The following is a 230,686-nucleotide window of genomic DNA, read 5'->3' as shown; positions in this document are numbered from 1 at the left end:
CAAATAGACGACACAAAACAAACCAGTCCCCCGGCCGTCCAGGCATAAAGCCGTACAATCGATATGCCCAGTTTTCGATATCATCAAACCAGTTACTTGGTACAAACGGAACGCCATACTGCCCCACATACCAACGACTCAACAGACTGATAATGAGCAAGCTCAGAAGAGTGACATTAGGTACCCGACGCATAAAATACGCCATTACAGGAAAGACCACGTATAAGGTCACAATCAGCGCTATAAACCAACTTGGCGGGTTGTAAGCTCCACCCCACAGTCCCATCAATGCATAAAAACCTGTCAGGCTGCCAGAAATATCTTGAACAAAACCATTAGGAAATAGCGTTATCCAAGTTCCATCCATCATCAACCCATTAAGCACATAACCCAACATAGAAAGGAAGACCAATACAATGGCGGCAATACGAAGTAGATCCAATAAAACGGAGCGCTCCATAGTGTTACCTTTCAAATTTATTCGTTAAGCTAATTTTTATCAGGTTGAGGTTGCAGGAATGTGAGCAAAACTGCGTTTTACTGAATAAGCCTTGCTATCAGCGTTTCGTCTAATACAAATCCCCCAAGAAGAACTGTTATTATGGAATTTAAATGCCCCGATTTAAGCATCTAGGCGGCATTCGTCTTATCTGCACATGCATTCATTTTAAGGAGTAATAAAATGAGCATCATTTGCGAACTCAGTGACTTACAGCGCCTTTATCACAAACGCGTTCCAAAAATGTTTCAGGGATACTGTGAGTCGGGGTCATGGACGCAACAAACGCTGGAACTGAATTCGTCTGACTTTCATCGCATTCTATTTCGTCAACGTGTAGCACGAGACTTAGAACCGCGCTCACTCAAAACCACCATGGTCGGTCATGACGTAAAAATGCCATTGGCTTTAGCACCTGTCGGTTTACTGGGAATGCAGCACCCAGATGGAGAGATCCTTGCCGCGCAAGCCGCTGAAGAATTTGGTGTGCCGTTTACGTTATCAACGATGAGTATCTGCTCAATTGAAGCCGTAGCCGCAAAAACCACGCAACCATTTTGGTTTCAGCTCTACGTACAGAAAGATCGCGCATTCACTAAAAAGCTGATTGATCGAGCGCAAGCCGTTGGCTGTTCAGCCCTCGTCGTGACGCTTGACCTGCAAATGATTGGCCGCCGCCACGCTGATCATCGTAATGGTATGACGGCACCGCCCAAGCTGACCTTGCCTAATATTGTTGACATTGCTCGTCGCCCCCGCTGGGCATTGGGCATGCTAAAAACTGACAACCGAGCATTCGGCAATATTCAAGGCTGTGCCACGGGCGTCGATGATATGCACGACTTAATGAAGTGGACTGCCAGCTCGTTTGACCCAAAGCTTAGCTGGGAAGATATTCGTTATTTCCGTGACGTATGGGAAGGTCCATTAATCATCAAAGGCATTATGGAAGTGGAAGACGCTAAAGAATGCGTCAAACTTGGCGCAGATGCCCTCGTCGTTTCCAATCACGGTGGCCGTCAACTCGACGGCGCTCGCTCATCAATCAGCACCCTACCAGAAATCGTTGCCGCCGTTGGTGACCAGATTGATGTATGGCTCGACAGCGGCATTCGCAGCGGCCAAGACATCATTCGCGCCAAAGCATTAGGCGCAAAAGGTGTCATGGTGGGCCGCCCCATGGTTTATGGCCTAGGCGCAATGGGTAAAGCAGGTGTCGCTAAAATGCTCGACATTTTCCATCAAGAGGCAGAATTAACCATGGCTTTCATTGGCCATCGGGACATTAACAACATCACCCGCGAAGACATCGTGTTTCAACACGAGACGTTTAGTAATGTCTAAAGATATAAAAATGGCTCTCATGCGTGCATTAGAGCCATTTAAAGCGATATACAATGATTTAACCAAACATTGTATTTGGTAACAATAAAACGATCTGTGGAAATACTATCAATAAGGCAATCGCTAAGATCATCATCAACCAGAAGGGCAGCACGCCTCGAAAGATGTCCCCTAAGTCAACATTCGGTGCTACAGACTTAACAATAAAGACATTAATTCCTACTGGTGGTGAAATTAGCCCCATCTCCAGCGTTAATACAGTCAGTACCCCAAACCAAATAGGATCGATACCAAGCTGCATAATAATCGGAAAGAAAATGGGCAGCGTGAGCACTAACATCGCAAACCCTTCAAGGAAACACCCTAGAATCAGGTAGATGAACAGGATCAATATTAGCGTTCCAGTAACACCTAAGCCCAACCTTGATAACAACTCACCAACCGCTGTTGGAATATGACTCAAGGCCATAAATGGATTAATCATATGTGCAGCAATCAAAATCAGCATCACCGTCGCTGTGGTCACCACCGCATCTCGAGCGGCTTTCCAGAGTGCGCCCACTGATAAAGACCGCGTCGAAAAACCAACCAATATAACGACCCCCGCTCCAACTGCCGCGGCTTCTACTGGTGAAAACAGACCACCGTAAATACCACCAATGGTTAGCAATATCACAGCAATGATTGGGCCAGCTCCCAAAATGGCTTTACCTTTACTACGCCAATCCGTTGCCGGACCCGCCGGACCAAAATCAGGACGGAACCAACACATCACCATAATTACGACAATAAACAGCATCAACAACATGATGCCTGGTAGAACCCCTGCTAAGAACAATCGACCGATGCTTTGCTCAGTTAAAATTGCGTAGATCACAAACCCTGTTGACGGAGGAATAAGAATGCCCAATGTACCGCCTGCCGCAACAACCCCTGTTGATAGGCGTTTATTGTAATGAAAGCGATCCATTTGCCCCAATGCCACTTTACCCATTGTTAACGCAGACGCAACGGACGACCCCGACAATGCAGCAAAGCCCCCACACCCGATCACCGTTGCCGAAGCCAAGCCACCTCGAAACTGCCCGATAATGGCATAAGCAGCATCGTATAATTTTCGGCTCATTCCGGTTACAGAAGCAACGTTCCCCATCAAAATAAACAATGGAATCACTACCAATTCAGGTGATGACGCGAGTGTGAAACTTTCAGAGGCTAACAGGCTCAACGCTGAACGACTGCTATCTAGCACGGTGATTCCAACAAACCCCACCGAGAACATGGCAAATGCAACTGGCACACGAAGCACTAGCAATACGAACATTATTAGAATGCCTAACATACCAACAACCGAAGCACTCATGCGGCGTCTCCTTTACGTACATCTCGACCCGAAAGAGACAATTCCACTGCGCGTAAAAGCATTCCAAGCGCAGTCAATAGGGCAAACACAGACACACCGTTCTGAAACCATACTTTAGGCAGACGGAGAAGATTGGTCGATAAGTTCAACATGGTCGATAATTTCGCACTTTCATTCACTGCATAGGCGATCATTACAAAGATAATTGCCCCTAATAAAGCTGATACGATATCGATGACGCGATTCATCCAATCAGGGTAGCTGCGCTCAAATAAATCCACCGAGATATGCCCGCCTTGGCGATCACACAGCACCATCGCCCCAAACACCACTACGGTCATAGACATCGTAATAACATCTTGTGACCCATACATGGGCGAACCAAATGCCCTACCAACCACATCAACAAGAATGACCAACATGACAAATATGAGGCCCAGCGCACCAATAGTGGCGGACAGAGCAATCAGCCGATCCGCCAGCTTTCTAATAAAGGCAAGCATCGGCTACTTGTCCTGCATCGCTGCCATGGTGTCATCACCGTCTACACGATCAACATAACCCTCGACCACTCCAGCGACTGCTTTGATAAAGGCCATCTTTTCAGCTTCTGTTAAATCCACAATCTGGTTAGCACTGTCACCACGAGCAGCTTCTAGTGCCGCATCAGCAGTCGCTAGCCATGCCTCTTCCGCATTTTTTGAAAGTTCAATACCACTTGCTGCCTCTATAGCGGCTTGCTGCGAGTCATTCAAGCCTTCATATACTTGACCATTTAATACCGTGAAGAACGCTAATCGTCCAAGTGGCGCACCTATGGTTAACGCATCTGCGACCTCGTCTAATTTGAAATCACGTAATGTCGATGCACCTGTAATAACACCATCAATCAAGCCAGTTTGCATAGCGTTGTACACTTGGCTAATGGGCATTTGTACCGGTGTTGCACCCAACGCTTTGGCAACATCAGCGGCAGTTGCTCCAGCAACACGCACTTTAAGCCCTGCTAAATCCTCAGGCGTGCGGATGACTTTATTGCGCATAATCATAATGTTTGGCTCAGACGTCCAAAGAGCGATAGGTTTAGTACCTGGAAACTCACCTTTTAAATGTTCCTCATAGGCGCGCCAAAGTGCTTTATAACCCGGCATATCTTCAGGAATAGCACCGGGTAACTCAGCAATCATGGTTTTGCCAAACTGTGATGACGTATAACCTGGAAGCCCCCAAGCTAAATCAGCAGCACCTTGAAGTACGCGAATATACTGTTCAGCAGGTCCTGACCCCAACTCACCACCATGGTAACCTCGAACAGTTAAATCCCCACCCGTAGCTTCAGATAGATCCGTGTTAAGCTTTTGAATGACCGATGCGTTAATGGTATGAAAAGGCGGAGTAAAGTTGGCAAATTTCAACTCTTCTGCAATCACTTGACTGGTTAGTGCAACCGCTGCTGACGCAGCAATAAGCAGTTTACTGACTTTCATATGTGTTCTCCCATATTGATCTTAGTGCCTTGAAAGACATTTTTTATTTTGGATCTGGTACGAGCCGACAAGACGGAACGCCCTGTAGCTCTAAACTCATTGCGTTAGTGCATTAATGGGATGCTCTATCAAACACCTTTGTAGTTTAGTTCAATAGAGCCCTGTCTCTTGGAGATTAACCATTTACCTTCTACTTTTTTTAACTCATCAGTAAAACGACCGATATATACATCAGACTTAGCTAACACAACCGACTCAATAGAATGTGCTTTTTCTTCTCCTGAAAACAACACAACTCTTGACGTTACTATCGCAGTTTCGTTGTTAAGAACTGACACTTCCATATTACTAAGCGCATGACAGGTTTCCTTCAGTGGTCTAGCAATAAATGATTTCAAAATAGCCTCACGACCTTGAATCGGAACAGAGGGCGCACTCGGTCGAAACAATACGGCTTCATCGGTGTAACACTGAGAAAGCGCCTGCCAGCAACCTTTATCGAGCAGGTTCATCGAACGCGTGACAAGTGCTTGGCATTGCCACTCCACTAGCATTGTATCTAGGTCTAATGTGTTCATCGCAAACCTTTAATGGGCGTTTTTAACCAAACCATCATTGCTTCAGCAACGGCTTGAGGAGATTCAATAGGGGCCATATGACCAGCTTCTTCAATGACCACCAATTTACTGCTTGCCAAGTGCTCTTGAATAGTTTGATGCTGTGACACTGGACTCCAATGATCTTCCGTTCCTGACAAAAGCAACGTAGGTACCACAATACTTGGTAAAATAGACTCCGCGTCAGGGCGGTCAATTAATGCCCGCAGCTGCTTTTCAAACGCCTCAACACTGTAGCGACAAACCATATTGCCTAGATCATGCATTAAGGCCGTATTAGCTAACCCTTTGGGTGACATCATCGGTGCTAACCATTCCTTCGATAGAACAGATGTCCCCTCTTGCTTTGCCAGCTCCAGTAAGCGCAAACGACCAGGAAGTTCCTTTTCTGACTTCGGGTGCACTCCTGTATTCATCAACGCTAAATGTGTAATGCGCTCAGGTGCTAAGCGATACACTTCCAGAGCAACACGACCTCCCATAGAGTGCCCTGCTAACGCAAATGTCCCTTCTACGCTTGCTAGAACATGACGTGCCATTTGAGTAATATTGTCGAATCCCGAAAAACTGATAATCTGTACGCTCACTTCGGACTCTAATAAAGACGCAACCGGTTGCCATACCCTTTGATCGCACAGTAGTCCTGTTAAGCATACTAAAGTTGGTTTAGCAGTGAATGCGTTCATAACACTTGATCCTCACCATTCTCATTAGTCACATTTTCATAAATAATATGACCTAATGCCGTGTTAGAAACGGGTACATGGTAGTGTCGATGCACCTCATTGACGGATTGATTCAAGGCGCCGCGCATGATCAGCCACATCACCATTTCACAACCTTCTGTGCCTGACTCACGAATGTATTCCACTTGGGAGATAGCCGATAACCTTTCGTAGTCTAGCCTTAGACTGTCCATAAACGCTTTATCCCATGTTTGATTAATCAATCCAGCACGCTCTCCCAGCAACTGATGACTCATACCTCCAGTGCCCCATACTTGAACATTCAAATGCTCAGGGAACTTCTCGACTGCTTTACGAATCGCGCGCCCTAGTGCAAGACAACGCTCCCCTGTTGGAGAGGGGTACACCACGGTATTCACCGCCAGTGGTATCACTTGGCAAGGCCACTCTTCTACCTCACCGAACACCATCGACAAAGGAACGGTGAGTCCATGATCTACATCCATTTCGTTGACTATCGTCATGTCAAAGCCTTGTAAGATCAAAGATTCGGCTAAATGCCAAGCAAGCTTTGGAGAACCTTGAACCGTTGGTACTGGACGAGCCCCATAGCCTTCATCGGCGGGTTGAAACTCTTCGCCACACCCGATAGCGAATGTTGGAATGAAACACATATCAAAGCTTGTAGCGTGATCGTTATAAATCAAAATCACCACATCAGGTTGCTGCGTTTCAACCCACTCTTTTGTGAATTCGAAACCTTTGAAAACAGGAGCCCATTCAGGTTTATCACTGTCACCGGTATCGATGATGCGACCTAACAATGGAATATGCGAAGTGCCAAGACCTGCTGTAATTTTAGCCATTAGCTTTGCTCCTTTACAAAGCGATTACCTTCTGGGGAACGGCCGCCGCTGCGCATCATATCGATATACTCATCAGTAGAAAGCGTGGTCATTGTCGATACAGCCTCAGCAACACTGATGCCATCGGTTGAACTGATTTTGACCAGATAGTAGATATTACCACCCAGAGAAATCAGCTTAGTGAAGTCTCGCTCAATCACCGCAAGCTTTTGCGCTTCGGTTAATTGAAATTGATCAAGATATGCGCTTTCATTCTGTTTAAAGGCTTCACGATTCGCAGCCTTCATAAGGGTCATGCAAAATTGATTTAAGTGAAAGCCTATGCGCGCCATGTCCCCATCAAATACAGTCGTACCGGGAATGTTGCTGTAGTTTTTATTATTCATCGTCATGTATTTTCCGCTTGAGCTAAAAGGCCGCTTGATGCGGCCTATTTATAGGGCCAAGCATCGTCGATATCTAAAAACTACACACGAACCGCACATCTGTCTTATGCACAATTAAGAATACATCTTTAAATTTAGTTATATCTTGTCTTATAGTGAGCAATAGAACATTTTCACCTCAGCATACCCAAGGAACTTGAGATGCCTCATAGCAACACGCCAGCTCTATCGTTGAAACAATGTCGTGTCATTAGCGCTATCATGCGTAAAGGGACAGAAAAAGACGCCAGCGTAGCACTTAATTTAAGTCAGTCTAGTATCTCACGCGCTTTGTCTCAGGCTGAAAAAGCATTAGACACCTGTATTTTTACACGTGGATGGAGCGGTGCTGAACCAACAGCAGAAGGTGAAATGGTGGTTTCGTTTTGCGATTCCATACTAAAGTTAATACGCAAAACTGAAGCCCAGCTGCAGCATGCTGTGGAAGCAGGATTGATGTTGCATCATTACATTGAGTGGCGACACCTTATGGTGGTAGAAGCCGTTACTAGATTAGGTAGTGCCTCATTAGCGGCTGAAACATTGTCTATATCTCAGCCTGCCGTCAGCAAGATGTTAAAAGAAGTGGAAAATATGGTCCGCCAACCCTTGTTTACACGAATGCGTCATGGACTCATAGCACAAACAAGTGCCGAGACTCTTGCATCACTGTATCTACAAATGTTGCCTGCCGCTCAGTCATTCGCCCAAACGTTACAATCTCAACCTCATGAACTCACTGGCAGGTTGTCGGTAGGTATGCTGTCGTTCTCATGCCAAGACATTGTCCCAATTGCTTTTGCCTCAATCTTCGAACAACATCCGCGAGTTCGCTTACAGGCAATGCAAGGGCCCTATCACATGTTATCGAATGCCTTGATAAAAGGGGAAATTGACTGTTTTTTAGGGCTACTACGAACCGGTCCAATCCATCCAGACTTAATTGAAATCCCCTTACTGCACGCGCAGTATGCTCTGATCGCCCGTGCTGAACACCCAATACATACTAATGCTCATAGCCTCGATGACTTAACAAATGAGCGTTGGATCGTTGCGCGCCACGGAACACCGATACGTGATTACTTTGAACAATTGTTCTACAGCATTGATGATAAACCGCCAATCCAAGCATTGGAAATGCTGACTTTTGCTTCCTCGGAAGAGCTCGTAATTCACAGTGATGCCATTGCCCTGTTGTTCTACGACGACTGGAACATTCAACAACTCAATCCGCATCTAAAACAGATTCCAATCCCTTTACCTAGGCCAGATTGCACACTTGGCATAACACTTCATAAAGAGCGACAAACACCGCTTATTAAGACCTTTATCAGCGAATTGAAGAACACCATAGACGCAAAGCGTACGAAGTACAAAGTATGAACTAAGCACCCTTAGATGCTCTTGGATTAAGACTTAGGCAAACATTTGTCTGACTTATGTCCTGATTTACTTGGTAACTCTGCGTGCGTTTGTTCAACGGCATCTTGCAAATGTTTGGCCACGGCCACTGGTGTCATCCCCCAGAGTCTGACAAACACTTTGTAAATCGCCACTAAAAACACAATTGGGATAATCACGGTCTTCAATACAAACAATGCGATCAGGTTTAAAAAATGATCCATGGATTGGTTTAACGTACTTACAAATCCAGTGATTTTGTTTTTCGCGGCCATTGTGACTTGGTTAAAACCATCGCGGATGCTTTGAAAGGTGCTTTTTTCTCCTTCTAAGCGCTCCCGAAGATCAGAGGCCATCTCTTTCGATTCAGCGATTTCATCTTCAGTTGCTTCAATATCGTACTGAATACGCTTTAACTGATGCGCCAAGACCGTTCGTTGAGCGCTTAATGACTGCTGTTCATCACTGGCTTTTTCAAATAATGCAGAAAACCCTGTTTTGCCACCTGATAGCTCAGCTAACGTCACGTCAATCTCGTCAATCTGCTGTCGCTTTGCCGCTTCCTCTGTAGCCAACGTATCTAATTGTACTTGCATGAGTTGCTGCTCAAGCTGAGCTGTTTCAAGTTCAGAGGCAATCTGTTTATTGATTTCACTGGATAAGTCTAAGGTGTCATCAAGCTGACTTGGCGATACGGGAAACGCCTCTAATATGGCGTTTTCTTTTTGAACGACATCATCAATAAATGCGCTGTCCACCCAGCTACTGCCGAGTGCCACCGCCGCAATCGAAAATTTACACATGACTGCGAACAGGAACACTTTATATGTGACCGTTCGATACTCTTTGAGGATGTATTTAGTCAGTACAAAGGCCATGCCAGAGAGCAGTAAGAATACTTTGAAATGGATTGTCTGGAGTATTTCGACTAAAAACTTTTGGATCAGAAGCGATGAGATCGCGTATTTCATGACCGAGGAAAAATCCTCGACAAGATCGTTTAGAGGGTCTAACAACTGACCAATTTGGATCGAGCCAACCACTGGCACGTTTAGCGTAATCGTGGATAAAACAGACACCGTCGCATTGAACAATTTCGCTACACCAAACGACGCGCCGGCGGATACAAGCGAAGCATTAATATACGCCTCGGCGTATTGGTCAATAAAACCGATCCAACCAAAAACAATAAGAAGCGTTACTAGCACTAGATCCCTATTATTCTTAATGAACTCAATCATTCAAGCTCCTTAGTGCTCAATTAGTATTCGCTAAAATTTATTGTGATGTATATTTGATCACAACGGTGGACGCGTTCGGTTATCGATGCAACACTTTGTGGCGTGAATACGCATCAGACACAGGCACAACTTTGACCAACATTGGTGTCAAAGTGTTGGATCCAGGCGTTATCATCGCGCTATTTCCTTGCATGTACGTGAGTTTTTACATTACGGTAACATTTTACGTAAAGCGCTAACATTCGTACACAAAGCAAGCATAGGTAAATGGTTGTATTCGACCTCAATATATGTGTTTAATTGTATACGCGATAGAGCTTTAAAGACCTGTAAACACGCTCTAAATATCGATCATGATAAAACCTAAGATAGTAATATAACTTATGGCCGCCTTAATCCCAGCTTCATCAGACCTGCACGACTTCTCTAATTTATCTGATCTTATTTTAGAAGGCAGTAATCTCGGCACTTGGGCTTGGAATATTCAAACTGGTGAAGCGATATTTAATGACGAGTGGGCGCGTATAATTGGCTATACCATTGATGAACTTGAGCCCCTGTCTATCAATACTTGGTTAGACGTAATTCATCCAGATGATTTAAAAAGTTCCAATTCAGCACTTCAGGCACATTTTTGTGGTGAAACACCCCTTTATACCTTTGAAGCACGGATGAAGCACAAGCAAGGCCATTGGGTAAAAGTACTGGACCAAGGCACAGTATTAATCCGTGATTCAAAAGGAGAGCCACTGTGGATGTTTGGCGTACATCTTGACGTAAGCGAACTGTGGCATAAGCAAATAGAAATCAAGCAGCTTAAAGACCGCCTTGAGCTTCTCGCTAGCAACCTACCAGGGTTTGCTTATCAATTTCTAATGGATGCATCAGGGATTATAACCGCGCCTTTTGCAACTGAAAAAGTCCAAGAGCTTTTTGGCTGCAGTGCCGAAGAACTCCACGCCGACGCATCAGCAATGATGAATCAAATAGATTCAGATTACATTGATCATATTTATCAAACGATCGAACAGTCTCGGATCAATCTATCAGAGTGGCATGAGACATTTAAAGTTAATCACCCTGAAAAAGGCAGCATTTGGGTGGAAGCACGCTCGTTACCAAAACGAACCAAATCGGGCGGCACGATTTGGTATGGTTACGCTCAAGATGTAACGGAGCAAACGAATAAATTAGAACGTATTCGTTTATTATCAGCGGTCGTCGATACCACTCATCAAGGCGTTATGGTGACGGATACAAATACTGTCATTCAAGAAGTGAACCATGCCTTTACCAATATTACCGGTTACAGTGCCAAAGAAGCATGCGGCCAAACTCCCTCTTTTTTATCCTCCGGTCGTTGTGAAGAAGCATTCTACGAAAACATGTGGAGAGACTTAAAAGACAAAGGCCACTGGAAGGGTACGGTTTGGAATCGCCACAAATCAGGCGAGGTTTACCCGCAACTATTAACCATCGACGCACTCAAAAACAACTCAGGAGTGGTAACAAATTATATTGGTGCGTTTACCGATATATCAGAACTGATTCAAGAGCAAGAGCTGCTGCTTGAACTAGCCAATCGTGATCCGTTAACCAACCTTCCAAACCGAAAAATATTTGATCAAGAGTTGGGCCATCGATTGGCTCACGCTAAAAAGGCGAATGAACACTTAATGGTGCTGTTTATGGACCTCAACAAATTCAAAAGCCTTAACGATACATATGGCCACTATGAAGGGGATCAATACCTAGCGAAAGTCGCCAATGTGCTGTCTGAACGTTTAAGCGACCAAGGCTTACTATGTCGAATTGGCGGTGACGAGTTCATTGGCGTACGGAATGTCGAGTGTTGCGAAGCCTGTGATAAACACACCCTTATCACTAAGATAAAACAAGACATTCAAGATATTAGTGCGATTTATCCTGACCTTAAACTCGGCATTAGCATTGGCGTAGCGTGCTTTCCCCCTGACGGACAAAGCACACAACGTCTTCTCGAAGTGGCGGATAAACGTATGTATATTGATAAATACAAAAGCCGCCACTGAATTAAAGGCATATACAAAGAACGTCCAAACATGCGCACTCTTTACCACCAATAAACGGGATAGTGGCGTTTTGGGTTACCCGACATATTATTCACGAACAACGCCACCATGAGCATGATCAAAGCGCCCACCAATACTGGAGTAAGCGCATACCAGTAGCCGAGGCTTTGCACGTGCGCGCCACCAATCACCGCAATAAGCGCCGTGGCACCACCGGGTGGGTGTAGAGTGCGGGTAAAATGCATCGTAGCGATGGATAAAGAGACCGCTAGAGAACTGGCTAGAATAAGATCGTCTGGAATAAAAATATGGACGGTAACGCCAACTAAGGCGGAAAACACATGCCCACCAACCAAATTACGAGGCTGGGAAAATTCAGCCAGTGGTGCCCCGTAAATCAATACGGCAGATGCGCCAAATGAGCCGATCAAAAACAACATACTGTGTTGGTTGAAACTCCATAACTCGCCCAAACTAGCAATCAAAAAAATACCTAAAAAGGAGCCAACCCAAGACCAGACAATCTTGCTAAAAGGCTTACGCGGCGGGCATGCTTCTTTTGCTCGCATGCGGGACAAATAGTGTTTCATATAGCACTCAACATTAGCGTGTACAGTTAAACGATGCATCATACGAAACCACGTTACCTTTGGCAAAGCATAGCACTTAGGAAAACTCATTTGTAACGATAGCGGCGCATGTCGAGAATGCCACCCGATTTACGACCGCACACGAAGCTTATGATGCAAACCCTGCGCAAGAAAGGGCAATGGACTTACACAACAATAGCGTTGGTGTCGCTATCGGCAAAGCACACCCAAATGCAAATGACAGTGTATTAGCTCTATTTTGCATAGACGCGTTAAACGAAGAAAAACTGATGACATCATTGCCTGAAACGGTTGAAGCTTACTAAAGCGCTCGCCTATCATTAGGCATTTTACCGTTGCAAATGATGTTCAATAGAGCCAGATACTCGTAACTTACTATCTGGCTCTATGATTCAATCACCGCTTACTCGTTTAACAACCAAACTTGAAACGCTTTTTGATCTTCTTTAGAGGCTTTCTTGAACCAAAACACCATCATATCGTAGGCATTGTTGCTCTGTGCTGCTTCATGCGAGGGATCAATCATCCAAATACGAATGTCTTTGCGGGTTGCAACATCCGCTTTGTTGTACCAGAACTTAAGCATCTCAAGCTCTTCAGTCACCGCGACTTGCTTTGCCGCCGCTTTAGGCTTATCTACAACTGGCTGTTTATAAGTCGCTGTAAACTCACGAATCTCACTTTTGTAATCACGTGATGGTTGAAAGCCTGATTTTTTTGGTAGCATACGGATTTGATAATCCAATTTATCCATTCGACCTTCATCAACTAACGAAAACTCAGGCGCTTTCGCGAAACGTTCGGCATCGCTCTTATTGAAGAAGTATGGCGCTTGAAGAACAATATCGGAGTCTTGTTTCACTTTCACATCTATGATGTAGGGTTCCGACTCAAAAAATTCCGCATTGCTGCCACCACCGATACGTTGGTTAAATCGCACCACAAACTGACGTTCGCCCGGCTCTACGTCCGTTTCAAAATCATTCCCGAAGCTGGTACTTTCTAAGTCTACATACATGATTTCGAAATTTTGAGGCACTTCAAATGTCGCCGCCAACGTAGGCACACTCCCCGCCCCTAGCAACATACCCAAGACCATCACACCTGACTTCAAACGCATTTTGCGACTCCTTAGCAAGAACACTGAACTATTATTTTAGACTCCGTAACCTACCATAAAGCTTTTCGAGATTATCCTGCTAAGGCTCGTCACAATACGAATATACTAATTTTTGCCTTTTTCTGATAAGACCTAATATAAAACCGTATCACTCAGAGTGCGCAGTGGCATTACTGAATAAACGCTTAATTTACTCATGCTCAGCCAGGCCTCGCGCTTCTATTATTTCTGAAATGATCGACACGGGGCCGGTCATATGCACGAACATCATGTCGCGCGCTTTAACGTGATCTCGAGACAGTAATACCTCAACAAGCTGTCGATGCTCTTCGCGTTTTGCCTCTAGAGCCTCTGCAGAAAAAACGGTATGACGCAGCCAAAGTTGTCGATATCGCTCAACCTGATCAAGCATCGTCAGTCGAAGCTCTAATAATTTAGCAGAACCACAGCCTTGGGCGATTGCAAGATGAAATGCTTTGTGGCGCGCATCCCACAGTCCTAACATGTCTTCAGCACTGTTTAACTGAGTCACTTTCGATAACGTATGCGTACTCGCAATCACACCCGCTTCCCAGCTCTCATCCCCTAACTTCACTGCAAGCTCGGTGATCATGGCTTCTAAATGGGCACGGGCAAAGTAGATATCCGTCAGTTCCTCAATCGACATCGATGCAACGCGAAAACCGCGCTGGCTGATGGCGGTGACGAGGTGTTCAGAAACAAGTCGTGAAAGCGCTTCCCGCATAGGGCCAGAGCCAATCTCATAACGCTCCTTTAACCCCCGCATGAGCAACTTATCACCGGGTCGGTACACGCCCTCAGTAATGTCTCGTTTCAGTGCAACATAAGCAAGGTTCACCAGATTGTTTTTTTCGTCATTGGTCGCCATGAAGCATCCGTATCAAAGGTGTATGAATGACCAGATTATAGCCATTCCCATAATGCCTCACAAAGCAATTTTATCGTCAAAAACCAGGAATGTAGATATTTTATTGACGAAAACCAAAAATGTAGATATTTTTTAATAACGTAAACATTATTGATTGCTTACCCATTTTTAAAACAACAATGTCATTCCCAAAAATAACAAAGATGAACGAGGCCACCCATGTCCATAGCTGCCGTATCCAATTCGCCTAATAACCTCAGCCATTCCAGCTTCTCCCTAAGACCGTCTGAGCAAAGCCCACGTTTACTTCAGCTTCACTTCGAGCAATCACTGGTTATCGCTTTTCTGAAAGAGGTCGAAAAGTTTCCGGTACAGGCGTTGGAATATAAATCGATGCTACGATTTCGTGTCGCTAGCATTCTAAATAGGCTTTGTGATGATCAACTTCAGTCTCTCTTAGTAGAAACACTTGTGGATCGAAACAGCGGCGCTTTGTTGGTCACGCCTGAAGGCTTGGACGAAGTCACTCAAGCCGAAGATATGATCAAATTCACAACGGCCATCGCTCACCTTTTAGGACGCTCTAACTTTGACGCCATGAGCGGCCAGTATTACGCGCGATTTGTCGTTAAAAATGAAGACAACTCAGACAGCTACCTACGTAAAGCAAATCGTGTAATGGAGCTGCATAACGATGGCACATACGTAGAACAGGACACTGACTATGTGATGATGCTGAAAGTAGACGAGCAAAACATAGAAGGCGGCAATTCGTTGTTACTGCACTTGGATGACTGGGAAGATCTCGAGCGTTTCAGTACGGATTCTTTAGCACATCAAAGCATGCGCTGGAGTGCACCTCCTAGCAAGAACACCAGCAAGGATATCTTTCACGCTGTGTTTGATATTGACCGCAGCGGGCAGCCTATCATGTCTTACATCGATCAATTTGTTCAGCCGAAAAATGATGTCGAGGGGAACTGGTTAACAGATTTATCTGAATCCCTTGAAACCAGTAAGGCTACTTTGTCCGTGCCTGTTCCAACCGGCTCTTTCCTCATCATCAATAATCATTTTTGGCTACACGGGCGCGACAAATTTACCGCGCACCAAGGCTTACGGCGTGAGCTAATGCGTCAGCGTGGTTACTTTACCCACGCAAAAACCTTACGCAACCCGACCCAGTGATGGTCAAAATACACTAGAATAGACGTCTACCGAACATCACCGGAGACACGGCCGGTGATGTCGATTTATGGACTCTTCAAGAGACAACACAGATGTACGATTTTATGATTATTGGCGGCGGCATAATCGGCATGTCAACGGCGATGCAGTTGCTTGAGCGCTACCCAGATAAAAAACTATTGGTACTTGAAAAAGAATCCGGTCCCGCAGAACATCAGACGGGCCATAACTCAGGTGTTATTCATGCAGGGGTTTATTACACGCCTGGTAGCCTTAAAGCACAGTTTTGTTTAGAAGGTAACCGTGACACCAAAGCATTCTGCCAAGAAAACAACATACCCTATGATGAGTGCGGCAAGCTTTTAGTAGCAACCAATGCGCTAGAAATGCAACGCATGAAAGCCTTATGGGAGCGCACCGAAGCCAATGGTCTAGAGCGCTACTGGCTCAACGCGGACGAATTGCGTGAGCGTGAACCGAACATCACCGGCATCGGCGCAATTTTTGTCCCGTCCAGCGGCATCGTCAATTACAAGCAAGTCACCCAAGCCATGGCTCGTAAGGTGATTGAACGTGGTGGCGAAATTCGTTACAACACCAATGTCACTGGATTGAATGAAACATCTGAAGAAGTCTGTGCGCACACAACAACCGGCGCTTATAACGCCAAATATTTGATCTCTTGTTCTGGCTTAATGGCGGATCGAGTCGTGAGAATGCTAGGACTGGAGCCGGAGTTTCAAATCTGTCCTTTCCGCGGTGAATACTTTTTGTTACCCGAAAAACACAACCAGATCGTCAATCATTTAATCTACCCCATTCCCAACCCAGCCATGCCGTTTCTTGGCGTGCATCTAACACGCATGATTGATGGAACAGTCACGGTAGGGCCGAACGCTGTTCTAGCGTGGAAACGTGAAGGTTACCGTAAAACCGATATTTCGTTATCGGACAGCTTAGAAAGCCTTCGCTACCCAGGTATCCGCAAAGTGTTGATGGATAACCTAAAGCCAGGGCTATTGGAGTTAAAAAATTCGCTCTTTAAAGGCGGCTATCTAAAAGAAGTGCAAAAATACTGCCCTTCCGTAGAGAAATCAGACCTGACCCCTTACCCAGCAGGCGTTAGAGCGCAAGCGGTGTCTAAAGACGGCAAGTTAGTGGATGACTTTCTATTCGTAAGAACGTCCCGCACCATAAATGTGTGCAATGCCCCCTCTCCCGCTGCTACGTCAGCACTACCAATAGGCCGACACATCATTAAAGAAGCACAAACTCAATTTGGCTTAAACTGATTTGGTATTTAGTAGAGGCTGGTAAGCAAGGACGCGGCTGAGAAAAATACACTCAGCCGCACAATGTGGATTTGAAACTTAGTTCAGGTAGGCAGAAGGCGCTTTGCACACCGTTCTTATGCCCGATAAAAGGCTCAGATTAGCCTTTTACACGATTCGCGTCGAAAATTTCAATCCAATAGCCATCGGGGTCTTTGATGAACGCAATGTAGTTCATATTGCCGTCAGCCAACTTTTTCTGGAAAGTCACACCCAAATCTTCAAAGCGCTGACAAGCCTTTTCCAATTCAGGCACATGAAAGCCAATGTGACCAAAACCACGTGGATCACTGTTGCCACTGTGGTATTCCACCGTGTCAGCCGTGTCGCCCCAATTATGGGTTAGCTCTAACACCGCTGGACGACCGAAGGTTTGCGCCGTGCGCTTTTTATCATCGGTACTCACATCTGAGAAATCTTCACCGTACGTCAGAAAATACAAACTGAACTCCATTTCTGGAAAATCGAGCTTCTTCAGCAGCGTCATCCCCATCACACGCGTATAAAAATCTAACGAGCGAACAGGATCAGCGATACGCAACATGGTTTGGTTAAACACAAACCCATTCGTCGCGGGATCTTTCTCTTCACACAAGCCTTCGGCTTGCTCAAAATGACGACTCATATTCTTACCCTCTTATCGTATGTACAAAATAGGTGGGGACCATTCGCAAAAAATCAATGCCTGACCATTAGCCAACTCGTACGACCAGACGCCTGATACTTCGTACGGCCTGACTCCTGTCAGGGACAAAAGCGCCATCGCTATCAAGAGATAATTCGCATACTCAACCTTATAGGTACAAGTCCCTGTCTAAGTTATTCAATAACAGCATTGTCCGTTGCAATCAGTGTTTGAAGCCTATGATATAATTACACAAAACAGAGAGTTTATTGACATATTAATCATATTAAAACGAGTACACTTTTCTTTTGCATTCTTCAGCACAATTGATACTTTGCACTTAGGGAAAAGTTATGAGGCTCATTTTTAGTATACAAAAGCAAAAGTTAATAATCACTACACCGGCTTGGGCTGCTGTATTAAATGCGACGAGTGGTCGAGATAAATGTATGAATAATTCTTCTGAAGAATGTTTGTCTCAAAGCTGGCATGGCCCAATACCTATTGGCGAGTACTTTATAAACCCAAGAGAATTGAGTGACCCAAATATTTTTGGGGATATACTTCGTAACTTTCGTCCTGATTCGCCAGGAGATTGGGGGAGTTTTAGAATTCGAATTCATGCTAAAGAAGATACAGAAACTCATGGTCGTGATAATTTTTTCTGCATGGCGGCAGTGTTGAAGGGAGTGCTGGCTGTATTGATATAGGAGGCGGGTTATTTGGAAGTCAACATTTAAATAATCTTCTTACAGCAATACGGATGTCCAAGCATGCGATAGATTTGGAAGTTATTTCAGAATGAACAATCTAAAGAAGCCACTTGCGATTAACGTACTCTTTATAGTCCTTTCTGTACTAGGTCATATTCTAGATATCAGTAATATTACCCTTATTATTGTCATGGCTCTCTTCCTGCTTTCAAGCATTTTAGTGCGCTGGTCAATATTGGAATTAGCTGCATCGTTACTAATCTATATTGCAATTAGATGGGCGATTTGCCTTATTGGCATAGAGCACGCATTCTATATGGCTAAGATGTGTGAAGCTCCAAGCTTTACCTTAATATCGAGCGTTATTTTTCTTATTCCTTTAGTATTTGGAACCATATTTCGAAAACTCTTCTATAAAGCTCATTAATTGAGCTTCGCTTAGTACCCTTAGGGAATAATCCGTACGACCTGACTTCTGTCGGCGATAATAAGACGCTAAGCCCAGAAACCAAAAAGCCCAACCCCTAATGTTACAAGGATTGAGCTTTTGTCCTAGCAAAACACACTAAGCCATTATGGAGCGTCGATATTCTCGCGTGCCAATTGGCGTAGTGCATAATGTAGCACGCCACCATGACGCACGTACTCGCACTCTTTTGGCGTTTGTAGCATGACATTGACCTCAAACACTTCAGACGAGCCATCGGCACGCGTGGCGGTCACCGTCGCGGCCTTACTCTCACCATTCTCCAGCCCTGTGATGCTCAGCACTTCCGAACCATCCAGTTTGTACGTGTCGGCGTTCTCACCGTCTTTAAAGGTCAACGGCAACACACCCATTCCTACTAGATTCGAGCGGTGAATACGCTCAAATGAGCTGGTCAACACGGCTTTGACGCCGAGCAAACTGGTACCTTTCGCCGCCCAGTCACGGCTCGAGCCTGAGCCATACGACGCGCCACCGAGAATCACAAGAGGACGCTGATCGGCCTTGTACTTCATGGCAGCATCGTAAATAGGCATCTCTTCACCATCTTTGAGCGTGGCGTTTTCGCCGTTGAAATAGTAGGTGTAGCCACCCTCTTTGCCTCCCAACATGGTATTTTTGATACGGATGTTGGCGAACGTGCCTCGAGTCATGACCGCATCGTTACCGCGTCGTGAGCCGTAGCTATTGAAATCTGCCTTCAGCACGCCACGCGATTGTAAGTATTGACCGGCAGGCGAATCCGCTGCGATGTTGCCCGCAGGCGAGATGTGGTCGGTGGTGATCGAATCGCCGAACAAACCTAAAATACGCGCCCCTTCGATATCAGGAATCCCTTCTGGCTCAAGGGTCATCCCCTCAAAGAACGGTGGGTTTTTGATATAGGTCGATTCGTCATTCCAAGGGTATAGCTGGCTGTCCTCTGAGCTAATGGCATTCCACGCATCACTGCCGGCGAAGACTTCGCCGTAGTTTTTACGGAACATGTCAGCATCGATGTTGTTCGCGATCAGCTCATTAATTTCATCCGAGGTGGGCCAGATGTCTTTTAAGTACACATCGTTGCCGTCTTGATCTTGACCAATCGCATGGGTCGTCAGATCGATATCCACCGTGCCCGCTAGTGCGTACGCGACCACCAGCGGTGGTGACGCCAAGTAACTGGCTTTGACGTGTGAGTGAATACGCCCTTCAAAGTTACGGTTGCCCGATAGCACCGCCGCCGCGACTAGGTCGTTTTCTTCAATGCCTTTTTCAATCGCCTCAGGCAGTGGCCCTGAGTTACCAATACAGGTGGTACAGCCGTAACCCACCAAATAAAAGCCGGTTTTTTCCAGCTCATCCATAAGATGGGTTTTCTCTAGGTAATCGGTCACCACCTTAGAACCCGGCGCAAGGGAGGTTTTCACCCAAGGTTTGGCTTTGAGCCCTTTTGCTGCGGCTTTTTTAGCCACCAGTCCGGCGCCAATCATCACGGCGGGGTTGGAGGTATTGGTACACGAGGTAATCGCGGCAATGACCACGGAACCATCACGCAATTTGTGCTTTTTGTCATCAATGCTAACGCTTGAGAACACATTGTTTGCATGAGCGTAGGCTTGGCTCTCTTCGGTTTGCGTATCAACGTCAATGGTTGGCTGAGCGGCTAAATCCTCGGCCTGTTCTTTTTCGCCGCCTTCATGGTCAAAACGCTCTTTCGCATCAGTGTCAACGCCACGACCTTTGGCCATCTGCGCGATCGTTTCACCAAATTTCTGATGCATATCGGAAAGATTAATGCGCTGCTGCGGTAGATTAGGACCCGCCATCGCCGGCTGGACGGACGATAAATCTAGCTCGAGTTTGCTTGAGTAAGTAGCGGCAGGCGTGTCGGCATCATGCCACAGACCTTGCTGCTTAGCGTATTGTTCCACTAACTTAATTTGAGATTCATCGCGACCGGACAGGCGCAAGTAATCAATCGCCATTTGGTCGATGGGGAAAATACCACAGGTCGCGCCATACTCCGGCGCCATATTGGCAATGGTGGCTCGATCGGCCAGCGGCATGTTGTGTAAGCCGTCACCGAAGAACTCAACGAACTTACCGACTACCCCATGGGCACGCAGCATCTCAACCACACGCAGCACCAAATCGGTGGCGGTCACGCCTTCCGTCAGTTTACCGGTCAGCTCAAAACCAACCACTTGGGGAATCAGCATGGAAGACGGTTGACCCAGCATGGCGGCCTCGGCTTCAATACCGCCCACACCCCAGCCAAGCACACCGATACCATTGATCATGGTCGTGTGACTGTCCGTACCAAACACCGTATCTGGGTAAGCGGTCAACTCACCGTCGACCTCCGAGGCCATGACCACACGAGCAAGGTATTCAAGGTTGACCTGATGCACAATACCCGTCGCCGGCGGCACCACGACGAAGTTTTCAAAGGCATTACTGCCCCAATTCAAAAACTCATAGCGCTCTTGGTTACGCTTAAATTCGATTTTTTCATTTAAATCCAGCGAGTCTTCACGGCCATAGGCATCCACTTGCACAGAGTGATCGACTACCAGTTCACTGGGAATAAACGGATTGATTTGCTCCGCTTTGCCGCCAAGCTTCACCACCGCATCCCGCATCGCGGCCAGATCCACCACCGATGGCACACCGGTGAAATCCTGTAGCACCACGCGCGCCGGCATGAACGCGATCTCTTTTGAGGCTTCTGCTTTGGCGTCCCAATTGGCCACCGCCTCAATGTGGTCTTTACCCACCGACTGACCACCGTCTTCATTACGCAACAGGTTTTCTAAGACAACCTTCATGCAGTATGGCAAGCGGCTGATGTTCTCATAGGTGTCGGTCAATTTGGGCAAACTGTAGTAGGCATGCTCTTTACCATCGACCGAGATCGTATCTTTCACGTTAAACGTATCACTCATGGTAGCGTCCTTATCAGGGTTACTGGGCTCAAACATAGGCCAAAGAGCGCCTATGTCGATAACATGTGGCTTAAAGGCTCATCCTGTAAATTGTGAGGCAGGCAAGCTATCACCCTTTAAAAAGTAGCCGGATGGATTCTTGCTGACCCATTACTTACATCACCATAACAAACCCTAGGTTGGTTATTAAAGCCTCTTACTATGACCATAACACCACAAAGGAGGTCGTAGCGTGTAGGCCGAAATGGGGAAATCACTCGTATCTTGCAAAAAGAGCGTCGTTATCAAGGCGAGCGGGAAGCGTTCTCAGGGGTTATAAAAAAGTGAAACCGCTATCGGCGTGAGGCGAACCGAATCGATGTAGATCGGCGTTTGTGTTGAGCCTGCACAAAACGGCTCAGATTGGCAGTGTTTTAAACTCTGGTACACCTGCCAACTCGTTCTCCCATTCAGGTTTACTGGATGTGAAAATATGCGCCGTGGGCACCAGCGATAATTTAGTATCCAAACACCCTGCAGGCACCATCAGCAACGATGGCAACTGAGTACAAGGCAATGCTGAGCCACACACCTTGCAAAAGCTCTCGCTGTGCTGGGTGCCGGGTAGCGTGAAGGTCGTCACCTTATCGACGCCCGACTGCCAGACCAACTGAGCAGACGGCGAAAATAGATTCGCCGCATAAGCCGCCCCGGTGTCTTTTTGGCAATGCTGACAATGACACAGATAAAAACTGTCAAAATCACCTCGGACCACAAAACGCACTCCCCCACACAAGCAAGAGCCGAAATATTCAGCCATCAGCCTCTCCTAATCCGTAAACTCAAACGATAGGCATAGCATCGAGAACCTAAGATGATCTTATCAGGACACGCACACCAATGCTGGTATTGTTCGTCAAGATAAACGTGACATCATAGATCTCTCGTTTGCACCGATCGTGCAGCGCCTTAATATCCCATCTGAAAACTGGATGACCATCGCCATCGAGTTTGAACACCATACCCACGCTGCAGTGGGTACAGAGTTGATCCTATCTAACTACTACTAAAAAGTAGGCTATAAGCGACGACCGAAAATTCGTAAAAAGAAACAGCTACTCGCTTAGGAAATCAAACTCACCTCTTAGCACATATGATCTAGACAGATCAGGGCCTCGCACATCTCGCAATTGGTAAATCAAGTTAAATGTAGCAATTTAGAGCCTAAATGAATGTAAAAAGCCAGTTCTAGCCAGAACTGGCTTACTATTTCGGTTCAGACAAAAGTGAATGGTGAGTCACTTTTTTAGGTGGGTGGCTTGTTAAACCCAAATTGGTGAGGAACGAACCCGAGCAAGCCTTGACGAATCTTATCATAAACCGCTTGTTATATGCCTATGGCCCCCAATAATCAAACTTGAAAATCACTCCCTCAGGAATAAAGAAACTAATAGGTGCTCCACAATTGATTATATGCTCACCAGGTTGTATTTCAGCTACCTCACCGAGTGGTAAATCCCAAGCTTTGCGATCTAAAAGTAAAGCCCCACAATTACCACCGTTATTATCAATAACACCAAAATATGTTTTGCCGTCATGCGATGGTTCAACTTGACCCCGGAGGTATCCATCATCGCTGCAAGCAATTAGGATAAGGCTTAAAAAAGTTAAGATTTTATACTTCATGCTTACCTTGGTATATAACGCCTAAATCAGGTGCGCCGTAGGCGTCACCTGGATTTATTTGTTAAGTTCGTGGACTTAGTTGCATGCTTCAACAAACCGCTCAGTCCATAACTGACCTTCGATCAACTCATCATAGATAGCCTCTAAGTCTATGTTTATCAGCATGTCGTTCGACTTCGGAAAGAAATCTATCTGAGAACTGTCATTTAGTAGAGCTGCAGGCGTATTAAGCTCATTAAAGTTTAGAAGTGAGCTATTCCACTTTATCTTTTTATAATTTTCATATCCAGCATCTGATAGTTCTCTTAGATATCTAATCTCTGAGGATCTTATCTCATTTAGATAACCTATAATTTCATCTTCAGAGTCTTTTATCAGTTCATCGTAAGAAATTCCTGCTCGGGCATAAGCGCTAATAATTCCAGGTTCAAGATTTTCTAGCGAGTCCAAAGAGTTATCAGGAAGTAAGTAACACAGAATATAAAACAGAACGCCTGGCTCGTAATATTGAAGTCCTTTTTGTATTTTTTGATTCCAATCACTAGCGCCAGCTCCAAATATTCTTTGGAGAACATCTAAGGATGAAAATTTATCATATGCTGATTTAGGTGTATTTAGTACATAGCGACATATCGCAGAACATGCCTTATACGTTACTAAAATATCTTTTTGTTTAAACTTATTTGATAACAAGTGCGCACAGACTGAATATTCAGTTAGGTCTTGGCTGTAAATATAATCTAACAGTTCCTTTGTATACTGGGAAATTTCGACTATCTGCTCGCCAGAATCAAGACTTTTTATTAATCCAATAGTGTAATTTATTTCTTGAGCCATTGCAGAACACTCAAGAATGGAAATAGTGGATATTGGCGATCTAACAATAATTTTACCGGATTGATTAATAAATCGCGTAAATATAATAGGGTAATCACTTACCTTTCCGTCGGGTGTAAATCGATTTCCGATTGATTCTTGGTAAAGCCATGGCCGTCTGATATCGGATGCACCTGTTTTATAAGTATAATAGTTTGGCAGCTTGGAAAATCTAATTAGATCATAAAAACTTTTTGTATGATGGAAGTCAGATTCAACCCCTCCAAACCTTCTGTCATCTGCAGTGTAACCTTTATTCATCATGTATAAATATTTCATGCCCCATAATGTTGAGGTGCAGTCAACAAAATGAGTGTATTCATGATACGCTATGGGCATATATTTTCTAATTGATTCGTAAGATGAATAGTTTATTGCTGCCCCAGAATCAATGTGATTAAGCAGATCGTCTCTTAATAAATCAGCTCCATCAAAGTCACTACTACTTAATGAGTCTAGGGATATTATGGTTGTATAAAAGTCATAACTTCCTGCAACGTCGCATTGTGAGAGGATATTGTGTCTAGCGCTAGAGTTTTTCAGTTTTTGATACAGCATAAATTGATGAACTTGATGATTGATCGTTGGAGAGAACTTAACATTTTAATAGTGCGCATGCGCGTTTACACATTGCCAAAGCCCTGAAACAAAACCTTCTAACGATTTGTTCTATAAGCATTTTTCTGGCTTACCCCATAGCAACTCAAAACACAAATTCGAGCATGCGCGTTATATTAATTGTCCACAGCACGTTATTCTGGATGTGTTATTGGTTAGTTATTGATCTTAATACATTTTCGTTGACGCTTCTATGACAAATCGAGAAACTGAACCACACTCAGATCATGAAAACAGGCAAACAACTTGTGAAGGCAAAAATAAACTGTATTTTTATACAGTTTGTATAAAAATATCCACAAGGAGAGTGTGATGTCTTCCAGCCCTTTTATTAATCATCTTCGTAGCGATATGCGTATACGTAGCTACAGCATGAAAACGGATAAAGCCTACTTATACCGGATTCGTTATTTCATTCGCTTTCATCATTCGACAGGCGCACCGTATCAGTGCAAAACCAAAAGTTAACACTTCAATTCCATTTTTGGCGGGATTTTGAGAAAAAAACACTGAAAGCCCCAGTGCATCAAGCACTGAGGCGATTTGAGGAGAATTGGAGCTGAAAAGTTAACGGTCTAATTTAATGGAAACTGGAGAAAGTTAATGGTGCAATTAAATAGTTAACAGTTTAATTTATTGAACCCACAATTACACAAACTGCCCCGCTGCAAAGCCCGATGACCATGCAAATTGGAAGTTGTATCCCCCTAGCCAGCCGGTCACGTCGAGCACCTCTCCTATTAGATATAACCCTTTTACATTGTTGCATTCAAAGGTTTTGGAGCTGACTTCGTTGGTGTCGACGCCACCCAGTGTCACTTCGGCGGTACGGTAGCCTTCGGTGCCGTTGGGTTGCACATCAAAGTGCGTTAAGTATTCGATCACTTGCGCCAATTGCTCATTGGATAACTCGGCCATGGGTTTGGTCATCCAAGGGACGTCTTGTTTCATAACTTCAACAAAGCGTTTTGGTAATAAGCTGTTGAGCTCGGTTTCTAGCGCACGTTTCGGTTTGTCTTGGCGCAGTGCTTTAAAGTGGGCATCGGGATCCATGTCTGGCAAGAGGTTTAATTGTAATTCATCACCCGGCTGCCAGAAATTACTGATCTGCAATATGGCGGGGCCACTGATGCCACGATGGGTAAATAACATCGGCTCTTTGAAGGTCACGCCATTCGCTGTGGCTTCAATGTCGAGACTTATACCAGAGAGTGTGGATAACTTTTCTTTCATGGTCGGCTGGATCGTGATCGGTACGAGACTGGCACGGCGCGGTAAAACCTTGAGGTCAAATTGTTCAGCGATTTGATAACCGAAACCACTTGCACCAAGTGTTGGAATGGATAAACCACCGGTAGCCACAACCAGTGATTCACACTGAATTTGCCCCCCACTCGTGGCCAATTCAAAGCCGTTTTCTAGCTGATCAATTGTGTTGATTTTAGTGTCTAGGCGGATTTCTGAGCCAGACCATTCGCACTCGGTTAGCAATATGTTGAGCAAATCTTTCGCAGAATGCTCACAAAAGTATTGTCCGGGTGCTTTTTCGACGTATTCGAGCCCATGTCTGTCTACTAATTCAACAAAGTCATAGGAGGTGTATCGCTTTAATGCAGAGATACAAAAGTGCGGATTCTCAGATAAAAAGTGTTTTGGGGCGGCGTCTAAGTTGGTGAAATTGCAACGACCACCCCCTGACATGAGGATTTTTTTACCGGCTTTATTGGCATGATCTAACACCAAAACTTTACGGCCACGGTAACCTGCTTGCGCTGCGCAGAACAAACCTGATGCTCCGGCTCCGATGATGACAACGTCGAAATGTTCCATTATTACCCCTATTTGTGTGGACGGGCATTATACATAAGCGACAAAAATTATGCCTGCACTGTGCAACGTAGCTAAGCAAAAGGCGTTCCAGTTTATTTCCACAGAAACCGTGAAAAACACTGTGGGAATTCCATTTTTTTCTTTAAAAATCAACGGTATTTTTTAAAGCAAGCGTTTTTTAGTATTTTCTTTGGGTGCTTCGCTCTGCATCAACAACCACGCAGGATCAAGAATTCGTCAAGAAAAACCTTGCGCCCTTTAACTGATTTTATATACAGTACTGTATATCGATACAGTATAGGTGAATCTATGAACGCTTTAGTCCACTATTTACGCGGTAAAACCTTTTGTTTTGCAATCGCAGCCATCATTGTTGGCCTTTATGCGCCGACCAAAGATCTGCTAGCGTTTGCAAGCAACTCTGTTGCAAAAGCCAACATTGAACTTACGACCATCTCTTTTGGTGCTGGCAGCCCTTGGAAAAACCAAGATGCTAACGCGGGGTTTATGAAAGCCAGCCAATCTTTGACCATGCCTCAGCAAATTTTCACAAAATTCACGTTGAAAAACCCCAGCAGAGAATCGGTAACCTACCGAAAAATTTGGTTGTATTTTGAACATGAAAGTGGCAATCGAGAGTACACTACTGATTACACATTATATGACCCGGCAACGCGCCAGCGTTTAATTGGCCATTCTGTTGAATTGGGGCCTCACAGTGAGATCGAAGTACTGGCTTCTTATCGCTTCATTCCAAGTTATCAACAAAGCTCACCGCAAAGTGTGTCGATCTCTTGGGAAACAGGTAATCACTTTCGCGATGCCAGTTGTCAATACCCGTTATCCACAGAATCACTGAGTCAATTCGGTGTAACCTGTGAGTAACACGCTGTAATGCTTCATCTGTATAGCGCTGCTGAAATTTGACTCTTTTTTGCATTTAATGCGTTAGATCATAATTATTTCCAGAAAGAGACGAAAGCACCGTTGATAATCATTTTCATTTCTAATAAGCTGATGCAACATTATTTTGCATATGGAGCAGTAATTAATGAAAAAAGTATTGACCCCGATTGCCGCACTTGTTGCCGCAGGTCTGCTAACTGCATGCGGTACTCAGTCTGTTAAATCTGATGACACGGTGCTGACAGCAAGCTCTGTTGTCGATCACTATGCTGACATTGCGGAAGCGGCTTACGGTGATTCTTTCACAACAGCACAAACACTTCAGTCTTCTATTGATACGTTTCTAGAAGAGCCAACGGAAGCAAACTTGCAAGCTGCAAAAGACGCATGGATTGCTGCGCGCGTTCCTTACCAGCAAACCGAAGTGTACCGTTTTGGTAATGCGGTCGTGGACGACTGGGAAGGCAAAGTAAATGCTTGGCCATTGGACGAAGGTTTAATTGATTACGTCTCTGAGTCTTCATATGGTTCAGAATCAGATCTTAACCCGCTTTATACTGCTAACGTCGTCGCTAATTCTTCATTAGTCATCGGTGGCAAAACCGTCGATGCGAGAACCATCACACCTGAATTGATTTCAGACTATTTACAGGAAGCGGATGGCATTGAAGCAAACGTCGCAAGTGGCTACCACGCGATTGAGTTTCTTCTATGGGGCCAAGATCTCTATGGCACGAAACCAGGTGCGGGTGAACGCCCGGCTTCAGATTACGACCTAGACAACTGTAGTAATGGTAACTGTGATCGTCGCCGTCAATACTTGGCCGCCGTGACAGCGTTATTGGTTTCCGACCTAGAATACATGGCCGATGCTTGGAAAGATGGTGGCGAAGCACGTACTGCACTAGAAGAGCAATCTCCTGAAGAAGGTCTAAGCACCATTCTAACCGGTATGGGCAGTTTGGCGTACGGCGAACTTGGTGGAGAGCGCACTAAGCTTGGCTTGATGCTGCATGACCCTGAAGAAGAGCACGATTGTTTCTCTGATAATACCCATTGGTCGCACTACTACGATGCCAAAGGCATTAAGAACGTTTATTTAGGTGAATACCAACGTGTCGATGGTAGCTGGGTTAAAGGCCCATCACTGTCCGCTCTGGTTGCTGAACAAGATCCAGCACTGGATGTTGAAATGAAGGCAGACCTTAATGTTACTGAAACGGCTGGCCAAGCCATGGTAGACGCGGCTAAGCAAGGTCAAACGTTTGACGTGTTAATTGCGATGAACAATAGAGCAGGTAATGCGCTTGTTCAGAACTTTGTTGACTCGCTTGTGGATCAAACACGCACCACTGAAGAAGTGATTCGTGCGTTGAACCTTGAAGGCATCGCACTTGAAGGTTCTGACAGCTTAGATAACCCAAGCTCTGTATTCTAAAGAATACTTGTTGAGGTTTTTATAGGGGTGACTCAGTCACCCCTTTTGCCGTTTGAGCGTTACGATTATGACTCGATGCTATAGTTTGTTAATTCCATTGTTCGCGTGCTTTTACAGTGCTTCAGCACTGGCTGATAGCAAAGCGTATCAACAGCCGTTCCCCAATCTTAGCGCCACTGACAAGCAAGCCTTTTACTTAGGGCAAAGCATGTTTGAGCGCCTTTGGGTCCCCGCGCCCTCTTCTACTACCGCCAGCGATGGCTTAGGGCCACTCTTTAACGCACGCTCTTGCCACAGTTGCCATGTTAACAGTGGCCGTGGTCATGCACCGACAACCGACCAATTAGGCAGTGACGTTCCTTCTTTTTTTATTCGCTTAGGAAAGTCTGATCAAGCTACGACGGATCGCGTGATTGGCGATTATATGTATGGCCGTCAGTTCCACCCTCTCAGCGCAACGAATGTTAAAACCGAAGGCGATTATCGAATCGATTGGCAAGAATCCATTGAGACATTTGACGACGGCTATCAAGTGACGTTGCGCAAGCCCTCGCTTGAATGGCTTTCGTTGAATTACGGTGATTTTCAAGAATCAACTGGCTTCTCTATGCGTGTTTCGCCGCCTCTGGTTGGTATGGGGCTACTGAATTTAGTGCCAGACTCGCTCATTCTTGAGCATGCTGACCCTGACGATCACGATCAGAATGGCATCAGCGGCAAACCTAATTGGATCGAACGCAATGGCGAAAAGCTACTTGGACGCTTTGGTCATAAAGCAAGTGTTCCCTCTTTGAAAGAGCAAAACCAGTCCGCGTTTAATGGTGATCTTGGCTTGTCGACAGAACTGTTTCCCTTTCCTAGCGGTGACTGTACGGTTGCACAAACTGACTGCATGCAAGCGCCAAACGGAAACAGTCAACATCTTGATGACTTAGAAGTCAGTAAAGAGCAAATGGCGGTTTTGGATACTTATGTCGCACTCAGTATGCCACCAGCCATGCGTAATTTAGATCAAGCGTGGTTTAAAGATGCCAAGCAACTATTTGATCGATTAGAATGCGGTAGCTGCCATACCCCAAAACTCACAACAGGTTCCTCAGAATTTACCGCCTTGAGTCATAGAGACTTTTATCCGTTTACTGATATGCTTTTGCACGATTTAGGCCCTGAGCTCACCAATGGCTTTCCTGTATTGAACGCTTCGACACAAGAATGGCGTACTGCTCCGCTTTGGGGGATAGGCTTATCTGAGTCTGTTTCGGGTCGCAATGGCTTTCTTCACGATGGTCGTGCACGCACTATCGAAGAAGCTATTCTTTGGCACGGTGGCGAAGCCGAAGCCAGTAAGAATGCTTATAAATCCCTTAACGCTAAACAACGTGCTTTATTTGTTAGATTTTTGGAGTCACTCTGATGCTATTTATAAAAAAAGCCTTTGCCGCTTCCCTTACGATGCTGGCAGGCACCTCAGTATTTGCTGATCAATGGGACACCACCCTAGAGCAAATTCAATCTCAGTATATTGTGCCGAAATACCAACAGTTCAGCACCAGCGCCAATCAATTAGCCGATGCGACTCATGCATTGTGCGCCGCGCCGTCCAAAGCGTCATTATCAGCAGCTCAAATGGCTTTCAGCCAAAACATTAATGATTGGCAACAAGTTCAGTGGCTAAACTTTGGTCCTGTCACGTATTTCATGCGTTATTACGCGTATGAGTACTGGCCTGATAAAAAAGGCGTCACTCAGCGCCAATTACGCAATCTAAGCTCTGATCCGAGTATGATGACGGCGCCCAAATTTTGGACATCAGCCAGTATTGCTGTTCGCGGTATGACGGCGATTGAGTCACTACTTTTTCATGGGGACTTCAACACCATTCAGCGCAAAAGTGATTGTGAAGTATTAGAAGCTATTAGTCGTCATCATGCTAAAACAACGGAAGATGTACTAAGCCAATGGCAGCAAAGTAAGGCAACAGATTGGATCTTTCCAGAAGAAGGCGCCAGCGTGACGCCTGAGCATTTAGTACTAGAACAGTTGGTTCAACAATGGCTTGAACACATGTCTGTGGTAAAAGACGCGAAGCTTGAAACCCCGATTGGCTACAAAGACCGTCCAAATTTAAAGCTCGCTGAATTTTACCGCAGCGAAGCGTCGTTAGCCGCAATCATCACCAATTTGAAAGCCTATCGTACGTTGTATCACGTTGGTCAACCCTCTCTTTACGACACAGCCATTGCGGAGCAACCTGAGCTTGCCAAAGCACTAGAAGCCGCCTTAGCCGACAGTTTGAAATTAGCGTTGCAACTACCACAAGATTACTTCACGGGCGACTATTCGCAAGATGAGCGTGTGGCGTTGGCGAAACCTTTGGTTCGTGCTATCTCAAACAGCCAAACCCAGCTGACCAATTTGGTCACCGCATTAGGATTCCAAATTGGCTTCAATAGCCGTGATGGAGATTAACCAATCATGCTCTCTCGTCGTGCGTTTTTAACATCATCATTAGCGGCATTGTCGATCCCAACATGGGCATCGGCTTTGCCAATAGAGGCGAACGGAGAGCTGTTTATTTCAGCTTTCTCAAAAAGTAAAACCGCTCATTATATTGGTGCGTTTGGCAGTAATGGCCAATTACGTTGGTCTATGCCTTTAGCGGAGCGAGCCCATGCGCCAGTCGTTCATCCGACTCACTCGGTAGTCGGAGCGGTTGCACGCCGCCCAGGCTTTTATATCGATTTCTTTAATCCATTATCGGGCGAAGCAATCAAACGCATAACCCCCCTTAGCGACCATCATTTTTATGGCCATGCGGTCTTCAGCAATGATGGTTTGCAATTAATCACGCAAGAAAATCATTACCCCACGGGACAAGGAAAAATTGTCATTCGTCGTTGGCCCGATGGTGAGGTTCTAAATGAATACAGCAGTGGCGGAATTGGGCCTCACGAGTCGGTATTGATGGACGATGACATACTGGTCATCGCCAATGGAGGTTTACGAACGCACCCTGACAATGATCGCGAAATCATGAACTTAGACACAATGGCTCCGAATGTCACCTATTTGTCATTAAAGGACGGTACGCTTAAAAACCAAGCGAGGCATACGAATACTTTACACAAATTGAGCATACGTCACTTAGATGTCAACGCATCAGGTGTGGTAGCATTAGGTTTTCAATATCAAGGTGAACTGTGGGAAGATGTGCCATTAGTGGCGCTGTCCAGCTTGCACTCTAACCAATTAGACTACCTTGATATGCCAGAGCATGTTAGAGCTCGCTTTAAACAGTATTGCGGCAGCGTTTGCTTTGATAAAAGTGGTGAAACGTTAGCCATCAGCACTCCCCGCGGTGGTTTAGTTGCCTACTGGGATGTCCCTAGCAAAACTTTCTTAGGTGTTGATAATTGCCGCGATGTCTGTGGTTTAGTCGCAACAACCCGGAAACATGAGTTTGTTTTGACCAGTGGCACAGGAAAACAGTTGATTTCCCAACCACGTCAGTATCAAACTACCCAAATAAATCAACTCGCCGAGGTCCATTGGGATAACCATTTGAGGCGTATTGATCTAGATATATAATTTTTTGTGAATTGCATCGCACTCAGGATGGTCAGAGGCAGTTTTTTTCTGTAATGTTGTTTGGTTGGTTTGCACATTTTGTGCATCAAAGCAGCCTTGAACCTGATTGTAGTGACTTGATGTTTTTAGACGTATTAAAACAATTTTTTGTCATGGGTGATGCGGAGCACGAATCTGGAAGCTCTGAGAATTTTCGCATTAGCACTTTACGTATATTACTGGTAGCCTGCTTACTCGTTGTATCGTCTTTTACTATCCACAGTCTCCTGCGCCTCGATGGCTCAGATGACGAGTTTTCGCTCGCATCACTGGGCGTGATCTATATTGCATTGACCTCTTTGTTGCTTTTTACCTCTCGGCGTTATCACCACTTTTCAGCGATGGCGCTAATAGGTTTATTGGGCATTACTGGTATTAGTTTTATTGCTCTATCGGCCTCGCCAATTGGTATCGAGTTTGGCGTCATTACGCTGTACTTCGTGCCGCTTGTTGTTCGATTGTTCTATAGTTTTAAAGCCTCGTTGCTATTCAGCTTTGCGAACTGCCTTACGTTTGCTGTAGATATGTATATCAATAATGGTCAAGTACGCACCTTTGTCGAAAGTGATGGCGTCAGCATGCTGTACTTGCAGACGATGATCTTCACCTTGCTTAACTTTGCATTGCCTCTAGCTGTCTCTCGCGTCATTTTGACCTTGCAAACTACTATTTTTCGCTTAAAAGAGTTGGCCAACAGCCTGAATCACCACTCAGATTTGTATGAAGAGATCTTTGAGCATACAGGTACACCGACTCTGTTATGTGATAAACGTGGTATCGTTTTAAAACTCAATCAGAAAGCATTAGACCTTTTCCCTGGTGTGTTGGCTGCTTCCATCGAAGGCACTAAAATCAATGACTGGATCGCATCAACATCGGACTCATCGAACCGCTTCTTTTGGCAAAAAAACGTATCGGAATGTGTTCTTAAAGCCAATACAAAAAGCTTTCTAGAAGTACAGCGCTCAAGCTTAACGACCCATGGGCACTATGTTTTACATCTACAAGATGTGACCCACCTACGTGCGCTAACAGAAGAACTGGAAACCACCCAACAGACCAACTCTCGATTGGCGCATTTTGACTCTTTGACACGATTACCAAACCACCAGAATTTCTGTAATCAAGTCAACCACCGCATCCGTAATGTGTCTGACTATTACACTGGAGCGATGTTTATTATACGTATCAGCCAATTTAAATTGCTGAATAAACAGTACGGCCGCGAACAAGCCAACAAAGTGATTTTGAACTTTTCTCGTACCTTGCAAGCCCGTCTATCAGATAAAACAATTTCTGGACGCTTACGTGGGGTTAAGTTCGCTTGTTTTATGCCCGTTGGTCAGACGTATTTAATTCAGCGCAATTTACGTACGTTAATCAAATCGGTGCTACCGGATCAAATTCGCATTGGCGATGACATTCTCAACATCGATTATCAGATAGGTGTCTCTTACTATCAAAATGAAGGGGAAACCTCAGAAGAATTACTAGAACGCTGTGAAATGGCGCTAGAGTATTCTACGTCCGCTGAGCGCATTGCTTTCTTTGATCAGCAACTTGAAGCGAAACTCATTCAAGAACACAAGCTGGGCCTGGCTTTAGCCGACGCGGTTAAAAACAAGAAAATTGAAATGTGGCTACAGCCTCAAGTTATCTCTTCTGGTGAAATTCGCTCTTTTGAAGCGCTGGCACGCTGGCGTTTAGATGATGGTTCTTTCATATCCCCGATTATATTTATTAAATTAGCCGAAGAGTTAGGCCTGCTACCAAAATTAGCTGAAAACTTGTTGCGTCAGTTAATCTCCGTACTTGAGGCTTGGCACGAAGAAAGCATCAAGACACCCATTGCATTTAACCTAGCGGGTCAAGAGCTCATGAACGACGTGTTCTTTGCACTGTTGATGTCGCTAACGTCTGAGCGCCCTTGGTTAAGCGATATGCTCGAGTTGGAGATCACAGAAACCAGCCCTGTTATGACGCACCCATTGATCCACAAGCGATTGCGCGCCCTGTCTCAATACGGCTTCTCAATTGCAATTGATGATTTCGGTACGGGGCAAGCTTCGTTAGGTCAGCTAATAGACATACCTGCCAACATCCTCAAAATTGATCGTCGCTTTGTCTCTCCACTCCCCGACGATAGACGTCATTTGGACATCGTCAAATCCACGATTCAATTGGCTAAATCGCTTAATATGAGCGTGATTGCGGAAGGCATTGAGACGCGAGAACAAGCAAATCTTTTAATGGGTCTGGGTTGCGATACGTTACAGGGCTACTACTTTGGCAAGCCTTCCCCTATTTCTGATTGGACGAAGAACAACCATGAAAAAGCGAAGCAGCTACGTATGGTGTATTAGCTCTTGAATAGGGTGCCCTCTACTTTCACATATAAAAAAGCTGGCCTTGGGTAAACCTAGTCCAGCTTTTTTATATGATAGGAAGTGTAAACTAGAACAGTAATTTATCAAACACAGCGCAATCCGTATACGTGTACTCTGTGTTAGCCCTTAAGCGAGCCGCCTTATCGATTAACTTCTGAGACGCTTCTTTTTGACGTGGCGAAATGTGTTCCGATGCCACATTCTTACGTAAGGTATCTAAATACTTTTCAAGTCGAGGCGTGCAGTCATCTACCACCTGAGCCGAAGCAATGCTGGCGGTCGAAACTAGAAATCCAGCAAAAGCCATTTTAACAAATTGTGAAACAAGTGGTTTCGCCATAACTACCTCAGCCAAAATTATAAACCTCTCTATTAAATCATAATGACCGCCCTTAGAGAATGGAACAAAATGACAGAGGGAGCTGAGTCGCGTGCTAAAATATAACCCCTAATAGAAACGATCACAGAGTCGAGACAGTATGTATTCCATAGAAACCCACTCATCCCTTCCCAACGTCGCGTTCTACCAAGCACTGAATGAACAACTTAATGCTTTATTAAGCGGTGAACGCGACTTGATTTGCAATGCGGCACAGTTCTCTGCCTTTATTATGCAGACCTTACCTGACTTAAATTGGGCGGGATTTTACTTTGTTCGTAATAACGAGCTGCTATTAGGACCTTATGTAGGCAAAGTCGCTTGCACTCGAATCCCTTTTAGTCGAGGTGTGTGCGGCGCGGCCGCTCGAACACAATCCACACAACGAGTGGATGATGTGCACGCCATTGCGGACCATATTGCCTGTGATGCGGCATCAAACGCGGAATTGGTTGTTCCTATTCTAGTGGAAGGCAATATTAAAGCCGTATTTGATATCGACAGCCCAAAGACTCATCGCTTTAGCGAAGAAGACCAACAAGGCATTGAGCAGCTGGTCGATACGTTTATACAATCCTGCGACTGGTCATGGCAGCTTTAGAAAGATAAATACAGCAAAAAGCCACCCTGAAGGTGGCTTTTATAATGTTAAAGCACTTAGTTTAACGCTTCTTCAGCGCTCTAATTACAAACGGCCCAACCAAAGCAAACAGCGTTGCGATCGCGAGTGTAATGGTGATAGGCCCATTGAATAGAATACCCCAGTCTCCACCACTTATAGAAAGCGCTCGACGTAGGTTTTCTTCCAATACTTCCCCTAATACTAAGCCGAGGATAACCGGTGCCAATGAGTACATTGACGTATAAGCCAACCCACTAGGTAAATGAGCAGTTCAAAATGAATAATCTGCGACAATAAACTGTATAAATCGACAAATTAACCGGTGAATGTTAAAGCGGTCCAGACAGACACGATTAACCATAGTGCGTGCTTTAAGAGTCTTCTGTAAACATATGCTTGTTTGGCTCGTCGATTGGCTTTTTCGGTCTCTTATCGACATGCAGCTACCTATAGGTTTTTCTCTAGCACACGGCAATTTAGGACGGCGACTAACTTCATATCCAAGCTATACTCTGTTTCATACCCTTCAGTTTGGAAATCGATGAGATACGCTAAAAGCTTGTTAATGTCGGTTTTTTACAATACTCGCTTACTTATTTCTTCTAATGTATTTTTGTACAAATATTGAACGTACAATAAGAAACCTAACACCAAAAAAACCAAATTTATCAAATTATGATAATTTATTGTATTTTTCCTATTTTTTTACTATTTTATTAACTCCACTTCCAATTTTATAAGAAAACCCTAAAGCACAAAAGGTAACAACTAATGAAAAAAACTTTTAAGAAAAGTAAATTGAACACCTGTATTTGCGTGGCTTTACTTGGCACGCCATTACTTGGCCATGCTTACACTTTAGTTGATAACGAAGACAGTACTGTCACGTTTGGTGGTGAAGCCATTATTGGCGCGTTCCACAGCCAAGAGCGATACGATGGTACAGATGGATCGCCGTCATGGCAGGAAGGCTTTATCAAATATGGCCTATCAATGGATAAGAAAATGGGGAACGGCGAGCTATTCGGCGCAGTCAATGCTGTCTCAAGCGGAACATGGGGCGATGGTGATGCTGGCGGCGCGACTACAGGTGATGAAAGAGAAACAGAAATTGAAGATCTTTTCATTGGCTACCGTGCTGACCGCTTTCAATTCTCCGTCGGTCGTCAACAGTTCGTGGTCGGCGATGGTTTTATCATTAATGGTGATGCCCTGAACTTGGGCAGTGGTTTGGATGCTTTCGCTACTGATATTACCCCTAACCGTGGTGGTGCTCTTTGGTTAGCACCTCGTAAAGCGTTCGGTAATACCGCTATTCTAAGCCTTGGTGGCGAGCAAGGTTGGCGCTCAGATATTTACTGGTTGGAATCAGACAATGCTGGACAAGCTAGCACTGAAATGGCGGGTATTAACTTCGAAAATAACAGTGCAAACGGCACTTTCGGTTTCCTTTACAACCAAGGCTTGAGTGTCGACGAGAAGGAAGCCAACTTCTTCGGCCTTAATAAGCGTGATGGTCAAAAAACCATGAGCGTTCGTTACCAAGGTAACGCTGGTGTTGAGCAGCTATTCCTATCTTCTGAGTTTGTAAAACAGACTCAAGGCGATAACTCTGAAGACGCAAATGCTTGGTACGCTGAAGCAGGTTGGACGTTTAGCGATATGGCTTGGTCTCCAAGTGTGAATTATCGCTTTACACGCTACGACGAAGGTTATGATCCTTTATTCTACGGATTCAGTCGTGGCTACGGTACTTGGTTCCAAGGTGAAGTCGCTGCAAACTATGCCGGTACCTCTGGTGGTACGATTGATTCAGATATTCAATCTCTGAATTTAATTGCTCACCCAACTGACATGCTAACGGTTGGCGCGGTGTATTTTGATATCTCGAATACAAGCAACGGTACGGATCGAAACGACGCAAAAGAGCTGGATATTTGGGCAGAATGGGTCGTCAACGAGCACCTAATCGTGTCACCTTTAATCGGCTACTACACGCCTGATTCCAGTAACAGCAATCAAGGCAATACCGATACCAATATGTACTCTCAAGTCATCGCCATTATGCCTTTCTAAGACTTGTAAGGCTCCTATTTAAACATCCTTTGTTAGAACCACGGCGGCCTTACCCCCTTTAGGCCGCCGTTTTTTTGTCTCATTTAGGGCCACCCGCTTCTTTGATTAATTCCCTTTTTTACCCCCCGGTCCCCTTGCAAAAAGAGCCGCTTAAAACGAATCCCGTTTGTTAGTGAAATATCAACCCTCTCTCATAGCCTGGTTACCATCTAAGTGAAGCCGCTTAGAACACGGCACGGTGACTGTTCGCATTCGTAACTCACACTCCCCTTGTCTCGAGTACACGCTCCTTGTTTGGCAAGAATCGCTTTCAATATAGATGAACGTAGCATGAATCATTACTTTAAAAGTGTCATCCCACCTCCATAGAAGCCCTCAACCCATACAAAAAAAGCCCCACCTATTGACTAGATGGGGCTTTAAAAGAGATCGCCGCTAACTAAGTGGGGTCATCTGAATCGCTTCTTGGGCTTCTAAACAGTGAGCCATTACGACATTATTTCACCTTAAGAAGCGATAAAATTTGTGTTAACTCCTCTACCGCTTTTGAGCTATTGACGTTGCTTTCTTCAAGGTCACTAACAATATCTTTAAGCTTCGCAGAAGAATCGTTAATACTGATCAACTCTCGGTTTATTTCCTCTGCAACGTTAGACTGCTGCTCAGACGCCGAAGCCACTTGGATGGTATTGTCAGAGATTTTGGCAACCCTTTCATTGACCACCCCTAATTTTTCAGCGCTTTCGATGGATGAGGTCACGGTCTCTTTTGCATTCTCTTGGCTTTGCAAAATGAGATCCACAGCCGATTGAACATCGTGTTGCAGGCCTCTAATAAGCTCGTCAACTTCTTCCGTTGATTCTTGAGTGCGGGCCGCTAAATTACGTACTTCATCGGCTACCACAGCAAAGCCTCTACCTTGCTCACCGGCTCGAGCAGCCTCTATGGCAGCGTTTAGGGCCAATAAATTCGTTTGTTCAGCAATCGCTCGAATAGTGTCTAAAATGCCGTTAATCGAAGCACTCCGTTGCGACACTTGAGCGACCTGATTACTCGCATCATTCAATTGACCAGCCAGCCCTTCCACCATAGCTCTATTAGACTGAACAAGCTCAAACGACTCGGTCAAATACTGACTGATTTCGGTTGCTGCTTGGCCGTTATCACGAGCCAACGACGCCACATCAGTAGCTGAACTGGACATTTCTGTCACGGCTGTGACCACTGAGTGAATTTGCTCAGTTTGAGTCAACGTCGACTGATGTGCGATTGCCGTTGCTTTTAACGATTCGCTGTTGGTATGCGCCACCACATCTTTTTGCTGAATCAGTCGCGTTATCATGTCTTGCAACTTACCAGTGAATTGATTGAAGCCCTGTGCAAGAAGCATTAACTCTAAGTGCTTTTGAGTGTCCAAACGCTGAGTTAAGTCACCCTCTTCTGTCGCTAATTTTTCCATTCGTAATGCAATGCTCCGCAAAGGGGATGTCACCGTGTTCACCACTAAGAAGACTAACACCAGACCTATGACTAAAAGACCAATGGCTAGCGCGACAAATAGAGCAATTGAACTTTGAGTTTTATCAGACAGCTGATCTGTCATCTTTCTGACTGGCGCCAATAAAACAGAAGTGGGCACAGAAACATGTACGGTCCAAATGTTTGGGGCATTATTGATGGTCAAGGTATCGCTATAAACCCATTGTTGCGCGTCTTTGGTTAACCCTTTATTTTCGTGCGTAAACATCAGTGCCGTGTTTTTGATATTTTTCCCGATGGCATCCGGATCTTCTGTGGATCCAACCACTACGCCCCTTTCACTGACGATGGTGATTTCACCCGATCCGTCGAATAGGCCACTACTGATTTCAGCGAGTTTCTTTTGAATCTCAGACAAATTCATGTCCGCACCCACCATACCAGCAAACTTACCATCGGCTAATATGGGCGCAGCGTACGTAGTCATTAGCTCCGTATTTCCTGGGCTCAACTCATAGAGGTAGGGGTCTAATAAACAGGTATTCTTGGTGTCCATCGAACACAGATACCATTCAGAAGTACGAACACCGTTTTCATCTTTGTCTTGGAGGTATTTCGTTTCTGGTTGACCAGCACTGTAAACGAGCTCCCCCCCATCTGCCTTTAACCAATAAGTATCTAAAGTGCCCACTGACGAGGTATGGTCCCCCGTACCCAGGTATTCTTTATCTTTACCATCGTAACCATTGGCTTCGAATTGAGAGTACAGCGCATCCATGTTATGAGAGCTTAAGAGCAAAGACAACGTCATGTTTTTGACTTGTTGGCGAGCAATGGGGGTACCGCCATTATTGATCGCGGTGTCCGTAAGTACCTTAGCAAAGCCCGACACTACGGCCGCAGTATGACCTAGGTAACTTGAGACTTCTGATTGCACTTCGCTCGCGGCGGCTTCAAGGGATAAACCAGCCTGATCTTCTTGGTAAAGTTTTAACTCATTGGTGGAAAAATCACTCAAGGACTGGATGGCATTGGCTGACAGGAAAATCAGTATCCCTATTAAACAAGCAAAGAAAATACCAGTGATAACAACCAGTTTTAACCTGATACTTAATTTTGACATCAGTCTACCTCGAGTGATTTATTGTGATAACAGAACCTATGCTTAAAATTAGAGAACGTTTCAAACAATAGAAATTTCTGAATAAGACAGTCATAAAAATTTTTATACCCTATCAACATTACCATTGACTAAAAAACATACTGTATCAATTTTGTAATGATTTAAGAGGTTTGACGCAACACCATAAGCCTCATTTCGGTCATGTCTTCAATGGCAAAGCGAACGCCTTCACGGCCCAGCCCACTGTCTTTGACACCACCATAAGGCATGTGATCCACGCGCCAAGATGGCACATCACCAATCACAACCCCACCCACTTCAAGTTCATCCCAAGCCCGATACGCTTTGTAAATATCTTTTGTAAAAACACCGGCTTGTAGGCCAAAGGCAGAGTTATTGACGTCTTCTAAGGCTTCGTCGAAAGCCGTAAAAGACGATAAAATAGCCACAGGACCAAATGCCTCTTGGCATGATAGCGAATCCGTGGCCGTGACATTCTCCAAAAGCGTGGCATCAAGCAGAGCCCCCTGTCGGTCTCCTCCCGCTAATACGCTGGCTCCGTTAGCAACCGCTTCTTTTATCCACCGGTGCAATCGTGCAGCTTCTTTTTCGCTAATCATGGGCCCAATAAAGGTGTTTTCATTAAGCGGGTCACCTGACACCAACGCTTTTACAGCTTTACTGAGGCGCTGTTTGACCTCTTCATACAAGGACTCATGTACAAGAATGCGTTGAACACTGATGCAACTTTGACCGGACTGATAGTACGCTCCGAACACGATACGCTGAACGGCATCTTCTACATCGGTCCCTTCATCAACAATGCAAGCCGCGTTGCCCCCTAGCTCAAGGACAACCGGTTTTTTCCCAGCTTTGGCTTTAAGTGCCCAGCCCACATCAGGCGAGCCCGTAAAACTGAGTAGCTTTAAGCGCTCGTCGGTCGTAAACAAATCTGCGCCCTCTCGATGACACGGTAGAATCGAAAATCCTCCTTTCGGCAACTCTGTCTCCGCTAAAATCTCACCGACAATCAAAGCGCTCACAGGCGTTAAACTCGCGGGCTTTAAAATAAATGGGCAACCAGCGGCGATGGCGGGCGCTATTTTATGGGCGGCCAAATTCAGCGGAAAATTAAACGGGGAAATAAATGAACATGGGCCAATGGGCACTCGCTTCCACATGCCCTGATACCCATCGGCTCGTGGCGAAATGTCCATTGGAATGACTTCACCGTAGATTCGAGTTGCTTCTTCTGCAGCAATTTGAAACGTATCAATCAAACGCGTCACTTCCCCTCGGGCGTCTTTAATTGGTTTACCCGCTTCAATGCACAAAGCATTCGCTAACTCTTCAAAACGTTCTTCAAAACGCGTCACACAGTATTGCAAAATTGCTTGGCGCTTATAAGAAGGCAAGGCTCGCATGTCCTTGGTCGCGCGCTCTGCCGCTGCGATGGCCATATCAATGTGCGCAGTATTGGCCATCGCGACCTGAGTCGCCACCTCATTAGAGAATTTATTCAGAACCGACAAATCGGTATTGTCATAAACGGGTTCATTAGCCAAATAGAAGGGATAACAGGACTTAAGCATGACATTAATCTCTTTCTTAGAATGAATAATTGGGTGTAGCGAAGATACTCAAAACCAGGCGGTGACGGATCAAACGGTGAGAAAAATGGCGTAGCGAATTCTGCACCAATTGGATTCAGACTCTTAACTTTAAATAGAGGTTCTTGCAATACAGTACGGATGGGTGATGATGGGCACGATCAGAAATACCGCTTTATGCCTCCCTGCACTTAAAGCACTGACGATTGCACTAAGATTAATCGCCTTCCAAATGATCAGCCCATACGTTCATCTCTCTGTTATGACGCTATCGATAGATCAGCTCCGTCGTTTGACCCAGTAAATGTAGGCGGTAGGTGGTATCCACAACCATATCCATTGGTGTCGTCAGCGAACCACTCAAAAACACTTGGTCAGCTTTTACGCTTCCGAACGTATCCAATACTCCTCGAACCAGGCGCAGCATTGACCCTAATGGACCGTCTAACACATTCGATAGCGAGCCCGTTTCACAACGATCATCGGACACGAGCTGACATGAAAAATCCGATGAATCAAATGCTTTAGGGTCAAAGCTGACGCAATTACCTAATTGGTAAAATCCTGCCGCGGCCCCATCGGCAACAAAATGATTGATATCGAATTTCCAGTTTTGAAAACGGCAGTCAGCCACTTCAATAGCAGGTACCATCCATTTAATGGCAGCGATGATTTGCTCATCGGAGACATGGCTGTCGGTCAAGTCCGCCCCCAAAATAAAGGCAATCTCTGACTCAATTTTAGGGGCTATGACGCGGTCTTTAGACAATACCCCAGTAAGCGCATTCGAATGAAACAAAGGCGCATAGATTGGCTCTTGCAGTGAAAAACGCGTTAGCGCGGGTTTGCTCGAAAGCGCCACTTTCCAGCCCGTCAAACCATTTTGATCTTGTTCATTCAATGTGATCACAGCTTTTTGTACTTGGTAACTGAAATCGATACTTTCGTTTGACACATCGTCCGTCAATGGTACGGCGACCGCCTCACGTCGTGCTTTTATAAGCCTTTTAGCAACAGCGTGTTCTTTCAATGCACTCTCCTCATACACTCATCTGAACCTAATCAGTGCTCTGTCAATTTGGCACGCAATTCATCCAAAACTTCATTTAACCGCTTTGGAGACGTTAGCCCTGCTACAAATCGATCTGGACGAATGATGACAATTTTGTCGCGTGCATGACCGAACCAATCGGCTAACTTGTTATCGCTGTCCTCAACGCTGACGCAGTCGGATGCCGCCAGTCGTTGACCATGACTTAGGCCACTGCGAGACGGGTTGGCTTGTACATATTGTGTTTGCATCTCGTTCCAAAACGCGAGGTTTTCCTCAGACATGTGTTCCGTAGGATTGATGCGATAGCCGACGATGGAAAACCAATTTCCTAACACCGTATCCAGTTTCTCTTTTTTGCCTGCAGCGGTTTCAACGTCAGGTTGAATGAACAATTTTCCCACTAATGAATCTTCATAGACGTCGTCACTTTCGTGGTAAACAATCCCTTTGACGATGTGAGCTTTTGGCTTGAATTTGAACTCCACTAAATGCTCACGCAGACTGTCAACAGAATCGGTTGCTTTAAACATCCAATCACGAATGCCAGCCATAATAGGGTTGGTCATTCCAAGAATTGCCCCCATGTTGTCGGCCAAGCCGACCAAATCCGTCGCATGTCCACGACGTTCTTCATCATAGCTTTGTAAAATTTTGGGGGAGGCAAGCCCTTTAACTACCGCGGCCATTTTCCAGCCGATGTTCACCACATCGCGAATGCCTGAGTTCAGCCCCTGACCTGCCCACGGTGGCGTAATATGCGCGGCGTCACCACACAGTAAGACTCGCCCTTTTACAAAGGTATCTGCGACACGGGAGTTATGCGTATAAGCCCGAATGCGCACGATGTCTAAGTTATCTACTTTGTCGCCGATGTGACGTCGAATGAGACCGCGAATGACGTCTTCTTGGCAGAGGTCTTCTTCTTTCTCATGGGGGAATAACATGAATTCCCAACGACGGTGTTGATAAGGTAAATAAATGCAGACGAACGGTCTGACGGGGTCACCGTGTAACGCGGTGAAAGGTGCATCCAGAGTATCATTCGCGGCGTCTACGACCACCCATTTTGCGGGGTGCGTGAGTCCTGAGAAGCCAATATTGGCCTGCTTACGGATTTCTGAACGACCGCCATCTGCTCCAACTGCATAACCGGCTTCAAGACGATATTCTTCACCCGAGGGACCGGTCACCATCAGTACAACCTGATCGCAATCTTCCTTAATGCTGGTCATTGAATGGCCTAGACGTAAGTCCACAGACTTGAAACGACTTAAGCCTTCACGCAAGGTCACTTCCAGAAGCTGCTGCATAAACATATTGCGCATCGGCCATCCGTATTCGGCGGCCTTCGGCTTCACTTCGGCAAAACAAACGCCCCGAGCGTTGTAGTACCGCAGAGGAACGTTCGCAATCATATCTTTCGCTGCGACGTCAGCTAAGTCAACCCCTTGCAAAACACGCAAGGCTTCGTCATCCATTCCCACCGCTCTGGGGTAAGGAAGAATGTCTTTAGATGCTTCAAGTAAGACGGTATTAATGTTGTACATGCCCAAATAATTGGCTAATGTCACGCCGTTTGGGCCGCCACCAATTATGACAACGTCGGTTTTTATTGTTTTCATTTTGGAATGACCTCTAATCTGTAACAACCTTTGTCACGAACTGAACCACTGATTCGTTAAATTTTTCGGGCTGATCATCATGAACGTAGTGACTGGCCCCTTCTATCTGAACGGTCTGAACAACGTGCTTGTTGAAGGCCATAATCTCACTCACGGTTTGAGGGGATAAAAAATCAGAATTGCCGCCCTTCACCAATAGAGTAGGACAATTGATAGCTTTGAAAGCGGGCCATAAATCAATCGGTTCAATGCTCAGTCGTGCTTCTGCAATACCTTTTTGATCATGTTTCCACCTTACCTTACCGTCCTTTTCCAAGAACGAATGCTTCATACGTGCTTGCAGAGCGTGTTCGGTTAAGTTTGGACGGGATTGCGTCCAGAAAGCTTTTGCTTCTTCCCATGAATCAAACGTTGAAGGTGTATTCCGCATTTCACGACGGATGCGTTCAGCGCCCGCACCTTTTTTTGAAGAGCCCGGACCAATGTCTTCAATGACTAATGCCGCCACTCGATCGGGGTATCGACGCATAAATTCGATGGCATTTTGACCACCTAACGAGTGCCCAATCAGGACAAAGCGATCGAGCTTTAGATGATCAACGAACTGAGTTAGATCTTTTACGTAGGTGTCCGCGTTATAACTCTGTGCGGGACCCCAATCACTGTCTCCGCGACCTCGTTGATCCAACGCGTAGCACGTATAGTTCCTACCTAATGCATTCACTAAGTCCTGCCAAGTCTGTGCAAAACCACGAAGACCATGAAGCAAGACGATGGGGACGTTGCCATTTCCCCACTTAAGGTAATGTAAGTTGAGGCCATCACAGGTGAAAAATGAATGGCTGCTAGACATTGTCATGATTTTTGCCCCTATCAAAAAGTCCGATTCAAAATGGCCCTACACTAGGCCATTTTCTCCTTTCACATCTTTCGCCTCTAACCCACCTAGACGCGCATGTAAACGGCCGCGCGTTGCAAAGGACCAAATGACTAAAATTTCATCATTACGAGGAGCATCGTTAAACGACACCGCAATCGCATCGTAATGTGAGCGAACATAGAGCGCGTCTTTGTGCGCCAAAGGCACATCAATGATGGCGCCGGGAGCCCCGACTTTGCCTGTTGATGGCACCCAAGACTTACCGCCCCCAAGCGCGTGGCGAACCGGATCGGCTGCGGGATTGGTTAAAAATGCATTGCCATGCTCATATTCACCAAATACGCCCACCAGCACCGCCTTGCCGTAGCTGACAATGTCATTCTCGCCTGCAATTTCTTTGATCCGTCGACCGAACTCTTTTCCTAATTCTGGAGAATGCTCAATCAGAGAGGACAAGTCCTCAGAGTAGGTATTGGCAAGTGGGTTATGGACAGCGGCGGCAATGACGTACTTTTTCACGGGTTGACCATCGGCCAGCTTGCCCGTTTCATTCGCAAGCGTTTCTTCGTAGTGATAAAACCATTTACGAATATGGTACGGGCCAAAATTAGCGTCTTTCATGGTGTATCCTTAAAAAATTATTCAAAAATTGGGTCCAGTTGGAATGGACGGCTAGGTGCGTCAGTGGCTTTAAATCGTTGCTTACCGACTTCATCGTCGTGTTCTGTTTCTAGGAAAAACTCAAGGCGATTGCCATCCAGATCCTCGAAGTACAACCCCAGTCCAACCTCATGATCGGTGATTTTAACGATGGGTACGTTTTTGCTCAGTAGCATGCCGTACAGCTGACGCAGTGTGGTCAAGTCACCTTCGATTTCCATGCCATAATGTTGCAATCCAATTCCGCCTTGCACGGCGCCTTCGGGCGCCCGAATCAAAGCAATATCATGGTGCTTCTGACCAAAGCTCATCATGATCCATTCATCACCATTACGGGCATTGATATCCATTGACAGGACATCCTGATACCACGCTGCTGAAACAGCAGGGTCTTTTACAAACAGAGAGAGATGGGTTCGATTGATTTTTGGCTTCATGGTGTTACCTACCTTCATTGAGCGAACAGGCTATTTTTCGATGACAGAGACGTGTGCAGCCTCAATGACCGCTTCAGCTGGTGTCCATAAAACATCGGCTATTTCACTGAACTCGCGCCACTCTTTCTTCCAAGAAAGACCCCCATTTTCACTGGTGAATAAATGGCCATACTTGGTACCGGCTACGACTTGATTGGCGTTAGACGGGTTAACATGTATCCCCCAAACGCAAGAGTTGGGTTGCACAGGGAAAGGCAAGAGTTGCCATGATGCGGCGGCATCATGTGAAACATAGATTTGGCTGGTCGTACCGGGCGTACCGTCTGACACACTTAAATAAAGGGTGCTTTGAGTGTTCATTGGCACAGCGGTAGAACGGGCGTAATACAATCCAAAGGCTTCTTTAGCGATCACACCTTCCCATGTCGCTCCATCATCAAAACTTCGGTAAACGGCATTTACACACACGACCACTATGACTTTCTCACCCTTGTTGGGCATGACTTGAATGGTGTGGATATCTGAATTGAAGTCCCACAGTAGACGATCATCGATCCGCTCCCATGAATCACCACCGTCTTCACTCTTAAATAAACCACCTTCTTCCAATCCAAACCAAAGCTTATTGCGATCAGTGGGATCGAAGGCAAAAGCTAATAGACGAGGCTTACTGACACCCGCACAAAACTCAGGAATGTTAACCGGAGCTCGATCCCAAGTTTTACCCGCATCTTTGGTGCGCCAAAGTACCGCTCGTGAAGGGGCACCCGTACCGACGAAAATTCGGTTTGAATCATTTGGATCCACGGCCACTTTCCAAACCGTTTGCCCCACAAAAGGTGACTCAACTTGAACCCACTTTGCACCGGCATCATGACTGACACATAAGCCGTTGTCGGTGCCAATGTACACCACTTTTGGGTCACGAGGATCGACATCCAAAGAACGAGTGATGGCGTCAAACTCAATGTCTTGCCCGAGTCCAAGACGATGCCAAGTGTGGCCCTTATCAGAGCTTTTAATAACCGCTTGTCCCACGGTTGAAACTAAGATTGTTCCGCTCATGGTTCTGCCTCCTAAATGAATATTCCGCGAGTTAAACCACCATCAATTCCGATGGATTCACCCGTTACAGCACCGGCTTTTGGTGACACCAAGAAAGCAATCAAATAAGCAATTTCAACCGGGGCTAAGGTTCGACGAATCGGCGTCACATCGATGTAACCCTGCTCCACTTCTTCAGGCGTCTTGTTTTGTAACTTCCCTTCACGCTCGTACAGCTCTTGTATGTGAGGCGTATCCACCACACCTGGGTGAATGATGTTACAAGTAATGCCATAAGGGCCCAATTGATCAGAAAGGTTTTTGGTCATATGAACAATCGCAAGATTGCGCATACCGGACATGACTTTACTGCTACGGCCCGTTAAACCACCGATGTTGACAATACGGCCGAAACCTTGTTTTTTCATGTACGGTGTCACGGCCTTTGCACAGCGGAAGTAGCCGATCACTTTGGTGTCTAAATCACCAAGTAATTCGTAATCGTTAGCAAACTCGATGGAGTTACGAACGACACCAGACGGCGCTGCGGCACCATTGACCAAGATATCAATGCGACCAAATTCTTTAGCCGTAGTTGCCACCATGGCCTCAACGGAATCCATGTCCGTGGTATCGCATGTGACAGGAAGAATCCGTCGACCTGTCGCCGCGGAGATCTCTTCTGCCGTCTGCTCTAGCACGGAAAGCGTGCGAGAACAGATGACAACATCACAGCCTTCTTGCGCTAGGAACAAGGCAACATCTTTGCCAATGCCCATACCACCACCTGTTACGATAGCAACTTTACCTTTTAGCTCTAAATTCATACTCTAGCCCTCTACTGACTACTCACCTAAATTGACAAAAACACTTTTGGTTTCTGTATATGCATCAATGACGTTTTTACCCATTTCTCTGCCCCAACCGGATTGTTTGTACCCACCGAATGGTGAAGCAGGATCCACCACATTCCAGCAATTAATCCATATTGATCCCGCTTTCAAACGACTGGCGATGGAGTGAGCTTGAGTAAGATCATTGGTCCAAAGACCGGCGGCTAAGCCAAAAGGCGTATCGTTGGCCCGATGCACCAATTCATCCACATCCGACCAGCTCATAACGGTCACAACAGGACCAAAAATTTCTTCGCGAGCGATACGTGCTTGTTCTTGTCGATCTAAGAAAACAGTCGGAGACATAAAGTACCCATCCCCCAACTGACTGGGTTTCTGACCACCACACACCAATTCAGCGCCTTCAGATACCGCACTATCAACATACCCTTTCACGATATTGAATTGCGCAGAAGAGACCAACGGCCCCATGGTGGAGCGCGGATCAAGACCTGGGCCGACGACGTGATCAGCCGCATGTTTTCGCAGTTCTTCTAAAGTTTGATCTAAGACACTGTCATGGACATAGAGACGGGAAGCAGCGGTACAGACTTGCCCTTGATTATAGAAAATACCATCGGCCGCGCCCTTCGCCGCTTTGATGATATTTGCATCAGGTAAAATGATATTCGGTGATTTCCCCCCAAGCTCGAGGGATACTTTTTTCATGTTTCCAGCCGCGCTTTGCGCGATCATACGCCCCACATTTGTCGACCCTGTAAAAGCGATTTTATCCACATCAGAATGGGCCGCTAAGGGCGCGCCTGCGCCAGCTCCAAATCCGGTCAGAACATTCACAACACCCGCAGGGAAGCCTGCGCGCTTGATCAATTCTGCTAAACGTAATGCGGACAGCGGGGTTTGCTCAGCCGGTTTCAAAATAGAGGCACAGCCTGTTGCTAAAGCCGGGCCCAATTTCCAAGCACACATTGAAAGCGGAAAGTTCCACGGCACGATCAAGGCACAGACCCCCACAGGCTCCTTAACCGTATAATTCAACATGCGTTCGCCTGAACGCGGTGATACGGGTATGGTGCTGCCTTCGATTTTTGAAGGCCAGCCAGCAAAATAACGAATAATACTGGCGGTGATCACTACTTCACCATTTTTAGCATTACTATAGGGTTTGCCGTTTTCAAGAGAAATCAGTTGGCCCAAATTTTCGGCATCTTCTTCAATGAGATCGGCTAAGCGAAGCATTAACCGGGTTCGCTCGGCGGCGGAGACTCGACCCCACTCCCCCTCTAATGCGCTTCGAGCTGCCTGAACAGCACGATCCACATCCTCTGATTGAGCGTCTGCAACACAGGCAATCGTCTGAGTCGTCGCGGGATTCTCAACTGTGAAACTTTTGCCTGCTTGCGCATCCACCCATTCACCACCAATAAATAGGCGCTTAGGGTTCTCTAAAAAACGTTTTACGTCGTGAAACAATTCCATAGTCATGCTCATAACCTCACAAAGACATTTCAATGAGACGGGGGGCTTTGGCATCACAAGCCGCTTTAAAGGCATGTGCTAACTCAGCATTTGTTTCCACACGCACGGCTTCAACACCATAGCCTTTGGCTAACGCAAGCCAATCGACACGCGGTTTATCCAGCACCGTCAACGCAACGGAGTTAGCACCGAACTCCGTAACCCCATAGCGGCGTAACTCGTTCTGTAGAATGTTATATTTATGATTAGCGGCAATGAGAATCACGACTGGCAGGTTTTCGCGCGCGATGCTCCAAAGGGTCTGTATGGTGTATTGAGCACTGCCATCCGACTGCAAACACACCACCGCATTGCCAGGTTCGGCCAATGCTGCTCCGAAACCTGCAGGCAAACCTTGACCGATCGCTCCCCCTGTATTAGTGATCACTCGATGACGATTGGACAGTGCAGACTCTGTGAAGAATGGGTAGCCACATGTGCCACCCTCGACAGAAACAATGCAGTCCTCTGGTAGGCTACTTGCCACTACTTTACCAATAGACATGGGAGATAACGCGTCTTCACCTTTCGGCAATTCAATGGTGCCAGTTAGGTCTTTATGAGCGGGAGCATTCAGCAACTCAGCCAGTGCCACCATCGCGCCAGAAACGTCTTCACCAACTTCAGCGAGTGTCACCAAACGATCAACTTCCGCCAATCTTGATGGTAGCCCTTCGTAACCAAAATAAGAGATGGGCTCAACCACACCCGCACACACGACCTCGTCGAACTGCTCTAGTACTTCAATCGCTTTCTCAGGGAAATAGGGCAAGCGATCTAAGTCCGGCAAACCGCCACCACGGTGTGAAATACGCGGAAACGTTTCGGCAAACATTTTAATGCCCGGTAATTGGCCCACCCGGCCTGCCGCCTTCAAGCCTTGCTCACTAAGACCATTGTCTCCAACAATGAAGACCAGACGCTTACCTGATTTGATGCGTTCAGCAACGGCTTCTACGGCATCCACTTTGAAATGACGTTTAGGGGGTTTAATCGCCATTTTAGGGCTGCCACAAGTCAACTCTTTTGCTTGCAAATCCATGGGAAGCACTAGCGTAGAAATGGATCCAGACGGCTGCCAAGCAGAGCGCATGGCCGCATCAAAATCTTCAACCATACGATCAGCGGATTTTGTAACACGAAAAAAAGAAGACACAGGGCGAGCCAATGACTCGATGTCACTCGCCAGCGGTGGATCATAATTCACATGCCAAGACGCATGATCACCCACCAAATTTACGATAGGGCTATTTGCTCTACGTGCGTTGTGTAAATTTGCAATTCCATTTGCAAAACCAGGACCTAAGTGGGTCAACGTCAACGCCGGGCGGCCAGAAACTCGACCATAACCATCGGCGGCACCAGTACATACCCCTTCAAACATACTGAGAATAGGCCGAAACTTAGGCTCGCTGTCCATAGCAGCTACAAACGGCATTTCAGTCGTACCTGGATTTGCGAAACAGTACTCAACACCCGAGTCGACTGCGGCTTTTATAATTGCTTCTGCACCATTCATAGAAGAACCTCTTTATTTGACTTATTCTCACATTATGCGACAAGTTATATTTTGTCAACCTAAGACCTTTGAAAAACCCTCTTTTATCACGCAATTTAAGATTAATTTTTAAAATTTCATAATAAATCGACATTATTAAAATTTAATCTCACATTTTGATAAATTAGTGATTAATTCACCTGCCACGTGTTCATAGGGAGTATTGGGGTTGGGTAACGTCTAAAGACGTAGAGTTTGTGGTTGACTAAAGCGATTCTATGAACACGAGATATCGTAAAGGAATGCGATATCTTTCTTTAAGAAGCTGACTTAGCGCTCTTAGAAAGGGGATTGTGAAGTGACTTTCTCATCCCTTGGAGGACTCAGCGAGATGAGTGGGCGTAACAAAGAACACTGACAGGAAGTTGCTATCTAATGGTTTATCATAATTTGAGAAACCATTAGATAGAAAGAATCTTAACATTCATGCTCAGAGGAAAGCTAGCCATCTTCTTGAAAGAAAACTGCTCTTTGAGCAACCGTAGAGCTATTTTTGGATATGTTTAACTTGAAGGGAAGTAAACTCTAAAAGCCCTTCATCACCAAACTCAACACCGAAACCAGACATTTTACAACCGCCCATCGGAATGTTTGGCTGAATCTGCGCATGCGCATTCACAAATGTCGTGCCGCACTCCAAACGTTCAGCGATTACACCTGCTTCCGCGGTATCTGGCCCCCAAACCGATGCATCCAGGCCAACCTCAACACCATTTGCCATCTCAATGGCAGCATCTACATTCGTAAACTTAATAATGGGCAAAGCTGGACCAAACTGCTCTTCTTGTACCAAGGCGGCCTCATTGGAGATATCCGCCACAATCGTTGGCGGATAGAAATACCCGACGCCTTGCAAGGGTTTACCGCCGGTTAATACAGTTGCGCCACCTTGCTTAGCCGCATTCACTAAGTCTGATACAAACGTTAGTTGGTCTTGATTTTGTACTGGACCAAAATTCACACCTTCATCTAAGCCATTGCCAACCACTTGATCATTCGCTATAGCGACCATGGCGGCACACATGTCCTCATAGATACTTTCATGAACATAGAGCCGCTTAATGGCACCACAAGTCTGGCCCATGTTGAGAAACGCCGCCCCAAAAATAGCAGGGGCTACTTTTGCCACGTCAGTTCCTTTCAATACGATTGCCGCATCGTTTCCACCCAGTTCAAGGGTTAGACGCTTCAAATTATCCGCAGCATTGCGCATAACAGATTGGCCAGTAGGGGTGGAGCCAGTAAATACCACCTTATTAATCTTTGAATGGGACGTCATACCACTACCAATGCCCTTTTGTCCGGTAATGACGTTGACGACCCCTTTTGGCAAATGCTTGTTCATAATTTCAATTAAGGTGATCGTACTAAGCGGCGTTAAACTCGATGGCTTATTTATAACGGTGTTACCTGCACGAAGCGCTGGAATAATGTGCCAAATAGCAATCATAAATGGCCAGTTCCAAGGCGTGATGGAAGCCACTACGCCTAACGGCTTACGATGAATTTCAATACGCTTTGTTTCAGTATCTTCTGCGATTTCTACAGGAATATCTTGTGAAGCGGCATAACGTAACCAAGCCAGGCCACCATGCACCTCACCCATCGCCAACTCAAAGGGCTTACCTTGCTCTTCAACAATCAGCTTTGCGATGTCAGAGGCTCTACTCTCAATCTCTTCAGCAATTGCATTGAGGGCCTCCTTACGCATTTGATGACTGGTCGTAGACCAACTCTTAAACGCCACCTCTGCTGCCTCAACAGCCAGCTCAAGCTGTGATGTATCCGCGTTGGCACACGTTGCAACGATTTCAAACGTAGCAGGGTTTTTAACCTCAAAGGGTGCGCCATTACCTTCTATCCACTCACCATTTATTAAACATTTGAAATGACGGTTCATTGCTTATCTCCACAGAATGTTACTTGCCACACAGATCGCAATCCGTCATGGCGTGATCAGAAATCAACCTAACACGTGGGGGATCTGCATTAGGCCCTTAAGCTTTAGCCTTTCATGCGCTTGAATTTCATTAACGCTGCGATTGGCTTGCAACTCACTATGTAAGATTTATTGCACAAGAAACAAACAAAGTAAACCTGAAATAAAAACTATTTCTCAATATAGGATAAATAAACCACTTTAATATGGAATTTATTAAAAATATTCATTTCTCATTCCCGCTTTATGAGAATTTATAACGAAAGCCATCCTTACTGAGATCGAGCTTGAGCCTGTTTTCTTAAAAAAATCTCAGAATGTGCAACTTATTCCTAAAAACGACTAAGCTCTAGGGTGTACAATTAGATTTTTTACGAATCAAAACTCTAAGGCTTACATTTGCCCCCATGGACCCATTAAGAAGTCGATATGTCTAGTCTCAATAAAATGCTTAATGTCCTAAATATTTTTGGACCAGGTTCACTAGTCATCAATGTAGACGACATCGCTAAACAGTTGTCTCTTTCGCGAGCAACCGCCTATCGCTATGTTCGCGAGTTATGTGACGCAGGCTTATTAACTCGTATTGACACCAGTTACACACTGGGCGCTCGTATCATCGAGTTAGATTGGATGATGCGTCAGCATGACCCTCTCATTTCTCATGGGCGTGAAGTCATGGCTGAGTTATCCAAAAGTACAGGGCTGACTGTCTATATGAGTGTGTTCTATGATGGCCACATCATTAATACTCATATCGAGTCTGATATTCAGAAATACGGTTTTGCATTCGGCCGAGGCCGACCCTTGCCTATCTTCAAAGGTGCGCAGTCAAAAGTCTTAGTCGCCAATCAAAAACCTAGCCGATTGAAGAAAATTTTTGATGAGCAAATTGAACCTGACGAGGATCACCTCATCACCTGGAAGGAGTTTAATTCTGAAGCGAAGCGGATTCGTAAAGATGGCTATTGCATTACTCATGACGAATTGAACTTTGGCTTAACAGGCATTGCAGCCCCTATTTTCAATCTTGAGAATGATGAGATTCTTGGAAGTATCGCGTTTGTCGGTGCCACCAGCTCATTCGAACTGTTCCGACTTGATGCGGTTGTCGAGCGCCTTAAGATGGCGACGGCTAAAATCGAGAAAGGCGCACAGTCGGACAACACTTAAATGGATCTTTTTAAGACGTTGTAACCTTTCGGCCAGCTCCCTTTGCTGGCCTTTTTAGAACTCTAACCGTCGAATACCCCTGCAAACTTATCCATGTTCAGGGCCTCAATAAGATAATGCTCCCCTGATGCTTCAACGGGCTTGAACCTTCATTTAAAAACGGAGCCACCGCTCCGTTTTTAAATGAAGGAAGGTACGCCCTATGTGCGAATCTGTCTTACCTTAGTAATAATAAATACGACAACGGTAATAACGGTTAGAGACAGCAGGATCAGGCTAATAGGACGGGTAAGGAACATGGTCATATCACCATTTGAAATGCCCATCGACTGTTTAAGTCGGGTTAAAAACACCGGCCCCAACACCATGCCTAATATAATTGGGATACCAGGAATACCGTTCCGCTTCAAGACATAACCAATGACTGCAAAAAAGAGTGCGATTAGGGCGTCGGAAGCCTGATAATTCTGGCTATAACTCCCTAAGAAACCCAGAATTAAAATCACGGCACCGATAAATTTTCCACTTATTTTAGTGAGATTGACCATCCATCGTGTTGCAAAGGTTAGATAGAAGAAAGCAACAATATTCATTAAGAATAGAGAGATATAAAGACCAGAAATAAACTCAGGGCGCTGTGCAAATAACGTCGGGCCAGGGGTGTAATTATGGATCGTAAATACCGCCAGTAGCATTGCCATTAATGCATCCGCAGGAATACCAAACGCCAGCAAAGGTACCATGACGGAAGCGGTTACGGCGTTATTTGACGTTTCAGAGGCAATTAATCCAGCCGGATTGCCTTTGCCAAAACTGTCAGGATCTTTTGAGAACTTTTGCGCAAGAGTATAAGAGAAGAATTGCGATCCAAACTCACCCACACCAGGCAGTAGCCCCATAAAGACACCTAATACAGCGGAACGTATCACAACAACTTTATGGCGTAGTACATCTATAAAACCGCCAAAGTACCCTGTTCCTTCGAGTTTTGTTTCAAAACTGTCTGGACCTTTGTTAGACAACAAGATGAAAGCCTGTGACATTGCAAACAACCCTATCACGGCAGGTACCAAAGGAACCCCACCTAAGAGCCAAGTCTCGCCAAAAGTATAGACCGGTGTATTAAATGATCGATCTAAGCCAATGGATCCCAGAAAGATACCAAAGCCAAGCATCATTGCGGCTGAAAAGACATGCTTACCATGAGCTAATACAACAAATACCATGCCCAACATGGCTAACATGGCAAACTCCGGCGAGCCAAAATTGGTGGCAACTTTGGCTAAAATGGGGGCTAAAAAGACCAAAGAAGCTACACTGATGATGCCGCCCACAAACGAAGATGTATAAGCAATGGATAAGGCTCGTTTACCCTCTCCGCGCTGCGCCATAGGATAACCATCATAGGTGGTTAATACGGCTACTGGGGTTCCGGGGGTGTTCATTAAAATGGCCGGTATGGCACCGCCATACCACGCGCCACCATAAACACCAACCAACAACATGACGCCAGCTAAAGGCTCTAAGGTAAAACTAAGCGGCAATAATATGGCAATGACACCCGCCGGCTCTAAACCTGGAATAGAACCGATTGTAATGCCTATAATTGCGCCTAAAACAATCGCCAAAATAACATTTAAATGGGCGACCTCATTTAAACCTAAAAGAATCGAGTCGAACATAATAGTGGCCTATAAATACATATTACAGAAATCAGCTGCCGCATCAGGCAACAAGCTGTATAGCCAAACATCATCCATCCAGAGACCCACCACGACACGAAAGATCACCACAATTCCAATCGCCACAGCACTCGCAATGAGTGCCCAATAGCGATTAAGTTTTTTCGTAATGAATAACATAAACATCAGCAAAACTAAGTTAGATGGCAAAAAGCCAATCAGACTTAACAGATGTATATATACGTAGAAAGCACCTATAGCCCAAAAAGTAATCCGATGAATCGATACCACTTGAGCGATGTAATGCAAAAAACTAGATAGAGAAACATGCTTGATAAAAGCGATGCCCTGAATGGTTTTAATGAAGGACATTAATGTCATTATTGATAAGCCAATGGCAGGCCCAAGTACTGGTTGTAGATACCAACCCTTGTCTGTGAAGATTCTGACTTCATCTGTAATGAAATACAAAAGAACAGAACAGCAGCAAAAGAAAGTGAAATAGAAAGGCTGAGTCTTTGACTGCTCTCTCATTTCATCAGTCATTTCATCACATTTCGCACTTAGAAAAAATTTACTGCCCATAACTGCACCTACTCTCATAATGATCTCCCGCGCACCCTAGAAGATCTCTAGGGCACGTCTTTCTTATTATTTTTCTCTTATTTATTGCTGAAGATATTTAAGTAGCTGGTGGCTTAAGAACGTTTCTTCTTCAATGCGTTTTTTAGCATCTTCTGCACCAATCCAATACACGACGGCCCCCGTCTCTTGAGCAATGTCTTTGACTCGTTGAGATTGTAATGCCGCTTTAGCAATGCTTGCGATCCGTTGTTTGATTTCTTCAGGCGTTCCTTTTGGAACAAATAACCCATTCCAAGAGGTTAAAGGAATACCGGCGATTTCATCCAACGTTGGCACCTCCGGCGCTAAGCTGATTCGACTGGACGTGAAACTCGTTAGGATTTTAGCGTCACCAGATTTAAGACAAGATAAGATAAGTTGCGTAGTGGTGTTGATAACATCTGCATCTCCGTTTGCTAAGACTGAACAGTCGGTCGCATCAAAAGGCGCATTTGACGAAAAATTAATGCCTAAGCGTTCCGCTGCTTGGAAAGTCATCGCCGTCGGGCCAGCTTGGTAACCAAAGTGGCCTAGGGAAACATTGTTTGACTGAGAGTACGTCGCTAGCTCAGCCATATTGTCGTACGGAGCATCACCTTTTGTTGCTAAAACAAAGGGATAATCTAAGAAAATACCGACAGGTTCAAACGTATCAGCATCCCAAGGGACGCTTTTTGACAGTATTTTGATTGTTAGTAAGTCATTCACAAAAGAACCAATCGTCAAACCATCAGGTTTTGCGATTGATACCTCAGTTGCGCCCACGACAGCACTACCGCCCGGTTTGTTAACCACCGTTGCCGGCTTACCCGTTTCTTTTGTCATCTCTTCAGCGATGATTCGAGTTAACACGTCCTCAAGATCCCCCGGAGGCCAAGGCACGATAAACTTAACGGGGCGCTGGGGATATTCCGCCATAGCAAGCGGTGATAGTAATGTTGCGCCCAGTAAAAGCCCACTCGTTAACAACTTTGTAACTTTTTTCATATCATTCTCCTAACTAAGAAATAAGTAAAAATCTGACAAATAACGGTCTAAAAAAAGGTCTACTGAGTCGTTCATCTCGTTTTTTAGAAAAGCACCTGATTTAAAAATAGAGAATAAAGGAGGCAAAAACAACAAAAAAAACCAATAAAATTTAATTTATTATCACATTTAGAGACTAGATATTCATAACTCCTTGATTTTATACTCTGATATCGGCCGCAAAAAACAACCTCAGCCCCCCATACAGTTTTGCATTTTTATTCCTCAAATAGTCAGGACGATTACCTAAACTTCATATTAGTAGAAAAATAGTGTTTCTCCTTATTTATGTCAGCTCGACCTTTTTCATAAAAAAATCCCCTCTTCATGACACCTCAATACGAACATCATAGGATGTCATCGCCTGCCAAGCTAAAACGGAGAAATTTGATTAAAGTTAGAAAAATACGCTTTTAAAAAATATATTTTTATCGTATTGTGAGATTTAAGATCACTTTCAAGTGGGTTATGGTTCGCCTCAATTGTGACGAGGCGATAGCCAGTCAGTAAAGAGAAGCTTTTATTTTCAACAGCCACCAGAGCCAGACATGATTAGAGCGAATGTCACTAACTTGCCTCAATGCATTGACACCAAAGTACAGATATACCGTCATCTGTATAAGGATGATATTCGCATGTCAGGCTTCTCTAATCGTGACCATCTTGAAACATTGATTACCTTTCAGGACAGGCCATCTTCTCTAACGGGAGGGGAACTGAGAACAAAACGCCTTTTGATGGAGTCGCCAGCGGCCCTTCACGTGCTCAACATCTTTCCTCTCAATAAGCGAAAGAACGTTAGAGCAGAAGCATTCACCACGGTGTCATCAAACGAGAGCTTAGAGGATGTTAAGACCTTAAATGAGGTGAGTAGAGTTATTGAGAAGATAGAGCATTACACATTTAAGTATGAAGAGCGGCTAAAACCTGCTCAATACGAAGAGCCACTCATCCGTACGCACTTTGAGAGCCGACTATTCAAAGGCAAACTCCTTAACGGCAGACACGCATTTGAGAGTCTTGATGAATTCACTAATCTGCTCTTAGGTGGCATGGCTTTGGAAATGATTGCTTGGACAACCGTTGCTGATCGAAACGTAATCGATCAAGGCCTTGGCGAAAGTACTGCTCTAGAACACCTTAACGCAGACAAATTTTTCAAGACTTACCTCATCATTAACCCATTTTCTAATCCATTCGAGCAACTTTAAGATCACCCTGCTTCCACCTAAAAACTTTCGCTCAGCCAGTATAACCCTCGGTTTGCTGGTTTTTTTTTGTTCAAATGGCGCATAAATAGCGAAGCGAAGAATCAGTACGTTTTCAGGAATACCTTAAGACTCATCGCGGAATACGCCGCGATATTTGTCTTAGTTTTGCGCGGCAAACGGCTGGAATAATCTTTCCTAAGTATAGAAAGCGTTTGCAAGAAAATTGGGGCATGACTACTTTTTAGGGGTTCATCATCTGTTAAAATAGAAAAATCGATGGTCAATAACTGAGTGACGGCCATCAAACGGTAAGCGGCTCAGCTCCTTTTTTAACGCACTGAACAACCTTAGAGAGTGAACTAGAAAGCGTTTGGGCAAGATTGTTTCGTACCTGAATGGCCACAGTACTGAGATATCCTGAGTCGATTCCGTCTAAGCCAACTCAGTTCCGTCAACTACGTTGGTATAGACGATGCCAGACGGTATACTTAAGGTCTTTATAAAAAGAAAGCCGATATCAGGAGCAGCGCATCCGTTACTAAAAGGGCTGATTAGCCCTTTTTTACGTATTGGGAGAAGACAATGAATGATAGTTTTAACGTTGGGGACATTGTCAGATACTCAGAAAATGGCCCTAAATTAGTAGTAGAAAGTGTATCTTCGTACCCTGAATTTTACCGTTGTATTTGGTTTGATGATGTCAATCGCTTACAGATCAACTCTTTTATACCGGAGACACTTAAATTTGTTGAGACGATTAGATGCGATGAAGAAGCTTTGCACAAAGGTGAGAAAGTGAAATTAGTTTGGGGCGGCCCCAAAATGATCATTGAGGTGGCCAGTGCGGACGGACAATCTTATGTTTGTTCATGGTTTGATGATCATCACGTATTTCATCGATCAGACATAAAAAGGGATGTTTTAAGACGCCTTGAAACCTTAAGAAAGCACCGAATCGACGATTTTTAGTTCGCATTAGTAGTAGGACATTTTAGGCCAAGTGCTATGACGTGTTTACTGTGAGCTGTCTTCGCGTATCGATGGTGTCATAAAACTTGGCATCTTAGCCACATTGTCTGACAGGAATGAATCGCGCATCATTCAAGAACGATTTTCCCATCATCAACGACAGTCTTTGTATGGAGCATACCTGTCATCAAGTGACCCTTATGCAGCCTGCATCAACTGAACGGCGTCGCTCAAACCTATCCCCCACGGTAAAGATCACGACCAACCGAAAATTTTCGTTTACTGTCAGTTGCCGACAAACAGAGAAACACCGCTTATACACTCTATTCAATCGCTTCGTATTATTCAAAAAAAACCCTATGATGATCATAGGGTTTTTAAAATGAGCGAGCTAAAGGCGAATCAAAGATTACGCAACAGATGCTCGAGCACGGGCATGTTTGTCTTCTAATTCTGCATTGTCTGTTTTAAGAATTTCAATGTTGAATTCAACCTCTAAATATTCGCTATCGAAACCGTGAGCTTTGTCATTCTTAGACGTTGACTCCACGACCAATTCATCGCGTGTCGCAAAAGCGAAATCATCGTAAGTGTATGCATCACCCGCCAAGTTGATCTGTGTTGTTAGGTGTTTGTAGCCTGGTTTAGAGACAAAGTAATGAATGTGAGCAGGACGGTTACCATGACGGCCAAGGCTTTGAAGTACCTTGATGGTGTTACCTTCTGGTGGAACGCCGTAACCGTTTGGTACGATACTGCGAGCACGGTAGCAACCGTCAGCATCTGTAATCACTCGACGACGTAGATTAAATTCACTTTGCGTTGGGTCAAAGTAAGAGTAACCGCCTTTAGAGTCTGCGTGCCAAAGATCAACCACCGCTCCTGCTACAGGGTTACCCTCTTCATCAAGCACTTTACCGTGAAGCCACATACCTTGACCTGGTGACTGACCATCGTCCATACGAGTTTCACCTTCTGAGATAGGGGCATTCTCTACATACAGAGGACCTTCAATCGTACGAGGTGTACCACCGGCTAGACCTGCCGCCTCATCTTTAGCGTCCTCACGAATATCTAAAAAGTGGTCAAAACCTAGACCTGGCGCAAGCAACACAGCTTCTTTTGTGGTGCCAAGGTCATTCAAATAATGCACACCTTCCCAAAACTCATCAGGCGTAATATCTAGGTCTTCGATCATTTTGTAAAGATCGGAAACTAGACGATAAACGATTTCTTTCATCCGCGGATTGCCTTGGTCTTTATCCAAGCCAGCCACTTTTTTCAATAATGTTTGTACTGCTTCTGTTTGAATTGTTTTAACAGTCATCTTAATCTCTCCGCTTAGAGTGCTGTCGAGCACTATTATTAAGTTTTGTTTTTGTTTTAAAACGTTAGAGTTACTTGATAGACGATGGGTGATGGCACAGAGCCGTGACTTCCATCGTCATATATGGATACAAAGGAAGACGCGTTAGAATCTCATGCAAATAGTCATTATCTTTGACATCAAAAATACTGACATTTGAGTACTGACCAACGACACGCCACAAATGCACCCAGATACCGGCTTCTTGCAGTTCTTGAGAATACTTTTTCTCCTTAAGCTTGATCGCTTCCACTTCTGCAGCGGGTAGATCCTTAGGAATATTTACTGTCATCTCAACTTTAAAAAGCATGTTTATTTCCTCATATTGATTAGCATTTGTGCTGAATTATTTACGTCGATAAAGCGCCAGTTTTTCTTCGTCAATCTCAATGCCTAGACCTGGAACATTCGGCACATCGACCCCGTTGTTGTGATAGCGAAGAGGCTGCTTGATAATGTCATCTTGCAATAGAAGAGGACCAAACATCTCACTCCCCCAATGCAGTTTCGGTAAAGTAGACCAAGCATGAATCGAGACCGCTGTGCCAATCGACCCCTCTAAAAGAGTTCCGCCGTAGACTTCTAAGCCCGCTGAGGAAGAAACCGTCGCAGCCTGTAACGCTTCGATGGGTCCGCCTGATTTAGCGATTTTAAGGGCAATCGCGCCATTAAAACCTCGTTGTGCCAGCTGATACACATCTGACGCATCGGAGACCCCTTCGTCCGCTAAAATAGGAATGTTAAATTTTTGCGATAATCTCGCTAAGGCATCCCATTCTTTCGCAGGGGTGGGTTGCTCAACTAAGTCCACACCCGCCTCTTGAAGCGCCGCCATCCCTTTGGTGGCCGTCGACTCATCCCAAGCTTGGTTGACGTCAACGCGTACGCTTGCACGATTACCCAAAGCAGATTTGATCGCAGCAACATGCGCCACATCGTCAGCAACGTGTCGAGAACCAATTTTTAATTTAAAATCACAGTGGCGACCGCTGGCGATCAATTGTTTGGCTTCGGCAATGTCTTTGTCCGTGTCACCAGACGCCAACACCCAGAGACAAGGAATGTGTTGGTGAATAGCCCCACCGAGTAATGTAGACACCGGCACATTTAAGTGCTTGCCCTGTAAATCTAACAGTGCAGTCTGGAGTGCAGATTTAGCAATCATGTTGCCACGCACAGACATGTTTAAGCGCTGGATAAGCAGTTTAATACTGTGGAGAGGCTGATCGATAAGTAAGGGAGCTAAGTAAGCATCGATGTTTGTTTTGATGCTTTCTGGGCTTTCAGGACCATAAGCCAATCCACCAATCGTCGTCCCCTCACCTAACCCTTCACGACCCTGATCATCCTTAACACGGACAATGACCATGGTTTGAACTGCCATGGACGTCATGGAAAGTTTATGTGGTCGGATTGTGGGAATGTCCACAAGCATTGTTTCAATATGAGTGATTTTCGATGTCATGCTAAGGTGTGTCCGTCTTATTGTTTTATTTACGATAGACCCCCGCAAAACGGCGTACAAATATCAAATTAGTTGCGCGAGATACCTTTAAAGTATTGCTGAGAATTTTCACTTTACTAACAAATTAGAGAACTTGGTCAAAGCCAGTATTTACGCGACCTGAGATGAAATAGTCGTGATAATTCTCTCTTTTAGCCATGGGAAAATGCGATGACCCCAGATTGCTCAAACTTGATCCATGTCAAGTTTATAGTACCTGTAAAGGAATAAAGGAAGATTGAAAAGTCAACAAAATAGCTCCAAGGTGACATGCTCATACAACGACTCGCTTGACGTTAAGAAAGAACAGAAAATTTGAACGCCTACACTCAAGGTGCATTGAATAATTATAAGAGCCTTTACTAGAAGGGAAGCCAGAGACAATATCGATTGTAATAGGTGCGATTTGCTTGAAGGAGTGCCCTTCTATGTTTCAACCTGAGTAATGCAGAGTTCCACATTTAGGGCCCCAACATTGTCGGTTAAAACAATCATATTGTCTCTATTAAGATGGCATCTTACCGTAGTGTAACGATGAGTAGTCAGAGAAGACCATAGAAGTGAAAGCGTGCAGCGTGTATTAGATAAGCAAATGTTAAACGTTTAGTTCGGCGATTCTCGCTGTACAGAAAAGCTTGCAGTACAGAAAAAGTGCCTCTTACTGAGGCACTCTCACTCCTAACCTCTATGCACCAGCGGCCGTTTCAATCAAACGCTTACCAATCGAGGGTTCAAATTGTTCCCAGATCGGAGACATAGTTTGCACCCATTCTGCGCGCTGCTCAGTCGTTAATGTATTGATTTTTCCCCCAGCACGAAGAATATTTTCTCGATTTACAGCATCTTTTTCTTTGACCAATTTATTTGCCGACTCGGTCGCTCTGTCAACGAGCCCCAAAAATTGCGCACGGTCTTCTTCAGATAAGCTATTGAGAAATTCGCTCGACGTGACAAATAAATATGCCAACACCTGATGATTTGTTTCAGTAATACTGTCTTGAACTTCGTAAAACTTTTTAGTGTAGATATTTGACCAGGTATTTTCTTGCCCATCGACTACGCCTGTTTGTAGGGCGCCGTAAACTTCAGAAAAAGCCATCACTTGAGGCGAAGCGCCCATAGCTCTAATCATTTCTTTGGCAATTGTCGACGACTGTACTCGAATTTTTAAGCCTTCCGCGTCACTTGGAACCATCAAAGGTTTGTTGGCTGTAAAATACTTCATACCTGACATCCAATACCCTAGCCCCACAAAGCCGACAGAGTCTTCCATCACATTAAGTAACTCTTTTGCTTCAGACGTTTTAGTAAAACGAATAATCTGATCGAGGTCCTTAAACAAGAAAGGCAAGTCGAAGACGGCGTATTTGTCGGTGTATGCGCCAAATTTTGCAAGTGACGGGGCGAGTAATTGAACATCGCCAAGCAGAAGCGCTTCGAGCTCTTTTGAATCCCCAAATAGAGTCGAATTGGGGTACACTTCAACGCACAACTTGCCATTCATTTCTCGATTGACGTTCGCAGCAAACTCATTTACTAAAATTACTTTAGGATGCGTTGTCCCACCCGTAACATGACTAAATTTAACCACTTTTTCGCCTGGATCACATTCAGAGGCGTGAATCAGGCCACTTGATAGAGCCGATGTGAGGGCTAAGGCCACCATGCAAGAAGAGTTTTTTTTCATGAGAGATATCCTGTTGTTATAATTATTAGACGCTGTAGCGCATGACATCCAGTCAGAATGACTGTCACCATTGAGAAATTACACACTGGGTGTGGTAGGTTTCATTAGATAATTAGATCAACCATAGACATTGAATTTACAGAGAACCAATATCAATTAAGTTGTTAGCAATACCTTGGAGGTATGATGGAGTTCAGACATCTACGCTATTTCTGTGCTGTCGCTGAAGAAAAAAATCTTACTCGTGCGGCCGAAAAACTTTTCATCGCTCAACCTCCCTTAACACGCCAGATTAAGCAACTCGAAGAGGATGTTGGCACGCAATTGTTTCAGCGTCACTCTCGAGGATTAATACTCACACCGGCAGGGGAATATTTTTGGCAGCAAGCGAAACAAATGTTGGCGAAAGCAGACATGGTAATCGAGAATACTTGCCGTATCGCTGAAGAACAAAAAGCCGTGTTCAGTATCGGTTTTGTACCCTCTGTATTTTACGGTCAATTGCCGAGTTTGGTCCGAGACTTGCGCCAACAGACCAACGCCAATATTTTGCTACATGATTTAAAGACCGGCGAACAAATAGAAGCGTTAAAAACAGGAAAGATCGACATAGGTTTCGGTCGCTTGATAATTCCGGATGAACAAGTAGAACAAGCCATTTTGTTTCAGGAACCCTTGTTGGTTGCCTTGCATGTCGGTCATCCGCTCCTAGAGCAAGGCGAACCAACACTAGAGGATTTAGCGAAGATACCGATGATTCTATATCCCGCCAGCAAGGCAGCAACCCCAACGTTTGCCGATATTTGTACGTCTTTATTTACTAGTCGAGGGCTCACTACTAAAGTGACGCAACAAGTGAATGATCTACAAACGGCATTGGGGTTGGTAGCGTCCGAAATGGGGTTTACGTTAGTGTCCGAACAGGTTCGCCACTTCGGACGCGATGATGTGGTGTTCATGCCTTTACAAGACAAGTCTATTACGTGTCCGGTTATATTCAGTCGGCGCAAAGAACCCATGGATAACATCACAACGCTGGCCGTTAAAATTCTTAAGAATTTAGTCGAGCAGCGCCAAGGCGGAATCTAGCTTTTACAAACCATCGATTATTTCGTATGCAGTCGAATCTGTTCCGCGGCGTCTTGCAGTACTGGCAAACACTCTTCTATCAAAGTTTGATGGCTGACACGCGATGCATTGGTACTCAGGTTGATTGCACCAAGCAAGGTTCCATCAAACGTAAAAGCAGGTACGGCTAACGACCGCAAACCAAGATCCAATTCCTGATCGACCACACAATAGTTTTGTTCATTCACACGACTAAGTTCACGCTCCAAAGCCAACTTATCGGTAATGCTGTGCTGCGTATAGGCATTCAGAGAGATATTGTTTAGCCACTCGTTTTGTTCGTCTGTTGGCAACTTGGCCACCAACATACGCCCCATCGACGTATACGCGGCAGGTAACCGAGTGCCAGCACTTAGCGTGATTGACATCAAACGATGGGCGGCGGGCGAACGGACGACGTACATGATGTCCTGATTATCCAACACGGCAAGCGACGAAGACTCCCCTAATCGCGCGGTTATATCATGTAAATAGTGCTCAACTACTTTGAGATGATCATTACTGACATTGTAAGCATAACTTAGAGAAAGCACTTTAGGCGTTAGCATAAACTTACGCCCTTCTCGTTTAATGTATCCCAACGCATGAAGGGTGAGTAGGAAACGTCGGGCTTTGGCTCTATCCATGCCAGTTTGCTCAGCCACCTCGGACAGTGTCATCTCTTTGTGCTGTGGATCGAATGACATAATTACATCCAACCCTGAAGCCAATGCACCCACATAATCACGATGATCTGGTGACAGTTTTTCCTCACTCATACCCAGTTTTCTCACTACCATTAATAACCCCGCCATTATTTCTGATTCGTTACACGCCTACCAGAGGCGATGCGCCTTTTCATTCCATTTTTTGTCCAAGTCAAGATAAAAAAGACAAATTATCAATTTTGACTTGACCGAGAAACTTGGATTGATTTATCTTGTTCGCATTGCAAACTTATATTCGTATAACGAACAGGATACATTATGACTAAGTTTATGACACTAAAAGACGCTGTCGCGACCTATATCAAAGATGGTGACACCATTGCTCTTGAAGGTTTCACCCACCTTATTCCTTTCGCTGCTGGGCATGAAATCATCCGTCAGAAAAAACGTGACCTGTCTCTCATTCGCATGACCCCCGATCTGATTTATGACCAATTAGTGGGTGCAGGTTGTGTACGAAAACTGACGTTCTCTTGGGGCGGAAACCCTGGCGTTGGCTCTCTTCACCGCGTTCGTGATGCCATTGAGCATGATTACCCTTGTAAGTTAGAAACGGTTGAACACAGTCATGCCGCGATGGCCAATGCTTATGAAGCCGGTGCCGCGGGTCTACCGCTTGCCGTTTTCCGCGGCTACGTGGGCAGTGAGTTACCAGACGTCAATAAAGAAATTGCCACCATTACCTGCCCTTTCACAGGAGAGCAACTGGCTGCCATCCCTGCTATCAAGCCTGATGTAGGCGTTATTCATGCTCAAAAAGCAGACCGAGCAGGCAATGTGTTGATCGAAGGAATTATTGGCGTTCAGAAAGAAGTGGTTCTGTCAGCTAAAAACAGCATCGTTACCGTTGAAGAGATTGTCGATGATTTGAACGTCACACCAAACGCCTGCGTTTTGCCAGCTTGGACAGTCGATGCGATTGCAGTCGTGCCAGAAGGCGCGAAACCTTCTTATACGCTTGGTTACTACGATAGAGACAACAATTACTACAAACAATGGGACAACATCAGTCGTGATAGAGACACGTTCAACCAATGGTTGGAATCCCATGTGTTTGGTGAAGGAGAGGCTTAATATGACTACACATAACGATTCAGTCGAATACACTTCAGCTGAGATGATGACCATTACTGCAGCGCGCGCTTTACGCAATGAGATGACTTGTTTTGTCGGGATTGGGTTGCCAAGTGAAGCGGCCAACGTAGCGCGCTTGACGCACGCGCCAGACGTGACCTTGATCTACGAATCAGGCACGCTACAAACTAAACCCGATGTGTTGCCGTTGTCGATTGGTGATGGTGAATTGTGCGAGTCGGCACTGGCGACCGTTTCTGTACCAGAAATGTTTCGTTATTGGCTACAAGGCGGACACATCGATGTCGGCTTTTTGGGTACCGCACAGATCGACCGTTTTGCGAACTTAAATACGACCGTCATTGCAGCCAATCATCCTGACAGCGGTAAAAGTGGCGCACACAGTTATGCCAACCCTAAAGTTCGCTTACCTGGTGGCGGTGGAGCCCCTGAAATCTCTACCAATGCGAAAGAAGTCTTTATTACCGTTAAACATTCAAAACGCACGTTTGTAAAAGACGTAGATTTCATCACTACCGTAGGTTTTGGCCGCGATGGTAAAGGTCGCGATAATCGTCCGACCATTGGTCGAGGACCAAGCGTGGTGATTACTGATCTTTGTATTTTGAGACCTGATCCTGAAACCAAAGAACTGATTGTAACGAGCCTACACCCAGGCACTACAAAAGAAGACGTTATTGAAGCAACGGGGTGGGAAATCAAATTTGCCGATTCTCTTGAAGACACGCCTGCGCCAAGCGAAAAAGAGCTGACGATATTACGTGAGTTGAAAGCACGAACAGCAAAAGCACACAGTGCGCAGGAGGAAAAATGAGTTCTGTTTACATTTGCCATCCTAAACGTTCGGCCGTTGGCCGTTATGCTGGGTCACTAGCCGCTGTCCGTCCAGACGATATGCTGGCTCAAGTCATTCAAGCTGTTCTCAAAGATGCACCAGATCTAGACCCTGCTGCCATTGATGACGCTATTTTTGGTTGTGCCAATCAATCTGGTGAAGATAATCGAAACGTGGCACGCATGGCCACTCTTTTGTCCGGAATGCCGTATAGCGTATCTGCAACAACAATAAACCGTTTATGTGGATCCGGAATGGACGCGGTAGGCGCAGCCTTTCGCGCCATTCAAGCGGGTGAAGCTGACTTAATGCTCGCTGGTGGTGTTGAGTCCATGTCGCGTGCGCCATTCGTGATGGGAAAACCAAACGCGGCGTTCGACAGACAGCAAACACTCGAAGACACCACCATGGGTTGGCGCTTTATTAACCCAGTTTTAAAAGGGTTGTACGGCACTGAAACCATGCCAGAAACAGCAGAAAACCTTGCAGAGCGCTACAACATAACACGCGAGCAGCAAGACCAATTCGCATTGCGCTCCCAGCAAAAAGCCAAAGCGGCGCAAGAAGAAGGTCGTTTTGCAGAAGAAATCACGCCCATCACGATCCAACCTAAGCGTGGCGATCTGATTGTGGTGGATCAAGACGAGCACATACGCCCGAATACCACCTTGGAAAACTTAGCCAAACTGAAAGCACCGTTTCGTAAGAATGGCTCAGTAACAGCGGGCAATGCATCTGGCATCAACGATGGTGCCGCTGCAATGTTAATTGCTAATGAAGAAGCGGTTAAAAACCACAAGTTAGTACCGTTAGCAAAAATCATCGGCATGGCGACCGCTGGTGTTGAGCCAACCGTAATGGGGATCGGCCCAGTCCCTGCGGTTCAAAAACTATTGAAGCGCACCGGTCTTTCCCTTGCCGAAATGGATGTCATCGAATTAAATGAAGCCTTTGCGGTACAAGGGTTAGCCTGTATGCAAGAGTTGGGGCTAGCCGCTGATGATGAACGTATTAATCCAAATGGTGGCGCAATTGCCCTTGGACATCCATTAGGCATGTCAGGCGCTCGCCTATTACAATCAGCCGCGATGCAACTAAAACGCACGGGCGGACGCTATGCCCTGTGCACCATGTGTATTGGCGTTGGTCAAGGCATAGCCATGCTGATCGAACGGAGCGACATGTAATGAAGAAATTATTTTTTACCTTTGAAGGCGATAGTCATAAACCGGTAATAGTGCTTGGCCATCCTTTGGGTATGAACAGCCGAGTTTGGGATGGGCTGATGCCGGAGCTATTAAAGCAATATCGAGTGATTCGCTGGGATCTTCCAGGGCATGGACTAAGTGACTCTCTTGAACCAAGCGCTTCTCCGTTAGCAGCCAATGCATTGGTCAATCCGTTGATTGAAAAATGCGATGAACTGGGTATCGATAAATTCCACTATGTTGGAACGTCCATTGGCGGCATGATTGGCCAGCAGCTAGTGACTCAATACCCAGAGCGTTTGTTAAGTGCCACGTTAACCAATACTGGAGCGAAAATCGGCAGCAAAGAGGCATGGCTCACTCGCCAAAAAGATGTCATGGACCAAGGGTTGGAGAAGATGGCCGCGACCTTGGTAGTACGCTGGTTTAGTGAGCACAGCATTCAAACCAACCCTTCCTTGGCAGGCTTTTGGCAGAAGCAATTAGCTCAAGTCGATGATTACAGCTATGGTGCACTCTGTGAATGGCTCGGCAATATGGATCTTACCGAAGATCTAGGACCCTGTTCGTTACCCGTTGCATTAATTTGTGGTGATAAGGATGTCGCAACCACACCCGAATTAATGCAAACACTTGCTTCGTTAATACACGTTAACAAGTTAGAAATCATCAATCACGTTGGCCATGTGCCATCGGTTGAATCGCCTAATGAGCTGATAGCTCTGCTGAACAGTTCATTAGCGAATTAGCGGTTAGTTGGCCTGGGGGGGACTGCCCTCCCCCTTGGGTCTTCTTCCTTCCCATGAGCCGCCCGGCTAAAAACAATTACAAAAACACGCTTACACACGCTACCAACAAGTTTTTTTGATGCGCTGAAACACCTCGTAATCCGCCTTCTCATTCCGCTGCCTACTACTTACAACCGAACCACTCAAAATGGCAAAGAGTGCCATTCTTTTGGCACCGATTGCCAAGCCTCACTTACCTCTGCGGTGTTTAATGAAAAGTCATAATAAAAGCATAACGAGAGGAGCATCGAATGAAAGAGTTTGATTACATTATTGCAGGCGCTGGATCAGCGGGTTGTGTGGTTGCGGCACGCCTTATCGAAGCCAACGCCGGATCTGTTCTTCTGCTCGAAGCCGGCGAAAAAGACAGCAGTTTATTCCATAAAATCCCCGCCACTGTTGTGAAGGTTTTCCAACAAAAATCTTGGCCCTACATGACACTGCCGCAAACTGAGTGTGATAACCGTGAAATGCTCATCGCACAAGGCAAAGTCTTGGGTGGTGGCAGCTCTGTGAATGGCATGATCTATCTTCGCGGACAAAAAGAAGATTACGATGACTGGAAAAATAGCTGGGGGTGTGACGGTTGGGGCGCGGAAGACGTATTACCCTTTTTTAAACGTGCCGAAGCCAATGAAAGCCTTGGCGACAAGTACCATGGCGAGACAGGTGCCGTTCCAGTCAGCGAAAACAGATATCGTCACCCATTAACACAAGCTTGCATTCGTGCCTGCCAGCAAATGGGCCTGCCTTACACCAATGACTTTAATGGCGCATCACAAGAAGGCACGGGATTTTTTCAAACCACCACAAAAAATGGTGAACGTGCCAGCACATCGCAAACCTATCTTAAATCCGTTATCAATAATCCAAACCTAACGGTTTTGACAGACGCGCTTGTTCATAAAGTGAATATGGAAGGGGATGTTGCCACGGGTGTTGTCTATTCAATAAAAGGTGGTGAAGCGATAACCGCAAAAGCGCGCAAAGAAGTCATTATTAGTTCCGGCGCTTTTGGCAGCCCGAAAATTCTTATGCTGTCTGGCATTGGCCCTGTGGAACACCTTAAAGCCATGGGTATTGAGCCTAAGATAGATCTTCCTGTGGGCAAGAACTTCCACGACCACCAGCACATGTCGATCAACGCCACGACCAAAGAAGACATCAGTATTTTCAATGAAGATAAAGGCTTATCGGCCGTGAAACATATGATGCAGTGGATGACCACTCGCTCTGGCCTACTCACCAGCAACATTCTGGAAGGTGGTGCCTTTATTGATAGCGAGAATGTGGGTCGCCCTGATATTCAATTCCACTTTCTTCCTCTGCTTGATAATTTTGACAATACTCCAGGTGAGAAGCCCGAAGCAGAAGGCCACGGTGTTTCGATCAAGGTAGGTCACCTACGTTCAAAATCTCGTGGAGAAGTTCGTCTAAAATCCAATAATCCAAGCGACTTAGTTGAAATTGATGCTCAAGTTTTGTCTCACCCTGATGATGTAAAAAGTCAAATTCGCGCCGTTCAAATGGGTCTAAAAGCCATGAAACAGCCCGCGTTGAAACGCATTATCAAAAAAGTGGTCGAGCCAAATAACATTGCCATCGATGACACGGAGGCGCTGGAGACCTTTGTGCGTCAAAACATCAAAACCGTCTATCACCCAGGCGGAACCTGCAAACTAGGCACGTCTCGAAGTGACTCAGTCACGGATTTAGAACTCAAGGTTCACGGCACCAAAAACCTTCGTGTAGTGGATCTCTCTATTTGCCCACAAATACCAAGTGGTAACACCAACGCCGTTGCCATGATGATTGGTGAGCGTGGCGCGCACTTCACACTACATTCTTCAAATTAAGGAGCAACAAGATTATGTCCGACATTTCATTATTAGACGCCACACAAGCTTTTTTGAAACAAGACCATGGCCAATTCATTAATGGTCAAAAAAACGCCTCTGGCGATAGCACTTTCGATGTTATTAACCCTGCTACGGAAGCCGTTATTGCTAAAATCCACAGTGCAACTACTCAAGAGGTCGATACTGCAATCGAGTCCTCATATCAAGCCTTTAAAGGCGCTTGGGGGAAAACGTCACCTTATACTCGCGGTGTTGTGCTCAATAAATTGGCGGATTTAATTGAGCAAAATGGGGAAGAAATTGCTCAACTGGAAACCTTGTGCAGCGGTAAATCTATCCACCTTTCGCGCATGTTTGAGGTACAACAAAGCGCGATGTTTTTACGCTACTTCGCTGGCTGGAGCACCAAAATAAATGGTGAAACCATGACGCCATCTTTCCCTTCTATGCAAGGTGAAGAGTACAGTGCCTTTACTCGCAGAGAAGCCATTGGTGTTGTTGCCGGTATTTTACCTTGGAATTTCTCGGTGATGATTGCGTGCTGGAAAATCGGTGCGGCACTTTGTACGGGTTGTACTATTGTGCTTAAACCAAGTGAGTTCACGCCGCTGACTATTCTGCGCATTGCGGAATTAGCCAAAGAAGCGGGCGTACCAGACGGTGTTCTTAACATAGTCAATGGCAAAGGCGAGGTAGGTGGTCAGCTTATTCAGCACCCTAAAGTGCGCAAAGTCTCATTTACCGGCTCAGTGGCAACCGGTAAGAAAATTAGCGCAGCCGCTTCCGCTGACTTAACTCGCTGCACCTTAGAATTAGGTGGAAAAAACACCGCGGCGGTTTTAAAAGACGCGGATATTGATCGTGTTGTGGCCGGGCTTTTTCAGCTCGGTTACATTCACCAAGGTCAAGTCTGTGCCGCGCCAGAACGCGTTTATGTACACTCTTCTCGCATTGACGAATTGACCTCTAAACTCACACAAAAATTAAGCGAGGCCAAAATTGGCTCCCCACTTGATGAAAGCGTTTATTTCGGTCCTCTCTCTAACGAACCGCAATTCAACAAAGTATGCGAATACTTAGAGGTTGCCCACAAAGAAAGTCGAGTGTTACACGGCGGCAAAGCCATTAAAGGCGAAGGCTTTTTTGTTGAACCTACCATAGTCCAAGCCGCCAGTGTTGATGAAACGCTCATGCAAGAAGAGACATTTGGCCCAATCATCAGCTTTATGCCTTATGAAGACGAAGAAGAGTTAATTGATTTAATCAATAACACGCCATTTGGCTTAAGCAGCAGTATCTGGACGAACAACTTATCTCAAGCCATGCGAATGATACCGAAAATTGAATCTGGTACAGTTTGGGTCAACATGCACTCTATTCTTGACCCATCTGTGCCATTTGGGGGCATAAAACAATCTGGTGTCGGCCGAGAGTTTGGTCGTGAATTCATAAATGACTACACAGAAGTCAAATCCGTCATCATGTGTTACTAAATTTAGGCATTTTCAGCAAACGCTTGGAACTTGACATCGTGTGAGTTTAGTTGGAACAATACTTGCTAAAGTTTACATTTCAACTAAATTCGCACGACTCTTTAGTCTCCTACCCTCGGCAAGTCGAGAACCTAAGAGCCCTGCAAAAAGGGAGAAGGAAATGCTCGACTTAGACCTTTGGAAACATTCTGTTCATTCCATTTGCGGCAACTTTGATACCCTTCCGCATCGCCACCTTCCTTTTATCGGCACTATGCGGCTCAATAATCATAACGGTTTAGGTGTCGCTCACATCAAAACGAACGCAGAGAAAATTATCCGTTCTCAATCAAGCTGCCAAGACGACAAACACTATTTTGTTATCCTTCAAAAGAAAGGAACAATGGGCTTCTCTTGGTCAGATAAAAGAGACCTTCTGCTACCCGGCGAAATCGCTCTGATTGATTCATCCTTGCCTTATGATATGCATCCCCAAGGTCTCATTGAGCAGATGTCAGTGCATTTACCCAAAGCTCAAGTCGATCGTGCATTTTCTGCACATGCCCAACACCGGATTACCAAAATCTGTCAAAATCGCTCCAGCAGCCAAATGTTAGCCACTCTCTTACGTCAACTGGCCAATACTGACACTGATAACTCCTCGCTTGAAGAGGACGGTCAAGCGTTACAAGCGGCAATCAGTGCCTTAATCAAACCTTCTCTTAACCCGTTAGTGGATAGCGCCACTGGTTCGATTAGAGAACAGGCTAAACAGCTCATATTGCGTCGTTTATCTGATGAGAATCTCAGCCCAGTTCACATTGCGAAAGAAATGAATATCTCCAAACGTTCATTGTATAGACTTTTTTCGGAGGAAAATCTAAGTGTGGCGCAGTTCATTTTACAAATGCGCCTTGAGAAATGCTGTGAAGACTTAATGGGCACGGACACGATGGTCCCCCCCTTCTCCATCACTGAAATAGCCTACCGTTGGGGATTTTCTGACGCTTCACAACTGTCTCGCGCCTTTAAACGTGTGAAAGGTGTCTCACCAAGCCAGTGGCGCCAAAAACAGTAGTAACGTCAGGTTATCACTCCGATTGACCGGGCATGACACCCGGCTCCCCCCCTACAATTTAACCGTATCGGGTGACAAAAAACAGGTAAAAAGCGCGTTACGAAGCGCTTTCTACCTGTTCATGCTCGACCTTACTCTTTCCTATGAGATTCCCAACACACAATTAAAGAACACGCTGACGCACACCATCAATCACTTGTTTTTGGAACGCCAGCGTCTCTTGACTTGGCTGCTGAAGCGCAATCAGCCCAAGTAAAGGATCTTTCACATCGGTATCCACATCAGACAGCGCTTCCATAACAGCTTGACCACAAAATGGCACATAGGCTTCAGAGTAGCCCCCTTCATGCGCCAACACCAATCGTCCATCGCACACTGATTCAGCCACCGATTTCACCATCGTTGTCATCGCGCGAAAACTATCACTGTGTAGCAACATGCGCGCAAGGGGATCCACACCATTGGCATCAAAGCCACACGCAACAATAATAAGTTCCGGCTTATAGTGCTCTAACGCAGGAACAACAATGGTTTCCATTGCGTACAGGTAGGCTTCGTGGCCACTGCCTGCGACCAGAGGAACATTAATGTTAAATCCTTTACCTTCTCCGACCCCACTATCGTCGACGCCACTGTACCCCGGAGGGAAACAATTTTCTTGATGCAAAGAGATACTTAACACATCACTGCGCGCTTCAAAAACCGCTTGAGTTCCATTGCCGTGGTGGACATCCCAATCAAGCACCGCAACGCGCTTTAGCCCGAATTCTTGCTTTGCTTTTTCGATCGCAATCGGAATATTCGCCAAAAAGCAAAAACCCATTGATTCACTGGGCAAACAATGATGGCCTGGCGGACGGCTCAGGGCATAAGCATTTTTGACCTTTCCTTGCATAACATCCGTAACAGCCTGCATCACTAGTCCCGCAGATTTGGCCGCAATTTCAAAGCTACCGGGCCCGAACGTTGCTTCCTCGCCCACTTCACCGCCGCCTTGATCACTGACCTCTTTAAGTCGGTCTAAATAATGGGCAGGGTGCACACGCAGCATATCTTCACGCGATGCAGGGGCCGCATTGGACTGGACCAAATAGCTCATCAAACCTGACATTTCGACTAAGTTTTTAAAACGTCTTTTGGATTCGGGGCTTTCAGCATTGCCACTGCCTGCGGGGGGTTGAACCCAGCCACCAACGGGTAAAATTTCTGCATGTATTCCTGCTACATGCCAAAAGCAGTGTTCATCGGAGTAAAAAGCGGTTTTCGTCATAGTCGTATCCTTATTGTGACAATTATTGTTATGGTCTTACTTTGGGGTGGAGACAACGAGGCCGGATTGCGTCCTCAGTCACCTTTATTCTTAGACAGCAACTCATAACGGTCCTCGCCGATCACCTTGTCTGGATCAAGATTCAGGGGCTAATCGTTAACGATCGAAGGAATGTCCGTTAATAATCGACTGAGGTCAGATTTGGTATTAGTGCCTAACTTTGAATAAATAGAACGTAAGTGATAGCGAACCGTATTGGGCGAAACACCCAATTGCCGGGCAATTTCTTTGTAGGTCGATCCGCTGCCAAACAACAGAGCCACCTCTTGTTCACGAACCGATAATTGTTCGATGGCACAAATCGGACGGGCCGCCAGAAGAAGCTGGTCATCTCTTGGAAAAACATCGATGACCAAATGTTTCCCATGAAATCCCTCTAACGTTGGGATAAAAGGTAACTGTGGTCCACGCCAATCAGGGTATTCCAATTGTAAAAGCTCAGCGAGTGCAGGCTCAGCACTCAATAACGAGCCATTTCCATTACAGGTTGCTAACACCACTTGAGCTTCAGTTCTAGACCCAAATAGGTGATAGTGAGAACGAATCTGATTGATTGAAGAAGCCGATAACAGGTGTGGCATTAACGCTTGAAACAATTGTTTTTCACGCTCTGTATACTCAGGTAAAGAATGATTACGATAGAGACTAAAGTGATTGCCCAAACCTGTGGCCCGATCAAGGAGGAGGACACACATCAATTTATCAAATTGATAGTCTTGTCCTAATGAGTGTAATTCGGGGGAAATATCATCCGTCATGAAATTCAAGCTGATGGCTTTTCCTAAATGACGATGAGTTTCAAAAAGGGCCGTATCTTGATCTTTTACTTTCTTCCAAGACACATAGTAGTCTTCAGGTAGATTGTACAAATAATTGCTGTGCATGTATTCGAGGGTAGAAAAGGCTCCCGAACCTCGCCCCAACCAAGCAGAGTTGAATGGAATAAGACTTTGAACACATTCAACCATCGTCTCAAGAAAGCTTTCAAGAGGCTCTTCACGTGCTAAGCGATAGATTTCAAACAGTGTCTGACTGAACAGTGTTAGCTCATCCTCTCTCGACATGTGATTCTCAAGCGAGTTCATGGCACGTTCCTATTTGTTTATGATTTTTGATTATAAAATGATCATAAATATTTCATAGCGAAAAAATACTACCCAAATGTACGGTAGTTAGAATGCCTTTCGTGTCGTACGTCTTTTCACCCTGACCTTTTCGATATGACCTCTGCAGATCAATAAAGACACCTTCTGTAATAACTTGCGCGAAATGTCGCATAAATCCAATACGCAGAAAAACTTCAGGACTAGCATGAATATTAAGATCAATCCTGATGTAGATTTTTACTGATTCATGACATTCATAATTGAAAGCTGACATCAGGATGAGCCAAAAAATAAAAACCTATCCTAGTAGGAGCCTTCTATGACTAATTCGACAAAAATTGATTTCATCTATCTTTCTGAACCAGACATGATCAAAGCTGGTGTGACAAATATGGCAGAGTGCGTTGATATCATGGAAGAGATGTTTCAACTTCTCTACAAGGGTGATTATCGCATGGCGGGGCCAAACAGCGACTCCCATGGTGCCATGATTACGTTCCCTGAAGAGCCTGAATTTGACACCATGCCTAAACACTCTCCAGACCGCCGCTTAATGGCCATGCCGGCTTATTTAGGTGGCAATTTTCAAACGTGTGGTGTGAAGTGGTACGGTTCAAACATCGCCAATCGTGAAAAAGGCCTACCGCGCTCAATCTTAATGTTTACCTTGAACGATGCGGATACGGGCGCACCGTTGGCACACATGTCTGCCAACCTATTGTCCGCCTACCGTACGGGTGCTGTCCCTGGTGTTGGTGCTCGCCACTTAGCTCGTAAAGACTCTAAAGTCATTGGCTTATTGGGGCCTGGCGTAATGGGTAAAACCTCCGTTGCGGCTTTCATGGCGGTCTGCCCAAATCTTGATACCATCAAAATCAAAGGTCGTAGCCAGAAGAGTCTTGATAATTTCATTGCTTGGTTAAAAGACACTTACCCTCAAATTTCCAATATTGAAGTCGTTGATACATTAGAAGATGTTGTGCGTGGATCTGATATCGTCACTTACTGTAACTCGGGAGAAACGGGCGATGTATCAGCTTACCCTGAAGTGAAACGCGAGTGGGTTAAACCAGGCGCATACCTTTCAATGCCAGCTTACTGTCGTCTAGATGAAGCGATGGAGCGAGAAGACATCCGAAAAGTAGCAGATAATCCAGGTCTGTATGAAGCGTGGTTTGAAGAAGTGCCTAAGCCTGCTCATAAATACATTCCTGTCATCGGCGTGCGCTTCATGGACATGATTTCAGAAGGTCAAATGTCCGCTGATCAACTAGAAGATCTAGGTAAAATTACAGCAGGTGAAGCACCTGGCCGTGAAAATGATGAAGAAATTATCATTTTATCCGTAGGCGGCCTTCCAGTTGAGGATGTCGCATGGGGTACGCATATTTACCGTAATGCTGTAGCAAACAATATTGGTGTAAAACTCAATCTTTGGGAAACACCGGAATTATTCTAATTCTTTCGTGCCAACTCTTGGTGGGTGGCGCCCCTTCTGAACAATACACAGAGAAACAAACATGACGACTGTAAAAAAAGTAAAAACTGGCTCAAAATTTGAAGAAATTGGCAGTTACTCGCGTGTAGTAGCCGTTGAAAATTGGATTTATGTATCCAATACCGCAGGACGTAATCCTGACACAAAAGAAATTCCTGAAGACATTATCGAACAAACGGAACAGGTTTTTAAAAATGTAGAAGCGGCGCTAGCGTCTGTTGACGCCTGCTTAGGCGATGTTGTGATGTCTCGTGTTTTCATTCAAAACCCAGAAGACACTCATGCTGTGATGACCTTTATTGGGGCTAAATTCAAAGGTATTGATCCAGCGACAACAGTGACCTGTCCGCCATTAGGTTCCAATGTTTATAAAGTTGAAATTGAAGTAACGGCTTATCGCAATGCATCAAAAATGGATGTTGAGCAGATAACCGTTTCTCAATAGTTGATTACGGGAATTGCGATATGACAATAACTCTCGAAAGATTTGCAACACCTAACGATTTACCCAAGTCATCCACTGTCGTCATCATAGGTGGTGGTATTGTTGGTGTATCCGCTGCATTAACGTTAGCTGAACGAAACATCCCCGTTGTTCTAATAGAGAAAGGACATATTGCAGGAGAGCAATCTTCTAGAAATTTAGGTTGGATACGCAAAACAAGCCGTCATTTTGAGGACGTTCCTCTGGCGATGGCAGCAGACCAGTTATGGCAAGACATGCCGAAAAGAGTTGGCCACGACTTAGGTTACAAACAAGCTGGCATCTTATTTCTGGCTGATTCCGATGAACATCTGAGCATGCATGAAAATTGGCTTAAATCTGTTAAGCCACTTGAGCTTGACTCTAGAATGTTAACGGCCAAAGACATTGTCGATAAAGTACCAAGCGGAAAAGGCAATTGGAAAGGCGGTATTTATACGCCTTCTGACGGTCGCGCTGAACCGTCTATAGCGACCCCCATGTTAGCCAAAGCGGCCATCGAGAAAGGCGCCATCATTATTCAAGATTGCGCGGTTCGCATGCTTTCAACATCCGGTGGAAAAATCAGTGGCGTGGTGACCGAAAAAGGTGAGATTCGTTGTGAGCAAGTACTTCTTGCGAGTGGCGCTTGGTCAAGACGCTTCTTAGGAAACCATGGTATCTCCTTACCAACACTGCCTTTGATTTGTTCTGTTATGCGCACAAAGCCAATGGAAGGGCCGACAGATATTGCAGTCGGAGGACCAAACTTTTCATTTAGAAAGCATATGGATGGTGGCTACATTGTGACACAGCGTGGTGCTTTAGATGCTCCCATCACACTTGATCACTTAACCATTGGTTGGCGTTATTTATCGCAATTACGGGCACAACGTAGCTTTTTGAGAGTTTCGCTAGGAAAGCATTTCATAAAAGATCTCTCAATGAAGCGTAAATGGCACGCTGGAAGCAAAACTCCTTTCGAGGATATCCGAACCTTAAATCCTTCAGCCAATACGAATTTAAATAATGAAGCCATGACAAATTTACGCAATGCATGGCCAGTTTTCAATCAAGCTGAACAGGAAGAAGCATGGGCGGGTGTCATTGACATTACCCCAGATTCAAATCCCGTCATTGGACGAGTGGGTGAGATACCGGGACTGACCCTTGCCACCGGATTTTCTGGTCACGGTTTTGGTACAGGTCCTGCTGCTGGCCAATTAGCGGCTGATATCGTTTTAGATTCAACGCCTCTGATTGACCCCTATCCGTATCGGTTTGATCGCCTTAAATAATAAAAAAATAATGATTCGAAAATAAACAAAATAATCGAAGGAACACCATAATGAGCAATCATAATGAACCTAGTACGTCGCATTTAACCAGTCGAAAAAAACTCGGCTTCATAAGCATGATGGGCATCTGTATTGGGCTGGTAATCGCCCAAGGCGGAATGATATCTGGGCTGCAAGGCATTGGCATCGGCGGCACTACTTTTGTAGCGGCCTTATTCGCTGCCTTTCTAATAGCCCAGTTCAATGCAATGAGCTTTGCTGAGTTATCATTGATGTTCCCAGAACAGGGTACTTTGGCAACCTATACTCAAAAGGCAATAGGTCACTTCCCTGCCATTGTTGCTGTATTTTCAGGCTATGTCATTGTGGCGACCCTAGCCGTTCCGGTTGAATTGTTTCTAGTGGACGCCATGTTGAGTCAATTATTTCCTGGCGGATACATTGAAAAATCAGCACCTCTGATTATCTTATTGATACTTACCGTGACCAACTTGGTCGGTGCTGATGTGTTTTCTAAGGTACAAAACCTTCTTGCCTTTGCTTTGATCAGTGCTTTGGTCATTCTTGGTCTTGCCGCGGTCACGGGTGCGAGCGAGCCACATCCAGTGCTTACTGGTTCTCCAGTTGATTGGGGAATGGGTGGGGTCATGGACGGTAGCTTTATTGGACTGATTGCCCTAGCCATGTGGTTGATGGTCGGGGTGGAATTTATTTGTCCAATGGTTAACGAGGTCAAGAACCCTGAAAAGAACATTCCACGTGCTATGCACTGGTCTCTAGTTTTAATTTTAGTGGTTTTCTTGCTGTTCATCTATGGTGCTAGTTTGTATATGAATACAGAAGCTCTGACTACTTCACCGATTCCTTACCTTGACTATGCTCAAGCAGTATTCGGTAATAGTGGTCTGCTGATCGCAACGATCATTGGTTTGACGGCTGCTTGTAGTTCTGTCAATACGCTACTTGCTGCGATCCCAAGAATGCTTCATGGTATGGCAATGCAAAAACAAGTATTTCCGCAGCTAAAAGCAGAAAATAGATACAACACTCCATGGGTGGGTATCATCATGCTAGCTGTATTTATGGCAATTCCATACTTGGTATTCAGCATCGATTACCTAATCATCCTAGTTATTGCAGCGACGACTAGTTGGTTACTGGCATACATCGTGACGCACATTAACGTTATGGTCTTGCGTCGCCGTTACCCTAACTTTGTACGCCCATACAAAACTCCGTTCTACCCATTGCCACAAATCATCGGCATCATCGCCATGGTATATGTTGCTCTGAATAACTCACCTTCTCCTGATATGATAAATACCGTTTTTTCTATTACAGGTAGTATGCTTTTAGTTGTGAGTATTATTGCTGCACTATGGGTAAAACTGTACATGAAACGTGGGTTGTTTACTCCAGACATGGATTAACCCTCAATGCACTACGTTTTAAGGGCTTCTGAGCCCTTAAAACGTAGTGTCACCCCGTCACCCCTCTCGATCTCCTTTTTAAAGCTAGCAAACCCTGCAGAAGCATCACTCAAACGGCAATTAAGCAAGGTTGCTTGTTAAGAGAAACCGTAAGTTGAAGAAAGTCATGCTTAAGTATTTAAAGGATGGTAGAGAACAAAAAGAACACCTCAAGGCAAAAGGTTTTTTGAATAACGTTATAACTTTAATGCCATATAAACAGCTTTTTTACTATTATATGGAGATAAGCTCAATGGGAAACATTCAAGATACCTATACATTTTCATAACTTGATATTTAAAAAAACTAATTAGATCAATAAGTAAAATAATAATTTCTTCTATCATCAAAGTTACGCCTCTCCTAAGTCCTCTCTATTTTTAGAAATAGTTAAAATCTGCCGATTCTTACAATACAAATGTCACACCTTGTATTTTAATTAAAAGAAAAAAATATAAGGAGCGGCTATGAACAATGTACCTAATGAACTTAGTATTGCGAATATTCGGTCTAAACAACCTTGGTTTGTATTTTGTTCAGCAGGAGAATATTCGGTCAAAATTTCCAATGTGCCCTTTATTTCTCATTTCTACAGCTTTGAAGCCAAGACCTCGGTAGATGTTATCAATGCCATTCCCGATGGCTGCATCGATATATTATTTGATTGTGATAATTCCAAACCGACCGCCATTGTTTGCGGAACCACGCTTGAGGCCCAAAGTGTCGATTTCATTCATCAACATCGTTACTTTGGTGTCAGAATGTCGCCCGCCTCGATTCCAAATTTTCTAGACATCTCTGCTTCTGAATTAGTGAATCAAAGGCCTAACTTCAATGAAGCAACGCACAAAATCAGTGACCTTTTCGAAAAAATTGTGAGTCAAGGTTCGTTTACTAAACAAGTCGATATTTTCTCAGATTTTCTAATCAAATTTGGTGTCAGAAATCATTCTGCCCTAACCCAAGAAGTGATTGCTCATATTTTTCATTTAAAAGGCAATATTCAAGTTCAGAACCTTGAGGCTTTAACAGGCTATACAAGCAGAACCATACAACGACAATTTATCAATGACACAGGAATCACTCCTAAAGCCTTTTGTCGCATTGTGCGTTGTCAATTTGCCCTATATAACATCAACTTAAACACCGAAATCAAACCGTCAGACGTTGCCTACAACTTAGGCTTTAATGATCAATCGCACTTTTCACGCGAATTTAAATCACTGCTCAGCACGACACCAAACAGTTATATCAATCATCTAAAAAACTGCGCTTATCTAGAGAAAATCCGTTTTCATTAGACACTCAAAAAGTGAAAAAAGGACATCAAATGTCTGATTTTTGCAATACTTGAGTGTGTTAATCCCTTTATATAGATTGTTATCGAGATCACTAAAAATTGATAAAAATATAAATTAGATCGTGGAGTTCAAAATGAATAACTATCATTTAATCAATAATGGTAAAGCAATGATCACTCTGAATACGTTTAAGGTTTATAACCCTTCCACCTCAGCGCTTATTGCAGAAGCCCCAAAAGCCACCGTACAGGAATTGGATGACATCATTAAAGGGGCGTGTGATGCTTTTCCAGAATGGTCTTCATTAGACTATTCAGAGCGCCAAAGCTACATGCTCAAAATTGCCGATATTTTGGAGCAACATAGTGAAGAGATTGCCACCATCATCACCAAGGAGCAAGGTAAACCGATTGGTGCAGCGCTAGGATCTATGTTCGAAATAGGTGGCGCCATCGCTTGGGCCCGTTATACGGCTTCTCTAGAACTACCAGTTAAAATATTGCAGGATGACGAAAATGGTCGTGTTGAAATGCACCGCCGCCCGTTAGGGGTTGTAGCTTCCATCACCCCTTGGAATTGGCCAGTCCTGATTGCGATCTGGCACATCATTCCAGCCTTGTTGGCTGGAAACACGGTTGTGTGTAAACCATCGCCTTACACGCCCCTTTCCACACTTCGAATGATCGAGCTAATGAACTCTGTGTTACCAAAAGGCGTGATCAACAGTGTGACGGGCGGCGATGAGCTAGGGGCTGCACTCTCTAATCACGCTGCCATCAAAAAAATTGTGTTTACTGGCTCGACGGCCACAGGCAAAAAGGTCATGTCTTCTGCGGCCGATACGCTGAAACACTTAACCCTAGAACTCGGTGGTAATGACGCTGGTATTGTACTGCCAGATTGTGATCCTGAAGCCATTGCACCAGGGCTGTTCTGGGGAGCCTTCATCAACAATGGTCAAACTTGTGCGGCCATGAAACGCTTGTACGTTCACCGATCTATTTACGACCAAGTTTGTGACTCTTTGACTCAGTTCGCTAAAAATATCAAAGTGGGTGATGGGTTTGAAGAAGGGGCTGAACTGGGACCGGTTCAAAACCAAATGCAATTTGATATCGTTAATCGCTTGGTAACACAGTCAGTTGAACAAGGCGGTAGCGTTCTACTTGGTGGGCCGTTGGATAATCCTAAAGATCTATTCTTCCCTATCACTCTCGTGGCCATTGATGACAATCAAAACCCATTAGTTCAAAACGAGCAATTCGGCCCAGCCTTACCGATTATTCCTTTTGACACTGTCGAAGAAGCCATCGCTATGGCCAATGACAATGAAGCAGGATTGGGTGGCTCAGTTTGGACAAATGATAGGGATGAAGCTAACCGCGTTGCTTCTAAGATGGAATGTGGAAGCGTTTGGATAAATAAACATGGCGCTGTTCAGCCTAACTCACCTTTTGGTGGCACGAAGTCCTCTGGACTTGGGGTCGAGTTTGGTGAGGAAGGGTTATTAGCTTACACGAACATTCAGTGCATATTGTCGTAATGCTTGATACGGTCACCTAATCACTTTAGGTGACCGTTCTGATTTCAATATTGGGAAGTCGAAATTGTCTTTCGTTTAATAACAATGTTAGAGGTTTCTTTAATAAATTGTTTGGGTGTTAACCCAGAAAAACATTTTACTTCTTTCGATAAGTGAGATTCATCGTAATAAGAAGAAAGCGTTAAGTCACTTAAAGAAAATGAGTCTTTATATTCGTTAAAAATAATAAACTCAATTAAGCTCTGGAATCGTACCACTCGACAAAATTGCTTAGGAGACATCCCTACAGCATGAGTAAATTTATCTCTAATTAAGCGTTCACTTGAGCCAATGTATTCAGATAGATCGGAAATTTTTAAATTACCTCTGTCTTCCAGAATCTTATTGATACTGTAATCAATAAAATCCATTTTCTGAGGTTCAAAAAAACCCAAATCAAGCAACCATTTCTGAGTTAATAAGATGCGTTCTTTGAAACTTTTGGCCTGAGTGATCTTCTCAGACAGTTCATTACCAAAATCACTTAGACCAGATAATGAAATACCCTTATTAATAAGATCGGCATAACGCAAAAACGATAATCGCCGACTCACAGAGGTCGACAGTCTAATACCGTAGTAGGTCTTACCCTCATTAAACTCAATAGACTGGGGGGCAAGGACTGATCCCCATACCGTCGAGGAGACATTCTCTTCATCACAACAAAACTGGATGTCCGCGCACCCATCGGCAACGACCTTAGTGTGATCCGATGACGCATAAAATTGGTAATACAATACAGATATATTTTTATAATTTACGATGCATTCTTTATAATCTTCAAAATCAGAAGAAAAACAGAATTGAATAGGTATAGAACGATGGCTCATATGAAAACCTTTTTATTATTTTTCTGTCATATCCATCTGACGTCAAAAATGAACTCAGCCAGCTATCCGAGCGTTTCTCCTAATCTTCCTTTTCGACTCAATGCGCTAGCGCCCCGGAACAAGCATTGATATGTTCGAAGACGAAGAGCATAAGAGCCGACTTAATCGATAAACTTAATTTAGCTTCATAAAAATTAATAGCATAGATTGATTTACATCACACTTTTTTTATAGCCTATTAACTTAATTTAACAATTCTTTGAACCAACTGGCGTAGCCTAGCAAAGCGTCATCCTCTCTGTACTTACCAATCAGCTGCAACCCAAGAGGCATTGCATTCTCATCTTTCATACCAGGTACGTTGATCACTGGCAGTCCCATGGCTTGCCATGGTCGACTCATATGAGGCGCACCGGTTGCACCATAACCCAGAGGTGCGACATCAGGCGCTGCTGGGGCCAACATGACTTCGGCTTCGGGTGCGTAGGACCAAAGCCAATCTTGACAGGTTTGAGCGGCATTCAAAGAGTCAATATAGGTAGAACGTTCCATAGTCAGGCCTTGCTTCATCAATGCCGCTAAAGGATCACTGAGTTGCTCTACTCTAAAAGACTCTATCGCGAGGTTACGACATACTTCCCAAGCCATGATATTCATATGGTGATTCACCATGTCTTTCATGCGGTGGCCCGCGTTCAATTCAATCACTTGAACACCTTGCGACTTCAGCAATTCGATCGCCGTCTCTGTGGCGTCTTTCATGGCGATTGAGGTATCGCCCACGTTCTCACCATGACAGACCATGACGAATTTAGGTGCCACAGGCTGAATGGCTTGTATAGAAACGGGTTGGCGTATGAGTATGGCCCGTAGCAGCTGAATATCTTCGACCTTACGCGCGAACAAGCCAAGTGAATCAAGCGATTGAGCTAAAGGTTGACCGCCGCGTAGAGAGAATTCTCCGCGACTTCCTACGTAACCAACCGCGCCACAGTACGCAGCTGGACGAATGACTGAAGCCGCGGTTTGAGAGCCCAGAGCCATAGGCACCATATTGTCAGCTATCGCAGCGGCTGAGCCACTGGATGAACCACCCGGTGTGCGTTCTAAGTCGGCAGGATTTTTGGTCTTTCCCGGTTTAAAATAGGCAAACTCCGTGGTGACGGTTTTTCCCAATACGATGCCTCCCGCCGCACGAATTAAAGCAACACACGTCGCGTCTTCAACCGGCTGTCGGCCAACATGGATCGGGGAGCCCATTTCGGTGGGCATTTCCTGTGTATCGATAATATCTTTCACGCCCAGTGGTAAGCCTTTTAGTGGACTTGTATCAAAAAACGCTTTGTTAGCTTGATAGTAGGCCAGATACTCGTCACGAGTACGCTTAATTTGCCATGCGCCAACGTCAGATTCTCGAGCCTCTATACGATCAAAACATGCCTCAATAAGCGCTTCGGTTGTGCAAGCACCCTTCTCCAAAGCACGTAGCATTTGACACAAGCCCATTTCATTCAGATCGATGTTGTTATTCATAAATAAACCGCCTACTGGTGCTCTTTAAACGCGTCCACGTCTATCGAGTTAAATAAAGAAGCAAGTCAGAATTCAAACATTTTAGTCACGTCACGCAGCCGCTGTATGAATACATGATAGGCAGTGAGTACTTCACCGAAAAAAGTGATTTTGTGTTGCCATCTTCGCCAACGCTAGATCGGCACTTGACCAAAATAATCCTTTGAATTCGGTAAGGCCGACCCGTCGGGAAGACGCTTGGGGATCTCGATCCTAAAAAGATGAGTAGTTAGACTTGCTCGCTAAGGTGTCTTAGAGTTACTTAGCTTGAGCAGCAGACTGCTCATTCAAACAATGGTATGCGCGGTTGAAATACACTAAGCCTTGACCATCCTGACCAACTTTTGCATCTTTCACACGGCAATAAAACACAGTATGAGAACCAATCTCATGGCTTTCATGGATTTCGCAGTCAAAACTAACCAAGGCCTCATCCAACGCAGGCGCGCCAGTTTTTAACGTTGTCCATTCATGTTTAGCAAAGCGCTGTTCACTGTTTAGCTCACGGTTAGCGAAATCCCAAGAAACGCCTTGGTGATGACTTTGTAATACATTCACGCACAGCACAGCATTCTTTTTAAAATGAGGGTTAGCGAATGAATTACGATTCATACATACCAACAAAGTAGGTGGTTCATCCGTCACACTGGTCACTGCAGTTGCAGTAAAACCAAAACGACCAGCTTCTCCATCAGTAGTGATCACTGATACAGCGCCCCCCAGCATAGACATGCCATCGCGGAATAATTTTGTATCTATCATGGTATTCTCCTACCCTTTTTTAGGGAGTATTAAATATCGAGTACAAGTCGCGGAGTGAGCGAGCGAGAACAACACAAAGTAATTTGGTCATTGTCTTCTTTCTCTTCTTCCGTCAAGTAAACATCTCGGTGTTCTGGGGTGCCTTCAATCACATCACATAGACAAGTACCACATGTCCCCTGTTCACATGAAACCTTCACTTTCACACCAGCAGCCTTCAAAGCGTCGGCAATACTTTCATCTTCACCGACCTGTACTGTGATGCCGCTCTGCTCGGCAACGACCTCGAAGCTTGCGCCACCTGTTTCAACTTCAACGTTGAAAAACTCTTTATGTACATTTTTATCTGCCATTCCGAGACTTTTTGCGGTGCTGATCACCCACTCCATGAAACCATTAGGCCCACAAACGTATAAGTGAGTGTCTGCATCCGCATCTTTCAAAACGGTCTCTAAATCCAAGCGCTGATCGTTAGAATCAAAATGTAAATTTACGTTGTCGTAGAAAGAGCAAGAGGCTAACTCGTCTAGAAAACCGCTTGTTTCAGGCGATCGGCTGCAATAATGCAACTCAAACGCTTTGTCTTCTGCTTTCAAGGAATACGCCATCGCAATCATTGGTGTGATACCAATACCGCCACCAATCAAGATGGAGCGTTTGGCACTCGCATCTAGCGGGAAATGATTACGTGGAACACCAATCAGTAACTCTGTACCTTCTTGCAAATTAAGATGGGCAGCTACCGATCCACCCCGCGAATTAGGGTCTTTTAAAATACCTAAACGATACGCACTGGTGTCAGCAGGATCATTGCATAATGAATATTGACGGATTAGGTCGTCTCCAAGATGCACATCAATGTGTGCTCCAGCCTCAAAAGCTGGCAATGCCTCACCATTGAGACTCGCAAGCTCTAAAGCAACCACACCGTCATTGTGGTTTTCTCGTTTACGAACAACTACTTTCAATAATGTTTCAGGCATCCAACTCTCCTCCCGAAACAGGCCCAATTCGGGACACTGGTTCTCAGACATAACTAATAAAACTCGTTAAACAGACACACTGTTTAACGCATAAATAAACCGCCATTAACATCCCATGTTGTTCCGGTGGTGAAGTAAGCTTCTGGGCGCGCAAATTGCACGACCATATCACCTATAAAGTCCGCATCACCTAATTGACCAACAGGAATTGCCCCTAACAAGGTTGGCAAACGCTCTTCTGGCACCAGCGCGGTAACCATTGGCGAATCAATTGGACCTGGTGCAATGGCATTCACGGTCACACCCTTGCTAGCAAGCTCTTTGGCGAAGACTTTGGTTACCGTCAATATTCCCCCTTTGGAAGCAGCGTAATGGGCACCGGTTGAAGTGCCTCCATTTTGGCCTGCCAAAGACGACAAGTTGATGATACGGCCATAGCCTTGTTCCGCCATATGTTTACCCATCACCTGACAGCCAACAAACACACCACCAAGATTGATATTCACCACCTCATTGAACTCTTCAGGGGAAATATCCATAACCGGAGTGGCTTTTGTTACGGCCGCGTTATTGACCAACACATGCAGAGCACCAAACTCAGCCACAGCAAACTTCAGTGCATTTTCAAAGTCAGACTTTTTAGCAATATTCAACTCGCAAGCAATGGCACTTTTCCCTTCAGGATCAAGGGAGAGTGCGGCTGATTTAGCCGCCTCGCCATTAGCATCGGTCAATACCACACGAAAACCTGCCGCATACAAACGTGATGAGATATGAAATCCAAGTCCTTGCCCGGCACCGGTTACCAGTGCCACGTTTGACTGTATAGATTGAGACATTATTTCGTCCTCTTTTTGGGTCATGAAAGACCGTTAAAAGATGAAACTTACTGTGCGTAAGAAACCGTCAGCGTGCATCAGTTTGACTACCTTACGATCAATCACAAAACCGTCAGCAGATGGTTTCAAGCGATATTCCAAATCCGCTGGGTAGGACACAAGATTACCGTGACGCAATTCGTTCAAGGTCATCGCACAACGCACAACGACGTAATCAGCCGTTTCTTCTAAGATACGCACGCGTGATACCATACGCACGGTACCGCTGACCGAGCCCGCCGAAACGGACTCACCGCTTTCCAAACGAGCCACACGCATGCGGCGCATATCAGCGTCGTCTAGTGCTAGGTTCAAGGTGTTTTCATAGTCCGTTTCATTATTGTCAGTCGGTACGATGTATAAACCGTCCTGACTCCAAAGAGATAACCAGTCTTGATACTCTTTGTGATCCAATAGATCGGCTTCATGCCAAATAAATGCCGTTACCTTGTTAAGCAGGTCTGTATTAATGGTCATCTTATTTCTCCCCTTCGGCGGCCATCATTTGCTTGTATTTTTGGTACGCTCCACGCATGCCGGTTTCAGAACAAACGGCGCCCGCGACATTACCATCCGGTGATGTATGTAAATTCTCCATCCCGCGATTAACAAGAATCCAGCCATCTTTACCAGCCATGGATCCTTTCTGAACACGCTCCCATGCTTCACCATCATCGGGTGTTCCGAAGCCCATAGGCCCTTGGAAATGTTCGTGCAGACGCATACGCTTACGGTTAAAGGAGGCTGGCGCCTCTTCACCACCCAGTGCAACGTGTTGGATTTCAGTCACTTCAGCGCTTACTGGGCGCAATACGCGGAAAAACGCCATCGAACACGATACGTTAGGGAATAAGTTCAAGTTAAAGCCAGTACCGTGAGCGGCACGAACAAGACGTTTCACTTGCTCTTCGTCTTGGCCTTCATCACGCAATGCTTGCGCAAGGTCTTCAAAACGCTCAGGAATCGGTTGATCCAAGTCCGCTTCTAAATCCACTAAATCAGGAATCATTACCATGACACTGTGGCCATGGCCTAAATCTTCTACAAAACCATCGCCATCTAGGAAATCAAAAATGTCCGCTGTGGCATCATCCAATGAACTGATGAATGATTTATGGATAATTGGGAAGTGGTAAGCATCCGTGGTATTTTCAAGCTGGATTTTCCAGTTACCAGGGAAGTTAAAGCGATGCTCGCCCAACACTTTTAAGGGGTAACCGCCGCCCTGTTTAACAAACAGGTCGATCCATTTTTTCGCGCCACCTAAGAAATCTTCTAGTGGCTCAATGTCGTCCTTAAAGGTCGCAAAAACCAAACCTTGATAAGACTCATGACGCAAGCTTTCCAATGGCAAATCGTTTTTATCCAGTACACCTTCGTACTCTTCTGCTTTTGGAATCGCACGTAAACCACCATCTAGACCATAACCCCAGCCATGGTATGGGCAAGTAAACGCTTTGGTTTTCCCTTTACGACCTTCGCAAACCGTTGCGCCACGGTGACGACAGCGGTTCAACAACACATGCAAATTCTTCTTACGGTCACGGCTTAAAATCACGGGATGACGACCTACAAAAGCTGTTTTAAAGCTGCCCGCTTCTGGCACTTCGCTTTCGTGACCGATATAAATCCAAGTATTTTGGAAAACCTTATCGAGTTCTTCTTCGAAGATTTCCGGATCTGAATACAGCGCCTTGTGAACACGACCGTCTTCCACCATATCGGCCGCTTTTTGACTGATGTTTTTCAATTCAATTAATTCACTCATCTTTTTTCTCTCTCTAATCTTTTTGAAATCGACCCTATCGCTCTTATGTCAGCTCATTTAGGGACAGGCAATGTGGCGACATCATTCCAATCTGATACAGGACGACTGAACAGATTCTCTGTTTGAAAATGGGACATACGCCAAACGCCGTCATCACGGCGAAACGACACGCTCAAACGTGCACTGTTCAAGTGAGATCCACCGGCACTAAAACTCGACACTTGAATCATGTTCCAACTACCAAAAGCCTTGTCGCCATCCACTTGAATGACTTCAGATGACAGGTAGTGCACATTTAAAGAAAAATGTGCGGGCTCAACGGTGTATTTGGATAACATAGCGACGATGGCATCACGACCTTCAAATCCACCAAAGCTCTTCGCATAGCGGGCACCTTTACCCTCCCACTTAGCGTCTTTGGTGAACAAATCACCCAATTCATCCAATGGCGTTGATGGATTGAGGTGATCACATAAGTCCATATAACGATTGATACAAGCACGAATCGCGCGGTCGCTTTCCAAAGCGTCAATTCGTGCCAATATCGCTTCTAGCTCATTCGTGTTCTTCATACTTGTACCCTTAAATTTATCGTTAGGCCTTAGGCGCGTTGTACAATCAGTTCACGGCCGATACGAGATTCGATTTTCACGTAACGCCAAAGTTTGTATGGCGTGTCGCCAACCGCTGTTGTGCGTAGCAAGTTACAGCAGGCAACTACCGTGTCGTAGTCTTTAACATCCGCTAGAAGGTAAGTAGTCCAAGGGTAGCCATCAGAAGGACCCACCATGCTTTGATCGTCATCCATATTGCCAATCACTTGAACACCATCCATATCGTGAATGCCGTTCCACATTTCACCGAATGCCGCCCAAACATCTAGTTGCTCTTCGCGCGCTGCGTCCATGAAGTTTTGGTTGATACCCATGCAAAACATAACGCGTAATGGTTTTTTTTCGCTCATCGTTCATTTCTCCAATAGTCAATAATTTTGTCTAATTACAGATAGATTTAGGTTTAATCTTATAAGTAACCTGGTAACGGTTTTTGTCCAAAGAAAATGGCTCCGGCGTTTTGCCAAGTAATATCGCCCATGAATGCATGCTGAGTAACGACTTGTGCGTCGTTGACAAAGCGAGACAGAGGGCTGGCTTTATATACGCCTGTCATACCGGATACCATTTGCACCTTACGGGCAACATCAGCACCCACACGAGAAGCATGCGTCGAAGAAAGACGTAATAAATTGATTTGCTCTACAGATAAGGCTTCGTTCTTTTCTAAGGTCTGCCAAGCATCATTGATTGACTCATAAAAGAAGCAACGAGCAGCACGAAGATCAGCATCGGCTTTTGCCACTTCAGCTTGAGTTAGAGGGCGCTCGCCGATGTTTGGTGCGCCAGTTACTGAGGCACGACCAGCCGCCATAGCTTTAAGTTCGTCCAATGCAGCTCGTGCAATACCCAAACTAACGACTGCCAACACTTGAGTTGCTAAAGAGAGCGAAGGATAACGGAATAAAGGACCTTCAACGGTAGAAGCACCGCCACGAATACAAGTCCAGTCTTCAGGTACATCAACGTTGTTTACAACCAAATCGTGACTACCAGTACCGGCCATCCCAGTCACATCCCAGTTATGTTCTATTTTTAATTTACCTGAAGGCATTACAGCCATACGAGGTGCACCGATGGTCTCACCCGCACCGTCTTTAGGTAAGATACCCACACCAATCATATCAGCGCCTTTAGAGCCACTAGACCAGCTCCACCGACCTTTCACATCGTAATTTCCTGCACAAAGCTCTGCAGGTTGAGGCGGGAAAATCCCCCCTGCGAAAACAACATCGGGGGATTCTGAATAAATTTTCTCTAAAGTGGCCACAGGGAGTCCGGATAGGTATATGGCACCAATACCAAAGCTCGCTACCCAACCTGCAGAACCGTCAGCCTTGGAAATTTCTTCAACAACTTCACAAAATTGAGCCGGAGTAATTTCATCACCACCAAATTTCTTAGACACCAAGGCGCGATAAATACCTAAACGTCGAAACTGTTCAATAACATCTTGGCTAATGAACTGTTGTTCATCGAACTCGTGGTCACGAGCACGTGTTCTAATGTCATCCATTACCTTTTTAAACTCTTCAGTTCCTAACGCATCAAACACAGATCCTGAGGTGTTCTTATTGTTAAGCGTTTCTATGCTATTCAGACTCATATTTAGCTCCTCAAATGCAGACTTGGTTACAGGCTCTACAGGACGAGTGCAATATTTGATTGAAAATTCTTGTTATTTTTACTGCATTAATAAAAAACTAAAAAACTTCCTTTACTTCATCAAACCACACTAACCAGCCTTTAAACGCCCCGTTTTGCATCATTCAAAAACATCAAATAAACGTATAAAGAATGTTAATAAGGTCGTACTAATTACTTTACTTGTCAACTAATTTTTCAATTTAAAAGTCAATGAAATACAGATGTCTATTTTTTTAAGAAATCAAGTAAAATACAAAAAAATCACTCGAAAAACTCATATACAATTGATTTTAAACAGAAAAACGTATGTTTTATGCAATCTTATTGTCATAAAAAACTCACAAATCAACTTTCTATAATTTTTTATGATCTTTTATAAATTGGTTTTTGTCGTTTTTTTTATGTTGTTTTTTACAAAAAACAATGGCAGGCTAATTCAAAATATATAGAGAAATGTGTCCCGTTCGATGAATGCTAACAATAAAAATTAATGCCCACTGAAGCGTGAGGTAATGAGCTTTGGAGGGCTGGAAGCACTCAAACACAACCAGTGTTGATTACAAAAGGAAACTCACAATGACACCTAAAAAAGTACTATCTGCTTTGTTCTTAAGCTCTACTCTGCTGACCCCTATTGCGCACGCTGACATCAAAATAGGTGTGGTCAGCTCTAGCACTGGCCCCATTGCACTCGTCGGCATTCCTCAAAAAAATACTGTTCCACTACTTCCTACGTCCGTTGGTGGTGAAACAATCACGTACATCTCCTTAGATGATGGCAGCGATCCTACCGCGACCGTTAAAGCGTTCAAAAAGCTCATCGATGAAGAAAAGGTCGATGCCATCATCGGCCCCAGCGGTTCTGGCAACGCCATGGGTGTTATTCAGTTCGCAGCGGAGTCAGGAACACCTATGCTGGCACCGGTGGGGACTGCCGCTGTTGTGTTACCTATGACAGAGCAAAAGAAGTGGGTATTTAAAACCACGCAAAACGACGATCTCATTGCCGAAGCTTTAGTGAATCACATGAAATCAACGGGAGTTAAAACGATCGGCCTGATCGGCACGGCAGACCCATATGGCGAGAACTGGGCAAAGGTAATGCAAGACCTGACTCATGACACGGGCATTAAAATTGTTGCCAATGAAAAATTTCAGCGTCAAGACACCTCTGTAATAGGTCAGAGTTTAAAAGTTTTAATGGCCAATCCCGATGCCGTTCTGATTGCGGCCCCAGGCAGTTCTTCTGTTATGCCGCAAACCACTCTGAAAGACCAAGGGTACGGTGGGAAAATTTATCAAACGCACGGTGCAGCCCTTGATCCGTTTCTTCGCCTTGGTGGTAAAGCGGTAGAAGGTACTATTTTAGCTGCAAGCTCTATGCTGGTGTTAGATGACGTGCCAAGCAGCCCATCTAAAGAAATAGCAACAAAGTACATTACCGACTACAAAGCCCTTCACGGCGAGATACCTGCCACGTTCGGCGGCAATGTGTTAGATGCCGGCTTACTTCTTGAAAACGCCATCCCAACTGCACTCAAGTTGGGCAAGCCTGGCTCCGCGGAATTTCGCAGCGCACTACGTGATGCTCTTGAAGAAACACACGAAATGCCAGCCACGCAAGGTGTCTACAACATGACGCAAGAAGACCACAGTGGCTTTGATGAGCGCGGTCGAGTTTTAATTACCGTCAAAGATGGCAAGTGGGCCCTACTTAAATAATACCTGCCCGATCAGGGGGACTGGATACGTCAGCCCCCTTCAAAAACTAGAAAATGTGGCCTCGACGCTGCAAGTATCGACGAGAACAAAAGGAATCCCACTCAATGAACGTTCAGATTGCCACACTGCTTGGGCAGGATGGCTTAACCAATGGGGCTATTTACGCCTTATTGGCTCTGTCAATCCTGCTGGTTTTTACGGTTACACGAATACTTCTTATTCCCTTAGGTGAATTTGTCACCTTTGGCGCATTAACGATGGCCGCCATGCAAATGGGCAAAGCCCCCAATATAGAATGGTTGCTGCTGGGGCTTGTCCTAATCGATTGTACACTGGACCTATACCAATACCTCAAGCACCGAGCAGAGCCTAAAAAACTCAAAGTCATCGCACTTAAACTAAGTTACGTCGCCATTATGATCGGCCTTCTGAACCAGCTTCCACTGTCAGAGATTCCAATGGCCCTACAAGTCGTCTTAACACTATGCTTAATCGTGCCAATTGGCCCCATTATGTACCGCCTATTCTTCCAACCCTTAGCAGAAGCACCCGCATTAGTTTTACTCATAGTGTCCATTGCCCTTCATGTCTCTATGGTAGGCATAGGTCTATTATTGTTTGGACCTGAAGGCGCTCGTACAGAACCCTTCTCTGACTCCAATTTCCGCTTAGGGTCCGTGATGCTAAAAAGCCAAACACTCTGGGTCATTTTGGTTTCAATTGTCCTAATTGTGACGTTATTCATTGCCTTTGAACGCACTCTCTATGGCAAAGCACTGCGTGCCACAGCCGTTAATAGAATGGGCGCTCGCTTACAGGGGATTTCCCCTATTTTTGCTGGCAAAGCTACCTTTGCTTTAGCTGCTTTTATTGGTAGTGCATCGGGAATATTAATTGCTCCGATCACCACCCTTTATTACGACTCAGGCTTCATTATCAGTCTTAAAGGATTCGTTGGTGCCATCATTGGCGGACTTGTCAGTTACCCTCTTGCTGCCTTTGGCGCCATTGCTGTAGGCATGATCGAAGCCTTTTCCATGTTTTGGGCAAGTAACTACAAAGAAATCATCGTTTTTACCCTGATTATTCCATTCTTAATCTGGCGCTCGATGAATAGCCATAGCGTAGAGGATGAAGAATAAATGAAACCACGTTACTTAATTATCATTGGCTTAGTCTTACTCGCCATTGCACCCCAAGTACTACCAACATTTCAGGTTACTCTACTGAACTATATCGGTCTGTACGCTCTCGTTGTATTGGGTTTGGTTTTACTAACAGGCGTTGGTGGCATGACCAGCTTTGGACAAGCGGCTTTCGTTGGACTTGGTGCATACTCTACTGCCTATCTAACAACAACAGAGCAACTACCAAGCTGGCTCGCTTGGTCAGCAGGATCGCCTTGGATTGGCTTGCTAATCGGTTTGCTATTAACCGCTGCTGTGGCTTTATTTCTTGGCGCCTTAACCCTTAAATTATCAGGACATTATTTACCGCTAGGCACGATTGCTTGGGGTATTTCACTGTATTACTTGTTTGGCACCATGAGCTCTATGGGCGGTCACACAGGCATCAGTGGCTTACCCTCTTTGAGTTTGTTTGGTGTCGTTCTTGATAAAGGAGAAAAAATCTATTACTTAATTTGGGTCATTTTGTTGGCTGCAGTTTGGATTACTAGCAACCTCCTTAATTCACGTGAAGGCCGCGCTATTCGAGCTCTAAAAGGTGGCCAATTAATGGCGGAATCTATGGGTGTGAATACGTTCCGCTCCAAAATGGTTATCTTCTTAATCTCCGCCCTATTCGCTGGTATTTCAGGCTGGCTTTATGCGCACACTCAACGCTTTGTCAATCCAACACCTTTTGGGCTTAGCATGGGTATTGATTACCTATTCATGGCATTAATTGGTGGTGTCGGCAGCGTTTGGGGAGCATTACTGGGTGCTGGCATTTTAACCATGCTCAAGCAATGGCTTCAAGATTGGCTACCCCTAATCATGGGAGGCAATGGGCAATACGAAACGATTGTATTAGGTCTGCTAATCGTTTTTATGATGCAACGTTCTCCAGGCGGGATCTGGCCTTTACTCGTAAAACTCGCACCGGCGTCTTGGCGCAATCAGAACCACATAAAAGTCGACACTTCTGCTGAGAATCTACCACGCCGCGATTTGCCAGAAAAAGGCCAATTAGTATTAGAAGCTTGCAACGTTACTCGCCGCTTCGGTGGTTTGGTCGCCAACAACCAAATGAACCTACAGCTGCATGCGGGCGAAGTGCTTGCTCTAATCGGTCCAAACGGCGCGGGTAAAAGCACGATGTTTAATCAGCTTTCTGCGGTCGATACGCCAAGCGAAGGTGAAGTACTGTTTTTAGACCAAAGCTTAAAAGGCAAAACCGCTCGCGAGGTGGCACACATGGGCATGAGCCGTACCTTCCAGCACGTAAAACTCCTCACCACAATGACGGTGTTAGAAAACGTAGCATTGGGTACTCACATGCGTGGCCATAAAGGCATTATCAGCTCATCACTTCACGCTGAAAGAACAGAAGAGCAACGCCTTTTAAAAGAAGCTCAATACCAACTTGAACGAGTGGGTTTAGGGGATCACCTGTACACAGAAGCGGGAAGCCTATCCCTAGGTCAACAACGTATTCTTGAAATCGCCCGCGCACTCTGTGCTGACCCATGCGTGCTACTACTTGACGAACCCGCAGCTGGACTTAGACACAAAGAGAAACAAGCACTCGCAGAACTACTTAAAAAACTCAAAAAAGAAGGACTAGCCATTTTATTGGTTGAACACGATATGGACTTTGTGATGAATCTGGCCGATCGCATTGTGGTAATGGAATTTGGTGAAAAGATAGCGGAAGGCTTACCCGAAGAAATCCAAACCAATCCGGCGGTCTTAGAAGCCTACTTGGGAGGCGCAGAATAATGACTCAACTCACTGATAATATCCTTTTAGACGTCAGCGATCTTCATGTTGCCTACGGCAAAGTAGAAGCTCTTACAGGTATTGACCTAACCCTCAAAGAAGGAAAGCTGGTCACCGTTATCGGTCCAAACGGTGCTGGTAAAACAACACTGTTATCAGCCATTATGGGGATTCTCCCCTCCAAAGGCACAATCCACTTTAATGGCAAAGATTTTATCAGCCCAAATGTTGAAACACTTGTAGGCCATGGTCTCGGATTAGTTCCGGAAAAGCGCGAGCTGTTTGCCACCATGTCAGTTCAAGACAACCTATTGCTCGGAGCATTTCAACGCTACCGTCGCGGCGATAAAAGTTACGACCAAACTCTAGACGAAATTTACAAGCTTTTCCCACGCTTAGAGGAGCGCCGCCAACAACAAGCAGGCACCCTATCTGGTGGCGAGCGCCAAATGTTAGCTATCGGTCGCGCCATGATGAGCAAGCCGAAACTCTTGATGCTAGACGAACCAAGCTTAGGATTAGCCCCGTTAATTACGCGTGAGATATTTCGTATTTTTGCTGATCTGCGAAGCCAAGGCGTATCGATCCTTCTTGTGGAGCAAAACGCACGTGCAGCCTTAAAAGTCGCAGACTATGCCTATGTTCTCGAAGGAGGACAAGTGGCTATGCAAGGTCCAGCGACAGAACTTGCGAACGATCCTAAGGTTATTGAAGCCTACTTAGGCTTTGCAAGTAAGCACCAAGAGTTGCTTTCCAGCTAACGTAATCCAAACGTATAAAGTTCACCTCCAGTTGGAGAGAGTCCTCGCCTTAGAGGCTCTCTCATTTTTTTAAGGAACCTTCGATTATGGATATATGTATTGCTGGTGCTGGTGCTATTGGATGCACACTCGCTGCACGCCTAACGAAATCAGGGCAAAACGTTAAGGTGCTTGCTCGGGGTGCGACACTTGAAACACTTCAAAATAAAGGGATTCGTCTGACCGATGTCGATGGCGAACATCAAGTCAACGTTGTCGCTTCAGACTCCGCAGAAACGCTTGGCAAGCAGGATATTATTTTCGTGTGTTGTAAAACCCCTGCCTTGCCAAGCGTGTTAACACTCATCACACCCATGCTGCATGAGCAAACCATCGTCATCCCTGTCGTGAACGGTATTCCTTGGTGGTACTTACAAGGCGTTGAAGGACGATTTGCTGGCGCCAACATTGAGGCCATTGATCCGGCTGGGAGTGTGAGCAAGTTGATCCCTCAGCATCATCTTATTGGCTGTGTCATCTTTATCACCGCATTTAGAGAGGCGCCAGGCGTCGTAACCTCAACCAATCCGCATCTCATTGTATTAGGTGAAATCAATCACAAAATGACAGAGCGACTGGAAAACGTTCGAAAACTATTTGAAGAGGCGGGGATCGAAGCGCGTGCGACGGATAATATTCGGGACCAAATATGGACTAAGGTGGCTGCCAACCTCACCTCTAATCCACTTTCCGTGGTCACCAGAGGATCACTTGAGCAATTGTATGGGGACCCACGCTTAAAACCTCTCGTTCGTAACCTGCTTGATGAAGCTTTGCTGGTTGCCGCCGCTTATGGTGCACGAATTCGTTTTGATCCTTACACTTTTATGGAACTGGGGGCCGGAATGGGGGCTGTTAAAACCTCGATGCTACAGGACTATGAGGCGAACCAAACCTTAGAGCTGGATGCGATTGGCTATGCTGTCTTGGAACTGGCTGACAAGGTCAGTATACCGATGCCTATTACAAAACAGCTCTTGGACCTGACTCATTTTATTGCGTCATCCCACCCCCACTTCAAACAAAATTAACGCCGTTACTTCTCGGCGTAAAGGTTATTACAAAAGGAGCACACATGCGCGATTCACAACAACGACCAGATCATATAAGCGAACAGGAATGGAGCCTTCGCGTAAAATTAGCACACTGCTACCATCTGATCGACTATTTTGGATGGACAGAAACCATTTTCAATCATATATCAGCGCGCCTTCCCCATATCGAAGGGGAGTATTTAGTCAATCCATTTGGCCTAAATTACACCGAAATAACCCCTGAGAACCTGATAAAAGTTGATGTAAACGGTGAGAAGCTGGATGACTCACCTTTTGATGGCAACCCCGCAGGATTTGCTCTTCATGGCGCCATTCACGCAGCAAGAGAAGACATACACTGCGTCATTCATACCCACACCAACGAGGTCTCTGCTGTTGCCATGAAAAAGCAAGGGTTTAACCACGATAGCTTTTACGGAGCTCAGCTTTATGGACGTGTTGGATATCATGACTTTGAAGGCATTACTTTGTTCGATGATGAGAAAAGCCGCATGCTTGAAAGCCTTGGACAAAAACATATTCTCGTCTTGAGAAATCATGGTATCGCGGTTGGCGAATTTGACATAGAGCGTACGTTCTTTCTGTTATGGACCGTACAGCGCGCCGCTGAGATTCAGGTCACTTCCGGCGCACTCGGCGGAGACAATGTGTCACTTGAGCAAAACATACAAGAAAAGTGCGCCGATTTAACACAGATGCTAATCAAAGAGAGCGGCTTTGCAGACAAGTTTTACACGGCCATGGTGCGTAAAATGGAAACGGATAAAGGCCCCTGTTGGTAAATTTTTCATCGCTCTTGAGGGCAAGCTTATACGGAGCCTTAAGAGCGAAATGCAGTAACAACTATTGCAATTGAGAATCATTATTGATATAAAATGATTGACAATTCAATTGACTGAAATCGTCATATTTTGTACATTCACTTGGTAATGACAATCAAGGATTCTTATGAGCAGCAAACCCAGATCTCCGCGCAGTCAACGATTTAATCCAGCTAGTGATGACTTCCATAAAGAAGACTTTCCGTTTTACTGGCTAAATCAAGTGCACGGCCGCTACAGTGCTGCCGTAGAGAGAGCCTTAAAAAAAGTCAATCTTGATATTCCCAGATGGCGGATATTATTGACGTTAAAAGAAGAAGGTATTTGCAGCGTTTCAGAAATTGCCGTCCATGCGATTGCTAAGCTACCCACGGTGACAAAAATCATTCAACGAATGAAACAAGATGGCTTGGTTGACACCAGAGTAAGAAGCGACGATGGTCGCGTAACTGAGGTTATGATCACAGAAAAAGGACTCGAGGCTGTTGAGGATATTCGGTTTGCCACCAAAGACTTGTTCAAACAAAGTTTCAAAGGACTGACGGCGGCCAAAATACAACGACTGAATAAATTACTCGAAGAGCTTTTCCATAACTTACCTGAGCATTAAACATGTAAACGGAACACCCTCCCCTTCCCCATTTTTCTGCCTACCCAGCACCAATGCTTTTCTAAGCGACAGTCTCGCTCAAACATGGTGCTCTGGACTTTTTTGCTACCAAAAAGCATTTTTCACTGCATCGCGTTTCTTACACAACCAATATACTTTTAAATTTTTTCGCCCCCGCACCCCATTTGATAAAAATATTTATTATCAATACCTCAAAGCAAAAAAATGCGTATGGCACAATACTTGACTGCATGAAATTTTATTTTAAATTTCAAATAATAATCAGCATGACAGAGATTTACAAAGGGGCCGTACCATTTGTCCTGCTGCAACTGCTAACGCTTACCATCATAGTACTTTACCCCTTCTTGGTGACGTGGTTATTGTAGCGAGTGACGGCAATGCTTACGACTGCGACAGTCGCCTTCCATGACGGAACAATCTAAAACAAAAAAGCCACCTATGATGACAGGTGGCTTTTTTATATCTGCTTGGTTTTCGCTTAGCGCTTTTTCAACGCCTTCAAGACAAACGGCCCAACCAAAGCAAACAGCGTTGCGATCGCGAGTGTAATAGTGATAGGCCCATTGAATAGAATACCCCAGTCTCCACCACTTATAGAAAGCGCTCGACGTAGGTTTTCTTCCAGTACTTCCCCTAATACTAAGCCGAGGATAACCGGTGCCAATGAGAACCCTAGCTTACGTAGAATGAACGCAAACACACCCAGCACGACCATGAAATAAAGATCAAAGCTGTCACCATGGATAGAATAGATACCAATAAAGGTTAACATCACGATGATCGGTACAAGATAAGATTGCTTAATAGACAGCAATCGAACGAACATACCGATCAGTGGTAGGTTCATCACCAACAAGGCAATGTTACCGACAAACATAGAGGCAATCAGACCCCATGCGATTTCCGGCTGCTGTTCAAACAACAGCGGTCCTGGTGTGATGTTAAACATCAACAACGCGCCAAGCAGAATCGCTGTCGTACCACTGCCAGGGATGCCCAATGTCAGCATTGGCAACATTGAACCAGCCGCCGATGCATTATTCGCCGCTTCCGGTGCCGCTAGGCCGCGAATGTCACCTTTACCAAACTGATCATCATGACCTTCCGCGAAACGCTTTTCGGTACCGTAGGCCACGGCACTACCGATAGAGGCTCCTGTGCCTGGTAAAACACCAATCACAAAACCAACGATAGTAGAGCGTAACACGACCCATTTCACCGCCATCAAATCACTCATTGATACAAAACTTTTGCCAACTGGCGTCAGTTTCATATCGTTGCGTAACCAACTTTCCAATAACACCAATACTTCACTGATCGCGAACATACCAATGACAACGACCAAGAAGTCGACACCATCAAAGAAGTTTGGAATGTCCATCGTAAAACGTAGGATACCCGTACCAGAGTCAACACCGACCGTAGCTAATAACAAACCAATGATCACACCAATGGTGGTTTTAAGAGGACGGCTGCCAACCATGGTTGCAAGACAGGTAAAGGCGAACGTCATCAGCCAAACAAACTCACTTGGGCCGAATTTAAGCGCAAGATCACTTAACATCGGTGCAAAGAACACAATTAAAATAAGTGCGCCCATGCTACCGAAAAATGATGCCACCGCTGAAAGCGCCAACGCTCTTCCACCCTCACCTTTTTGAGCGAGTGGATAACCATCTAAGGTTGTCATGATCGCTCCGGCGTCGCCGGGCACATTTAATAAGATACTTGAAATACGGCCGCCATATTCTGCACCGTAATACACACCAGCCAATAGAATCAGTGCGGATTCAGGTGGAAATCCCATGGCATAAGCCAATGGTAATAAAATGGCCACACCGTTGATCGGTCCGATACCTGGTAGCGAACCAATGAGTGTTCCCACAAAGCAACCAATTAATACTAATGCCAAATTCATTGGCGCGAGAGCGACCGAAAAGCCCGTCGCAAGAAATCCGAGCGTTTCCATATTACCCTCCGAATAACATACCAGTTGGTACGTTTAGCTGCAGTAGATGTTTCATCACAAAGTAACTGACGACACTTAAGATGACAGAGTAAATGATTGCTCGAACTGGTTTTTCGCCAAACAGAATACAAAATACCGTGCCTACAATGGCTGTCGATACAATAAATCCTGCTTTTTCAAATAGAAAAGCGTAACCCGTCATTAATGCGACACCACTTAAAAGCTTTAGTAACACGGCGCCCGTTGGTGCCCATTTATTTGGGCTAGGTTTGACGAATAACCAAACTGAACAAAAAGCCATTACTGTCGATAAAATAAGAGGAAAGGCTTTAGGCCCAAGCGGTTCATACTGAAAAGGCACATCGAAGTGATATGCTGTCCAGGCAATAAGCCCAGACAGACATAACAGAGCGCCAGCAAATAGGCGGTCAAACATAAAAAGCCCCATCCATTATTTAATCAAGCCGGCTGCTTTTGCTAATTCACGCATGTCTTGAACTCGTACTTTCACATACTCATCCAATGCTTCGCCGTGCATGTAAAATGGCATCAAGCCTTTTTCTGCAACCGTTTGCTTAAAGCCATCTGTTTTATAGGCTTCAGCAAATTTATTTGACCAGTACTCGTACGCATCATCTGATACTTTTGGCCCTAGATAATAGCCACGCATAATGGTCCATTCGGCATTGAATCCCTGCTCATGAGCCGTCGGGATCGAGGAAAACTCACCTTCTAAACGCTCTGGCGACATAACGGCCAAAACACGCACTTTACCCGCATCAAGTTGGCCTTTCATTTCACCAATATCACCAGGATATACTTTGATATGTCCGCCCATTAACGCCGCAGTTGCTTCACCACCACCTTCGTAGGCAACGTAGCGCATTTTCTTAGGGTCGATGCCAGACGCTTTCATCAAGATCGCAGCTTTCATCCAATCTTGACTGCCGACACCGCCGCCAGCACCCAGTACAAAGGCGGTAGGATCTTTTCGCATATCTGTTACAAGATCGCCAAGTGTTTGCCATGGCGCATCCGATGAAACGATGATAGCGCCGTAGTCAACCCCTGCAGTGCCGACCCAACGTGCATCATTCTCGTCCAAGCCCTTACCAAACTTTCCTTGCGCTAGGTTAAGTAAAGAACCAGAGCTGAATGCCACAAGCGCATCGCCATCATCTGGGTTCACTTTGTTGATATGGTTGTAAGCCACCGCGCCAACACCGCCAGGCATAAACTTAACGGCCATTGGTTTATCAAGCAGTTGAGCGCGCTCAAAACCTGTTGAAACCACTCGGCAAGTTAGGTCGAAGCCACCGCCAGGTTTTGCTGGGGCAATACAAGTAGGTTTAGATGGCTCATAGGCAGACGCCATGGATGCCATACCGATGAAAGAAAGGGCTAGGAGAGATTTCTTAAAAGTCTTCATTATTAAAGCTCCGCTTTTGTTGTTATTGTTCTGCATCGAAGATCGCAGTAAGGTAAAAGTAAGCACCGAAACTGACATCAACCTGACAGGTATAAAAAAGAGTATCTCTATGCGGGTTTTACTTACCGAAGACAATGAAGGATTAGCCAACTCGATCGTTCATTATTTTACTGAAAATGGGCATGCGATTGACTGGGTGAGTAGCGCGGAAAAGGCCGATTCTATACTTGCGCACGACGAATTTGACATGTTGATCCTTGATGTTAACTTGCCGGGAAAAAGCGGCTTTGAGCTGCTATCTTCTCTAAGAGTTCGAAAAAACCCACTTCCAGTATTAATACTAACAGCGCGCGCTGACATTGATGATCGAGTGAGTGCCTTAGACTTAGGCGCGGATGATTATTTGGTAAAACCGTTCGATTTAAGAGAGCTCGCGGCACGTTGCCGAGCACTGGTGAGACGAGAACGAGGAAAATCAGACAACGAAATTCAATGTGGCAATTTAAGCTTTAACAGTGCAACCAAAACCGTAAAAATTGGCGATGAGATCATCGAGCTACGGCCGCGAGAAGTACAAATGCTGGAACTGTTTCTAACGCATCTCGATAGAATGCTGACCAAAGATGATATCGCTAACCGTCTGTATAATTTTGGTGAGGCCTATACACCTAATGCGATCGAGCAAATCTTGACGAGGTTAAGAAAGCAAATTCAAGAGTCGACTTTGATCATCAAGACCGTTCGTGGCATGGGATATTTAGCGCATGTTCACGATTAAAGAGCATCTAAAGAAGCTCACTTCGTCGCAAATGTATTCCTTACGCCAAAAGATGCTGACCCGAACAGCGCTGTTGATGTGTACCGTGTTAGCCATTCTCAGTGTTGGCGTATGGCATTACGCCAACACCAGCGCTGACTATTCCTATGACCGACTGCTCTCAAGTGCCAGCGTTACCATGTTGGATGGCATCAACGTCGCTAAAAACAAGGTACATATTGATCTGCCCTATTCCGCTTTTGAGATTTTACAACTCGCCCCTGAAGATAAAGTTTATTACGCCATTTATGGTCCAAATGGTGATTTTTTAAGTGGTTATTCGGATTTACCTCTTTCCCCATCGGTAACGGAGCAAGCGTCCACGCAGCCACGTTATGAATTGCATTTTTACAAACAGCAAAAAGTACGCTTTATTGTGCGTCATAAGCGCTTAAGCGAGCGTTCTGTTGCTGGCAATGTCTCCATCATTTTGGGGCAAACAACCATTGCTCGCGATGAACAAATGCGAGACACACTCTATGCCGCACTGACAACCCTAATGGCGGTCATGGCCATTGCTCTCTTGGTTATGTGGGTCGCCATTAATCGTGCCCTATCACCGCTTAGCTGGCTTTCTTCACAACTTGTTTCTCAGTCACCTATGGAAAACGGACGACTGCCCGCCACCAAAATACTAGAAGTTGCTCCATTAACACATGCGATTAATAACTATCGGCAACAATGGTTGGATGCGCTGGTAGCAATGCGCGACTTTATTGCTGACGCATCACATCAAATACGCACAGCCCAAGCCACAACAAAAGCGCAGTTTGAGATCGCTCTGTCGTCTAAAAACGAGCGAGTAGATAAAAAAGTTGTCGAAGCGATCTATCAAGACCATACCAAACTCACACGTTTAACCAATCAATTATTAGTTCACGCAACCATCGTACATAGGGGCGACCATCAAGCCTTTACGCCTATCGATATGCACGGTTTTTTACAGGACATAATCACCTATGCAGTCCGCGATTATGCGCACACAAACATTGAGTTTGAGTATGTCCCCGCCTCAGAGAACATCACTATTCTTGGGGATGAAATAGTGCTTAAAGAAGCCTTACGAAATGTCATCGACAATGCCGTTGCTCATGGCACTTCAGATCGTTCAACAACATATGGGATCATTCGTATTAGTCTTGAGACATGTGATTTAGATTGTCGAGTGTGCATAGAAGACAATGGTCAAGGTATTCCAGAAAATCAAAGAATGCATGCATTAGAACGCTTCGTGAAAGTCGGAACCAACACTCAAGGCTCTGGCCTAGGGCTTGCTATCGCGCAAAGTGCGGCGTTATCCCATCAGGGCCGCCTGATACTCTCGAAAAGTGAGTTGGGTGGTCTTGCCGTTAGCTTTTCATTACCTCGATTAACGGAGACACTCCATGCGTCGTCTAATCATTAGCCTCTTGAGTTTTTGTATCACCTCCCATCTTTTTGCGAACGATACCGTGCTTCGTATATACAGTGCTACGGACATTGGCGCCATACGACCCATGCTGCACGAATTTGAAACGCTTTACCCTAATACGACGATCGTATATAGAGAGTTTAATACCATTGAGCTGTTTCAAGAGTTACTCACGCCTACTTTACCGGCGCCTGATGTGGTGATCAGCTCTGCATCAGACTTACAGGTAAAACTGGTCAATGACGGCTTTGCCCAACCCGTTTACGATGTACCTGAAGTCACGTCTAATCAGCCCTGGGCACAATGGACGAACGAGCTGTTTGGTTTTACTTATGAACCGGTCGTGTTTGTATACAACAAAGAAGCGTTTATTAATAAACCTATTCCTCATACCCACGAAGCACTTGCTGAACAGCTGAGGGAGCAAGCGGATTTTTATCACAACAGGATTGGCACTTATGATGCAGCCAGTTCCGGACTGGGTTATTTGGTTGCCTCTCAAGACGAGGTTGCTTTCAGTCTTACAGGTCGATTACAGGAGAGTTTAGGTCGAGCAAGAGCCGATATTCATTGTTGTACATCACTACTTCTGACACGACTCACAACAGGAGATTTGGTTTTCGGCTATAACCTTTTAGGCTCTTATGCCATGGCAAAAGCGGCTTATAATGAGCACATTGGCGTGATTATTCCTGAAGACTATACCTTGGCGATTATTCGTTCCGCTTTTGTTCATCGAAACGCTAAAAGTCCTCCTTTAGCCGCGGCCTTTATCACATACCTAAGGTCTCCAGCGGGGCAAAAAACCATTGCCAACAAAACTGCATTAATGCCACTTGACCGCCGCCTCGGCTCCCATAACGACACCAATAATCAGCTGCAAAAGTCCACGAACTTCCACCCTATTCGTCTTGGACCGGAATTATTACTCTACTTGGACCAACATAAAAAAATGCATTTTTTAAACAACTGGTCGTTAGCAATGGACCCTTAAATCTGAGAAGAAGCGAACCCTCTGATCATGCAGTGATGATCAGAGAGATGGAGAGTAGCCAATACATCTCTCCTAGACGATACAAGTCTAAACTGAAGCGGTTTAGTGTCGCGGTGCGAAAAATGTCGTTGTTTTTTTCAGCGTAGCGTCTCCTGCTGTAAACACCATTTCAACCGCTGTTTTTCCGGCAGCCGGAGCATTTGTACACAGACGAACAGAACGCCAGTAAGCGTCGCCGGGGTTAAGCGCGATATCAGAATCACCGTAGATTCGGTAGGCTGAAGTACCGACCCGCATTTGCATGGTTTTGGCTTCAATATTAAACGCTTCCGCTTTGACTTTATAAAAGTTACACACGTCTCCATTCCCCATGATGCTGTACATTGCACCTCGCTCGCGATTGAATTCCACTAATAAATTCGTTGTCTGAGTGAAGCCATACGCGACCGTTGCAAACGCGATAGACATGACTGAAAAATACCCTATAAGTCGTGGACGCAACAGCTGATAGCGTTGGCCTTCTAGTTCCGATTCACTGGCAAAACGAACCAATCCTAGCGGCTTGGAAAGCTTTTTCATGACACTGTCGCACGCATCAATACACGCACCGCAATTAATACAAGGTGCTTGTAAGCCCTGCCGTATGTCGATCCCAACGGGACACACTTGCACACACAGAGTACAGTCAACACAATCCCCTTGACGCGATGCCTGTGGTAGCTGGCGCTTAGATACCCTTGGTTCGCCGCGAGCAACATCATACGACACAACTTTACTGTGCTGATCCAGCATCACAGATTGGAAACGCGAGTACGGGCAAGCATGTAGACAAATTTTCTCGCGAACAATGCCAGCATTTAAGTAAGTGAATGCACTAACAGTCATAAGCCAACCCACTAGGTAAATGGGCAGTTCAAAATGAATAATCTGCGACAATAAACTGTATAAATCGACAAAGTAACCGGTGAATGTTAAAGCGGTCCAGACAGACAAGATTAACCATAGTGCGTGCTTTAAGAGTCTTCTGTAAACATGTGCTTGTTTAATCGGTTGCTTATCTTGTTTGGCTCGTCGATTGGCTTTGCCCTCGACCACATCTTCAATACGAATAAAGATCCAAGTCCACACACTTTGTGGACATGCAAAACCACACCAGACTCGTCCTGCCAACATAGACAAGAAAAACATCAGTGTTGCCCCAGCAATAAGCAGCCCTCCAAGCAGCTGGAGGTCGTACCAAGACAACTCCAAACCAAACAATAGAATACGGTGCGTAGAAAAGGAGAACATCAGCACTGGAACGTCGTCAATACGTAGCCAACATAACAGAAAAAACGCAGTCAGCATCGGCCAACTAATCAAGCGTCGTAACGTTTGAAAGCGCCCTTTTATAAGGCGCACGTAGATCTTGCCATCCGAAACAGTGGTGTCTTTTAAGGGAATCTTTTGCATGGGTTGTACCTCAATGAAACATCGAGGCTACTTTAGTGATATTTATTTTTAGAATTAGAGACAGATCACCCCGAAATACATGAGCACAGAAGGTTAAAAGCCATCCCTTGATTTAACTCAAATTTTTGCCACCAACCAAAAACTTAATACGTTAAAAATATACCCAGATAGATGAATTCCCAAATAAATTCGCTAAACTATGCCCAGATGAGCCAATTAAACTAGGAGCACTACCTTATGGGGGCATTTCGTTACCAAGCACTTGAAGTATTGCTTCGCCAACAGATTCAAACAGGTCGTTTTAAAGTGGGTGAAAAACTCCCCTCTGTCAGAACACTCTGTAAACTTCATGAGATGTCTAAGGCAACGGTTGTTCATGCTTTACATAAATTAGAAGCCGATCAACTGATCTATGCGGTGCCTAAATCTGGATACTTTGTGAATGAGGCGAATGCGGATTACAATGCGCCGCAAAAAGTCTCTACGCCTTCGGTCCCAGCATTGGTAAACGTGCCTGATATTTTTCGCGATATTATGTCTCGTAGTGCCGCGTTCGACATATTGCCAACGGATGACCCCGTGCCCGTGGCGCAACATCTAGTGACATTGAATCGTATGATTGGCAAAGCTTCTCGCACTCATCCAGAACAAAAAGCCCATTATTACGATGAACCCAAAGGTCATGTGGGATTGCGTCAAGCCATTGCGGACTTATATCGGCAGCGAGAAACGCAGTTAACACCTGACGACTTATGCATTACTTCTGGCTGCCAGCATGCCTTGTTTCTCGCTTTAATGGCCGCTTGCCAACCGGGGGATACTGTCGCGATTGAATCGCCGGCCTTCTACGGTGTATTACAACAGCTAGAGCAACTTGGGCTGCATGTCATTGAAATTTCATCTGACCCCAATACAGGGATTGATTTACAAGAACTGGCCGAAAAAATACAAGACTGGCCGATCAAAGCCTGTATTGTCACCCCCAATTTTAACACCCCAACTGGGGCTAGGATGCCCATAGAGCACATTAGATCGCTTCTGCAACTTGCCCACCAACATGATTTTTTCATCATAGAAGACGATATTTACGGTGAACTACGTTTTCGCAGTGAACTGTGCCCACCCATTAAAAATGAATGCCGCGAAGGTCGAGTTATCTTGTGCAGCTCGTTCTCAAAGTGCTTATCAAGAGAACTTCGTATTGGGTGGGTTGCCGGCGGCGCATTGCATGCGAAAATAGTCCAGTTAAAACTGATTACGCAATTGGCGAGTCCACAAGCGGTGCAAGAAGGGCTGGCAGAGTTCATCCATCAGGGGCATTTCAAGCGTTACGTCAATCAATATCGCCAGCAATTAAAAGAGCAAAGAGACCAATTGCTCGACGAGCTGAAGCGTTATTGGGGGGGACAAATAAAGTTTAGTAAGCCTCATGGCGGACTCAGCTGCTGGGTTGAGCTCCCTAATCAGATCGACACTCAAAAAAGCTATAAACTGTTACTGGAGAAAGGCATCGTACTCACGCCTGGTGTTCTGTTTTCAGCACATGGATTGTATAAAAACCACATGCGTTTGAGCTTTTCGCAACCGTTGACTGAGCGCCGTCGAGCGGCGCTGCATCTGCTGTTTCAAACGTTGTTGGAAAATCAATAACGTCGTACTCGCCTAAACAAAGGTGAAGGCGAACTGACGCTTGAGCTGTAAGTGACGGAAAGACCTTTGATGCCTTTTAATGCATCATAGGGATCTTTCCCTTCTTTGATAGCAAAGCTGGTAAAACCACATTGTCGCATCAAACTTAATTGATCACGGAGTACTTCTCCGACGGCCCTTAGCTCACCTTTATAGCCAAAGCGCGTACGCAGTAAATACGCCAAGCTATAGGCCCTGCCGTCTTTGAAGTCCTTGAACATTAAAGCCACCAGTCGAATATCCTGCAAATATGGCTGAATATCATGCAGCTCTTGTTCTTGCTCAATTAGAACCGCCGCTCCCCGATCGGACGCAGGTCGACTTAACCAAATCGCTGATGGTTCAACGCAGTACTGCCCTGAACATTCTTGATTCAGCACTAGTTCCCATGGGTCGTTTAAATCCACACTCGCTTCACCATCGACTAAGGTAATCGTATTCTTCATACACTTTTCTCCTGGTACAGTGCGTCCTTGAAGGGTGCTAAACCAATACGATCTACTACCTGAATGAAGCTCTCTTTTACCTCACGATGTCGTCGATACACATCAAACAACATGCGAATAGCCTGTGGTAATTCCGACTCCGCAATCGCTGGGCCAAGCACTTTACCTAATCGACTCTGCGTTCCCTGTCGTCCGCCTAAGGTAATTTGATAGTGATCTGTTTGGCTCTTGTTGAGACCTAACATGCCAATGTTAGCGATGTGATGGTGCGCGCAAGAGTTTATACATCCTGATAAATTCATACTAACAGGACCAATATCTTGCTGCTCCTCCAAGCTAAAAGCTTGAACAACCTGCTCCGCTACTGGAAAAGAATGTGCTGTTGCCAAATTACAATAGCTTGCACCTGGGCAGACAATCATATCGGACAAGAGTGTGTGGTTAGATACACCTAGACCTAGCTCATTAAGCTGCATCCAGACTTGAAACAGCGCAGTGTTTGGCACATCAGGCAACACCAAATTTTGTTCATGGGTGACGCGCACTTCACCAAAACCAAAACGTTCGGCTAGATCTGCTATTCCACGCATTTGTTCGCTGGTAACGTCGCCTGGAATGTTATTGGGAAATTTCGTTGAAATGACCACCGATCGATAACCAGAGACTTTGTGCTTACGTACATTCAAGTTATACCAGTTAGAAAATGCCTCATTATTTTGTAGGTGCGTCGCGAAACCTAAATCTGTTTCGTCTAACCGCTGGTAAACCGCAGGCAAAAACTGTGAGGCAATTCGGCTTAGTTCACTGTCCGTTAACCGATTAGGCTCTTTAGCAATTTGCTGAAACTCTTGCTCAACCTCTTGCTTAAAAGCATCTATTCCCAATGTATTCACCAAAATCTTGATGCGCGCTTTGTATTTACTATCTCGTCGGCCATAGCGATTAAACACCCGCAAAATTGCCTCTAGATAAGACAGTAGATCACACCAAGGCAGCCGGTCATTTAAAAGCTGACTAATGTATGGTGTGCGACCTAATCCGCCACCGACCATCACTTTAAAATATAACGCTTCAGACTCATCACGATGCAAGTATAAGCCCACATCATTAATACGTACCGCCGCACGATCCTCTTCTGTGGCGCTTACTGCAATCTTGAATTTTCTTGGCAAGAACAAAAATTCAGGGTTAATCGTCGACCACTGACGAATGATCTCAGCAAAAATGCGCGGGTCATACACCTCATCTTCGGCCACACCGGCAAACGCTTCCGTGGTGACATTACGCACAACATTGCCAGAAGTCTGAATCGCATGCATATCATGCTCAGCTAGGTACGCTAGAATATCGGGCACTTCAGACAATTTGACCCAGTTATACTGAATATTTTGGCGCGTTGTAAAATGACCATAGCCTTTATCATACCTGTCACCAATGTCGGCCAGCGCGCGTAATTGTTTCGTCGATAACACACCATATGGAATGGCAACACGCAGCATATAGGCATGTTTTTGCAGGTATAATCCATTTTGCAATCGTAAAGGCAAAAACTCTTCTTCACTCAGTTCTTCTGCTTGGTAACGTGCAACTTGATCGCGAAATTGTGCAACGCGCTCTTTCACTAAAGCACGGTCATAGTCATCGTATTGATACATAAAATAGTCCTACAAGGTTTTAAGTTAGCCGTGTACTTATCTAGTGTTACCCTTCTGTATCACGAACTTTGGCGCAAAAAACATGATAAGACCAATAGCAACAACCAAGTATGACAGGTGCAAAAATAGCGCCCCCCCAGAGAGTAAAGGGTAAGCTCGATTCAGGTGCGGCCGCTTGATAGACAGTCAGATCTGGCGGGATAATGTTCGGCATCAAGCTAGTGATCAATGTGAGATAAGCAAGCCCAAGCAGTCCTAGCGTCAATGCAAATGGCCACCTCTGCCATTCTGAGAAGCGTATAACGTAGTACACCCAAGTAAACTGCATCAAACCAAGCATTGGGATAAAGCCCATATAGAAGAAATTTGGTAGCCCTAGCCAACGCTCTCTTAACGTTTCAGTTAAGAATGGCGTAACAATGATAAGTACGGTCATCGCGTAGCCAAGCCACGCTAATAAATGATGCGAATAATGGCGCATTTTTTGGTTGAGTTCGTTTTCCGTTTTGATCAATAACCAAGTGGATCCCAATAAACCGTAAGCAGGCAAAATACAAAAACCGACCAGAATACTAAACCAACTCACCCAATCCCATGCACTTCCAACGAATTGACCATTCTCAATGGCAAACCCTTCAATGACCGCTCCTATCGCCACGCCTTGGAAGAAGGTCGCCACAACAGAGCCCACACAGAACAGGGCGTCCCAAATACCTTTATCTTTAGCGCCCGCTTTGAAGCGATATTGAAAGGCAACTCCGCGCAGCATGAAACCAAACAACATACACAACAAAGGAATGTATAACGCGTCTAAAATGATCGAATACGCCAGCGGAAACACGGCCATCATGCAGGCGCCGCCGAGTACTAACCAAATTGCATTCCCATCCCATACAGGGGCCACGGAATCTATCATTACATCTCGGTGTTGTTTATTTCGGACCCCAATAAACAACAAACCGACACCCAAATCAAAACCATCCATCAAGACATACATCATTAGCGCAAAGCCAATTACGAGTGCCCAGATGATAATTAAGTCGAATCCCATAATGTTACCTCTTAATCAATAAAATCTTCACAACAGACAGTGGTTTGACAAGGTGCTGCACCCATGTAAGGGATCTCTGCCGTGCTTCTAAACAAGCTGATAATAGGACTGTTTAAGAACTCAACACAGGCACAAAAAAGAAGAGAATAAATAGGGACAGATAAAAACGTACAATGAACTCTCAGTGTCTGTCATCATTTTTTATTTCACATCTGCCCCTACTACTTGAACAAAAACCGTATCAATATCCTATTTATGCGATGACTTGTTTTTAGGAATAAAATGACTTTACCACTACCCAAATTTAGTCTTGAGACAACAGGCAAGAGCGTACAGGAGCTCTCAACGGTTGCCGGCCTGCTGCCTCCCCATACGCCCGTTAATATTGCTTTTCTTGGTAATGAAACGCACCAGCAACGAATTCAGGCTGCTGTCACAATCAAAGCACTCGGTTTAGCGCCTACACCTATCCTTTCGTCAAGAAGGATCACGTCAAAAGCAGACCTCGACTATTTAGTGGGTGAGCTAAAATATCGCGCTGACATCAAACGACTTATGTTCGTTGGCGGTGACCCAGTGGTGCCTGAAGGACCTTATGAAAATTCACTGGTGCTGTTTGAAAGCAACATATTGAAGACATGTGATGTTGAAACCATCGTTATAGCGGGCTATCCAGAAGGACACCCGCATATAACGTCAGATCAACTAATAGCGGCATTGAAGTGGAAAATCGCATTTCTAAGAAAAAACCATTATAAGATAGAGATCACTACGCAGCTGGCGTTTTGTACGACGCGTATTATTAAGTGGGTTCAGGACATCAGGGCAGCGGGAATCATGGAGCCTATTCGAATCGGCGTACCTTGCCCAACAAAGGTGAAAACAATACGCTACTTCGCCAACCTTTTTGGCGTGCCTATTACGGCTGACGCACTCGCTCACTATGAGATGGATATCGCTGACGAGCAACTCGATGCGAAGACCGACTCACTTTTTCTTGAACTGGCTCAGCAGATTGAAAGACTGGGTATAAAAAATATCTATTTTCATCTCTATACTTTAGATGGTGTAAGCAAAAACACATCATGGATACAGAACCACCTATAATGGAAAACAAGATAAGCTGTAAATGCGGCTAAGCCTTATCGGTAACAACGATAGGGCTTTAATTTTTGCCATGACTCAGGCTTTCGAGTATCCTGCCAAGCTTATATCTTTGTGACGTGTACTAACGATTTTACCATCGCGGATCTTGTTTCGCCTCGCTGCAACCCAGCTTTTTCTTAACCAATAACCATTGAAAGGCTTTTAATGGTTCTCAAGCTATACATTAGCAGGATGAACAGGATGTTATTAGCTGGATAAGGTAATGCTGATACACTACCATCTAGTATCATCGAACATTTCTTAAACTACATTCTCCTCAGTGATCATCGGACTCCTCACTTATGTCAGCAACGCTATTTTCATTATTGGCTTTATTCGCCAGCGGCTTCTTCATCTACATAAGCCATGGACTCATTAATGTCCTGCTTCCTTTACGGTTAAATTTCGAACAAGTAAGCACCGGAAACATTGGTTTAATCATGTCTATGTTTTCCGTGGGGTTGTTATTAGGTGGCGTATTTACTCGACGCTTGATGACACGGGTTGGACATATTCGAATGTACACGGCGTCAGCAGCGCTGGCTGCGATCAGTATTTTGATCTGCTACCTATGGTTTAATGAATGGGTCTGGGCGATCATGCGTATTCTCATGGGGTTTTGTATCGCTGCGACCAACATTGTTTCCGACGGTTGGTTAAGTGAGCGCTCTACGTCTGAAACACGTTCAAGAATCTTGGCTACTAACCAAATTGTAGTGCTGTTATCAATGTTCTTAGGGTCATTTGTCGTTAACCTAGCCGACGTCACTCATGCAACGCTCTACATCATCGCAGGCCTACTTCTGTGTGGCGGGGTTGTCCCCATCGCAATGGGCAAAGCAACGGCACCTCAAGTCGAAGACACTGTGCCTATGCCAATGATGCAATTAATTCGCACATCCCCAGTAGGTGCCAGCTCGGTACTGGTCTGTGGTTTAGTATTAAGCTCCCTACTTAGCATGCTGTCCGTGTATGCGGATTCAAAAGGCATCTCTGGTGTCAATTTATCCCTATTGGTTGGTGCTGCTATCATTGGTGGCGCCGCGCTGCAATTCCCAATAGGCTATCTTGCTGACCGATTAGAACGACGCAAAGTTATACTCTATATTGTACTTTTCTCGATTGTATGTACGTTACTCATTCCTACCGTTCTGGGCTTTGACTTTTTCATTGCTTCATTGATATTGATTAGTATCAGTAGCGGAATTGTTTCAAGTCTCTATCCGTTAGGTATTTCTGAAACATTTGACCGATTGCAACAAAATCAAATGAGCGGTGCCATTGGTGCCATCATTATCATCTATGCGACTGGGGGTATTATTGGCCCCTACATTATCGGTCTGGTAATGGAACACATTGGCATTGACTATTTCTTTATTGCACTGGGTCTTATTCAGTTAGTGTTCGCGTTCTTTGTTGTTTACCGCAGTAAGGTACGTCAATCTATACCGCTTGATGAGCAAGAGTCCTTTGTCCCGCAAGGTGCTGCAATGGGTTGGGTAAGTAGCGAACTAGACCCTCGAATAGAATACGTCGATACGTCTACGCTAAGTCATGAAGTAGCGATCGCGGTCGATATTGCTCAGTTACAGCCAAAGCTGGCGTTGAAGATGGTCAGCATCTTGGCGCGTTCTTATCCTGAACAAGTGTTAGATTTTGCCAAAGCGTTGGCCAGTATCGAAGGTATCGATGTGACCGAGCTGTACCAACGGTTGAATAAATACGATCCTAACCATGAGCATCAGCAAGAGCTAATCCAGACGATTATTACCAACGCATCGGGTTCTACCGCAGAATTAGTAGATCTTGTCTTTAAAGAAGCGGATTACGAAGAAGTACCTGAGTTGACCACCATGATAACCGACGCAGACCCTGAACACAGTATGGAAATCTTTGAAGCGGCGGCCGAATCGGTTATGGAGGAACATCCCGAGACCGTTGTAGAGATTGCAGAAGCTTACGCAACTTCAGCTGCGACACAGTTAGAGGAAATGCGCTACGCGGATCGCTTGGCTGAAGAAAGCGAATTGGAGCAAAACATCAGTGGTATGGTTGATTACATCTCTGAGAACGCGCCACAACACGCTGACGATATTGAATCCGTTATTCCTGAAACGCTAAAGCATAAAGACGAATCAACTCAGTAAGACGCCTGATTTAACTGTCTGCCTCTATTTCAGGGGCAGACTGCTCCCTCGAATAAACTAAAAGCTCTCATTACCCTGCTCCATTCACTTTTTTTGCTCCAGCACAGCTAAGCTTTAACTGTTACTCAAAAAGGCAGCCACCTCATCATTAGAATAATTCAATACAAACTGAATTAGACGAATTTTACTCATAATAACAATGTGCGTACATTGTTCCTATACCGAGCTGCCAACGATGCTAAAGCAATGCATTGCTCAAATAGGCAGAAAACGCTGGATGATTCGAAAGATAGGATGACAGATCGCCATGAGCCACGAATTTACTTACTCAATTTCGACGATTCGCTTTGATGAAGACTACCAACCTTCAGCGAAAACACGCACCACCACCAACTTCGCTAACCTAGCACGCGGTGAGCGTCGCCAGCAAAACTTGCGCGATACCTTGAGTATGATGAATAACCGCTTTAATGCGCTGGCTCATTGGGACAATCCTACTGGCAACCGTTATGCCCTTGAGCTGGACATTGTGTCGGTTGACATCGATATTGAAGGCAAAGGTGAAACCTTTCCCAGCATTGAAGTACTAAAAACCACCATTATTGATCAACAAACCAATGAGCGAATTGAAGGGTTGGTTGGCAATAACTTTTCATCGTATGTACGCGACTATGACTTTAGTGTGGTACTGCCTGAGCATAATAAAGATCAATCCGACTTTAGTGTCCCTGAAGACTTTGGTGCCCTACACGGTAAAATCTTTCAACACTTTGTTCATTCAGAGGCCTTCAAAGCGCGCTTTAAAAAGCTACCTGTTATTTGCCTCAGTGTGTCTGAAACAAAAACCTACCAGCGGACGGAAAACAAACACCCTATTTTGGGCGACGAATATGTGCCTAGCGGATCATCGTTAACCGAGAGCTACTTTAAGAAAATGGGCTTAGCGGTACGTTACTTCATGCCTGAGGACAGTGCAGCACCATTAGCCTTTTACTTCTATGGTGACTTACTAAATGACTACACCAATTTAGAGCTGATTGGCACGATCAGCACGATGGAGACGTTCCAGAAGATCTATCGTCCCGAGATTTACAACGCCAATGCTGCAGCAGGTGAACACTTCAAACCGAGCTTAAAACATTCGGATCACTCGTTAACGCAGATTCAATACGATCGAGAAGAACGCAGTCAGTTGGCCGTAAAACAAGGCAAGTTCACTGAAGAGCATTTTATTAAACCTTTTCAAACGATTCTAGAACAGTGGTCGGCGCAATCTGCCATCTAACACAATGATATTGAGAGCACCCAATTATGAGTATTTTACTTCCTACTTCTACCGCAGGCAGTTTGCCGAAGCCCGCTTGGCTAGCACAACCAGAAACCTTATGGTCCCCGTGGAAACTTGAAGGCGATGAGCTGATTGCGGGAAAGCAAGATGCACTACGTGTCGCATTGCATGAGCAAAGCTTAGCTGGTACAGACATCGTGAGTGATGGCGAGCAAACACGTCAGCATTTCGTCACCACTTTTATTGAGCATCTAAACGGTGTCGATTTTGAAAACCGTAAAACGGTGAAAATTCGTGATCGCTACGATGCCAGCGTACCGGTCGTCGTGGGGCCTGTTTCACGCCAAAAGTCGGTGTTTGTCGAGGATGCTAAATTTTTACGCCAGCAAACCAAACAACCTATTAAATGGGCGTTGCCTGGCCCAATGACAATGGTCGACACACTGTACGACGACCATTACAAAAGCCGCGAAAAGCTCGCTTGGGAATTTGCCAAAGTTCTCAACGAAGAAGCCAAAGAATTAGAGGCAGCAGGCGTTGATATCATTCAATTTGATGAACCGGCTTTTAACGTGTTTTTTGACGAGGTCAATGATTGGGGCATCGCATGCCTGGAACGCGCCATTGAAGGTCTTAAGTGTGAGACTGCTGTGCATATCTGCTATGGCTACGGCATCAAGGCTAATACCGATTGGAAGAAAACACTGGGCTCAGAGTGGCGTCAATACGAAGAAATCTTCCCAAAACTGCAAGCTTCTAACATTGATATCATTTCACTCGAATGCCATAACTCACATGTGCCAACAGAGCTTTTAGAACTGGTGCGTGGCAAAAAGGTTATGGTCGGCGCCATTGATGTCGCGACCGATACCATTGAAACCCCTGAGGAAGTAGCAGCAACCCTGCGCGAAGCATTAAAATACGTCGATGCTGACAAGCTGTATCCTTGCACCAACTGCGGCATGGCACCACTGTCTCGCGACGTTGCAAGAGGCAAACTCGAAGCGCTTAGCGCCGGTGCTGCTATCGTGCGTAAAGAACTATCTCAATAGCCCTTTCTAGCAGCCCCCCACATCAAAACCGGCTAATTATTTAGTCGGTTTTACTACACCCGCCCAATACACGAATCGAGCACAGAGGTTAAAAGTATTACCTTGCGTGTTTCGCTATCCACTAGACTCAGTAGTCCCATCGCAATACTTCTCTAGCACCTCACCTAAGAATTTTCTTGCCCAGAAACTAGATCAAACACTTGACCTTAGAGTTTACTCAAAGGTTTATACTGGCGTCATAAATTCATGTTACGTCGCCTGATACGCGGCATGCGCTATGCGGCCACTGACATGGTTGACGACATTGCCGTATGGCTTGTTGTTGGCATCGGATTTGCGGCGTTAGTACAAGCGTATGTGCCAACGAGCTTTCTGGCCGAATGGGGCAATGGTTTGATGGCCATGTTAGTGATGGTGGTTATTTCAATCCCTATGTATATTTGCGCTACGGCTTCAACTCCGATTGCAGCTGGATTACTGGTAGCCGGCGTTTCACCTAGTGCCGTATTGGTATTTATGTTGGCGGGGCCTGCTACCAATATCGCAACACTCGGCGTTGTATATTCCTTACTCGGTAAAAGAGCGCTAGTAAGCTACCTAACTGGCGTGCTGGTCTGTGCCTTGGGATTTGGCTTTTTATGCGATTGGATCTTTACTAGCTTTGAGTTAGCCCTCAATTTATCCGACTCGATCCGTGCCCATGCTCATGTTAATTGGTGGTCAGTATTAAGTGGTGTCTTGCTAGCAAGCTTGATAGGTCTAAGTCTTGCGAAACAACTAACAAACAAATGGTCCTCTACTCCCAGTAAAAGCTGCTGTTCATAGCAGCTTTTATGCCTCCCCTACCGCCTTAACAGTTCAGAATATAACGGACAGCCTGCCAAGTGATGAGCTTAAACAAGCTCATGAACGCCACTCACCCAAATGAGAATTATTTTTTATCGAAGCGTCGCGCAATAGCCCCTACAATATAGCGCTTTGATCATTCATATTGGCAACGGAGTTCCAATGAAATCAGTCTTTTCCATGTCGCTAATCGCGGCAGCTTTTTTTAGCGCAGCGCACATCTCAGCAACAGAATATCCTTTAACCATTGAAAACTGCGGTTACACGCACACCTACGAACAAGCGCCACAAAGCACTGTCACAGTCGGCCAAGCGGCTACCGAGATTTTGTACACCTTAGATCTCGCCGATAAAGTCAAAGGCACATCGGTTTGGTTTAACGAGGTTTTACCTGAGTTTAAAAAAGTGAACACTGGTATCCCACGTTTGGCCGACAATGACCCAAGCTTTGAATCAATCTTAGAAAAGCGTCCTGAGTTGGTGACGGTGCAATACGAATGGCATGTAGGTGATCAAGGGATTGTCGCCACACGAGATATGTTCCACGATGTCAACGTGCCCACATATATTTTGCCTACCGACTGTGACAACAAAGACAATTCCGTTGGCCTTGATGGTACCCGCCTTGATCAATTTTCAACTGCTGCGCTATACAAGTCCATCGATCAGCTAGCGGATATTTTTGATGTCTCCGAGCGTGGTGATAATCTAGTTAATTCACTAAAAGAGCGTGAAGCCAAAGCGATCAAACGCGCTAAAGCAGCTGGCAGCACAGGCAAACGTGCGGTATTTTGGTATTCCAGTGCGGCCATGGACATTGATCCATATGTCGCTGGGCAAAAAGGTGCTGCTGGCTACTTAATGAAAACCCTAGGCATTGAAAACGTTGTTCAGTCCGATGAAGAGTGGCCAACGGTCGGCTGGGAAACCTTAGCCAAAGCCAATCCTGATATCATTGTCATTGCTAAAATGAACCGCCGTCGCTTCCCAGCTGATGATTTCGAGAAAAAACTGGCATTCCTAAAGAGCGATCCAGTGACCAAAGAAATGGATGCGGTTAAAAACGGTAATATTGTGATCATGGATGCCTTAGAGATGGACGCCACCATTCGTCTTATCAACGGTCTTGAAAAGTTAACGGATGCGGTAGAAGAACTTTAATCTATGCTGATTCAAGCATTCAATAGGGTGACCTCACGTCACCCTTTTTCATTTGTTGTAATGAGTTTCTTTATTTTGCTAGCGGCCGTCACCACGGGAGTTGCCATTGGGGAAACCCATATCGCCTTTTCGACAGTGCTGCAAGCCGTGGCTAACGCTGCCTGGGGAGCTGATTACGCCGTGCATCCCATAGACCAAGGGGTAATTTGGAATTACCGGTTGACCAGAACGATTGTGGCAGCCTGTTGCGGTGCTGCATTAGCCGTCACAGGTCTGGTGCTACAATCGCTGCTGCGTAACGCCTTAGCCGACCCCTATTTGCTAGGTATTTCGGCGGGCGCTTCTACTGGTGCCGTTATGGTGACCATTGCCGGCATCGGCATTGGCGTGTTGAGTATGTCGTTTGGTGCTTTGATCGGTGCCATGTTGGCATTTGGATTCGTTATGCTACTTTCAGCTTTAGCGTCTAAGCGACGTAGCGGTAACATTTCTACGCAAATTATCTTAGCCGGTATCGCAGGCTCACAATTGTTTAATGCTCTTACAGCATTTGTGATAGCCAAATCTGCCAATGCCGAGCAAGCTCGAGGGATTATGTTTTGGCTATTGGGTAACCTTTCCGGTGCTCGCTGGCAAGAAGTCACCTTGGCACTTCCGGTGCTTTTGATTGGACTTGCATTAGTCATCTGGCACGCACGAGCCTTGGACGCCTTTTTATTTGGCTCGGATGCGGCGGCATCGATCGGCATTCCCGTACGCCGTGTGCAAGTCATTCTAATTTTTGGCACGGCCATGATGACGGCTGTTATGGTGTCTATGGTGGGAGCCATTGGCTTTGTCGGTCTGGTAATCCCCCATGCTGCACGGTTTCTATTTGGTAGCTCTCATTTAATCTTGGTGCCTGCTTGCGCAGTGATTGGCGCTTTGTTCCTGATCTTTTGTGATATCGGCTCACGCATCGTGATACCTGGGCAAGTCTTACCCATCGGTGTGGTTACAGCACTGATCGGAGCACCCTGTTTTGCTTTGGTGCTAATACGAGGACAAAAGCAATGAACTTAGATGTTTCCAATATTCAGTATCAACTTGGCAAGAAGACACTGCTCAACGATATCTCGTTAAGCATGAACAAAGGCGAACGCGTCGCCCTAATTGGCCCTAATGGCTGCGGTAAGTCGACTTTGTTGCGCTTAATCTGCGGTTTAAACAAACCCAGTACGGGGCAGATAAGGCTGAATGGTAAAGCCATTGACCGTTACCCACGACGAGCCCTCGCCCAACACCTATCGTTTGTGCAACAAAAAGCCACCACTGAAGAATTAGTCAAAGCTGAAGACGCTGTGGCACTCGGTCGCACCCCTTGGATAAAAGCCTTCGAACGATGGAGTGAGACCCACCAAACTTACGTCGACCAAGCATTGGAAAAAGTCAGTATGCTACATAAGCGACATCAGCATTGGCACACACTGTCTGGTGGCGAACAGCAACGTCTTCATATTGCGCGAGCTCTGGCTCAGAACACCCCTTTTATCGTCATGGATGAGCCAACCAATCACCTAGATATTAAACAGCAAATGGTCGTGCTATCCCTGATAGAAACCATCCAACGTACCATGCTGGTTGCTGTTCACGACTTAAATCACGCATTGCGTTTTGATCGCATCATCGCCATGAAAGACGGTCAAATCATTGCCCAAGGTCGCCCTGAAGCGCTCATTAATGAAACCTTTATTGCTGATGTATTTGAGGTGCAGTCGCGGGTTATTCACTCATCAGACCACCCTCCCCATATCCAACTACTGAACTAACAAGGAATCCTGACATGTTAAAGTCAATGGTTACACTCACTCTTTGTGCGCTCATGGCAAGTTCGCTGTCTGCCAAACAGTATGAAGTCAAAATGGTGAACCGTAATAGCCTAGGAGCGATGTCTTATGAGCCTAGTTATCTTATTATTCGACCAGGCGATACGGTGAAGTTTCTGCGAACTGCTCTAGGACACAATGCCGCCACTATCAAAACCATGTGGCCAGAAGGTGCGACGACATACCGTGGCAATATAAACGAAGAGATAGAAATGACCTTTGAGCAAAAAGGGACTTACGGTATTGAGTGTACACCACACATGGCGATGGGCATGGTCATGGTGATTCAAGTAGGCGAAAAAGATCTTGAAGCAGTCAGCGTGCCAGATAACTTGCCACAACGAGCGCAAAAACGTATTGCTGATATTAAGCAACTCTATAGTCAGTAACCCTATAACGTCATCTATTGTTAGGACCTAGGAAAGTTATAGTGAAAATTGAACTAGAACTCATCAAAGAGCATCATCTTAAGGCAATCTGCGCACTGGCTAATAACCCCAATATTAGTCGAACCAGTGGCGTTCCAGATAATTGCCAGCCAGAACACGTGTATTCTTGGATTCATTCAACACACGCGCCTAAAAGTGAAGAGATGCACTTTGTTATTGTGTCCGAAAAAGGTGTTATCGGCTGCTGCATTTTGAAAAAGATCAACTATCACGTTCAATCCGCTGAACTATCGTATTGGGTTGGTGAGCCTTACTGGGGCAAAGGATTGGCTCAAGAAGCCGCTAAATATGCGCTGCAGTTTGCCTTTGAGTCCTTAAAGCTTGCTAAAGTTGATGCTCATTATCTAAAACACAATAACGTTGCATCCGGTTATGTTTTATCAAAATTAGGATTTGCACCGGACAATAGCCGTAAGGAATTGCCCGTTGCTGGACGTTTCAAAAAGTTTACCGGTGATGTGTGGACCTTCGTATCAATAACACGTCAAGCATTCGAAACGCGCCAGCACTGGATTCTATAATCGCGTGATTTTTGGTGAAGGCCGAACCGCTGAAATTGTCCTAAGCAGTAAATTCTAAGCAAAAAAGCGCCGATACCTTTGAGGTTATCGGCGCTTCTCAATTAACAATCAAATTTATTACCTCAGCGCTCGGTAATATTAAAGACTCCTATCGATAAAAAGAAAATATCTCATCTGACTACGTTTTATTTAATCTCGTGCCATTCCACCTCAATCGTGTGGCCCGGCCCTGCGTCCATCAGAATATAAAACTCACCATCGTATGGCTTAAAATGCACATTGGACTGCTCATCAAACGCTTTGCTCGCGATGATTTCTTCGTCATACGAAATTAAGTCTATGGTAACACCAGCCACACCTGAGCCATCGGAAAAGCCACCTTGACAGACGATATCCACCGTGCTTTGATGGCACTCCACAAAGGGAAAATGCGCTAATGCCATGGATGACCACACACTGGCTAAGGCCGCCAGCGTTATACAACGCATATACGCTCTTAACATGTTAAAGCTCCTGTTGCTGCTGCAAAAATTCGATGGTAGCGGGTGACGCTTGGCGCAGTGGCCATTGCACCTGATGCAAAGAGCCATCCCAGCTCTCCAGTGTCAGCCAGAGATCAGCGTCTAGCGCGGTATTCTCAGGTACTGGCATACTAAAGCTCATGTGATAAGGCGAACCAAAGCCAATGACCCCTGCAGTGCGCAAGCTGCGCGGTTTACCCAAGCGCATGTACACCGCTTTTACCTGCTCAGCACATTGCTGACACAGCGCGGCATTAAACGTCTTCATATAGCCTGCAGGGCCGTCTAACTTAGGCCCCCGTTCAAATTGTTCGGCTAACGTAATGCGCCACGGGCCAACCTGTTTTTCGCCAATCGCGCGCTCACCCAAGCCATTCGCACCGCCAAAGACCGACATTAATTCAATATAGAAAGGCATCAACACGAAAGGGATAAGGATCAGTAATCCAGTCAAATGAAAACGCCAGCGAAACCAACGGCTATGGGACTTCTTTGTCGCTGAGTTTGAGCTCATACTGAACCTCCTGGTTGAGTCGCGCTGGTCGTCTTTTGGCGTATCGCCGCTTTGGTCGATTTGAAAGTACGCGTCATCCAAATGCGCATACCACTAAACACCATCATGGTGAGCAGCACACCAAAGAAGAAATACACCAACTTCAAACTTAAACCGACAAAATCGCCCGTGTGCAACGCACGCATCGACAAACGCGTCAGCATCAAACCTGGCTGATCCATCACTCGCATGGCTTGATCAATCGAGCCAGTATAAGGATTGACGAGGAAACTTTCGTGAACCAAAGGAAACGCTTGGCTACGTCCTAAAATGCGATAATGTCCAAAAGCCGTGCTCGGCAAATCTACTCTTTGTGTCTCAACATTTTCATAATGCTGGTTGACTTGGGCGATGGCTTGATCAGGCGAAATTAATGGCGGCCGACCTTGATTTGATACAGGTACCTCATCACGCGCCACAAACACAGGTGCTTGAGACGCACCGTTAAACGGTACACCCGCCTCAAACAATAAGCCTTGGATCATGAACCAGATCGCGGTCACAGAAATAATAAAGATGAACGGAATCGACCAAATCCCCGCTAAGCGATGGAAATCACCCCAGAACACTCGTGCCCCGCGGTTGAAGCGCAAGCGCGGACGCAAGAAACCACGCCAGAACTTCTTATACACCACTAAGCCGGTGATCAACGATAACAGCATGGGGATACCCAGAATGCTGACCATATACCAACCTAAGCTGTAGCGAGTGAAGCCAGTATTGAAGGGAATCAGCAACCATCCATGGATCGCGCGGACAAACTGGCGAAAATTAAAGCCTGTCGCAGCCCGTCCCTGAATATCACCCGTATAAGGGTTAATAAACACATTTTCGCTGGTCGAATCTGGGTAACTAATCTCGGCTGTCAGGGCAAACTGAGATTTTACTGGGCGTGTTATCTGCTCAACATAGGCACCGGGAGCTTCGCGCTCAACTACCTTAATTACCTCATCAAATGTCAGCATCGCGCCCACCTCGTCCGGAGGATTGGCGCGCACACTCGAATCAAACAGCCAAACAATCTCTTGGCTAACCGTAGCAATGGTGCCCGTCAGACAGACAAAAAACAAAAATAGCCAGATTGGCATCGCCAACCAACTGTGCAGCAAAAACCACCACTGCGTCCGCTTCTTCGGCGCATTGGTTTGTATATCGGGATTCATAAATCAGACCTAATTGAACACTCTATAACCGCCAAATAGATAATTGACGAGGGATATTAGGTATGACGTTTGAGGCATATAAAAAAGGTACTTCAATAATCACCTTCCTTATTTTTTACTATTTTAAACAACTAAATGACCCGTTGATGGTTAAAAAATCGTCGTCGTGAATACGACCCATCTACAACACTACATCCATGATTTTTTTAAGGATTCGGTTTTATACAGTGCTTGGTTCGCTATATCGTATGCGAGTGATTCATCGATATAAGGGACTACAATGGCACCATTGGCTAAGACAAATTTGACGGATGCTAGCTTGCGCTTTGTCATCAAGAGGCTTTGCTCAATGCTAACCTGTTGTAACTTATAAATCGGAAAACACACGTACCGCACCCCAAGGATGCCGCTACGTACGTAGTAATAGTGGTCATCTGCTGCAAACCCTAGGCGACGCCAATGACAGAAAAACAACAAGGCAATTATGATCAATACACTCACGCCAGCGAGCGCATAGCCAACGTCCAGATACAGGCATAATGCAGTACTCGTAATAACGCTCAACGGTAAAACAATAAGAGTCAAAAAGTATAAAAAATAATACGGACTCGCGGGGCGATATTGCACCTTTGTAAACGGCTGAGCATCTGGCCATGTCTCGGCAATCAGCGCGTCTCGCTCATGGGCTTTTATGGAAGGAACCATTAGGTTGCTGACAGTTTCGACACTACGAACTTCAGAGCCACTGAGGTTTTGTTGAAACACAAGGTTCGTACGCCCGATCAGTCTGTCCAACCAATCTTGTTTGCTCTCAATCATTTGAATATGGGAAAGCCGTACACTCACCTCTTGACGGGTAAACAGACCACAACGCCGAATATAACGATCGCTTAAACAGCTTAGTCGATAGTTATAAAATACGATGATCGAGCCAAGTATTGATAAGAGTGAAAGTGGGATCAGTAACAGCAAAAATAGCATCAAAGCTGCTGCACTGATCTGCCACCAAGACCCTGTTGCCTGAGCAATGACATCGTCGATATTAAGTCCTAGATCCGAAAGCAGTCCCTCCATCCATGACAGCAACACATCCTGTGCTGACAGCAAAGCACCTAGCAGTATCCAAAGACGGTTATTGGCGACGCCATGAATGACCAGATCTAATACACTGCGTGTGTTTAAAAGTTGTTCGTCTTGCTCTGCCCCTTGGTTAGCAGGCGATGGCGTAGTATTTACTATCGTTGCTTGTAAGTCCTTCTGATCGGCATTCCTTGCCAACAGAATAGCTTCTCGAAGCGCATTCGCATCCTGTTGTGTCAGCGCATATATTTTCGCTTCTTCATCCTTGGAACCGGCACTGTCCAATGTCACCGCAACATGACCGGTGAAACGATAGATAAGCGGCTGCTCCAACTTTACATTTTGAATTCGCTCAAACGGAAGATTCAAGTAACGTTTTTTTAATACACCCGCGCTTACTTCAAAGGTATCTTGGCTAATTCGATACTGATAAAACCAATAGGATGCGAAGCATCGAGCACAAACCAGCACTATAAAACCTATCGCCCCAATCAGAAATTCATTTTCATGCCCCGATATATAACGGTGGCCAACCACACCTCCAGGAATAAGATAAATGAATGACTGCGAAAGCGACTTGATAACATCAATCAAGAAATAAACGATGGCAATGGGCGATAGGCGCCGCCAACTAGGTTGCAGTGTTAAGGTCGACGGTGAAGACGTTGTCATAGCATTAACCTGCGTTCAAATCTTTATGTTCTAAAATATAGGCACGCAGTTTTTCTGCCGTTACTTGCTCTAATCTCGGAATCGAAAATGTATGCGCAGCACCTCCGGCCGAGTAGACATGTAATTTTGCAAGACCAGCGAAGCGATCTATCGGCCCCTGTTTTAGCTCCACATGTTGTATACGCAGCATTGGTTGGCAAATAACCTGCTTGCAGATGACGCCCTTTTTCAACGTTAGATCATGCTCTCGCAATGAATAGCGAATACGCACATATGCCAAGTACGCATAGATCAAATAACCTATACTCAATATTACGACCGCAGCAAAAACATAGAGATAAGCGCTTTGCAAAAATGTTGGCAAAGATAACCAAGAATTAAAACGCAAAGCGCTCAATACACCAAGCACCGGTATGACAAGTATCAGCGTCGCGGCAATATGGTAGGTTCTATAGGCTAGAGAAATAGGCTCGGTCCGCAGCGTTCTTAGATCCGGTAATGAGTGTGTCGTAATGGCGTCATTTGTGAACCCTTCCATGTCACTTTCCTTTATATGAGACAAGACGTGGCGTTATCCGTGCATCGGATAACACCACATATAGATAATGAGAATCGATTTCATTTTAATCTATAGCTACAACAAAAGGCAATGTGCAGAGGCGACCGTTTTTCGCTGCATTGAAGCCGCCAAAATTCTCGCGTTACCCGCTAACTGAGTGTTGCGCCCACTGCCTTTTATCTAACAAGGCAGTGAGCTATTTTCTCGCCTTAGAATGTATAATCAAACGTTACTTTAGCGGTACGCGGTGCACCGTAAAACGCTGTTGAGTATAAACTTGGGATATATTTTTCGTTGAAGATATTATCAATATTAAAACGTACCGTTGCGTCGTCATTAATGTCGTAGGCAGCGAAAGCATTAGACAACATGTAGCTGTCTTGCGTCATTCCATAGGTCGACTCAATGTCCGACTGCCAGCGCGTGTTTACACCGACTTTAAGGCCCGGTATTTGCTCGACACGGGTATCCAACATCATCTTGACGGTCGTGCGTGGCACATATTTGTAAATATCTTTGCCATCCGGTCCTTTCAGATTAAGGTGCGTTAGACCCAATGACATACGCGTACGATCGGTTAAATAGCCTGAAATTTCGACTTCAAAGCCTTTAGATGTGACATCCTTAGGCACATAATAACGATCGCCTTCACTGTTAAAGCCTTCGGCTTGAGTCGCCAGGCCATCTTGCTGTGCTTTAAATATAGAGAACGTCGTGAGCACTCGGTTATCTAACCATTCGGCTTTAACACCGGCCTCGTAATTAACACCTTTCACTGGGTCAAGATAACGACCGTCATAGCCCGCTTGGTCTTGGTTTTGGTAGATATCGGAGTACGACACATAGCCTACGATATCATCGTTGAAATCATACAATACGCTTAAATAAGGGCTGACTTCTTCTGTATCAGGGTATGCGGTGGTGGTGTTACCACTACCAAAAATCGAATCCCCTTCACGCTCTAACTTGATCGCATTCACACCCACGATTGAATGGAGAGAATCGGCGAACTCAAGTTTTGAGGCCATATAGAAGCGTGTTAGCTGCTGTTCACCGGTACCCGTCAAGGTCTTCGGCCCAAACTCTGGCTCTAGCGGCACATCACCACCATAAGGCAACGCTGGCAATGGCAAGCCTTGATACGCGGCGTTATCAAAGTTACGCACATAGCGTTTCGAATCTTGGCGTGAATGACTCATACCAATGAGCAAACTGTGATCACGATCAAAGGCGTTAAAATCGCCACTTAAGTTCAGATCAAAGACATTATTTTCAAGCTTGGTAAAACCCGAGTAAGGCCAGCTGAGTAAGCCTGTGCCGTCTGCATTGACCGAGTTATTCGGCGCGTAAGCATAAAACAGTTTGGAGTCGCCTTCATACTCACGGTAAGTGTAGGTGCCTTTCACTTCCCAATCGTTGGCTAAAAAATGGCTGTATTCGACAAATGCGTCATTGGTTTTAGTATCGTAGTAAGCCCACTCAGCACTCGAAGACGAAGAACGATCCAACTCCAATTGACCGCCGCCTTGTATGTTTAGTGGCATAGCCCCCCACATCGGCGCATCTTGCTCAGCATTACGATAATTCATACCAAAGGTTAAAATACCATTGTCACCCACTTGGCCATCAACGACCGCATACAACGACTCATGTTGGTCCTCTAAATCACGTAAGTAGGAATCACTCTGCTCGCCGACAGCGACGACACGCGCCGCCCAACGACCGTCTTCGGTCAGCACCTTATTGTAATCAACAGCGCCGCGAACCTGACCATAAGAGCCTGCAGTAACGTTTAACTGACCTTCATCGATATTTGTTGGACGTTTGCGCACAAAGTTAATCGTACCTGACGCATTACCCACACCTGTCAACAAACCATTAGCACCGCGAATGACCTCAATTTTTTCAAATAAGAATGTATCCTTTTGACCAATCACAGTGCCCCAGTCATTGGTCATCCCCAAACCATCGACTTGAGTTAGCTGAATGCCAAAACCGCGTGAGTTGTAGCGTGCACGGTTGGTTTCGTATTGATCGACGTTGACCCCTGTCATAAAGCTCAAGGCTTCGTTACTAGAGGTTAAACCATTATCCGCTATGCTTTGTTGATCAATAGTCGAAATCGATTGAGGCGTGTCTTTAATCGCCAGCGCCAAGCCAGTCGCGCCTTTTGATACCCGAGCACTACGCTTCGCGGTCACGGCTAGCGCATCTAATTGGAAGGGCGCCGCACTGGTGAACGTAGAGGGTTTAGACAAATAAATCACACCGTCTTTAATGACAGCACTTAACTCAGTACCGGCAAGTAATGACTCTAATGCCTGCTCTACCGTGTATTCACCCGCTAGCTCTGGAGCTACTTTACCTAGTGTTAAATCCGCTTGTGCAGACAGCGATAGATTACTGATGGAAGCTAATTTCAGCAGCGCCTGAGACAAAGAGCCATTAGGAATATCGTAGGCATAAGAGGCTTGCATAACGTTTTCAGGACCAGAAATCGTTTGCGCGGCATAGCTGGGTACGGCGCTTAGCGCTCCCACTACTAAGGCTGAAATGGCGGTTCGTTTAAACATGATAAGTTCCCAAAAGTCATTCTAAATGAGCTAAGCGCCACACTTTGTGACGCGTTCAATAGCTATGCCAAAGCACAACAAAAAAAGGGAACTAAGAATGAGAAATATTTCTATTATCTTCTATTAGAGTAAACCAAGGGGTAATATGACGCACTTTCACAGGTAAGCTCTGCGCCAAAGTATCCAGCACTTTACGCGTATCTGCGATCGGGTAATGGCCGATTAAACGTAGATTAGCGACGGCGTCCGAGCACTTCAGCCAACCCTGTGAGTGATAACGCCCTAGCGCCTTCAAAAAGTCTTCTAAGCGCATATTTTCGGCGACCAAATAACCTTTACGCCAAGCCTCATCGTTCGCAGAAATACCTTCAGTTAGCACTGATCGCGTTTGGTTAAACGCTAATGACTCCTTTTTGGCAACCGTCACTAGTGTTATATCTTGTGCCAACTGGACTCTAGCCTCACCCGTTGTAACCGCAAGATGAGCACTGTTATTGCCCAAACGAATATTGAGCTCTGTATTCATCATGTCGACTGAGCCATAATCTGTATTAATACGTAACGCTTGTGTTTCGGGTGCCGATTGTAAATAGAGCTCACCATGTAATAAAAACAACTGACGCCGCGCCGCTCGCTTATCCACAGTGATCAACGTATTGGTGTTAAGCCATAACTGACTGCCATCAGCGAGCGCTAATTGACGACGCTCACCAACGGCAGTTTGATGAAGAGTGCCAGGCGTCCACGCTGCTTGAAGTATGTCGCGCTGATGCCAAGCAAAAGGCAGAGCAACGGCGGCCCCAGCCAAACCATATAGAAACTGCCTTCGGCTGCGGCCTGCACTTTGCAGTGCTTGAAAACTACGCTGGGCGGGCAACTGGTGAAACTCACGATCAATTTGCTCTACTTTCGCCCATGCTTCTCGATGCCATACCGACTCTGCCAACCATTTCTGCCAAGCTTGTCGTTCTTGCTCGGATACCTGATCATCTTGCAACGACGCAAACCACAACGCGGCCTCTTCTAGTGCTTGCTCACGCAGATTAGCGGACGGATCACTCATATTAAATCAGCCTGCTGGGCTTGAAGACATTTCAACATCGCCTGTGCAATGTACTTTTTAATCATTCTTTCAGATACCCCAAGCTCGGTGGCAATATCTTGATAGCGGACACCTTGCAGCCGTGACATTAAAAAAGCTTGGCGGGCATTGGCTGACAAGCTCTGTAACATTTGATCTAAATGGTACAGCCTTTCAACAACCTCATAGTGGGCTTGTGCGGAGGGGGATTCGGCCTCAGGCTGCTCCTGTAAAAGCAATAAATAACTGCGCTCAATATCTTGTCGACGCCAATGATTTACCAATAAGCTTTTGGCAATAGTGGTTAAGTATGCCCTTGGCGATTCTATCTGCTCTAAGTTTTCTTGGCGTCTGATTAAACGAATAAAGCTATCTTGAGTCAGGTCCTCTGCCGTGTGCTGACAAGACAAATTACGTGACATAAAGCGCTGCAACCAAGAATGATGCTGACAATAAAAATCAGAAAAATGACGAGAAAAAGCACTTTGCATGGTCAAACAAGCCTTTACCATTTATATAAACTTCCATTCGAAAGATATGACACATCCGTGATATCAAATATTTCAAATAATGCTAATACAAATGAGAATTGTTTTAAATATAAGAATCAAAAGTTTACCTCTTCATCATGATCTACGAAGAAATATAAGAAAGGGCCAATCGCATTAAGTTAGGTAAATACCAGATTCCAGAAAAGGTGTAGCATCATTTTTGTCGTTAATGGCTTTGTCACGGGCGCGGCGCATGGCCAGATCACAGCGCGGTACATACAGGGGTGCGCCTCCGTAGAAATCGGCTAGTTTTTTGGTGGTGTCCTCGCCCATCAATTCGGATAAAGCGTCCAATGCCGCAAGACCGATGCAGGTCGCGCCCATAGGCATAGGAAGCGTGATGCCACCAAAGTGCTGGATAAGACGTACCGTATCCGCCCAGCCAATGACTTGGATAAGCTGCTGGACGGATTCTGGTAGAAGTGTGTGCCAAGGTTCAAATGTGTTCATGGATTGAACGCTAGCACGGGAAAGCGTTAGACCAAAATTCTAACGGTATGGTAGTTTAGCAATATCAAACAATTAACAGGGACCGTAAAATGCAACCAACACGCATTATCATTCATGAGTTAAAGAAAGAACAACACAAAGATCTGCAACCATCAGACTACTCTCAAGCCCTTTTAGATCTCAAAAACCCTAAAGTAATGACATTTAGCAAAGGCTTATACTCAGCTTACGGTAAAAAAAAGAGCACAACACAATATGGTGTGTTTCAAGACTTATCACTGAATAATTCTGTCGGGGAAACCTTAGCAGGAATGCAAACGTTCTTGAATGACGCTGCCTTTTTAAGCTTTACAAAGGCAATAATGAAGAAACTTGAAGCTGAAGCAAAAGAGGAGCAACTTGCTTCAGGGGGATTTATCGTATTCATGGAGTACACTGTCGGCAGCGATCATTTCTTTATGATTGCAATGGTGAAGAAAAAAACTGCCACAACTATTACTCAGTCATTAACCGTTGATGATTTAGAGTACATAGACCTATCCAAATTACATCAGGCATTCCGGATCAATCTGACAAGCTTCTTTAGTTTTCTAGTCGCACCTGTCGATGAGCAAAGTCAGATGACATACTTAAGCTTTATTTCACCATCTAGTCAACTTCAAGCTGCTGGCTATTTTGTAAAAGCTCTGAACTGTAAAAAAGGTAACTCTTCCGCAAAATCGACAAAAAATACGATCATAGCGACTAAACATTTTTTTGATAGTGATGAGCTCAAAACAAAAAAAGATGATGTAGTTAAAAAGCTTGAGGCCTACTTAAATATGTGTCAAAAATCAGGGTCCAATGCAAGCCTATCTCACATCGAATCTCTAGCAAGACAATTTTTCCCTGCTACTTGTTCGGAGAAACATGACGAATTATCTGAAGAGTTCACTGCATTCTTAAATAGCGAAGCTTATCAAGTTCCACCTGAGTTCAGAGTAGATAAGGCTACTATAAGAAAATATTTTTATATTTCATATTCAGATGAAGATGTAGATCTGCTCATAAAAAAGGATATGTTATCAAGAGACCCACATGGGGCTATAGTTATAAAAGATGGAAAACTAATTTTCAATAGACCATCCAAATCACTTTTAGACAAGATTGAAGACACTATAAAAGAAATGGAACAAGAAAATGACCCTACGCCCTTACTAAGCCTAAATGGTAAACCTACCAATTAAAATGGCTGGTTCTATACATATGAAGTTTCCATTACAAAACCTACTTAATAGTTTAGAAAAAAAATCAAATTCATCTGTAACAGGAAGAGTTAGAGTTAACGAAGACTTTCTAGACGCTTACGAACGGCTATTGCTTGTTGAAAGTGAGTTGAACTTACGATTCAGCGAGGTTATAGCGCACTATGGGGGACAAAAGGAAGACTATAACCTATTTGACAATGGAGACCACGATACTTCATGGAGGAAGCCCCTTGAAAAGGCTGAGTTTGTAACAATAAGCTTGTCTACGGCTGGGGGGAATGGAACTGGCGGTTATTTTCATGATGTCAATGAACTACTATCATTAGACTTCATTTCAACTAATAGCATCCCTAAATCATTGTATATCAAAGAGATAAACTACTTAAAAACTAGTCGCGAGGAAAGCGAATCAGATTTCTACAAGAGATTGGAGCAAGCTACTAATTTTTCAATTGCATTATCGAAGCAATCTCAACACACCACAAATGATAAAGACCCAAACTATATCTATATCTCAGAAGGTGGTAAGACAAACATTTTAACCATTAGGCTAACTTCAGATCTCCTTGCATCCCCCCCTAGTTCTTTCAATTTGCTAAAAGAGCTACAAGATATTGAGTCCGAAGATTCGCTTAAAGGGAAAGATAAGAAATTAATTTTTTACAGCACTTTGAATGAGTTCCTTTCAAGTACAATATCCCCCCAAAGTCAGTTTGAGAAGCTGTTCATGAACTGGGGAGATTTTAAGGTGCTATATGATGAGAACTACAGCTCTTACGCTAATGAGTTTAGGTTTGATAAGCTGAAAAAAGAGCTAGCTGAGACGGAGCTAACACTCGTATCTAAAATAGTAGAAGTATCAAACGACTGTAGTACAAAAGTCCTAGCAATACCTGCTTCAATGGGAGCTTTAGCACTGCTCAATAAGACAGATAGAGTAACTGAAACTTCATCAGTAGCAATTTTTCTAATTGGTATAGTAATAGCCACTGTTATGGTTCTTCTAATTATTCAAGCTCAATTACACAAGCTAACCTCAATTGATGAATCAAAAGATCTGGTTCTTAGCTCATTGAAAAACAAACATGTTCAGGTTTTAAGCATATCAAGCTCCGAATTAGACAAGGTTCTACTTCGATTAGATAAAAATATTGATCGTACAAAAAAGTGGCTGACTTACTATTCATATTTAGCCTTTGCCCCCTTGTTAACTTATATTATTTTGTTATCTCTTGAGAATGAGATAGTTACAAAAAGAGTGTTTCAGTATTTTATTGAGCCGTTGTATTAGAGCTATGAACGGCCAGTGCAGCTACCACCTTGCGTAGCTGTCCCCTCTCCAACCAGTCCACTTTCTCGACCTTAAACATCTGTTTAGCAATGCCATCCGCGTAGGCCCACGGCAAGTTATTATCCACCAGTAAGGCTTCGATCTTACCCATTGGTGGCTCACGGTTCGCGTTTGGGTTAGGACGGTTACCCCACGGTAGCGTTTTGTTGGTGGCTTTGTTTTGCGGTTTCTTTGGCACAAAGCCCAGTTGTTTAAAGCGCTCTAACAGCTCGCCCCGCTCTGCTTCGGTGAGATCCTTGGCGCTGCGTTTGCCAAACATATCGTTGAGTAACAGACGGTAGGATTCGTCATCCATACCTAGGTTTTTTTTGCCAATGTGGATGGTGGCTAGTCGATTGACTATGTAATACAGGCACTAGTAAGTTGTAGCCCACGCCCTAGGTGCAGTCGTTGATTAGCATGGGAGCGGTGACAGGTTCATTCAGGGTGATTTGACCACCCTGTTCGTTGGCTCGCATATTGGGAACTTGGTGGCTGAAAAACATCAATCTCGACAGCCCCACCCGACAGTACATGACATGCAGACCAACCTCAGCACTACTAGGAACATCGATTAAAACAGACGCAGGCCAAATCCAAGCACACAAGATCTGGCGAGAATACAAAGTAATTAAAGCTTAAAATTAGCTGAAAGGCGGAGGAAACAAATAAGGTAAAACAATTGTATTCGAAGAGGAAAACTAGCGGATCTGTGACTTGTTAATAAAAACTGCAAAATCACACGAGAAATACATTCGAAACGAGGCAATAAAAAATGTAATTCAGCTGATATGGCATAAATCGGCCACAGTTAAAGCATATAGGAATTTTTAAAACCGGTTATGGCTTTGGTACACTTTTTTCAGATAGATTTGTATGAAGATATTAGAAAGGAATAATCATGGTGGGTGTGGAGAGGTTCGAACTCCCGACATTCGCCTTGTAAGGGCGACGCTCTCCCAACTGAGCTACACACCCATCGCAATGATGGTAACGCTTGCCAACTTACTGTTCTTTAAAGCTAAAGAAAGTAAGTGGCGGAATGGACGGGACTCGAACCCGCGACCCCCTGCGTGACAGGCAGGTATTCTAACCAACTGAACTACCACTCCGTTGTCATAGATTGTTTAGCCACTGTTCTATAAGTGGTGGGTGTGGAGAGGTTCGAACTCCCGACATTCGCCTTGTAAGGGCGACGCTCTCCCAACTGAGCTACACACCCATCGCAATGATGGTAACGCTTGCCAGCTTACTGTTCTTTAAAGCTAAAGAAAGTAAGTGGCGGAATGGACGGGACTCGAACCCGCGACCCCCTGCGTGACAGGCAGGTATTCTAACCAACTGAACTACCACTCCTAACTTTGGCGAAGCACTTGGTCTGCGCCAGAAGATGGAGCGTATTATAGGTGAAGTTTTTGTGAAAGCAATACCTAATTTAAAAATAATGTCATACGTAACAGTAGGTTAAAAAGCGAACAACTTTTATACGTTCAAGTAGTAGCCCAAAGTATCTTACAGCCCCTTCCCCTAGACGGTGTATATCATTGATTCGTCACTGCACTGGCTCATCATTAAATAACGTGACAAAACCACCCAAATAATATCAATTATCATTTGTCTTTGATATTTCATTTGCATAGAATGCGTTCACTTTCTTTACAAACTCTTTCTTAGACGCGGTTACACTATGTTCAAAAAGAAATACCCTCTTCTTATTCTTGCTATTAGCTCGGCCAACATTACCTTGATGCATGCAGCCCATGCCGAAGAAGCAGCACCCGGTGTGCTGCCTACGCTTGTCATCGAAGGCATGGAAGAAGAAGATCCGTCTCGAAGCTATATTGACTATAAACAAGCTAATGTCACACGTAACGGCTTGGACAAAAATGAAATCCCACAAACCATAGACACCATTGATGTCCAAAAATACAAATTGTATGGCTCCAATGACCTAAGCGTTATGCTGCAAGGGACGCCGGGGATTTCGACGTCTTACGATATGCGTGGCGATGGCATTATGCTGCGTGGTTTCGATGCCAACAATGGTGATATCTATCGTGACGGTGTTCGTGAAAGTGGCCAAGTACGTCGTAGTACGTCCAACGTTGAGCGAATTGAAGTCCTTAAAGGGCCTGCTTCGGTATTGTATGGCCGCAGTGGCGGTGGCGGTGTGATTAACATGGTCTCCAAATACGCTAACTTTGAGTCGACCAGTTCCATTGGCGCTTACATTGGATCCGATGCTAATCGTGGCGTTACGGTCGATGTAAATGAAATCGTGTCTGATAATTGGGCCGTTCGCTTAACGGGCGAGCACGGTGAAAGCGGCAGTTTTCGAGACGGCATTGAGACTGACATAGACATGTTGTCACCCAGCGTGACGTACGATAATGGCCAAGATCTAAAGTGGACAGCCCAGTATACGTACGACAAGCTAGACCGTATCCCGGATCGTGGCCCTTCTTACGATGTTTTGCCAGCAGGCACCCCATTGACTCAAAGTTTTGCCCAAGATGGGGACTTTGTAGAAGATGAGCTGCAAGTCTTCCGGTCTGACTTAACTTACGATGTAAACGACATGTGGCAAGTTAAGTGGGCAGCCAGTTACCGTGAAGCGTATCAAAACTTTGATCATTTTTACTCGGGAACTTACTGTGAGTCAGAAGACACCAGTGTTCGTCGCGGCGGTAGCTGTAGCGGCCATGTTGGCGACATCAGTCAGGTTTATTACTGGCAGGAAACGGGCAATAACACGCTAAGTAATAATGTCAGCTTACTTGGTGACTTTATGACCGGCACATTACGTCACCGCATGGTCGTCGGACTCGACATGTCGCTTGAAGAGCGCGAACCCAAGCTTGCGAATACTAACCAAGATGGCTCCAGCATTTATGGCTACGTTAACCCTCTGACAGGAGAAAAACAAAGTACCCGCGGCACAGGTGACCTACTTATAAATACCCACAATTACTATGACTCGGTGAATGTCGGCCTTTTTGCTCAAGACCTGATCAGCTTAACGTCTAATCTGGATGTCATGATCGGCGCACGCTTTGATAAGTATGAAAGCACTGCACAGAATAAATTGCTCGACGCTAACGATGAAGACTATGAACGTAGTATCGACGATACCACCTTCAGCCCAAACATTGGTATCGTATGGCGCCCCGCATCTCAGCACGCGGTGTATGCGTCATACAGCCGAAGCTTTGCACCGTTTGGCGGCCGCGTTAGCGTGAACAGTGTCCGCTCCAGTCAAGATCTAGATTTCTTCAACGCCGATCCACAGTACAACGAACAATATGAAGTGGGTGTTAAAAGTGACTGGTTAAACCAACGTCTGATGACACAACTGTCGGTTTTCGATATCGAAAAAAGCAACATCCGTTACCGCCCTGATCCAGACAACGACCCTTACCGCTGGGCGATCCAAGGTGAGCAAGAATCGCAAGGGATTGAGCTGAGCTTTATCGGTCGTATTGCTGAGGATATGTATGTGCGTGGTGGCTATGGATACAACAAAGCGACTGTAAAAGAAGACAAAACGAGCCCTGAAAATGAAGGCAAAACGTTATCTGGCGTACCTCGTCATACAGGCAACCTGTTCTTAAGGTACTTACCGACTGAAAGCTCTTACACGGAAATCGGTGTGACGCACGTTGGCGATACATGGACCAACTCAGATAACACCAATAAACTAGAGGGTTTCAATCGCGTCGATGCGGCGGTTGGCTACAATATTGGCGCTTGGCGCACCTCATTGGCCATCACAAACCTATTAGACAAAGAATACTGGCGTTCTAGCTCTATGCCGGGCACACCGCGCAGCGTCCTTGCTCGCGTCAGCTATAAATTTGACTGATTAAAAACAGCGCCTTGTCTCTCTAGCGGACAAGGCGCTTTCTCTTGTTACTGTGTGTTTCTTTGGATAGGTTATTCTCCAACCAACGCATAGCGTGACTCCAGCACTAAGATTCTGGCTGCCAGTTCAATGACCGCCCCACTCGCTCAGATAGAAAATCCATAAACGCCCGTTGAAGCGGCGTTATTTGTTTACGCGTTGCATAAACCGCGTAGACCCCCAAAGCCTCCACCTTCCACTCACTGAGTAGCGGAATCAATGCGCCAGTATCTACATAACGTTTAACCGTTGGAAACGGCTGCAGACTGATGCCACCACCACGTAACGTAGCAGACAGCAATACCTCAGATACGTTAGCACTGATGTTCCCCTTGATCGAGACAGATTCAGGACCGTTAGGGCCATCAAATTCCCATGCGCTGCGTCCAAAATAATTGTATGAAAGACAGTTATGCTGCGCTAACGCTTGGACATCTTTCGGCGTACCGTGAACGGCTAAATATTCCGGCGAGGCACAAATCACAGAACGACACTCCCCCAACCGCTTTGCGACGACATTCGGCGCTAAATCATTGGTAATTCGAATCGCTAAATCAATACGGGATTCAATTAGGTTTAGCGGTTCACTGGTCGATAAGATATCAATGGACGTTTTCGGCCACTGCTTCACAAAATCATTCACAACATCGATCAACAAACTGTCGACCAACGTGTAGCTTGATGTGACTCGAAGCTTTCCTTCTAAGTCCAACGCATTCTTTTGTTTAATGCCTTCTAAACTTTGCGCCATGTTTAACACACCAAGGGCTGCATTAAACGTTTCTTCACCCACTCCAGTAAGGCTGAGGTTTCTTGTAGTACGATGCAACAAGCGTGCGTCCATCCACGTTTCCAATTCACTCAGATAACGCGATACCTTTGCACGCGACATGTCTAAATGGCTCGCCGCCGCACTGAGGCTGCCATGCTCGACAATGGTGACAAATACATTGAGTGCGGTGAGTCGGTCCATCATTCTATTCGCTCGAAAACTGAAACAGAGAAAGCCAGATTAGCCAGTATTTCATCGAAAAACAATCCAATATACTCACTCCATACTCAGTAAGCCTTTAACCCAACTGTTTGGAGAACATCACTATGACTAAGCTATCAACCCTATCTTTACTAAGTGCCGCGATCATCGCAGGCACGGCACACGCTGCAGATTTGCAACTGACGACTTACAACGCTGGCCCTGACGCCATCTTCCCAGTTACATCGGTATTAGTAACCGGTGAGAAAGATGCCATTTTGTTTGACGCGCAATTCAGCGTCAGCGACGGCCAAGAACTGGTGAAACTGATCAAAGCGTCCAACAAACACCTTCGTGCGATTTACATCAGCGGCGGAGATCCAGATTTCTACTTCGGTCTAGAGCCCATCTTGGCGCAGTTCCCAGATGTAGAACTGATCGCAAGTGAAAGCGTTGTTGAGCACATCAATGATACGAAAGACGCTAAACTTGATTATTGGGGCCCGATTCTAAGGGACAATTCGCCATCCAAAATCTTCACACCAACGGTCATGAATGAGAATTCACTGACTCTGGAAGGCCAAACAATTGAGTTGAAAGAACTTGGCACACATCAGGCCTACGCTTGGATTCCATCAAAGAAGACCGTTTTTGGCGGTGTTTCTGTGTCGTCTGGCATGCATGTTTGGACCGCCGATACACAAACCAAAGAAGCACGCGCGCAATGGCAAGCATCGCTTGAAAACATGAAGCAGCTCCAGCCAAAAACCGTTGTACCAGGTCATTACCTCGGTGATATGCCAAAAGGCGAACAAGCTATCGACTTTACATTGAACTACCTAAAGTCGTTCGAGAAAGCATTGCAGCAAAACGATACCTCTGAGGCCGTTATAAACGCACTAACCACAGAGTATCCAGAACTGCCTGGCCTTGACGATTTAGCATTAAGTGCAAAAGTTAACACTGGCGAAATGGCTTGGTAAACCATATCTAATCCATGAAGAAGCGATAGAGCAGCGGCCCTATAGCTGTTTTATGGCTTAATTTTGGTAGTGTTTAGCCCACTTTAATAAACGATGTGATTGACGAACCGCTCGCTCAATAAGATCGCCAGATAATTCTTTAGCGGTCTCGGTTTCTTGTCGGCTACGAATCCAACCTAAATAAGTAAATCCGCGCAACGCTAAAAATAAATCTAGTAGCTCTAGTTGATCATCAGACAAATCACGCTTAGATCGATAGCCTTCAATGATGGCCTCTTTGATCAGATCGTAATGTGGCTCAGTCTGCATAAAGTACAGCGCCGTTGCGATCTCAAACATATGCCAACCAAAACCCGCATCATCGAAATCAATCGGTCGAATTTTATCGCCTTCAATCATAATGTTATGCGGGTCAAAGTCGGCATGGATCAAACTGTAATTGTCTGAGTTTTTAGGTACGCTCTGCAGGATCTCAGCGGCTTTGGCTCGCGCTTCAACTAACAAAACTTGTTGTTCAGGTGTCAACAGTTCAAGCTCCCAAAAACGTCCCCAAAAAGGCTGTTCACCAACCAACCCCTCTAAATCCCAAGCATGACGTTTAAAACCTTCTGGTAATGTCCAGCTGGAAGACTGATTGTGTAACTGAGCCGCGATTTCACCAATTGTGTAGTACATAGAGCGGTTTTCTTCCGCCGTCACAACAACACCTTCATCCGCCCCCAAGGAAGTGCCGTTGACCCAACCGAATAGGTCTACATAAACGTCTTCACCGGTTTCTGGGATGATTACTTTGGTCATCAACTCGCCTGCTTTTGTCTCGATAACAGTCGGCGTTTCTATGCCAAAATCAGACAGCGCACTCATCCACTGTAACTCAGACAACAATGCTGCAAAGTCATGGTAGCCTGGGCGGTGAATGCGTAATACAAAATGCTCTCCGTCTGGACTTGTCAATTTGTAAACGGCATTTTCACGGAACTTAATTAAATCCAGTGTGGAACCTTCTAAGTCCCACTGCGACATTGATGTCTCGGCCGCCGCCGTTAGTTGTGCTAAACGTGGATCAATCATCTTAAATTTCCTCTGAAAAAGCAGTAAATGCGTTGTCTAACGCGCTCAGTAAGATATCTGCATGTTCTGGTTTAAATGGCATAGGCGGACGGATTTTTAAAACGGAGTCCCATGGCCCAATCGTACTGATCAGAACGCCTTGGTTACGCATGTGATTAACAATTTGCTTAGCTTGCTTCGTCGCTGGCTCTTTTGTTTTAGGGTCGAGCACTAACTCAACGCCAAAGAACATACCTAGGCTACGTACGTCACCGATCATGGAAAACTTCTGCTGTAGCGCGATTAAACCAGCGGTCACGTATTGGCTGGTCGTTACTGCATTTTGTGGCAGTTGCTCTTGTTCAAGTACATCTAACACAGCATTACCGACCGCACAGGCAACCGGAGTACCACCAAAGGTATTGAAATACATCGCATGTTTCGTAAACGCATTGACATGATCGAGATTGGCCACTAAACCAGCCAACGGGAAACCGTTGCCCATGGGTTTGCCCATGGTGACAATATCCGGCACTACGTCGTACCATTGATGAGCCCACATATGCTCACCTGTACGACCAAAACCCGCTTGCACTTCGTCATAAATCACCAGACCACCGGCATCACGCACTAACTGCGCCGCCTCCTCCATAAAGCCATCTGGAATATTCAACAGGCCTTCGTTGGCAAAGTCAGGACAAATCAACATACCAGCAAAGCCGATGCCATCGGCTTCAAAACCTTCAATCGCTGTTTCGATGTGCTTCAGATAAGCCGCTTTCAATTGATCAACAGGGACACCGGGCAAGCCACGATACGTATCGGGAATTGGAAAAGAGCGTACGCGTTTGGTCGTTTTTGCTTCTGGCATAAAACCCGTACCGAGTTCACCTACCGCTTCTGTATTACCATGATAAGCCGCGTCTGATACGATAATGCCTTGCCTACCGGTGATGAAACGCGCCATACGTAGCGCCAATTCATTGGCTTCACTGCCAGAACAGGTCAACATGGCTGCATTCAGGCTGTCCGCAAACGTAGCGGTCAAACGCTCGATGTAATTGACAATGTTCTCGTGTAAATAGCGTGTGTGAATATTCAGTGTGCTGGCTTGTTCAGTGATGGCGCTGACGATTTTAGGATGACAGTGGCCGACATGTGGTACGTTGTTGTAGCAGTCTAAAAATCGATTGCCTTGTGTGTCGTATAACCAGACACCTTCACCGCGAGCAAGATGGATAGGACGCTCATAAAATAATGGGGAGTATTTACCAATCGTGTTGTAACGTCGCTCAAGCAGCGACTGTGTTTGACTTTCCATTGTAGCACCTACAAAAAACCGTAAAATAGAAGGTTCATGTTAGGTGTCTAGCATTCATAAGAGTATCAACCAGATGGTTGATACCTTAAATCAGAACAAATGTAGGTAGCCGTAGTTTGCAGACCAACCAATTTCCATCACTATTTCAAGCCAAAAGCCTTGAACTGATTGGCAACCTCATCGAAGTCAGTGGTTCGGCGTTTTTCTTAGTACAGCCAGACATGCAGCATCAAGGTGCCTACATTTATAATGCCCCTTCTGATATTGAAAAATCCTACACTTCGACCTACTTTGCTTTAGATCCACTCAATCCTATCCACTTCAAACACACGGACATAAAAGTCGCCACATTGGATTCACAACAGCCGCAACAGGAGCTTCTGCAAAGCCGCTATTACCTTGAATTCATGCAACAATATCAGCACCGTTATGTGGCTGACATTTTCTTTCGCAACGCTCGTAATGAAATCATCGCTGTCATTAGTTTATTAAGAGTCAAAGCGATGGGGGACTTTACCGCGCAGGAAATACAGCTGTTGCGCTCTGTACATGACTTTTTGGAATACAGTCTAAATACCGTGTATTTGCCTAAGCGAGAGACGGAGCGTAATAATTTACAAGAGCGCTATGGCCTAACTGACCGAGAATTGGACGTACTTGAGATGCTGATTTCAGGCGCCAGTAATAAAGAAATCGCTCGTCGCATTGACATGGGTATCGCCACACTTAAAACGCATTTAAACCATATTTATCGCAAGACCTCCGTTCAATCACGTACGGAGTTAACCGCCCGAGTGCTGTCAGAAATCTAACGGTAAGCTTTTCTATTTACGCCTCTCCCCTAATAGACTTACCTACCATGAAAAAAGCGCCGTAAACAGGCCTCTACGACGCTTTTTTATTCTTCCTAAGCGTTGATTAAAGTTCACTTCCCAACAGTTGATAGCTGTCTAAACGCTCGGCTTGACTGTAGGTCACGGTCACCAGCGACAATTCATCGCAGCCAAATGCATTCGATAAGGTATCCATTTCATCCCAACATTGCTCAGGTGTGCCGACGGTATAACCCGCTAAAATATGGTCATATGCAGCTTGTATCGAAACAGGTAATTGCTGATAACGATCTTGCACTTCTGCAGGGGTTAAGAAATCCTCTCGCTGACCTAATTGCGCTGCCAGTTTACGATAAACAGCCGTGCCTGCACGCAGTTTGGCTTCGTGCTCGGTTTCCGCACAAATGGCCGCAATCGCCAAAATAGTATTTGGCTCACCCTTATGACCAGCGTTAGACCACGCCTGTTTGTGTTCAGCGAATATGTCAGGACGACAATTATCTGGGTCGATAAAACGCGCCAAAGCAATGTTATAACCCAACTGCCCGGCAAGGGCCGCACTACCGCCGCTTGAGCCTAGCATCCAAAGCTCAGGGGTTGGATTGGCATCAGGCATCACTTTAATCCCCTGATATGGGTGATTCCTTGCCAAGGTGCCATGTAAAAAATTTTCTAATTGTTGCGCTTTGTCCGCATAGGATTCTGCCGCCGCTGGGGCGTTTGGATAAGCTAGCGCTGACGACGTCTGTCCAGAACCACCGGGCGCTCTACCGACACCTAAATCAATGCGATCAGGAAACAGTGTCGCCATCATTGAAAAGCACTCAGCCACTTTTAATGGACTGTAGTGGGACAGCATGACCCCGCCACTGCCAACACGAATACGCTCCGTCACACTGGCAATGTGAGCCACTAGAATTTCAGGACAAGGATTAGCAAAATGCACACTGTTGTGATGCTCAGCCACCCAATAGCGATAATAACCTAATTGATCACAAAGCTTTGCCAGCTCAACACTCAGCGAGGGCGCTGCAACTTTACTATGGCTGCCATGAACAGGTGTCTGGTCGACAACCGACAGTTTGATGGACATAAACACTCCAACGGCGAAAATTCATTAGCATGCGAGCTTTAACACTGTTCACGCATCATTTTGACCGTATTTATAAAACTTACGACGTTAGACAAAACAAGCCCCTATTGGTCGCATCAATAGAGGCTTGTTTAACATGACAAGGACTTATAGACGGCTCTGACCGTATACAAATTCTCCCGATTCACGTGAAGCTTCTGGACCGGGTACCGCGTCTCCCGTTTGCGGGGAAACTGGGAAAATAGCATTAATTTGGCCTGTGCCTGAGCTACCAAAATACGGGGTAACCACTTCGACTTTCTGATCATAATCAGACCAGCCCAATGCACCCAACAGCATCGCGGTATCATGCATAAAGCCTTCGCCGTGTCCTTTGGCCGCGTATTCAGGCAACATGCCACAGAATTTTGCCCATTCTGCGTTTTCCCACATTTGCACAACACGGTGATCAAGGTCTTCTAAGAATGGACTCCACACTTTGTCTGAGAAATCCGGCGCTTGACCATTCTGTGCAAAACGGTGAGACAATGAACCACTCGCAAGAATCGCAACTGTTCCATCGTAGTGTTTTTCAATCGCTTCACGAATTGCCCAACCCAAACGCGCAGAGTCATTTAGATAATGAACTGTCAACAAAGCTGATACCGAAATACACTTAAAATGTTGATCTTCGTTCATGTAGCGCATCGGTACAAGCGCACCGTATTCTGGTGCTAGGGTTGTCGCATCATGCGCCATGGTTTCAACACCCTGCTCGTTACACACTTCTGCAATAATACGCCCCAACTCAGGGTTACCATCCAGACTGTATGGCATATTATTGATGAAATGCGGCAGCTCATTACTGGTGTATACCCCTTCCCAATGTGGTGCACAGTTAATGTGATAGCCCGCGTTCACCAGCCAATGCGTATCAAATACAACAATCGTATCCACACCCAATTCACGACAACGACGCGAAATTTCATGATGACCGTCAATGGCCGCTTGTCGAAATCCTTTTTTAGGACCATCCAGTTCTGAAAGATACATAGATGGTACGTGAGTAATTTTTGCAGCCAATGCTAGCTTGCCCATAGTAAAACTCCGATAGATTAATTATCTGTATAACATCTCTGGTAAAAACAAAGCGATTGAGCTGACAAATAGAATCAACGCTAAGCGGATCATATCTGCACACCAGAAAGGTACGATACCTTTAAAAATCGTGCCCGCTTTAACATCATCCAGCACCGCACTCAGCACAAACACATTCATACCCACTGGCGGGGTAATCAAACTGATTTCTGTGACCACTACAACCAGTATGCCGAACCAAACAAGATCAAAACCTAAGCTTTGAACTAATGGATAAAAGATCGGTACGGTCAGTAGAATCATCGACAAACTTTCAAACACCATGCCCAGCACCAAATAAATGGCGACAATAATCAACATGATGCCCATTGGCGATAAATCAAAGCTCTGTACAAATGCCAGCAGCTCCGCAGGCAAGCCCGCAAACGTGATGAAGTCTGAAAAAATCAAAGCACCGATCAATACCGTAAACAGCATGGCGGTGGTACGTCCCGTATCAATCAAGGCATGAAATAAAGCATCGAGGTTCAGCGATTTGCGCAATAGAGCAATAATAAACGCGCCCCCTGCGCCCACACCTGCGGCTTCTGAAGGTGTGAACACACCTAAATAAATCCCGCCCATAACCACACCAAATAAGGCCAGCACACTCCAAACATTTTTCAGAGCGATCAGTCGTTCAGGCCAAGGCATCGATTCACAAGCAGGGCCTGCTTCGGGATTACGCCAAACCACATAGCGTGTCGCTAACAAATACAGCCCTATGCCTAATATTCCCGGAATAAAGCCTGCCGCGAACAGTTCACGAATACTGGTTTCGGTCAATAATCCATACATCAACAAAATCACACTGGGGGGGATCAGAATGCCAAGAGTCGATCCAGCAGCAATAGAGGCACTGGCAAGACTGTTGCTGTAACCGTATTTTTGCATCGGCGGCATGGCGACTTTCGCCATGGTGGCAGACGTTGCCAAACTAGAGCCACAAATAGCAGAGAAGCCACCACACGCAACAATTGTCGCCATCGATAAACCGCCTTTACGATGACCTAAAAACGCATGCGATGCTCGGTACAAGTCTCCCGAAAGGTTCGCTTTGGTGACAAAGTTACCCATCAAGATAAACAACGGAATCACCGACAAGCCATATTCTTGTGCCGTGTCGATGATACGATTCGAGGCCAACGAAACGGGGCCACGCCAACTAAAATCCAGCACATTATCAAATGTCAGGCCTTGAAGATAAGCAAAGCCCACAATGCCGACCGCGCCCATGGCGAAGCCAATCGGGACACGAAAAACTAGAATAAGACTTAATAGAATCAAAAAGCCGATAAAGGATTCAATCATGAGCACTTACTCCCTTGGCTTTTTGTAGTAGGTTGCGAACTGCCACAATGATTAAAATAACCGCTGAAACGCACATCATGACACTGATGAACTGCACAAAATACGCAACAGGAATACCTAAAAACTCGGTGACCACACCGCGTCGCAACGAACGCTCCGCCATTTGCCATATTCTTTGCGCTAAAAAGAAAAAGCCGAACCCCACTGCGACATTGGATATCACACCCGATAAACGGATAAAAATAGCCGGTAGAAAACCGTCCAAAATATCGACAACAACATGTGACGCAGCAATGGTGATCACAGGAATTTGACAGAAAATAATGATCCCTAAGGCCAATTCCGTGAGTTCCGTGGTGCCATTAATAGAGTTGTTAAATAGATAGCGCCCAATGACATCGCCACAGGTGAGTAGCATCAGCGCCATGAGCACAATAGAGGACACCACTTCCAGTGGAAAAGTTAGACACTTGGCTAACCCAAATCCTCCATGATGCTTATCGACTAAACGACTTAGCAACATAATTATGCTCCGTGGCTTTCACTGTATTCTTTTGCCAACTTACGAAGATGATCTAACGCTTCTTGGCCGTCATAGCCTTTAGCGTCTGCGCTATCAATCCAATGTTGCGGCACGCTTTTTAGACGCTCATCAAAGGCTTTTGACAACATATCGTCAGCGGTCAGCTTTTTAACGTTTACCCCCGCCTCTTGGGCGATTTCAATACCTGAAATATCACTCTCATCCCAAGCTTTACCGATTAAAACCGATAAGCTTTCTCCTGATAGCGCATTGATCGCCGCCTGATCTTCTGCTGACAGATCTTCAAAGAAGTAAGGGTCCATAAACATAGAGAAACTCCCCATGTACATTCCATGAGGTAACAGCGTTAAGTAATCGGTGACTTCGGCTAGACGTAAAACGCGTTGTTCTACCGCGGGTAAAAACGCCCCATCAATCACACCTTGCTGCATCATTTCATAGACTTTTGGTGCTGGCGCACCGACCGGTGTTACATGAAACTCTTCGGCAATAATGCTTTGTACACCACCACCAATACGAATCTTTTTGTTTTCAAGATCCGCTACATTATTGATTTCAAAATTAGAGTGAATTTGACCAGGACCATGAGTAAATAACGCCAACAGTTTCAAACCATCAAACTCACCTGAGTCTTTGAAGTACTCTTGATAAGTATTCCAAAGCGCATAAGACGCGACTTCAGCATTCACATTTAGACCGGGTTGCTCAACTATTTGTGGCAATTCGAAACGGCCTGGGACGTAGCCATGGTAGCTGTAGCTGGCTTCTACAATGCCATCTTCAACTAGGTTCCACATGGTTTTCGGATGCCCCAAACCATAAATAATTTCTACATCTACCCGACCATCCGTGGCGTTTTTAACTGCTTCCCCCCATGCAGGGATAACGTCTTTATTCATCGGATTGGTTGGTGGTAACCAGCTTGCAACACGTATAGTTTGTGCCGATATAAAGGTGCTGGTAACAAGCGCTACGCCTAACAGGGTGAATTTGATAGTGTTCTGCATGACGATTTCCTCTTTTATAATTATTACAATCGCGTTCTATCTGTCTTACTTAAATAGAGGGTGAATATTGTTCTTGTTGTATTTCAGTTCCGGATCAAGCTCTGTCAGCTCAAACGAAATTTGGACGTAATGCTCATTTGTGACAGGTTCCATCCAGTCGCTCAAAATCGAAAACACGTTTTGTGCAACTTCACGCTTGATCTCCATACTACGACCATGACCAATCTTTAAATTTAGGTTCAATAACGCAAAGTCCTCACGGCCATCGGCGACGCGGTAGTGATCCACTCGAATCGCTCGGCTTCTGACACCACCGATTGGAAAGTGACCAGTTCCGACAACGTATTCATGAAGTGCTTTAAACAGTGGTTGAAAATCCAGTTTGTCTTCTAAATTTCCTGAATACTCGACAACAAAGTGCGGCATATCTACTCCAGTAAAAACGAGAAAGAAGCTAGGCACGGCCCAGCTTCTTTACGATGACAAACGTGTTTTACACACCCCATTTTGGAATATGGTGTGAGCCCATGCTGATACAGACATTCTTCGGTTCACAGAATACTTCGAAGCTATAATCACCACCCTCACGACCGGTACCGGACGCTTTTTTCCCACCAAATGGTGTGCGAAGATCACGAACGTTTTGCGAGTTCACAAACATCATGCCTGCATCGACTTTCTGAGCAATGCGATGAACCTTGCTCACATCTTGTGTCCATAGGTAAGACGCTAAGCCGTATTCGTTGTCATTCGCCATGGCCACCACATCCGCTTCGTCTTCAAACGGAATCAATACAGCTACAGGCCCAAAGATTTCTTCTTGAGCGATACGCATGTCATTGGTCACATCACGGAATACCGTTGGACGGACAAAATGGCCGCCTTTCAGATGATCAGGTAGCTCATCCACAGGCTTATCAGGACCTCCAGCAATCAGAGTGGCCCCCTCTTCAATACCGATACGAATGTAGCCAGTAACTTTATCGAAGTGCTGTTGACTGATTAATGAACCCACTTTGGTATCAAGATCTGTTGGATCGCCGACTTTGATTTTGCTGGCACGCTCTGCAAATTCTGCCGCGAATTTATCGTAAATACCTTTTTGTACGAAGATACGAGAACCTGCTGTACAGCGCTCGCCATTGATCGAGAAAATGCCGAATACCGCAGCGTCCATAGCGCGCTCGTAGTCACAGTCTTCAAAGATCATGACCGGTGATTTACCACCCAGCTCCATAGAAAACTTCTTCAGACCAGCATTGGCAATGATGTGTTTGCCGGTCGATGTACCTCCTGTAAAGGAGATCGCATCTACATCATCATTGGTGATGATGGCATTACCGGTTGTCGAACCAAAGCCATGTACGATGTTGAACACGCCTGGCGGAACACCCGCTTCGATGGATAAGCGACCTAAAAAGTCTGTCGTCAGAGGTGACAATTCAGACTGTTTCATAACCACAGTGTTACCGAGTGCTAACGCAGGCGCTGTTTTCCACGTACCTGTCATGAACGGCACGTTCCATGGCGAAATCAACGCACACACACCCGTTGGTTGGTACAAGGTGTAGTTCAACATTTGGTCATCAACTGGGTAAGTGTGACCATTCATTTGCTTCGCTTTTTCAGCGAAGAAGTAAAAGTTATTTGAGGAGCGTGGAATCAAGGCATTCAACGTTTGGTAAAGCGGTAGGCCCGTATCAGCGGTTTCAAGACGGGCTATTTCTTCAACGTTCTCAGCAATCAGGTCGCCAAGCTTCTCAATAATTTTAGAGCGTTTTGCGATTGGCATGGCCGCCCAAGCAGGAAACGCATCTTTCGCTGCTTGTACCGCTGCCGCCACTTGCTCATCAGAAGCATGAGCGACTTCAGCCAAGACTTCACCCGTCGCTGGGTTCACTGTCTGAAAGGTTTTTTCACTCTCTACCCACTGACCATTGATTAAGTTTTTTATCATTACTGCTCATCTCCTGTAGACAAAACTATTCGGCATGGAAGTTAAAAATGGGACTTCCATTTCGTTAACATGTTAAGTAAATTAATACTGCTTGGTAATTCTGTCAAGATCTGTCGCACCAACTAATCGCACTTCTTGATATGAATGCACTATAGAATTGCACTTTCTAATAAGAATTAATGAGCCGCAGTTTTATTGGGATTTGATGCCTATAATGCAGTAGAGTGTAAATAACTAATAAAAATAGGAGCGAAAACATGATGGCAGGTTCTTTGTATCAGACGCTACCTGATCTGATTAGTACAATCGGTCAAAGTGACTTCTATCACGAAGTCGAACGCAGTTTCAAACAGGTTCCAACGGTTTCTAAATTTAAAATCATTAGTTACCCGAAATCTTCCAAACCTGCTTTTTTAGGAGGGTACAGTGAGCCAGAGTTCGATCGAATCTATTGTGAGTCGGCCTATCTACTCGATCCTTTTTACGACGTTATTAATAAAGATAATCGTAACGAGCTGGTGACACTGGACAGCATCATTCGTCATGACTTTCATAGTTCAACGTATTACGATCGCTTTTATCATATGACTGGCTGGACCAATGAATCGAACTTCATCGTCAGCCTGAATGATGAACGCACTATCTGCTTGGCGTATACCGCCCACGATATGCCGATGAATGAGCTGAATCATGAACTGCGCCCTTACCTTCACGCCATCAAGTCTGCAATCCGAAAACATGAATCTCTAACCAGTCAGATTATTGAGTCTTCTCATTGCTCTGAATTAAAATCTGAACATCACGACAGCAATCATCAAATGAGCCTGTTTGGTCTCACCAAACGTGAAAAAGAAATCGTTAGCTATATTCTACAAGGCCATCCTTCTTCGAGTATTGCGCAGTTATGCTACGTTTCTGAGGGAACCATCAAAAACCACCGCAAAAACATTTATCGAAAACTCAATATTCACACTCAAGGCGAACTCTTCAGAAAGTTTCTTAATTAATTAGCACGACTGTTGACAGCTTGAGATAATTTACGTCAATATACTTAACATGTTAACTACATTTGGTGATTGGGCTATGTATACCTACCGACAACAAGAATCAGGCCAAGCCGTTTCAAAAACGTCAGAAGCAACATTTGCTGTTGAGCTGGCAGATCCGTTACTGCCAGCAACCAATGGCGCTGTCATTGGCGTGGCGCTCAATAATAAAGACCTTGTGGATTCTTTAGCGCCTGAATTTGACGCTAAGCCATACGTGAACCCGCCGAAAACACCGGTATTGCACATCAAGACAGACAATACACACATCGGTCATGGTCAAACAATTAAAGTCCCGATCGATAAGGGCGACGTATACGCGGGTCCAGCTTTGGGTATTGTTATTGGCGAACGAGCCACACGCGTGAGTGAAGCGGATGCCCTTAATTTTATCAAAGGCTATACGGTCGTAAACGAAGTATCGCTTGCAGAAACGTCTTTTTACCGCCCGGCTGTGAAAGCAAAATGTCGTGATACGTTTTGTCCTATTGGCCCATGGGTCATTGACAAATCACTTGTCTCTTCGCCGAACGATCTAGCGATTAAAACCTTTGTTAACGACACGCTCGTTCATGAAACAAGCACAAACCGCTTAGTGCACAGCGTTGAGAAAGTAGTGAGTTATATCTCCAGTTTTATGACGTTAGAGCCCGGCGATTTGATCATTGCCGGTACGCCATTACGCGACCAGTCTTTGGCTATTAAAGATGGCGATATTGTGATGATTGATGTGGAGGCCGTTGGCCGTTTAGCGAACCCAGTTGAGAAAGAGTGAGACCGACCATGAAACACGCTCGCGTACTAGTTAACGACGAAATCCTAAACGTCACCGTAAATGACAACAACGAAGCTGTGACGGCTTCAGGCGATGTACTTGCCAACGGCTCTTTCAAATGGATGCCGCCATGTGAAGGCAAAATGTTCGTGTTGGCGATCAACTACGCCGATCACGCGGCAGAGCTGTCTTTCAAAGCACCAGAAGAGCCACTAGTGTTCTTAAAAAATGCCAATACCCTGATAGGCCATGAACAAAACACATACCGTCCTGACAATGTCGACTACATGCATTATGAATGTGAACTGGTCGTAGTGATCGGTAAAGAAGCGAAAAGCGTGTCAAAAGAAGACGCTATGCAATACGTTGGCGGTTACACCGTTGGCAATGACTATGCAATTCGCGATTACCTAGAAAACTACTACCGCCCTAACCTTCGTGTTAAGAGCCGCGATACATGTACACCGATTGGCCCTTACATCATTGATGCAGAGCAGATCCAAGACCCTCATAACTTGAAACTGCGCACCTATATCAACGGTGAACTTAAGCAAGAGGGCAACACCAAGGATCTTGTTTTTGATATCCCTCACTTAATCTCTTACTTAAGCGAGATCATGACTCTGAGTCCTGGTGACATGATTTTCACTGGCACACCAGAAGGTCTTGCCGATGTAAAACCGGGTGATGTGATTACCACCGAAGTAGAAGGTGTTGGCACCCTGACCAATACGATCATTTCTGAGACTGACTACTTAGCCAGCTTACACTAGGAGCCGATTATGCTATCGAAAGACATTATTACGTCCTGCGCACAGCGCCTAAATGAAGCAGAAAAGTCACGCACCCAAATCCGCCAGATCTCATTAGATAACCCTGACATCACGATCGATGACGCGTACGCCATTCAGCGTGAGTGGGTCGATATGAAATTGCAAGAAGGTCGTAAAATCATCGGTCATAAAATTGGCCTGACATCGCGTGCTATGCAAATGAGTTCTCAGATTGACGAGCCTGATTACGGTACGCTTTTAGACGATATGCTGTATCACGATGGTTGCGAAATCAACACTGAAGATTTTATTGTACCTCGCATCGAAGTGGAATTAGCGTTCATTTTGAAAAAGCCACTGAAAGGCCCTAATGTGACAATCTTCGACGTCTACGATGCAACCGGCTACGTTGTTCCAGCATTGGAGCTGATCGATGCGCGCAGTCAGTCCATTGATCCTGATAGCGGTCGACCACGTAAGGTATTTGATACGATTTCGGATAACGCGGCGAACGCGGCCATCATCTTAGGTGGGCGTCCAATCAAAGTGGACGAAGTCGACTTACGTTGGGTATCTGCGATCATGCAACGCAATGGCGTCATCGAAGAAACCGGTGTCGCCGCGGGCGTACTGAACCATCCTGCAAACGGCATTGTTTGGTTAGCCAATAAATTAGCGCCGTTCGATGTTGAATTGGAAGCGGGGCAAATCATACTTGGTGGCTCATTTACCCGCCCAGTTGCAGCACGTAAAGGCGACACCTTTACTGTGGATTATGGTCCGCTTGGCTCTGTATCTTGTTACTTCAAATAAAGGTGACGAACCATGACAGCACCCAAAAACACATTTAAGCAGGCCCTTGCTAATAAAGAACCTCAAATTGGACTTTGGCTAGGTCTGGCTAACCATTACACCGCAGAACTGATCGGTTCAGCGGGTTTTGATTGGCTTTTAATTGACGGTGAACATGCGCCAAATACCCTGCAAACCATATTGGGGCAGCTACAAGCGTTGGCACCTTTTAATACGCATCCTATTGTGCGCCCTGCTTGGGCAGACGATGTGGCACTGAAACAAATCTTAGATTTGGGTGTGCAAACCATCTTAGCCCCGATGGTTGATAACGCTGAACAAGCACAACAAATCGTGCGTGGAACGCGTTACCCTCCGCACGGTGTGCGCGGCGTTGGCAGTGCGTTAGCACGCGCCTCACAATTCAATCGTACGCCGAATTACCTAACCACGGCGAACGATGAAATTTGTGTGCTGGTACAGATCGAATCGGCAAAAGCGGTTGAAGAACTGGACAATATCCTAGCAGTCGATGGGGTTGACGGTGTCTTCATCGGCCCTGCGGATTTGAGCGCGTCGTTAGGCTATATCGGTCAACCTAATCACCCTGAAGTGGTGAAAGTGATCGAAGCCAGCATTGCCAAAATTGTCGCTGCCGGCAAAGCGCCGGGAGTGCTCATGGCCGACCAAGTGCAAGCACGTCGTTACCTAGATTGCGGCGCATTGTTTGTTGCTGTGGGCAGCGATACGGGCCTACTAATGAACAGCACTAAACAATTGGTTCAAGCGTTTAAACCTGACGCGGAGAATCAAAATACGGGAGGCCCATCCTCTGTGTATTAAGGGTGGTTGCCCAACATTATTCCGAGTTAATGTTAGACATGTAATCTATTTTTCACCCTTTTTTTGCCCAGTATACTGGGCTTTTTTTTGGCTTTATAATTGCCCCACGATAACAATAAAAATTGAGCATCCTATGACCAAAGAGTGGATTCCAAATATCGACCTTGGCCAAGATTACGATTCGAAATACAAGGACGAAACCGTTCATTTCGACAAACTTGGCAAACTTGCCGACTTTTTTGGACGGGATATGCCCATGCACCTGCATGCGGAATACTGTCAAATCCACCTTGTTCAAGCGGGTAAAACCTTCTTCAACATTGACCAGAACACCTACGAAACCCAAGGCAATGCCTTATTCTTTACGCCGTCCTCGACGCCTCACGCATTTTGGACAGAGCCTAATGCCCCAGGCTTCGTGCTAACCATGCACGCTTCGGTGTTAGCAAGTATTACCGATCGCTTGCAGGCATTTAATAATATCTTTTATCTGCCCATCGTCATTGAAGAGCGTCATACCACGCAAGCAGCGTGGCGTAAGATAGAGCAGATTTTTGACCTGCTGAAATACGAATGGATTGGGCAAAGCAAACTTCACAGTGAAGCAATAGAGTCCATCCTTCAGCTGCTCATCATCCACCTATTACGCCTGTCTGGCTCCCAACACCCACGCTACCAAAACAACCAAGCAGAAATTCTCAGCTTCCGCGCATTCAGCCGCTTAGTCGAAACACACTTCGTCGATGAGCGCCGTATCACGTTTTACTGCGATCAGTTAAAGATTAATGAGAGCCGTCTAAATTACATCTGTAATAAAATTGCCGATACCAGCCCCAAAAAAATCATCAATGGGCGTGTCATTTTAGAAGCGAAACGACTGTTGTCGCACACCAATATGAACCTTACTGAAATTTCGTACACCTTAGGTTTTATGGACCCGTCTTACTTCTCGCGGTTTTTTTATAAAAACACGCAATCAACGCCTACAGAGTTCAGAAATGAACACCGGAAAGACTAGTTCTCTGGCCTAAGTCAAAAGAGCAATGTGCGTAAATTGCCCTAAAAATACGCCTCACACATTTACTTAACATGTTAAGTAAAATACACTTTGAGGTAGTTCGTGAACATTGACAAGCCAGTTTTCCATTAGAGTAAGCTCATGATTGAAACAACCATTAATCAACACAATCTAACCACCGCGGCTGCCGTTCAAATTGGAGCGACAGCAATGGCCCATGCGACGAGTCTAGGCATTCATATCAGCATCTGTATTGTCGATGCGTCCGGCATCCCTTTAGTCAGTCTGCGCATGAACCAGTCCCCGCTTCTTTCTACCGGCATCGCCGAGAAAAAAGCATACACCGCCGTGTCATTTGGCAAGCCGACCCAGTCTTGGCAAAGCACACTGATGAACAAAGAGAAGATTCTGTTTGCGCTGCAAAATGAGCCTAACTTCACCTACTTAGGCGGAGGGCTCCCTATTCGCCTAGAGACCATTACCGTCGGCGCCATCGGCGTTTCCGGTGGCAGCGAAGCACAAGATATCGACTGCGCCCAAGTGGCAATTGATGCGTTAATTAACAATCACTAAAGAGAGATCACGATGCTGAAAAAACACTATCCATTTTATTTAGCCAGCAAGCCCGTTTATGACAACGAAGATTTGGAAGTACGTAATAAGTATTCCGATGATCTGATTGCTACAGTGGCCTTAGCGACTGCGGATCACATTGATCAAGCGATTGCCGCGGCAGACCAAGCACAAGCCGCCATGAAAGCGCTTCCCGCTTACAAACGCCAAGCCATTCTGAACCATTGCGTGCGCCGTTTTAAAGAACGCGCCGAAGAGCTGGCCATCGCTTTATGTCAGGAAGCAGGCAAACCGATCAAAGATTCGCGCGGTGAGGTGACACGTTTGATCGATACATTCCAAATCGCCGCTGAAGAAGCCACGCGGATTTACGGCGAAGTGATTCCGATGGATATTTCAGCACGTGCCGAAGGCTATCAAGGTCAATGGAAACGCTTCCCGATTGGACCGTGTTCATTTATTTCTCCGTTTAACTTTCCTTTAAACTTAGCGGCACACAAGATTGCGCCTGCGATTGCAGCCGGTTGTACGTTTATCTTAAAGCCCGCATCTTTAACGCCGATCAGTGCCTTAATCATTGCCGAGATTTTAGCGGAGACAGAACTGCCTGAAGGTGCGTTCTCGATCCTACCGTGTCGTCGTGATGGCGCCGATTTATTCACCACAGACGAGCGTCTGAAACTGTTGAGTTTCACAGGCTCGCCAGATGTGGGCTGGGATCTCAAAAAGAAAGCAGGTAAAAAACCGGTTGTCTTGGAGCTGGGTGGCAATGCTGCCTGCATCGTCGATGAAGGGACCGATTTGGACGATGCCGTTCAACGTATCGTCTTTGGCGCTTACTACCAATCTGGTCAAAGCTGCGTCAGTGTGCAGCGAATCTTAATCCACGACTCGCTTTACGATCAAGCCAAAGCCATGCTCTCCGACGCAGTTAAAAATCTCGTCATGGGCGATCCATCGAACGAAGATACGTTTATCGGCCCAATGATTTCGTTAAAAGAAGCCGAACGTCTTCATGGCTGGGTAGAAGAAGCCCGTCAAGCAGGTGCGACTGTCTTGGCTGGTGGGCAACGTAATGGCGCTATGTTGGAAGCTACGTTATTGGAAAACGTGACCGCTGCCATGACAGTGAATAACGAAGAAGCATTTGGCCCGGTCGCGATCATTTCAAGATTCAGCGATTTCGATGAGGCTCTAAAAGAAGTCAATAATTCTGAGTTTGGTCTGCAAGCCGGTATTTTCACCAAAGACATCTATAAAGCCCACAAAGCTTGGGAAGAGTTGGAAGTGGGCGGCGTGATCATCGGTGACGTGCCATCTTGGCGTGTCGACCATATGCCCTATGGCGGTGTGAAAGACAGTGGCTTGGGCCGTGAAGGTATCCGTTATGCCATTGAAGATATGACAGAGTTAAAACTGATGGTGCTTCGTACACCAAAATAAGGCTGATGTAGACCCTTTTTCAAAAGCCAACATTATGTTGGCTTTTTTATCTCTATAAGGACGGCATATGACTCGTACACATTCTTTTTGGTTAATTCCCTTACTGGGCTATCTTGTCGCATTTGGCCCCTTGTCCATTGATACCTATTTACCCAGTTTGCCTGAGATTGCTAAGAATCTCGGCGCCAGTCAACAAATGGTGCAGTACAGTATTACCTCGTTTTTAGTCGGCATGGCTATTGGCATACTGATCATTGGCCCACTCTCCGATCAACTTGGGCGTAAGAAGATCTTATTGGTTGGTACTTTCACCTATGCCCTCACAAGCCTTGGCTGCGCCATGGTTCAAGATGCGGAATCGTTGGTACTCTTACGCGCTTTACAGTCCCTAGGCGCTGCTGCAGCGGCGGTCCTGGCCAGAGCCTTGGTCCGCGATTACTTTGACCATCAGCAAGCGGCCAGTATTTTGTCGAGCATGCATATTATTTCAATGATCGTGATGATCTTCGCGCCACTGTTAGGCGCCTTTATCGTCAATACGCTGGATTGGCGTTGGATCTTCTATTTACTGGCTGCAGTGTCAGTTTTCGCTTTCGTCGCTATCGCGCTCATCATCAAAGAGCCGCAACGGGACACGACGAAACCGCCCAGCATCAAAGACTATCTAAGCTCATATGCAGTCTGTTTCAGCGAGCCAAAAGTAACGTTACTTATCCTGACCAATGGCTTTTCGTTTGCCGGCATGTTTGCGTTTATTGCAGCCTCGGCCTTTGTTTACATCGAATACTTTGGCTACCGCGAATCCACTTACGGCCTGCTGTTCTCAGCCAATATTGGTGCCATTATCGTTATGACGGTGATAAACAAACAGCTGCTGACACGTACGTCATCTGAAGCAGCTCTCCGTTTTGCAATCACTGTCTCAGCGATCTCCGCGAGCCTAATGGCATTAATAAGCGTGTCTTATGCCGACATCGCCCTATTATTTATCGCCTCCAGCATGCTGTTTATCAGCGTCACAGGTTCCATTGGCGCAAACTGCTTAGCAACACTCTTTGCCATTATTCCAGAGCGAGCTGGCACCGCAGCAGGCTTATTGGTCGCCATGCAATTTGCGCTGGGCTCAATCAGCACCTACATCACGTCACTTCTTTTTGACGGAACACCCGCTTCGCTTTTAATCGTGATGGCGAGCTTTGGCGCGTTGAGCTTTGCCTCTTACGGTTTATCCTTGATGATCAGCCATAAAAAAACGCTCAATTGAGCGTTCAGAGTGTCGATAAAACCCAGTATTTTTGCTGGGGTTTTGTTTTTAAGGCTCCTTGCTTCATGAAGTCTGCCAAAAACTTGGTATACCTGAAGATGTATACGGCGGTACATTTTTATCTACGGTACCAGATCCACTAACAATAAATTTCAATATTTAATTAACCATCCAATAGCTTCATATTATCAGTCACAACAAAAAACATAAAGTCAACTATATTATTTATAAAAATCTGAAACAGAAAAAACCTCCACTCCATTTTCCACAAAAGTGCGTTTTACTATTTCTTTATTATCATGAGGAATTATTATTGCTGGAAAAAATAAAATTTTTCTAAAGAAAATCGTCACATATTCATCCTGCACAGCAACACCTTTCCCAATTTTAGAACGCCACGTTAGCTCTTTACCTGCTTCGCTTTCTCTGTGACAAGAAATATAGCAACCTTTAATCTCGTAAATAGCTGTATATGGTGAGAATTTTTTCAGAGAATTGAATATCCTCCTAATTCTTATATCTGTGTACCATGCTATTCTTCGCTCCATCTTGCGCCTAGCCCTAGCTCTGATTTGTGGCATAAATACACCTACGAAAGCCATCAAACATGAGCAGACAAACCAAATCAATACTTCTTCTGAAAACCAGAATCCGAAAATTAAATTATCTTTGACTAGAAATATTAAATTAACAAATGAAAACACAGAAATAAAAATCGAAAAAAACCTCAAGAAAGAATAGAAAAACTTAGAATAATAATTACAATAAAATTTTTCAACTATGGAGCTGTTTCTATTTTTAAAAATATTTGCAGCTTGATCGTTTGACTTTTCCAAAATATCGGAATTGACTTTTAACTCCATAAAATCATACCTAAAAATTATTCAAACTGTAATGTGTTGCTCTCAAAATTAAATCTTACTGTATCAAAATTCATATTAACACATAATTTGTCTATCCCATTATTGTTGAAGAAAATTTCAGTTTTTGGGTCAAGCTCTGTATAAATAGTTCTAAATAGACAAGTTTTCTCTCTTACTATTTCATATTCATTTGATTTTTCTATTACTGTTACTGGATTAGTAAAAATAATTTTCGCATATTCACTAAAGTCATTCCCTAAAGATGTCGTCCCATATGGACTAATAAAGCCATCCTTAACTCCCCATTGATTTTGAGAATACACTCCATATGTTACGCTTTCCCAGTTTCTTGGAATTAGTACACTCCAAGCAATCTTATTTCCAAAATTCTCATTAAATACAAAGGACGCTAACTCGTGATGAAAAATACCTCGGCTACCCTCTGTAAAAGTTATAAAACCACCTAAATACTCAGGTATATACAAAAAAATAGATCTACTATTATATGATCCGCCATAGTCATATCCATTGATCTTTAAATTACTAACAACATAAATATTACTAACAAATTTATTTAGAAAATCGCCAGAGTATATTGACATTTCCTCATCAATCAACGCTTCAACATCAGAAACAGTATCATTAGGTACTGATTCAAAAGTTAAACTAGATCCAGAACTAAGGATCAGTGCAGTTTTTTCTTCATATGAAGAAAAATCTATTGCACAAATAACAGGGGAAAAAAGTATCAATAAAACAGCTTTATAATACATTTCTTATCCTAATATCCGTAGCCTTGGATGTTTTTTTGGATTTTATATATATAGGTTCTCCATCAATTTCCGAGGCTTTAGCTTCTTCACTATTTGCTGCAGTAGAAAGAGTTAAAAGGCCAGCAACTGCTAGAACCTCCCATGCCACAAATCCTATCACAACGACACAGGCGATAATTACTATATCTTGGCCCGACACTCCAAAGGGCTCTTTCGCTAGTCTATTTATACTTGTTTCTCTAGATGGCACTCCTGTCGACGTACTTTGGCTTAATTCTCTAGATTCTCTGATTGGCCTATTTCTGATAGAGGCTGCGGAAAGCTGTCCAGCGACAACTACTTGATTAGACCCATCACTATTTTGACCCTCAATATCTTTTTCAATCTCTATTAAGTATTTAAAACCCTTAGCTTCAAATCCATACCCCCTAAAATTCCCTTTAATAGTAGTTGGTAAATTAACCTCATATACATAAACTAATTTACCGCTTTTTTTATATTCAAAATTATGAGAGACAGTAATCGCATTAGGACCAAAACTAGCTATTGTTAGAGTTGAATTAACGCTAATATCATTAGTTTTCTGGTCGTATTTTATATCTACTTTTCGTGCTAACTCTCCAGCTACCGACTCTATTTTTTGTTCAGCACTAGCTGATATCCCTGTATTAGATAGCTCGACTATCGTTGGAGAGCCCTCCTTAGAGCCTAACACCAACTTTCCTGCAAATTTAACCGTGACCTTACCAAAGGGAGCAGTAAGTGTCATAGGACGAATATTAGCTGAATCATAAGCAAAAACTATATTGGCCATTTTTGCTTCTTTAGGTTGATTATTAATTGTTAAATCAACTTTGATTGGACGTAGTTCGGTATTTTTAGGTTTAAACCATTGAGAAGGGACATTAATAACTTGCCCCGGAAAGATAAGATTAGGATTGGTAATTATATCTTCATTATACTTGACTAAAAACGGCCATGCGTACGGATACTCTAATATATCATTCGCAATTTTCCACAGTGAATCGCCTTTCTTAACTACGTATCGCCTTTCTTAACTACGTATTCATGATCTTCCAGGATAATACCCTTTTGATGAGGGTAAGAATCCTATAAGAGATAGCAGTAGCCCCTCAATGACACTTACACTTACTTTAGAGTTTTTCCTTATTTTATCCGTGGACAATTGGGGAAAATTGATTGGGAGCGGGTCTGGTTTTCTGGTCGCTTACGACAAAAAAACGCTCAATTGAGCGTTTTTTTATGGCTAAAAGAGCTTTACCTAACGAGCTTTTAGCTTACTAATGGTAAAGATTGCAATTGATCCAATTGTTAACGTGAGTAACGTCAAAGAGATCGGGCGGTCTATAAAGATACCGAACTCACCATTTGACACTCCCAGCGCCTGCCTCATTCGATCAAGGAAAACCGGCCCCAGTACCAACCCTAAAATGATCGGAACGGCGGGGATATTATTGCGTTTCATAATATAGCCAATCACAGAAAAGCCTAACGCAATCAGTGCATCGGTAATTTGATAGTTTTGACTGTACGCACCAAGGAACGCCAGCACAAAAATCAGAGCGCCAATAAAACGTCCTCGAATACGTGTAATGTTGACAATGTATTTCGATGCAAACGTTAAGTAGGCAAACACAAACACATTCATAAAGAACAATGATACGTATAGGCCCGAAATAAACTCAGGATGCTCAGCAAACAAACGTGGTCCAGGAATATAGTTATGCACCATAAAGACCGATAATAACATCGCCATCAAGGCATCCGCAGGTATACCAAAAGCCAACAATGGAATCATCACCGAAGCGGTTACCGCATTATTTGAGGTCTCCGACGCGACAATACCGGCTTCCGCACCATTGCCAAACTCTTCCGGATTTTTGGAGAACTTTTGCGCCAATGTATAGGAAAAGAATTGCGAACCGAACTCTCCCACACCCGGTAACAACCCCATAACCACGCCTAAAATGGCAGAACGTATCGCCGTTACTTTGTTTCGTAGCAGCACCGTAAAACCACTAAAGTGCCCTGATCCTTCTAATTTCGTTTTAAACGAGTCGCCACTCTTCTTAGACAGTAGAATATAAGCCTGCGACATGGCAAACAAACCAATTACAGCTGGCACTAATGGGATGCCCGCTAATAAGAAGGGCTCATCGAACGTATACACTTGAGTATTATAAGATCGGTCAATACCGATGGTTCCTAAAAACATGCCCAAGCCAATCATGGCCGCCGCTTCGATGGCAAATTTGTTATGTGCCAGCACTACAAACACCATTCCTAATAAGGCCAGCATGGCAAACTCAGCCGAGCCGAATAAGGTCGCCACTTGAGACAACATGGGCGCAAAGAACACCAATGATAAAACCGAGATGATCCCGCCAAAAAACGAAGACGTATAAGCGATGGAAAGCGCTTTTTTACCTTCTCCTCGCTTTGCCATCGGATAACCATCATAGGTCGTCAGCACGGCCACTGGCGTCCCCGGGGTATTCATCAATATGGCTGGAATGGCTCCACCATACCAAGCCCCTCCGTATACACCTAAAAGCAGTGTCACGCCAAACAGTGGCTCCATTGAAAACGTCAATGGCAACAAAATCGCCATCACGCCCGCAGGCTCCAAGCCTGGAATTGAGCCGATTGTCACCCCAATCAACGCCCCAATAATGACAGCCCATATGACACCGCCACTGAAGACTTCATTTAAACCTAAAGTAATGAGTTCCATCGTCGCTCTCTATAAATAGCTGTTCATAAAATAAAGCAGTTCACCGCTGAAAAGCGTTTCGTATAAGGTGACATCTGGAAACCAAATATTGACACCAACGCGGAAGATCAAAACGATTAAAGTGACTGCAACCAAAGCATAAAATGCCCAGAACCAAGTTAAGAGGCGGCTAAGCCAAAGCAGAGACAGGACAAAGAGTAAGGTAGAGACCGCAAAGCCAATCACACCAATTGCGTAGATATAGACAATAAACAAAGTCCCTGTAATCAGAACAATTTGATAATAGGGTAAATTATCGACCAATCCTTTTATGATCGTATCGTCGCCTAGTTGAGGGCGCAGTACCGTTAAGAGTTTCAGAAATGAGAAAAACGCCAGTACACTTAGACCAACAAGAGGAGCAACAAAGGGTTGTGTATACCAGCCGCGTGCGCGTTTCATTTCCGTTGTATGTTCTGGAAAACTGAAGATTAGATACATGGTAACCACGAACGTTACGATGAAGAAAAGTTTCGACTTACGTTGCGCTTGATCCATCCTACCCTCCTTGTTTACTGCTTTTAACAGTATTTGAAATGGGTACGATCAACACCGGTATCGCAGCATTATGAATCACTTTTTGCGCCGTAGAACCTAGGAAAAGACGAGATAATGCATTGACTCTTCGATCCCCCATTACGATCATTCCAGCGCCAATCTCTTTAGACACTTGAACAATTTTCTTCGCTGGATCACCAAAGGTTACCACCACTTCTATAGCATTCTCATCGAAGGAAGACGCTTCGAGCTCTTCGACGATAAAGTTATGAATACGTGTTTTCATATAAGCACTGATTTCTTTTTTGAGTACCTCTAAGTGCTTGTCATGAGCCTCTTTAATTTCATAGCCACTCATCATTTCATCTTGTCCGCGATGAAACTGATCTGACACGTGTAAAAAGAAGATTTTTCCATTCGTCTGTATCGCTTGCTCTAATGCGGCATGCAGTACAACTCGACTCCCTTTTTCTAAATCCGAAGCATACAGAATGTTCTTCATTCTAATCCCCAAAAAAAAGCGCAGCTATCTTACTGATAACTGCGCTTTTTACTTTCTATTTCGCTCGATTTACCACTTTACGAACGGTGTACTCAAGCAAGCCTTCTTGACCAAACTCAACGCCCATACCGGAATCTTTATTACCACCAAATGGAATATGCGGTAACACCTCTGCATGGTTATTGATCCAAACGGTACCGGAGTCTAATTGCTCTACCACCCAATCGCGCTCGGGGCATTCTTCACCCCAAACAGAGCCCCCTAAGGCAAACTCCTTATGGATCGCATGAGACATCACCTCTTCTAGGTTATCGTAAGGAATGATCGGTAATACTGGACCAAACTGCTCCTCACAAACCACAGACATGTCATGTTTAGGATCTTTAATCAGTGTTGGCGCGATAAAATAACCATTTAGCCCAGCAGGTAATGATGGTTGAATCACTTCAGCACCCGCCGCTTTGGCTTCTTCAATCATAGCGTTGACACTATTAAATTGTTTTTCATTTTGCACTGGACCAAACGTCACTCCCTCATCCATACCATTACCAACAACTTGCGCTGCCGCAATTTTCGTCAAGGCATCCGACAAGGCTTCGTACTTAGAGCGATGTACGTACAAACGTTTCAAACAGGCACAGGTTTGACCCATATTGATAAACGAAGTCATATAGATTTTTTCAGCGACCTTACTGATATCCGCGTTTTCCAACACGATACCCGCATCGTTACCACCTAGCTCAAGGGTCACTTTCTTCAGATCCGCTACAGCGATTTGCGCTAAATGCTTACCGACTGGCGTGGAACCCGTGAAAACCAGTTTCTTTACATCTGGGTGTTTCACCAACGGTTCACCTACCGCGCGCCCTCCGCCAATGACCACTTGAACCAAGTTTGGTACCGTGTGCTTATTGATGATTTCAGCGAGTTTGATCGTGTTTATTGGTGTCGTTGAAGCCGGTTTGATCACCACACTACAACCTGCACGAAGCGCTGGCATAATGTGCCACACGGCAATCATTAACGGCCAATTCCAAGGCGTAATAGAGGCCACGACGCCCACAGGCAGTCTTTGTTCCTCTACATAACGCTCTGCACTGTCTTCTATTACAACGGGTTCTAGGCTTAACTCGGCATTATAACGAGTCCAACCTGCGGCACCGCCAACTTCCATTTGCGCGATGGCCATGGGTTTGCCCTGCTCCGAAACAATAATTTCAGCCAACTCAGCACCACAAGCTTCGATTTCATCTGCCACGCGATGCATGGCTTGCGTGCGTTCTGCAGCCGATGTTTTGCGCCAGATTTCAAATGCGCTTTTGGCATTTTCAACCGCTGTATTTAAGCCAGCAGAGTCAGTCTCTTCAATGCTTTTATAAACGGATTTGGTTGCGGGGTTAATGATATTAATTGCCATGTTTCATACACCATTTTTATTTTGAGCCAATTTTTATCGCGCTAAACTGTGCGTTACATTGCTTCTGAAAGTTTTTTCGCACTTTCATAGTCCAGTTCGATTCGTTTTTCCGCATCATCCATATCTGTCCAGTAAACACCGGCACCCGTTGACTCTTGAAGCTTAATAACTTCAGGTGACTGTAGGGCTTGCTGAGCAATGGCTGAGATTTTCTCTTTAATGTCACGCGGCGTGCCTTTTTTAACGAACAAGCCATTCCAAAGCGTTTGCGTAATACCTGTCGCTTCATTCAATGTTTGTACATCTGGGGCAATAATAAGACGATCATAAGTAAACGATGTTAATAACTTCACATCACCAGAATCTAAGCAAGGCAATATTTGCTGAGTGGTTGTGTTGGCAATGTCGGCATCGCCATTTGCCAGCGCCGCACAGTTCAATTCATTGAAAGCAGAGTCTGAGGCGATTTTGATACCCAATTTATCCGCCGCTTGGAATGTAAGAGCAGTTGGAAGCGCTTGGTACCCAAAGTGACCTAGGGAGATATTGTGATCTTTCGAGTATTCCGCCAGTTCAGCAAGATTGTTATAAGGAGAATCCGCTTTGGTTGCTAATACGAACGGGTAGTCTAAGAAAATACCTATCGGTTCGAACGCGTCTTTGTCATACGGTGCGTTACCACCCACCACGGCAGAGGTCACCAAGTCCACAACAAAAGAACCAATCACGCTGCCATCAGGGCGCGATTGTGCTACCGATGTCGCGCCTAACACACCGCCACCACCAGGCTTGTTTACAACGGTCGCTGGTACGCCTGTCTGCTTTGACATTTCTTCAGCGATTCGACGGGTCAAGATATCTTCAATATCGCCAGGAGGCCATGGCACAATAAAACGAACTGGGCGATTAGGATATTCCGCAGCATTCGCGGCCGTCGATACAGCCCCCATCAGCATAGTGCATGCGATTGGGGCAAGAATTAGTTTCATGCTCTTATTCATTTTTATGCTTCCTTTTGTTTGTTATAAGTAAAAATTACACTTGCGTCTGTCTATGCTCTATGTCCCGTTGGGGACATTTTTATACTCCTACCTTGCTCGGCGTTTCATATCGATCGCTTTTAAATCGAACTTAGAAGTAAATTTGCACTTTTTGTAAACACCATCCTCTTTTATTTCAACAAAGCTCTATCCAGTTTTGGCAAAACTGCTTCATCAACCTTTACATATGTAAGTTATTCATCGATGTTTATATCTTGAACTTTAGCTGTTTGGAGGGGCTCCCATGAACCACGAAGCTCAACAAGACTTAACCTATCACCATGAGGTGACCCACAATACGGAAGAGCATTCAGCGGCATGGAGAGGTTGGCAGATCACTTGTGATCAAGTAACTGATGGCCAATTCGAGGGCGAAGTAACCGAACTAGCGTTCGATGATTTGCAATTAATTAGAGATCGTTCCAATCAAGCCTTGGTTAAAACAGGGCAAGCAATGAAGAACTTCTTAACATTCAGCGTACCTGCTCGCCAGCATACGCAAGAGTTTTACTGTGACGGGCACCTATCGGTGGCCAATCATATTTTGATTGCACCAGCCGATCGCTTACCTGAGATTCATACACCTAGCAACCTAGATATCTTTTGCATCAGTGTTGATTTAGACGTGATAAAAAACATGTTAAGCAATCAAGGCATTGAGTCTGGCTTAAACAGCTACGCAAGCTCTACCTACCTAAAAGAAGCCTGTTTTGGTGAAGAGTTGAGTGATTGTTTGCATACAATTTTTTCATCAGACCTGTCGACACAACAACTGGAATACTCCCGAATTCAAAACGGCATCAAAGGTACGATCATGCAACACTTAATCGACCTAGCTGATTCAGGGGATAATTACGCAATAACACCTTTGGCACGCAAAGTCATGGTCGACCGAGCGCGAGAGTATGTCCTTGCCAATTTAGATACCCCACCCACTATTCTCGAGTTATGCAATGTTGTGGGTGCCAGCCGCCGCAAACTGCAATACTGCTTCCAAGAAACCTTTGGCTTAAGCCCTGTGTCCTATCTTAGGATCATGCGACTTAATGCCGCGCATCGAGATTTATTGCATTATTCTAATCAATACAATATTCAAGATATCGCTGCAAAATGGGGCTTTCTTCACTACGGCCGCTTTGCCTCTGAGTATCGTACGCTGTTTGCGGAGCTGCCTTCGCAAACCATAAAACGTGCGTCATAAATCCTATTAGCGCCACTCAACACACTGATTGATTGTGTATGACACAATGAATCAGTGTATGCGTCTTTCAGGCTCCATCCTACCCTCCTAACTGCCGATATAATCGCGCTGATAGCTCACCACTCGACATCAGATTTTTTGCCTCTTACTCATTTAAACACGACTTTTTTTCTAGAAATGTCCTAGAAGTCCTTGAGAAATGTCCATTCAAACACCTACCGATTAGACCAATAATAAAGTTACTTTCACGATAACAATAAGAGAGAATGGCATGAAACGTCACAACCCATTACTAGAAGACCTTAAATCTGTCCTACCTGCGATCGCCGAAAATGCAAGCAAAACAGAAGCGTTGCGCCAAGTCCCTAAAGAAAATATCGAACTGCTAAAAAAAGTCGGTTTACATAAAGCTTTTTTGCCAAAAGCGTATGGTGGTTATGAGATTTCCTTACCTGAATTCTGTGATTGCATTGCAGCACTGGCAGGCGCCTGTTGCAGCACGGCATGGGCCTTTAGCTTACTTTGCACGCATAACCATCAAATGGCGTTGTTTTCAAAACAGCTGCAAGACGATGTTTGGAAAGAAAACCCAGATGCGATGGCCAGCAGTAGTATTGCCCCATTTGGACGCTATCAAGAAGCCGAAGGCGGCATCATTTTTAATGGTGATATGAAATGGAGCAGTGGTTGTGACCACGCAGACTGGGCCATTGTTGGCTTCTTACGTGATAATGCTGAAGGCGCAAAAGATTACTGTTTTGCTGTCATCCCAAGTTCTGATTACCACATTGATGATGATTGGCACGCAATGGCGATGAAAGGTTCCGGTACCAAAACACTGGTGATTAAAGACGCTTTTGTACCAGAACATCGTATTCAAAAAGCCAAAGACATGATGGAAGGCAAATCGGCTGGTTACGATTTATACCCAGACAGCAAAATTTTCTACGCGCCCTACCGCCCTTATTTTGCCTCCGGCTTTGCTGCGATGGCACTAGGGGTCGCTGAACGCATGGTCGAAGTGTTCCAAGAAGTAACGTCCACCCGAGTTCGCGCATACACAGGTGCAAAAGTTCATGCGGCTACGCCTGCCTTAATGCGTCTAGCGGAGTCAAAGCACCAAGTCATGGCAGCACGTGCTTTTATGGAAAAGACCTGGGATGAACATAAAGCATTTGCAGAAGCGCATCGCTACCCAACGCGTGAAGAGCTGGCCTACTGGCGTACCAATCAAGCGTATTCTGTCAAAATGAGTATCGAAGCGGTGGACCGTTTGTTTAATGCCATCGGAGCAACACAATGGATGCTCGACAAAGAAGCACAACGTTTATTCCGTGATACGCATATGTGTGGTGCCCACGCCTACACCGACTACGATGTCTGTGCACAAATATTAGGACGTGAGCTGATGGGCCTTGAGCCAGACCCTTCCCTTCTTTAAGAAAGGTCTGAGCATTCTCCCTACGTTTAACCACTACTATTGATAGAGAGCACCCTAATTATGAGTTTTGATCCTAAAGAATTTCGTCGTTGTCTTGGTAACTTCGCAACCGGTGTCACCGTTATTACGGCGCAAGCTGAAGATGGCACCAAAGTCGGTGTGACCGCAAACAGCTTTAACTCCGTTTCACTTGATCCTGCCTTGGTTTTATGGAGCATTGTCAAAGAGTCAAGCAGCTACCCGATTCTAGAAAAAGCCTCGCATTTCGCCGTCAACATCTTGGCGGCCGACCAGATTGATTTGTCTAATAACTTTGCCCGTCCAAGTGATGACAAATTTGCCAACGTGGCATTTGAAGCGGGCGCTGGCCAAGCGCCACTACTTCACAATACGGCGGCCAATTTCCAGTGTGAAAATTATCAAATTGTCGACGGCGGTGACCACTGGATTATGATCGGTAAAGTGGTAGCGTTTGAAAATAATGGTCGTAGCCCACTGTTGTACGTACAAGGCAGTTATGCGGGCGCCATTCCGTTTACCGGAACACAATCACCTGATAAAAATGTCGCCTCACCTGAAACGCTAGAACGTCTGCACAACAGCGCCATCTATCTGATGAATAAGGTTTTGCAAAAACTGCAAGAAAACTACCTGCCAAAGCAGTCAGCTACCGGGCTTAGCTCCAGTGAAGCTCGTTTATTATTAGTATTAAGCGATGCACCCAATGTGTCATACGATGACCTCACCAACTTGGTGACCATTCCAGAGCCGGATGTCCAAGCTGGGATAGAGCGTTTGCAAACGTCAGGCTTAATAAACCAAGCGATGGCCCTTACTGACAAAGGGCTGGAGATGGCAGACCGACTTTGGGCTATTTCCAAGCAACAGACCGACGAAGTGTTCAGTTCTTTTGACGATGAACAATATCAAAGCTTCAAGCTACAACTGCAAACACTTTTGAAGCAACTGTCATAACGCACACACTTAGACTCATCAGTCCGTTCATTTAAAAACTAAGGCAGATCAAACGGCCTTAGTTTTTTTATGTTTAAATTCTGACGCGTATTCTTACATGCAGTTCAAAAATCCACACACTCGCCTCTTCTCGCATCGCTTAGAAATGAATGCGACTAATGCTGTTCATAGTAAAACGATCCTTATAAAATAAGGGCTCAATTAACGTTCCCCAGACAGAGCAGCTTACACGTCTATGAAAAAACTCGAAGACTCACTGACCCTCCAACTTCTGCGTGCACGCGAATCTGCCATGACTTTCTTTCGCCCCGTGCTTCTTAAGGCGGGCTTTACTGAACAACAGTGGCGAGTACTTCGTGTTTTAAACGATCATGAAGAATTGGAAGCAAAACAGCTTGCGCATTTATGCTGTATTTTAAGCCCTAGCCTGACACGAATTGTTAATCGCTTTGTCGAAGAAAAAATGATTATTCGCAAGCGCTCTCATGAAGATCAGCGCATCACACTGTTATCTCTAACCGAGGAAGCTAAAGCGTTAGTCAAAGAATTTCGACCGAATGTCGACGCCGGTTATAAACAAATTGTGGACAAACTCGGGGAAGATAAAGTAAAGCAGCTTAGCCAGCTTTTAAAAGAAGTGATTGATATTTCTGCTAGCGGAAAATAAAAAAAGCGCAATTTACATTGCGCGAATAGTGAGTAAGGGCAGAACTCATATCTATTTCAATCATTTTGCAGTCATCCATTACCACACGATCATTTTATCGATCTAAATATCCTTTAAGAATAGCTCTTTCGGGACATTTCTAACGACATCAGAAACGCGAGAATCGGTACGGGCTTGGGTCAATAATGGGGGATTCATTACTGACCAAGTCCGCTGCGAGTTGACCCGCAGCAGGTCCCGTACCGAAACCGTGCCCTGAAAAACCTGTTGCAACCGTTAAGCCTGGTATCTCGGCAATGCGGTCAATCACGGGGTTAGAATCAGGTGTCACATCAATAATCCCAGCCCAAGCTTCCTCAATTTCAGCCTTCTCAAACACTGGCCATGCATTACTTAGATTGTTCAACGCATCTTGGTTTAAGCCATGGTTAACGTCAGGGTTATTGACTCGCACTTTTTCAAATGGCGAGACACTGTCACTTTTCCAGTGGCGCCCTAACGCTATATCTTTAAAGAAGGTACAGCCGAACGAGATTTTCAAGAAACTACGCTGAGTACGCAATTGATCTAAGTATTTGCTGCCAATTAATAAATGGTCCAGTGTCACCGGCGCATCCAATTTACCGCGTTGGGTAATGATATAGCCGCCATCTTGGTGTTTACGAAAAGAAAAGTCCGGTCCACCTACGGCAATGTCGGTTGGCCCGTCCATGGGTTTTGTGCGCAATACCGAACACACCAATGGTAAGGTAGGCAATGAAATGCCATGGTTACCCAGGAAGCGACGCGACCAGGCGCCACCTGTTAGCAATACTTGGTCACACAGAATTTCTCCTTTCTCTGTCACGACACCACTGATTTTACCCGCGCTGGTTTGCAGTGTTCTTACAGCGCAGTTTTGCACAAAGACAGCACCTTTCGCCATGGCCGCTTTCGCCATGGCTGGCACCGCAATAGACGGTTCCGCTTTACCATCCGTCGGTGTGTACAAGCCCCCTTTCCACTGACCTTGGCCACCTGGAACGTGCTGATCAATGTCTTTTTGGCTTAACAGCTTAGAACCCAGATCCAATGATTCAACAGATTTTAGCCAGCCTTCATGCATGGCTAGCTGTTCATCGGTTTGTGACAGAAACATGATGCCAGATTGCTTATAACCCACGTCTGAGCCAATACGTTCGGGCATTTGTGCCCACAGACGATCCGCGGCTAAGGCCAAAGGCACATCGTCAACATGACGGCTGGTTTTACGAATCCAGCCCAAATTTCGAGACGATTGCTCTCCTCCAAGATGACCTTTTTCGATGACCACAACCGGTATGTTGCGTTCAGCCAAAGCTAAAGCAGCCGACACGCCAACGATACCCCCGCCGATAATGACCACGGATGTTGAATCAGGCAACGTATCCTGCGTTGCTATTCGTTCTAGCGTAATCGTCATAGATATTTCACCTCAAAAAGCCCTCCTTAATTGAGAGGGCTTTACTTAACAATCTAATTATTGAGAAACGTTAATTGTTTCAACGTCTGCTTCAGAAGCACCACGGTAAGCCGTTACTTCTAGTTCAACCTTGTACACAGTAGAACCTAGAGGTGGGCATGTAACGGTTGTCACTGGGTCTACGCCACGGAATTTCGTGCCGATGAATTCCATGACTTTTGCCGTATCCTCTGGGTCTTGGATAAACACGCGCGACACCACAACGTCTTTCAAACTAGCGCCAACCGGTACCAGAGCACGTTCAATGTTTTTGAATACTTGCTCGGCTTGCTCAATGACATCTTCTGGGATTTCCTGCGTGTCTGGATTACGCCCTGCTGTATTTGATACATAAATCCAGTTATCAACGGCCACAACACGAGAGTAGCTGGCGATTTCTTCAAACTTAGAGCCAGTTTTTACTTTAACAATTTTAGTCATTTACACACCTATGGAATGTGATTAGTTAGAATTTAGATCGTCAGTCACGTTGTTAGCGCAACACTGGGGTATCCCAAAGATTTAAAGGAACACCGATGCCTTTTTCGATTGCGTTACGGTAGACAACCGTTGCCCATGCCACGTCTTCTACCGGCATGCCACCAACCGACATAATGATGATTTCTTCGTCATTTTGGCGCGCTGGGGTATCACCAGCGACAATCGCCCCTAGGTCTTCAAGGTCTGACTCAGACATTAATTTGTCATCGATCATGTCCATGAAACGCATACCGACCAATGGAATAGTATGGTGCGCAGGTTTCGGTACTTCTTCGTACCACGCTTTGTAGAGACCAATGCTGTCCATCACTTTGCGCACGTTGTCGCTGCTCATGCCATCGTCCAACATACAACTCGCTGGCATCGCTAGGAATGCGCCAGGTTTCACCCATTCATGTTTCACCATTGGGTATTTCGACGGGTCGCCTACTTCGCCAGAGTTACAGTAAGAAACCAGATCGGAGCCACGTACAACCTCTTCTACGCTGTCCACGACGTGTACATTTTTAAATTGCGGGTAGTTTTCTTTGACCCATTCGACAAACGCGTCCAGATTTTTTTGACCACGACCTTTGATCTTGATCGTATCGACGTTTGGGCGAACTGCCATAAACGAGGCAACGGTCGTTTTCCCCATCACGCCGGGGCCTAAAAGGCCAATCACCTTGGCGTCTTTACGCGCCAGATGACGTGCACCCACACCAGGAATTGCACCTGTTCGGTAAGCCGAAAGAAGGTTTGCAGACATAAATGCTAATGGCGCGCCCGTTTCAATGTCATTCAAGATCATCAACAAAATAGAACGTGGCAAGCCGCGTTCACGGTTAGCAATATTAGAGCCGTACCACTTCACACCACTGGTTTGAAAGTTGCCACCTAGATAAGCCGGCATCGCCATCAAGCGACGATCTGCCGTAGGCTTAGGCATGGTTGGAAAAGGTGACTCATCTGGAAAGGTAATCATTGCCCCATGCGAATCATTGTTGGGCCCCGCCATGCGATAGTCGCCATGATGTAGCAACCCAAACATCTCTTCCATTGTATCTACGCATTGCGCCATATCGGTGACGCCAGCTTTGATCATGTCTTCTTCTGAAAGGTAGATGAAATCAATCTTAGTATTCTCAGTCATAGCCATACCTATCTAAAACGAGTTAATATTTTTATAAAGCTCGAAGTCATACACTGGAGATCTGTCTACCTATGAATGACGTTTAGAAATACTTTAGATAAGTAAACTGCATAAATATTGAATATTTGCGCCAATTAAGGATTTTGAATCGGCAATGTTGTAAGTAAAAATTATAAAAAAGGTAATCACTATGACAACAGCACACATTGGTACAGGAGAGCAGCCATGGTTCGTCATACATTCGCAATCGGATGTCTATCAATACGCGCCACAGATTCATGGCGTCTCTCAGATCTATCGTTTTCAGGCAGGAGAGCACTCTGATACAACCTTTGCTATCCCAGATGGCTGTGTCGACATCATGTTTGACTGCACTGAACAATCCCCCAGCGCCAAGATCTGTGGCTCTACAGTCTGCGCGCAAAATGCAAAATTAAAGCAAGGTCATCATTACTTCGGGGTTCGTTTTATGCCCGGAACGATTCTTAAATCGTTTGATATTTCGACCAAAGAGCTGATAAGCCAGCGTTTAAATCTGTTCGACTTCGTACAAGATAAAACGTTTCTATTGGAACAACTGATGGCGAATCAAGACTTCTCAACACAAGCGCAGATTATTGAGCGATACTTAATTCACGATACAATCGTGGCACCGTCAAGCAAGACTCAAACCGTGATAGAAGCCATTATTCAACACAGTGGCAACATTCAAGTGGCTCAAATTGAGCAGTTAACGGGAATCAGTAAACGCACCATGCAGCGCTTATTCAGCGATGAAATTGGCCTATCCCCAAAAGCATTCTGCCGCATCGTTCGCTGCCAAAGCGCCATCCGCATCATCAATCAAACGTCCGATCTGAGACTGATTGAATTGGGCAATGATTTAGGCTTCAGCGATCAACCTCACTTTATGCGCGAATTCAAAAAACTCATTAGCGCTACGCCCTGCGATTATCGAAAACAGATTCTTAAATCTTCCTACGCTTCTCGAATCCACACACGTTAGTTCACTCCCTCCCCTGTTTTCACTCGGCGAAACTGATCCATAACGTATCAATTTCGCCGAATTACTTAACATGTTTACTAAATATCTAGCAGTGAGTATCCTATTTCTAACCCCTGATTTGACGGAACCGATATGAAACCCATCCCGATGCCTGTATTGATCACGATGGCAATGGGCAGCCCTATTGCACTGAATGCATTGTTACCCGTATTGCCTCTCGTTGCAGACACCTTTGCGGTGTCCAACAGCACCGCACAGCTGAGTTTGTCCTTGTATTTGGCAGCGCTAGCCATTGGACAACTGAGCTTAGGCGGGCTGATTAATGCCCAAGGGCTCAAACACAGCCTTCGTATTGGTTTGATTGGCTTTATATTTGGAAGCAGTTTAGCCATGTTTCAATGGAGCATTGAAACGCTGCTGGTTGGGCGTGTTTTTCAAGGGTTGGGCGGAGCCGCGATGATCTCGATTGCCCGTGCGTTACTCGTCGAAAGCTACGGCAATAAAGTCGCGCCTCAGAAAATGGGCTACATTATTATGGCCATTGCCTTATCACAAAGTGTTGCCCCTTTATTAGGCAGTTACATTACAGATTGGTTTGGCTGGGGCTATATCTTTGTGATGACGGCACTTATGGGAGGTCTTTTACTGTTGCTGTCTAATCAATACGTTAAGATGAATCCGGTTGCCAAAAAACGTTTTTCATTCCAAGAGACGTTAACGCTCTATCAAACTTTGCTTAAAGACGCTTCTTTTCGAAGCTACGCCATGGCCAATACGTTGATTGCTTGCTGCTTCTACTTTTTTGTCAGCGCCTCTCCTTACATCACCGCAACATTTGATCAATCAAGCCATTTATTTGGTTATTGGTTTATGAGCATCACCCTGAGCTTCATGTTAGGTGGCTTTTTAAGTACGCGCGTCACAAAATACGTCAGTGAAGACCGCGCCATTGTGTTAGGTAACGGGATCGCGTTACTCGGTGCGCTATTATTGCTGTTGATCCCAATGATCACCTATACCCATTACCTAACGCTTTTTCTACCGATGAGCTTAGTGACCCTTGGGCGAGGCATCAGTCAGCCGTCTTATCAATCGGCGGCGATTGGTGGTGTCGGCAGTAACGGCGGTATGGCCGCTGGGTTAATGGGATTCTTGCAACTGGCGTTTGGTGCCATTTGCTCTCAGGTGTCCCCTGTCATGGTCGAAGCCTGGCCGCTATCGCTTTCTATCGCCATTATTACCTGCGTTGGTATCGCACTGAGCGTGCATTCTATTCAACTCTATAGAAAGCCTGCCAAGCCCCATTTTTAGAATAAGCCATAGGTGTTCTTTTTCAGGCTTTTTAGTTAAGTTAATGAATCACTAAAAAGCCTAGGTTCAGTGGATGCAAACCAAAAAGAAACGCGCCCTCATCAATCAAATCACTGACTTTGATATCAAGCTCATTCGTTTGTTTAAAACAGTGATTGAGTGCGGAAGCTATACCGCAGCGGAATCTATGTTAGGTGTCACCAAATCAGCTATTTCAATTCAAATGAGCGATCTAGAAAAACGCTTGGACATGAAGCTGTGCCACAGAGGTCGCGGTGGCCTCACACTCACGGAAGAAGGCGAAGCGGTTCTAAGTCTCTCAGAAGTGCTACTGGCGTCGATTGAACAGTTTAGAAGTGATGTGAACCAAATTAACAATGAGCTACGAGGTGACTTAAACATAGCGCTGGTTAATAACCTCGTCACGCAACCACAAATGCGCGTTACCCATGCGCTTAAAGACCTGCGCAACCTTAGTGATAAGATCAATATTAACATCACCATGTCGACACCCAGCGATATTGAAAAAGGCGTGATTGATGGACGTTTCCATGTCGGTGCAGTCCCGTCGAACAACAAAGTATCAGGGCTGGAGTATCACCCTTTGTATACTGAGCAATACTACTTATACTGCAGCGATGAGCACCCTCTGTTTTCCTATGCGAAACCCGATAAGGCGTTAGTGGAACAGAGCAATACGGTGATCACTGGGCACCGAATGACCCCAGACGTTGCCTTGATTTATCAGTCGCTAAATTGCTGCGCCACCGCTTCGGATCACGAAGGCATTGCCTTTTTAATTCTGACAGGCACATACATTGGCTTTTTACCAGAGCATTACGCAGAGCACTGGGTGGCAAAAAACCGCATGAAAAAGTTACTAGCCAAAACCTATAAATTTAACTCTGAAATTAATTTGGTGACAAAACCAGCAGCGCTGCACAATCAAATCTTAAGTCAGTTTCTCGAGTTCATACAAAATGAGCGTGCTTGACGGGTACGCTGACGTACGGGGTTTTCTTTATTGACCGTCTTGAATCGGCAATGGAGCATCCGTTTTGACCGCACGAATGGCAAAGTTGCTGTGTATGTCTTTCACAAAGGGCAAAGTTTGGATGGTACGAAGTATCGCTTCGTATTCTTTTAAGTCGTGTACCACCACTTCTAAGCGATAATCCGATTGCCCTGACACCACAAAGCAGCTCAACACATTCGCCATGGCAATGATTGAGGTTTCAAATTGTGAACTGGTTTGATCTTTATGATTTTCCAGTGACACATCCACGAACACGGTCATGCCAAGCCCTACTTTCTCTCGATCGAGCGTCGCTCTATAACCTGTGATCACCTGCTCACGTTCCAACTTTTTGACACGTCTTAGACAGGGTGACGGCGACAAATGAATGCGCTCCGACAACTCTACATTGGTAAGACGACCATCTTCTTGCAGTTGGCGTAAGATCGAAAAATCTACTTTATCCGTCATTTGGCATACTCAATCTATTAGTATCTATAAATTAGCATATTATGCCTTTATGAACATAAAACCTTACCAACATAGCAAGGACATGCCTCGCCTCTTTCCTGAATAATGATGGCTGACCGATGCGTATTGAAACGCTTTCTTACGCCATATCCCTCATTATTAAAGGTACGCTCAGATGGCTCAACTGCACGCTTCTACATCCTCCACGGTGCCCCAGTATCGACAGCTAGCGCAAGGAAACGCGTTTCAACTTGGCATCGGCTCTGCCCTAGCAACGGTTTTAATTTGGAGCGGTTTTTTACTGTCAATGCGAGCCGGCGCCATATCTGCGTTAACCACGTATGACTTAGCGCTGATGCGTTTTGTTTTACCTGCTCTCGTGTTATTGCCTTGGATGATTCGAGATTGGTCGCGCGTCGTGGCCACCTCTAAATGGGTGTTAGCGGGCATCGTGATCGGTGCGGGGGTACCGTTTTTTTACCTGAGTAGCATGGGGGCTTCCTTCGCACCGGCTGCTCATTCGGGTCTGTTGATTCCAGGCACCTTCCCTTTATTCGTCACCGGCATTGCCGTTTTAGTATTTAAAGAGCCCATTTCAAAACAACGCTTAACGGGCCTATTCTGTATTGCCATCGGCGTCTTGAGCCTAGTTGCCGCTTCCCTGTTAGAGGTTGGCAGTCAGGTCTGGAAAGGCGATCTTATTTTCTTGATGGCGTCCTTATTGTGGGCACTTTACACCCTTTGCCTGAGACTGGCTGGGTTGCCACCGCTGGCGATTACTGGTTTTTTATGTGCCGTTTCCAGCGCGGCTCTGTTGGTGCTCTATGGGTTGGGCTATGCCAATACAGGCTTAACAGAAACCCCCATCACCACGGTCGCCATACAATTTACGATACAAGCAGTGTTGGTTGGCATTGTGGCAGGTTTTACCTATGGCTTTGCGATTAACCGCATTGGAGCGGAGTTGAGTGCCGCGCTTGGCTCGTTGACACCCGTTGTAGTCGCCTTATTAGCCATTTTTGTTCTTCATGAGCCGTTTACGCTTTCCACCTTTTTAGGCTTGGGCTTGGGCTTGGTCTGCGGCGGCGTATTACTTGCCAGTGGTTTTTCTTTTCGCTCTGTTTTCTCTCGATAATAGGTAACGTTTATGTTTTTTAACACGCTTAGCGCGGCGGCGCCGGACCCGATCATGGCATTGTCTTCTCTTTGCCAACAAGATGCTCGCCCATCCAAGTTAGATTTGGGGATCGGCGTCTACCGCAATGAAGCGGGTAATACGCCGATATTTCAAGCCGTCAAAATGGCTGAACAGGCACTATTGCATCAGCAAGACTCAAAAGCCTACGTCGGAATGCGGGGCAATCTGTGTTTTAACCAAGCCATGACCGCGCTCATACTCGGCGATCAACAGCCTTATGATCGTGTGCGCACCTTACAAACCCCAGGTGCCAGCGGCGCCTTACGCTTACTTGCGGATCTCATTGCTCGAACGCAACCTCACGCCACGATATGGCTAAGTGATCCTAGCTACACCAATCACGAGCCTATTTTCCGCGCAGCGGGTCTAAAGGTTCGTCACTACCCTTACTTTGACCTCGCCACCAAGCAGATCAACCATCATGCAATGATGTCTCAATTTGCGCAGCTGGACACAAGCGATGTTGTGCTGCTACATGGCTGTTGCCACAACCCAACGGGCGCAGATCTGACTTTTACCCAGTGGCAGCAGGTAACCGAGCTAGCTTTACACAGAGGCTTTCTACCCTTTATTGACATGGCCTACCAAGGATTTGGTCAAAGCCTTGAGCAAGATGCCAAAGGGGTGCGTTACCTAACGGAACACGTTCCTGCGTATCTGTTAGCCAGCTCGTGCTCCAAGAATTTTGGTTTGTACCGAGAACGCGTTGGCGTGGCAATGGTCGCAGGTGAAACCGAGACCGTCAGCGATCACATGCTGTCTCAACTGATTTGCTTAGCACGCAACAGCTATACGATGTCGCCTGATCACGGTGCGGCCGTTGTCGCACACATACTTAATGACATAGCACTAAAAGATAACTGGCAAAACGAGCTCAACACGCTTAATCAACGTATTCGTCATACACGCAGCGCTCTGCGCCAAGCGTTAGAAAATCGCTTCGATAAAGACTTTCGTTTTATTGAACAACACCAAGGTATGTTCACAATGATGGGACTCACGGCTGATACCGTTAAGCGGTTGCGCACAGAAAAAGCCATTTACCTACTCGACAATGGCCGACTCAACATTGCCGGGCTGGCCACCTCCCAAATTGACTATTTTGCTGACAGTTTAAAAAGTGTGGCGCAAGATGACGGCTAATAGTTAGCCATTTTCTTGGTTTTTCTATGCTTAATTTTTAACGTATCAGATTGGTAAATAATGCTAAGCTGCTCATAGTTTTCTCACTCGAAAGGAATGCCCATGTTGATACGTAACCTAACCTTTGCTGTATTGCCTTTTTTATTAACGGCGTGTACGACAATGTCTGAGCCAACGAGTGACGTGCAGACGCAACAACACATTGCATCGAGCGCTGTCGCGCAACCAAAAACGGCCGAGCAAAAGGATATGTCACTGATTGCAGACATCAAACAAAGCCAGCAACAAGCCAAACAAAAGCAATCGAAAGTAGAGCAAGAAGCGCACTCTCGTCAGGCACGATTCGAACACAACCTAAAACAGCCAAAACCGGTCGGCGCGCAAGTATGCACATGGCAAAATAGCATTGGTCATGTCGCAGCGGTGGAAAAAGACCGCATCCAAATCAACGTTCATGGACGCGCGCCGTCAACCACCTATGGCGCCTTCTTTGGCGCCAACCCTACAAACCAAGACATTGAAAAACAAGAAGCAACAGTCTGGACCGATGGAGAAGATTGGGCGGTGTGTGGCGGTAAGTAAGACTTGGGGCTTACATATAAATCAAAGAAAGCATGAACGGCTAGCTTGATAACCGATTGACAAACAACACGACTTTAAAGCTTGGCTTGCCCCAAACACTGAAGCCACTCGATAAGTCTAAATTACCTGAAAGCCTTTCATGCAGCTCTTCGCTGACCCCCGCGTAGTCAGACAAGGTGAAGCTCTCTGGTGCCCAGATATGCAGTAAAACTTGGGTGTTGGTTTACATGCTTTGAACATGAGGCGTCCCTTGAAGTAAAGGAAAGTCCGTCAGCTTTTCTAATATGCCATGATAGCTGTCCGCTTCGATAACCGCACCATGCCCCATGCCTTGACCAGCCAAGGCTGAAAGGAAGTGAGCAAAGTCGATACGTGCCACCGCTTCACTGTCGATCATCGCTAGCAAGCCAGTGATAAATTCATTGATGTAATGATTGGCAGCATCGAGGGCATCATTCAGTTTGACGTTATCGCCTAACGCCTGTTGTAACTTGGCATTCTCCAACACAATGGTCGTGCCTTAAGTCCTACTTAAAATGAAAGAGCCCTCTTCTGGGCTCTTTCATTATCTTAAGTGCAAAATAGCAAATCGAAATATTGACCTATGACTTTACGTCTCTCGCTCATGTTGACCTAGGTTACTCAAATATTCATTACCTTTAAAACTGAGCAAAAAAATCATACAGCTTATCTTTTACTTCTTCTGCGTCAATAAGTTCAATTTCATATGAAGAGGATTTTAAATCCTGTTTATCAGTATCACTCTGAGCAAAGCCAATAGATGATAGTTTCTTAGTCATAGCATCCAAGTTACTTATATCTTTGATATGAACATTCATCAAGAATCCATCTTCAGATTTGTAAATAGATATATTTAAAGTATTGCCTTCAGAAGAATAGCCGCTGATTGATACATAAGCATCTTCCTCCCTAGATTTGACTTCTTCATATCCAATATTAGTAAAAGGAAGAAAACGCTCTTTCTCGCTTTCAAGCTGTAACTGCAAGGCTTTAGTAAGCAGTTCACAATGATAGTGATTACGCTGCGACTGACTCAGCAAAAGAATTTGGTTTCCTTCACGGGCAATAAAGCCCTGAGATGAATATATGAAAAGTTCTTTGCTTTCAATGAGTGCAGCCACCCAAGGCTCATACTGATTCGAAGACAATGCTTGGTGACATATTGCTTCTAAAGAGCCTTGAAGATCACTTTCATCAAGCAATGCATCATCAAGAACAGCCTTTACGTACTCTTGCTTTTCTTCATCAATTGCATTGCCGTTTCGCATAAGGCGTCGCCAACTATGGTCTCGAGGAATATTGTTGCGGCCATCCCTACTGTGAAGCAGATTTAGTCGACCTTGTGAAGCTTGTGTACAATAAAGCCCCTTACTAAGAACAGCCCTCTCCCAAGCATAATCAATGCAACTCGACCCCTTGCTAATCTGGCCAAAAATTGACGACAGTAGGCCAAAGTAGCGAGTAAATTTACTGAGGTACTGGTTGTCATCTCCACCTGTCCAATCACAGTTTCTATGCTGTCGATAGTAATTTAAAACACCAGAAAAATTTAAAATACAACCAACCTGACCATTAAAGAAAGTATCTTTTTCCGCACTTATAATTATCTGACGCCATCTATCTGATCTTTGAATCAGATGTGCTTTTATTTTCTCTTCCTCAACTTGCCCACTCTGGAATACAGTTAGACTACAATCATCTTTAAGCTCATCAAGGATAGCTCTATCCAATTGGAGCAAGTCATTAATGACAAACAAAGCACGAGAAAAGTCCCTAGAAGAGTCTGTAATCGTATTTTCAGTTAGGTTGTAAATTACCCTCATCCAATCACTAAGGTTGGATAAGTCAGAGTCAGTATTAATACTTGCCTTTGCCTTCGCCAGATATCCATAGAATGCAAAAAATCTTAGCTTCTCATCATAGTTTGCGCTGTTTTGGATGACCTTTTCAAACACCTCTTTTTCTTTATAGTAAGAGCTCTCAGGGAGATAGCTTTGGATTTCGTTATCAGCATGCCCATCTCGGTATATTAGGTCTAGAAATTCAATTAACCGCTCAATCAAAGCTTGACTAAAGCTACCTAGGCTTTCGTATTCAGATATAGTAGGTTCTTTAAGCTTACCGCCCTCGCCAAACAAAGCTTTCGTAAGTAGCTCTATTTTTAACGGCTGTTCTTGATTGTCCAAAAGTGATTGGATCATTATCAGCTGCCGAAAAAAATGCATAAACTCATCGTCAAATGAGTTATCCGTAGAGCATATATTGCGGTAAGGCCAAAATAGGTCAGCCCAGTCCGTATCGATTTTATGGATAAAGTATTCATAACCATTTACAACACCATTACGGAAAGGCAATTCATAAGCTGGCCATGGTGCAATATATGACTCAATGTACTGCTCCAGCTTGGCTTTAAAATTCTCAAAAACTGTGAGGGGCTTACCTCGGGCATTCATTTTAATATAAAGCTCATCTGATAAACCAAATGAATGCAAATTAAGAAACTGAAATGTGATATAAGGCTTTTCGATCTGGCATAGGCGAAGAAACAATCCCGCCTCATTTCCAGCAAACATATCCTGAATTGAGTCCAACATATTCAGGCAAGCTTGAACTGTTGGATCTTGTCGCCAAGATAGAAAAAACCAGTGACTATCTATAATACTTTCGCTCACGGATCGATTGCTAAAGTCTACTTTTCTGCTTGCTAATGCATCAAAAAATTCACTCGAGCTTGGCCTGGTCTTGTAAGTAAATCGAGATTTACCTGACTCCGTTAGGAATTGGAGCTTAAATTGCTCAATACATTCATCTGCAACGGCTAGATACCAGTGCAACAAAAATAATGTAGTTAGTCTCTGCTGTCCGTCGAGTACAGAGAAAATCTCGTTTTTCTCTGTGTCTTCATTGGTAATATTTTCATAATTACCATACACAAAATCTAGATCTAGAGATTGCCTATCTGAATGATCATTTTGTGTTAACGTTTTAAACAATGAACGAAGAAATAGAGTTCTAACTTCGTTTTCTTCTGTGCGGCCTTGCGCGTAATCCCGCTGCAAAATCGGAACTTCCACAGTGCTTACATGGTTAAAAAGATTAAAAAATGTGAGGTTCTTACCGCTCATGAGTGCACTCCTGTACCACGAAATAATCCATCAATGCTTTCTACCATTGCCTGCAAATGATCCTGAGTATCTTTTGACTCCCAATAGAGCATTTTGTCGACTTTCTTGCTGTAGTACTTCAGAAATACATTCTTTGTACATAATGGGACAAATGTTGCCTTCTTATCTAATGCAATGATCGTTGAACGTTTAATTGGAAAAACTGCGTTTTGGTAGCTGCGATTCGTGGCACTATCAAGCAACGTGAGATTGCCGATTGAATGATCAGCTTCACTATCATTATCCGGATCATACAATTTAATGACATCTTGATATAAAGCCTCAAACGCACTCTCATCCATTGGAGTCGACTGCAATAGCTGAATGATGTCCCGCTTTATCGTTTGTTCACGATCTCGCGTTGAATTAGGCTGATTACCTTCATAATGAGCACTGCCATCAGAAATATAATCAAGGACATTCTCAAGCCAAGTTTTTTGCTTGGCTTTATCTGTTGGCATCTCTGATGCGACAGAACGAATATGTTCAATATCCCATCGATCTACCTTGTATTTATCGAACTGAAAGCGTGTATTACTTATAGGATTTGCAAGAAGACTAGCGATATTAAATAACAATAATAGCTTTCGGATTACCCGTGTATCACCTCAGGGCTCGAGCATACTTTGTTCTTTTTTAACCAAACAATAATTGAGCACGATAATCATCGCTCCAAGTAGCTCTTTTTAGCTTCTGCCGTTGGCTCGGTGAATCATCATTACATTGCCTAAGTATGTTCATCACAAAACGTTTGAATAGAGCCATATGCTCTACCGCATCATCCATCACGATTCTTGACTTATCTTCATTAAACACGACATCCAGAACATAGTGCTGATTGTTTTCAATACGCCAGTGTTGGCGTATGTAATGATGCAATGACTTATGTTTAGGCGATAAAGAGCTCACATAAAACGACGTGTCTATCGTTGTTTTTCCTTTGACCGTTCTAAGCCTCTCTACAGCGATGATACTGCGTACAGTGGGCCACTTCTCAGACAACTCCGGCGGGAATTTCGCTTTCAGTTGAAAGACATTTCGCTCTTCTGTTCGCCCATGTCCTTTTTCTTTCAACTCTATAACAGGCGTGGCTTTCGGCTTTTTAAAGTACGCCTCAAATTGCTGTTCAATCGCTTTTTTTAGCTGCCCTTGATTGCCTTTAACCTGAACCACAACATGACCTTTTTGCTCCCTAATTTGCTCTAGCGTTTCTCTCTGGCAATGCAGTGCATCAACCGTCACCACAGCCCCTTGAATATTTAACACACTCAACATATCTCGTACTGTCGTGATTTCGCTTGTTTTCGTGGCCGTAGCTTTCTGACTTAAAACTAAGCCATTTTCAGTATCGTAAGCTGTGACAAGTTGAAGAGCTGATTGCGGGTTCCCTCTATAAGCTCCTCGTAGCACTTTTCCATCCAATGCGATCAAGGGTTTTCCTTGTGATTTCCGGTTCTCATTAACCCAATTGATTAATGCTTCCAGTAAGGTTTCTGGCACCAGGCCCTTTAGAATGCGAGCAATAGTGTGGCGTCTTGGGATACCATGTTTAAATGCTCTATACTGTTTCAGCCATTCAGACTTCCCATTCCCATACGTTTCGATATCTTGCCAACCTTCGGCGCCAGCCATAATGGCGGTGATAACGAGAAACATGACATCCACTAAATCATGTTTTTGGTTAATATCAGAGCGAGTTTCTTTAATAACAGATAGATGTTCGATAAGAGTCACGGAATGAAGCCTGTTTGATGAACTACAAGCGCTACAATACAGGTTTTGGCAGGCTTGAAGCTAGTTCTTCAAAGTATGCTCGCGCCCTGTGTATCACCTTGGTAACTAAGATCACTTAGATAGTTACTTATTTGGTCAAAGTTAGGCTTATCTGTCGTCTTTTTAAATGCATCTTTTACAATGAGACTTAGTAGCTTTTCACGAAAATCGTACTTACTCTTCGTTTGTTCACTAACTCCAAATAGCTCAGGAATAGTAACACCTTGAGCAACTAGATAACCTATCAGATGAAACAGTGCTTTATCGTTATACCATTCTTCCAGAGTCATAAAGCAACGCTTGATAGACAGCCACTCATTGGTAGCATCTAGCGTACTTTTAGGTTTTGATAGCTGCTTATTAAATTGTAAAAAGACTTTTAACTTATCATTTTCAAGTATGCCATCACTGCTAAGATTTCTGCTCGCCAACTCCAAAACAAACTCTATGCGGTTTGTTGTAATCGATTTATTACTCAAAAAATACCAAAAAGAATCATCTTGCAAGCGTTTTTCAATCGTATCCCATTCTTGAGCGATGTTTAACTGCTGCAGGTGCGTAGAGGATTGACCAGCGGCTGTGAAGTTTGAAGAGCGAAGAAAAAGAGCCTTGACAAGCTCAGCATTTACCAACGGAATTTTGCCCATATTGAGGCGTGTAAAAACATCAATCACATTTTCCGACTCGGGTACCTGATACCAAATTACTTTCACCTTATTTAAGAAGACAGACTCTATGTCATTAATACGGTGTATCTTATCTTTGAACCATTCTCGGATGGTTATAAAAGCCTGATAAATATGATGAAAGTCGATATTCTGCTCTTTTAGGCTCTCATCTAATGTTGACAGATAATCATGGCACTGTGGCCGAGTTTCAAAATCCAATGTATAAAGTTGCTTTCTGAAATCCACAGCAAAGCGGCTATTAAAATAACCTAGAATCAGTAAAATCGTCGTCAGACGCTGTTGACCATCTACCAGCTCCCAGACCCCATTTGTTTGCTTGACTACTACAGGTTGCAAGCAGTAAAAGTCATCTTCCTTAGGTTGCTTACGATCACAAAACTCATAAACATCCTCAAGAAGTTCAATAACCTGCCTTTGAGACCAGCGGTAACCACGCTGATAGGCTGGGATAAAAAACGAAAATGTTAACAAGTCATTTATGGATTTAAGTTCTAACTCAGGGTGTTGAGACATCCTTGTTCCTTATTAAATTTATTCTGATTTTACGTTAGGCATAGTTAAGATTATACAGTCACCTCTTGTTATTGTGGACAGATAACAAAACAGTTTACTTTAACCCTATCAAAAGATATCAATAGAAAACTATTTTTCTGGGATGAATCATGAACTATACGGAACTAAAGGCACGCCACCGCGCTGAGCGAGCAGATTACCTTTCAGCATCTTTATCTCTTCGATTACACCGATCATTAAGCTGGTTGAAGCAAGCAGAAATAAGCGAAGACGACGACTCACAATTCATTTTCTTATGGATCGCTTTCAACGCCGCCTATGCTCAAGACTCCGCTGAAAAATACTACAACACTGAAAAAGACAAATACTCAGCCTTTATAGAAAGGTTGGTTGGCCTTGATGCTAATAAAAAGCTTTACGGCCTCGTTTGGAGCCATTACTCCAGTACCATTAGATCCATTTTGAATAATGAGTTTATCTTGGCTGATTACTGGCGTTTTCAATCAGGCGATATCAAAGAGTCTGATTGGATGGATGCTAGAGCTCTTGCCACTAAAGCCGCCCATACAGCGCTTGCAAACAATGATACGACAACAGTTCTATCCATCATCTTATCTCGCTTGTATGTGTTACGAAATCAAATCATGCATGGTGGGGCAACACACGGAAGCAAAGCCAACCGTAAGCAACTAACAGACTGCACTACTTTCATGTCTCAAATCGTACCATTAGTGATTGAACTGATGATGGCTGGACAGGATCAAGTTTGGGGTGATGCAGCATTCCCATTGATCGATAACTAATCATCCACTACTTAACAACGGTATCAGTTACCTAGAATTATCTAGGTAACTGTATACTTTTGCGAATGAATTAGTCCAAATTATTTAGCTGTTGCTCATATAATGCTAATGCTCGTATCTACTTGCATATTCAGATAATAAGTGCACCACTCATGGTTGAGTAGGTGACGAGAAATGAGATGGCGTACCATCAGTGGCACTTACAGGCCAACCGTTGCGCTGTGACGAACCCAACATAGACGACACTGCGCTGCTAAAAGTTAGATCACGCAGAAAACTATCAACTATGTTGAGTTTGGCTTACCGCTCACTTATTGCTGCAATGTAGGAAATTAATAAGTGCTCCAATTGTCTGCATAAAATATCATTCTGGTCAGAATAATATCGAACTGCTAACCTGATAATCGATTAACAAACAATACAACTTTAAAGCTTGGCTTGCCCCAAACACTGAAGCCGCTTGACAGGTCTAAGTTGCCCGAAAGTCTTTCATGCAGTTCTTCGCTAATCCCAGCATAGTCAGACAAGGTGAAGCTCTCTGGTGCCCAGATATGCAGTAATACTTGAGTGTTGGCATGCGTGCTTCGGATATGAGACGGCCCTTGTAGCAAAGGAAAATCCGTTAGCTTTTCTAAAAGGCCGTCATAGCTGTTTGCTTCAATGACCGCGCCATGACCCATACCTCGGCCTGCAAGGGCTGATAAAAAGTGGGCAAAGTCGATCCGCGCCACCGCCTCACTGTCGATCATCGCCAATAGGCCCATTATCAATTCATTGATGTAATGATTGGCCGCATCGAGGGCATCGTTCAGTTTGACGTTATCGCCTAATGCCTGCTGCAACTTGGCATTTTCCAGTACAAAGGTCGTACCTGCCGATTGTCGGCAGCGCTCAATCAAGGTATCCGCCAAAATAATCCTGCGCCTCCCCTCAAAGGCGAAGGGTCTTACAACAAATGCGATGGTTGGTACATTAAGTTCTTCACACATTTCAAGAACAATAGGCGTCGCGCCAGTGCCTGTTCCCCCACCGCCACCACTGACGGTGATCACCAAATCGAACCCTGCAATCATATCTTGCAAAGCTTCGGCTGATTCACGGGCTGACTGCTCCCCAACATGAGGCATGGAGCCTGCACCAAGCCCCCTTGTCAAAACCTCACCAATCGGCACCTGCACGGGTGCTTTGGTTAAACTCAGCTCGCGCTGATCCGTATTAACCGCAGCCAGTGTCACCTTGTCCAAAATAGCCGTTTGCGCCATGACCTCCACAGCACTGCAGCCGCAGCCACCAATACCTACTAACAAAATGTTAGGCGCCCCATCTTCAGCAAGATCAAATACCACTTCTGAATGGTTTATACTCATAGCAACTCTCCTTGCTCTAACACCATCCAATCCTGGTCTGCACTGTGTGTTCCAAGCCACCAGTCCAGGAGATCCGTATCATATTGACGACGTGTACCATCACGACGAACGGCATTAATCACTTCCCAACGAGCATTGCCCAAACACTCAAATTCAATTACGCGTTCTTTACCGGGTTCGTCCACTCGATAGACATAACGTTTACCATTTCGAATCTGCTCAATAGTGCTTTGAATATGATCGTTCATATATCGCTGCTCGTTATGAAACATGTCCTCCGTTTCGATCGCTGTCAAAGGTGGCTCCGACTCAAACGGTGGCATTGGGAAAAACACATCATTAGGTCTTGCCATTAGAGCTCGCCGACGCTTTTGGTAGGAGGCTAAAGAACCCTCATACTGATCAAACCAATCCTGTACCGCCTTTAACGTTTCCGATGTCGCCTCGGCATTCTGACGGCCTTTAATCTGCTCAAGACTCCAGGTTCCGTTCAAACACTTCAGCTCAATGGTGGCTCGTTGTTCACCCATATATCGGTAGATGTAGCTTTCACCCTGCTCGATCGTTTCACGGTAACTGGACGCACAGTGCTTCATACGCTGCCCTTCCTTACATAAGGCAAGAAATGTGCGAATAGGCTTAATGACCTTCGTTTCCTCTAAAGGCGGCTCTGGGAACACACCCCACAACCCTTCTTCTTGGGGCAAGACCTTATTCAACCGTTTTGTCCATTTATCATGACGTTTCTTAAGTCCATCAAACGAGCGCACACGATCAAAGTGGCTGTAAGCAGGAATGCCTAACGCCTTACCAATACGCTGAACATCTTCAGCACTTTTCTTCACTTCCCACAGCCAACTGCGAATCTCTCTGCCAGGAAGTGGTTTAACTTCCTCTAAATCACCTTGCCACTGACGCACATCTATCGGTAAATCGATGAGCGTCATAATTTGCAAGAATGATACGCTCGCTTGGCCAAAGCCATTTAGGTAAGCGGTTTGCTGCGGATCGCGCAGCCATTTTTGTAGGCGCTGCCATTCATGCACATCCCCCACACTTGCGCGCACTTTGCGTAGCCACTTGAGCATCCACTTCTGTCGATGCCCTGAGACCAGCTCTAACAAATCTAAACGAGGACGTGTTAACCAATGCTCGATATCCTCCTTTGGTAGCTGTGCTTGCTGTGCGCACCCCAAGAACAGCCATGCCAAATTAAAGTCTGACTCACACAACTGCTTGAACGCATCAGATTGAAGGCACATATTCAGCATCGAGATCTGTAAGTGCCGAATCGACAGCGCAATCTTTTTTACGTCTTCTGGTAAGAAGCACATGACTTCTGCCAAGATCGGGCACGTTTGTGCCCAAGTCAGCAATGGCAAACCTGCGTCCTGATCAATCTCCTGCCAGCGGTCGTCATTAAGCTGACTGCGCTTAATGACGATGCCGTTATAAATCGGCAGATACGGAATGATCAGCAGCTTCTCTTTGATTGGGTAGGTAATCTCCCAAATCAGTGCTGAGCTCTCTAAGTAGAATGCCCCATCGTGAGCTTGCAAAGCGACGAGCTCCGCTAAGCGCTTATCACGGGCTGCTATGTTCTCGCGTAAGATAGCCATAGCCGTTCTCCCTACTTCTTCGACTTACGTGATCTATTACGGTTGATCTTGCGGGGCACCCACTCTTCAGACGATCGTGGCACAGCCTTTAGCGGCGCTTTCTTTTCGCTTGGTTTATCGTGCAGTTCAAACGTAATCGATTTAACGCTGAGACAATCCGAGCGATGATCAACAACCTTAGCCAGCATGTGTTCTAATATCTCATAAAGCTCGGCTTGTGCGTGTTGCTCATCACCGTACGCCACCATGGTGTGATCACCATCTTTCAAGATGTTCTTACGAGAAAGTTTCACCTTGCCATCTTTCTCATCGAAACAACCAAAGCTACCACCGTACTCAACACTTTCGTCGTTGTCCCACAGGAACCACTTCTGCTGTTGATCTGGATACCAGATTTGGCTGCACTCCACATGAAACCAAGGCTCTACCTTCGAGGTGCCTTCACGCCAAGTACGCACATCGACCGCACGCAGGAACCCCGTCTCTTGGATTAAATCCTCCATTGCAAAGTGCTCTTCAAAGTCATCAGCCACTTCTTCAAAGTCGATCCACTCTTCAAGGTCCTCCACCGAAGCAATGTAGATCGGATCTGTTGCGAAGGAATCCAAGACACGCTGACGCGATACCCAAAAAGTCGCCGCCAAGTTAGCGTCGTCATAGACTCGTTCTTCCAAAGCATCGATTATGGCTTTTTTAAGGCGCTGTGCCGCACTGCCCATTAAATAGTTGGCGTGATCATTGCGCTCATCAAAGGTGTACAAGTCAAACTCATACACATACTTCACACGGGGAATAAAGAAATCCGGCTCAATCTTACCCATATTGTGAACTGGGTTTGAATCCGGAAAAAAGCGCAAACTGCGAGAATGAATAATCATAGAAAGTGTCCTTATGTCTGTCGTTCAACAAGGACTACTTTAACACTACCAAGCGACAAAACATGTCTCGGTAAATAATTGATTTTAAAAGGAAAGTTTAACTAAAACCGTAACCATTAAGTTACCGCCTAACTTAATAAACATCAACTAAAAACGGAACCATTTTTAACGCTAGAACTTAACCAGGCGAGGCTGTAAATACCTAAAATCCACCCTCAAACTAGAGGTTTAGCGCATAAAATTCGGACAGTGGAAGGGTTATAAAATGTGCTCAAGGGACTTAGTGGCAACACAGCTACAAGCAAAGAGAATCTATATGCCCAATATCGGAATATTTTGGTATTTCAACGGAAAAGTCATTGGTCGTAGCCGACCTTTTCAGGAAGGAGAATGCAGCCTACCAGGCCTTTGGGATACACCAGATAATCATATCGACCTATGGGAACACGCCCCCGATAGCATCCAACTGCCGAATGAACTGAGGCAATTGGAATATCAGTCCATACCCAGAGGGAGAATCCTCTACAACCAGCGTAGCAAAACAACCGTGGTGTACATGGATAGAACGCTCTTCAACGATGACAGTAAATCGGCTATTCATGACTTCTTCGAGCTACAAGGCAACAGAATAAAGTGGTGTAGAGACCCTCATTATCAAGTGTTCTAGATTGGTTGGTCTTTAGCGAAGATGAATGCACCGACCCGAACGTAACATTTGAATGCCCAGAGTGTCAGATCAAGTTAAAGCACTTCGTCGACGAAGGCACCTATTACGGTGCCAGCGTGGCGGAGATTGATATAGTGGATGAGTCACTACAATATTACTTCTAGGGTGTTATAGCTCACTTTACATCTTATGCCAAAATCGCTTCTCTGCCTGCTTCTTATTTGTATATAGAGAATCTTTGTCACTTATTTTTAAACGCCCAAATCCGTCAAGTAAAAAACCTGATGTGCCTAAGGCTTCGCAATTTAATTTAGTCGATACTGGGATTGGAAAAGTAAACTCATCATCAAATTTCTTAATATCTAGTTCAAACTTACCAAACTCAGAGACATCTTGATCAGTTAGGTCATCACTATCAACATGCTCGAAAACCTGAGCGAAAAGCCACATTTTTAAATTCCCTAATGAAAACTCAAAAACTTGTTCATCAATTGCACCATCGAGCTCATCCCTAGCCCTATCCATCGCATGTACAGTTAGAATAACCGCGACACTGTATTTGCGCTTGCCAACCGTAACAGTTGAGCTAGTAAACTCAGACTTATGATCGGTATCTGAGCATTGGTAAAATTTTTTCTTACGAATAGTTTTAGCGTCATACTCATAAACTTCACCTTTCTCACCTTGCTCAACCTTAAGATAGGGGTGTGAGTGCATCGTGCCAATATATTCAAAGCCTTTACCAAAAATAGCCGCAATATCTTGCTTGAGTTCCAATGAAATATCAGACGCGGTAACGGAGCCTCTAGTTCGAGCTGCCGAGGTTTCTGGGGTTAAGTGATCCACATAGCATTTAAAAGGTAAATTTTTATTTGTTCTCCCCCACATATGCGCGAAGGTCTCTATTGCAACAACATCTTGACCATCATGCTTAATGGCATAGGCTTCAAGGCCAGCCAAAATAATATCAAAGAGGGCTTCCTTACTAATATTTACTGAATGCAAGTCCGTTGTCATACTTCATATACTCCGTTTCCATCTTTATCTATTATATATTTCCGTGTTTTTATGTCAGAACTCTCTTTTTCTGACATCGTAGATTCTTTTTCTGCAACCATTCTCAAAACAATTTCTTCAGCATCTTCTATCTCATCAGCCTGAGCAAAAATAAACTGCTTTAAAAACTGATCGATGCGCATATTGAGCTTAAAGGGCGGAATGCTTAGACCATCTAATTTTTCAAAATAAACTTTGGCTTTTGCCTTATCAACAGTGTCTTTAAGCGCGTCAAAGCGACCGAAATTATTAAGGTTTTTCTCATTAACACTATCGTTTAATAAGCTAGTAAGCTGGCTTTTATCTAAACCTAACGCATTAACAATGGCGTTAATCTGGGCATTTTCAGCATTGTCTTTGTAGGTGTTGATGTAATCTCTGAAACTATGGCCTTCTATTAACTTTGCATCGCCACGCTGTAAATCATGTAAGAAAAGCTTGGCGTATTTTTGTTCAGCTTGCGTCAGTGAAGAAAATGACTTGTGCAGTTCGTTGAGTGTAAGTTCAATGCTGGCTTGATCATTATGCTGATTTAGCTCTTTTAAATATTTATCAAAACGACTATTCATATAGTCGGCATCAATCTTTCCAGTATCAATTTCCGTCAAATAGCCACTAATATCAAAAGGCACATCGCCGCCACCCGCACCACCACCATCACCTTTTGATGCGAGCTCTTTATAACGCAGCGCAAGGCTCAGGTAGGTTTGTTCATTAATGGCGAGAGTAACCTCATGTTCAGTGCCATTTTCGCCTGTTGAAGCGTCCGTCGTGAATGTATAAACCGACTGCTCCCAATGTAAACCTTGTACCTTCGCGGCTTCTAGATGCTGGTTAAATACTTTAAATAGTTCAGCAAACTTTGCGCACGCTTCAACATCTTCTGGCAGTTTTTCAAAATTTGCCACACCGGCACTGATGAACAACTCGGTAATATCACCGAATAGTTCATTCATTGCTTCTAAGTTACTTTCTAGCCTATCAACAAATAACCCTATGGGTCTGTCGCCTGAGTATAGTTTTACCGCATCGTTAATATGTTGCTCCATCGTATGCGGGTAACGATAGTAACGGATAACACCATGAGGCTTATCGGGGCCAAACAACCGATTGGTACGAGAGAAGGCTTGGATGATATTTTGGTATTTAATTACCTTATCTAAATACAAGACATTCAGCCACTTGGAGTCAAAACCGGTGAGCATTTGGTCTACAACAATCAATAAATCCAACTGTTTTGTAGGATCGGTATGAATACGCTCATAAGGTTTTTTGTGAGCAAGGCGTGCGGCTAGATCTTTCTTAAATGCTGCATGACGGGCAAAATCAAAATCGTGGCCATAACGCGCATTATAGTCACGCATAATTTCATCCAGACCATCACCTTTAAACGTTGGCCCACGGTCGCCACTGCCATCATTATCAATGTTGGGATCAAACAGTGCTGATACTTTTAAATCAGGCTTAGCAGCCTTTAACAGACGGTAATAATCAATGGCTTCAGCAATACTGTTAGTAGCCAAAATCGCATGAAACTTATTGCCTTGGCTTAGCACATCCCATTTGTGTAAAATATCTTCTACCACTTTGGCTTGGTGAGTCTCGCTTAGATACTGACTTTTAGGCACATAATCTTCAATACCTTTGTGGTATTTACCTGTGGCGTCTTTGTAGCCAGCCATAGGCACTTCATTCATAAAATAATTAAATTTTTTCTTTTTGGCGGGATTATCCATGGCTTCCGCTACCGATTCCGCCTTCGCTTGCTCTAGGGCGACAGCCTGCCTTAAGTCACCGTCCCTAAAAGTAGGCACTTTATAGGGATCAAAGCCGAGTACGTTACCATCTCGAATACCATCAGCTATGCTATAGCGGTGCAACTCATTGCCAAATACGGTACTGGTAGTATTGCCGTTTTTTTCATTTTCTTCTTGGATCGGAGTGCCAGTAAAACCAAAAAACAAGGCGCGGGGAAAGGTGCGTTTAATAATGATCAGCATGTCGCCAAACGTTGAACGGTGCGCCTCGTCAATAATAAATACCAAGCGTTTAGCGCGGATTTTTTCAATATCTGCCGAGTTTGTTGCAGTGCCCTCATCATCCACTTCTTCAAAAATATTACTCATTTTTTGAATAGAGCTAACAATGAGGGTATCGGCTGGGGATGTGCTTTTTAGCTTAGTTACCAATACATGGGTATTTTCGGTGGCTTGTACATCTTCACCATCGCCTGCAAAATTTCGGTATTCCGCCAGCGACTGGGTGCCCAGCTCGATGCGATCCATCAAAAAAATGACTTTATCGGCATCTTTTGATTGGGCAATGAGCTGTGCTGATTTAAAGCTGGTCATGGTTTTGCCTGAACCCGTGGTATGCCATACATAGCCGCCCAAGCGGTCTGGGTTATTAGCTGCGCTACCCAATTGTTGCCAGTGGGTTTTGGCTACCTTATCCGATATCGCATTGGCGGCGTAATACTGATAACTGCGCATCACTTTAAGCACACCATCGGTATCATCGGCAACGGTGTAAAAGCCAATTAACTGGTGCGCCATGGGGATGGATAACAATGTTGAGGCAATGTCTTTCCAATGGTTCATGGGCTCGTTATTAAAATCGGCCCAATTGAATTGGTAGTCTGGGTTAAATTTGCCATCTAGCCCAGGATTGGCAAAGTATTTGGCCTCATTAGGCTCCATAGCGACAAACACTTGGATCAGTGAAAACAGGCCGCTAAAAATACCTTCTTTGGAATACTTTTCAATTTGATTAACCGCTTGGCTTACCGGTATGCCGCTGCGCTTTAGCTCCACATGAATGACCGGCATTCCGTTAATCAGCAGCAGTACATCACCACGTCTGTCATTACGCAGTGGGCTGCCACGTTTAAACTTAGGTTGTTGCACAATTTGGTAACGGCTTTGGCCTGCCGCAATTTCTTGGCGGTCATAGATTTTCAGGCTGACTTCTTTGCCAAGATGCAAACTATCGGCGGGGTTATCGCGCTTAATGGCTACCGTTTTGCCGTTGATTAAGCCATTAAGCTTAAGCGGTGTTTTCAGCTCTTTGATCTGCTCAATAATCTGCTGCATTTCCGTTGCCGTCAGTGGCACGTCGTTTAAACGGTCTTGCTGGCGATTATTTTCAAATAAAATGTTCGCCCAGTTTTGCAGTAACTCCGCTTCGGTTTTGTTTTTAAGTATCTCGCTTTCCCAGCCCTTGTGGGTAAGCACTTCGATAAAGGCCTGTTCAAATTGCGCTTCGGTTTTAAACGTGGTCATGGCTGTGCTCCCTGCTAAACAAACATTTTGCTCAAGCAGGCTTGCTTGATGTTATTAAGTTTGATGATCTGTTGTTGGTGTTGGTTGATCAACGCATCAAGTTTTTGGAAGTAGTTGCCGATTCTTTGTTGTTCTGCTTCATCGGGCGACAAGTAACTATAAATATTCAGCTCATCTCTATTTATTTTTGGCATACCAGTACGCGATGAAACTGACACCGTATATTTGTAAAAATCATCAGTTTGCAGAATTGCATACAGATAATTCTGAACCACTCCATTTTTTGCACTCAAAACATATGCGTCGGCACTAGCAAGACCTTCAAATGGCGCAATAACATACTTTGCTAGTTGAGGATTGATTTTCCCATAAAGAATATCACCTTTATTAAAATGGAATTTCCCGCTTATTAAATTGCTGTCTTTTACTTTTAAGACATTGTTATAAAACATACCGGTGAAAGACTCTATGTTCCCTGGGCCGACATGAAGTAGCTCGCCATACTGGCTAGACCTTGGATCAACCATATTTGTTGAAATATCAACCGTATCTCGCCAACTGCGCAACACCCACTCCCCACTAAACCCTTTAAAACGAATTTCCGGGATTGTTTCGCCTTGTTTGGGGAACATTTTTTCCAACATGGCTTTTTTTATGTTGCTGAGCTTGTCATGCTTTTGTTTGTGTTGGTTGATTAGGTTGTCGAGTTTTTGGAAGTAGGTGCCGATGGCGGTTTGTTCTGGCTTAACTGGTGTGAAATCTTCCAATTCTGTAAGTTTATTTACTGAAAGGCCAGGTTGAGCTGATTGCCCGGAATATTGCCCTAGATTCATTAGTCCGAGTTTGTAATAAAGGAAAAGCGTGTCGTTTTTTTCGTTCGCTTGGACAGCTATTGCGTGCTCAGTAAAAAAGGCTTTACCGCATGAATAATTCATATTCCCACAAAGAGCACCCTGTCTTCCTATTAATGCATAAGTGCCATCATGGTTATACTCGGAAGTAAAACCTCTCAAGCCATTGCCACCATAAACAGGGTAATCTCCAGATTTTTTTATATCTTCTGCTTTAATAAATTTTCCGCTTCGGAAATTTGAACATGCAGTTCCTATGACTATTTCTCGCCACTCGTCACTAAACCCCTGAAACCGAATTTCCGGCACTTTCTTTTCCAAACTCATCTTATTCGCCCTTCAGTAAGCTAGTAAGTTCAGCCAAACCTTGCATATCAAACTCATTACCGGTGAGCTCGCCCATCATGTCGGCCAGCCCGATCTCGGTGGTTTTAATCTCATTCGCCACTTGCGAATAAGTCACCGCGTATTTATCGGCAAGGGCTTGCACTTGGCTGGTGAGCTGAGTAATCACGGCGCTTGGCATGGCCGCAAGCTCTTGGCTTAATGGCGCGATCCATTTTAGGTGCAGCAGATGGTTTACTTGATCGTTTAGCAGAGCTTCAATGGTAGATTTAGTTCTTAAATGAAGAGCCTCAGAGTCATCTTTAATCGCTTTCTTTAGCTTTTTCTCTTCATCGACTAGCTCACTTACACGGATGATTTTCGCTTCGTAGCTGTCTTCAGCAAACTTAGTTTTACTGTCCTTTTGTTCTTTCAAGAAAGCCTTGGCTGCTTTGTTTACCTCAGCATTGACGAAACCATCTTTGCTTTCTTTAACTGCCTCGGCTTCTTTTTCTTCTTCAGATAAGGATTCAAGAATCTCTTCTAGTGTACTGATGACCTCTGCCAGGCTAGTTTCTTTTTCAACCAATGCCGCTAGATCATTACTAAGGTAGGTTTGCTGAACCAACTCAAATGGTATGATGTGACCTTTCCAGCCGTCTTGTACTTCGGTGTCTTTGCCTTTGACCTTTTTAACAACAATATTGGCATCAACGACTTTGGTCGTATCAAAGCCTTCCGTTTGCATCATCTCTAAGTCTGCTTTTATGACTTGCCATTGGTCATTGAGGTATTGGTAAGCCTGATACTTATCAATCAACTTGATCGAGGATAGACGAGTAAATAGCTCAGCACTCAGCAATGGCTCTTGCTGATTACGGTTTACTTTGTCCCAGTCTTGGATCAAGGATGTGTTTAGATAATCATCAAAGCCGACAAAGGCTTTATTGTAGGCATTAATGAAATTTACCACTTGCGGATGGCTACTGATCGTTTCATTCACCGATACTTTTGCTACCGCCAGCTCACTGTATTGTGCTGATTTAGGCGCAAACAAAGCGGTACGTGCATCTGGTAAAGCCTCCCAGTAATGCTGTAACTGAGCAATTTCGCTATTTGGGATGCCGCCGAGCATAGTGGCGTGTAAATCCCAGCTTTCAGCGGCCTGTGACGAGTCGACATAACGCGGAATATTCAGGTTATAGCCATTCTCGCGCAGGGTTTGCTTACTCACTACTTGAGAGAATTTTTCGATGCTGTCGCGGTTAATGACCGCATCAACAATGCGCTTGATGTCACTGGCTTGCAGTTTATTGTTTTTACCTTCTTTAACAAAGTGCTTGGAGGCATCCACAATTAATACGTCATTGTTTTCACGCTTCTGCTTGAGCACCAAAATAACGGTAGGAATACCAGTACCAAAAAAGATGTTGGCCGGTAAGCCGATAATGGCATCAATGTGGTTTTGCTCAATCAGTTGCTTGCGAATTTCGCCTTCTTCACCGCCACGGAACAACACGCCATGGGGCAAGACAATGGTCATAATGCCATCGGGTTTTAGATGATAAAGATCATGCAGCAAAAAGGCAAAGTCGGCTTTGGTTTTAGGCGCTAAGCCAAAACGGGAATAGCGAGGATCGCTGTCTTTAAAACTTGGGTCCCAGGCTTGTGAGTAAGGCGGGTTAGAAACGACCGCATCCACATACAGCGCATGATAAGTACCTTGCGGATCGTTTTCATCAAAGTATGGCCAATCGTCTTCTAAGGTGTCACCGTTACGGGTTTTGATATTGCTGGCTTTAATGCCGCGCATGATGAGGTTCATACGGGTCAAGTTATAGGTATTTGCTTTCAGTTCTTGGGCATAATAGGTAATGCTGTCTTTGCTTTTGGCGTATTTTTCGACCGCTTCACCAATATTAATCAGTAACGAACCCGAGCCCGACGTTGGGTCGTAAATCTCGATGGTGTCTTTGTGTTTTAATTCGTGGGCGATGATGTGCGACATCAGTACCGAGACTTCATGCGGCGTGTAGAACTCACCGGCTTTTTTACCGGCATTGGCGGCAAATTTTTCAATCAGGTATTCATAGATGTAACCCAGTACGTCATAGCCTTGCTTACCGTTCATTGGGATACTTTTGATTAAATGCAGTAGGTCACTAATGGCTTTTGTGCGCTTACCCGCGCTTTCACCCAGTTTGCTAAGACCCGTTTCGAGTGTGGTGAAAATTCCTTCAAACAATTTTTTGTAGGTAGGAGAAATCAAACGGCTAAAGGCGGATAGCGCATCGCGCACGTTAGACTCGTCAAAGTCGAATGCAGGATCAACCCAAGTAGCAAACAAATTATCGTAAGCGATGAAATAACCTAGATTGTCTTGAATGTACTTGACCGTGTCCGCGTCTTCTTCGTTGAGGGCTTTAATGTCTTCAGGTGTCATGCCCTCTTTGGTGACAAACTGAACTAATTGGTCACTTAGGTACTTGTAAAAAATGAAACCTAAGATGTAATCTTTGTATTCGTTGGATTCGATTTTTGAACGCATCTGGTTGGCGGATTCCCAGATTTTGGCGGCCAGTTGTTGCTTGTTCATTAGTAAGCTTTCCTAGTGTTAAGTTGCATGTCTACTGTCTCTTGCCCGATCATGAATCTTGTATAAATGTATTTTCTCACATATCAGGCTGTCGGCTAAGTTGCAGATCTGAGTATTTTGAAATCTATATTCTGGTTGAGAATCAAGCGACTTTGATTATTTGGCTTGATATCAAAAGGTAAGACCCAAAGCTTTAAACTTAGATTGAAGTCAAAGCTATGCTCTATTGGACTCGAAAAGCCATCATGTGCCGGATATATCAATACCAATTCCCCTTCACCATTGAGGTACTTATGGCCATAGGCGAACATCTGGTAGAAGTCACTCTGCGATAAACCAAAATTGTGCTCATTGAGGTCAAGTCGCTTCCATTTGGTGTCTAATACACATTGCTGGCCATCATTTAAAGTGAGCAGTAAATCTGGTTTCAATGTGAAGTGTTTCTTTTTATCAAATGTCACTAATGACTTAGAAGCGGATTGCGTTTTTAAGATTGAACCGGGTGGAAGCTGCCTACGCAAGACCATCGCCACGTAACTTTCAAAGATGGACTCCATTGGAAACAGTAACGATGGTGCCTGGGAAAGACCGCTCATGCTCACTGGCGATAAATTATTTAATATTAACCTAGACCAAGATATCGCTGGCCGATAATAGACCATACCTCGATCGAATTTGATTCTGGCAAAATCTAATGCTGGTTGGTTACTACTCGGAATATCGTCAAAGTGGAACAGTAATTCTCGCAGTAGCTTTTGATTACGGGCATCCTTGCTGTAACGCTGAACCTGCAGCAGGGCTGCCTTAATTACTCTGTTCACAGGTCTATCGGGTAAATACTCATCGTATTCACAGTAAAAACGCTGTTTTTCAACAAAATTATGCTTTACCTGAAGTCCAATATTGAGTTTGCCACGCTTGGTCGTCAGATTTTCCTGCTTAGGGACGTAGTCACGTTTGAGCCCTTGTTTAACCACTTGATTCACTGTCTTCAAAAATCGACGAATCAATACTTCAATCAGTGGTAGCTTCAGGACATCTATATCAGCTGTCTCAAGCTCAATGTGTCGAAACTCACGCAAGGATTGCAGCATCATCAATAGAGTTTGTCGCGCATGCGGCAAATCATCATGATTACCGGTTTTCGGCAAAATCTCTATTGATTGACCAGAAGGTAGATACAGTAAACCAACGTAATTTTGAGCCTGTAATACTCGGCACTTTCTATGTAACTTAAACTGCAAGGCCTTTCCATACGGAGCGCCACTATCAGGCAATAGACATCGCTGTTCCAAGTATTCAAAATCAGAAGACTTTAAAGCAGTTGCGTTGGGTACTTTAAGTTGATCTTCTTCCTTAACTAAGTACCCAAACTCAAGAATTGAAAGCGTTGAAACTTTCATACTCTATTCTTCCAACTCATTATCGGATTCACTGTGCGATTGCTCTGGTATCGTTGAACTATACATGCCAATGTAAGTCATTGGTTGTCGCCATACGGCTTCCTTATCTCCTTGCAACCGATATTGAATAACGCCTTCATCATAAGGGTCAACGTTATAATCTTGACCAAATAGCATGGATAGGTTGCTAACTGGCTTTTCTAATACAAGCTGCAAGCTTTCATTTTTTTGATTATCCCCTAGAACTAGGCGAATTTTGTTCCAATCATCAAAAAAGTATTCTTGCAGTAATGGAATGATCCTATTTTGAAATGTGTGGACCAACTCTTCGAATGCTGCATCATAGTCGCTTTCATCAAGGCATTTCTTCACATTCATAAAGAAAGCATGTCCCAATGTATGCTCACGATCGTACAGCACTTCAATACGCTGATTCAGTATACCCAATAACTTTGATAAATTTACCCCTTTGACGACCACACCATCAAGAAGCTCTGGCTTTGGCATCATTTCGATAAATTCAAAACGGCGACGTAAAGCCGTATCAATCATTGTTAATGATCGGTCTGCAGTATTCATTGTACCGATAATATGAAGATTATCTGGTACAGAAAAGCAGTCCCCTGAGTAAGGTAACGTTAGCTCTAGCGCCTCTGGCTGACCCTTACGCTTAGATAACTCAATGAGAGTAATTAACTCTCCAAATATCTTCGAAATGTTGCCACGATTAATCTCATCAATGACCAGAACAAAGTTCTTTCGCTTAGTTGCTGGCACTTCATCTGTGCCACTCAATTCTTTCAGGAAGCTCACTAAAGGTCGGTAATAGACGCCTAAGCCAGTTGTGTAGGTTCTTGAACCATTAAAAATAGCGCGCAACGTATTGATGCTTAATGTATGGTCTGTTTTTCCGTTGCTCTTTTCAAAAAAGATTCGATTCTCATTGAAATCCACAACGCGAAAAGAGGTTTTTGCCATTGGTATTTCAATAAAGTCTTCATTCGCTAGACGCTCAACAAAAGCTTGCCAGCAGGTTTCAAAGTTATAAGTTTGACCTGCAGGGGATTCCGCCTGATATTGTTCTGCGTCTGAACAAACTTGACGAAAAACACCTGGCTCAACTGAATACGCAATAGTGCCATCTTCAGTTTTTGCTTTTAGTCCTTCTACAAATTCTTCATAACCGTAGCTTTGATGGAAGGTCACAAAACGGATACACCGCTCATTCACTAAGCGATCAAATTCCTGTTTAAGCTCTGCTCTACGTTCCCATTTGAATGTAGGTTCAGCCGCCTTCACGGCAGCTTCAATCGTGTGAAACGTTTTTCCCGTCCCAGGCGGACCGTAGAGAATCTGGTTAGCTCCCAATACGCATACGCTAGACAGTTGTTCGCTTCCGTCTTTGTCCAGTTGAGCATCACCTTTTAGAAGGCCTATAGATTGAGCGACTTCATCGTACGATAGAACAAAGTCATTTATTGCATTGACACTCCACTCAACCAGCTCTTCAAAAGACATCGCAAGACCTTCCTCGATGCTTAGTGTCGTAACAATCCCCTTTTCTACAGCGCTATTCCTTACTCTCTCATATCGCTCGCGGAGATTTGATGAAGCATTAATAGTGTCGATTTTTACACACAAATTTGTTGTGGAAATTGAGACAGTATAAGCAAGCTCCTTTGGAGAGCTTGAAGTTGGGTAGATTTTAGCCCATAGATAAGCAAAGAAATTCCCACCTTGATTTACTGGGCTTTTTCGTAATTTTATGGTGCCATTTGGGAAAATTGCTTTTTGCAGTGCGCCAGCCCATTTTTCAATGATTTCATAGGCTTTCTTTAGTTCCCCTGCATCATTTCTCTGCTCAGGATTATTTGAATCACTTTTCTGCCCATGCCATTTTTCCAGCAGATCAAAGTGTAATTTCTTAAATGACTCTTGCATTATTTTTATTTCCCTAAATTTCATTAGTTCAAACGTGTATAAAACGTTCCGGAGGATATTCACGTCGATGTTATCTGTTCAAAGCGTCAAAATATGTCGCTATATAGTTCAGATAAAAAAATCTACTTAAGCTCCAACACTTCCCTTGCCTACTGATGAATGTACTCACGCCAACCTAAACTCGCTCTTGCTTTGCCATAAATTTGCAGCGCTATTGTGAGCTATCTGGTACGCCCAATCCGCTACAGCCATGGATTTGTCTTTATCGCACTCGACGTAGCTGGCAAGCTCCTCAGAGATCATGTTTGCGTGGTTGGCGAGATTATTTTCTTCCCATTTGTACTTGTGTTCATAGCCGGCGAGGTAATCTCGTTTACTGTTGTTGCAGGTACGATCCGCCAACACAAAGTTGTGACCAAGATCGAACGCGTATTTGGCAAATGGAATAAAGTGATCCACTTCGGCATGTTGGTCGAGCTTTTTGCCACAGTAGAAGCAGGTATTCTTCTGTATGTCTTGAAGTAGAGGCTTGGCATAAGACAACGCTTTACGGTCTTGACCAAACAGAAATTCCGGTAAGTTGGCTTGCGCACCCACGAGGTATTGGTTGTGCTTAAAAGAAATAATTTTGTCGATCCAAGCAGCGCGAGCAAGGTAGGTAATTAGGTGATAAAACTCACGAAAATAACCCGCGACACCTGTATTTAGCTCGATATGGTTCTGGCTTTTATCATGCGGATATAAAAAGCATTCTTCTTTTTTTGCCAAAATCTGCAAACGCCACAGTGGGCCATTTTTGAGGGCTGTCTTGGCTACTCTATGCAGGGTTTTATAATGTGGGCTTTTGTACAACTGATTGATGTTGTACAAACCTGTTTGCTGGATGCTCTGCGCCGCCGTGATAATAGCGATTTGCTTTTGTGAATCACTGTTTTGATGCAATTGCATCGCTTGATTAGAACCACCAAACGGCCGGGCCTGATTCCAATACAAGCGAAGCATTTTGTCCGCTAAAACATCTAACTGGATAGGGAGTTTGCTGTTTCCGGTCACACTGGAACTTTCCACACATACATCAGCAATCGCATGTAATAACGCATACTTGTACGTCGCGGTAAAATCACCCTCCACCAACATCCGTTGAATGTAAGCAATAAACTCGATGGCCGTTTTCATCGTTAGGCTACTCTTGCTTCTCAACGATTACGTTGAGCCACTGTTCTGACGAGCGGCCTTCTCTCTGATCACCGGTTACCCACATGTCTTTGATGTTGAACCCTGCCAAATACTGGCTGATCGTTTGTTCGGTCTGGTCACAAAAAAAGCGCCCTTCTTTGACACGCTCTTCATCACCATACTTGAACGACATATACAAAACGCCATGCGGTTTGAGTGCCTTACGTAGTCGAGAAATAGCATCCATAAGCTCTACTTTGGGGACATGTAATAAACTCGCACAGCACCAGATGCCATCGAAAACATTGGATTCATTGAATGTTTGAAAGGTGAGCACGTCGACGTCGATATTCAGATAATTCGATGCGATCATAGCAAGCTCAGAGCTCGCATCAAAAGCCGATACCTTATGATTTATTGATTGGAAATACTTCGCATCGCGGCCACTGCCACAACCCGCATCGAGGATATTGCCGCATGGCGGGATAAGAGGGAGAAAACGCTGATACAACGCAGACATATCGACTGGTAGCGTGCTCTTAGCAAAGTCTTCTGCAAACGTGTCGTAATACAAGGTCGTGTTAGCTTTCAAATCCATGTAGCACCTTAAACGAAAGGGAATGATATAAAATTGACATGCTACCTCTCACGATATCAGCCCCAACACTTCCCTTGCCTGCTGATGAATATGCTCACGCCATTTTTGTGGTTCCTGCACATCAATCGCTGCACCATAACCTTGTATCCACCAAAGTGTTTCTTGATCGTCCGGGACCGTGGCAGTCAGTTGAAACCGGCCGTCATCTTCTGGTTTTAAACTTTGATCTTCGCTTAAAGGCGTTTCGGACAGCAGCCAAGCGATCTCAGCTTTCACGCGCGCTTTAAGTACAACTGGCCCTGACGATTGTCGATAGCTAAAGCCGCCCTGCTCTATATAGTCGGTTAGATCAAATCCCTTAAGCGGTATAAAGTCTTTATCCGAGCGCTCAACGGTTTGAATGCGGTGTAACGCAAATTGGAGTATGTCGTCGTAGTCTTTTACGGTTGCCAAAAGGTAACTGACGCTATGGCGAACAACGATGGCTTGCGGATGCAGTGTGTAGTTTTTGGGTTCGTTATGCTTGCGACTTAGGTACGTCACTTCAATGGCGTATTCTTCAAGCGCCGCTTCCGATACCGCCTCCCAAATCCCATCTTTGATTTGTGCGGGGATTAGGGTTTTACCATTGGGTATGGCTTTCACACGGTTGGCCCAACCGGAGTAATGGTTGGAAGGGATAGCGTTTAGATATTGCTGAGCGGCTTTGAATTGCGATGAGATCTGATCCACAGCAATTTGTGGTAGCAAACCAGACAAATACTCATGCGCCAACACCAAAGTGAGCGCGGTGGGGGCGTCTAATCCCAACGTTGAATCTGTAAAGCTTGTTGACAGGCTCCAACGACGCTCTCCATCGCCTTCAAGACACCTCAAAGGCAAGTGCGGTGTCATCGCATTCAGATCACGCTGAACAGTCCTTAACGAAACCTTAAAGCCCTGCTCTTCTAATGCTGCATGAATCGTCGAGGTGGCTTTATAGCGTGGCTCTTTGGGAATAATGTGTAACATCGCTAGCGTGCGAAATAAGGTGTCGTGCTTAGCACCCATGTTTGTATCCTTACATACTGTCTTCTTGACGAAAACTTTACCATAAACCCAATCAGATAATCGCCTGTTTTATACCGAGCATTGGCACTCTAAACGGCATTCAGTAGCCAATATGCTAAGATGACATTTTATTCCAACTCTGGGAGCTTTCATGTTACGTCGACTTATTATGGCCTTGGCACTGATTCCCCTTGCAGGTACATCCTTTGCAGCGGAGCATATCGTTAAAATGGTCAATCAAAATGATTGGGGAACGATGGCCTTTGAGCCAAGTTTTTTACACGTCGAGGTGGGTGATACGGTGACCTTTGAGCCAACAGACTATGGTCATAATGCGGTCACGATTAATTATATGGTCCCAAGAGGGGCGAACCGTTACCGCGGTAAAATCAACAAGCCTATTACGATGGAGATTAATAAGTCAGGATTTTACGGCATTGAATGCTCACCGCATTTGACCATGGGCATGGTGATGATTATTCAAGCAGGCGACGGTGATATAACAGAGTTTGAGATCCCTAAGACCTTGCCCAAACAAGCCAAACTTCGCTTCCATGCGATTAAAGACTTTGCAATGTCGCGGTAAAGGTTAACAATCGATGCGGCTATTAAATGTTATATTCCTGCAACTGGGTTTGATTTAGAACGTTTCATTTTATGAGATTGGTAAAGGCCTTGTTTCGTTTACATGCGAACGCGGTTCTTTCTGACTTTACGGGACCAAGTGTGTCAACTAATACGCAATATAAACGCCTCTCTAACCGATACTTGGTTCTCTCTTTGGTTGTGGCATTGGTCCCTTTGTTTATCTTTACCAGTCTTTATGATCGCTATTTTGATCAATTAGTCTCCAAAATCACTGATGGCAGGCTTAACACGCAGGTGGCTGCGGTTCAGAATGAGTTTCGCGTCCATCTCAGAGAACGCTTGTACCAGCTTGACGTGCTTGCTGACGAGCTTGACTCATCAGAGATCTTTCAAAAGGATGGCAAGCACAATCTTCCTGATGCATTACAAGCATTATTACGATTACAAACAGACCCTAATAATGTGTATGGCATTGCTTTTTTTGACGCCAGTAAGCGGTTCTTATGGAGCTTTCCCGAGCACTCTTATTCAGAAAAAAGGTATCTTGCGGTTCAGACCTATCAAACACAGTTCGAACAAGCCGATCTATTGGGGCCGGAATATTTCAGTTTTGAACGGCCCGCTTCGGTACTGCTTATGAAACCTATTACTAGGCTTTCTGAAAACAATACCGTTTCCTATTTAGGGCTAATATTACGCTTCAACTCGTTAGCGGCCATTCCAAAATCACTGGGTACGGACGGCATATTTACACCCTATATTGGTGTACCTGGCGACCGAGTGTTTGACATTGTTGGGCAGCCTATTCAAGACGGAGAACACTATGACCAATCATTTAATTTATACCCAAACTGGTCCATTAAACTAAAGCAGAATGAAGTACTAACGGCGGCACCAAGTGCAACTTTACGTTATTGGTTAATCGGCTTAGTACTGCTAACAGCGGCCTGTCTTATGATTATCCATTGGTTTATTTCTAAACGATTAAACCGTCAAGTAGATACGCTCATTGAAGGCATTGAACGAGTGGCTTCAGGAGACCTCAAATCTCCCGTTCCACCTCAACCAGGCACAGAAGTCGAGCGCCTCACTTCCGCAATTGAAAAGATGCGCTCTCAACTTAACCAAGTCATTCAATCCAATGTTGAAATGGAGCGACGAGCCTCGCTGGGCAACCTAGCCGCCGGTCTCGCCCACGATATTCGCAATCCTCTTAATATTGTTGGCATTACGACAAAAGCACTTTTAAAAAGAGAACACAACGATGAAAACAAAGAGATGCTTTCAATGGTCGTGGAAGAACTCGGTCGAGTAAATGGTGTTATCGATAACCTGTTAAACTTTGCCCGACCAACGCCCCCCAAACAAGAAATGTTTTTGCTGGTAAAGGAACTCCATCTAGTTGCTAATTTATTGAATGCCACAGTACACAAACATAAGGCAAGCTTGACGATCGAGTGTGAGGAAACGTTAGAGCTGTTCGCCGACCCTTCGCATCTGCATCAAGTATTAATAAATCTTGTTTTAAATGCCATCCAGTCATTTAATGGTATAGGTTGCGATGTCACCATCCGCGCTCAACGGGAGACTGAACACTTGGTGATTAAAGTGACTGATAATGGACCAGGCATAGACCCAACACATCTTGAGCGAATTTTCGAACCGTTCTACACCACCAAACCCACTGGAACAGGCTTAGGCTTGGCCATATGTCAGGTGCTGATTCAGGCCAATCAAGGGCGAATACAGATTCATTCGAGCCCTGTTGGCACCACGGTGGTTTTACAATTCCCTATACACGCAAAGTTAGACGATACCTATGAGTAACCTAAACGTTTTGGTCATTGATGATGAACAGAATTTAGTTCGTAGCATTAAATTTTCCTTGAACAATAAAGATCTGGAGCTCTCTGCTGCTTTTACCGGACAAGAAGGCATCGCAGCGTTTGAGCAATTAAATCCTGATTTAGTGCTGCTCGATTTAGGCTTACCGGACATCTCTGGATTGGATGTATTAAGTCAGTTGCGACAAATATCGCCCGGCACTCCCGTGATAATGATTTCGGCACATGGGGACACTAGAACAGCGGTTAAAGCGGTAAAAGAAGGTGCTGTTGATTACATCACGAAACCGTTTGATGTGGACGAACTTGAGTTATTAATGATCCGAACGGCCGAGCAACGAAGAGTCACAAAAGAATTAGAGTTCCTGCGCAGCAAAGACGATATAAATAATCAGATCATAGGTCACTCAGCGCAAACAAACCTCCTTAAGAACATGATCACACAAGTCGCAAACAGCGCCGCCAGAACGATCTTGATCCAAGGCCCTTCGGGGACAGGGAAAAGCATGGTCGCCAAGAGCATCCACAACCAGCGATACAGTAATGCGCCCTTCATTGAAGTAAATTGCGCCGCCCTGCCTGAACACTTGATTGAAGCAGAGCTCTTTGGTGCAGAAAAAGGTGCGTATACGGGCGCCACCTCTTCACGCGATGGTTTAGTAGCACTGGCCAATGGCGGTACTTTATTTTTAGATGAAATTGGCGAGATGCCTCTTAATATTCAAGCTAAATTGCTGACGTTTCTAGAGCAAAGAACCTTTCGCCCTGTCGGAGCGGGTAAAGAACGTAAATCTGATGCGGTCATTATGGCAGCAACGAACCAAAACCTAGCGTTACAGATCTCAGAGGGACGTTTTCGACAGGATCTATTCTATCGTCTTAACGTTGTACCGGTAGAAATTCCCGCCCTGCAAGATCGCATCGCTGACCTCCCCTTGCTGGTGGCGCATTTTGCTAAACTAATGGCTCAAAATGAGGGTTGTCAACCTGTTAGCATAACGCCGGAAGCCATGCTTGCACTGCAACATTATACTTGGCCAGGTAACATCAGAGAATTGAAAAACTTGCTAGAACGAATGACAATTTTATACCCAGGTCAGTACATCACATGCGATGTTTTGCCTAAAGAAATTGCCGCTAAAACGTTGCCGGTTACCGCATTAGAGTGTTCATATGATGAACAAGTCGAGTCCAAAGAAAAAGAACTCATTCTGCAGGCATTGAATGCTTCACAGGGTAAAAAAGGCTTAGCGGCAGAGAAACTCGGGATATCCCGTCATGCATTAAAAAGACGCATGCAGCGCTTAGATTTAGACCTTTAGGCCAATGTCCTATGCAAAATAAAAATATTACTCTGAACTTGTTGGCATTGAAGATTTATTTACTGATGCTGTGCTTTTTCCCTTTAAGCGCATCCGCTGAAATAAGGTTGGGAGCAAACAGCGATGACGCTGTAAAAGTGGGTTGCCTGTTTCCAATGACCGGCCGAGGTGGGCTATATGGACATGACAGTCAAATCGGTATCCAGATTGCTCTAGAGAAAATAGCTGCTACAGAGCGCTATCCAAACATTCAAGTATTGATTGAAGACTCGCGCTCCAAAGCCTCTAGGGCCACACGTATTGCTCGTGCTTTTGTGCAAGAGGAAGGCACACGCTTTTTATGTGGTGTCGTCAATTCTTCGGTTGCCTTACAAGTCGCGCAAGTAGCGGCTCAAGAAGAGGTGTTCTTTATTGGTACAGACCACGCCTCTTCCCGCTTAACAGAGCCTTTAGCAAACCCGTTTTATTTTCGGGTCAGCAACAATACCAAGCAAAGTATGCTGGCTGGTGCAAACTATATTAAAGAGCACTTATTACCGAAAAAAGATGGCCACCCCATTAGAATTTCATACATTGCCCCCGACTATGAATATGGCTATTCCGTTTGGCAGGATTTCACCGGTGCACTGGATGAATTACAGGTGCCCTATCAAATTGTCACAACATTATGGCCAAGGTTGTTCGAACCTAATTACTCGTCCTTTATCCGCGCTTTAATGGAGCAACCCACAGACCTCATTGTGAATTCTATGTGGGGCGGAGATCTCGTCGCGTTTATTCAACAAGCACAAAATACACCATTATTTAATCACTCAGCGTTTGCGAACTTTGACACGGGTGGCAATTATGAAGTGCTCGCCGCATTAGGCGATGACATGCCAAATGGCTTGATTATGTCGTCACGCCATCATACCAATTGGCCTAACACTGAATTGAACCATTGGTTCGTTAATCGCTTCAAATCAATCAGTGGTCGCTATCCGTCCTATGCCGCTGAAGGTGCCTACTCGGGAATTATGGCGATCGCTGAAACGTTGGCGATTGCTGGCAAATCTGCCGATAATCCCGCCATTCAGAAAACGCTAGAGCAGCTTGTACTTCATCTACCGGAAGACCCCATTGGCTACTCATCGTTTATGGATGAACAAACGCACCAGCTTCAGCAAGTGATTACCATAGGGGTCACACAGCCAGATCCCAGCCAACCTCCCGCAATGAAACTACTTAGCGATTGGTCCGTTTATTACCCCAGTCGTTTTAGCCCTCGAAGTAATACAGAACATTAATCTGTGATCGGATTGCGCTCATAGCCATTCATTTTTACGATCGGAATCCGCTCACGAATTTAGATAACCGCTAATAAAAATTTAATTTTCCCTTATATTTCAATACATTAACAAAAGTTACAAAACTGGCACCGCCTTTGCAATTTCACCTTTAGCGCTGCGATCAGTGCGCCCATTCCGAGTATCAAGCTGCCTAAATTAGCGACGCTTCAAGGGTGTACTCTAGCAGTCGTTTGGCAAAAGCAAGACCTCTCCACTTTCTTGCCAAAGCCTACGAATCATAAAAATAAAGGTGTTAAAACTATGTATCTAAATGATGCGTCTCTATTAAAAGAACGCTGCTTAGTGAATGGTCAATGGGTATCAGCTGCGGATAATAAAACCATCCCTGTCACTAACCCAGCGAACGGTGAAGTGATTGCCAACATCCCGCACCTTGGTGCTGATGAAGTCCCTTCTATCATTGAAGCCTCACACGCTGCCCAAAAAAAGTGGGCGGCTATGACGGCAAAAGAGCGTTCAAAAATTCTGCGCCGCTGGTTTGATTTGATCATCGAGAATACTGACGACTTAGCGATGATCATGACGTCTGAACAAGGTAAGCCGCTAACGGAAGCCAAAGGTGAAATCGGTTATGCCGCCTCGTTTGTGGAATGGTTTGCAGAAGAAGCAAAGCGTGTCTACGGAGACACTATCCCTGCACCAATGACGAATCAGCGTTTAACGGTCATTCGTCAACCAATTGGTGTGACTGCGGCCATTACCCCTTGGAATTTCCCTGGCGCGATGATCACTCGTAAAGCGGCGCCAGCTCTCGCGGCGGGCTGCTCTATGATTGTCCGCCCGGCAGATTTAACCCCTCTTACCGCGTTGGCCCTTGCTGAATTGGCTCAACGAGCAGGCATTCCCGATGGGGTTTTCCAAGTGATTACAGGCTCTGCCAGCAAACTCGGCAAGGTGCTGACAGACAGTCATGTGGTGACCAAGCTGTCCTTTACTGGATCAACTGAGGTGGGTCGTCTACTGATGGCTCAGTGTGCCGATACCATTAAAAAAGTATCTCTTGAACTCGGCGGCAATGCTCCGTTCATTGTGTTTGATGATGCCGATCTGGATAAGGCTGTCGAAGGAGCAATGGCCTCTAAATATCGCAATGCAGGTCAAACTTGCGTCTGTGCAAACCGTATCTTAGTGCAACGCGGTGTTTACGATGCCTTCATTGCAAAACTTCAAGAAAAAGTGGCGGCTTTAAACATTGGTAACGGCATCGAAGATGGTATCCAAATAGGGCCAATGATCGAAGAAAAAGCCATTACCAAAGTGGAAGAGCATATTCAGGATGCCGTCTCTAAAGGCGCCAAGTTGGTTCATGGTGGCAAGCGTCTAGGCGGATTATTCCTGCAACCTTCGATCTTGGTAGACGTCACCAGTGATATGAAGGTGGCTCAAGAAGAAACATTTGGTCCTATGGCGCCGATCTTTCCATTCGATACCGAAGCACAAGCTATTTCCATGGCAAACGACACCATCTTTGGATTAGCGGCTTACTTCTTTACCCAAGACCATGCTCGCAGTGTGCGCGTTTCAGAAGCTTTAGAGTACGGCATGGTAGGCCATAACACAGGGCTTATTTCCAACGAAGTCGCACCTTTCGGTGGCGTCAAACAATCAGGTCTAGGACGCGAAGGCTCTAAGTACGGCATCGATGAATACTTAGAACTGAAATACATCTGCAGCGCCATTTAATTCGAGGAAATCATTATGTCACAGGGTATCAAAACATTTTCATTTAACACTCCAGGTTCCATGCATGTTGAATGGGGCGGAGCGAAACGTCTTGGAGAATTAGCCAGCGAATGGTTTCAAGAGCGCAACGTCCTGCTGGTAACTGATAAGTTTCTCAGCGACAGCGGTCTATTGAGTGAGACCAAAGCCTCATTAGAAGCTCAAGGCTTCAGTATTTCCATTTTCGACGATGTGGTTGCAGACCCGCCAGAGCACGTTTTAATGGCCTGTGTGGATTTTGCTAAAGCCAATCAAACCGATTTAGTTATTGGCTTGGGTGGCGGCTCACCAATGGACATCGCGAAGTTAGTAGCGGTTATGCTGACATCAGAACAACCTCTTGCTGAGCTTTATGGTATCGGTAAAGTGAAAGGAAAGCGTGCTCCGTTATTGCAAATACCAACGACCGCAGGAACCGGTTCTGAGGTAACGAACATCACCATTTTAACCACCGGTGAAACCACTAAAATGGGCGTTGTCTCTAAGCAGTTGTACGCGGATTATGTCTTGCTTGACGCAGAACTCACCATTGGTCTTCCTTCTCTGCCGACAGCCGCAACGGGGATTGATGCCATGGTGCATGCGATTGAAGCGTATACCTCAGCGCATCTTAAGAACCCACTTTCAGATGCACTGGCAAAAGAAGCACTGCGCCTGTTAAGTAAGAACCTGCTTACAGCTTGTCATGATGGCGCTAATCGTGCGGCACGTGAAGCTATGTTACTTGGTGCCAACTTGGCTGGCCAAGCCTTTTCCAATAGCCCTGTCGCAGCCGTCCACGCTTTAGCTTACCCATTAGGCGGCCATTATCACTTACCGCACGGTTTAACCAATGCATTAATGCTAGGCCCTGTCCTGCGCTACAACATGAAGGAAGCAGCCTCACTCTATGCTGAACTGGCTGATGTGGTGCTGGATTCAACGGAAGGCGACGCCAATAACCGAGCGGCGCAATTCGTGGACTACATGCAAAATCTAATGAATGAGTCAGGCGCTCCGCAAAGGCTACGCGATGTTGGGGTCACTGAAGAGAGCCTCCCTACTCTAGCCAAAGATGCCATGCTGCAAACTCGTTTGCTTGGTAACAACCCTGTTCCCGTCGCTGAAAGCGATGCCTTAAAGCTGTATCAAGAAGCTTTCTAAATTACAGCGACATTAAGAAATCCCCCTGCAACCAAGGGTTGCAGGGCACTAAAACATTACAAGAATAATAGGAAATCATCATGAGTGAAGAACGTATTGATGGCCAAGAAGCACCATTTTGGTCCATGGGTCCTTTTAAAGTCCGCCTTCCGTTTGTGCATTATCGCATAGAGTGGCCTGATTACTTTCAAGGTCTGTTGATGTGTGCAGTTGACTTAGCGGCTATTCCGCTAATGACAGAATTGCTAGGCATGCCATTTGAAGTAGCGTTAGCCGTCGTTATGCTAAATGGTCTTTTTTACTTATTGCACCATTTGCTAGGCGACCCAGTGGTTCCAGGTTGGATAACACCTGCGATTCCGTTATTGATGGCTTACTGTACAACCTTCCCTGAAGGACCTGAACGGATCCATGCGTTAATATCCTTCCAGCTTTTACTCGGAATATTCTCGATATTTATCGGGGCATCGGGACTGGCCCACAAAGTTGTCTCGCTTATTCCCCAAGCCATAAAATCGGGGATCATTATTGGTGCAGGTATAGCGGCCGTCATGGCCGTTTTCAAAGTCGATGGGCGTTTTGACACCTATCCAATTACCATCACTCTAGCGGTTGGTATTGCGTTTTATGTGATTTTCTCGCGTCACTTTGCGCAACTGAAACAAAATAACGCGTTTTTTAACCTTGTTGGCAAACTGGGTATCTTTCCGATTGTTGCGTTGGCCATAATCATTGCTCCCACGGTAGGGGAAACATCTTGGCCTAGCATTGAGTGGGGGATTTCTTCTCCTGACTTCGTCACGCTATGGAACGAATACACCGTATTTGGTCTAGGTATGCCACCGCTTATGATGTTTTTAAGCGCTATTCCGACGGTGTTAGCCGCTTATATCGTTCTTTTCGGCGATGTTTTACAAAGCCGCGCTATTTTGGAAGAAGCAGATCAAATTCGTACAGATGAGAAAATTGATTACGACCCGGATCGTGCACACATGATTTTTGGTGCACGTAACTCTGTTATGTCTATTTTAGGCCCAGATGTGGCGATGTGTGGTCCACTTTGGGCAGCGATGCACGTCGTTATTGTTGAGCGTTTTAGCCAAGGTAAAAAAGCCATGAAATCCATCTTTGGTGGCGCAGGCTCTTTCCGTTGGGGAACCAATACTGGCTTACTATTTATGCCGATCGTGACACTGGTACAACCTATTCTTGGTGTGGCCCTAGCGTTAACACTGTTGATCCAAGGCTACGTATCAGTTCGAATCGGCGTCATGGAAGCACGCTCTCAGCGAGATCTTGGCATTGCCGGTATCGTCGCGGCGGTTCTTGCCACACGTGGCGCTACTTGGGCCTTTGCAGTAGGTGTTGTGCTTTGTATCTTGGTATATGGCCGTGACTTCTTCAAAGGTGAGAAAGATACAACGTTTGTTAAGGATCAAATACCAAAGTGATCCATGACCTAACCCTCGTTAAGTAACCGTTTCTGCTAAAAAAGTCCCCCAAGCGTTTTAAACCCTTGGGGGACTTTTTTCATCTTGAGCACCAATAAGTAGCGTTGAAAAATGTATTCTTCGACAACTAAACCTCAAGGTGAATTAGAAATAAGCATCGATATCCCCATGCCACCACCAATGCACAGCGTCGCAAGGCCTTTGTTGAGTTGCTGTCTTTGCATTTCATGAATCAAAGTCACTAACACGCGACAGCCCGAGGCGCCAATGGGGTGACCTAAAGCGATGGCGCCACCATTTACATTTACTTTGTCAGGGTTTAATCCAAGCTCCTGAGCCACACAGAGTGCTTGCACTGCAAACGCTTCATTAGCCTCTATTAAATCGAGTTCGTCTATTTTCCAATCGACTTTTTCTAAGGCTTTTTGAGTCGCTGCGATAGGGCCAATCCCCATGATGGTAGGGTCAACGCCAGATGTGGCACTCGCTTCGATGGTCGCTAATACAGGTAGATTTAATCGTTTCGCCTCGTCTTCCGACGTTACAATAACCATCGCGGCGCCATCATTGAGGGTCGACGCATTACCTGCGGTTACGGTGCCCTCTTTGCTAAACGCCGGACGTAATTTGGCTAATGAGTCAGGATTCGTGTCTGGGCGAATTTGCTCATCCTCTTGAAAGATAAGCGGCTCTGCGTAACGCCGCGGAACGCTAATCGGTAAAATTTCTGTTTGAAACCGCCCTGCTTGCTGCGCTTGCACGGCTTTTTGCTGTGATTGAAGCGCGTAAACATCCTGCTGCTCACGAGTAATATGCCACTGAAAAGCAATATTCTCCGCGGTTTGCCCCATATGATAATCGTGAAATGCATCCCACAGACCATCAACGATCATGGTATCAAGCATTGTCCAGTGGCCCATTTTCTTACCGACTCGACTTTGTGGAATGACATGCGGCGCTTGGCTCATGCTTTCTTGCCCCCCCGCTACGACCATTTTAGCGTCGCCATTTAATATTGCTTGGGCGGCCAACTGAACCGCTTTGAGACCAGAACCACACACCATGTTGACGGTCATGGCTGAAACATGCTCATTTAAACCCGCTTTAAGCGCTGTTTGTCGAGCGGGGTTTTGACCAGAGCCAGCCGTCAGTACTTGACCCAATATGACTTCATCGATGTGCGAACTTAGACTTGGATGTTTGTTCAACAAACCGCTTAATACTTGTGTGCCAATTTCAACCGCTGTTAAAGAAGATAAAGCACCATTAAACGCACCGACAGCACTTCGACCTGCCGCGACTATTACTGCTTTCATTGTGTGACTCCTTTACGATTCAGTTAAGCGCTTACTTAGATAGTAGGCAACTTTAATGCTGTCACCTAATTAGAAACGTCTAATTCACCAAAACCGACACGTCCATGTGATCAATTAACGATACCTGCAGCTTAAAAAAACAGCTTTTTCAGGCTAAGCTTTTTAGAGCTAGCAAATGGTATTACTCACCCATCGCAGCTCCCTCACGTCGAGGGTCAGAACAACAAAGAGCCATATTTTCTCACTTTCTTTTAGATTTTTTTATTTTCTCTTTGTTCCACTGCCAGCGTCTAATTATCACCAAATATAAAAACTCAGTGCTGTACAGGAAAAAAGCGAAGCCCATCAAGCCCAGGGAATAGCTGTAACTTCCGCCACCTCTGCTGCTATCCATGAATTCGAATGGGTATTTAAAGCCTAAATAGATAAATAACACACCAAATAAAACAAAGAACAATAGACTCATGATATAAGCAATAAACCTGATTATTGAGAGAGTCATTACATATTCGCTAACATAATTCTTCAGGTTTAACTTAGGCCAGTAGTAGAGAGCAATACATGAAACAGAAGATATTATAACATCCATTCCTGTAGCGGGGACTCCCATCATTTCAATTATATGTGCAATCCAATCAGCAAAAAAATTTAATGCAAAAATACATATAAAGAATCCAAGGATATATTTTATAACGTACATATTTTTCCGCTTCCAACTTTAAATATTTTTAACGATTTAGCCCTCACCATCTAATAAAGGCTTCTCTGGCCAAACCATTTTTGGCTCTATATTTTCTAGATCTATATCAAAACTGAAAGTGTATGAACTATCAACGCTACGACACCTATCAACAATTCCGGTATTATTCAAAAATTCCGAGCTATCATTATAATTATATAAATCAATATGTGAGCACATTGCTTTTTCAATACCCTCGCTTTGTTGGGCATATTGAAGCAACTGTTCAGGATTTAAAAAAAGTAACGTTGCATAGGTGGAGATCATATCCATCGCAACAACGGCTTTGTTGGCAGTCCTTTCGAAATAGACACCGTTTGGAGCATATGAAGGCGCGATGTCGCTGAGCTCGCCTTCATCATGTATCAAAGGAAGAAAGACATGGAGACCTGACGTTAAGTAAGCTTTTGAAGACAGTGCTCGATGCAGTGTCTTAGCTAAATATTGCTTATCTCCTAGTAGCTCGAATAGACCGCTGTAGGTAGCAATAACAATATAGTCTGGACCTGCATAATAAGGTAATATATAGCTGTCTTCTGATATTATAGTCGCGATGTAAACATGCTTTATATTTTTCCCTAAAAACACTTCTGGATACTTATCTAATTCAGGCTGTAATATACTTCTAACATCATCTATATTGATACCTAAGGAAAAAATATCTACATCCGAATCTTCTAATGCCTGCAAGTTAGAAGGATCATCAATTAATATGTCCTCAAGTCCTTCTTGCGAGTTATATCTTGTCTTAATCGCCTCTTTAAAAACCAGATCAGGCTCATCTACACTGATCGGCATTCCATACACGAAGTTAGTAAGCAGAAATAATATCCATAACGGGATAATTTTTTTCATTTTAAGTGTGAGGTTCCGTCATATTCCTAACGCTTGGGTTATGAGCTAGGAAAGGATCGATGTCCATTAGGCTGTTTTTAACTAATGGCTCACAGTTATTCCTAAACTCAGCACCCAAATCCCTGATATAACAAGAATAACCTAGAATAGATGGGGCCCACTACGGCACACGAATAACTTTTACAATAATTTTTCACTTATCGAAAAATCAATCTTATATCATTTATAAAGTCATACTGAAGCAAAGCCGCTGAGACGACAATCGCCAGACGCGTAAGTGTGGGACATCCCATTACCCATAAGTTGATATGACCCCTTACCTTTACAACTCAACCTCAAAGGACAATAACGCTTGGTAAGCTGCGCTTATATAGAAAGCTCAGCGGACATTACAGCTGAGCTTTCTCTTGTGTTATTAATCTCCTAAGACCGTTCCCTCACGTCGAGGGTCCGCACCACCAAAAAGCTTACCCTCTTGAATCATAATGCCCTGTAGACCTGAATTAAGATCTCGTAAAGACACTTGGTAGCCCATTTCCTCTAAGTCTTTAGCGAGTGTTTCTGCTGAGGTTCCCTGTTCAATATCAAAGGTACCAAAACGGTTTAGCATATTCGGTAACGAGATCGCTTCTTGGATGTCCATGCCCCACTCTAAATGCGCTATCAGTGCTTTGGAGACGTAACCAATAATACGACTGCCGCCCGGAGAGCCGACCACTAAGTACGGTTTATCGTCTTTCATTACGATAGTAGGTGCCATGGATGAACGCGGACGCTTACCCGGCTCAAGACGATTGGCAATTGGGTAACCTTGGCTGTAAGAGGCAAATGAGAAGTCCGTTAGTTCATTATTCAGCAGGAATCCATTACTCATCACTCGGGAGCCAAAACCGTTTTCAATGGTCGTGGTAACGGACAAGGCATTGCCCTCTGCGTCGACAATAGAAATATGGCTGGTGCTCGGGAATTCGATGGACTGATCGTCTGCCAAAGTAATGGCATTTTGCCATTCAGGCTCGCCTGCTGACACCGTTTCTAAGGCTTTACCGGGGGTGATTAGCTTCGCTCGGCTGGCAAGATACTGTTCATCCAGCAAGCCCTTTGGCATCGGCACAAAGTCGGTATCTGCTATGTAGCGACCGCGATCAGCAAACGCTAGGCGTGAGGCATCACCAATGATTTGCCAAGCGGTTGGTGATTCCGGCCCCATGGCCGCTAGGTCAAAATGCTGAGTCATACCTAGGATTTGCCCCACCGTTAATGCCCCCGAGCTCGGCGGTCCCATGCCACAAATATCAAATTGCTTATAAGGCAAACATGTGGCGTCGCGCTCCTTGATTTTATAAGTCATAAAATCTTCTAAGGCCAACACGCCGGGATTGTCCGATGTAGAGCGCACTGCGGTTACGATGTCTTGGGCAATGTCACCCTGATAAAAAGCATCCGCCCCTGATTGGGCAATACTCGTCAAGGTTTTGGCATAGGCTGGATTTTTAAGCCGTGTTCCCTCTTGAAGAGGTGCGCCATTAGAATCTAAGAAATACGCGGCGGTATCAGGAAAGCGCGCCAAAGAATCTCTGGTGTTCGCGATGGCGCCAGCAAGTCTAGGCGAGACGTCAAAGCCATCTTGTGCCAACTCAATCGCAGGCTCAAACAGCGCTTTCCAAGACAGTTGTCCACCTTGCTCATGCAGAGCTTGCATTAAGGCAACGGTGCCGGGGGTGCCGACTGAGCGTCCGCCAATCACAGCATCATAAAACTTAAACGTCGTACCATCTTTGTGTTGAAATAATTCAGGCGTGGCCGCTTGAGGGGCGGTTTCACGGCCATCAAAAGTCGTTAGCTTTTGAGATTTAGCATCGTAATACACGGCAAAAGCACCGCCACCGAGCCCAGAAGACTGAGGCTCTACCAGCCCTAATACCGCTTGCACTGCGACGTAGGCGTCTAACGCCGATCCGCCTTTTTTCAAGATGGCATAACCCGCTTCTACCGCTTTAGGGTTGGCGGCTGCCACCATGAATTGCTTTGCTTCCACTAACTGCTTTTGCTGTATTTCCCCGGCGATTTCCGGCGCCACAGCATCGGCTGTTTGCTGGGCCGCAAACGCCATTTGCGCAGAGACCAACGACATTGATAACGCTAAAGATTTGAATACAAAACGCATAGATACATTCCTTATATAACGATTGTAACGGCGGGCGTTACCCGTTCTCTAAATGCTAGGTTTTAGAACTTGCGGTGAAGGGCCTTTGCTATTCATCAAGCTTGTTTGTCAGAGGTCTAACATAAGCTGTCGTACTTCGCCTTCTGAACGCAACATAACACTGAGGCCCAGTAACCGAATTTCGCGACCGTTTTGACGTGTTAAGACCTCTTTCAGTAAATCATGAAAGTAAGTAAGATCCAAGCCGCTATGCACATGCTCAATGGTCGTCAATTGAAAGTCGGCAAACTTGACTTTGATGCCTTGCTTGCTGATTAATCTATCAGGCGATACTTTCCCTAAGCGCTCAAACAACTCTGGAAATAGCTTTTGCTCGATGACTTGCCAGCACTCATCAAAGCTTGAAATGTTATGTGAAAACGTGCGTTCCACACCCACAGACTTGCGCTGACGGTGAGTGGAAACTTCACGATGATCAACACCATGGCTTCGATTCCAAAGAGAGTGACCTAAGCGGCCAAATTTACGGGTTAACTCAAGGTAATCGCTATTACAAATGTCAGCACAGACATAAAGCCCTGCTTCATGCAGCTTCTGTAGGCTTACTTTGCCAACACCAGGAATTTTCTCTAGGGGAAGCGTATTAATGACTTCTTGCATCTCTCTGGGTGTGATCACGAACTGGCCATCAGGCTTATTCATATCCGATGCGACTTTGGCAAGAAACTTTATCGGCGCAACGCCGGCCGACGCGGTCAGATTCAGTTCGGTACGAATATCATTGCGAATGGCCTCAGCAATGAGAGTTGCTGACCCCTGTAGATGGGTGCTGTCCGTGACATCTAAATACGCCTCATCTAGGGACAATGGCTCTATTAGATCAGTATAGCGTGCAAAAATGGCTCGCACTTTTTGGGAGATTTCTCGATACACCTGCATCCTGCCAGGCACAACAGTAAGGTGTGGGCAGAGTTTCTTAGCCCAAGCGGTCGACATTGCGGAATGGACTCCGTAGGTACGGGCTTCGTAGTTACAAGTACTGATGACACCGCGCTGCTTTTCGCTGCCTCCTACCGCTAATGGGATTTCACGGTAACGTGGCTCATCACGCATTTCGACTGATGCGTAAAAAGCATCCATATCAATATGGATAATTTTCCTTTGGATCAAGTCACCGTTTTGCATACTAAACACTGTTCAAATAAACAGTATTTATACAGATAACTGCCCTTTTGTCCAGAGAAAGAAAGATACGCCTAGACCCACTATAGAACCGTGGCCAGTTGTACTTAGCCACTGCACCACAACCTGGTGATGCATAAGCCCTCATAAATACCGAGAAGTTTTTTGCATTCATATTTAAAAGAATCATTTGATTTATAGTCTAAGCATGCAAGATCAATCAGTCTATGGACAACTCCCCCCCCTGCCAGCGCCCTGCTAACCACTCCGTTTTAGCCACTTCTTTTATTAGCGACATCACTGTGTTGAGTAATGCCGTTTGAGGACGATCTGCATCCGTCGTGATGCAGACATCACGCCAGAGATTCGGCTCAATAATCTCGACCGCTTCAATCTGATTGGTATCTTGTAGATGAAAAAATGCAGAGGTGGGGGCTAACAATATTCCATGACCATCCATGACATAACGCAACGTCGTCATCAGCTGCCCGAAAGCGGGTTTATGGGACAATTTAATGCCGGTACTTTGTTCATATTGTCTCAATACATAGCCCAATGAGTCACGGGCACCTGTGACGATCACTTCATGATTAGCAAGCGCTTCGAACGTGATCGTTTTACTGCCATTTAACATTTTATGGGAAGACACTTTAGGATCGCAGCCAACAGCAATGAATAGCTTTTCTCGCAGCAGTTTTACTTGACGCATTTGGCTCATATCCGTTCCATCAGGCGATGAAATTGCCAAATCTATTTCTCCAGATCGCAATTGACTGGACAAGTTATAAGACAAACCGGCATGTAGCTCGAGTGTAATTTTCGGGAAACGTTGCTCAACAAGCGCCAATAATGGCACGGATATAATGTTACCAATAGGCTGTGTCATTCCGATGGATAAAACACCCGAAGGCTCGTGTTCGAACTGATGTACATCGCTTTTAGCTTGCGCCATTTGACGCATGATGGAGACGGCATGTGCATGGAATATCTGGCCTGACTGCGTTAATTCTACGCCACGAAAACTTCTTTCAAACAAGCACGTGCCCAGTTCATGCTCTAGATTGTCAATCTGCAAACTGATGCTAGGTTGAGCGACCTCAAGAGCTCGAGCGGTGGCCGCAATGCTATTGAGCTCGACCACTTTTAAAAAATAACTCAGCTGCTTGCTGTTCATATCAACGCCTTTCATCCAGTGCTCATGTTAAGAAGGTAACAGGGTACATAAAAAATATTGAACCTAACCATATTTTTTATTGTTTTATATAGCCAGTTTTTTATCTAGCCTTATGACAAAACAACAATACTGAGAGAGCTAGCATGACGACGACAAAGCGATACTTTGAACAACCCAGTCGATTCAGTGATTTAGAATGGCAAGCAAGGGTAGACTTAGCTGCCATGTATCGTATTTTTGCCTACCTGAAGTGGGATGAATCCATCTACAACCATATTTCGTTACGTGTTCCGGGTGAAGATGAGCATTTCTTGATTAACCCTTTTGGTCTGCACTATAGCGAAGTAACGGCTTCTAATTTGGTCAAAGTTGATCTAAAGGGGAATATCGTTGGCCATTCAGACTGGCCGATCAATCCGGCCGGATTTACCTTTCACAGCGCCATCCATGACAAAGTAGAAAACGCTCACTGTGTGATGCATGTACATACCACCCCGACGCTGGCGGTGTGCTGTTTAGAAGACGGTATTTCCTACAGCAACTTTTACTCAGCACAAATCTACGGCAACGTCGCGTATCATGAGTTTGAAGGCATCACGCTACACATGGACGAAGGTCAAAGGATCATTGACAGCGCTAACGGCAAACCCATTCTAATGCTTAGAAATCATGGCCCTGTGGTTATTGGGTCGACCTTGGCTCAAGCATTTTCATTAATGTGGTTGGTTAATCGAGCATGCGAAGTACAAATGGCGTCGATGTCTATGGGCAAAGTACGCGAGATCCCTGAAGAAATCTGCAAAAGATGCGCGGCTGATTCATTACCTTTAGACCCTAAATACGGTGCAGGTGAAGACGTCTTCGCCGCCATGAAACGCCTGATTGAAAAGCAAGACCCCTCTTATAAACAGTGATACTTTTGGGTTGCAGGCCTCATGGTCTTAAAAGACCTGCAACCCACTAAATCGTAAAGGCGTTCCGTTTTTTACAATACTCGCTTGCTCAATTCTCTTTATATGTAAATGTACAAATATTGAGAACACACTGGAGCAACCGATGAAAACTATAAAAAAGACTATCATAGCCGCCGCAATTTCGACTCTATCCCTTGTTTCAAGTCATGCAGTAATGGCCCATGGCTCCTCACCTGATTACATCAAGATAGAAGATTCTCTTAAAAACTCTGGCGCAGTGTTTGCCTACGACAAATCTTCCAAAGAAGTGCATATAACGCTTAATCAAGCGCATGCCTGCGTAAAGGTAGGTGCCATGGACGCTGAAGTGAATGGCAAAAGAATTCAACTTGATGCTCCGATCAAATTTGAGCATGGCAATCTTCTTGTCGAGAGAGGATTTGCAAACGATCTGTTTGAAGGGCATGTTTCCCAAACCATTTCTCTAAGTCATGCAAAACATCCATTAGATCCTTTATCCGAAGCAGAAATCACCTTAACTCAGCAAACCGTTCAGGCTTCAAAGTATTTTCGTAACAACCTGAGGTTTACGGAGATCAAGCTTGCCGAGCCAGACAAAAGTAAAGTATGGGCTTGGTCGTTCGGACAAGATGAAGACTTTTTACGTTTAGCAAACTTTACCATTTTGGATGGTAAACACGTTATTGAAGGCACCGTTAACTTGGCAACTAAGACGGTCACTCGTTGGCAGCCTATTAAAGACGTTCACGGAATGGTCATCTGGGACGATTTTGTTGCCGCTCAGGAGATTATTGAAGGCAGTAAAGAATATGCCGATGCCCTTAAAAAACGCGGTATAGAAAATGTTAAGCAAGTGGTGGCTACCCCGCTAACCGTCGGTTTCTTTGATGGCGAAGATGGGCTGAAAGAAGACGACCGTCTGCTAAAAATAGTCTCTTATTTAGACATTGGCGATGGCAATTTTTGGGCGCACCCTATTGAAGGGCTAGTGGCTGTGGTCAACCTAGAAACCCAATCTATTGAAAAAATCGAAGACAGCGGCGTCATCCCTGTCCCCATGAAGCCAAACCCTTATGATGGTCGTGACCAGAAAAAAATGGCCAAGGTAAAACCCATTACCATTTCAGAACCAGAAGGTTCGAATTACAAAATGTCTGGCAATATAATCCATTGGCAAAACTGGGATTTCCACTTAAAGCTTGACCCTCGTGTTGGTCCTGTTCTCTCTACGATGACCTACAACGACCAAGGCACCAAACGCAAAATCATGTACGAAGGTTCCCTTGGTGGCATGATTGTTCCCTACGGTGATCCTGATATCGGTTGGTATTTTAAGGCGTATCTAGATTCTGGCGATTACGGTATGGGCGGTCTTACCTCGCCTCTTGAATTAGGAACTGACGTGCCACCTAACGCTAAGCTGTTACCGGCCACCTTAGCCGATAATAGCGGCGCACCTTATACCATTCCAAATGCCATCGCGATCTTTGAACGCTATGCAGGCCCAGAATACAAACATAATGAAATGCTTGGCAGCGGCGCGGGTAATCAAAGCCGTGCACGTCGAGAGCTTGTGGTTCGCTGGGTCAGCACCATCGGCAACTACGACTACATGTTTGACTGGGTTTTACTTGCTAATGGGACAATCAAATTGGATGTGGGCGCGTCCGGAATTGAAGCGGTAAAAGGCGTCAAAACTCGAACCATGCATGATGCAACCGCCAAAGATGACACGCGCTACGGCACATTGATTGATCACAACATTGTCGGCACAACACATCAACACATCTACAACTTCCGTTTAGACCTAGACGTAGATGGCGAGAAAAACTCTTTAGTAGAGCTAAACCCTGCGGTGGAAAAAAACACCGCTGGCGGTCCCCGTAAAAGCGTTATGGTCGTTAATCAGCATACAGTGAAAGACGAACAAGAAGCGTCTCAGAAGTTTGACCCATCTACCATTCGTTTGATGAGCAATCCAAACAAAGAAAACCGCATGGGTAACCCGGTGTCTTACCAAATTATTCCGTTTGCAGGCGGCACACACCCCATTGCAAAAGGCGCATTATTTAGCAAAGACGAGTGGATCTATAAACGCGTTAGCTTTATGGACAAACAAATCTGGGTGACCAATTACAAGCCTGAGGAACGCTTTCCAGAAGGGACTTACCCTAATCGTGCTAAAACGGATACCGGTCTAAAGACGTTTATTGAGGACAATGAGTCTATTGAAAATAAAGACAACGTATTATGGATCACAACAGGTGCCACACACGTCGCTCGGGCAGAAGAGTGGCCAATGATGCCGACAGAGTATGTACACGCTATGCTTAAACCATGGAACTTCTTTGATCAGACACCAACACTGAATCTTCCTTCAGCAACAGAGCAAAAGTAGCCATATGAAAAGTAGCGGTGAATAAGAGCAATTTAACCACTTATTCACCGTTGCCTTCTTGGTTCGACACCCTTTAAGACACAACAACGTCTAACTTTGAAACGCATTGAGGGTATATTATGACAACTTATTCACTTATGAGTGGCGGTGAAAAACTGGCCACCACTGACACGTTTTCTGTCATCAATCCATCCACGATGGCGACTGTTGGCGAGTCACCCAAAGCGACGGTAGAAAACCTCAACACCATTATAAAAGAAGCCAAAAAGGCATTTTCATCATGGTCAGCCGTGCCTTTCGCGAAGCGTCAGCAGTATCTTAATCAAATTGCAGATGCTCTAGAAACACACTCGCAAGAATTGGGTAGCATCATCACT

205 protein-coding genes and 4 tRNA genes (2 of these 209 only partly in view) are annotated in these 230,686 nt (G+C 45.0%); 89 read left to right on the top strand and 120 right to left on the bottom strand.

Annotated features, from left to right (window positions below; all coding sequences use genetic code 11):
• Positions 1 to 460, bottom strand: partial view of an acyltransferase family protein gene (locus ACPUEK_RS11165; RefSeq protein WP_425640802.1) — the 5' portion only. Its footprint begins 305 nt before the window's first position; 460 of the gene's 765 nt are visible here — the first part of the coding sequence; its start codon is at positions 458 to 460; its stop codon lies off the left edge, out of view.
• A gap of 222 nt (positions 461 to 682) precedes the next feature.
• Between ACPUEK_RS11165 and ACPUEK_RS11160 the strand changes: the two genes are divergently transcribed.
• Entirely contained in the window at positions 683 to 1,843 is a 1,161-nt protein-coding gene (locus ACPUEK_RS11160) for an alpha-hydroxy acid oxidase (RefSeq protein WP_425640801.1), read from the top strand.
• Positions 1,844 to 1,901: 58 nt separating this feature from the next.
• Here ACPUEK_RS11160 and ACPUEK_RS11155 read toward each other — a convergent pair whose 3' ends face one another.
• From ACPUEK_RS11155 to ligA, 7 genes are all read right to left on the bottom strand, one after another.
• Positions 1,902 to 3,206, bottom strand: a complete 1,305-nt coding sequence (locus ACPUEK_RS11155; protein ID WP_425640800.1) for a TRAP transporter large permease — start codon at positions 3,204 to 3,206, stop codon at positions 1,902 to 1,904.
• On the bottom strand, positions 3,203 to 3,709 hold the full coding sequence (locus ACPUEK_RS11150; RefSeq protein ID WP_425640799.1) for a TRAP transporter small permease: 507 nt from the start codon (positions 3,707 to 3,709) through the stop codon (positions 3,203 to 3,205). The genes ACPUEK_RS11155 and ACPUEK_RS11150 overlap by 4 nt, the downstream gene beginning before the upstream one ends.
• A gap of 3 nt (positions 3,710 to 3,712) precedes the next feature.
• A complete protein-coding gene (locus tag ACPUEK_RS11145) occupies positions 3,713 to 4,693 on the bottom strand; it encodes a TRAP transporter substrate-binding protein (RefSeq protein ID WP_425640798.1) in 981 nt (326 codons plus the stop codon).
• 128 nt (positions 4,694 to 4,821) lie between these two features.
• On the bottom strand, positions 4,822 to 5,271 hold the full coding sequence (locus tag ACPUEK_RS11140; protein ID WP_425640797.1) for a nuclear transport factor 2 family protein: 450 nt from the start codon (positions 5,269 to 5,271) through the stop codon (positions 4,822 to 4,824).
• Positions 5,268 to 5,996 carry an alpha/beta fold hydrolase gene (locus ACPUEK_RS11135; RefSeq protein ID WP_425640796.1) on the bottom strand — a complete coding sequence of 243 codons (729 nt, stop codon included), beginning with the start codon at positions 5,994 to 5,996 and terminating at the stop codon, positions 5,268 to 5,270. The genes ACPUEK_RS11140 and ACPUEK_RS11135 overlap by 4 nt, the downstream gene beginning before the upstream one ends.
• A complete protein-coding gene (locus tag ACPUEK_RS11130; RefSeq protein WP_425640795.1) occupies positions 5,993 to 6,862 on the bottom strand; it encodes a class III extradiol dioxygenase subunit beta in 870 nt (289 codons plus the stop codon). The genes ACPUEK_RS11135 and ACPUEK_RS11130 overlap by 4 nt, the downstream gene beginning before the upstream one ends.
• Entirely contained in the window at positions 6,862 to 7,254 is a 393-nt protein-coding gene (gene ligA, locus ACPUEK_RS11125) for a protocatechuate 4,5-dioxygenase subunit alpha (RefSeq protein WP_425640794.1), read from the bottom strand. Before ligA ends, ACPUEK_RS11130 begins: the two co-directional genes overlap by 1 nt.
• A gap of 195 nt (positions 7,255 to 7,449) precedes the next feature.
• Between ligA and ACPUEK_RS11120 the strand changes: the two genes are divergently transcribed.
• On the top strand, positions 7,450 to 8,670 hold the full coding sequence (locus ACPUEK_RS11120) for a LysR substrate-binding domain-containing protein (RefSeq protein ID WP_425640793.1): 1,221 nt from the start codon (positions 7,450 to 7,452) through the stop codon (positions 8,668 to 8,670).
• Positions 8,671 to 8,696: 26 nt separating this feature from the next.
• Here ACPUEK_RS11120 and ACPUEK_RS11115 read toward each other — a convergent pair whose 3' ends face one another.
• Positions 8,697 to 9,929 carry a hypothetical protein gene (locus ACPUEK_RS11115; protein WP_425640792.1) on the bottom strand — a complete coding sequence of 411 codons (1,233 nt, stop codon included), beginning with the start codon at positions 9,927 to 9,929 and terminating at the stop codon, positions 8,697 to 8,699.
• A 383-nt stretch (positions 9,930 to 10,312) separates the two neighbouring features.
• Between ACPUEK_RS11115 and ACPUEK_RS11110 the strand changes: the two genes are divergently transcribed.
• The gene (locus tag ACPUEK_RS11110) at positions 10,313 to 11,980 is read left to right on the top strand and encodes a sensor domain-containing diguanylate cyclase (protein ID WP_425640791.1); all 1,668 of its coding nucleotides are present in this window, start codon (positions 10,313 to 10,315) and stop codon (positions 11,978 to 11,980) included.
• Positions 11,981 to 12,021: 41 nt separating this feature from the next.
• On the opposite strand, the gene ACPUEK_RS11105 is transcribed toward ACPUEK_RS11110, so the two are convergent.
• A complete protein-coding gene (locus ACPUEK_RS11105) occupies positions 12,022 to 12,570 on the bottom strand; it encodes an HPP family protein (protein WP_425640790.1) in 549 nt (182 codons plus the stop codon).
• A 98-nt stretch (positions 12,571 to 12,668) separates the two neighbouring features.
• Here ACPUEK_RS11105 and ACPUEK_RS11100 point away from each other — a divergent pair, with 98 nt between their 5' ends.
• Positions 12,669 to 12,896 carry a DUF6973 domain-containing protein gene (locus ACPUEK_RS11100; RefSeq protein WP_425643032.1) on the top strand — a complete coding sequence of 76 codons (228 nt, stop codon included), beginning with the start codon at positions 12,669 to 12,671 and terminating at the stop codon, positions 12,894 to 12,896.
• Positions 12,897 to 12,994: 98 nt separating this feature from the next.
• Here ACPUEK_RS11100 and ACPUEK_RS11095 read toward each other — a convergent pair whose 3' ends face one another.
• Together ACPUEK_RS11095 and csiR are read right to left on the bottom strand one after the other, a co-directional pair.
• The gene (locus tag ACPUEK_RS11095) at positions 12,995 to 13,711 is read right to left on the bottom strand and encodes a DUF2057 family protein (protein ID WP_425640789.1); all 717 of its coding nucleotides are present in this window, start codon (positions 13,709 to 13,711) and stop codon (positions 12,995 to 12,997) included.
• A 190-nt stretch (positions 13,712 to 13,901) separates the two neighbouring features.
• The gene (csiR, locus tag ACPUEK_RS11090; protein ID WP_425640788.1) at positions 13,902 to 14,600 is read right to left on the bottom strand and encodes a DNA-binding transcriptional regulator CsiR; all 699 of its coding nucleotides are present in this window, start codon (positions 14,598 to 14,600) and stop codon (positions 13,902 to 13,904) included.
• A 219-nt stretch (positions 14,601 to 14,819) separates the two neighbouring features.
• Between csiR and glaH the strand changes: the two genes are divergently transcribed.
• A complete protein-coding gene (gene glaH, locus ACPUEK_RS11085) occupies positions 14,820 to 15,788 on the top strand; it encodes a glutarate dioxygenase GlaH (protein ID WP_425640787.1) in 969 nt (322 codons plus the stop codon).
• A gap of 92 nt (positions 15,789 to 15,880) precedes the next feature.
• A complete protein-coding gene (gene lhgO, locus ACPUEK_RS11080; protein WP_425640786.1) occupies positions 15,881 to 17,080 on the top strand; it encodes an L-2-hydroxyglutarate oxidase in 1,200 nt (399 codons plus the stop codon).
• Between the two features lie 139 nt (positions 17,081 to 17,219).
• Here the strand turns inward: lhgO and gloA are convergent, their stop codons facing one another.
• On the bottom strand, positions 17,220 to 17,744 hold the full coding sequence (gloA, locus tag ACPUEK_RS11075; protein ID WP_425640785.1) for a lactoylglutathione lyase: 525 nt from the start codon (positions 17,742 to 17,744) through the stop codon (positions 17,220 to 17,222).
• 449 nt (positions 17,745 to 18,193) lie between these two features.
• Here gloA and ACPUEK_RS11070 point away from each other — a divergent pair, with 449 nt between their 5' ends.
• Entirely contained in the window at positions 18,194 to 18,454 is a 261-nt protein-coding gene (locus ACPUEK_RS11070) for a hypothetical protein (protein WP_425640784.1), read from the top strand.
• Between the two features lie 576 nt (positions 18,455 to 19,030).
• Here ACPUEK_RS11070 and acnA read toward each other — a convergent pair.
• The 4 genes from acnA to ACPUEK_RS11050 form a co-directional block, all read right to left on the bottom strand.
• Complete coding sequence (gene acnA, locus ACPUEK_RS11065) at positions 19,031 to 21,871, bottom strand: aconitate hydratase AcnA (RefSeq protein WP_425640783.1); 2,841 nt, start codon at positions 21,869 to 21,871, stop codon at positions 19,031 to 19,033.
• Positions 21,872 to 22,268: 397 nt separating this feature from the next.
• Complete coding sequence (locus ACPUEK_RS11060; protein WP_425640782.1) at positions 22,269 to 22,670, bottom strand: GFA family protein; 402 nt, start codon at positions 22,668 to 22,670, stop codon at positions 22,269 to 22,271.
• Between the two features lie 575 nt (positions 22,671 to 23,245).
• The gene (locus ACPUEK_RS11055) at positions 23,246 to 23,536 is read right to left on the bottom strand and encodes a hypothetical protein (RefSeq protein WP_425640781.1); all 291 of its coding nucleotides are present in this window, start codon (positions 23,534 to 23,536) and stop codon (positions 23,246 to 23,248) included.
• A 75-nt stretch (positions 23,537 to 23,611) separates the two neighbouring features.
• On the bottom strand, positions 23,612 to 24,970 hold the full coding sequence (locus tag ACPUEK_RS11050; protein ID WP_425640780.1) for a hypothetical protein: 1,359 nt from the start codon (positions 24,968 to 24,970) through the stop codon (positions 23,612 to 23,614).
• A 372-nt stretch (positions 24,971 to 25,342) separates the two neighbouring features.
• Between ACPUEK_RS11050 and ACPUEK_RS11045 the strand changes: the two genes are divergently transcribed.
• Complete coding sequence (locus ACPUEK_RS11045; protein WP_156489096.1) at positions 25,343 to 25,498, top strand: phage integrase N-terminal SAM-like domain-containing protein; 156 nt, start codon at positions 25,343 to 25,345, stop codon at positions 25,496 to 25,498.
• 180 nt (positions 25,499 to 25,678) lie between these two features.
• Here ACPUEK_RS11045 and ACPUEK_RS11040 read toward each other — a convergent pair whose 3' ends face one another.
• A complete protein-coding gene (locus ACPUEK_RS11040; RefSeq protein WP_425640779.1) occupies positions 25,679 to 26,860 on the bottom strand; it encodes an NAD(P)/FAD-dependent oxidoreductase in 1,182 nt (393 codons plus the stop codon).
• A 309-nt stretch (positions 26,861 to 27,169) separates the two neighbouring features.
• On the opposite strand from ACPUEK_RS11040, the gene ACPUEK_RS11035 reads away from it, so the two are divergent.
• The 6 genes from ACPUEK_RS11035 to ACPUEK_RS11010 all read left to right on the top strand — a co-directional run bounded on the left by ACPUEK_RS11035 (position 27,170) and on the right by ACPUEK_RS11010 (position 35,194).
• Positions 27,170 to 27,745 carry a hypothetical protein gene (locus ACPUEK_RS11035; RefSeq protein WP_067037294.1) on the top strand — a complete coding sequence of 192 codons (576 nt, stop codon included), beginning with the start codon at positions 27,170 to 27,172 and terminating at the stop codon, positions 27,743 to 27,745.
• A 166-nt stretch (positions 27,746 to 27,911) separates the two neighbouring features.
• Entirely contained in the window at positions 27,912 to 29,204 is a 1,293-nt protein-coding gene (locus tag ACPUEK_RS11030) for an imelysin family protein (protein WP_417505708.1), read from the top strand.
• 67 nt (positions 29,205 to 29,271) lie between these two features.
• Positions 29,272 to 30,618, top strand: a complete 1,347-nt coding sequence (locus ACPUEK_RS11025; RefSeq protein WP_425640778.1) for a di-heme oxidoredictase family protein — start codon at positions 29,272 to 29,274, stop codon at positions 30,616 to 30,618.
• On the top strand, positions 30,618 to 31,673 hold the full coding sequence (locus ACPUEK_RS11020; RefSeq protein ID WP_425640777.1) for an imelysin family protein: 1,056 nt from the start codon (positions 30,618 to 30,620) through the stop codon (positions 31,671 to 31,673). The genes ACPUEK_RS11025 and ACPUEK_RS11020 overlap by 1 nt, the downstream gene beginning before the upstream one ends.
• Before the next feature lie 6 nt (positions 31,674 to 31,679).
• The gene (locus tag ACPUEK_RS11015) at positions 31,680 to 32,792 is read left to right on the top strand and encodes a DUF1513 domain-containing protein (protein ID WP_425640776.1); all 1,113 of its coding nucleotides are present in this window, start codon (positions 31,680 to 31,682) and stop codon (positions 32,790 to 32,792) included.
• A gap of 119 nt (positions 32,793 to 32,911) precedes the next feature.
• The gene (locus ACPUEK_RS11010; RefSeq protein ID WP_425640775.1) at positions 32,912 to 35,194 is read left to right on the top strand and encodes an EAL domain-containing protein; all 2,283 of its coding nucleotides are present in this window, start codon (positions 32,912 to 32,914) and stop codon (positions 35,192 to 35,194) included.
• Positions 35,195 to 35,285: 91 nt separating this feature from the next.
• On the opposite strand, the gene ACPUEK_RS11005 is transcribed toward ACPUEK_RS11010, so the two are convergent.
• Entirely contained in the window at positions 35,286 to 35,558 is a 273-nt protein-coding gene (locus tag ACPUEK_RS11005) for a hypothetical protein (protein WP_082866261.1), read from the bottom strand.
• Between the two features lie 139 nt (positions 35,559 to 35,697).
• Between ACPUEK_RS11005 and ACPUEK_RS11000 the strand changes: the two genes are divergently transcribed.
• Positions 35,698 to 36,198 (top strand): GAF domain-containing protein, encoded by a 501-nt coding sequence (locus ACPUEK_RS11000; protein WP_425640774.1) that lies wholly within the window; start codon positions 35,698 to 35,700, stop codon positions 36,196 to 36,198.
• A 61-nt stretch (positions 36,199 to 36,259) separates the two neighbouring features.
• Here ACPUEK_RS11000 and ACPUEK_RS10995 read toward each other — a convergent pair whose 3' ends face one another.
• On the bottom strand, positions 36,260 to 36,454 hold the full coding sequence (locus ACPUEK_RS10995) for a hypothetical protein (RefSeq protein WP_425640773.1): 195 nt from the start codon (positions 36,452 to 36,454) through the stop codon (positions 36,260 to 36,262).
• A gap of 536 nt (positions 36,455 to 36,990) precedes the next feature.
• On the opposite strand from ACPUEK_RS10995, the gene ACPUEK_RS10990 reads away from it, so the two are divergent.
• Positions 36,991 to 38,295, top strand: coding sequence for a hypothetical protein (locus tag ACPUEK_RS10990; protein WP_425640772.1), 1,305 nt, complete (start codon positions 36,991 to 36,993; stop codon positions 38,293 to 38,295).
• Positions 38,296 to 38,791: 496 nt separating this feature from the next.
• On the opposite strand, the gene ACPUEK_RS10985 is transcribed toward ACPUEK_RS10990, so the two are convergent.
• The 12 genes from ACPUEK_RS10985 to ACPUEK_RS10930 form a co-directional block, all read right to left on the bottom strand.
• Positions 38,792 to 40,897, bottom strand: a complete 2,106-nt coding sequence (locus tag ACPUEK_RS10985; protein ID WP_425640771.1) for a methyl-accepting chemotaxis protein — start codon at positions 40,895 to 40,897, stop codon at positions 38,792 to 38,794.
• Positions 40,898 to 41,058: 161 nt separating this feature from the next.
• On the bottom strand, positions 41,059 to 42,489 hold the full coding sequence (locus tag ACPUEK_RS10980) for an aldehyde dehydrogenase family protein (protein WP_425640770.1): 1,431 nt from the start codon (positions 42,487 to 42,489) through the stop codon (positions 41,059 to 41,061).
• 286 nt (positions 42,490 to 42,775) lie between these two features.
• Positions 42,776 to 43,537, bottom strand: coding sequence for a 2-keto-4-pentenoate hydratase (locus ACPUEK_RS10975; protein ID WP_425640769.1), 762 nt, complete (start codon positions 43,535 to 43,537; stop codon positions 42,776 to 42,778).
• A gap of 32 nt (positions 43,538 to 43,569) precedes the next feature.
• Entirely contained in the window at positions 43,570 to 45,183 is a 1,614-nt protein-coding gene (locus tag ACPUEK_RS10970) for a bifunctional 3-(3-hydroxy-phenyl)propionate/3-hydroxycinnamic acid hydroxylase (protein ID WP_425640768.1), read from the bottom strand.
• Between the two features lie 13 nt (positions 45,184 to 45,196).
• Complete coding sequence (locus ACPUEK_RS10965) at positions 45,197 to 46,042, bottom strand: alpha/beta fold hydrolase (protein ID WP_425640767.1); 846 nt, start codon at positions 46,040 to 46,042, stop codon at positions 45,197 to 45,199.
• A gap of 39 nt (positions 46,043 to 46,081) precedes the next feature.
• On the bottom strand, positions 46,082 to 46,684 hold the full coding sequence (locus ACPUEK_RS10960; RefSeq protein WP_425640766.1) for an amino acid synthesis family protein: 603 nt from the start codon (positions 46,682 to 46,684) through the stop codon (positions 46,082 to 46,084).
• A gap of 17 nt (positions 46,685 to 46,701) precedes the next feature.
• Positions 46,702 to 47,160: a VOC family protein gene (locus ACPUEK_RS10955; RefSeq protein WP_425640765.1), complete on the bottom strand. Its 459-nt coding sequence runs from the start codon at positions 47,158 to 47,160 to the stop codon at positions 46,702 to 46,704.
• Between the two features lie 30 nt (positions 47,161 to 47,190).
• Positions 47,191 to 48,225: a WD40/YVTN/BNR-like repeat-containing protein gene (locus tag ACPUEK_RS10950; RefSeq protein WP_425640764.1), complete on the bottom strand. Its 1,035-nt coding sequence runs from the start codon at positions 48,223 to 48,225 to the stop codon at positions 47,191 to 47,193.
• A gap of 11 nt (positions 48,226 to 48,236) precedes the next feature.
• On the bottom strand, positions 48,237 to 49,031 hold the full coding sequence (locus ACPUEK_RS10945) for an SDR family NAD(P)-dependent oxidoreductase (protein ID WP_425640763.1): 795 nt from the start codon (positions 49,029 to 49,031) through the stop codon (positions 48,237 to 48,239).
• A gap of 18 nt (positions 49,032 to 49,049) precedes the next feature.
• A complete protein-coding gene (locus ACPUEK_RS10940; RefSeq protein WP_425640762.1) occupies positions 49,050 to 50,537 on the bottom strand; it encodes an aldehyde dehydrogenase family protein in 1,488 nt (495 codons plus the stop codon).
• Between the two features lie 16 nt (positions 50,538 to 50,553).
• A complete protein-coding gene (locus tag ACPUEK_RS10935; protein WP_425640761.1) occupies positions 50,554 to 52,095 on the bottom strand; it encodes an acetolactate synthase large subunit in 1,542 nt (513 codons plus the stop codon).
• 526 nt (positions 52,096 to 52,621) lie between these two features.
• Positions 52,622 to 54,034 carry an aldehyde dehydrogenase family protein gene (locus tag ACPUEK_RS10930; protein ID WP_425640760.1) on the bottom strand — a complete coding sequence of 471 codons (1,413 nt, stop codon included), beginning with the start codon at positions 54,032 to 54,034 and terminating at the stop codon, positions 52,622 to 52,624.
• A 468-nt stretch (positions 54,035 to 54,502) separates the two neighbouring features.
• Here ACPUEK_RS10930 and ACPUEK_RS10925 point away from each other — a divergent pair, with 468 nt between their 5' ends.
• Complete coding sequence (locus ACPUEK_RS10925; RefSeq protein ID WP_425640759.1) at positions 54,503 to 55,246, top strand: IclR family transcriptional regulator; 744 nt, start codon at positions 54,503 to 54,505, stop codon at positions 55,244 to 55,246.
• Positions 55,247 to 55,446: 200 nt separating this feature from the next.
• On the opposite strand, the gene ACPUEK_RS10920 is transcribed toward ACPUEK_RS10925, so the two are convergent.
• The 3 genes from ACPUEK_RS10920 to ACPUEK_RS10910 form a co-directional block, all read right to left on the bottom strand.
• Positions 55,447 to 56,928 (bottom strand): tripartite tricarboxylate transporter permease, encoded by a 1,482-nt coding sequence (locus ACPUEK_RS10920; protein WP_425640758.1) that lies wholly within the window; start codon positions 56,926 to 56,928, stop codon positions 55,447 to 55,449.
• A gap of 9 nt (positions 56,929 to 56,937) precedes the next feature.
• On the bottom strand, positions 56,938 to 57,531 hold the full coding sequence (locus ACPUEK_RS10915; protein ID WP_425640757.1) for a hypothetical protein: 594 nt from the start codon (positions 57,529 to 57,531) through the stop codon (positions 56,938 to 56,940).
• A gap of 63 nt (positions 57,532 to 57,594) precedes the next feature.
• On the bottom strand, positions 57,595 to 58,539 hold the full coding sequence (locus tag ACPUEK_RS10910) for a tripartite tricarboxylate transporter substrate binding protein (RefSeq protein ID WP_425640756.1): 945 nt from the start codon (positions 58,537 to 58,539) through the stop codon (positions 57,595 to 57,597).
• A gap of 587 nt (positions 58,540 to 59,126) precedes the next feature.
• Here ACPUEK_RS10910 and ACPUEK_RS10905 point away from each other — a divergent pair.
• Both ACPUEK_RS10905 and ACPUEK_RS10900 read left to right on the top strand, forming a co-directional pair.
• Complete coding sequence (locus tag ACPUEK_RS10905) at positions 59,127 to 59,789, top strand: hypothetical protein (protein ID WP_425640755.1); 663 nt, start codon at positions 59,127 to 59,129, stop codon at positions 59,787 to 59,789.
• 582 nt (positions 59,790 to 60,371) lie between these two features.
• Positions 60,372 to 60,758 (top strand): DUF2158 domain-containing protein, encoded by a 387-nt coding sequence (locus tag ACPUEK_RS10900; protein WP_425640754.1) that lies wholly within the window; start codon positions 60,372 to 60,374, stop codon positions 60,756 to 60,758.
• 409 nt (positions 60,759 to 61,167) lie between these two features.
• On the opposite strand, the gene catA is transcribed toward ACPUEK_RS10900, so the two are convergent.
• From catA to ACPUEK_RS10880, 4 genes are all read right to left on the bottom strand, one after another.
• Positions 61,168 to 62,085: a catechol 1,2-dioxygenase gene (catA, locus tag ACPUEK_RS10895; protein WP_425640753.1), complete on the bottom strand. Its 918-nt coding sequence runs from the start codon at positions 62,083 to 62,085 to the stop codon at positions 61,168 to 61,170.
• 70 nt (positions 62,086 to 62,155) lie between these two features.
• Complete coding sequence (gene catC, locus ACPUEK_RS10890) at positions 62,156 to 62,434, bottom strand: muconolactone Delta-isomerase (RefSeq protein ID WP_425640752.1); 279 nt, start codon at positions 62,432 to 62,434, stop codon at positions 62,156 to 62,158.
• Between the two features lie 36 nt (positions 62,435 to 62,470).
• The gene (locus tag ACPUEK_RS10885) at positions 62,471 to 63,589 is read right to left on the bottom strand and encodes a muconate/chloromuconate family cycloisomerase (protein ID WP_425640751.1); all 1,119 of its coding nucleotides are present in this window, start codon (positions 63,587 to 63,589) and stop codon (positions 62,471 to 62,473) included.
• A 724-nt stretch (positions 63,590 to 64,313) separates the two neighbouring features.
• Complete coding sequence (locus tag ACPUEK_RS10880; RefSeq protein ID WP_425640750.1) at positions 64,314 to 65,315, bottom strand: DctP family TRAP transporter solute-binding subunit; 1,002 nt, start codon at positions 65,313 to 65,315, stop codon at positions 64,314 to 64,316.
• Positions 65,316 to 65,501: 186 nt separating this feature from the next.
• Here ACPUEK_RS10880 and ACPUEK_RS10875 point away from each other — a divergent pair, with 186 nt between their 5' ends.
• Positions 65,502 to 66,404: a LysR family transcriptional regulator gene (locus tag ACPUEK_RS10875; RefSeq protein WP_425643031.1), complete on the top strand. Its 903-nt coding sequence runs from the start codon at positions 65,502 to 65,504 to the stop codon at positions 66,402 to 66,404.
• 17 nt (positions 66,405 to 66,421) lie between these two features.
• Here the strand turns inward: ACPUEK_RS10875 and ACPUEK_RS10870 are convergent, their stop codons facing one another.
• A complete protein-coding gene (locus tag ACPUEK_RS10870; RefSeq protein ID WP_425640749.1) occupies positions 66,422 to 67,201 on the bottom strand; it encodes an IclR family transcriptional regulator domain-containing protein in 780 nt (259 codons plus the stop codon).
• Positions 67,202 to 67,408: 207 nt separating this feature from the next.
• On the opposite strand from ACPUEK_RS10870, the gene ACPUEK_RS10865 reads away from it, so the two are divergent.
• The 7 genes from ACPUEK_RS10865 to feaR all read left to right on the top strand — a co-directional run bounded on the left by ACPUEK_RS10865 (position 67,409) and on the right by feaR (position 75,485).
• On the top strand, positions 67,409 to 68,224 hold the full coding sequence (locus ACPUEK_RS10865) for a CoA transferase subunit A (protein WP_115466209.1): 816 nt from the start codon (positions 67,409 to 67,411) through the stop codon (positions 68,222 to 68,224).
• 1 nt (position 68,225) lies between these two features.
• A complete protein-coding gene (locus tag ACPUEK_RS10860; RefSeq protein ID WP_425640748.1) occupies positions 68,226 to 69,059 on the top strand; it encodes a CoA-transferase subunit beta in 834 nt (277 codons plus the stop codon).
• Positions 69,056 to 70,267 carry a 3-oxoadipyl-CoA thiolase gene (pcaF, locus tag ACPUEK_RS10855; protein WP_425640747.1) on the top strand — a complete coding sequence of 404 codons (1,212 nt, stop codon included), beginning with the start codon at positions 69,056 to 69,058 and terminating at the stop codon, positions 70,265 to 70,267. The genes ACPUEK_RS10860 and pcaF overlap by 4 nt, the downstream gene beginning before the upstream one ends.
• The gene (locus ACPUEK_RS10850; protein WP_425640746.1) at positions 70,267 to 71,037 is read left to right on the top strand and encodes an alpha/beta fold hydrolase; all 771 of its coding nucleotides are present in this window, start codon (positions 70,267 to 70,269) and stop codon (positions 71,035 to 71,037) included. The genes pcaF and ACPUEK_RS10850 overlap by 1 nt, the downstream gene beginning before the upstream one ends.
• Before the next feature lie 290 nt (positions 71,038 to 71,327).
• Complete coding sequence (locus ACPUEK_RS10845) at positions 71,328 to 72,932, top strand: GMC family oxidoreductase (protein WP_425640745.1); 1,605 nt, start codon at positions 71,328 to 71,330, stop codon at positions 72,930 to 72,932.
• Between the two features lie 14 nt (positions 72,933 to 72,946).
• Positions 72,947 to 74,428, top strand: a complete 1,482-nt coding sequence (locus ACPUEK_RS10840; RefSeq protein ID WP_425640744.1) for an NAD-dependent phenylacetaldehyde dehydrogenase — start codon at positions 72,947 to 72,949, stop codon at positions 74,426 to 74,428.
• 160 nt (positions 74,429 to 74,588) lie between these two features.
• Positions 74,589 to 75,485 (top strand): transcriptional regulator FeaR, encoded by an 897-nt coding sequence (gene feaR, locus ACPUEK_RS10835; RefSeq protein WP_425640743.1) that lies wholly within the window; start codon positions 74,589 to 74,591, stop codon positions 75,483 to 75,485.
• A gap of 163 nt (positions 75,486 to 75,648) precedes the next feature.
• Here feaR and ACPUEK_RS10830 read toward each other — a convergent pair whose 3' ends face one another.
• Complete coding sequence (locus ACPUEK_RS10830) at positions 75,649 to 76,755, bottom strand: class II histone deacetylase (protein ID WP_425640742.1); 1,107 nt, start codon at positions 76,753 to 76,755, stop codon at positions 75,649 to 75,651.
• Between the two features lie 149 nt (positions 76,756 to 76,904).
• The gene (locus tag ACPUEK_RS10825; protein ID WP_425640741.1) at positions 76,905 to 77,900 is read right to left on the bottom strand and encodes a helix-turn-helix transcriptional regulator; all 996 of its coding nucleotides are present in this window, start codon (positions 77,898 to 77,900) and stop codon (positions 76,905 to 76,907) included.
• A gap of 340 nt (positions 77,901 to 78,240) precedes the next feature.
• Here ACPUEK_RS10825 and ACPUEK_RS10820 point away from each other — a divergent pair, with 340 nt between their 5' ends.
• The 6 genes from ACPUEK_RS10820 to ACPUEK_RS10795 all read left to right on the top strand — a co-directional run bounded on the left by ACPUEK_RS10820 (position 78,241) and on the right by ACPUEK_RS10795 (position 85,493).
• Positions 78,241 to 79,380 carry a tyramine oxidase subunit B gene (locus ACPUEK_RS10820; protein WP_425640740.1) on the top strand — a complete coding sequence of 380 codons (1,140 nt, stop codon included), beginning with the start codon at positions 78,241 to 78,243 and terminating at the stop codon, positions 79,378 to 79,380.
• Positions 79,381 to 79,441: 61 nt separating this feature from the next.
• Positions 79,442 to 79,864, top strand: coding sequence for a RidA family protein (locus tag ACPUEK_RS10815; RefSeq protein WP_425640739.1), 423 nt, complete (start codon positions 79,442 to 79,444; stop codon positions 79,862 to 79,864).
• A gap of 20 nt (positions 79,865 to 79,884) precedes the next feature.
• Positions 79,885 to 81,180, top strand: a complete 1,296-nt coding sequence (locus ACPUEK_RS10810; RefSeq protein WP_425640738.1) for an NAD(P)/FAD-dependent oxidoreductase — start codon at positions 79,885 to 79,887, stop codon at positions 81,178 to 81,180.
• A gap of 50 nt (positions 81,181 to 81,230) precedes the next feature.
• Positions 81,231 to 82,610, top strand: a complete 1,380-nt coding sequence (locus ACPUEK_RS10805) for an APC family permease (RefSeq protein WP_425640737.1) — start codon at positions 81,231 to 81,233, stop codon at positions 82,608 to 82,610.
• Positions 82,611 to 83,116: 506 nt separating this feature from the next.
• Positions 83,117 to 83,950: a helix-turn-helix domain-containing protein gene (locus ACPUEK_RS10800; RefSeq protein ID WP_425640736.1), complete on the top strand. Its 834-nt coding sequence runs from the start codon at positions 83,117 to 83,119 to the stop codon at positions 83,948 to 83,950.
• A 133-nt stretch (positions 83,951 to 84,083) separates the two neighbouring features.
• A complete protein-coding gene (locus tag ACPUEK_RS10795) occupies positions 84,084 to 85,493 on the top strand; it encodes an aldehyde dehydrogenase family protein (protein WP_425640735.1) in 1,410 nt (469 codons plus the stop codon).
• Positions 85,494 to 85,537: 44 nt separating this feature from the next.
• Here the strand turns inward: ACPUEK_RS10795 and ACPUEK_RS10790 are convergent, their stop codons facing one another.
• The 10 genes from ACPUEK_RS10790 to ACPUEK_RS10745 all read right to left on the bottom strand — a co-directional run bounded on the left by ACPUEK_RS10790 (position 85,538) and on the right by ACPUEK_RS10745 (position 94,545).
• The gene (locus ACPUEK_RS10790; protein ID WP_425640734.1) at positions 85,538 to 86,362 is read right to left on the bottom strand and encodes a helix-turn-helix domain-containing protein; all 825 of its coding nucleotides are present in this window, start codon (positions 86,360 to 86,362) and stop codon (positions 85,538 to 85,540) included.
• Positions 86,363 to 86,605: 243 nt separating this feature from the next.
• Positions 86,606 to 87,895, bottom strand: a complete 1,290-nt coding sequence (locus ACPUEK_RS10785) for an amidase (protein WP_425640733.1) — start codon at positions 87,893 to 87,895, stop codon at positions 86,606 to 86,608.
• A 297-nt stretch (positions 87,896 to 88,192) separates the two neighbouring features.
• Positions 88,193 to 88,696, bottom strand: a complete 504-nt coding sequence (locus ACPUEK_RS10780) for a flavin reductase (protein ID WP_425640732.1) — start codon at positions 88,694 to 88,696, stop codon at positions 88,193 to 88,195.
• A gap of 29 nt (positions 88,697 to 88,725) precedes the next feature.
• Entirely contained in the window at positions 88,726 to 89,679 is a 954-nt protein-coding gene (locus ACPUEK_RS10775; protein ID WP_425640731.1) for a PDR/VanB family oxidoreductase, read from the bottom strand.
• An 83-nt stretch (positions 89,680 to 89,762) separates the two neighbouring features.
• Positions 89,763 to 90,518, bottom strand: a complete 756-nt coding sequence (locus ACPUEK_RS10770) for an SDR family NAD(P)-dependent oxidoreductase (RefSeq protein ID WP_425640730.1) — start codon at positions 90,516 to 90,518, stop codon at positions 89,763 to 89,765.
• 33 nt (positions 90,519 to 90,551) lie between these two features.
• On the bottom strand, positions 90,552 to 91,034 hold the full coding sequence (locus tag ACPUEK_RS10765) for an aromatic-ring-hydroxylating dioxygenase subunit beta (RefSeq protein ID WP_425640729.1): 483 nt from the start codon (positions 91,032 to 91,034) through the stop codon (positions 90,552 to 90,554).
• A gap of 1 nt (position 91,035) precedes the next feature.
• Positions 91,036 to 92,325 carry an aromatic ring-hydroxylating oxygenase subunit alpha gene (locus ACPUEK_RS10760; protein WP_425640728.1) on the bottom strand — a complete coding sequence of 430 codons (1,290 nt, stop codon included), beginning with the start codon at positions 92,323 to 92,325 and terminating at the stop codon, positions 91,036 to 91,038.
• Positions 92,326 to 92,378: 53 nt separating this feature from the next.
• Positions 92,379 to 92,897 carry a nuclear transport factor 2 family protein gene (locus ACPUEK_RS10755; protein WP_425640727.1) on the bottom strand — a complete coding sequence of 173 codons (519 nt, stop codon included), beginning with the start codon at positions 92,895 to 92,897 and terminating at the stop codon, positions 92,379 to 92,381.
• A 29-nt stretch (positions 92,898 to 92,926) separates the two neighbouring features.
• A complete protein-coding gene (locus ACPUEK_RS10750) occupies positions 92,927 to 93,289 on the bottom strand; it encodes an IacB protein (protein ID WP_067102321.1) in 363 nt (120 codons plus the stop codon).
• A gap of 59 nt (positions 93,290 to 93,348) precedes the next feature.
• A complete protein-coding gene (locus ACPUEK_RS10745; protein ID WP_425640726.1) occupies positions 93,349 to 94,545 on the bottom strand; it encodes an acyl-CoA dehydrogenase family protein in 1,197 nt (398 codons plus the stop codon).
• 617 nt (positions 94,546 to 95,162) lie between these two features.
• Here ACPUEK_RS10745 and ACPUEK_RS10740 point away from each other — a divergent pair.
• From ACPUEK_RS10740 to ACPUEK_RS10710, 7 genes are all read left to right on the top strand, one after another.
• Positions 95,163 to 96,308, top strand: coding sequence for an ABC transporter substrate-binding protein (locus tag ACPUEK_RS10740; protein ID WP_425640725.1), 1,146 nt, complete (start codon positions 95,163 to 95,165; stop codon positions 96,306 to 96,308).
• Between the two features lie 104 nt (positions 96,309 to 96,412).
• On the top strand, positions 96,413 to 97,450 hold the full coding sequence (locus ACPUEK_RS10735) for a branched-chain amino acid ABC transporter permease (RefSeq protein WP_425640724.1): 1,038 nt from the start codon (positions 96,413 to 96,415) through the stop codon (positions 97,448 to 97,450).
• Positions 97,451 to 99,250, top strand: coding sequence for an ABC transporter permease subunit (locus tag ACPUEK_RS10730; RefSeq protein WP_425640723.1), 1,800 nt, complete (start codon positions 97,451 to 97,453; stop codon positions 99,248 to 99,250).
• On the top strand, positions 99,250 to 100,011 hold the full coding sequence (locus ACPUEK_RS10725; protein ID WP_425640722.1) for an ABC transporter ATP-binding protein: 762 nt from the start codon (positions 99,250 to 99,252) through the stop codon (positions 100,009 to 100,011). The genes ACPUEK_RS10730 and ACPUEK_RS10725 overlap by 1 nt, the downstream gene beginning before the upstream one ends.
• An 86-nt stretch (positions 100,012 to 100,097) precedes the next feature.
• Entirely contained in the window at positions 100,098 to 101,081 is a 984-nt protein-coding gene (locus tag ACPUEK_RS10720) for a ketopantoate reductase family protein (RefSeq protein WP_425640721.1), read from the top strand.
• Between the two features lie 44 nt (positions 101,082 to 101,125).
• Complete coding sequence (locus ACPUEK_RS10715; protein ID WP_425640720.1) at positions 101,126 to 101,887, top strand: class II aldolase/adducin family protein; 762 nt, start codon at positions 101,126 to 101,128, stop codon at positions 101,885 to 101,887.
• A 166-nt stretch (positions 101,888 to 102,053) separates the two neighbouring features.
• Entirely contained in the window at positions 102,054 to 102,536 is a 483-nt protein-coding gene (locus ACPUEK_RS10710; RefSeq protein WP_425640719.1) for a MarR family winged helix-turn-helix transcriptional regulator, read from the top strand.
• Between the two features lie 502 nt (positions 102,537 to 103,038).
• On the opposite strand, the gene ACPUEK_RS10705 is transcribed toward ACPUEK_RS10710, so the two are convergent.
• Genes ACPUEK_RS10705 through ACPUEK_RS10695 form a run of 3 tightly spaced genes read right to left on the bottom strand, consistent with a single transcriptional unit; the run spans position 103,039 to position 105,958 of the window.
• The gene (locus ACPUEK_RS10705; RefSeq protein ID WP_425640718.1) at positions 103,039 to 104,529 is read right to left on the bottom strand and encodes a tripartite tricarboxylate transporter permease; all 1,491 of its coding nucleotides are present in this window, start codon (positions 104,527 to 104,529) and stop codon (positions 103,039 to 103,041) included.
• A gap of 1 nt (position 104,530) precedes the next feature.
• Positions 104,531 to 104,965, bottom strand: a complete 435-nt coding sequence (locus ACPUEK_RS10700; protein ID WP_067217465.1) for a tripartite tricarboxylate transporter TctB family protein — start codon at positions 104,963 to 104,965, stop codon at positions 104,531 to 104,533.
• 15 nt (positions 104,966 to 104,980) lie between these two features.
• Positions 104,981 to 105,958 carry a Bug family tripartite tricarboxylate transporter substrate binding protein gene (locus tag ACPUEK_RS10695; protein WP_425640717.1) on the bottom strand — a complete coding sequence of 326 codons (978 nt, stop codon included), beginning with the start codon at positions 105,956 to 105,958 and terminating at the stop codon, positions 104,981 to 104,983.
• Positions 105,959 to 106,067: 109 nt separating this feature from the next.
• Between ACPUEK_RS10695 and ACPUEK_RS10690 the strand changes: the two genes are divergently transcribed.
• The 3 genes from ACPUEK_RS10690 to ACPUEK_RS10680 are packed head-to-tail and all read left to right on the top strand — an operon-like array spanning position 106,068 to position 109,180.
• Positions 106,068 to 106,736: a response regulator transcription factor gene (locus ACPUEK_RS10690; RefSeq protein ID WP_425640716.1), complete on the top strand. Its 669-nt coding sequence runs from the start codon at positions 106,068 to 106,070 to the stop codon at positions 106,734 to 106,736.
• Positions 106,723 to 108,180, top strand: coding sequence for a sensor histidine kinase (locus ACPUEK_RS10685; RefSeq protein ID WP_425640715.1), 1,458 nt, complete (start codon positions 106,723 to 106,725; stop codon positions 108,178 to 108,180). Before ACPUEK_RS10690 ends, ACPUEK_RS10685 begins: the two co-directional genes overlap by 14 nt.
• Positions 108,161 to 109,180, top strand: coding sequence for an ABC transporter substrate-binding protein (locus ACPUEK_RS10680; RefSeq protein WP_067217476.1), 1,020 nt, complete (start codon positions 108,161 to 108,163; stop codon positions 109,178 to 109,180). The genes ACPUEK_RS10685 and ACPUEK_RS10680 overlap by 20 nt, the downstream gene beginning before the upstream one ends.
• Before the next feature lie 102 nt (positions 109,181 to 109,282).
• Here the strand turns inward: ACPUEK_RS10680 and ccoG are convergent, their stop codons facing one another.
• Positions 109,283 to 110,632: a cytochrome c oxidase accessory protein CcoG gene (ccoG, locus tag ACPUEK_RS10675; protein WP_425640714.1), complete on the bottom strand. Its 1,350-nt coding sequence runs from the start codon at positions 110,630 to 110,632 to the stop codon at positions 109,283 to 109,285.
• Positions 110,633 to 110,869: 237 nt separating this feature from the next.
• On the opposite strand from ccoG, the gene ACPUEK_RS10670 reads away from it, so the two are divergent.
• A complete protein-coding gene (locus tag ACPUEK_RS10670) occupies positions 110,870 to 112,282 on the top strand; it encodes a PLP-dependent aminotransferase family protein (RefSeq protein WP_067037316.1) in 1,413 nt (470 codons plus the stop codon).
• On the opposite strand, the gene ACPUEK_RS10665 is transcribed toward ACPUEK_RS10670, so the two are convergent.
• From ACPUEK_RS10665 to cydB, 3 genes are read right to left on the bottom strand one after another with little or no spacing between them, the layout of a single operon-like run.
• Positions 112,276 to 112,767, bottom strand: a complete 492-nt coding sequence (locus tag ACPUEK_RS10665) for a DUF934 domain-containing protein (RefSeq protein ID WP_425640713.1) — start codon at positions 112,765 to 112,767, stop codon at positions 112,276 to 112,278. The genes ACPUEK_RS10670 and ACPUEK_RS10665 overlap by 7 nt on opposite strands.
• Positions 112,764 to 114,422 (bottom strand): nitrite/sulfite reductase, encoded by a 1,659-nt coding sequence (locus ACPUEK_RS10660; RefSeq protein ID WP_425640712.1) that lies wholly within the window; start codon positions 114,420 to 114,422, stop codon positions 112,764 to 112,766. The genes ACPUEK_RS10665 and ACPUEK_RS10660 overlap by 4 nt, the downstream gene beginning before the upstream one ends.
• 46 nt (positions 114,423 to 114,468) lie before the next feature.
• On the bottom strand, positions 114,469 to 115,473 hold the full coding sequence (gene cydB / locus ACPUEK_RS10655) for a cytochrome d ubiquinol oxidase subunit II (RefSeq protein ID WP_425640711.1): 1,005 nt from the start codon (positions 115,471 to 115,473) through the stop codon (positions 114,469 to 114,471).
• 282 nt (positions 115,474 to 115,755) lie between these two features.
• On the opposite strand from cydB, the gene ACPUEK_RS10650 reads away from it, so the two are divergent.
• The 10 genes from ACPUEK_RS10650 (at position 115,756) to ACPUEK_RS10605 (ending at position 125,948) form a co-directional block, all read left to right on the top strand.
• On the top strand, positions 115,756 to 116,580 hold the full coding sequence (locus ACPUEK_RS10650; protein ID WP_425640710.1) for a methylenetetrahydrofolate reductase: 825 nt from the start codon (positions 115,756 to 115,758) through the stop codon (positions 116,578 to 116,580).
• A gap of 341 nt (positions 116,581 to 116,921) precedes the next feature.
• Entirely contained in the window at positions 116,922 to 118,766 is a 1,845-nt protein-coding gene (locus ACPUEK_RS10645) for an MFS transporter (protein ID WP_425640709.1), read from the top strand.
• 307 nt (positions 118,767 to 119,073) lie between these two features.
• Positions 119,074 to 120,051, top strand: coding sequence for a DUF1852 domain-containing protein (locus ACPUEK_RS10640; RefSeq protein ID WP_067217501.1), 978 nt, complete (start codon positions 119,074 to 119,076; stop codon positions 120,049 to 120,051).
• Positions 120,052 to 120,077: 26 nt separating this feature from the next.
• Positions 120,078 to 121,106, top strand: coding sequence for a methionine synthase (locus tag ACPUEK_RS10635; RefSeq protein WP_425640708.1), 1,029 nt, complete (start codon positions 120,078 to 120,080; stop codon positions 121,104 to 121,106).
• A gap of 246 nt (positions 121,107 to 121,352) precedes the next feature.
• Entirely contained in the window at positions 121,353 to 121,931 is a 579-nt protein-coding gene (locus ACPUEK_RS10630; RefSeq protein ID WP_425640707.1) for a permease, read from the top strand.
• Positions 121,932 to 122,114: 183 nt separating this feature from the next.
• Positions 122,115 to 123,113, top strand: coding sequence for an ABC transporter substrate-binding protein (locus ACPUEK_RS10625; RefSeq protein WP_425640706.1), 999 nt, complete (start codon positions 122,115 to 122,117; stop codon positions 123,111 to 123,113).
• A 60-nt stretch (positions 123,114 to 123,173) separates the two neighbouring features.
• Positions 123,174 to 124,169 (top strand): FecCD family ABC transporter permease, encoded by a 996-nt coding sequence (locus ACPUEK_RS10620; protein WP_425643030.1) that lies wholly within the window; start codon positions 123,174 to 123,176, stop codon positions 124,167 to 124,169.
• Positions 124,166 to 124,921, top strand: coding sequence for an ABC transporter ATP-binding protein (locus ACPUEK_RS10615; RefSeq protein WP_425640705.1), 756 nt, complete (start codon positions 124,166 to 124,168; stop codon positions 124,919 to 124,921). Before ACPUEK_RS10620 ends, ACPUEK_RS10615 begins: the two co-directional genes overlap by 4 nt.
• A gap of 14 nt (positions 124,922 to 124,935) precedes the next feature.
• The gene (locus ACPUEK_RS10610; protein ID WP_425640704.1) at positions 124,936 to 125,367 is read left to right on the top strand and encodes a pseudoazurin; all 432 of its coding nucleotides are present in this window, start codon (positions 124,936 to 124,938) and stop codon (positions 125,365 to 125,367) included.
• 41 nt (positions 125,368 to 125,408) lie between these two features.
• Positions 125,409 to 125,948, top strand: coding sequence for a GNAT family N-acetyltransferase (locus tag ACPUEK_RS10605; RefSeq protein ID WP_425640703.1), 540 nt, complete (start codon positions 125,409 to 125,411; stop codon positions 125,946 to 125,948).
• Positions 125,949 to 126,133: 185 nt separating this feature from the next.
• Here ACPUEK_RS10605 and ACPUEK_RS10600 read toward each other — a convergent pair whose 3' ends face one another.
• The 9 genes from ACPUEK_RS10600 to ACPUEK_RS10560 form a co-directional block, all read right to left on the bottom strand.
• Positions 126,134 to 126,436 (bottom strand): hypothetical protein, encoded by a 303-nt coding sequence (locus ACPUEK_RS10600; RefSeq protein ID WP_425640702.1) that lies wholly within the window; start codon positions 126,434 to 126,436, stop codon positions 126,134 to 126,136.
• 16 nt (positions 126,437 to 126,452) lie between these two features.
• Positions 126,453 to 126,983, bottom strand: coding sequence for a hypothetical protein (locus ACPUEK_RS10595; RefSeq protein ID WP_425640701.1), 531 nt, complete (start codon positions 126,981 to 126,983; stop codon positions 126,453 to 126,455).
• A complete protein-coding gene (locus ACPUEK_RS10590) occupies positions 126,980 to 128,185 on the bottom strand; it encodes a PepSY-associated TM helix domain-containing protein (protein ID WP_425640700.1) in 1,206 nt (401 codons plus the stop codon). Before ACPUEK_RS10590 ends, ACPUEK_RS10595 begins: the two co-directional genes overlap by 4 nt.
• Positions 128,186 to 128,374: 189 nt before the next feature.
• Positions 128,375 to 129,937, bottom strand: coding sequence for a PH domain-containing protein (locus tag ACPUEK_RS10585; protein WP_425640699.1), 1,563 nt, complete (start codon positions 129,935 to 129,937; stop codon positions 128,375 to 128,377).
• A 4-nt stretch (positions 129,938 to 129,941) separates the two neighbouring features.
• Positions 129,942 to 130,475, bottom strand: a complete 534-nt coding sequence (locus tag ACPUEK_RS10580; RefSeq protein ID WP_425640698.1) for a PH domain-containing protein — start codon at positions 130,473 to 130,475, stop codon at positions 129,942 to 129,944.
• A gap of 230 nt (positions 130,476 to 130,705) precedes the next feature.
• Complete coding sequence (locus ACPUEK_RS10575) at positions 130,706 to 133,069, bottom strand: TonB-dependent siderophore receptor (protein WP_425640697.1); 2,364 nt, start codon at positions 133,067 to 133,069, stop codon at positions 130,706 to 130,708.
• Positions 133,070 to 133,160: 91 nt separating this feature from the next.
• Complete coding sequence (locus tag ACPUEK_RS10570; protein ID WP_425640696.1) at positions 133,161 to 134,132, bottom strand: FecR domain-containing protein; 972 nt, start codon at positions 134,130 to 134,132, stop codon at positions 133,161 to 133,163.
• Positions 134,129 to 134,662 (bottom strand): sigma-70 family RNA polymerase sigma factor, encoded by a 534-nt coding sequence (locus ACPUEK_RS10565; RefSeq protein WP_425640695.1) that lies wholly within the window; start codon positions 134,660 to 134,662, stop codon positions 134,129 to 134,131. The genes ACPUEK_RS10570 and ACPUEK_RS10565 overlap by 4 nt, the downstream gene beginning before the upstream one ends.
• 153 nt (positions 134,663 to 134,815) lie before the next feature.
• Positions 134,816 to 135,151, bottom strand: a complete 336-nt coding sequence (locus ACPUEK_RS10560; protein ID WP_425640694.1) for a hypothetical protein — start codon at positions 135,149 to 135,151, stop codon at positions 134,816 to 134,818.
• Between the two features lie 89 nt (positions 135,152 to 135,240).
• On the opposite strand from ACPUEK_RS10560, the gene ACPUEK_RS10555 reads away from it, so the two are divergent.
• Positions 135,241 to 136,377 (top strand): nucleoid-associated protein, encoded by a 1,137-nt coding sequence (locus ACPUEK_RS10555; RefSeq protein WP_425640693.1) that lies wholly within the window; start codon positions 135,241 to 135,243, stop codon positions 136,375 to 136,377.
• Between the two features lie 19 nt (positions 136,378 to 136,396).
• The gene (locus ACPUEK_RS10550) at positions 136,397 to 137,689 is read left to right on the top strand and encodes a hypothetical protein (RefSeq protein ID WP_425640692.1); all 1,293 of its coding nucleotides are present in this window, start codon (positions 136,397 to 136,399) and stop codon (positions 137,687 to 137,689) included.
• Here the strand turns inward: ACPUEK_RS10550 and ACPUEK_RS10545 are convergent.
• The 5 genes from ACPUEK_RS10545 to ACPUEK_RS10525 form a co-directional block, all read right to left on the bottom strand.
• On the bottom strand, positions 137,670 to 138,044 hold the full coding sequence (locus tag ACPUEK_RS10545; RefSeq protein WP_425640691.1) for a gp16 family protein: 375 nt from the start codon (positions 138,042 to 138,044) through the stop codon (positions 137,670 to 137,672). The two genes, ACPUEK_RS10550 and ACPUEK_RS10545, sit on opposite strands and share 20 nt — an antisense overlap.
• A 586-nt stretch (positions 138,045 to 138,630) precedes the next feature.
• Positions 138,631 to 138,706: transfer RNA gene (locus tag ACPUEK_RS10540), tRNA-Val, on the bottom strand.
• 57 nt (positions 138,707 to 138,763) lie between these two features.
• Positions 138,764 to 138,840: transfer RNA gene (locus ACPUEK_RS10535), tRNA-Asp, on the bottom strand.
• Positions 138,841 to 138,874: 34 nt separating this feature from the next.
• Positions 138,875 to 138,950 (bottom strand) — tRNA-Val (locus ACPUEK_RS10530).
• 57 nt (positions 138,951 to 139,007) lie between these two features.
• Positions 139,008 to 139,084 (bottom strand) — tRNA-Asp (locus tag ACPUEK_RS10525).
• A gap of 331 nt (positions 139,085 to 139,415) precedes the next feature.
• Between ACPUEK_RS10525 and ACPUEK_RS10520 the strand changes: the two genes are divergently transcribed.
• A complete protein-coding gene (locus ACPUEK_RS10520; RefSeq protein WP_425640690.1) occupies positions 139,416 to 141,590 on the top strand; it encodes a TonB-dependent receptor in 2,175 nt (724 codons plus the stop codon).
• 106 nt (positions 141,591 to 141,696) lie between these two features.
• Here the strand turns inward: ACPUEK_RS10520 and ACPUEK_RS10515 are convergent, their stop codons facing one another.
• A complete protein-coding gene (locus tag ACPUEK_RS10515) occupies positions 141,697 to 142,605 on the bottom strand; it encodes a LysR family transcriptional regulator (RefSeq protein WP_425640689.1) in 909 nt (302 codons plus the stop codon).
• A gap of 122 nt (positions 142,606 to 142,727) precedes the next feature.
• Here ACPUEK_RS10515 and ACPUEK_RS10510 point away from each other — a divergent pair, with 122 nt between their 5' ends.
• On the top strand, positions 142,728 to 143,585 hold the full coding sequence (locus tag ACPUEK_RS10510) for a Vmh family MBL fold metallo-hydrolase (protein WP_425640688.1): 858 nt from the start codon (positions 142,728 to 142,730) through the stop codon (positions 143,583 to 143,585).
• A 57-nt stretch (positions 143,586 to 143,642) separates the two neighbouring features.
• On the opposite strand, the gene ACPUEK_RS10505 is transcribed toward ACPUEK_RS10510, so the two are convergent.
• Positions 143,643 to 144,656: a phosphotransferase enzyme family protein gene (locus tag ACPUEK_RS10505; RefSeq protein WP_425640687.1), complete on the bottom strand. Its 1,014-nt coding sequence runs from the start codon at positions 144,654 to 144,656 to the stop codon at positions 143,643 to 143,645.
• 1 nt (position 144,657) lies between these two features.
• Complete coding sequence (locus ACPUEK_RS10500; RefSeq protein ID WP_425640686.1) at positions 144,658 to 145,956, bottom strand: aspartate aminotransferase family protein; 1,299 nt, start codon at positions 145,954 to 145,956, stop codon at positions 144,658 to 144,660.
• 116 nt (positions 145,957 to 146,072) lie between these two features.
• Between ACPUEK_RS10500 and ACPUEK_RS10495 the strand changes: the two genes are divergently transcribed.
• Positions 146,073 to 146,768: a helix-turn-helix transcriptional regulator gene (locus ACPUEK_RS10495; protein WP_067217595.1), complete on the top strand. Its 696-nt coding sequence runs from the start codon at positions 146,073 to 146,075 to the stop codon at positions 146,766 to 146,768.
• 106 nt (positions 146,769 to 146,874) lie between these two features.
• On the opposite strand, the gene ACPUEK_RS10490 is transcribed toward ACPUEK_RS10495, so the two are convergent.
• From ACPUEK_RS10490 to hpaE, 7 genes are all read right to left on the bottom strand, one after another.
• Complete coding sequence (locus tag ACPUEK_RS10490; RefSeq protein WP_425640685.1) at positions 146,875 to 147,882, bottom strand: MsnO8 family LLM class oxidoreductase; 1,008 nt, start codon at positions 147,880 to 147,882, stop codon at positions 146,875 to 146,877.
• 147 nt (positions 147,883 to 148,029) lie between these two features.
• Positions 148,030 to 148,959, bottom strand: a complete 930-nt coding sequence (gene hpaD, locus ACPUEK_RS10485) for a 3,4-dihydroxyphenylacetate 2,3-dioxygenase (RefSeq protein WP_067217603.1) — start codon at positions 148,957 to 148,959, stop codon at positions 148,030 to 148,032.
• Positions 148,960 to 148,980: 21 nt separating this feature from the next.
• On the bottom strand, positions 148,981 to 150,309 hold the full coding sequence (locus ACPUEK_RS10480; protein ID WP_425640684.1) for a TRAP transporter large permease: 1,329 nt from the start codon (positions 150,307 to 150,309) through the stop codon (positions 148,981 to 148,983).
• The gene (locus ACPUEK_RS10475; RefSeq protein WP_425640683.1) at positions 150,302 to 150,832 is read right to left on the bottom strand and encodes a TRAP transporter small permease; all 531 of its coding nucleotides are present in this window, start codon (positions 150,830 to 150,832) and stop codon (positions 150,302 to 150,304) included. The genes ACPUEK_RS10480 and ACPUEK_RS10475 overlap by 8 nt, the downstream gene beginning before the upstream one ends.
• 2 nt (positions 150,833 to 150,834) lie before the next feature.
• On the bottom strand, positions 150,835 to 151,860 hold the full coding sequence (locus ACPUEK_RS10470) for a TRAP transporter substrate-binding protein (protein ID WP_425640682.1): 1,026 nt from the start codon (positions 151,858 to 151,860) through the stop codon (positions 150,835 to 150,837).
• Positions 151,861 to 151,905: 45 nt separating this feature from the next.
• Positions 151,906 to 152,286, bottom strand: a complete 381-nt coding sequence (locus ACPUEK_RS10465) for a 5-carboxymethyl-2-hydroxymuconate Delta-isomerase (protein ID WP_425640681.1) — start codon at positions 152,284 to 152,286, stop codon at positions 151,906 to 151,908.
• Between the two features lie 67 nt (positions 152,287 to 152,353).
• Complete coding sequence (hpaE, locus tag ACPUEK_RS10460) at positions 152,354 to 153,817, bottom strand: 5-carboxymethyl-2-hydroxymuconate semialdehyde dehydrogenase (protein ID WP_067217623.1); 1,464 nt, start codon at positions 153,815 to 153,817, stop codon at positions 152,354 to 152,356.
• A gap of 257 nt (positions 153,818 to 154,074) precedes the next feature.
• Here hpaE and ACPUEK_RS10455 point away from each other — a divergent pair, with 257 nt between their 5' ends.
• From ACPUEK_RS10455 to ACPUEK_RS10415, 9 genes are all read left to right on the top strand, one after another.
• A complete protein-coding gene (locus tag ACPUEK_RS10455; RefSeq protein ID WP_067217627.1) occupies positions 154,075 to 154,824 on the top strand; it encodes a helix-turn-helix transcriptional regulator in 750 nt (249 codons plus the stop codon).
• A 49-nt stretch (positions 154,825 to 154,873) separates the two neighbouring features.
• Positions 154,874 to 155,638, top strand: a complete 765-nt coding sequence (locus ACPUEK_RS10450; protein WP_425640680.1) for a fumarylacetoacetate hydrolase family protein — start codon at positions 154,874 to 154,876, stop codon at positions 155,636 to 155,638.
• Between the two features lie 8 nt (positions 155,639 to 155,646).
• Entirely contained in the window at positions 155,647 to 156,411 is a 765-nt protein-coding gene (locus ACPUEK_RS10445) for a fumarylacetoacetate hydrolase family protein (RefSeq protein ID WP_425640679.1), read from the top strand.
• Positions 156,412 to 156,420: 9 nt separating this feature from the next.
• Positions 156,421 to 157,224 carry a 2-oxo-hept-4-ene-1,7-dioate hydratase gene (gene hpaH, locus ACPUEK_RS10440; protein WP_425640678.1) on the top strand — a complete coding sequence of 268 codons (804 nt, stop codon included), beginning with the start codon at positions 156,421 to 156,423 and terminating at the stop codon, positions 157,222 to 157,224.
• 12 nt (positions 157,225 to 157,236) lie between these two features.
• Positions 157,237 to 158,046 carry a 4-hydroxy-2-oxoheptanedioate aldolase gene (hpaI, locus tag ACPUEK_RS10435; RefSeq protein WP_425640677.1) on the top strand — a complete coding sequence of 270 codons (810 nt, stop codon included), beginning with the start codon at positions 157,237 to 157,239 and terminating at the stop codon, positions 158,044 to 158,046.
• A gap of 133 nt (positions 158,047 to 158,179) precedes the next feature.
• Entirely contained in the window at positions 158,180 to 159,064 is an 885-nt protein-coding gene (locus ACPUEK_RS10430) for a helix-turn-helix domain-containing protein (protein WP_425640676.1), read from the top strand.
• Between the two features lie 141 nt (positions 159,065 to 159,205).
• Positions 159,206 to 159,637: a GlcG/HbpS family heme-binding protein gene (locus ACPUEK_RS10425; protein WP_082866145.1), complete on the top strand. Its 432-nt coding sequence runs from the start codon at positions 159,206 to 159,208 to the stop codon at positions 159,635 to 159,637.
• A gap of 12 nt (positions 159,638 to 159,649) precedes the next feature.
• Positions 159,650 to 161,080, top strand: a complete 1,431-nt coding sequence (locus ACPUEK_RS10420; RefSeq protein ID WP_425640675.1) for an aldehyde dehydrogenase family protein — start codon at positions 159,650 to 159,652, stop codon at positions 161,078 to 161,080.
• A gap of 67 nt (positions 161,081 to 161,147) precedes the next feature.
• A complete protein-coding gene (locus ACPUEK_RS10415; RefSeq protein ID WP_425640674.1) occupies positions 161,148 to 162,344 on the top strand; it encodes a multidrug effflux MFS transporter in 1,197 nt (398 codons plus the stop codon).
• Between the two features lie 221 nt (positions 162,345 to 162,565).
• Here the strand turns inward: ACPUEK_RS10415 and ACPUEK_RS10410 are convergent, their stop codons facing one another.
• The 8 genes from ACPUEK_RS10410 to ACPUEK_RS10375 form a co-directional block, all read right to left on the bottom strand.
• Positions 162,566 to 163,207, bottom strand: a complete 642-nt coding sequence (locus ACPUEK_RS10410) for a hypothetical protein (RefSeq protein WP_425640673.1) — start codon at positions 163,205 to 163,207, stop codon at positions 162,566 to 162,568.
• 17 nt (positions 163,208 to 163,224) lie between these two features.
• On the bottom strand, positions 163,225 to 163,980 hold the full coding sequence (locus ACPUEK_RS10405) for a hypothetical protein (protein WP_425640672.1): 756 nt from the start codon (positions 163,978 to 163,980) through the stop codon (positions 163,225 to 163,227).
• A complete protein-coding gene (locus ACPUEK_RS10400; RefSeq protein WP_425640671.1) occupies positions 163,970 to 164,794 on the bottom strand; it encodes a hypothetical protein in 825 nt (274 codons plus the stop codon). Before ACPUEK_RS10400 ends, ACPUEK_RS10405 begins: the two co-directional genes overlap by 11 nt.
• A gap of 468 nt (positions 164,795 to 165,262) precedes the next feature.
• Positions 165,263 to 166,735, bottom strand: coding sequence for a tripartite tricarboxylate transporter permease (locus tag ACPUEK_RS10395; protein WP_067217682.1), 1,473 nt, complete (start codon positions 166,733 to 166,735; stop codon positions 165,263 to 165,265).
• A 9-nt stretch (positions 166,736 to 166,744) separates the two neighbouring features.
• Positions 166,745 to 167,272, bottom strand: coding sequence for a hypothetical protein (locus ACPUEK_RS10390; RefSeq protein ID WP_425640670.1), 528 nt, complete (start codon positions 167,270 to 167,272; stop codon positions 166,745 to 166,747).
• Between the two features lies 1 nt (position 167,273).
• Positions 167,274 to 167,774 carry a universal stress protein gene (locus tag ACPUEK_RS10385; RefSeq protein WP_425640669.1) on the bottom strand — a complete coding sequence of 167 codons (501 nt, stop codon included), beginning with the start codon at positions 167,772 to 167,774 and terminating at the stop codon, positions 167,274 to 167,276.
• Between the two features lie 55 nt (positions 167,775 to 167,829).
• Positions 167,830 to 169,191 carry an aldehyde dehydrogenase family protein gene (locus ACPUEK_RS10380; protein WP_425640668.1) on the bottom strand — a complete coding sequence of 454 codons (1,362 nt, stop codon included), beginning with the start codon at positions 169,189 to 169,191 and terminating at the stop codon, positions 167,830 to 167,832.
• 53 nt (positions 169,192 to 169,244) lie between these two features.
• Entirely contained in the window at positions 169,245 to 170,180 is a 936-nt protein-coding gene (locus tag ACPUEK_RS10375; protein WP_425640667.1) for a tripartite tricarboxylate transporter substrate binding protein, read from the bottom strand.
• 295 nt (positions 170,181 to 170,475) lie between these two features.
• On the opposite strand from ACPUEK_RS10375, the gene ACPUEK_RS10370 reads away from it, so the two are divergent.
• The 4 genes from ACPUEK_RS10370 to hpaR all read left to right on the top strand — a co-directional run bounded on the left by ACPUEK_RS10370 (position 170,476) and on the right by hpaR (position 174,515).
• Positions 170,476 to 171,432: a helix-turn-helix domain-containing protein gene (locus tag ACPUEK_RS10370; RefSeq protein WP_425640666.1), complete on the top strand. Its 957-nt coding sequence runs from the start codon at positions 170,476 to 170,478 to the stop codon at positions 171,430 to 171,432.
• Between the two features lie 271 nt (positions 171,433 to 171,703).
• Positions 171,704 to 172,873: a p-hydroxyphenylacetate 3-hydroxylase oxygenase component gene (locus ACPUEK_RS10365; RefSeq protein ID WP_067217703.1), complete on the top strand. Its 1,170-nt coding sequence runs from the start codon at positions 171,704 to 171,706 to the stop codon at positions 172,871 to 172,873.
• Positions 172,874 to 172,933: 60 nt separating this feature from the next.
• On the top strand, positions 172,934 to 173,848 hold the full coding sequence (locus tag ACPUEK_RS10360) for a p-hydroxyphenylacetate 3-hydroxylase reductase component (RefSeq protein WP_067217707.1): 915 nt from the start codon (positions 172,934 to 172,936) through the stop codon (positions 173,846 to 173,848).
• Between the two features lie 235 nt (positions 173,849 to 174,083).
• Positions 174,084 to 174,515 (top strand): homoprotocatechuate degradation operon regulator HpaR, encoded by a 432-nt coding sequence (gene hpaR / locus ACPUEK_RS10355; RefSeq protein WP_067217711.1) that lies wholly within the window; start codon positions 174,084 to 174,086, stop codon positions 174,513 to 174,515.
• A 148-nt stretch (positions 174,516 to 174,663) separates the two neighbouring features.
• Here the strand turns inward: hpaR and ACPUEK_RS10350 are convergent, their stop codons facing one another.
• Genes ACPUEK_RS10350 through ACPUEK_RS10340 form a run of 3 tightly spaced genes read right to left on the bottom strand, consistent with a single transcriptional unit; the run spans position 174,664 to position 177,628 of the window.
• The gene (locus tag ACPUEK_RS10350) at positions 174,664 to 175,956 is read right to left on the bottom strand and encodes an NAD(P)/FAD-dependent oxidoreductase (protein WP_067217714.1); all 1,293 of its coding nucleotides are present in this window, start codon (positions 175,954 to 175,956) and stop codon (positions 174,664 to 174,666) included.
• Positions 175,957 to 176,013: 57 nt separating this feature from the next.
• On the bottom strand, positions 176,014 to 176,436 hold the full coding sequence (locus tag ACPUEK_RS10345; protein WP_067217718.1) for a RidA family protein: 423 nt from the start codon (positions 176,434 to 176,436) through the stop codon (positions 176,014 to 176,016).
• A gap of 52 nt (positions 176,437 to 176,488) precedes the next feature.
• Positions 176,489 to 177,628: a tyramine oxidase subunit B gene (locus ACPUEK_RS10340; protein ID WP_425640665.1), complete on the bottom strand. Its 1,140-nt coding sequence runs from the start codon at positions 177,626 to 177,628 to the stop codon at positions 176,489 to 176,491.
• Between the two features lie 190 nt (positions 177,629 to 177,818).
• Between ACPUEK_RS10340 and ACPUEK_RS10335 the strand changes: the two genes are divergently transcribed.
• The 3 genes from ACPUEK_RS10335 (at position 177,819) to ACPUEK_RS10325 (ending at position 180,939) form a co-directional block, all read left to right on the top strand.
• A complete protein-coding gene (locus tag ACPUEK_RS10335) occupies positions 177,819 to 178,634 on the top strand; it encodes a helix-turn-helix domain-containing protein (protein WP_425640664.1) in 816 nt (271 codons plus the stop codon).
• Positions 178,635 to 178,766: 132 nt separating this feature from the next.
• Positions 178,767 to 179,945: an MFS transporter gene (locus tag ACPUEK_RS10330; protein ID WP_425640663.1), complete on the top strand. Its 1,179-nt coding sequence runs from the start codon at positions 178,767 to 178,769 to the stop codon at positions 179,943 to 179,945.
• A 73-nt stretch (positions 179,946 to 180,018) separates the two neighbouring features.
• Positions 180,019 to 180,939, top strand: coding sequence for a LysR family transcriptional regulator (locus ACPUEK_RS10325; protein ID WP_425640662.1), 921 nt, complete (start codon positions 180,019 to 180,021; stop codon positions 180,937 to 180,939).
• Between the two features lie 27 nt (positions 180,940 to 180,966).
• Here ACPUEK_RS10325 and ACPUEK_RS10320 read toward each other — a convergent pair whose 3' ends face one another.
• Entirely contained in the window at positions 180,967 to 181,431 is a 465-nt protein-coding gene (locus ACPUEK_RS10320; RefSeq protein ID WP_425640661.1) for an Lrp/AsnC family transcriptional regulator, read from the bottom strand.
• 175 nt (positions 181,432 to 181,606) lie between these two features.
• On the opposite strand from ACPUEK_RS10320, the gene ACPUEK_RS10315 reads away from it, so the two are divergent.
• From ACPUEK_RS10315 to ACPUEK_RS10305, 3 genes are all read left to right on the top strand, one after another.
• Complete coding sequence (locus tag ACPUEK_RS10315; RefSeq protein WP_425640660.1) at positions 181,607 to 182,566, top strand: DMT family transporter; 960 nt, start codon at positions 181,607 to 181,609, stop codon at positions 182,564 to 182,566.
• A gap of 12 nt (positions 182,567 to 182,578) precedes the next feature.
• Positions 182,579 to 183,772 (top strand): aromatic amino acid transaminase, encoded by a 1,194-nt coding sequence (locus ACPUEK_RS10310; RefSeq protein ID WP_425640659.1) that lies wholly within the window; start codon positions 182,579 to 182,581, stop codon positions 183,770 to 183,772.
• A 102-nt stretch (positions 183,773 to 183,874) separates the two neighbouring features.
• On the top strand, positions 183,875 to 184,354 hold the full coding sequence (locus ACPUEK_RS10305) for a hypothetical protein (RefSeq protein ID WP_067217745.1): 480 nt from the start codon (positions 183,875 to 183,877) through the stop codon (positions 184,352 to 184,354).
• A gap of 40 nt (positions 184,355 to 184,394) precedes the next feature.
• Here ACPUEK_RS10305 and ACPUEK_RS10300 read toward each other — a convergent pair whose 3' ends face one another.
• From ACPUEK_RS10300 to ACPUEK_RS10275, 6 genes are all read right to left on the bottom strand, one after another.
• Positions 184,395 to 184,529, bottom strand: coding sequence for a hypothetical protein (locus ACPUEK_RS10300; protein ID WP_425640658.1), 135 nt, complete (start codon positions 184,527 to 184,529; stop codon positions 184,395 to 184,397).
• A 48-nt stretch (positions 184,530 to 184,577) separates the two neighbouring features.
• A complete protein-coding gene (locus tag ACPUEK_RS10295; protein ID WP_425640657.1) occupies positions 184,578 to 184,862 on the bottom strand; it encodes a hypothetical protein in 285 nt (94 codons plus the stop codon).
• A 151-nt stretch (positions 184,863 to 185,013) separates the two neighbouring features.
• Positions 185,014 to 187,500 (bottom strand): GmrSD restriction endonuclease domain-containing protein, encoded by a 2,487-nt coding sequence (locus ACPUEK_RS10290; protein WP_425640656.1) that lies wholly within the window; start codon positions 187,498 to 187,500, stop codon positions 185,014 to 185,016.
• Complete coding sequence (locus ACPUEK_RS10285; RefSeq protein WP_425640655.1) at positions 187,497 to 188,117, bottom strand: GmrSD restriction endonuclease domain-containing protein; 621 nt, start codon at positions 188,115 to 188,117, stop codon at positions 187,497 to 187,499. Before ACPUEK_RS10285 ends, ACPUEK_RS10290 begins: the two co-directional genes overlap by 4 nt.
• A 58-nt stretch (positions 188,118 to 188,175) precedes the next feature.
• On the bottom strand, positions 188,176 to 189,273 hold the full coding sequence (locus tag ACPUEK_RS10280) for an ISAs1 family transposase (RefSeq protein WP_425640654.1): 1,098 nt from the start codon (positions 189,271 to 189,273) through the stop codon (positions 188,176 to 188,178).
• Between the two features lie 68 nt (positions 189,274 to 189,341).
• On the bottom strand, positions 189,342 to 190,514 hold the full coding sequence (locus tag ACPUEK_RS10275; protein WP_425640653.1) for a DUF262 domain-containing protein: 1,173 nt from the start codon (positions 190,512 to 190,514) through the stop codon (positions 189,342 to 189,344).
• Positions 190,515 to 190,663: 149 nt separating this feature from the next.
• Here ACPUEK_RS10275 and ACPUEK_RS10270 point away from each other — a divergent pair, with 149 nt between their 5' ends.
• Positions 190,664 to 191,317, top strand: coding sequence for a hypothetical protein (locus ACPUEK_RS10270; protein WP_425640652.1), 654 nt, complete (start codon positions 190,664 to 190,666; stop codon positions 191,315 to 191,317).
• 392 nt (positions 191,318 to 191,709) lie between these two features.
• Here the strand turns inward: ACPUEK_RS10270 and ACPUEK_RS10265 are convergent, their stop codons facing one another.
• From ACPUEK_RS10265 to ACPUEK_RS10205, 13 genes are all read right to left on the bottom strand, one after another.
• Complete coding sequence (locus ACPUEK_RS10265) at positions 191,710 to 192,684, bottom strand: hypothetical protein (protein WP_425640651.1); 975 nt, start codon at positions 192,682 to 192,684, stop codon at positions 191,710 to 191,712.
• Positions 192,681 to 194,303 (bottom strand): PcfJ domain-containing protein, encoded by a 1,623-nt coding sequence (locus ACPUEK_RS10260; protein WP_425640650.1) that lies wholly within the window; start codon positions 194,301 to 194,303, stop codon positions 192,681 to 192,683. The genes ACPUEK_RS10265 and ACPUEK_RS10260 overlap by 4 nt, the downstream gene beginning before the upstream one ends.
• An 11-nt stretch (positions 194,304 to 194,314) precedes the next feature.
• Positions 194,315 to 195,181, bottom strand: coding sequence for a hypothetical protein (locus tag ACPUEK_RS10255; RefSeq protein WP_425640649.1), 867 nt, complete (start codon positions 195,179 to 195,181; stop codon positions 194,315 to 194,317).
• Between the two features lie 436 nt (positions 195,182 to 195,617).
• Positions 195,618 to 195,782 (bottom strand): hypothetical protein, encoded by a 165-nt coding sequence (locus ACPUEK_RS10250; protein ID WP_425640648.1) that lies wholly within the window; start codon positions 195,780 to 195,782, stop codon positions 195,618 to 195,620.
• A 246-nt stretch (positions 195,783 to 196,028) separates the two neighbouring features.
• Positions 196,029 to 196,865: a hypothetical protein gene (locus ACPUEK_RS10245; protein WP_425640647.1), complete on the bottom strand. Its 837-nt coding sequence runs from the start codon at positions 196,863 to 196,865 to the stop codon at positions 196,029 to 196,031.
• On the bottom strand, positions 196,862 to 200,185 hold the full coding sequence (locus ACPUEK_RS10240; protein WP_425640646.1) for a type I restriction endonuclease subunit R: 3,324 nt from the start codon (positions 200,183 to 200,185) through the stop codon (positions 196,862 to 196,864). The genes ACPUEK_RS10245 and ACPUEK_RS10240 overlap by 4 nt, the downstream gene beginning before the upstream one ends.
• Before the next feature lie 14 nt (positions 200,186 to 200,199).
• Positions 200,200 to 201,363 carry a restriction endonuclease subunit S gene (locus tag ACPUEK_RS10235; RefSeq protein WP_425640645.1) on the bottom strand — a complete coding sequence of 388 codons (1,164 nt, stop codon included), beginning with the start codon at positions 201,361 to 201,363 and terminating at the stop codon, positions 200,200 to 200,202.
• Position 201,364: 1 nt separating this feature from the next.
• A complete protein-coding gene (locus ACPUEK_RS10230; protein WP_425640644.1) occupies positions 201,365 to 203,956 on the bottom strand; it encodes a type I restriction-modification system subunit M in 2,592 nt (863 codons plus the stop codon).
• Positions 203,957 to 204,051: 95 nt separating this feature from the next.
• Positions 204,052 to 205,359: an McrC family protein gene (locus ACPUEK_RS10225; RefSeq protein WP_425640643.1), complete on the bottom strand. Its 1,308-nt coding sequence runs from the start codon at positions 205,357 to 205,359 to the stop codon at positions 204,052 to 204,054.
• 3 nt (positions 205,360 to 205,362) lie between these two features.
• Positions 205,363 to 207,324 (bottom strand): McrB family protein, encoded by a 1,962-nt coding sequence (locus ACPUEK_RS10220; protein WP_425640642.1) that lies wholly within the window; start codon positions 207,322 to 207,324, stop codon positions 205,363 to 205,365.
• Between the two features lie 141 nt (positions 207,325 to 207,465).
• Positions 207,466 to 208,476 carry an HNH endonuclease gene (locus ACPUEK_RS10215; protein ID WP_425640641.1) on the bottom strand — a complete coding sequence of 337 codons (1,011 nt, stop codon included), beginning with the start codon at positions 208,474 to 208,476 and terminating at the stop codon, positions 207,466 to 207,468.
• Between the two features lie 7 nt (positions 208,477 to 208,483).
• Positions 208,484 to 209,074 (bottom strand): class I SAM-dependent methyltransferase, encoded by a 591-nt coding sequence (locus tag ACPUEK_RS10210; protein WP_425640640.1) that lies wholly within the window; start codon positions 209,072 to 209,074, stop codon positions 208,484 to 208,486.
• A 48-nt stretch (positions 209,075 to 209,122) separates the two neighbouring features.
• Positions 209,123 to 210,124 (bottom strand): helix-turn-helix transcriptional regulator, encoded by a 1,002-nt coding sequence (locus ACPUEK_RS10205; protein WP_425640639.1) that lies wholly within the window; start codon positions 210,122 to 210,124, stop codon positions 209,123 to 209,125.
• Between the two features lie 151 nt (positions 210,125 to 210,275).
• Here ACPUEK_RS10205 and ACPUEK_RS10200 point away from each other — a divergent pair, with 151 nt between their 5' ends.
• The 7 genes from ACPUEK_RS10200 (at position 210,276) to ACPUEK_RS10170 (ending at position 219,543) form a co-directional block, all read left to right on the top strand.
• On the top strand, positions 210,276 to 210,710 hold the full coding sequence (locus ACPUEK_RS10200) for a pseudoazurin (protein ID WP_425640638.1): 435 nt from the start codon (positions 210,276 to 210,278) through the stop codon (positions 210,708 to 210,710).
• A 140-nt stretch (positions 210,711 to 210,850) separates the two neighbouring features.
• Positions 210,851 to 212,539 carry an ATP-binding protein gene (locus ACPUEK_RS10195; RefSeq protein ID WP_425640637.1) on the top strand — a complete coding sequence of 563 codons (1,689 nt, stop codon included), beginning with the start codon at positions 210,851 to 210,853 and terminating at the stop codon, positions 212,537 to 212,539.
• Complete coding sequence (locus tag ACPUEK_RS10190) at positions 212,532 to 213,878, top strand: sigma-54-dependent transcriptional regulator (RefSeq protein WP_425640636.1); 1,347 nt, start codon at positions 212,532 to 212,534, stop codon at positions 213,876 to 213,878. The genes ACPUEK_RS10195 and ACPUEK_RS10190 overlap by 8 nt, the downstream gene beginning before the upstream one ends.
• A gap of 11 nt (positions 213,879 to 213,889) precedes the next feature.
• Complete coding sequence (locus ACPUEK_RS10185; protein WP_425640635.1) at positions 213,890 to 215,164, top strand: ABC transporter substrate-binding protein; 1,275 nt, start codon at positions 213,890 to 213,892, stop codon at positions 215,162 to 215,164.
• 303 nt (positions 215,165 to 215,467) lie between these two features.
• Positions 215,468 to 216,910, top strand: coding sequence for an NAD-dependent succinate-semialdehyde dehydrogenase (locus ACPUEK_RS10180; protein WP_425640634.1), 1,443 nt, complete (start codon positions 215,468 to 215,470; stop codon positions 216,908 to 216,910).
• A 27-nt stretch (positions 216,911 to 216,937) separates the two neighbouring features.
• Positions 216,938 to 218,092, top strand: a complete 1,155-nt coding sequence (locus ACPUEK_RS10175) for an iron-containing alcohol dehydrogenase (RefSeq protein WP_425643029.1) — start codon at positions 216,938 to 216,940, stop codon at positions 218,090 to 218,092.
• 80 nt (positions 218,093 to 218,172) lie between these two features.
• Entirely contained in the window at positions 218,173 to 219,543 is a 1,371-nt protein-coding gene (locus tag ACPUEK_RS10170; protein ID WP_067217796.1) for a hypothetical protein, read from the top strand.
• 134 nt (positions 219,544 to 219,677) lie between these two features.
• On the opposite strand, the gene ACPUEK_RS10165 is transcribed toward ACPUEK_RS10170, so the two are convergent.
• The 6 genes from ACPUEK_RS10165 to ACPUEK_RS10140 form a co-directional block, all read right to left on the bottom strand.
• Positions 219,678 to 220,859, bottom strand: a complete 1,182-nt coding sequence (locus ACPUEK_RS10165) for an acetyl-CoA C-acetyltransferase (protein WP_425640633.1) — start codon at positions 220,857 to 220,859, stop codon at positions 219,678 to 219,680.
• Positions 220,860 to 221,100: 241 nt separating this feature from the next.
• Complete coding sequence (locus ACPUEK_RS10160; protein ID WP_425640632.1) at positions 221,101 to 221,559, bottom strand: hypothetical protein; 459 nt, start codon at positions 221,557 to 221,559, stop codon at positions 221,101 to 221,103.
• Positions 221,560 to 221,595: 36 nt separating this feature from the next.
• Complete coding sequence (locus ACPUEK_RS10155) at positions 221,596 to 222,453, bottom strand: hypothetical protein (protein ID WP_425640631.1); 858 nt, start codon at positions 222,451 to 222,453, stop codon at positions 221,596 to 221,598.
• A gap of 415 nt (positions 222,454 to 222,868) precedes the next feature.
• Positions 222,869 to 224,620 (bottom strand): gamma-glutamyltransferase, encoded by a 1,752-nt coding sequence (ggt, locus tag ACPUEK_RS10150; protein WP_425640630.1) that lies wholly within the window; start codon positions 224,618 to 224,620, stop codon positions 222,869 to 222,871.
• 108 nt (positions 224,621 to 224,728) lie between these two features.
• Entirely contained in the window at positions 224,729 to 225,805 is a 1,077-nt protein-coding gene (dinB, locus tag ACPUEK_RS10145; RefSeq protein ID WP_425640629.1) for a DNA polymerase IV, read from the bottom strand.
• 217 nt (positions 225,806 to 226,022) lie between these two features.
• Positions 226,023 to 226,976 carry a LysR family transcriptional regulator gene (locus ACPUEK_RS10140; RefSeq protein ID WP_425640628.1) on the bottom strand — a complete coding sequence of 318 codons (954 nt, stop codon included), beginning with the start codon at positions 226,974 to 226,976 and terminating at the stop codon, positions 226,023 to 226,025.
• A 143-nt stretch (positions 226,977 to 227,119) separates the two neighbouring features.
• On the opposite strand from ACPUEK_RS10140, the gene ACPUEK_RS10135 reads away from it, so the two are divergent.
• The 3 genes from ACPUEK_RS10135 to ACPUEK_RS10125 all read left to right on the top strand — a co-directional run.
• Positions 227,120 to 227,890, top strand: a complete 771-nt coding sequence (locus ACPUEK_RS10135; RefSeq protein WP_425640627.1) for a class II aldolase/adducin family protein — start codon at positions 227,120 to 227,122, stop codon at positions 227,888 to 227,890.
• 142 nt (positions 227,891 to 228,032) lie between these two features.
• Positions 228,033 to 230,309, top strand: a complete 2,277-nt coding sequence (locus ACPUEK_RS10130; protein WP_425640626.1) for a stalk domain-containing protein — start codon at positions 228,033 to 228,035, stop codon at positions 230,307 to 230,309.
• Positions 230,310 to 230,428: 119 nt separating this feature from the next.
• Positions 230,429 to 230,686 carry the 5' portion of an aldehyde dehydrogenase family protein gene (locus ACPUEK_RS10125; protein ID WP_425640625.1) on the top strand. 1,152 nt of this gene lie beyond the right edge of the window, so only the first 258 of its 1,410 coding nucleotides appear in the window; it begins with the start codon at positions 230,429 to 230,431; the stop codon falls past the right edge of the window.

This window comes from Marinomonas gallaica, assembly GCF_049821165.1.
GTDB lineage: Bacteria > Pseudomonadota > Gammaproteobacteria > Pseudomonadales > Marinomonadaceae > Marinomonas > Marinomonas gallaica.
This window is presented reverse-complemented; position numbering and strand designations above follow the sequence as displayed.

Coding starts and splice junctions, on each gene's coding strand:
- ACPUEK_RS10990 (WP_425640772.1), top strand. CDS start 36,991: ATGAAAAAAACTTTTAAGAAAAGTAAATTGAACACCTGTATTTGCGTG.
- ACPUEK_RS10650 (WP_425640710.1), top strand. CDS start 115,756: ATGACTTTACCACTACCCAAATTTAGTCTTGAGACAACAGGCAAGAGC.
- ACPUEK_RS11145 (WP_425640798.1), bottom strand. CDS start 4,693: ATGAAAGTCAGTAAACTGCTTATTGCTGCGTCAGCAGCGGTTGCACTA.
- ACPUEK_RS10630 (WP_425640707.1), top strand. CDS start 121,353: ATGTTACGTCGCCTGATACGCGGCATGCGCTATGCGGCCACTGACATG.
- ACPUEK_RS10755 (WP_425640727.1), bottom strand. CDS start 92,897: ATGAAGAACACGAATGAGCTAGAAGCGATATTGGCACGAATTGACGCT.
- ACPUEK_RS10560 (WP_425640694.1), bottom strand. CDS start 135,151: ATGAACACATTTGAACCTTGGCACACACTTCTACCAGAATCCGTCCAG.
- ACPUEK_RS11110 (WP_425640791.1), top strand. CDS start 10,313: ATGGCCGCCTTAATCCCAGCTTCATCAGACCTGCACGACTTCTCTAAT.
- ACPUEK_RS10565 (WP_425640695.1), bottom strand. CDS start 134,662: ATGGTAAAGGCTTGTTTGACCATGCAAAGTGCTTTTTCTCGTCATTTT.
- ACPUEK_RS10885 (WP_425640751.1), bottom strand. CDS start 63,589: ATGACATCGAAAATCACTCATATTGAAACAATGCTTGTGGACATTCCC.
- ACPUEK_RS10380 (WP_425640668.1), bottom strand. CDS start 169,191: ATGGCAATTAATATCATTAACCCCGCAACCAAATCCGTTTATAAAAGC.
- ACPUEK_RS10510 (WP_425640688.1), top strand. CDS start 142,728: ATGACTAAGCTATCAACCCTATCTTTACTAAGTGCCGCGATCATCGCA.
- ACPUEK_RS10555 (WP_425640693.1), top strand. CDS start 135,241: ATGCAACCAACACGCATTATCATTCATGAGTTAAAGAAAGAACAACAC.
- gloA (WP_425640785.1), bottom strand. CDS start 17,744: ATGAGTCGTCATTTTGAGCAAGCCGAAGGCTTGTGTGAAGAGAAAGAT.
- dinB (WP_425640629.1), bottom strand. CDS start 225,805: ATGCAAAACGGTGACTTGATCCAAAGGAAAATTATCCATATTGATATG.
- ACPUEK_RS10795 (WP_425640735.1), top strand. CDS start 84,084: ATGAATAACTATCATTTAATCAATAATGGTAAAGCAATGATCACTCTG.
- ACPUEK_RS10955 (WP_425640765.1), bottom strand. CDS start 47,160: ATGAAGCCAAAAATCAATCGAACCCATCTCTCTCTGTTTGTAAAAGAC.
- acnA (WP_425640783.1), bottom strand. CDS start 21,871: ATGAGTGATACGTTTAACGTGAAAGATACGATCTCGGTCGATGGTAAA.
- ACPUEK_RS10475 (WP_425640683.1), bottom strand. CDS start 150,832: ATGTTGCTAAGTCGTTTAGTCGATAAGCATCATGGAGGATTTGGGTTA.
- ACPUEK_RS10375 (WP_425640667.1), bottom strand. CDS start 170,180: ATGAAACTAATTCTTGCCCCAATCGCATGCACTATGCTGATGGGGGCT.
- ACPUEK_RS10810 (WP_425640738.1), top strand. CDS start 79,885: ATGACAATAACTCTCGAAAGATTTGCAACACCTAACGATTTACCCAAG.
- ACPUEK_RS10790 (WP_425640734.1), bottom strand. CDS start 86,362: ATGAGCCATCGTTCTATACCTATTCAATTCTGTTTTTCTTCTGATTTT.
- ACPUEK_RS10580 (WP_425640698.1), bottom strand. CDS start 130,475: ATGGAAGGGTTCACAAATGACGCCATTACGACACACTCATTACCGGAT.
- ACPUEK_RS10210 (WP_425640640.1), bottom strand. CDS start 209,074: ATGGATTTGAAAGCTAACACGACCTTGTATTACGACACGTTTGCAGAA.
- ACPUEK_RS11015 (WP_425640776.1), top strand. CDS start 31,680: ATGCTCTCTCGTCGTGCGTTTTTAACATCATCATTAGCGGCATTGTCG.
- ACPUEK_RS10305 (WP_067217745.1), top strand. CDS start 183,875: ATGTTGATACGTAACCTAACCTTTGCTGTATTGCCTTTTTTATTAACG.
- ACPUEK_RS11045 (WP_156489096.1), top strand. CDS start 25,343: ATGTCTTCCAGCCCTTTTATTAATCATCTTCGTAGCGATATGCGTATA.
- ACPUEK_RS10215 (WP_425640641.1), bottom strand. CDS start 208,476: ATGAAAACGGCCATCGAGTTTATTGCTTACATTCAACGGATGTTGGTG.
- feaR (WP_425640743.1), top strand. CDS start 74,589: ATGCTCGACTTAGACCTTTGGAAACATTCTGTTCATTCCATTTGCGGC.
- ACPUEK_RS10940 (WP_425640762.1), bottom strand. CDS start 50,537: ATGGAATTGTTTCACGACGTAAAACGTTTTTTAGAGAACCCTAAGCGC.
- ACPUEK_RS10455 (WP_067217627.1), top strand. CDS start 154,075: ATGATGGCAGGTTCTTTGTATCAGACGCTACCTGATCTGATTAGTACA.
- ACPUEK_RS10290 (WP_425640656.1), bottom strand. CDS start 187,500: ATGAGCGGTAAGAACCTCACATTTTTTAATCTTTTTAACCATGTAAGC.
- ACPUEK_RS10875 (WP_425643031.1), top strand. CDS start 65,502: ATGGAGTTCAGACATCTACGCTATTTCTGTGCTGTCGCTGAAGAAAAA.
- ACPUEK_RS11140 (WP_425640797.1), bottom strand. CDS start 5,271: ATGAACACATTAGACCTAGATACAATGCTAGTGGAGTGGCAATGCCAA.
- ACPUEK_RS10750 (WP_067102321.1), bottom strand. CDS start 93,289: ATGAGCGAAAAAAAACCATTACGCGTTATGTTTTGCATGGGTATCAAC.
- ACPUEK_RS10695 (WP_425640717.1), bottom strand. CDS start 105,958: ATGAAGACTTTTAAGAAATCTCTCCTAGCCCTTTCTTTCATCGGTATG.
- ACPUEK_RS10880 (WP_425640750.1), bottom strand. CDS start 65,315: ATGAAAAAAAACTCTTCTTGCATGGTGGCCTTAGCCCTCACATCGGCT.
- ACPUEK_RS10690 (WP_425640716.1), top strand. CDS start 106,068: ATGCGGGTTTTACTTACCGAAGACAATGAAGGATTAGCCAACTCGATC.
- ACPUEK_RS10265 (WP_425640651.1), bottom strand. CDS start 192,684: ATGAGTATAAACCATTCAGAAGTGGTATTTGATCTTGCTGAAGATGGG.
- ACPUEK_RS10770 (WP_425640730.1), bottom strand. CDS start 90,518: ATGTCTCAATCTATACAGTCAAACGTGGCACTGGTAACCGGTGCCGGG.
- ACPUEK_RS10670 (WP_067037316.1), top strand. CDS start 110,870: ATGGGGGCATTTCGTTACCAAGCACTTGAAGTATTGCTTCGCCAACAG.
- ACPUEK_RS11025 (WP_425640778.1), top strand. CDS start 29,272: ATGACTCGATGCTATAGTTTGTTAATTCCATTGTTCGCGTGCTTTTAC.
- ACPUEK_RS10925 (WP_425640759.1), top strand. CDS start 54,503: ATGTCTAGTCTCAATAAAATGCTTAATGTCCTAAATATTTTTGGACCA.
- glaH (WP_425640787.1), top strand. CDS start 14,820: ATGTCCATAGCTGCCGTATCCAATTCGCCTAATAACCTCAGCCATTCC.
- ACPUEK_RS10680 (WP_067217476.1), top strand. CDS start 108,161: ATGCGTCGTCTAATCATTAGCCTCTTGAGTTTTTGTATCACCTCCCAT.
- hpaR (WP_067217711.1), top strand. CDS start 174,084: ATGAAAAAACTCGAAGACTCACTGACCCTCCAACTTCTGCGTGCACGC.
- ACPUEK_RS10330 (WP_425640663.1), top strand. CDS start 178,767: ATGAAACCCATCCCGATGCCTGTATTGATCACGATGGCAATGGGCAGC.
- ACPUEK_RS11000 (WP_425640774.1), top strand. CDS start 35,698: ATGTATTCCATAGAAACCCACTCATCCCTTCCCAACGTCGCGTTCTAC.
- ACPUEK_RS10415 (WP_425640674.1), top strand. CDS start 161,148: ATGACTCGTACACATTCTTTTTGGTTAATTCCCTTACTGGGCTATCTT.
- ACPUEK_RS10230 (WP_425640644.1), bottom strand. CDS start 203,956: ATGAACAAGCAACAACTGGCCGCCAAAATCTGGGAATCCGCCAACCAG.
- ACPUEK_RS10250 (WP_425640648.1), bottom strand. CDS start 195,782: ATGAATAGCCGATTTACTGTCATCGTTGAAGAGCGTTCTATCCATGTA.
- ACPUEK_RS10600 (WP_425640702.1), bottom strand. CDS start 126,436: ATGCGTTGTATAACGCTGGCGGCCTTAGCCAGTGTGTGGTCATCCATG.
- ACPUEK_RS10190 (WP_425640636.1), top strand. CDS start 212,532: ATGAGTAACCTAAACGTTTTGGTCATTGATGATGAACAGAATTTAGTT.
- ACPUEK_RS10275 (WP_425640653.1), bottom strand. CDS start 190,514: ATGTCTCAACACCCTGAGTTAGAACTTAAATCCATAAATGACTTGTTA.
- ACPUEK_RS11150 (WP_425640799.1), bottom strand. CDS start 3,709: ATGCTTGCCTTTATTAGAAAGCTGGCGGATCGGCTGATTGCTCTGTCC.
- ACPUEK_RS10465 (WP_425640681.1), bottom strand. CDS start 152,286: ATGCCGCACTTTGTTGTCGAGTATTCAGGAAATTTAGAAGACAAACTG.
- ACPUEK_RS10800 (WP_425640736.1), top strand. CDS start 83,117: ATGAACAATGTACCTAATGAACTTAGTATTGCGAATATTCGGTCTAAA.
- ACPUEK_RS10785 (WP_425640733.1), bottom strand. CDS start 87,895: ATGAATAACAACATCGATCTGAATGAAATGGGCTTGTGTCAAATGCTA.
- lhgO (WP_425640786.1), top strand. CDS start 15,881: ATGTACGATTTTATGATTATTGGCGGCGGCATAATCGGCATGTCAACG.
- ACPUEK_RS10390 (WP_425640670.1), bottom strand. CDS start 167,272: ATGGATCAAGCGCAACGTAAGTCGAAACTTTTCTTCATCGTAACGTTC.
- cydB (WP_425640711.1), bottom strand. CDS start 115,473: ATGGGATTCGACTTAATTATCATCTGGGCACTCGTAATTGGCTTTGCG.
- ACPUEK_RS10590 (WP_425640700.1), bottom strand. CDS start 128,185: ATGAATCCCGATATACAAACCAATGCGCCGAAGAAGCGGACGCAGTGG.
- ACPUEK_RS11050 (WP_425640780.1), bottom strand. CDS start 24,970: ATGCTGTATCAAAAACTGAAAAACTCTAGCGCTAGACACAATATCCTC.
- ACPUEK_RS10315 (WP_425640660.1), top strand. CDS start 181,607: ATGGCTCAACTGCACGCTTCTACATCCTCCACGGTGCCCCAGTATCGA.
- ACPUEK_RS10905 (WP_425640755.1), top strand. CDS start 59,127: ATGATTAGAGCGAATGTCACTAACTTGCCTCAATGCATTGACACCAAA.
- ACPUEK_RS10970 (WP_425640768.1), bottom strand. CDS start 45,183: ATGAAAACAATAAAAACCGACGTTGTCATAATTGGTGGCGGCCCAAAC.
- ACPUEK_RS11030 (WP_417505708.1), top strand. CDS start 27,912: ATGAAAAAAGTATTGACCCCGATTGCCGCACTTGTTGCCGCAGGTCTG.
- ACPUEK_RS11035 (WP_067037294.1), top strand. CDS start 27,170: ATGAACGCTTTAGTCCACTATTTACGCGGTAAAACCTTTTGTTTTGCA.
- catA (WP_425640753.1), bottom strand. CDS start 62,085: ATGACTGTTAAAACAATTCAAACAGAAGCAGTACAAACATTATTGAAA.
- ACPUEK_RS10350 (WP_067217714.1), bottom strand. CDS start 175,956: ATGACGATTACGCTAGAACGAATAGCAACGCAGGATACGTTGCCTGAT.
- ACPUEK_RS10220 (WP_425640642.1), bottom strand. CDS start 207,324: ATGAAATTTAGGGAAATAAAAATAATGCAAGAGTCATTTAAGAAATTA.
- ACPUEK_RS11010 (WP_425640775.1), top strand. CDS start 32,912: ATGTTTTTAGACGTATTAAAACAATTTTTTGTCATGGGTGATGCGGAG.
- ACPUEK_RS10345 (WP_067217718.1), bottom strand. CDS start 176,436: ATGACTAAAATTGTTAAAGTAAAAACTGGCTCTAAGTTTGAAGAAATC.
- ACPUEK_RS10700 (WP_067217465.1), bottom strand. CDS start 104,965: ATGTTTGACCGCCTATTTGCTGGCGCTCTGTTATGTCTGTCTGGGCTT.
- ACPUEK_RS10635 (WP_425640708.1), top strand. CDS start 120,078: ATGAGTATTTTACTTCCTACTTCTACCGCAGGCAGTTTGCCGAAGCCC.
- ACPUEK_RS11020 (WP_425640777.1), top strand. CDS start 30,618: ATGCTATTTATAAAAAAAGCCTTTGCCGCTTCCCTTACGATGCTGGCA.
- ACPUEK_RS11040 (WP_425640779.1), bottom strand. CDS start 26,860: ATGGAACATTTCGACGTTGTCATCATCGGAGCCGGAGCATCAGGTTTG.
- ACPUEK_RS11095 (WP_425640789.1), bottom strand. CDS start 13,711: ATGCGTTTGAAGTCAGGTGTGATGGTCTTGGGTATGTTGCTAGGGGCG.
- ACPUEK_RS10995 (WP_425640773.1), bottom strand. CDS start 36,454: ATGTACTCATTGGCACCGGTTATCCTCGGCTTAGTATTAGGGGAAGTA.
- ACPUEK_RS10420 (WP_425640675.1), top strand. CDS start 159,650: ATGCTGAAAAAACACTATCCATTTTATTTAGCCAGCAAGCCCGTTTAT.
- ACPUEK_RS10740 (WP_425640725.1), top strand. CDS start 95,163: ATGACACCTAAAAAAGTACTATCTGCTTTGTTCTTAAGCTCTACTCTG.
- ACPUEK_RS10985 (WP_425640771.1), bottom strand. CDS start 40,897: ATGTCAAAATTAAGTATCAGGTTAAAACTGGTTGTTATCACTGGTATT.
- ACPUEK_RS10820 (WP_425640740.1), top strand. CDS start 78,241: ATGACTAATTCGACAAAAATTGATTTCATCTATCTTTCTGAACCAGAC.
- ACPUEK_RS10765 (WP_425640729.1), bottom strand. CDS start 91,034: ATGACCATTAATACAGACCTGCTTAACAAGGTAACGGCATTTATTTGG.
- ACPUEK_RS11005 (WP_082866261.1), bottom strand. CDS start 35,558: ATGGCGAAACCACTTGTTTCACAATTTGTTAAAATGGCTTTTGCTGGA.
- ACPUEK_RS10360 (WP_067217707.1), top strand. CDS start 172,934: ATGAGTTTTGATCCTAAAGAATTTCGTCGTTGTCTTGGTAACTTCGCA.
- ACPUEK_RS10665 (WP_425640713.1), bottom strand. CDS start 112,767: ATGAAGAATACGATTACCTTAGTCGATGGTGAAGCGAGTGTGGATTTA.
- ACPUEK_RS10310 (WP_425640659.1), top strand. CDS start 182,579: ATGTTTTTTAACACGCTTAGCGCGGCGGCGCCGGACCCGATCATGGCA.
- ACPUEK_RS10140 (WP_425640628.1), bottom strand. CDS start 226,976: ATGAACAGCAAGCAGCTGAGTTATTTTTTAAAAGTGGTCGAGCTCAAT.
- ACPUEK_RS10730 (WP_425640723.1), top strand. CDS start 97,451: ATGAAACCACGTTACTTAATTATCATTGGCTTAGTCTTACTCGCCATT.
- ACPUEK_RS10575 (WP_425640697.1), bottom strand. CDS start 133,069: ATGTTTAAACGAACCGCCATTTCAGCCTTAGTAGTGGGAGCGCTAAGC.
- ACPUEK_RS10335 (WP_425640664.1), top strand. CDS start 177,819: ATGACAACAGCACACATTGGTACAGGAGAGCAGCCATGGTTCGTCATA.
- ACPUEK_RS10180 (WP_425640634.1), top strand. CDS start 215,468: ATGTATCTAAATGATGCGTCTCTATTAAAAGAACGCTGCTTAGTGAAT.
- ACPUEK_RS10945 (WP_425640763.1), bottom strand. CDS start 49,031: ATGAATTTAGAGCTAAAAGGTAAAGTTGCTATCGTAACAGGTGGTGGT.
- ACPUEK_RS10720 (WP_425640721.1), top strand. CDS start 100,098: ATGGATATATGTATTGCTGGTGCTGGTGCTATTGGATGCACACTCGCT.
- ACPUEK_RS10915 (WP_425640757.1), bottom strand. CDS start 57,531: ATGAGAGTAGGTGCAGTTATGGGCAGTAAATTTTTTCTAAGTGCGAAA.
- ACPUEK_RS10735 (WP_425640724.1), top strand. CDS start 96,413: ATGAACGTTCAGATTGCCACACTGCTTGGGCAGGATGGCTTAACCAAT.
- ACPUEK_RS10950 (WP_425640764.1), bottom strand. CDS start 48,225: ATGAGCGGAACAATCTTAGTTTCAACCGTGGGACAAGCGGTTATTAAA.
- ACPUEK_RS10500 (WP_425640686.1), bottom strand. CDS start 145,956: ATGGAAAGTCAAACACAGTCGCTGCTTGAGCGACGTTACAACACGATT.
- ACPUEK_RS10160 (WP_425640632.1), bottom strand. CDS start 221,559: ATGTACGTTATAAAATATATCCTTGGATTCTTTATATGTATTTTTGCA.
- ACPUEK_RS10200 (WP_425640638.1), top strand. CDS start 210,276: ATGTTACGTCGACTTATTATGGCCTTGGCACTGATTCCCCTTGCAGGT.
- pcaF (WP_425640747.1), top strand. CDS start 69,056: ATGAGTTCTGTTTACATTTGCCATCCTAAACGTTCGGCCGTTGGCCGT.
- ACPUEK_RS10920 (WP_425640758.1), bottom strand. CDS start 56,928: ATGTTCGACTCGATTCTTTTAGGTTTAAATGAGGTCGCCCATTTAAAT.
- ACPUEK_RS10425 (WP_082866145.1), top strand. CDS start 159,206: ATGATTGAAACAACCATTAATCAACACAATCTAACCACCGCGGCTGCC.
- ACPUEK_RS10445 (WP_425640679.1), top strand. CDS start 155,647: ATGAAACACGCTCGCGTACTAGTTAACGACGAAATCCTAAACGTCACC.
- ACPUEK_RS10585 (WP_425640699.1), bottom strand. CDS start 129,937: ATGACAACGTCTTCACCGTCGACCTTAACACTGCAACCTAGTTGGCGG.
- ACPUEK_RS11160 (WP_425640801.1), top strand. CDS start 683: ATGAGCATCATTTGCGAACTCAGTGACTTACAGCGCCTTTATCACAAA.
- ggt (WP_425640630.1), bottom strand. CDS start 224,620: ATGCGTTTTGTATTCAAATCTTTAGCGTTATCAATGTCGTTGGTCTCT.
- ACPUEK_RS10710 (WP_425640719.1), top strand. CDS start 102,054: ATGAGCAGCAAACCCAGATCTCCGCGCAGTCAACGATTTAATCCAGCT.
- ccoG (WP_425640714.1), bottom strand. CDS start 110,632: ATGCAAAAGATTCCCTTAAAAGACACCACTGTTTCGGATGGCAAGATC.
- ACPUEK_RS11060 (WP_425640782.1), bottom strand. CDS start 22,670: ATGGCTGAATATTTCGGCTCTTGCTTGTGTGGGGGAGTGCGTTTTGTG.
- ACPUEK_RS11115 (WP_425640792.1), bottom strand. CDS start 9,929: ATGATTGAGTTCATTAAGAATAATAGGGATCTAGTGCTAGTAACGCTT.
- ACPUEK_RS10550 (WP_425640692.1), top strand. CDS start 136,397: ATGAAGTTTCCATTACAAAACCTACTTAATAGTTTAGAAAAAAAATCA.
- ACPUEK_RS10775 (WP_425640731.1), bottom strand. CDS start 89,679: ATGCCTGAAACATTATTGAAAGTAGTTGTTCGTAAACGAGAAAACCAC.
- ACPUEK_RS10910 (WP_425640756.1), bottom strand. CDS start 58,539: ATGAAAAAAGTTACAAAGTTGTTAACGAGTGGGCTTTTACTGGGCGCA.
- ACPUEK_RS10450 (WP_425640680.1), top strand. CDS start 154,874: ATGTTAACTACATTTGGTGATTGGGCTATGTATACCTACCGACAACAA.
- ACPUEK_RS10615 (WP_425640705.1), top strand. CDS start 124,166: ATGAACTTAGATGTTTCCAATATTCAGTATCAACTTGGCAAGAAGACA.
- ACPUEK_RS10165 (WP_425640633.1), bottom strand. CDS start 220,859: ATGAAAGCAGTAATAGTCGCGGCAGGTCGAAGTGCTGTCGGTGCGTTT.
- ligA (WP_425640794.1), bottom strand. CDS start 7,254: ATGACGATGAATAATAAAAACTACAGCAACATTCCCGGTACGACTGTA.
- hpaD (WP_067217603.1), bottom strand. CDS start 148,959: ATGGGCAAGCTAGCATTGGCTGCAAAAATTACTCACGTACCATCTATG.
- ACPUEK_RS11130 (WP_425640795.1), bottom strand. CDS start 6,862: ATGGCTAAAATTACAGCAGGTCTTGGCACTTCGCATATTCCATTGTTA.
- ACPUEK_RS10245 (WP_425640647.1), bottom strand. CDS start 196,865: ATGACAACGGACTTGCATTCAGTAAATATTAGTAAGGAAGCCCTCTTT.
- ACPUEK_RS10155 (WP_425640631.1), bottom strand. CDS start 222,453: ATGAAAAAAATTATCCCGTTATGGATATTATTTCTGCTTACTAACTTC.
- ACPUEK_RS11070 (WP_425640784.1), top strand. CDS start 18,194: ATGAATAATTCTTCTGAAGAATGTTTGTCTCAAAGCTGGCATGGCCCA.
- ACPUEK_RS10490 (WP_425640685.1), bottom strand. CDS start 147,882: ATGTCCATCAAACTGTCGGTTGTCGACCAGACACCTGTTCATGGCAGC.
- ACPUEK_RS10130 (WP_425640626.1), top strand. CDS start 228,033: ATGAAAACTATAAAAAAGACTATCATAGCCGCCGCAATTTCGACTCTA.
- ACPUEK_RS10830 (WP_425640742.1), bottom strand. CDS start 76,755: ATGACGAAAACCGCTTTTTACTCCGATGAACACTGCTTTTGGCATGTA.
- ACPUEK_RS10365 (WP_067217703.1), top strand. CDS start 171,704: ATGAAACGTCACAACCCATTACTAGAAGACCTTAAATCTGTCCTACCT.
- ACPUEK_RS10930 (WP_425640760.1), bottom strand. CDS start 54,034: ATGAACCGTCATTTCAAATGTTTAATAAATGGTGAGTGGATAGAAGGT.
- ACPUEK_RS10255 (WP_425640649.1), bottom strand. CDS start 195,181: ATGATTATTCATTCTCGCAGTTTGCGCTTTTTTCCGGATTCAAACCCA.
- ACPUEK_RS11055 (WP_425640781.1), bottom strand. CDS start 23,536: ATGAAGTATAAAATCTTAACTTTTTTAAGCCTTATCCTAATTGCTTGC.
- ACPUEK_RS10430 (WP_425640676.1), top strand. CDS start 158,180: ATGACCAAAGAGTGGATTCCAAATATCGACCTTGGCCAAGATTACGAT.
- ACPUEK_RS10515 (WP_425640689.1), bottom strand. CDS start 142,605: ATGATGGACCGACTCACCGCACTCAATGTATTTGTCACCATTGTCGAG.
- ACPUEK_RS10850 (WP_425640746.1), top strand. CDS start 70,267: ATGAAGAAATTATTTTTTACCTTTGAAGGCGATAGTCATAAACCGGTA.
- ACPUEK_RS10900 (WP_425640754.1), top strand. CDS start 60,372: ATGAATGATAGTTTTAACGTTGGGGACATTGTCAGATACTCAGAAAAT.
- ACPUEK_RS10860 (WP_425640748.1), top strand. CDS start 68,226: ATGACTACACATAACGATTCAGTCGAATACACTTCAGCTGAGATGATG.
- ACPUEK_RS10185 (WP_425640635.1), top strand. CDS start 213,890: ATGCAAAATAAAAATATTACTCTGAACTTGTTGGCATTGAAGATTTAT.
- ACPUEK_RS10660 (WP_425640712.1), bottom strand. CDS start 114,422: ATGTATCAATACGATGACTATGACCGTGCTTTAGTGAAAGAGCGCGTT.
- ACPUEK_RS10640 (WP_067217501.1), top strand. CDS start 119,074: ATGAGCCACGAATTTACTTACTCAATTTCGACGATTCGCTTTGATGAA.
- ACPUEK_RS10395 (WP_067217682.1), bottom strand. CDS start 166,735: ATGGAACTCATTACTTTAGGTTTAAATGAAGTCTTCAGTGGCGGTGTC.
- ACPUEK_RS10545 (WP_425640691.1), bottom strand. CDS start 138,044: ATGGATGACGAATCCTACCGTCTGTTACTCAACGATATGTTTGGCAAA.
- ACPUEK_RS10410 (WP_425640673.1), bottom strand. CDS start 163,207: ATGGAGTTAAAAGTCAATTCCGATATTTTGGAAAAGTCAAACGATCAA.
- ACPUEK_RS10470 (WP_425640682.1), bottom strand. CDS start 151,860: ATGCAGAACACTATCAAATTCACCCTGTTAGGCGTAGCGCTTGTTACC.
- ACPUEK_RS10385 (WP_425640669.1), bottom strand. CDS start 167,774: ATGAAGAACATTCTGTATGCTTCGGATTTAGAAAAAGGGAGTCGAGTT.
- ACPUEK_RS10620 (WP_425643030.1), top strand. CDS start 123,174: ATGAGTTTCTTTATTTTGCTAGCGGCCGTCACCACGGGAGTTGCCATT.
- ACPUEK_RS11120 (WP_425640793.1), top strand. CDS start 7,450: ATGCCTCATAGCAACACGCCAGCTCTATCGTTGAAACAATGTCGTGTC.
- csiR (WP_425640788.1), bottom strand. CDS start 14,600: ATGGCGACCAATGACGAAAAAAACAATCTGGTGAACCTTGCTTATGTT.
- ACPUEK_RS10960 (WP_425640766.1), bottom strand. CDS start 46,684: ATGAAAGACGCTAATTTTGGCCCGTACCATATTCGTAAATGGTTTTAT.
- ACPUEK_RS10865 (WP_115466209.1), top strand. CDS start 67,409: ATGACTAAGTTTATGACACTAAAAGACGCTGTCGCGACCTATATCAAA.
- ACPUEK_RS10715 (WP_425640720.1), top strand. CDS start 101,126: ATGCGCGATTCACAACAACGACCAGATCATATAAGCGAACAGGAATGG.
- ACPUEK_RS10170 (WP_067217796.1), top strand. CDS start 218,173: ATGAGTGAAGAACGTATTGATGGCCAAGAAGCACCATTTTGGTCCATG.
- ACPUEK_RS10725 (WP_425640722.1), top strand. CDS start 99,250: ATGACTCAACTCACTGATAATATCCTTTTAGACGTCAGCGATCTTCAT.
- ACPUEK_RS10240 (WP_425640646.1), bottom strand. CDS start 200,185: ATGACCACGTTTAAAACCGAAGCGCAATTTGAACAGGCCTTTATCGAA.
- ACPUEK_RS11135 (WP_425640796.1), bottom strand. CDS start 5,996: ATGAACGCATTCACTGCTAAACCAACTTTAGTATGCTTAACAGGACTA.
- ACPUEK_RS10610 (WP_425640704.1), top strand. CDS start 124,936: ATGTTAAAGTCAATGGTTACACTCACTCTTTGTGCGCTCATGGCAAGT.
- catC (WP_425640752.1), bottom strand. CDS start 62,434: ATGCTTTTTAAAGTTGAGATGACAGTAAATATTCCTAAGGATCTACCC.
- ACPUEK_RS10625 (WP_425640706.1), top strand. CDS start 122,115: ATGAAATCAGTCTTTTCCATGTCGCTAATCGCGGCAGCTTTTTTTAGC.
- ACPUEK_RS10685 (WP_425640715.1), top strand. CDS start 106,723: ATGTTCACGATTAAAGAGCATCTAAAGAAGCTCACTTCGTCGCAAATG.
- ACPUEK_RS10400 (WP_425640671.1), bottom strand. CDS start 164,794: ATGGCCAATATAGTTTTTGCTTATGATTCAGCTAATATTCGTCCTATG.
- hpaH (WP_425640678.1), top strand. CDS start 156,421: ATGCTATCGAAAGACATTATTACGTCCTGCGCACAGCGCCTAAATGAA.
- ACPUEK_RS10270 (WP_425640652.1), top strand. CDS start 190,664: ATGAACTATACGGAACTAAAGGCACGCCACCGCGCTGAGCGAGCAGAT.
- hpaE (WP_067217623.1), bottom strand. CDS start 153,817: ATGATAAAAAACTTAATCAATGGTCAGTGGGTAGAGAGTGAAAAAACC.
- ACPUEK_RS10595 (WP_425640701.1), bottom strand. CDS start 126,983: ATGAGCTCAAACTCAGCGACAAAGAAGTCCCATAGCCGTTGGTTTCGC.
- ACPUEK_RS10235 (WP_425640645.1), bottom strand. CDS start 201,363: ATGAGTTTGGAAAAGAAAGTGCCGGAAATTCGGTTTCAGGGGTTTAGT.
- ACPUEK_RS10135 (WP_425640627.1), top strand. CDS start 227,120: ATGACGACGACAAAGCGATACTTTGAACAACCCAGTCGATTCAGTGAT.
- ACPUEK_RS10935 (WP_425640761.1), bottom strand. CDS start 52,095: ATGAATGGTGCAGAAGCAATTATAAAAGCCGCAGTCGACTCGGGTGTT.
- ACPUEK_RS10845 (WP_425640745.1), top strand. CDS start 71,328: ATGAAAGAGTTTGATTACATTATTGCAGGCGCTGGATCAGCGGGTTGT.
- ACPUEK_RS10870 (WP_425640749.1), bottom strand. CDS start 67,201: ATGAGTGAGGAAAAACTGTCACCAGATCATCGTGATTATGTGGGTGCA.
- ACPUEK_RS11155 (WP_425640800.1), bottom strand. CDS start 3,206: ATGAGTGCTTCGGTTGTTGGTATGTTAGGCATTCTAATAATGTTCGTA.
- ACPUEK_RS10780 (WP_425640732.1), bottom strand. CDS start 88,696: ATGATAGATACAAAATTATTCCGCGATGGCATGTCTATGCTGGGGGGC.
- ACPUEK_RS10505 (WP_425640687.1), bottom strand. CDS start 144,656: ATGATTGATCCACGTTTAGCACAACTAACGGCGGCGGCCGAGACATCA.
- ACPUEK_RS10825 (WP_425640741.1), bottom strand. CDS start 77,900: ATGAACTCGCTTGAGAATCACATGTCGAGAGAGGATGAGCTAACACTG.
- ACPUEK_RS10325 (WP_425640662.1), top strand. CDS start 180,019: ATGCAAACCAAAAAGAAACGCGCCCTCATCAATCAAATCACTGACTTT.
- ACPUEK_RS10805 (WP_425640737.1), top strand. CDS start 81,231: ATGAGCAATCATAATGAACCTAGTACGTCGCATTTAACCAGTCGAAAA.
- ACPUEK_RS10745 (WP_425640726.1), bottom strand. CDS start 94,545: ATGAGTCTGAATAGCATAGAAACGCTTAACAATAAGAACACCTCAGGA.
- ACPUEK_RS10965 (WP_425640767.1), bottom strand. CDS start 46,042: ATGACAATGTCTAGCAGCCATTCATTTTTCACCTGTGATGGCCTCAAC.
- ACPUEK_RS10570 (WP_425640696.1), bottom strand. CDS start 134,132: ATGAGTGATCCGTCCGCTAATCTGCGTGAGCAAGCACTAGAAGAGGCC.
- ACPUEK_RS10340 (WP_425640665.1), bottom strand. CDS start 177,628: ATGACTGAGAATACTAAGATTGATTTCATCTACCTTTCAGAAGAAGAC.
- ACPUEK_RS10645 (WP_425640709.1), top strand. CDS start 116,922: ATGTCAGCAACGCTATTTTCATTATTGGCTTTATTCGCCAGCGGCTTC.
- ACPUEK_RS10705 (WP_425640718.1), bottom strand. CDS start 104,529: ATGGAAACGCTCGGATTTCTTGCGACGGGCTTTTCGGTCGCTCTCGCG.
- ACPUEK_RS10520 (WP_425640690.1), top strand. CDS start 139,416: ATGTTCAAAAAGAAATACCCTCTTCTTATTCTTGCTATTAGCTCGGCC.
- ACPUEK_RS10760 (WP_425640728.1), bottom strand. CDS start 92,325: ATGAGTGAATTAATTGAATTGAAAAACATCAGTCAAAAAGCGGCCGAT.
- ACPUEK_RS11105 (WP_425640790.1), bottom strand. CDS start 12,570: ATGAAACACTATTTGTCCCGCATGCGAGCAAAAGAAGCATGCCCGCCG.
- ACPUEK_RS10480 (WP_425640684.1), bottom strand. CDS start 150,309: ATGATTGAATCCTTTATCGGCTTTTTGATTCTATTAAGTCTTATTCTA.
- ACPUEK_RS10405 (WP_425640672.1), bottom strand. CDS start 163,980: ATGTATTATAAAGCTGTTTTATTGATACTTTTTTCCCCTGTTATTTGT.
- hpaI (WP_425640677.1), top strand. CDS start 157,237: ATGACAGCACCCAAAAACACATTTAAGCAGGCCCTTGCTAATAAAGAA.
- ACPUEK_RS10980 (WP_425640770.1), bottom strand. CDS start 42,489: ATGCTTAAGTCCTGTTATCCCTTCTATTTGGCTAATGAACCCGTTTAT.
- ACPUEK_RS10320 (WP_425640661.1), bottom strand. CDS start 181,431: ATGACGGATAAAGTAGATTTTTCGATCTTACGCCAACTGCAAGAAGAT.
- ACPUEK_RS10840 (WP_425640744.1), top strand. CDS start 72,947: ATGTCCGACATTTCATTATTAGACGCCACACAAGCTTTTTTGAAACAA.
- ACPUEK_RS10225 (WP_425640643.1), bottom strand. CDS start 205,359: ATGAAAGTTTCAACGCTTTCAATTCTTGAGTTTGGGTACTTAGTTAAG.
- ACPUEK_RS10260 (WP_425640650.1), bottom strand. CDS start 194,303: ATGGCTATCTTACGCGAGAACATAGCAGCCCGTGATAAGCGCTTAGCG.
- ACPUEK_RS10205 (WP_425640639.1), bottom strand. CDS start 210,124: ATGGGTGCTAAGCACGACACCTTATTTCGCACGCTAGCGATGTTACAC.
- ACPUEK_RS10370 (WP_425640666.1), top strand. CDS start 170,476: ATGAACCACGAAGCTCAACAAGACTTAACCTATCACCATGAGGTGACC.
- ACPUEK_RS10815 (WP_425640739.1), top strand. CDS start 79,442: ATGACGACTGTAAAAAAAGTAAAAACTGGCTCAAAATTTGAAGAAATT.